Source organism: Bacillus sp. FJAT-28004, assembly GCF_001280845.1.
GTDB lineage: Bacteria > Bacillota > Bacilli > Paenibacillales > Paenibacillaceae > Pristimantibacillus.
This window is the reverse complement of sequence record NZ_LGHP01000001.1, coordinates 4,936,153-5,133,668: the sequence shown is the minus strand read 5'-3', so window position 1 is coordinate 5,133,668 and position 197,516 is coordinate 4,936,153. Positions and strand designations below refer to the sequence as shown.

Annotated in this window: 163 protein-coding genes (1 of these 163 running past the window's edge); 32 read left to right on the top strand and 131 right to left on the bottom strand. The window is 44.8% G+C overall.

The window, feature by feature from the left end; translation table 11 throughout:
* Positions 1 to 280: 280 nt before the first annotated feature.
* From AC787_RS22200 to AC787_RS22190, 3 genes are all read right to left on the bottom strand, one after another.
* Complete coding sequence (locus tag AC787_RS22200) at positions 281 to 7,555, bottom strand: endo-alpha-N-acetylgalactosaminidase family protein (RefSeq protein ID WP_054026780.1); 7,275 nt, start codon at positions 7,553 to 7,555, stop codon at positions 281 to 283.
* A gap of 2,206 nt (positions 7,556 to 9,761) precedes the next feature.
* Entirely contained in the window at positions 9,762 to 10,433 is a 672-nt protein-coding gene (locus AC787_RS22195; RefSeq protein ID WP_054026779.1) for a hypothetical protein, read from the bottom strand.
* A gap of 362 nt (positions 10,434 to 10,795) precedes the next feature.
* A complete protein-coding gene (locus AC787_RS22190) occupies positions 10,796 to 11,071 on the bottom strand; it encodes a hypothetical protein (protein WP_054026778.1) in 276 nt (91 codons plus the stop codon).
* A 278-nt stretch (positions 11,072 to 11,349) separates the two neighbouring features.
* Between AC787_RS22190 and AC787_RS22185 the strand changes: the two genes are divergently transcribed.
* The 3 genes from AC787_RS22185 (at position 11,350) to AC787_RS22175 (ending at position 14,527) form a co-directional block, all read left to right on the top strand.
* Positions 11,350 to 13,296 carry an amidase family protein gene (locus AC787_RS22185; RefSeq protein WP_054026777.1) on the top strand — a complete coding sequence of 649 codons (1,947 nt, stop codon included), beginning with the start codon at positions 11,350 to 11,352 and terminating at the stop codon, positions 13,294 to 13,296.
* A gap of 290 nt (positions 13,297 to 13,586) precedes the next feature.
* Positions 13,587 to 13,802 (top strand): PspC domain-containing protein, encoded by a 216-nt coding sequence (locus tag AC787_RS22180; protein WP_054026776.1) that lies wholly within the window; start codon positions 13,587 to 13,589, stop codon positions 13,800 to 13,802.
* Between the two features lie 62 nt (positions 13,803 to 13,864).
* Entirely contained in the window at positions 13,865 to 14,527 is a 663-nt protein-coding gene (locus AC787_RS22175; protein WP_054026775.1) for a PspA/IM30 family protein, read from the top strand.
* A gap of 78 nt (positions 14,528 to 14,605) precedes the next feature.
* On the opposite strand, the gene AC787_RS22170 is transcribed toward AC787_RS22175, so the two are convergent.
* From AC787_RS22170 to AC787_RS22160, 3 genes are all read right to left on the bottom strand, one after another.
* Complete coding sequence (locus tag AC787_RS22170; RefSeq protein ID WP_054026774.1) at positions 14,606 to 14,788, bottom strand: hypothetical protein; 183 nt, start codon at positions 14,786 to 14,788, stop codon at positions 14,606 to 14,608.
* 181 nt (positions 14,789 to 14,969) lie between these two features.
* Positions 14,970 to 16,721, bottom strand: coding sequence for a sensor histidine kinase (locus AC787_RS22165; protein WP_054026773.1), 1,752 nt, complete (start codon positions 16,719 to 16,721; stop codon positions 14,970 to 14,972).
* On the bottom strand, positions 16,718 to 17,476 hold the full coding sequence (locus tag AC787_RS22160; RefSeq protein ID WP_054026772.1) for a response regulator transcription factor: 759 nt from the start codon (positions 17,474 to 17,476) through the stop codon (positions 16,718 to 16,720). The genes AC787_RS22165 and AC787_RS22160 overlap by 4 nt, the downstream gene beginning before the upstream one ends.
* A 194-nt stretch (positions 17,477 to 17,670) precedes the next feature.
* On the opposite strand from AC787_RS22160, the gene AC787_RS35230 reads away from it, so the two are divergent.
* Positions 17,671 to 18,699 carry a peptidoglycan DD-metalloendopeptidase family protein gene (locus AC787_RS35230; protein ID WP_063847559.1) on the top strand — a complete coding sequence of 343 codons (1,029 nt, stop codon included), beginning with the start codon at positions 17,671 to 17,673 and terminating at the stop codon, positions 18,697 to 18,699.
* A gap of 21 nt (positions 18,700 to 18,720) precedes the next feature.
* Positions 18,721 to 19,197, top strand: coding sequence for a small multi-drug export protein (locus tag AC787_RS22150; RefSeq protein ID WP_054026771.1), 477 nt, complete (start codon positions 18,721 to 18,723; stop codon positions 19,195 to 19,197).
* Between the two features lie 131 nt (positions 19,198 to 19,328).
* Here the strand turns inward: AC787_RS22150 and AC787_RS22145 are convergent, their stop codons facing one another.
* Together AC787_RS22145 and AC787_RS22140 are read right to left on the bottom strand one after the other, a co-directional pair.
* Positions 19,329 to 20,147 carry a PPK2 family polyphosphate kinase gene (locus tag AC787_RS22145; RefSeq protein WP_054026770.1) on the bottom strand — a complete coding sequence of 273 codons (819 nt, stop codon included), beginning with the start codon at positions 20,145 to 20,147 and terminating at the stop codon, positions 19,329 to 19,331.
* 22 nt (positions 20,148 to 20,169) lie between these two features.
* Positions 20,170 to 20,856 carry a M50 family metallopeptidase gene (locus AC787_RS22140; protein WP_054026769.1) on the bottom strand — a complete coding sequence of 229 codons (687 nt, stop codon included), beginning with the start codon at positions 20,854 to 20,856 and terminating at the stop codon, positions 20,170 to 20,172.
* A 118-nt stretch (positions 20,857 to 20,974) separates the two neighbouring features.
* Between AC787_RS22140 and AC787_RS22135 the strand changes: the two genes are divergently transcribed.
* Positions 20,975 to 21,790 carry an alpha/beta fold hydrolase gene (locus tag AC787_RS22135; protein WP_054026768.1) on the top strand — a complete coding sequence of 272 codons (816 nt, stop codon included), beginning with the start codon at positions 20,975 to 20,977 and terminating at the stop codon, positions 21,788 to 21,790.
* 49 nt (positions 21,791 to 21,839) lie between these two features.
* Here AC787_RS22135 and AC787_RS22130 read toward each other — a convergent pair whose 3' ends face one another.
* The 10 genes from AC787_RS22130 to AC787_RS22085 all read right to left on the bottom strand — a co-directional run bounded on the left by AC787_RS22130 (position 21,840) and on the right by AC787_RS22085 (position 31,960).
* Entirely contained in the window at positions 21,840 to 22,472 is a 633-nt protein-coding gene (locus AC787_RS22130) for a hypothetical protein (RefSeq protein ID WP_054026767.1), read from the bottom strand.
* 169 nt (positions 22,473 to 22,641) lie between these two features.
* Complete coding sequence (locus tag AC787_RS22125; protein WP_054027204.1) at positions 22,642 to 23,163, bottom strand: type 1 glutamine amidotransferase domain-containing protein; 522 nt, start codon at positions 23,161 to 23,163, stop codon at positions 22,642 to 22,644.
* A 78-nt stretch (positions 23,164 to 23,241) separates the two neighbouring features.
* Positions 23,242 to 24,105 (bottom strand): STM4011 family radical SAM protein, encoded by an 864-nt coding sequence (locus AC787_RS22120; RefSeq protein ID WP_054026766.1) that lies wholly within the window; start codon positions 24,103 to 24,105, stop codon positions 23,242 to 23,244.
* Positions 24,102 to 25,400, bottom strand: coding sequence for an STM4012 family radical SAM protein (locus AC787_RS22115; protein WP_054027203.1), 1,299 nt, complete (start codon positions 25,398 to 25,400; stop codon positions 24,102 to 24,104). The genes AC787_RS22120 and AC787_RS22115 overlap by 4 nt, the downstream gene beginning before the upstream one ends.
* 74 nt (positions 25,401 to 25,474) lie before the next feature.
* Positions 25,475 to 26,260, bottom strand: a complete 786-nt coding sequence (locus AC787_RS22110; protein WP_054026765.1) for an STM4013/SEN3800 family hydrolase — start codon at positions 26,258 to 26,260, stop codon at positions 25,475 to 25,477.
* 6 nt (positions 26,261 to 26,266) lie between these two features.
* Positions 26,267 to 27,520 carry an STM4014 family protein gene (locus tag AC787_RS22105; protein WP_235561037.1) on the bottom strand — a complete coding sequence of 418 codons (1,254 nt, stop codon included), beginning with the start codon at positions 27,518 to 27,520 and terminating at the stop codon, positions 26,267 to 26,269.
* Positions 27,493 to 28,332, bottom strand: coding sequence for an STM4015 family protein (locus tag AC787_RS22100; protein WP_200930757.1), 840 nt, complete (start codon positions 28,330 to 28,332; stop codon positions 27,493 to 27,495). Before AC787_RS22100 ends, AC787_RS22105 begins: the two co-directional genes overlap by 28 nt.
* Before the next feature lie 149 nt (positions 28,333 to 28,481).
* Positions 28,482 to 29,333, bottom strand: coding sequence for an SDR family oxidoreductase (locus AC787_RS22095; protein WP_054026762.1), 852 nt, complete (start codon positions 29,331 to 29,333; stop codon positions 28,482 to 28,484).
* Positions 29,334 to 29,388: 55 nt separating this feature from the next.
* Positions 29,389 to 31,161 carry an ABC transporter ATP-binding protein gene (locus tag AC787_RS22090; RefSeq protein WP_235561036.1) on the bottom strand — a complete coding sequence of 591 codons (1,773 nt, stop codon included), beginning with the start codon at positions 31,159 to 31,161 and terminating at the stop codon, positions 29,389 to 29,391.
* Positions 31,151 to 31,960 carry a MerR family transcriptional regulator gene (locus AC787_RS22085; protein ID WP_054026761.1) on the bottom strand — a complete coding sequence of 270 codons (810 nt, stop codon included), beginning with the start codon at positions 31,958 to 31,960 and terminating at the stop codon, positions 31,151 to 31,153. Before AC787_RS22085 ends, AC787_RS22090 begins: the two co-directional genes overlap by 11 nt.
* Positions 31,961 to 32,306: 346 nt before the next feature.
* Between AC787_RS22085 and AC787_RS22080 the strand changes: the two genes are divergently transcribed.
* A complete protein-coding gene (locus AC787_RS22080; protein ID WP_235561035.1) occupies positions 32,307 to 32,600 on the top strand; it encodes a hypothetical protein in 294 nt (97 codons plus the stop codon).
* 68 nt (positions 32,601 to 32,668) lie between these two features.
* Here the strand turns inward: AC787_RS22080 and AC787_RS22075 are convergent, their stop codons facing one another.
* From AC787_RS22075 to AC787_RS22010, 14 genes are all read right to left on the bottom strand, one after another.
* Entirely contained in the window at positions 32,669 to 34,861 is a 2,193-nt protein-coding gene (locus AC787_RS22075; RefSeq protein WP_054026760.1) for an alpha-galactosidase, read from the bottom strand.
* A gap of 39 nt (positions 34,862 to 34,900) precedes the next feature.
* Positions 34,901 to 35,935 (bottom strand): LacI family DNA-binding transcriptional regulator, encoded by a 1,035-nt coding sequence (locus tag AC787_RS22070; RefSeq protein ID WP_054026759.1) that lies wholly within the window; start codon positions 35,933 to 35,935, stop codon positions 34,901 to 34,903.
* 201 nt (positions 35,936 to 36,136) lie between these two features.
* Complete coding sequence (locus tag AC787_RS22065; protein WP_054026758.1) at positions 36,137 to 37,006, bottom strand: hypothetical protein; 870 nt, start codon at positions 37,004 to 37,006, stop codon at positions 36,137 to 36,139.
* Positions 37,003 to 37,956 carry an ABC transporter ATP-binding protein gene (locus AC787_RS22060; RefSeq protein WP_054026757.1) on the bottom strand — a complete coding sequence of 318 codons (954 nt, stop codon included), beginning with the start codon at positions 37,954 to 37,956 and terminating at the stop codon, positions 37,003 to 37,005. The genes AC787_RS22065 and AC787_RS22060 overlap by 4 nt, the downstream gene beginning before the upstream one ends.
* A complete protein-coding gene (locus tag AC787_RS22055) occupies positions 37,953 to 39,131 on the bottom strand; it encodes a hypothetical protein (protein ID WP_054026756.1) in 1,179 nt (392 codons plus the stop codon). Before AC787_RS22055 ends, AC787_RS22060 begins: the two co-directional genes overlap by 4 nt.
* Positions 39,132 to 39,196: 65 nt before the next feature.
* Positions 39,197 to 39,724, bottom strand: a complete 528-nt coding sequence (locus tag AC787_RS22050) for a sigma-70 family RNA polymerase sigma factor (RefSeq protein WP_054026755.1) — start codon at positions 39,722 to 39,724, stop codon at positions 39,197 to 39,199.
* A 199-nt stretch (positions 39,725 to 39,923) separates the two neighbouring features.
* Positions 39,924 to 42,413, bottom strand: a complete 2,490-nt coding sequence (locus tag AC787_RS22045) for an EAL domain-containing protein (RefSeq protein WP_054026754.1) — start codon at positions 42,411 to 42,413, stop codon at positions 39,924 to 39,926.
* 309 nt (positions 42,414 to 42,722) lie between these two features.
* Positions 42,723 to 43,253: a hypothetical protein gene (locus AC787_RS22040; RefSeq protein ID WP_054026753.1), complete on the bottom strand. Its 531-nt coding sequence runs from the start codon at positions 43,251 to 43,253 to the stop codon at positions 42,723 to 42,725.
* Between the two features lie 133 nt (positions 43,254 to 43,386).
* On the bottom strand, positions 43,387 to 44,460 hold the full coding sequence (locus AC787_RS22035) for a CobW family GTP-binding protein (RefSeq protein ID WP_054026752.1): 1,074 nt from the start codon (positions 44,458 to 44,460) through the stop codon (positions 43,387 to 43,389).
* A gap of 479 nt (positions 44,461 to 44,939) precedes the next feature.
* A complete protein-coding gene (locus AC787_RS22030; protein ID WP_082360906.1) occupies positions 44,940 to 45,821 on the bottom strand; it encodes a carbohydrate ABC transporter permease in 882 nt (293 codons plus the stop codon).
* 18 nt (positions 45,822 to 45,839) lie between these two features.
* Positions 45,840 to 46,712: a carbohydrate ABC transporter permease gene (locus tag AC787_RS22025; RefSeq protein ID WP_054026751.1), complete on the bottom strand. Its 873-nt coding sequence runs from the start codon at positions 46,710 to 46,712 to the stop codon at positions 45,840 to 45,842.
* 274 nt (positions 46,713 to 46,986) lie between these two features.
* Positions 46,987 to 48,315, bottom strand: a complete 1,329-nt coding sequence (locus AC787_RS22020; protein WP_054026750.1) for an extracellular solute-binding protein — start codon at positions 48,313 to 48,315, stop codon at positions 46,987 to 46,989.
* Positions 48,316 to 48,412: 97 nt separating this feature from the next.
* Positions 48,413 to 49,951, bottom strand: a complete 1,539-nt coding sequence (locus AC787_RS22015) for a helix-turn-helix domain-containing protein (RefSeq protein WP_054026749.1) — start codon at positions 49,949 to 49,951, stop codon at positions 48,413 to 48,415.
* Positions 49,951 to 51,723, bottom strand: a complete 1,773-nt coding sequence (locus tag AC787_RS22010; protein ID WP_054026748.1) for a sensor histidine kinase — start codon at positions 51,721 to 51,723, stop codon at positions 49,951 to 49,953. Before AC787_RS22010 ends, AC787_RS22015 begins: the two co-directional genes overlap by 1 nt.
* A gap of 158 nt (positions 51,724 to 51,881) precedes the next feature.
* On the opposite strand from AC787_RS22010, the gene AC787_RS22005 reads away from it, so the two are divergent.
* Genes AC787_RS22005 through AC787_RS21990 form a run of 4 tightly spaced genes read left to right on the top strand, consistent with a single transcriptional unit; the run spans position 51,882 to position 55,812 of the window.
* Positions 51,882 to 52,541, top strand: coding sequence for a transcriptional regulator (locus tag AC787_RS22005; protein WP_054026747.1), 660 nt, complete (start codon positions 51,882 to 51,884; stop codon positions 52,539 to 52,541).
* Positions 52,538 to 53,677: an alanine racemase gene (locus AC787_RS22000; protein ID WP_054026746.1), complete on the top strand. Its 1,140-nt coding sequence runs from the start codon at positions 52,538 to 52,540 to the stop codon at positions 53,675 to 53,677. Before AC787_RS22005 ends, AC787_RS22000 begins: the two co-directional genes overlap by 4 nt.
* Before the next feature lie 22 nt (positions 53,678 to 53,699).
* Positions 53,700 to 55,304 (top strand): N-acyl-D-amino-acid deacylase family protein, encoded by a 1,605-nt coding sequence (locus AC787_RS21995; RefSeq protein ID WP_054026745.1) that lies wholly within the window; start codon positions 53,700 to 53,702, stop codon positions 55,302 to 55,304.
* Positions 55,305 to 55,347: 43 nt separating this feature from the next.
* Positions 55,348 to 55,812 (top strand): RidA family protein, encoded by a 465-nt coding sequence (locus AC787_RS21990; RefSeq protein ID WP_054026744.1) that lies wholly within the window; start codon positions 55,348 to 55,350, stop codon positions 55,810 to 55,812.
* Positions 55,813 to 55,913: 101 nt separating this feature from the next.
* Here AC787_RS21990 and AC787_RS34880 read toward each other — a convergent pair whose 3' ends face one another.
* The 9 genes from AC787_RS34880 to AC787_RS21950 all read right to left on the bottom strand — a co-directional run bounded on the left by AC787_RS34880 (position 55,914) and on the right by AC787_RS21950 (position 65,573).
* Complete coding sequence (locus AC787_RS34880) at positions 55,914 to 56,081, bottom strand: hypothetical protein (protein WP_162839318.1); 168 nt, start codon at positions 56,079 to 56,081, stop codon at positions 55,914 to 55,916.
* 149 nt (positions 56,082 to 56,230) lie between these two features.
* Positions 56,231 to 57,292, bottom strand: coding sequence for an S-layer homology domain-containing protein (locus tag AC787_RS21985; RefSeq protein WP_161807555.1), 1,062 nt, complete (start codon positions 57,290 to 57,292; stop codon positions 56,231 to 56,233).
* Between the two features lie 111 nt (positions 57,293 to 57,403).
* Positions 57,404 to 58,516, bottom strand: coding sequence for a putative 2-aminoethylphosphonate ABC transporter substrate-binding protein (locus AC787_RS21980; protein ID WP_054026742.1), 1,113 nt, complete (start codon positions 58,514 to 58,516; stop codon positions 57,404 to 57,406).
* Positions 58,517 to 58,724: 208 nt separating this feature from the next.
* Complete coding sequence (locus AC787_RS21975; RefSeq protein WP_054026741.1) at positions 58,725 to 59,510, bottom strand: DeoR/GlpR family DNA-binding transcription regulator; 786 nt, start codon at positions 59,508 to 59,510, stop codon at positions 58,725 to 58,727.
* 55 nt (positions 59,511 to 59,565) lie between these two features.
* Positions 59,566 to 60,753, bottom strand: coding sequence for a saccharopine dehydrogenase family protein (locus AC787_RS21970; RefSeq protein ID WP_054026740.1), 1,188 nt, complete (start codon positions 60,751 to 60,753; stop codon positions 59,566 to 59,568).
* Positions 60,754 to 60,766: 13 nt separating this feature from the next.
* Positions 60,767 to 61,909: a 2-aminoethylphosphonate--pyruvate transaminase gene (phnW, locus tag AC787_RS21965; protein ID WP_054026739.1), complete on the bottom strand. Its 1,143-nt coding sequence runs from the start codon at positions 61,907 to 61,909 to the stop codon at positions 60,767 to 60,769.
* The gene (gene phnX, locus AC787_RS21960; protein WP_054026738.1) at positions 61,906 to 62,703 is read right to left on the bottom strand and encodes a phosphonoacetaldehyde hydrolase; all 798 of its coding nucleotides are present in this window, start codon (positions 62,701 to 62,703) and stop codon (positions 61,906 to 61,908) included. The genes phnW and phnX overlap by 4 nt, the downstream gene beginning before the upstream one ends.
* A 62-nt stretch (positions 62,704 to 62,765) precedes the next feature.
* Positions 62,766 to 64,463 (bottom strand): putative 2-aminoethylphosphonate ABC transporter permease subunit, encoded by a 1,698-nt coding sequence (locus AC787_RS21955; RefSeq protein WP_054027199.1) that lies wholly within the window; start codon positions 64,461 to 64,463, stop codon positions 62,766 to 62,768.
* Positions 64,464 to 64,505: 42 nt separating this feature from the next.
* Positions 64,506 to 65,573: an ABC transporter ATP-binding protein gene (locus AC787_RS21950; RefSeq protein ID WP_054026737.1), complete on the bottom strand. Its 1,068-nt coding sequence runs from the start codon at positions 65,571 to 65,573 to the stop codon at positions 64,506 to 64,508.
* 260 nt (positions 65,574 to 65,833) lie between these two features.
* Here AC787_RS21950 and AC787_RS21945 point away from each other — a divergent pair, with 260 nt between their 5' ends.
* Both AC787_RS21945 and AC787_RS21940 read left to right on the top strand, forming a co-directional pair.
* A complete protein-coding gene (locus AC787_RS21945) occupies positions 65,834 to 66,619 on the top strand; it encodes an HAD family hydrolase (RefSeq protein ID WP_054026736.1) in 786 nt (261 codons plus the stop codon).
* Between the two features lie 304 nt (positions 66,620 to 66,923).
* Complete coding sequence (locus AC787_RS21940) at positions 66,924 to 70,169, top strand: LamG-like jellyroll fold domain-containing protein (RefSeq protein ID WP_054026735.1); 3,246 nt, start codon at positions 66,924 to 66,926, stop codon at positions 70,167 to 70,169.
* 144 nt (positions 70,170 to 70,313) lie between these two features.
* Here the strand turns inward: AC787_RS21940 and AC787_RS33815 are convergent, their stop codons facing one another.
* A complete protein-coding gene (locus tag AC787_RS33815) occupies positions 70,314 to 70,475 on the bottom strand; it encodes a sporulation protein YjcZ (protein WP_321166140.1) in 162 nt (53 codons plus the stop codon).
* A 180-nt stretch (positions 70,476 to 70,655) separates the two neighbouring features.
* On the opposite strand from AC787_RS33815, the gene AC787_RS21935 reads away from it, so the two are divergent.
* Positions 70,656 to 71,033 carry a PH domain-containing protein gene (locus tag AC787_RS21935; protein ID WP_054026734.1) on the top strand — a complete coding sequence of 126 codons (378 nt, stop codon included), beginning with the start codon at positions 70,656 to 70,658 and terminating at the stop codon, positions 71,031 to 71,033.
* A 52-nt stretch (positions 71,034 to 71,085) separates the two neighbouring features.
* On the opposite strand, the gene AC787_RS35420 is transcribed toward AC787_RS21935, so the two are convergent.
* From AC787_RS35420 to AC787_RS21925, 3 genes are read right to left on the bottom strand one after another with little or no spacing between them, the layout of a single operon-like run.
* Positions 71,086 to 71,337 carry a helix-turn-helix domain-containing protein gene (locus tag AC787_RS35420; protein ID WP_054026733.1) on the bottom strand — a complete coding sequence of 84 codons (252 nt, stop codon included), beginning with the start codon at positions 71,335 to 71,337 and terminating at the stop codon, positions 71,086 to 71,088.
* Positions 71,334 to 71,507: a YvrJ family protein gene (locus AC787_RS33365; RefSeq protein WP_082360904.1), complete on the bottom strand. Its 174-nt coding sequence runs from the start codon at positions 71,505 to 71,507 to the stop codon at positions 71,334 to 71,336. Before AC787_RS33365 ends, AC787_RS35420 begins: the two co-directional genes overlap by 4 nt.
* A 1-nt stretch (position 71,508) precedes the next feature.
* Positions 71,509 to 72,165: a sigma-70 family RNA polymerase sigma factor gene (locus AC787_RS21925; RefSeq protein ID WP_054026732.1), complete on the bottom strand. Its 657-nt coding sequence runs from the start codon at positions 72,163 to 72,165 to the stop codon at positions 71,509 to 71,511.
* Between the two features lie 333 nt (positions 72,166 to 72,498).
* On the opposite strand from AC787_RS21925, the gene AC787_RS21920 reads away from it, so the two are divergent.
* Positions 72,499 to 72,924, top strand: a complete 426-nt coding sequence (locus AC787_RS21920; RefSeq protein WP_054026731.1) for a helix-turn-helix domain-containing protein — start codon at positions 72,499 to 72,501, stop codon at positions 72,922 to 72,924.
* An 8-nt stretch (positions 72,925 to 72,932) separates the two neighbouring features.
* Positions 72,933 to 73,343, top strand: coding sequence for an ImmA/IrrE family metallo-endopeptidase (locus AC787_RS21915; protein WP_054026730.1), 411 nt, complete (start codon positions 72,933 to 72,935; stop codon positions 73,341 to 73,343).
* Positions 73,344 to 73,440: 97 nt separating this feature from the next.
* Here AC787_RS21915 and tatC (AC787_RS21910) read toward each other — a convergent pair whose 3' ends face one another.
* The 13 genes from tatC (AC787_RS21910) to AC787_RS21850 all read right to left on the bottom strand — a co-directional run bounded on the left by tatC (AC787_RS21910) (position 73,441) and on the right by AC787_RS21850 (position 92,616).
* Entirely contained in the window at positions 73,441 to 74,178 is a 738-nt protein-coding gene (tatC, locus tag AC787_RS21910) for a twin-arginine translocase subunit TatC (RefSeq protein WP_054026729.1), read from the bottom strand.
* A gap of 1 nt (position 74,179) precedes the next feature.
* On the bottom strand, positions 74,180 to 74,395 hold the full coding sequence (locus tag AC787_RS21905) for a twin-arginine translocase TatA/TatE family subunit (RefSeq protein ID WP_054026728.1): 216 nt from the start codon (positions 74,393 to 74,395) through the stop codon (positions 74,180 to 74,182).
* A gap of 74 nt (positions 74,396 to 74,469) precedes the next feature.
* The gene (locus tag AC787_RS21900; RefSeq protein ID WP_054027198.1) at positions 74,470 to 76,131 is read right to left on the bottom strand and encodes a PhoX family protein; all 1,662 of its coding nucleotides are present in this window, start codon (positions 76,129 to 76,131) and stop codon (positions 74,470 to 74,472) included.
* 198 nt (positions 76,132 to 76,329) lie between these two features.
* The gene (locus AC787_RS21895) at positions 76,330 to 77,562 is read right to left on the bottom strand and encodes an aminopeptidase (RefSeq protein WP_054026727.1); all 1,233 of its coding nucleotides are present in this window, start codon (positions 77,560 to 77,562) and stop codon (positions 76,330 to 76,332) included.
* Positions 77,563 to 77,794: 232 nt separating this feature from the next.
* The gene (locus AC787_RS21890; protein WP_054026726.1) at positions 77,795 to 78,034 is read right to left on the bottom strand and encodes a YolD-like family protein; all 240 of its coding nucleotides are present in this window, start codon (positions 78,032 to 78,034) and stop codon (positions 77,795 to 77,797) included.
* Positions 78,035 to 78,288: 254 nt separating this feature from the next.
* Positions 78,289 to 81,027 (bottom strand): alpha-mannosidase, encoded by a 2,739-nt coding sequence (locus tag AC787_RS21885; RefSeq protein ID WP_054026725.1) that lies wholly within the window; start codon positions 81,025 to 81,027, stop codon positions 78,289 to 78,291.
* Between the two features lie 20 nt (positions 81,028 to 81,047).
* Positions 81,048 to 84,185 (bottom strand): alpha-amylase family protein, encoded by a 3,138-nt coding sequence (locus AC787_RS21880; RefSeq protein ID WP_054026724.1) that lies wholly within the window; start codon positions 84,183 to 84,185, stop codon positions 81,048 to 81,050.
* Positions 84,182 to 85,501, bottom strand: coding sequence for a glycoside hydrolase family 125 protein (locus tag AC787_RS21875; RefSeq protein WP_054026723.1), 1,320 nt, complete (start codon positions 85,499 to 85,501; stop codon positions 84,182 to 84,184). The genes AC787_RS21880 and AC787_RS21875 overlap by 4 nt, the downstream gene beginning before the upstream one ends.
* Before the next feature lie 32 nt (positions 85,502 to 85,533).
* Positions 85,534 to 86,451 carry a carbohydrate ABC transporter permease gene (locus tag AC787_RS21870; protein ID WP_054026722.1) on the bottom strand — a complete coding sequence of 306 codons (918 nt, stop codon included), beginning with the start codon at positions 86,449 to 86,451 and terminating at the stop codon, positions 85,534 to 85,536.
* 51 nt (positions 86,452 to 86,502) lie between these two features.
* The gene (locus tag AC787_RS21865; protein ID WP_179089866.1) at positions 86,503 to 87,441 is read right to left on the bottom strand and encodes an ABC transporter permease; all 939 of its coding nucleotides are present in this window, start codon (positions 87,439 to 87,441) and stop codon (positions 86,503 to 86,505) included.
* A gap of 80 nt (positions 87,442 to 87,521) precedes the next feature.
* Positions 87,522 to 88,988: an ABC transporter substrate-binding protein gene (locus tag AC787_RS21860; protein ID WP_054026721.1), complete on the bottom strand. Its 1,467-nt coding sequence runs from the start codon at positions 88,986 to 88,988 to the stop codon at positions 87,522 to 87,524.
* A gap of 195 nt (positions 88,989 to 89,183) precedes the next feature.
* Entirely contained in the window at positions 89,184 to 90,704 is a 1,521-nt protein-coding gene (locus tag AC787_RS21855) for a response regulator transcription factor (RefSeq protein ID WP_054026720.1), read from the bottom strand.
* Positions 90,697 to 92,616 (bottom strand): sensor histidine kinase, encoded by a 1,920-nt coding sequence (locus tag AC787_RS21850; protein WP_321166139.1) that lies wholly within the window; start codon positions 92,614 to 92,616, stop codon positions 90,697 to 90,699. The genes AC787_RS21855 and AC787_RS21850 overlap by 8 nt, the downstream gene beginning before the upstream one ends.
* Positions 92,617 to 92,722: 106 nt before the next feature.
* Here AC787_RS21850 and AC787_RS21845 point away from each other — a divergent pair, with 106 nt between their 5' ends.
* From AC787_RS21845 to AC787_RS21830, 4 genes are all read left to right on the top strand, one after another.
* Complete coding sequence (locus AC787_RS21845) at positions 92,723 to 92,947, top strand: hypothetical protein (RefSeq protein WP_054026719.1); 225 nt, start codon at positions 92,723 to 92,725, stop codon at positions 92,945 to 92,947.
* Positions 92,948 to 93,099: 152 nt separating this feature from the next.
* Positions 93,100 to 93,408 carry a hypothetical protein gene (locus AC787_RS21840; RefSeq protein WP_054026718.1) on the top strand — a complete coding sequence of 103 codons (309 nt, stop codon included), beginning with the start codon at positions 93,100 to 93,102 and terminating at the stop codon, positions 93,406 to 93,408.
* A gap of 146 nt (positions 93,409 to 93,554) precedes the next feature.
* Positions 93,555 to 94,388 carry a Ku protein gene (locus AC787_RS21835; RefSeq protein ID WP_082360902.1) on the top strand — a complete coding sequence of 278 codons (834 nt, stop codon included), beginning with the start codon at positions 93,555 to 93,557 and terminating at the stop codon, positions 94,386 to 94,388.
* On the top strand, positions 94,388 to 95,284 hold the full coding sequence (locus AC787_RS21830; protein WP_054026717.1) for a hypothetical protein: 897 nt from the start codon (positions 94,388 to 94,390) through the stop codon (positions 95,282 to 95,284). The genes AC787_RS21835 and AC787_RS21830 overlap by 1 nt, the downstream gene beginning before the upstream one ends.
* Positions 95,285 to 95,399: 115 nt before the next feature.
* Here AC787_RS21830 and AC787_RS21825 read toward each other — a convergent pair whose 3' ends face one another.
* The 6 genes from AC787_RS21825 to AC787_RS21800 are packed head-to-tail and all read right to left on the bottom strand — an operon-like array spanning position 95,400 to position 103,729.
* Positions 95,400 to 96,437: a glycoside hydrolase family 18 protein gene (locus tag AC787_RS21825; RefSeq protein ID WP_054026716.1), complete on the bottom strand. Its 1,038-nt coding sequence runs from the start codon at positions 96,435 to 96,437 to the stop codon at positions 95,400 to 95,402.
* A complete protein-coding gene (locus tag AC787_RS21820; protein ID WP_054026715.1) occupies positions 96,437 to 99,076 on the bottom strand; it encodes a transglutaminase domain-containing protein in 2,640 nt (879 codons plus the stop codon). Before AC787_RS21820 ends, AC787_RS21825 begins: the two co-directional genes overlap by 1 nt.
* Positions 99,077 to 99,082: 6 nt before the next feature.
* A complete protein-coding gene (locus tag AC787_RS21815; RefSeq protein WP_054026714.1) occupies positions 99,083 to 100,108 on the bottom strand; it encodes a carbohydrate-binding family 9-like protein in 1,026 nt (341 codons plus the stop codon).
* Positions 100,105 to 101,004 carry a sugar phosphate isomerase/epimerase family protein gene (locus AC787_RS21810; RefSeq protein WP_054026713.1) on the bottom strand — a complete coding sequence of 300 codons (900 nt, stop codon included), beginning with the start codon at positions 101,002 to 101,004 and terminating at the stop codon, positions 100,105 to 100,107. Before AC787_RS21810 ends, AC787_RS21815 begins: the two co-directional genes overlap by 4 nt.
* Before the next feature lie 33 nt (positions 101,005 to 101,037).
* Positions 101,038 to 102,324, bottom strand: a complete 1,287-nt coding sequence (locus AC787_RS21805) for an alpha-L-fucosidase (RefSeq protein ID WP_054026712.1) — start codon at positions 102,322 to 102,324, stop codon at positions 101,038 to 101,040.
* A 19-nt stretch (positions 102,325 to 102,343) separates the two neighbouring features.
* Complete coding sequence (locus AC787_RS21800; protein ID WP_054026711.1) at positions 102,344 to 103,729, bottom strand: alpha-L-fucosidase; 1,386 nt, start codon at positions 103,727 to 103,729, stop codon at positions 102,344 to 102,346.
* A 136-nt stretch (positions 103,730 to 103,865) separates the two neighbouring features.
* Here AC787_RS21800 and AC787_RS21795 point away from each other — a divergent pair, with 136 nt between their 5' ends.
* Complete coding sequence (locus AC787_RS21795) at positions 103,866 to 106,166, top strand: helix-turn-helix domain-containing protein (RefSeq protein ID WP_054026710.1); 2,301 nt, start codon at positions 103,866 to 103,868, stop codon at positions 106,164 to 106,166.
* Positions 106,167 to 106,250: 84 nt separating this feature from the next.
* Here AC787_RS21795 and AC787_RS21790 read toward each other — a convergent pair whose 3' ends face one another.
* The 7 genes from AC787_RS21790 to AC787_RS21760 form a co-directional block, all read right to left on the bottom strand.
* The gene (locus tag AC787_RS21790; protein WP_054026709.1) at positions 106,251 to 107,864 is read right to left on the bottom strand and encodes an extracellular solute-binding protein; all 1,614 of its coding nucleotides are present in this window, start codon (positions 107,862 to 107,864) and stop codon (positions 106,251 to 106,253) included.
* Between the two features lie 41 nt (positions 107,865 to 107,905).
* On the bottom strand, positions 107,906 to 108,814 hold the full coding sequence (locus tag AC787_RS21785; RefSeq protein WP_054026708.1) for a carbohydrate ABC transporter permease: 909 nt from the start codon (positions 108,812 to 108,814) through the stop codon (positions 107,906 to 107,908).
* Positions 108,815 to 108,832: 18 nt separating this feature from the next.
* On the bottom strand, positions 108,833 to 109,762 hold the full coding sequence (locus tag AC787_RS21780) for an ABC transporter permease (protein WP_414730993.1): 930 nt from the start codon (positions 109,760 to 109,762) through the stop codon (positions 108,833 to 108,835).
* A gap of 454 nt (positions 109,763 to 110,216) precedes the next feature.
* Entirely contained in the window at positions 110,217 to 111,647 is a 1,431-nt protein-coding gene (locus AC787_RS21775) for a glycosyltransferase family 2 protein (RefSeq protein WP_082360901.1), read from the bottom strand.
* Positions 111,648 to 111,683: 36 nt separating this feature from the next.
* Positions 111,684 to 112,733, bottom strand: a complete 1,050-nt coding sequence (locus tag AC787_RS21770) for a HEAT repeat domain-containing protein (protein WP_054026705.1) — start codon at positions 112,731 to 112,733, stop codon at positions 111,684 to 111,686.
* Entirely contained in the window at positions 112,730 to 115,888 is a 3,159-nt protein-coding gene (locus AC787_RS21765) for a hypothetical protein (RefSeq protein WP_054026704.1), read from the bottom strand. The genes AC787_RS21770 and AC787_RS21765 overlap by 4 nt, the downstream gene beginning before the upstream one ends.
* A gap of 25 nt (positions 115,889 to 115,913) precedes the next feature.
* Positions 115,914 to 118,106: a hypothetical protein gene (locus tag AC787_RS21760; protein WP_054026703.1), complete on the bottom strand. Its 2,193-nt coding sequence runs from the start codon at positions 118,104 to 118,106 to the stop codon at positions 115,914 to 115,916.
* A 262-nt stretch (positions 118,107 to 118,368) separates the two neighbouring features.
* Here AC787_RS21760 and AC787_RS21755 point away from each other — a divergent pair, with 262 nt between their 5' ends.
* Positions 118,369 to 120,495, top strand: coding sequence for a heavy metal translocating P-type ATPase (locus tag AC787_RS21755; RefSeq protein WP_054026702.1), 2,127 nt, complete (start codon positions 118,369 to 118,371; stop codon positions 120,493 to 120,495).
* Positions 120,496 to 120,545: 50 nt separating this feature from the next.
* Here the strand turns inward: AC787_RS21755 and AC787_RS21750 are convergent, their stop codons facing one another.
* The 5 genes from AC787_RS21750 to AC787_RS21730 form a co-directional block, all read right to left on the bottom strand.
* Entirely contained in the window at positions 120,546 to 120,731 is a 186-nt protein-coding gene (locus AC787_RS21750) for a twin-arginine translocase TatA/TatE family subunit (protein WP_054026701.1), read from the bottom strand.
* Positions 120,732 to 120,757: 26 nt separating this feature from the next.
* The gene (locus tag AC787_RS21745; protein ID WP_235561034.1) at positions 120,758 to 121,957 is read right to left on the bottom strand and encodes a ZIP family metal transporter; all 1,200 of its coding nucleotides are present in this window, start codon (positions 121,955 to 121,957) and stop codon (positions 120,758 to 120,760) included.
* Between the two features lie 17 nt (positions 121,958 to 121,974).
* Positions 121,975 to 122,838: a multicopper oxidase domain-containing protein gene (locus tag AC787_RS21740; protein ID WP_414730992.1), complete on the bottom strand. Its 864-nt coding sequence runs from the start codon at positions 122,836 to 122,838 to the stop codon at positions 121,975 to 121,977.
* 423 nt (positions 122,839 to 123,261) lie between these two features.
* Positions 123,262 to 125,574 (bottom strand): glycoside hydrolase, encoded by a 2,313-nt coding sequence (locus tag AC787_RS21735; protein ID WP_054026699.1) that lies wholly within the window; start codon positions 125,572 to 125,574, stop codon positions 123,262 to 123,264.
* A gap of 90 nt (positions 125,575 to 125,664) precedes the next feature.
* The gene (locus AC787_RS21730; protein WP_054026698.1) at positions 125,665 to 127,077 is read right to left on the bottom strand and encodes a PLP-dependent aminotransferase family protein; all 1,413 of its coding nucleotides are present in this window, start codon (positions 127,075 to 127,077) and stop codon (positions 125,665 to 125,667) included.
* Positions 127,078 to 127,228: 151 nt separating this feature from the next.
* Between AC787_RS21730 and AC787_RS21725 the strand changes: the two genes are divergently transcribed.
* Complete coding sequence (locus AC787_RS21725) at positions 127,229 to 128,137, top strand: DMT family transporter (RefSeq protein ID WP_054026697.1); 909 nt, start codon at positions 127,229 to 127,231, stop codon at positions 128,135 to 128,137.
* 86 nt (positions 128,138 to 128,223) lie between these two features.
* Here the strand turns inward: AC787_RS21725 and AC787_RS21720 are convergent, their stop codons facing one another.
* Both AC787_RS21720 and rsgA read right to left on the bottom strand, forming a co-directional pair.
* The gene (locus AC787_RS21720; protein ID WP_054027194.1) at positions 128,224 to 129,678 is read right to left on the bottom strand and encodes a DHA2 family efflux MFS transporter permease subunit; all 1,455 of its coding nucleotides are present in this window, start codon (positions 129,676 to 129,678) and stop codon (positions 128,224 to 128,226) included.
* Between the two features lie 277 nt (positions 129,679 to 129,955).
* A complete protein-coding gene (rsgA, locus tag AC787_RS21715; protein WP_054026696.1) occupies positions 129,956 to 131,041 on the bottom strand; it encodes a ribosome small subunit-dependent GTPase A in 1,086 nt (361 codons plus the stop codon).
* A 385-nt stretch (positions 131,042 to 131,426) separates the two neighbouring features.
* Here rsgA and AC787_RS21710 point away from each other — a divergent pair, with 385 nt between their 5' ends.
* Positions 131,427 to 132,635: a GNAT family N-acetyltransferase gene (locus tag AC787_RS21710; RefSeq protein ID WP_054026695.1), complete on the top strand. Its 1,209-nt coding sequence runs from the start codon at positions 131,427 to 131,429 to the stop codon at positions 132,633 to 132,635.
* Between the two features lie 98 nt (positions 132,636 to 132,733).
* Here AC787_RS21710 and AC787_RS21705 read toward each other — a convergent pair whose 3' ends face one another.
* The 13 genes from AC787_RS21705 to AC787_RS21645 all read right to left on the bottom strand — a co-directional run bounded on the left by AC787_RS21705 (position 132,734) and on the right by AC787_RS21645 (position 147,928).
* Entirely contained in the window at positions 132,734 to 133,651 is a 918-nt protein-coding gene (locus AC787_RS21705; protein ID WP_054026694.1) for an N-acetylglucosamine kinase, read from the bottom strand.
* A 12-nt stretch (positions 133,652 to 133,663) separates the two neighbouring features.
* Entirely contained in the window at positions 133,664 to 135,226 is a 1,563-nt protein-coding gene (locus AC787_RS21700) for a glycoside hydrolase family 3 protein (protein ID WP_063847558.1), read from the bottom strand.
* Between the two features lie 17 nt (positions 135,227 to 135,243).
* Positions 135,244 to 136,386 carry an exo-beta-N-acetylmuramidase NamZ domain-containing protein gene (locus AC787_RS21695; RefSeq protein ID WP_054026692.1) on the bottom strand — a complete coding sequence of 381 codons (1,143 nt, stop codon included), beginning with the start codon at positions 136,384 to 136,386 and terminating at the stop codon, positions 135,244 to 135,246.
* Positions 136,387 to 136,411: 25 nt separating this feature from the next.
* Positions 136,412 to 137,116, bottom strand: coding sequence for a PIG-L deacetylase family protein (locus AC787_RS21690; RefSeq protein WP_054026691.1), 705 nt, complete (start codon positions 137,114 to 137,116; stop codon positions 136,412 to 136,414).
* Between the two features lie 2 nt (positions 137,117 to 137,118).
* Positions 137,119 to 138,090, bottom strand: a complete 972-nt coding sequence (locus tag AC787_RS21685) for a GNAT family N-acetyltransferase (RefSeq protein WP_235561033.1) — start codon at positions 138,088 to 138,090, stop codon at positions 137,119 to 137,121.
* Complete coding sequence (locus tag AC787_RS21680; RefSeq protein ID WP_054026690.1) at positions 138,091 to 139,311, bottom strand: anhydro-N-acetylmuramic acid kinase; 1,221 nt, start codon at positions 139,309 to 139,311, stop codon at positions 138,091 to 138,093.
* Complete coding sequence (locus AC787_RS21675; RefSeq protein WP_054026689.1) at positions 139,311 to 140,171, bottom strand: carbohydrate ABC transporter permease; 861 nt, start codon at positions 140,169 to 140,171, stop codon at positions 139,311 to 139,313. Before AC787_RS21675 ends, AC787_RS21680 begins: the two co-directional genes overlap by 1 nt.
* A gap of 17 nt (positions 140,172 to 140,188) precedes the next feature.
* Positions 140,189 to 141,091 (bottom strand): carbohydrate ABC transporter permease, encoded by a 903-nt coding sequence (locus tag AC787_RS21670; RefSeq protein ID WP_054026688.1) that lies wholly within the window; start codon positions 141,089 to 141,091, stop codon positions 140,189 to 140,191.
* A gap of 105 nt (positions 141,092 to 141,196) precedes the next feature.
* The gene (locus AC787_RS21665; protein ID WP_054026687.1) at positions 141,197 to 142,651 is read right to left on the bottom strand and encodes an ABC transporter substrate-binding protein; all 1,455 of its coding nucleotides are present in this window, start codon (positions 142,649 to 142,651) and stop codon (positions 141,197 to 141,199) included.
* Positions 142,652 to 142,710: 59 nt separating this feature from the next.
* Positions 142,711 to 143,616: an N-acetylmuramic acid 6-phosphate etherase gene (murQ, locus tag AC787_RS21660; protein WP_054026686.1), complete on the bottom strand. Its 906-nt coding sequence runs from the start codon at positions 143,614 to 143,616 to the stop codon at positions 142,711 to 142,713.
* A 570-nt stretch (positions 143,617 to 144,186) separates the two neighbouring features.
* Positions 144,187 to 145,050: a MurR/RpiR family transcriptional regulator gene (locus tag AC787_RS21655; protein ID WP_054026685.1), complete on the bottom strand. Its 864-nt coding sequence runs from the start codon at positions 145,048 to 145,050 to the stop codon at positions 144,187 to 144,189.
* 108 nt (positions 145,051 to 145,158) lie between these two features.
* Positions 145,159 to 146,520 carry a (Fe-S)-binding protein gene (locus AC787_RS21650; RefSeq protein ID WP_054026684.1) on the bottom strand — a complete coding sequence of 454 codons (1,362 nt, stop codon included), beginning with the start codon at positions 146,518 to 146,520 and terminating at the stop codon, positions 145,159 to 145,161.
* Positions 146,513 to 147,928 carry an FAD-binding oxidoreductase gene (locus AC787_RS21645; RefSeq protein ID WP_054026683.1) on the bottom strand — a complete coding sequence of 472 codons (1,416 nt, stop codon included), beginning with the start codon at positions 147,926 to 147,928 and terminating at the stop codon, positions 146,513 to 146,515. Before AC787_RS21645 ends, AC787_RS21650 begins: the two co-directional genes overlap by 8 nt.
* A 116-nt stretch (positions 147,929 to 148,044) precedes the next feature.
* Between AC787_RS21645 and AC787_RS21640 the strand changes: the two genes are divergently transcribed.
* Complete coding sequence (locus tag AC787_RS21640; protein WP_054026682.1) at positions 148,045 to 148,761, top strand: FadR/GntR family transcriptional regulator; 717 nt, start codon at positions 148,045 to 148,047, stop codon at positions 148,759 to 148,761.
* 177 nt (positions 148,762 to 148,938) lie between these two features.
* Complete coding sequence (locus AC787_RS21635) at positions 148,939 to 149,916, top strand: tRNA dihydrouridine synthase (RefSeq protein ID WP_054026681.1); 978 nt, start codon at positions 148,939 to 148,941, stop codon at positions 149,914 to 149,916.
* Positions 149,917 to 150,148: 232 nt separating this feature from the next.
* Here AC787_RS21635 and groL read toward each other — a convergent pair whose 3' ends face one another.
* From groL to AC787_RS21570, 13 genes are all read right to left on the bottom strand, one after another.
* Positions 150,149 to 151,783: a chaperonin GroEL gene (groL, locus tag AC787_RS21630; protein WP_054026680.1), complete on the bottom strand. Its 1,635-nt coding sequence runs from the start codon at positions 151,781 to 151,783 to the stop codon at positions 150,149 to 150,151.
* A 78-nt stretch (positions 151,784 to 151,861) separates the two neighbouring features.
* Complete coding sequence (groES, locus tag AC787_RS21625; protein ID WP_054026679.1) at positions 151,862 to 152,143, bottom strand: co-chaperone GroES; 282 nt, start codon at positions 152,141 to 152,143, stop codon at positions 151,862 to 151,864.
* A 250-nt stretch (positions 152,144 to 152,393) separates the two neighbouring features.
* Positions 152,394 to 153,617, bottom strand: a complete 1,224-nt coding sequence (locus AC787_RS21620) for a DUF2264 domain-containing protein (protein ID WP_054026678.1) — start codon at positions 153,615 to 153,617, stop codon at positions 152,394 to 152,396.
* A 16-nt stretch (positions 153,618 to 153,633) separates the two neighbouring features.
* Positions 153,634 to 154,764, bottom strand: coding sequence for a glycoside hydrolase family 88 protein (locus AC787_RS21615; protein ID WP_054027192.1), 1,131 nt, complete (start codon positions 154,762 to 154,764; stop codon positions 153,634 to 153,636).
* Positions 154,765 to 154,799: 35 nt separating this feature from the next.
* Positions 154,800 to 156,638 carry a heparinase II/III family protein gene (locus AC787_RS21610; RefSeq protein WP_054026677.1) on the bottom strand — a complete coding sequence of 613 codons (1,839 nt, stop codon included), beginning with the start codon at positions 156,636 to 156,638 and terminating at the stop codon, positions 154,800 to 154,802.
* A gap of 186 nt (positions 156,639 to 156,824) precedes the next feature.
* Complete coding sequence (locus AC787_RS21605) at positions 156,825 to 157,418, bottom strand: TetR/AcrR family transcriptional regulator (protein ID WP_054026676.1); 594 nt, start codon at positions 157,416 to 157,418, stop codon at positions 156,825 to 156,827.
* A gap of 75 nt (positions 157,419 to 157,493) precedes the next feature.
* Entirely contained in the window at positions 157,494 to 158,657 is a 1,164-nt protein-coding gene (locus tag AC787_RS21600; RefSeq protein ID WP_054026675.1) for a YhgE/Pip domain-containing protein, read from the bottom strand.
* Between the two features lie 219 nt (positions 158,658 to 158,876).
* Positions 158,877 to 159,698, bottom strand: a complete 822-nt coding sequence (tatC, locus tag AC787_RS21595) for a twin-arginine translocase subunit TatC (protein WP_414730957.1) — start codon at positions 159,696 to 159,698, stop codon at positions 158,877 to 158,879.
* Between the two features lie 60 nt (positions 159,699 to 159,758).
* Positions 159,759 to 159,992 (bottom strand): twin-arginine translocase TatA/TatE family subunit, encoded by a 234-nt coding sequence (locus tag AC787_RS21590; protein ID WP_054026674.1) that lies wholly within the window; start codon positions 159,990 to 159,992, stop codon positions 159,759 to 159,761.
* Between the two features lie 54 nt (positions 159,993 to 160,046).
* Complete coding sequence (locus AC787_RS21585; protein WP_054026673.1) at positions 160,047 to 161,102, bottom strand: molybdopterin-binding protein; 1,056 nt, start codon at positions 161,100 to 161,102, stop codon at positions 160,047 to 160,049.
* Complete coding sequence (locus tag AC787_RS21580; RefSeq protein ID WP_054026672.1) at positions 161,099 to 161,593, bottom strand: molybdenum cofactor biosynthesis protein B; 495 nt, start codon at positions 161,591 to 161,593, stop codon at positions 161,099 to 161,101. Before AC787_RS21580 ends, AC787_RS21585 begins: the two co-directional genes overlap by 4 nt.
* A 27-nt stretch (positions 161,594 to 161,620) precedes the next feature.
* The gene (moaC, locus tag AC787_RS21575; protein ID WP_054026671.1) at positions 161,621 to 162,100 is read right to left on the bottom strand and encodes a cyclic pyranopterin monophosphate synthase MoaC; all 480 of its coding nucleotides are present in this window, start codon (positions 162,098 to 162,100) and stop codon (positions 161,621 to 161,623) included.
* An 83-nt stretch (positions 162,101 to 162,183) separates the two neighbouring features.
* The gene (locus AC787_RS21570) at positions 162,184 to 162,783 is read right to left on the bottom strand and encodes a 5-formyltetrahydrofolate cyclo-ligase (RefSeq protein WP_054026670.1); all 600 of its coding nucleotides are present in this window, start codon (positions 162,781 to 162,783) and stop codon (positions 162,184 to 162,186) included.
* A 154-nt stretch (positions 162,784 to 162,937) separates the two neighbouring features.
* Between AC787_RS21570 and AC787_RS21565 the strand changes: the two genes are divergently transcribed.
* Positions 162,938 to 164,872 carry an ABC-F family ATP-binding cassette domain-containing protein gene (locus AC787_RS21565; protein ID WP_054026669.1) on the top strand — a complete coding sequence of 645 codons (1,935 nt, stop codon included), beginning with the start codon at positions 162,938 to 162,940 and terminating at the stop codon, positions 164,870 to 164,872.
* 274 nt (positions 164,873 to 165,146) lie between these two features.
* On the opposite strand, the gene AC787_RS21560 is transcribed toward AC787_RS21565, so the two are convergent.
* The 21 genes from AC787_RS21560 to yyaC form a co-directional block, all read right to left on the bottom strand.
* Positions 165,147 to 165,797: a response regulator transcription factor gene (locus AC787_RS21560; protein ID WP_054026668.1), complete on the bottom strand. Its 651-nt coding sequence runs from the start codon at positions 165,795 to 165,797 to the stop codon at positions 165,147 to 165,149.
* Positions 165,775 to 168,171: an ATP-binding protein gene (locus AC787_RS21555; protein WP_054026667.1), complete on the bottom strand. Its 2,397-nt coding sequence runs from the start codon at positions 168,169 to 168,171 to the stop codon at positions 165,775 to 165,777. The genes AC787_RS21560 and AC787_RS21555 overlap by 23 nt, the downstream gene beginning before the upstream one ends.
* Positions 168,172 to 168,204: 33 nt before the next feature.
* Positions 168,205 to 168,375 carry a competence pheromone ComX gene (locus AC787_RS34145; protein WP_161807554.1) on the bottom strand — a complete coding sequence of 57 codons (171 nt, stop codon included), beginning with the start codon at positions 168,373 to 168,375 and terminating at the stop codon, positions 168,205 to 168,207.
* 130 nt (positions 168,376 to 168,505) lie between these two features.
* Positions 168,506 to 169,435, bottom strand: coding sequence for a polyprenyl synthetase family protein (locus tag AC787_RS21550; RefSeq protein ID WP_054026666.1), 930 nt, complete (start codon positions 169,433 to 169,435; stop codon positions 168,506 to 168,508).
* 48 nt (positions 169,436 to 169,483) lie between these two features.
* On the bottom strand, positions 169,484 to 169,711 hold the full coding sequence (locus tag AC787_RS21545) for a hypothetical protein (protein ID WP_054026665.1): 228 nt from the start codon (positions 169,709 to 169,711) through the stop codon (positions 169,484 to 169,486).
* Positions 169,712 to 169,778: 67 nt separating this feature from the next.
* A complete protein-coding gene (locus AC787_RS21540) occupies positions 169,779 to 170,522 on the bottom strand; it encodes an ABC transporter ATP-binding protein (RefSeq protein WP_054026664.1) in 744 nt (247 codons plus the stop codon).
* A 535-nt stretch (positions 170,523 to 171,057) separates the two neighbouring features.
* Positions 171,058 to 171,870, bottom strand: a complete 813-nt coding sequence (locus AC787_RS21535; RefSeq protein WP_054026663.1) for a class I SAM-dependent methyltransferase — start codon at positions 171,868 to 171,870, stop codon at positions 171,058 to 171,060.
* A gap of 103 nt (positions 171,871 to 171,973) precedes the next feature.
* Complete coding sequence (locus AC787_RS21530) at positions 171,974 to 173,527, bottom strand: 2-isopropylmalate synthase (protein WP_054027190.1); 1,554 nt, start codon at positions 173,525 to 173,527, stop codon at positions 171,974 to 171,976.
* Between the two features lie 268 nt (positions 173,528 to 173,795).
* Positions 173,796 to 173,969 carry a hypothetical protein gene (locus tag AC787_RS34140; RefSeq protein ID WP_161807553.1) on the bottom strand — a complete coding sequence of 58 codons (174 nt, stop codon included), beginning with the start codon at positions 173,967 to 173,969 and terminating at the stop codon, positions 173,796 to 173,798.
* Positions 173,970 to 174,504: 535 nt separating this feature from the next.
* The gene (gene tsaD / locus AC787_RS21525; protein ID WP_152970727.1) at positions 174,505 to 175,548 is read right to left on the bottom strand and encodes a tRNA (adenosine(37)-N6)-threonylcarbamoyltransferase complex transferase subunit TsaD; all 1,044 of its coding nucleotides are present in this window, start codon (positions 175,546 to 175,548) and stop codon (positions 174,505 to 174,507) included.
* Positions 175,549 to 175,586: 38 nt separating this feature from the next.
* Entirely contained in the window at positions 175,587 to 176,075 is a 489-nt protein-coding gene (rimI, locus tag AC787_RS21520) for a ribosomal protein S18-alanine N-acetyltransferase (RefSeq protein ID WP_054026661.1), read from the bottom strand.
* The gene (gene tsaB, locus AC787_RS21515) at positions 176,072 to 176,890 is read right to left on the bottom strand and encodes a tRNA (adenosine(37)-N6)-threonylcarbamoyltransferase complex dimerization subunit type 1 TsaB (protein WP_054026660.1); all 819 of its coding nucleotides are present in this window, start codon (positions 176,888 to 176,890) and stop codon (positions 176,072 to 176,074) included. Before tsaB ends, rimI begins: the two co-directional genes overlap by 4 nt.
* Positions 176,887 to 177,375, bottom strand: coding sequence for a tRNA (adenosine(37)-N6)-threonylcarbamoyltransferase complex ATPase subunit type 1 TsaE (gene tsaE, locus AC787_RS21510; protein WP_054026659.1), 489 nt, complete (start codon positions 177,373 to 177,375; stop codon positions 176,887 to 176,889). Before tsaE ends, tsaB begins: the two co-directional genes overlap by 4 nt.
* A 13-nt stretch (positions 177,376 to 177,388) precedes the next feature.
* Positions 177,389 to 178,492, bottom strand: a complete 1,104-nt coding sequence (thiL, locus tag AC787_RS21505; RefSeq protein ID WP_063847556.1) for a thiamine-phosphate kinase — start codon at positions 178,490 to 178,492, stop codon at positions 177,389 to 177,391.
* 74 nt (positions 178,493 to 178,566) lie between these two features.
* Positions 178,567 to 179,436: a YitT family protein gene (locus tag AC787_RS21500; RefSeq protein WP_054026657.1), complete on the bottom strand. Its 870-nt coding sequence runs from the start codon at positions 179,434 to 179,436 to the stop codon at positions 178,567 to 178,569.
* 161 nt (positions 179,437 to 179,597) lie between these two features.
* A complete protein-coding gene (locus tag AC787_RS21495) occupies positions 179,598 to 180,680 on the bottom strand; it encodes an HD-GYP domain-containing protein (RefSeq protein WP_054026656.1) in 1,083 nt (360 codons plus the stop codon).
* A 121-nt stretch (positions 180,681 to 180,801) separates the two neighbouring features.
* Positions 180,802 to 182,478 (bottom strand): diguanylate cyclase, encoded by a 1,677-nt coding sequence (locus tag AC787_RS21490; RefSeq protein WP_235561091.1) that lies wholly within the window; start codon positions 182,476 to 182,478, stop codon positions 180,802 to 180,804.
* A gap of 123 nt (positions 182,479 to 182,601) precedes the next feature.
* A complete protein-coding gene (locus tag AC787_RS21485) occupies positions 182,602 to 183,789 on the bottom strand; it encodes a class I SAM-dependent methyltransferase (protein ID WP_054026654.1) in 1,188 nt (395 codons plus the stop codon).
* A 71-nt stretch (positions 183,790 to 183,860) separates the two neighbouring features.
* Entirely contained in the window at positions 183,861 to 184,505 is a 645-nt protein-coding gene (locus tag AC787_RS21480) for a DUF6483 family protein (RefSeq protein WP_054026653.1), read from the bottom strand.
* 21 nt (positions 184,506 to 184,526) lie between these two features.
* Positions 184,527 to 185,390: an alpha/beta fold hydrolase gene (locus AC787_RS21475; RefSeq protein ID WP_063847555.1), complete on the bottom strand. Its 864-nt coding sequence runs from the start codon at positions 185,388 to 185,390 to the stop codon at positions 184,527 to 184,529.
* A gap of 15 nt (positions 185,391 to 185,405) precedes the next feature.
* Positions 185,406 to 185,972: a spore protease YyaC gene (yyaC, locus tag AC787_RS21470; RefSeq protein WP_414730991.1), complete on the bottom strand. Its 567-nt coding sequence runs from the start codon at positions 185,970 to 185,972 to the stop codon at positions 185,406 to 185,408.
* A 159-nt stretch (positions 185,973 to 186,131) separates the two neighbouring features.
* Here yyaC and AC787_RS21465 point away from each other — a divergent pair, with 159 nt between their 5' ends.
* Positions 186,132 to 186,359 carry a DUF1128 domain-containing protein gene (locus AC787_RS21465; RefSeq protein ID WP_054026650.1) on the top strand — a complete coding sequence of 76 codons (228 nt, stop codon included), beginning with the start codon at positions 186,132 to 186,134 and terminating at the stop codon, positions 186,357 to 186,359.
* Between the two features lie 210 nt (positions 186,360 to 186,569).
* On the opposite strand, the gene AC787_RS21460 is transcribed toward AC787_RS21465, so the two are convergent.
* From AC787_RS21460 to AC787_RS21445, 4 genes are all read right to left on the bottom strand, one after another.
* The gene (locus AC787_RS21460) at positions 186,570 to 187,022 is read right to left on the bottom strand and encodes a hypothetical protein (protein WP_054026649.1); all 453 of its coding nucleotides are present in this window, start codon (positions 187,020 to 187,022) and stop codon (positions 186,570 to 186,572) included.
* A 222-nt stretch (positions 187,023 to 187,244) separates the two neighbouring features.
* Positions 187,245 to 188,834, bottom strand: coding sequence for a UDP-glucose--hexose-1-phosphate uridylyltransferase (locus AC787_RS21455; RefSeq protein ID WP_200930724.1), 1,590 nt, complete (start codon positions 188,832 to 188,834; stop codon positions 187,245 to 187,247).
* Between the two features lie 33 nt (positions 188,835 to 188,867).
* Positions 188,868 to 189,854 carry a UDP-glucose 4-epimerase GalE gene (gene galE, locus AC787_RS21450; protein ID WP_054026647.1) on the bottom strand — a complete coding sequence of 329 codons (987 nt, stop codon included), beginning with the start codon at positions 189,852 to 189,854 and terminating at the stop codon, positions 188,868 to 188,870.
* 43 nt (positions 189,855 to 189,897) lie between these two features.
* Positions 189,898 to 191,070, bottom strand: a complete 1,173-nt coding sequence (locus AC787_RS21445; RefSeq protein ID WP_054026646.1) for a galactokinase — start codon at positions 191,068 to 191,070, stop codon at positions 189,898 to 189,900.
* Positions 191,071 to 191,273: 203 nt separating this feature from the next.
* Between AC787_RS21445 and AC787_RS21440 the strand changes: the two genes are divergently transcribed.
* Both AC787_RS21440 and AC787_RS21435 read left to right on the top strand, forming a co-directional pair.
* Complete coding sequence (locus AC787_RS21440; protein WP_054026645.1) at positions 191,274 to 192,137, top strand: AraC family transcriptional regulator; 864 nt, start codon at positions 191,274 to 191,276, stop codon at positions 192,135 to 192,137.
* Between the two features lie 94 nt (positions 192,138 to 192,231).
* A complete protein-coding gene (locus tag AC787_RS21435) occupies positions 192,232 to 193,461 on the top strand; it encodes an NAD(P)/FAD-dependent oxidoreductase (protein ID WP_054026644.1) in 1,230 nt (409 codons plus the stop codon).
* A gap of 166 nt (positions 193,462 to 193,627) precedes the next feature.
* Here AC787_RS21435 and AC787_RS21430 read toward each other — a convergent pair whose 3' ends face one another.
* Positions 193,628 to 194,182 carry a general stress protein gene (locus AC787_RS21430; protein ID WP_054026643.1) on the bottom strand — a complete coding sequence of 185 codons (555 nt, stop codon included), beginning with the start codon at positions 194,180 to 194,182 and terminating at the stop codon, positions 193,628 to 193,630.
* A gap of 194 nt (positions 194,183 to 194,376) precedes the next feature.
* On the opposite strand from AC787_RS21430, the gene AC787_RS21425 reads away from it, so the two are divergent.
* Positions 194,377 to 195,573, top strand: coding sequence for a magnesium transporter CorA family protein (locus AC787_RS21425; protein WP_054026642.1), 1,197 nt, complete (start codon positions 194,377 to 194,379; stop codon positions 195,571 to 195,573).
* A gap of 104 nt (positions 195,574 to 195,677) precedes the next feature.
* On the opposite strand, the gene AC787_RS21420 is transcribed toward AC787_RS21425, so the two are convergent.
* Positions 195,678 to 196,646, bottom strand: coding sequence for a Gfo/Idh/MocA family protein (locus AC787_RS21420; protein WP_054026641.1), 969 nt, complete (start codon positions 196,644 to 196,646; stop codon positions 195,678 to 195,680).
* Between the two features lie 150 nt (positions 196,647 to 196,796).
* Here AC787_RS21420 and AC787_RS21415 point away from each other — a divergent pair, with 150 nt between their 5' ends.
* Positions 196,797 to 197,516 carry the 5' portion of a lipase family protein gene (locus AC787_RS21415; RefSeq protein WP_054026640.1) on the top strand. It continues 96 nt past the right edge of the window, so only the first 720 of its 816 coding nucleotides appear in the window; it begins with the start codon at positions 196,797 to 196,799; its stop codon lies off the right edge, out of view.

The following is a 197,516-nucleotide window of genomic DNA, read 5'->3' as shown; positions in this document are numbered from 1 at the left end:
CGGGGCTGCGGGGCTGCTGGATCCAGAGGTTCCGGGCGGTGTTCCGTCTCCTGCTTCGCGGCATGCCAGAATGTCATCCAATGGGTCGTGAGGCATTTGCTTGCCCGTCATCTGCTTAAGCAAGCAGACATTGATCAGAATAGAAAAATAGCGATACAGGAATAACTCCCTGTACCGCTATTTTTTCAGAGTTTCTGTGTTCAAAGCGAGCTCACTGATTTTGATACAACCTCTTCTGTAATCTAGAAAACTCTATTGGTTGTATAACAAGGAGTTAGATCTACTTCAAATAGTCGAACAGTCTGCTCAATACAATCGCCGCTTCCGCTCTGGTCAGCTCTTTTTTAGCTTTGAGCGTTTGGTCCGGCATGCCCTTCAATAGGCCTGCCTGGATACAAATAGCCAGCGCATCTCTGGACCAAGCAGCTGCTTGGTTCTCATCTTTAAAGCTCGCCAAGATGTCGTCCTGGGATATCGCCAGGGTCGGCAGCTTGCCTTTCATTTGCAGCACTCGTGCGATAATGACAGCCATTTCCTCGCGGGAAAGGGAACGATCAGGCTCGAATCGATTGCCTCCTGTTCCTTGTAACAATCCCGCTTCCGTTACTGCCGCTATCTCATTGCTGTACCACTTGTCCCCCCGCACATCTTCAAACGACTGAAGAGTACCTGCTTGGAGATTGAATCCCCGGGTGAACAATGCAGCGATTTCCGCGCGGGTAATGGACGCATCGGGATTAAACTTGTTCGCTGAAATACCTGTTAGAATGCCTTTGGCTGCAAGAGCTTCAATCTCTTTTCTCGCCCAATGACCGACTATATCTTGGAAAGTGACCTCAGTCCCGGCTCCCGGATCTGTGCCCGTCCCCGGATTCGTTCCTGTTCCTGGATTTGTGCCCGGCCAGCTGTTGTCCGCCAGCACTTGCACAGTCGCCATCGCTTTAAGAGTGGTTCCAGCTACCGCGCCTTCTACCTGGAAAGTACCGGTTTGCGCATAACGGGAAGCTTCAATCGCATTCCAGACGACCGGAAGATCACTAACCCAATTGTCGCTGTAGGTAGCTTTCACAGTCTGAGGCAGCACTGGCGCCGTTCCAACCGTCGTGGTCATCGACACTGCCTGCAAGCTAACAATAGTTGTGACAATAGACTCAAGCTCACTTACAGCCTGCTCTAGGGCCGTTCTCGCCGATTCGATCATTTCCATTGTCGCTTCGGCATTGCTGCTCACCTGGATAGCGCTCTGTAGCGCAGCGGCAAAAGCTGTCCATGTCACTGGACTATAGTTCGCTTCTTTAAGTGCTTCGGCCTCTTCAATTGCTTGCAGCAGTAGCTCCTTCGCATAGTCAACGCCCGTGTTCTTGATATAGAAATCGTCCAATATGAAAGCATAATCGGAAGTCGCGTTACCTGCACCTTTGGCTACCATTTTGAACACGACCTGATAATCGTCTTCGGACCCAGTGGTGAAGTTTTGGCTGAAGCGGATGTTACCGTCCTCTGCCTTAACTCCCGAATTAGGCTTGTTTTGCAGCGTTTCCTTCAACACAGAAGCGCCTGTCGAACGAGACAACACATTGACCTCGTAGGTAACCCCATTTTCCATCGTATAAGCAAAGCCAAGCTCATACGTCTTATTAGCTTTTAATTTAATGTCGGATTCATTTGATTTGATCAGCCTGCCCACGTCGGTCTCATTCACCTTTAATGAATTTTGACCATTCAACACCCAAGTCATGACAGGACCGATTTTTTGATCAGCTGCCTGCACAATCGGATTGTTGTCATGAGGGTTGCTCTGATCCGATGCGATATGAATCATCCTGCTGCCGCCTCCATACTCGAAAGGCCCCCAGCCCTCATACACATTCTCAAAATCTTCCTTCACGACGTAACCGGCTTGTTCAACGCCACTTCCGGCCGTCAGATGCTTCCAAATCCGGACATCATCAAATTGTACATTGCCCGTTCCAGCATCTGCGATCAACTTGATTGTTGCCGTTGTCGTACCCGCTGGTACCTTAAATTTCACATTCATTCTCTGCCAAGTGGTGTCCACATATTTAAACGAGCTTTGATGCGAACCGTCCAATCCTGATACATCATTGTTGTAAGTTTTGCCGTTCATTGTGACCTGCAGAGAGGATTTCCTTCCCTTACCCGTTTGAGTCCATACGCCAACCGTATATTCCCCTCCAGGAGTCAATCCGGTTATTTGCTGAGACAACTCCCCAGCTCCGTTTCCAATTTCCGCATATCGGTTCCAGTTGGACCTTACCATCTCTTTTGTCGTGTCGTATCCAACATCGCCTTGAACGACCTTGATGGAGACATTGGCCGCGTCATTAACAGTCCATGAGCCTTCAACATTAAATTTCTCCGAATTGAAAGCAAAGTCTTTAATCAGGCTGCCTTCTCCCCATTCACCCGAAGCAGGAATCAGGTTTAAAGCGTCTGCTGTTGCAGGGTATAGAACATAAGGCGTATTTTTATTAGCGCTAGCAATCGTTAGCGACCCATTTACTGCCGCAATCGTATCTACCAGCACTTTGCCTTGCTGCGTCAATTCATACATATTAAATGATGCACCGTCTTTGAACTCATTTGTCAGTTGCCAAGTCGTCGTATTACCGGTCGTATTCCAGTGGTACAATTTAGCTCCTTCGTTTATTCCCAAAGTCTGGTTCGTCTTCACATCCCACAGCCAAGGAATCAAGGAGTCGGCTTGGCTCGTATGACGTTCGGCCGTATCCGTCGTTGTTCCGGTATCTTTCCAATAAGAGATGACTTTCCCGTCTTTGGATAGCTCAATTGTGTTGTTCGTTTTATTTCGTTTGGATACCACATTCTGTTCAAAGGTCACTTGATCCGTCTCATATTTCATGACACCATAATGCTGCATAAATTTCGTCGGAAGCACTTCATTGAAGAACACGGTTACACCTTGTTGAATATCTGGCTTGGAATCCCCCCAAGTCGCTACGACCGGGATTTTCTGGCCTTTAAACAGCGCGTTGCCGACGAAAATATCGAGGTCATTTTTAACCAATCGGTAAAGAATGCTTTTGTTCCCCTGGTTCGGATAACCCAAATCCGTTCCCCAATGGACAAAGACCGATCCGGGCTCAATAGGCCCCGCAAATTCCGTTCCTACTTTCAACCCCAAGCCGTTGGCATACTGCAGCAATTTATAAGCGTTGTAATCATTGCCCGTGTACACGTCGACATAATAAAAATCCAAGGCAGGGTCGTTCGGGTTTGCTGGATCTTTGGTGAGATTGTACAAGCTTGTAAACCGAGACTTCAGATCACCGCTCAAAACATCCTTTGTCTGATCTACGTAGTAACTCGTGTCGATCCAATCCCATCCCTTGGCAAGTCGATCCTGCTTATATCCGTTTGACGTCGCTCCTGTCAGATTGGAATAGTTCAGCTCGTTTGCGTCAAGATGGTATTCTGTAGCGTTTAAATGAACGCCGACGCTAAGGTTATATTTGTCCCCTTCGTCAATCAAGTAGTTAAAATCAGCTAATCCGCCCTGTCTCACCCCAATGTTGGAGTAAGAAGGAATATCATCGTCATGCCCTTCCGCCTGATACCCTTTTTCCAATATCATTTGTCCAAAGCCATCGGAATAATTGTACAGCACTTTACCGGTGTCCAGAGCGTTCAGGAACGGATCGTTCGCCTGGCTGGCGAAGTTGAACGCAATGTACATCATATTGTTTTTCATGTCTTCCGCGCCGAACGGCTGCACGTATATTTCTTTCCGATAAGCCACAGCGGCATCCTGCCAGTCTACTTTCCCATCGGAATTGCGGTCCTCGGTAAGAACAACGTTATACCACGGCAGCGCTTCCTTTTCATTGCTCTGCGTATGACGGTAAGTCCACGAACCGGGTTTTACTGTAAGCTTGTTCACAAGCGACTTTTTCTCGGCGTTAACGAGCACCTTATTTCCGCCGCTCATCACGTTATTTTCCACAGACGCGCCCAGTCCTGCTGCGCTCACCATCATCATCGTTGCGCCGAATGAACCGGTTTGATTCATTTTGGACATATCGTCTACCAGCTCTTCCGTAATCCCGTGCCACTTACCGTCAGACTTGTTCCAGGCATACGTAGCGCCGTTCATGGAGCTGTCCACAAAGAAGAGAGAACTGTTCAATTCCAGCGATCTGACAACAAAATCACTATTTTCTTGAATTTCACTCACTTCAAATCGAACAACGTTATTTTCTTTTGCTTCCATGAATGCCTTAATTACCACGCCAATTTCGTCAAAGGTCATCGTATATACATATTTGCTGTCGCCAACCTTTTCCGAAACCGTCCGGGCTACATATTCCGTATTGTTGATTTGCAACGTATTGGTTTGCTCGTCTGCTGCTTTCATCTTTTTATTGCCGACCTGATAGGAAAAAATACTCGGAAAATCCCTGTTCAGCGTAACAGTCAAATCGTCTTTGGTGATGGAATCAAGCTCCGCCGCAAGCTGCAGCTTCGGCATGGACTCCTGTTCAACTACCTTCAGATTGGCAATCGTCATGTCTTTGGCGCTATACCAAGAACGTATGCCGAATTTACCAGCCCCGGAGGTCACCGTGTTATCCATAACCGCGCCCATATCCGTCCTGTTGCCATCGGCATCGGTAATAGCAAAAGAGACTGTGCTTCCAATTAGATTCAGTTCGATTTTATAGACAGTATCAGCTGCCATAGAATATGTGGTAGGGAAGTTGGAATCGTTGCCGTTTGCGGAAAGCTTCCAAGTTCCATTAATGTCATGAACGATAGATACGTAGCGATTATCGTCATATCCTCTCAAAATAAATCCATAGCGCCCTCCGTCCGTCCCAGCGCCTACGCTCGTCTTGAAATCAAAGGTTACTTTCTGATCGACAACGTCAGGACTGTTTTTATCGGTAACGAGAGATACTCCCGGCAGCTTTAATTTAACACTGCCCTCGCCGCTTTCCAACACAGTCGGACTGCTGGAATCCATTGCGCTCCAGTTTGGCGTAGAGTAGTCGGGCTCATAAATTCTGATTTCTTCTGCGGTCATCGCATCCATCTCAACTTGTATCGCTTCGTTTCCAGGATTATAAACACCGAATGCTCCCGGGGTGAAGTTTTCCGCTTGGATGGTGCCCGCCAAAATGCCATTCACATAAAGATTCAGCTCGTTTTCAATCAACCGGACCCGCATAATAAAATCTTTGCCGGGTACAACTTCGATACTGTCTCCGATAGCTCTTTTCTCTCCACCATCAACTTGATACATCCATTTTCCTTGACCATCGTAATAAATGGCCGCATTGCCGATCTTAACACCTGCGGACAAAGCATTTGTTCTCATCTTCACCTGGAATACGCCGTTCTTAACCGGAACAATATCATCGTTTACCGCAACCGATCCAGAAGCGACGCTGCCCTTCAAATAACCATCGACTACTTGACTGCCTCCGAGTCCAGTCCAGTTTATACTTGAAGCCGTCTCATAATATTGTTCATAATACATCTTGCTTGCGACCGGGGAAGTATCCATTTGGATAAATTCCTCCGTGAACAAAATGTTGTCCACATACAACTCGCCTTGACCGTATACTCCGAATGGACCTTCTCCGAATTGCTGGCCGGACGGTAAATTCGCAGTCAATTTAGCTCCATTTATACTTAGTGTGACTGAAGAGTCGCTATATTGTAAGCCGACCTTATTCCAACTCAAGAGCAATGGACTCGATGCAATGGCGTCGCTTGCGACAAAAGGAATGGTGCTGCCATCCTTCTCCAAAATCCATTGGCCATTCGAAAATTTCACTAAAGAATTGTTGCCTATAGCAAATCCGATCACATCGGTCGTAGGTTTTACATCCAGCATATAGGTTGCGCTTTGCAGGAGAGGCGCGTCATTATTCAAAACGGTGCCCGTGATGCCGGACAACTTCAAGATGTGATTGCTACCTTCCTTGACGATGGCTGCAGCAGCGTTGCTCCAATCCCCCGTAATGCCATCCTGGAAGTTATTGCTGTATTGCACCAATTCCTTCGGTGTAATGATTTGATTCGTATACTGCACGTTGTCGATATACAGCTCTACCGTGCTTCTGATACGAAGTCCGAACAAGCCAGCCGCATCGGTAAATTGATCAAACGTAATATCGCCGACCAGCTTTTTGTTCATGTAGACCGTAATCGTTTTTCCATTAAAATTAAACAATAGATTGTTCCATTTCCCCTGAATCGGATAAGGAATATTTAAATTGCTGCCCCAACCGGAGCTGGATTCAGGCAACCACCGGTTTGGATCAACTCCGATTTCGCTAAATACGTTTGCCGTGTCATTCATTCTGAAGCCAAATGCAAAACCTTGGCCGCTTGATAGCTTAACGGGATTGACGAGCTTAAAATCCAATGAAAGCGTACCCGATTGAAGCTGCGGGGAATCCAAATCTGCTCCGCGTTCTTTAGCGCCTTTTTTTACCGATAATACCTTATTGCCCGTAATATCAGTTACCACTTGAGCATTAAGGCCGGACCAACGCGGTGTGTATGCCGGGTCTTCGTAATTTTGCACATAGTTGATGATATCTGTTGGTTTTTCGTTTTTGCCGACGCCTTGGATGTTAATATCCTTAATAACGACTTGTCCTGCTGCATAACGTTTATACAAGGCCACCTGACCGATCTCGGCCGTCAGATTCAATAAATTCGTATTTTTGTTGTAATAGGTAACGCCATCAACGATAACCAATAGCTTGTTTCCGTTATAACCAATTTTGATCCGATAATCTGTGTCCGTTTTCAATTCAGGTCCATCAAAGGTCTCCCAAGTGCCAGAACCATCAGGGCTTTGAATGACCCAAGTCGAACCAGCATCATAACGAATAGACAATCCTTGGGTGGAATTGTAGGCTCCGAGAACAACGCCGATATTGCCTTGCGTCCCGCTAGTGTAACGCAGCGTTGCGTCGATCGCACCAGCGGACAGCCATGGCCCTTTATCCCAAGCAGCAATGGCGATATTGTTTTCTAACGAATTCATATCTACCGTCAGCCCGTTGTTAACGGAAGTTGTCCCGTTCCCTTTCATAAAAGTCATAGATTCGGGCTGCATAGACTGATAGTTGTTGCTGTAGGAAACGACGCTCTGTCCATCAGGTACATTGGTCGTAATCCCATTTAGAAATGCCGTAAAATCGTCTTCGCTTACCGTAATTTCAGCAGAAGCCTTGAGGCTAGTGCCTTGAACGCTACCTTCTACATTGAAAGCTCCCGCCTCAGAATATTGGGAGGCATTAGTTTCGTCCCAGCTTACCTGAACTTGTCCAACGGATTGATCACTAAATACAGCTTGTACCTCCGGTGGAAGGATCGGCGGATTCCCTATTGTTGTGTTAACTTCGATAGCGGGAATGCTCGCGATCGTTTCTTCCAACACGACCTCCTCCGCATAGGTTACCGCACTTGGCCATACGGCCAATTGACTAAAAACTGCGAAACAAATCATCCAAACATACAATTTGAAAATAGTGCTCTTTTTCCTCTTAATCATTTTTCACCCATCCTTCATGATAATCTGATCCTAATCGGATTTCATTAGCATAGAACAGATGAAAGCGCTTAAGAATGATCATTTTTGTTAGAAGTCTGATCTTTTTTGAAAAAAGGGCTGCTTGGGACGGGGGAGCCCCCCGTATAGCCCGCAGCAGCTTCATCTAAGCGCATAAATGCACCTATTCCACCAACTACTTTTCAAATCTGCGTAACTAGATGCACTTGTGCACCTAGTTGCGCCATTTTCATCTGGTTAGTTAAAAACAGGTGCACTTCTGCGCTTATTCACACTCCACGCACGGTGCACGCACGCTTCACGCACACTCCCTAAAAAAAGCCAAGAATTCAAAGATGGCTAGCCAAGCCAGCTAAGTGAGCACCCCGCTTAGCCGCAGCAGCTTCATCTAAGCGCATAAATGCACCTATTCCACCAACTACTTTTCAAATCCGCTCAACTAGATGCACTTGTGCACCTAGTTGCGCCATTTTCATCTGATTAGTTAAAAACAGGTGCACTTATGCGCTTATTCACACTTCACGCGCGGTGCACGCACGCTTCACGCACACTCCCGCGCAGCCGCCACTCCCTACAAAAAGCTGAGAATTCAAAAATGGCTAGCCAAGCCAGCTAAGTGAGCACCCCACTTAGCCGCAGCAGCTTCATCTAAGCGCATAAATGCACCTATCCCGCCAAATACTTTTCAAATTCGCGCAACTAGATGCACTTGTGCACCTAGTTGCGCCATTTTCATCTGATTAGTTAAAAACAGGTGCACTTCTGCGCTTATTCACACTTCACGCACACTCCCGCGCATCCAGCCACCACTCTCTACAAAAAAGCCAAGAATACAAAACTGGCTAGCCAAGCCAGCTAAGTGAGCACCCCCCTTAGCTACAGCAGCTTCATCTAAGCGCATAAATGCACCTATTCCACCAACTACTTTTCAAATCTGCTCAACTAGATGCACTTGTGCACCTAGTTGCGCCAATTCCATCTGATTAGTTAAAAACAGGTGCACTTCTGCGCTTATTCACACTTCACGCGCGGTGCACGCACGGCACACTCTCGCTTCACGCACACTCCCTAAAAAAAAGCCGAGAATTCAAAGCTTGGCTAGCCAAGCTAGCTAAGTAAGCACCCCGCTTAGTCGCAGCAGCTTCATCTAAGCGCATAAATGCACCTATTCCACCAACTACTTTTCAAATCCGCGCAACTAGATGCACTTGTGCACCTAGTTGCGCCATTTCCATCTCATTTGTTAAAAACAGGTGCACTTCTGCGCTTATTCACACTTCACGCACGGTGCACGCACGCTTCACGCACACTCCCGCGCAGCCGCCACTCCCTAAAAAAAGCTGAGAATTCAAAGATGGCTAGCCAAGCCATCTAAGTGAGCACCCCCCTTAGCTACAGCAGCTTCATCTAAGCGCATAAATGCACCTATTCCACCAACCACTTTTCAAATCTGCTCAACTAGATGCACTTGTGCACCTAGTTGCGCCAATTCCATCTGATTAGTTAAAAATAGGTGCACTTCTGCGCTTATTCACACTTCACGCACGGTGCACGCACGCTTCACGCACACTCCCGCGCAGCCGCCACTCCCTAAAAAGAGCTGAGAATTCAAAGATGGCTAGCCAAGCCATCTAAGTGAGCACCCCACTTAGCCGCAGCAGCTTCATCTAAGCGCATAAATGCACCTATTCCACCAACTACTTTTCAAATCTGCGTAACTAGATGCACTTGTGCACCTAGTTGCGCCATTTCCATCTGATTAGTTAAAAACAGGTGCACTTCTGCGCTTATTCACACTTCACGCACGGTTCACACACGGTATACTCTCGCTTCACGCACACTCCTGCGCTTTCAGCCGCCACTCTCTTCAAAAAAGCCGAGAATACAAAGCTGGTTAGCCAAGCCAGCCAAGCTAGCTAAGTGAGCACACCGCTTAGCCGCAGCAGCTTCATCTAAGCGCATAAATGCACCTTTTCCGCCAACTACTTTTCAAATCTGCGCAACTAGATGCACTTGTGCACCTAGTTGCGCCATTTTCATCTGGTTAGTTAAAAACAGGTGCACTTCTGCGCTTATTCAGACTTCACGCGCGGCGCACACACACCCCAATCACACTACATGCACATCCACACTCACACTCCTTGCACACTTCACAAACGCACAACCCCACGCACTCAGCCGCCACTCCCTACAAAAAAGGGTTAAAAGCCGAGCGTATCAACTCATAACTGACAATACGAATACCTTTTCCTGATACAACTGGACGCAGCTTACCAACGTCACATAGCCTTTTCAAATATTTAACCGCTGTGCGGCGATTAATTTGAAACTCCTTCATCGCATCGGCAGGGCGAATGGCTTTGTTCGACCTAAACGCATAATGCAACATTTCACGCTCCAGGCGTGTCAAGTTTTGCTCTTGCGTGTGTGTCACCAAATAAGGAACCAGCAGCGACTGCAACAAAGACGCAATAAGCTGCGGCTTTTCCTCCAACTCGTCATACGGTATGGACACGACCCGATATCCAAGCACCTGTAGAAAAGTTTCCCGGTTTAGCTCCCGACGATATCGAATTCGATCCGTATTCTGAACATGAGGTCCATAACCCTTTATTTCAAAAGCAAACCGTGTCGCTCCCCGCCGCCAAACCAAATCAATATAAAACGGATTCCCACGCCAATCCATAACTTCATACTCCGGATGCAAATGCTCTAAACTACCCATCATCGGCCACCAGACTTGTTCCAAAAACAAACGTTCGCCATGCCCATGTCCCCGCTGAATCCTGCTCTTATGCTCGCCTCTACTTGCACGCAAATGTTTTTTCAGCCATTTCTCATGTTCTTCAGCAAATTCCATCTCTCATCCTCCTCAAAATGAAAAAACGTCCTCGGCTCCTCTGACACAGAGGAAAACCAAGGACGTTCTACGTCACAACTTTTTTATTCTACTTTAAAGAAACCACGACTGGGCAGCAAGCCATCTATGCTTTATCCGTACAGCACAAAAAACTGAAGCTCAATGAGGGTCATCCCCTTACACCGCACCTAAGGGCTACCATGCCTGTGACACCACACAACTCTCCGATTGTGAGGCGAATCGGATATTGCTCATTGTGGACGAGAATGCCCCATCATAAGCGAACGTTGAATAGCTCTTTGTGGAAAAACATGCAGGAGGTAAAATAATCAGGTTTATACCATGGACGTCAGCCTAGGACGTTATTTGCACATATCAGGCTGACGCCGTTTTTTTATAAATCTAGTGCTTTCCTCGCCGATGACCGGCTTTGCAGCTATACCTCCCTTGATGCTTTCGCCCCAACGCTCTGCTACATAGGAAGCAGCAGGTTTAGCCTCTTTCGCTTGGATAGAGGACGAAGCAACGAAGCTTGGAAGGCACAGCGCAAAAGCGATCAGCAAACAATTATTATCTCTCAAATCTAAATTTATAATAGTAGATTGCTTGAATAGAGTAAAGGAAATTTGTCGCTTCATCCGCTTGAAAAATAGAATAAAAAGACGCTCCTTAAATAAATGCCGGAAAGCATCCATGTCACTATACATGACATAATGTTTTTAGAATATGCGAATATTCCAAAGAGAGAGAGCGTTTAAATTCTATTTAAAAAACCTTTATATCAGAAGATATAGTGAGTATATTTGCGTAAAACATGGATTTAATCGATTTTTAGAGGGATATTATCTGTTGCCAATTAAACAATCAGGCTCTAACATGATGTTAGATTACATAACATTATAGAGGAGAATGAGCTATGCTGAACTGGACATCATGGAAAAAACGTACGGTTGTATTAATGATCGGCAGCTTGCTACTAACTGTGCCTCTCACGGCAAATGCGGCACTTGCTTCCAAAGCTGCCTATCAGGGGGATGCTGTCAAGGCGATCTCACTAAAATTAGGAGATTCAAGCATTAACGCTAATGCTCTCGTTACCTCGGTGGAATTTATAGGCCTTCTTAATAAATCGGCTGCACTTGCTGGTTCAAATTCACTTTTTAAAATGAAATCCTCTTCTACTATTACTCGCGAGGAAGCAGCACTTCTCCTTGATGATACTCTTAAACTAACAGACGCACCCGAGTCGTTTAAAGATATCCCGGATAACACTACTCTATCATTTGCTGTAGGATCCGTAATGAAAGCATTGCTAATGAATGGAGTTGATAGCACCAGGTTTGCACCCAAGGGAGCACTAACATACGGTCAAGCTTATGCAATTGCCTATCGAGTATATGATTTCTTGAAGCCTTTTGATGTAGTTGAAACCACTATTGCTGATATTCAACATGCCATCGAACAAGGTAAACTGACATCTAAAGAATTGGTTCAACTATATTTGGATCGTATTGAAAAATATGATGATCAAGGTATTAAGCTAAATGCCATACTGACAGTTAATCCTAAGGCACTGCAAATTGCTGAACAATTAGACGATGAACGTATTCAAAAAGGATCAAGAGGACCGTTGCACGGCATTCCGATTATCGTCAAAGATAACTACGATACGAATGATATGCCCACTACTGCCGGCTGTCTTTGCTTAAAGGACTCTATTCCTTTAGAAGATGCTGATCAAATTGCTAAACTGAAGGCGGCAGGTGCAATCATCCTCGCTAAGTCCAATCTTCATGAGTTTGCATTTGGTATTACAACACAAAGCTCACTTGGCGGACAAACGCTGAATCCTTATGGACTCACTCATAATCCGGGCGGTTCCAGTGGCGGAACGGGTGCATCCATTGCAGCCAATTTCGCATTAGCTGGACTCGGTACCGATACGGGTGGATCGATTCGAATTCCTTCGTCTTATAACAGCCTTGTCGGTATTCGCCCTACAATTGGCTTATCCAGTCGCGATGGAATCATTCCACTAGCACTCACGCAAGATGTCGGTGGTCCAATGGCTCGTACAGTAACTGATGCTGCCATCCTGCTTGATGCAACTGCAGGGTATGACCCTGATGATATCTCAACCGCATACAACGTAGGCAAAATTCCTACCAGTTATACGGATTTCCTAGACATTAACGGTCTAAAAGGAGCACGCATCGGAGTTGCTACCGAACTGTTCGGTACTACTGCTGAAGAAAAGCCCGTAACAGATCTAATCAAAAAAGCAGTAACCGACTTGAAGACTCTTGGTGCGGAAACCATTGAAATCAAGATACCGAAACTGGCCGATATTATGAAATATCCAAGTCTTAGCAGCTTCGAGTTTAAGTTTCAACTTAATGAGTATTTAGCAGACCTTGGTCCGAATGCTCCTTATAAGTCACTAACTGAAATTATCACATCAGGACTTTACGACAAGTCCCAAGAAAGCTCATTGAAATCACGTGACGCGCTTACAACACTCGAAACTGAGCAATACAAAGATATTGTTTTGTTAAGAACCAAGGTAACGCGTGAGTCTTTATTAAAGGTAATGGCAGATAACAATCTGGATGCGATCGTATATCCTTCAACCTCGCAGACAGCATCTCTCGTTGGAGAAAGTGGGAAAGCGGGAAGCAATAACAGACTTAGTCCTTATTCAGGATTCCCAGCGATTACCGTTCCAGCTGGTTTCACAGCAGAAGGTATGCCTGCAGGAATAGAGTTCCTAGGCCGCTCCTTCGAAGAAGCAACACTAATCAAACTTAGCTACGCCTATGAACAAGGAACACACAACCGTAAATCGCCAGTATTAACACCTTAAATGAGAAGCGATCTTACTAAAAAGGCTGTCCAAAGTCTAATGACTTTGGACAGCTTTTTTTTATTGATCTAAAAAAGATACTGCTTTTTTATGTCAGACCATAAAGTTTTAAATGCAATTTCTGAGGCCGCAAAGCCTATAACCGCTATGAAAATAGCAAAACCCCGTCGTCCGTCGCAGACAATCCCCGCCTAAAGCCTAGCACCAGAATAGCCCGAGGACCGTTACGAAAGAAGCTTTCAAACACTACAATAAGGACATAGATGAGCTACACGAAAGGATGACTGAATATGAAAAAATTGTTTAGATCAACAACGGACAGCAAGCTTACGGGTTTATGCGGAGGCATCGGACAATGGCTTGGCATTGATTCTACTATTGTTAGATTGTTAGTTGTCATTGCGGCGTTCTTCAGTTTCGGAGCTGTCATACTCGCATACTTCATAGCAACCCTGTTTATTCCAAAAGCAATAAACAACGACTTTCGATTTGTCGATCACTACTAAACCAAACAAACGAGTGTTTTTGAAAATAAATGCAAATACAAACTTTTAGGGAGAGATTATAAATGGGAATTTTACAACGTGTAGTTAGTATGACGAAGGCAGCGGCCAATGAAATGTTAGACAAGATGGAAAATCCGGTTATGATGCTTAATCATTATTTGAGAGATTTGGATGAGGAAATTGCCAAGACTGAACATGCGGTGGCGCAGCAGCAAGCACAAGATCGTATGTTGCAATCTAAGCTAAGTGAATTTAGCGGACAAGTGAGCTATTACGAGGGTAAAGCAGAGCAAGCTGCAATCGAGGAACGCGAGGCTGAAGCGCGTACAGCACTTGAAGCAAAGTTATTGTATCTGGAACAAGCTGAAGAAACAGCAAGACTGCAGCAGCTAGCAAAGCAAGCCGTACTTGACCTCGGTTATCGCATTGAGGCATTGAAAGAAGAGAAAACACGGCTGCAAGGAAAACGCGCTGAGCTCATTACTCGCGTGCAGCAGACAACTGCAACCCCTGCTGGCTATTCCAACTCTCTTCATGGAAGCTCAGCTTCACAAGGGTTCGATCGGATTGAACAGAAGGTGATGGAATTAGAAGCACAACGTGAACTTACAAAAGGTTCATACAACAGCTTAAATGCTAGCGCATATAGTTCCGATCAGCAGCTCGAGCAGCGCAAAGCTCGTGTGGATGAAGAACTTAAACGGCTTCAATCTAAAAAAGCCTAACTTCAACTTACAGCGGCGGGCCAAGACGTATAGTAACGTCATTGGCCGCTGCTTTCTTCGTTAGGAGATTATTTTAAATTAGGATGAATTAGAGCTAATAAATTGAAATACGCCAATTGCGATCAGTAGAACGACGAATATAAGGATGAACCCAAGTACAAACTTAAGAGCGTTAGAAGAATTCGATTTACGTTGAAGTTTTTCCTCTACGTTAACTAATCGTTCTTTAAGCTCCTGTATTTCTTTTTCCTGTTGCTGCATTCTTAACCCTCCCTGGCAAACAAACTCGGTTGACAAGAATATATTATTTTAGATTTTCATTCTCTTGTAGACTAAAAAAATGCTAGATCATCAATATATCATGATCTAGCATTTTTTTCATTTATTCACTAATTTTACAGCGATTCTTTAACTGTTGTTTGTTCGATGAAAAACGACATTGTCAGCTCCATATTAACAAAATAGTCGTCCCTTCACCCGGTGTTGTCTTAACCGTAATCCTGCCACCCATAGCTTCAATCAGCCCCTTCGATATAGCCATGCCGAGTCCAGAGCCGTTGGAGGTGGACGCGGTATCCGTACCGCGATAATAACGCTCAAAAAGCCGATTTAATGTAGCTTCATCCATACCATCGCCATCATCGGCGAATTTTATCGTTATTCCGCCACCCTCTTCAGTCGCCAGAAGCGATACCGTCAAAACGGTATCAGGCGGGTTATGAAGCAGCGAATTAGCTGTTAAATTGTTAACAACTCGCTCGAGCCATGGGGTGTACAACTGAACCCAAACATCATCTTGCGCAGCATGAAATACAATGCGCTGTTTTCCATATGCAGGATCGGCGGCAGCCTGCTCAAGTGCTTCATACAGCCAAGCGTTCAGCTCAACCTTCATCGTCTCAGGTGGAAGTATTCCCGTCCTCAATCGGTAAGTCATAGCAAGATCGCTGATCAACATATCCATATGGGCTGATTTGTCCAAAATCGTCGCAGAAAATTTACGTATCTCCTCCTGAGACCAATCATATGCCGGCTCCGCTAGTAAATGGGCATAACCAGAAATAGAGGATAACGGCGTCTTCAAATCATGGGTAACGCCAGCAATCCATTCTTCTCTCAAGCTCTCCGTTTGCTCCCGTGTTGCTCGCTCTCTCTTCAAGGCATTGGATAACTTTTCAATAGAAACCATCACATCAGCAAAAACACGATACCTTCGCCGCCATTTTCCTGCTGACGTTCGGCTGCGATGGAGACCTCTACGATCAACAGGTTCTTCATACACCGTTTTCCCTATTGAATCCAGCCATACAAGCATGTGCAGCATCGGTGCGCCAAAGCGATGGGCCTGCCATAGTGAGAGGAGTACGAACAATACCAGTAAGGAGATAAATAAGAAAATAGACCCGATAATGACTACCTGCGCTTCCTCCGGAATCCAATTCTCTTTGCCCGAGTCTCCGGCTATAGTATTTGGCTCTCCGACAAGCCAGGTGTTTCCAGTTTCCGCATCATACGAGGTTGCTATCCGGTAACCGTATCTTTCACTGTACAATGTGCGAAGCGCAAGTTCCGGAACGGAGTATAGCGAAGGCACTGCGTCGGGCTTGTTATAGGCAACCAGTTCCACGCCTGCCGAATCAATCAGTTGAACAAAAGCATGAGCCGATCTTATTTTCCCTGATATGGCATCTGGAAGGACTAATTTCTTTTCAGAAACAATGAATTCCCCGTCACTTAATTGTTCCAATATAGGCTCTATTATTTTTGGAGCACCATAAACCATTGTGAACTTCTTCCCATCCTTCTGCTGTATCCAAAGCGCAATCTGGTAAGGAAATGGGCTCTTCCCCACCCAGTAGTCAACTAATTCACCTGGTCCGTATTGGTTGGGAACATCTTTTGGCGTATTATAAGCACTTGCAACTTTTCCATTCTCATCTAGGCTTTGCAGCCAGCCATTATTTTTCTTCACCTGCCTCAGCAAGCTTGGTGCAAACGTAATGCCATTCTTGCCAAGCTTAGAGGATTCTACCATCTGTTCTAACCCTACACTGGCAAAATCACGTGTGATGTTAATTTCGCTAAACCGCTGCAGCATCCAAAAAAAAGTCAGCGCAGCTATGAGAAGAACGATCATACCTGCTATTGCGAGCTGGAGAACGAACTTTAGCGTTAGTCGTCGCTTGATATTCATGGCATGGTAATCTCCTGCTGTTCCGCTTTAACTAGTTTGTAGCCCATACCTCTGACGTTAACGATAAACTTCGGGTTAGACGGATCAGCTTCAATTCTTTCTCTTATCCGATGAATATGAACCATGATCGTATTATCATCACTGAAAGCTTCTTCACCCCAAACCTTCTCATACAGCTCGCTTTTGCTGAATATTCGATTGGGGTTTTTGCATAGAAAGAGCAGCAACTGAAACACAAGCGCAGGACATGAAACAGCCTGCCCCTCAATAAACAATTCACCTGCTGCCTCATCTAACTTAAATCGACCGTAATCAAAGACATTCGATGATCGATTGAACGTTTCCTCCGAGGTCTTCTTCAAGGCATCTGTCTCCGTTGACGAACTAAAGTACCGCCGCAGTTGCGCCCTTATGCGGGCAACCACTTCAAGCGGATTAAAAGGTTTGGTAATGTAATCATCTCCGCCAATCGCAAACCCAGTCAGCTTATCAAAATCCGACGTTCTCGCAGTCAGAAATAAAATTGGCGCGTTCGTTGTTTGCCTTATAAAAGGACATATTTCAATTCCACTGCGCCCTGGCAGCATGACATCCAGTACTATTAAATCGTATTTTTTAGCTTCACAGGCTTCAATAGCTTCTTCACCCGATTGCACTGTATCAATATTCGTGTAACCTTCCTTGCGCAATACCGTCTGCAAAAGCTCCAGAAGCGATTGCTCATCATCAACGAGCAAAATCGATGCATGGTTCATTGGTGCAAACTCCTTCCGCCAACCGATGTTTATAACATCATAGCATGATTTTTTTCACTTTTTAATCATTCTAATCTTAAGGGAAGCTTAATTCGTTTCTATTCACTCGTCTAAAAGTTAAGAGTGCGTTAATGGTGGGTTACATAAGAGCTAAGTCTCTACTGCTACAATTGCACTATAGGGAGGCGATGAAGATGAAAAAACGATCAACGAACATCATTTATGGAATGGCAGTGACTGCAAAGACTGCCTTAGCTGCGGGATCACTTGCTTTGCTGCTAGCGGCTTGCGGAGGAGAAAATACGGAAGTTACCACAAATACGGGAGCTGGGCATACAACGAGTCCCCCCATGGAGACGAACCAGACACTTATGCCAGACGACCTGCCAAAGGCGCTGCTGGACGGCAACTTCAAGGAAATTTATGCCCGTTTTAATCAGCCTTTGAAAGATGCGGTAAGCGAAGCAGATTTAGAAAAGACGGGAAAAGAGTTTACAAAGGGGATCCGCACATTGGAGAAGTCTTCTTCTATGCTGCTCAATGGTTACGACCGGCGCACATGGGTGAATGATTCAGGAAATAAGGGACTGGTCGGAATGTTTGATCCTGACGGGGTCATAACAGCAATCCAAGTTCAGGAACTAACCTCTACGCCTGAAACCGATAAGAAGCTGAGCAAGCATGAATACGCTTTACCTTTTGAGGGCGAATGGTATGTATTTTGGGGCGGAGAGAATGTACTTGTGAATTATCACTATGAATTAGAGATTCAGCGATACGCCTATGATTTTATCCAAGCAAAGGATCATTTCTCCTACAAAGGTGATCCGCTCAAAAATGAAAGCTATTATGCCTTCGGGAAAGAAATTATTGCTCCTGCGGACGGTACCGTCGTATCGGTAGTGAATGATATTATAGATAACGAGCCTGTTGGGGTCATGAATCCAAATCAGCCAACTGGGAATATCGTTGTCATTGATCACGGAGGAGAATACAGCCATTTGGCTCATCTTAAGAAAGGCTCTACTACAGTAAATCCGGGGGATAAGGTCAAGAAAGGCGATGTTATTGGTCTGACGGGCAATTCGGGCAATAGCAGTGAGCCCCATCTGCATTTTCAGCTATCAGATGGAGCTGATTTATTCACCGCGCGTTCTATCAATGTGAAGTGGGAGAACGCCTTGAAGCCGATTCAAGGCGAAACGATTAACTCTGCTCATTAAACTTACACTGGAGGCACAATTATGATTGAATGGATTCAACAAGCAGATGGGATATGGGCCTATATTGTATTATTTTTACTTGCAGCAGCGCCTTGGCTGGATGTTTTTCTTGTCGTGCCTCTGGGCATCGTTGCAGGATTGTCGCCAATTGCGGTTGCGGTTATCGGTTTTGCAGGTAACTTTCTCTTGGTATTGCTTCTTGGCCTATTTTTCAAAAAATTTTCGAATTGGAGAAACAATCGAAGGTTAAAGAAGGGTATTACCACGTCATCCAAAAAAGAGACCCGAGCTAGACAAATTTGGGAGCGATATGGCCTTCCCGGACTCGCCCTGCTGGCTCCCCTTATTGTTGGTACGGACATCGCAGCTTTATTTGCCTTGTCGTTTGGTTCGTCGCGGATACGCGTCATGAAATGGATGGCGGTCAGCCTTGCCGTATGGACAATTGCGATGGCGCTCGGTTCCGTTTATGGCTTCGGTTATATGAAATTGATTTAATAGCTAGAAACGAGAAAACATGCTCTCTCGATGCTATATGCATCAACAGGCAAGAAAAAAGGTTATCTTACAATGGTGTTTTCACCTTTGTAAGATAACCCGAGTAGGTTAGCGTCCAGTAATCCAGCAAGCTACGCTTCTTCTTTCTTCAGCTCCTCCAAAAATGGCTGAAGCTCCGGTCTAGCAGCCGGTTCCTTTAAATCAAGACTTCGCAAAGCGTCCACGGCGATTCGAAGCACCGCATAATTGCGATACCAACGATTATCGGAAGGGACGACATACCATGGCGCCGCTTTACTGCATTTTTCAAACAGCTCCTCATAAAGCTCGCCATATTGTTTCCATGACTTGCGCTCCTTTAAATCGGACGGGTCGAACTTCCAATTTTTGCTCGGATCTTCGATCCGACTTATAAGCTTCTCCAGCTGGAACTGCTTCGATATGTGTAAAAAGATTTTGACCACCTTCACCCTGCTGTCCGCTAAAAGAGCCTCAAAATGATTGATATGCTTAAACCGCTCCTTCGCTTCCTCGCTCTTTACCGTACCATGAATTCTCGTGATTAAAACTTCCTCATAGTACGAACGGTTAAATACGGCTATCTGGCCAAGGGCAGGTACGGCAACATGTGCTCTCCATAAAAAATCATGTCGCGCTTCCTCCTCTGTTGGCGTCTTAAAGCTATGGGCAGAAATGCCCTGCGGATGAAGTCCGGCAAATACTTTTTTGATTACGCCATCCTTACCGCTGCAGTCCATGCCTTGAAAAACAAACAACACGGCATGTTCTTTGCCGGCGGCAAGCTTTTCTTGCAGCTGCTGCAGCTCTAGCTCAAGCTCCTTCACTGCCTGAACGACTTCATCTTTGTTATAAAAACGACCCGTATCCTTCGGATCGATGTCCTTCAAATCCACCTTTTTCTTCTCGGGCAGTTTGTAGCTTTTGGACATTTCCTCACAGCCTCTCTAGCCTTTATTTACTTATTAGTATCCCACCAGCACCTCTCCTAAACAAGCAACTGGTCGCTATTTTGGCACACCAGAGCGAGAAGAAGCAGAACAAAGCGGACCACACGAAGGCAGGTACACCGGTTACGTCGCTTAAACCAGCCGCGTCCCCAGCTGATGCCGGCTCCGTAATCGCAAGATAGAGCAACACAAATGGACTAATGATCGATTCCACCAAACAAATAAAAGCAATTAGCAAATAATAACCGTTACGAAGCCAGCTTGGGGCAGCAAAATAAATAAGAATCGTCAACGCCATAAAGCCAGCACTCCAAGCCATACCGTAACCATTTCGAACAAAAAGCGCGAGCGCCACTCCTGCTGCTATCGCAACTATCGCTAATCCGAAACGACCTTTTCCTTTAGCATGCAGAAAAAAAAGCAGCAGCGAAAACAGGGCGGAGCCCGTATAGCCGGCAAGCGCAATCGGGATTAGCATCCAGCTGTCCGTATAGGAGGTATAGGTCACTCCACTTTGATCAGCGTACAAATAAATATGCAGAACACTTCCCTTGAGCAGCAAAGCTGCCAGCGCATGAGCAAGCTCGTGGACTAATGTATTCACATTTTGAAAAAATGCCGAGAACGGAATGAACCTTGTCAAAAAAGTAGTAACGATAATAATAACCGCCAAACGCAACCAAGAAAACATACTTTAGCCTCCAAATCCTATGCCGCTATTTTAACTCCTCTTACGTATGAGAAAGATTTATTTTTCAAATGATATTAAATCGGGTAAGAATAAGAATAAACGTGAGAGGAGAGATATTATGGGACATTATATCGAGGTTGAGAAAAAAGTTAAACTATATGTTGAGGATATCGGCTCCGGAATCCCCGTCATCTTCTTGCATGGCTGGCCGCTGAACCACAAAATGTTTGAAGCTCAGTTCACCCTGCTATCCGAGCAGGGATATCGCTGTATCGGAATAGATCAACGCGGCTTCGGCAAATCCAGTGCGCCTGCAGCTGGTTATCATTATGACCGGCTTGCAGATGACGTAAGGGCCGTCATTGATTATTTGAAATTGGATCAAGCCTATCTAGTTGGTTTCTCCGTAGGAGGAGCAATCGCCGTCCGCTATATGGCGCGCCATGGAGGCTACGGCATTCGTAAGCTCGCGCTTCTAGGAGCGGCCGCTCCTTCGTTCACTCAGCGAGACGACTACCTGCATGGCATGACGCAAGAGGAAGCCAATGAGCAAATAGCAGCGATCAAAAAAGACCGTCCGCAGCTGCTTCGTGATTTCGGTGAGAAATTTCTTGCAGATCGTAAGCCAAACACCATCAGTCAACCATTTAAAGATTGGCTGCAGCTGCAAGGTTTAGAGGCATCAGCTTGGGGGATGGTTCATACGTTCGAATCGCTGCGTGATGAGGACTTGCGGAAAGATATGATACAAATCAAAACCGCTACGACCATTTTCCAAGGCATGCTGGATCAAATATGTCCACCAGAATTCGCCAAGCAGCTGCTGGGCGGCATTGACGGCTCCACGCTCGTAACGTTTGAGCAAAGCGGCCATGGCATGCTGTTTGATGAACCGGCTAGGTTTAATCATGAGCTGCTCGAATTTTTGAAATAACAAGCCCAAAGGAGCCGGAATGATCGGCTCCTTTGGGCTTGTTATGGAGCTAAGTTTCAGCTTGCTCTATCCGGTATTTATTTAATAAATGGTGAAAGCGCTGAAAATCGCTTGAAAGAACTTTTATTTTTCTTTTGATCCTAAGCTTACGTTTGTGATCTTTCTCTTCCAGCATAAACTGATCAATATTTTTATCCAGCTTCTCCCGAAGCGTAAGGATAATGCCGATCGCAATATGCGAGCGCTCCATCTCCTGTAAATCCGCAGCCAGGGCTTCGCCAAGATGCTCCATTGTTTGCTTTTGAATATGCAATGATTTATCGATTACGATATGATCGGGTGTAAAGTCCTCACGAAACTCCTGGCCGGGAACCTCATCCCAAAACATATTCCATTCCTCTAACTGTCCAACCTCGAATAATAAATATTTATGAAAACCGCATAACCATGCCGTACAACTGGTATTTCGCAGTTGACAGCCTACACCATCGAGCAGATTGCGGCAATCGTTGCAGCATGATCCGCTGTTTGCTATGCAAACCTTGCAAATATGATCCGCTCCCCATTGCTGTAAAACCGTCATGCCGTTTTCAATAAGGCTTGTCCTGCTCACAGCAGAAGGCGGTTGAATAAGAGGACTGTCTGCTTGATCTGTATGTCTACCCTGCTTCAAATCTGGCATTCAAGCACGCTCTCCTTCCTTACTAAACGTAAATATACTGAAAAGTATACCCTACTTGCAGCACGAAGACCAAGTTAGCTCCTACAAAATATGCAGCTAGATAACAAATAGGACTGTCCCCGATCCACTTGGATCTATAGAGACAGCCCTATCCATTTGCAATTTCAAACTACCAAGCGTTTACGCCAAGCTTAACAATCGTTTCGCGGATGAAAGCTGGCTCGTCCGCTGGCGTTCGTGACGTAACAAAATTGCGATCAACGACAACCTCTTTGTCGACAAAATGCCCTCCTGCTGCTTCAATGTCTGCCGATAGAGCAGGATAAGCTGTTAATGTACGTCCCTTCAGCAGGCCAGCTGCCTCTAAAATTTGCGGACCATGGCATATTGCCGCAATCGTTATGCCAGCTTGATCGGCCTTTTGAACAAAGGCTTGCACATCCGCATTGCCCATGAGATGAGAAGGTGATTTCCCGCCAGGGATAATGATAGCGTCGTAATCATCAGCGTTGGCTTCTTCAATGGCTAGATGTGAAGTATACGTGATTGTCCCCTGTTTTCCTTTCAACTCGTCATTGCTCTTCAAGCTAATAATAACGGGGTCATGACCGTTCTTCACCATTTCATCGTAGGGATTTTTCATTTCGGAATCTTCGAAGTCGTCAGCTAGCAGAAATGCGACCTTTTTCAATGGTGTCATATTTTGCACACTCCTCTCATGATTCAAGCCATGATTTACTTTACCCTATTTAGATGAATTTGAAGCAGATTAACGAGTATAACCTGCAGGTATGCGTTCAAGGAGACGATCACCGTAAACATCGCCTAGCTTCAACTCGGGAATATGAATATAGCCGATGTAGCAGCCGCATTTCTTCATCGTACAAGGACGCTCGGATGCTAGACCCTCTAACCCATCTCGATAGAGATGGCCAATGACCTTACGATCGCTATAGCAGCGTTTGACGATACCTGCACCCTGCACATAAAACACATTCAAGCCCGCGCCGCACGGTTTGCCTATGCTATCGTAATCAGGCACGTTCAGCAGGAAATGAGGATCAATTTCCGATAAATAAACGATCTCATCCTCTGTATAATATGGTTTCCGATCCTTGAAGGCGTTGACCCAAAGGTATACATCCTCAGGCAGCAGCTGCCGCAGCTGCTTAATGGCTTCGAAAGCGGATCGTATCCCTACTGAACCCACACTAAAGGGAATACCTTGCTCATACAATTTCGTGCACTGGCTTAAAAAAGCGGCTTGACTCGTTTGCCCAGGGTGATAAGTCACCCAAAAAGCTACCTTGCCCTGATCTAGTTGGTTCGTCCAATCAAGCTTGACGGATAAGTTGGTCTGAATGGCTACCTTCTCGATATGCGCCATGTGAGACAACTCTACCATGGCCTCACGATACCACCGATGCACTAGTCCCTCGCCATAAGGGTTAAAGAAAATCGAGAGCTGATGCCCAGAAGCGCCTTGCTCCCGGACCCATTCCATGAACGCGTGCAGCTGCTGCTTATCCTTCGCAAGCGTCGCTTTGCTATCCTTTGTCTTGCTGAACGGACAATACGGACAGTCATAATTGCATGATGACAACGCGCCGCGGTAATACAGAACCGCCTTCATCGGATGACATACCCGTTCATAAGTTCTCTTACATCGCTCGAAATAAACTCGTCTCCAATCGCATCCGAATAAGCCATGCCTTGCGTCGTCAGCCGAAGGGTGCCATCCACCAGCTCAGCTAATTCCAAACGGATCAGCACCTGCAAATCAGGATGATCCGCTAGCGCATCACTCCCGAATCGCTCCTCGTATGCGAATAAGCTCAGACCCTCGCGGTGCAGCAGCGCCTTCAAAACAAATCTGCGCTTCTGCTCAGCTTCATTCAGAATAAAGCCGTAATCCGCCGTATCATAACGCTCGGCAGCGACATACTCTTCAATAATACTGCGCGTTGCCGCTGCACTCACACCGTATCGCGATGCATAATGTACATCGCGGGTATAGGAGCGAGCTCCGCAGCCAAGGCCTGCCATTCCTTCCTCCTGACAGCTGAAGGGCAGCACTTTTTTATGAGTAAAGGATATATCCCTAGCAAAACGCCTCATCGAAAACTGTTTATAACCTGCAGACTCAAGACGCTCGCGGGCAATATGATACAGCTCCAATCGAATATCCTCACCTGCACTGCGCATCTGTTCGGGCTTTAGTATTGTGTTCTCGCGCGTATAAAGCGGATATATAAAAATCTCGCCAGGACCATAGCTTATTGCCTTCTCAAGTGAGTACAGCCATGTTTCCGCTGTTTGACCAGGCAAGCCGTAAATAAGATCTACATTCACGAGTGGAAAAGAATAAGACATCAGCGTATCCAGCGCTTCTTCCGCGAGCCGCGGCTTCTGTGGACGATATATGGCTGATGCTTCCTCTTCAACGAAACTTTGAATGCCCATACTGATCCGGTCAACGAGCCGCCCCTTAAGCACATGCATACGGTCAGCCGTTACCGTTTCCGGCGATGTTTCTACCGATATCGACGCCTTCATCGGATCGAGTCCCATCGTATTCTCTGCAATATCGAATAGACGGTTCAACAAGGAGGCTTCCAGCAATGTTGGTGTTCCTCCGCCAATCGCGAATCGTGAAAATGTTTTGTCTTTAAACCAAGGCGCCCACTGCTCAGCCTGCCGCTGCATCGCATCGATATACTGCTCATGGACATTCAACCTGCGATCGGGCAGCGTGAACAAATTGCAGAAACCGCAGCGAGCTCCGCAAAAAGGAATATGCATGTACAAAAAATAATAATCGGTTTGATCCCGCTCCCACATCTCCTTGAGCGACTGTGCAGGCTGCAAATCACGGTAAGCCGTCTTATGTGGATAGGAGTACAAATAGGAACGATATGGAGCCTCCATCCAGCGCAGCTCCTGCTCCTTAAGCTTCGGAAAAGATGGTAGCGAAGATGATTTTTGCAAGTTGTTTCTCCTCCTTATTCCAATAAAAACTCGCGATACGGTACATTCCAGACAACTTCGTGAGCCAATCGATGCCCTTCAAAGCCGTCCTCGCCGTAAGCCGTTCCATGATCGGAAAACGCGAGACATAATGTTTTTCCTCTGCGCAGCATGGCATCGAACAATGGACCAAGCTGACTATCCACATAGCGAAGCGCGGCACGCTGTGTTTCCACAGAATCCCTTTTAGCGCCCTCTACAAAATAATGATTAGGTCCATGCATGGCGGAAATATTCATGAACAGAAACAGCTTCTCAGCGGGATCAGAATGCTCCAGCAGCTTAAGCGCGTGATTCACCTGATGTTCCGTCGAACGCGGATTCGTCACCCCGAAAGTCATCCTCCAATAGCTTTCTTGAAAATAACTAGGCAAAACCTTGGCAAGCTTATTCTTTTTCGTAAAAAAAATGACGCCTCCGATGCAGATCGTCCGGTAGCCCGCCTCCTGCAAGCCGGATACGAGATCCGGAGCGTCAAATAACCATGTATGAGGGTGCGTCTTAAGCCCCGTATTTTTCGTATGAAACAATCTGATATGAGAAGCTTTGTCCGTGTTCGCAGGAGTTGGCAGAAAACCTCCAAAAAAAGCATGATGGGCAGCATAAGTAAAGCTGCCCGGTGAATGCCGCTTCTCCCAGCCTCCGCTTGCGCAAAGGTTCGGACAATTCTCTTCCTCAAGCTTCGCTACATCATAACGCAGCGTATCGAGCGTAATCATCAGTATATCGTGAGAACCTACGATTTGGTTCATATCCAGCATTCATATCTATTCCTTTCTGAGCAGCTGCTGCATTTGCCATTCATAGGTGTTCATCCCCTCATACTCGGCGCCGTACAGCAAATCACCAAAAGGATTGATGTCTATCGGATAGGTCATGCCGCTACTTCTTTGAACGAGTACATCTACGCCTGCTGTAGAGCATCCGGGAAAAGCGCGGAGCGCAGCCTCGGCCGTTTGCTGCACCGCTGCCCTCACTTCAGTGGATAGCAGCTGGTCCACGTCCATCCTTCGTTCATTGCGCAGATGCAAATTCGTAATCGGAGTGCTGCTTAAACGAAGCACCGTGTGGCAAGCTTTACCGCCCACAACAAGCTGCCGTACGTCAAACGACTTGCTCTCGAAGCTTTCCTTCTCAATCCATCTTTCAATATGCGCGCCTTCCCTGCATAGCCAATCAATCATTTGCCGAATATCTGAACGTTCTCGGTAACGCCGCAGCTTGCCTTCGTTAAAATAACAAATGCCGCCAGCTCGTTCCTCCATGCCGATCGTCGTAATGGCAAGTTCATCACCTGTACGAGGATTGATTTGATAAGCAATAACACCCGAGGCTCCTGATCCGCAAGCAAGCTTAATAAACAGCCGCCTCATGCCGCTTGCAGCAATCGCCGCTTGCAGCTCATCGTAATTTTTTATGCTTCCCGTTGGGGCTGGCAACGCCGGCATTAATAGGCCATGGCGCGTGAGCAGCTGCCAGCAGCTTCTTTTGTCGAACATATTTGCTACACTTCCTGGCGAGTTTACCCAATGAACGGAAACGCCCGAAGCCTTAACTTCTTGGTGCACAGCGGCTAGAAATCGGCAGTAGCCGCGGTACCACTGTGCCGGATAATAGATTCGACCATGCTCTATAGGCAGCTGTAGCACCTCATCCGCAGATATGGAAATGTTGTGCGGCAGAGAGCCCGCAGACCAGAATAAGTCATCACCGCTTCGGTCAGCCGCACCCCATGCGATTAATTGTCGTTCAACCGCTTGATCCTCGCCCGGCGCATCAAGACGTATAATGACTTTTCCAACCCCCGCAAATTGCCGCAAAATATCCTGAATAAACACCGTTCGCATCAGCAGCTGCTCATAGGAGAGCACGACAGCAGGAGCTAGCCCATGCTTCTTTCTTGCTGCCTGCAAGCCGAATGTTCGTTTGTTAGACGGATTTCCGATTAGTAGATAAGGAGTTTCGGAGCCGCCATCGTTTACATAATGATTCATTATTCGGTAAGGAACGGATAACGCCAATCATCTTCATCCGTTTCCTGCTGATCTGTCACATCAACGGATAGGTTTGATTGCTTCCAGCGCAGCAGCAGCTCATCCGTCATATAGTGGTAGCTTAAGTTAAGATGTTTCAGCTTCTTCACACGCTCGCTTGCAAGCAGTGCCTTACCGCCTTCATCGGTTAACGTACCGTAAGACAGATCAAGTATTTCCAATCGGTCCAAAATAGGCGCATCAGCTATCGCAATCGCGATTTCGTCCTGAATTTCACTATCTTTCAAGCCCAAGTATGTAAGCTTCGGAAATAAATCACCCTTCAAAAGCGGCATTATATCCTCAATTCCACCGTCAAAGCCGTAATCCTCTACGCCCAAATAAAGCTCAAGCTTCTTCAGCTCCGGCAGTTTTGCGCTCGTTATTTCCTCTATTACAGACTTCGGAAGTCCACCACAAATAATGACTAGCTCCTGCAGCTTATCGTGAACAAGCGGCTGCAAGCTTAACTCTTGACTACCCTTGATCGACAATGACTGCAAATTAGGGAATGCCGCAAGCAATGGTGAAAGGTTCGTCTGATTAATCCAAGAAACTTCGCATTCCTCAAAACCCATATCTCCAATAAATAACTTCGTTAAGTTAGGAAAAGAATCTTTATGGCTAATCAAAGTTTCCAAAAAGCTGTCCGGAGAATTTTCATACGCCTGACCCCAATCACCAATCGTTAGTATAGACAGCTGTTCGCCATCCGCGCTTGATGCCAATTTTTCAATTAGACCAGACATTCTTACGCCTTCTTCATACTCGTCATAACCTACCGATAAGCGAATTTCAATCAAGAGTATCCCTCCAATAGTTTCCATGTGAAGCTAGAGTAACATGGACTTTTTCAATGCGTCAATGGTCTCAACGTCATAACTGTACCCTGCTCCAAAAAAAAAATAAGCCGAGCAGCGCCGCATGCGGCGCTTTCAGCCTTTTGTGTTTAGTGAAGTGCTTTACGGAGAATAAATTCAATTAGTCGCCACGGGAACAGCTTTTTCATAACAAAGATCATCTTCGCATCATTTCCGCACACGTAACGAAGCTTTGGACTGCGAGCCCTGCAAATTTTCACAATCGTGTTCGCAACCTGAATCGGGTTAGGCGCATTTTTCTCCGATTTTTTATTAAATTGATTAAAGCGCTCGATCATTTTGCTGTAAGGGGAGTTCAGCTTGGCATGATACACATGCTTGGCTGAGATTCCCGTGTCGTAAGTGCCCGGCTGTACGAGCACAACCGGTATAGAAAATGGCAGCAGCTCAAGCCGCAATGCTTCGCTGAAGCCCTCCACCGCAAACTTAGAAGCTGAGTAAGGACCCGTGTTAGAAAAGCCAATAATGCCTGCGCCGCTGCTGACATTAATAATTTTACCTTGCTTGCGTACTCGCATATGCGGCAGAACCGCTTTCGTAACGGCAACCGTGCCAAAAAAATTGGTATCGAACTGAGCCCGCCAATCTGGCATCGGTACCTCCTCAATGACGCCCATAACAGCATAACCCGCATTATTTACGAGTACGTCAATTCTACCCCATCGCTCCATTACCTGTTCAATGACATCTGCTATATTCCCAGTATCCGTAATATCAAGCCTCATTACTTCAAAATGCTCTAGTACTCCGTTTTCTTTAGCTTTCGCAAGCACGCCTTCTTTTTTCCCCATATCTCTCATCGTTGCAATGACAAAGTAGCCCTCTAGCGCCAAGCGGATCGAAGTCAAAAGCCCAAATCCACTGGATGCTCCAGTAATAATAGCAACGGGCTGATTGATTATTTGTCCGACATTAGCCATCCCAAAACCACCTCTACTTGTATGAAATATGTACAATAACATGTTGCGCTGCGTCTTACTGCTCCACACTAAACTGCTGCTGCACGAGCTTGGCATATAATTCATGACCCTCTAGCAGTTCAGCATGGGAGCCCTGCCCAGAAATTTCACCTTTCTCAAGCACAATAATTTGATCAGCACCACGAATGGTTGAGAGACGATGAGCGATGACTAACGTCGTTCGTGCTTTCATAAGGCTCTGCAGCGCCTCTTGCACCTGCATTTCCGAATCGCTATCCAGATGTGCAGTCGCTTCATCCAGCAGCAATATATCAGGATTTCGCAAAATAGCCCGGGCAATCGCCAGCCGTTGACGCTGGCCTCCTGATAGTTTAACGCCTCTTTCTCCAACCTCTGTCTCATAGCCATCTGGAAGCGATTGAATAAAAGATGTCAAATTCGCCTGCTCCACAGCTTCCATGATTCTAGCCTCGTTCACATCTTCCAGTCCATAGGTGAGATTGTGATGAATCGTGCCTTGCATCATCGGACTATCTTGTGAAACATATGCGATTCGTTTGCGCCAATCCTCCAAAGCCATTCCCTTAATCGGTTCCCCTCCATAGGTTATTACCCCCTCGGTCGGATCATAGAAACGTTCAAGCATCGAGAATAGCGTTGTCTTACCCGTGCCGCTCGGACCTACAAACGCCGTTACTTGTCCCTGCACTACCTGAAACGAGAGCGAATGCAGCAGCGGCCGATCCTCTGAGTATCCAAAGCTTACACGGTCAAATTTGATAAAGGATTTCTGTTCTTTCGTTTGAGGCCCGGCAGTCACAATCTCAGTGCGGGTCTGCTCCTCCTTCTCATTCAGGAGCTCCAAAATCCGTTCAGAAGCGCCCATCGCTTTCTGAAATTGTGTGAAGAACGAAGCCATCTGCGTAAATGGCATGACAATTTGGAACATATACAAAATGATAGCAACCAGCTCTCCGCCCGTTAAAGTGCCTTGCGCTACTCTTACACCGCCATAGCCGATTAAAATAACGAGAATAAGCAGCATGACCGTCATCATTAACGGCGTTACAACAGACATAATTTTTGCTTCCTGCAGCCCAAACTTAAACAATTGCGAGATTCGCTTGCCGCCTTGACGATTTTCTACAGGCTCTGCCAGCGATGCCTTGACAAGCCGAATGTCGGAGAGTACGCGGCCAAGATCCCCTTGAAACCGTGCCGTTTCATCCTGCATCGATTTGGATACTGTGAACATTTTGGTGCCTAGCGGCCATAGAACAAGCAGCGCAGCCGGTACAGCGATCAACATAAGCAGCGTTAGCTTCCAATCAATCAGCAGCAGAAGGGCCACGCCGCCTATAATAGAAACAATTCCGCCTAAAAACGATATCACATGACCGATTATAAAATCTTTAATCACATTCGTATCATTCGTAACACGGCTCATCGTCTCTCCAGAATTGTTGCGATCGAAGAACGGAACAGGCAGCTTCAATACCCGCTCCCAAACCTCGCGCCGCAAGCCTGCAATGACATATTGACCCACATAGGACATCGTATAGACCGAGAAACCTGACATAATTGTCTGGATTAGAAAAACCCCTCCTAGCACGACAAAGGTCATGGTTTGGATGCTGGATTGTGATAACTCCTCCACTAAATTTTTGGTCAATAAAGGAATGAGCAGCGAGAGCAGTGTCTCGCCGAGCCCTAACACAACGGCAACAATAATTAAGATCTTCGCGGGTCTATGCTTCGCGATCAGCTTGAAAAATTGCGAAACGCCAATACTCGCTTGCGGCTTTTCTATTTCTACGTTATTTTTCACCGTTTATCTCCCCTTTGATCGACTTCAAAGCCTCAAGATGATCAAACGTGATGGCTAGAAAGGCTTCCTCATCCTTGGTGAATAAATTTGGAAATAAGACAGGATCAAAGGTAAGTGATGGATCGTTTATAGCGTCCAATTGTGCAAGCTCCTCTTCATTAAATCCACTTAGGATTGGAGCAAGGAGATCCTCTAGAAAAGCTACCAACTTACGTCCAATCTCCAGCACCTCTTCATCCAAAGGCTGCTTTCCTTGCTTATACAGTTCCTTTAGTTCTATGACGTACGCTGTTATCCTGCGCTCAATATCCAGTCTGCTCTCCGGGTCCATCCCCTCCAAAAATATTGCATCTACAAAGGTAGGCGGCATTTGCGATGACAGCCACTCCTTCTGCTGCTGCTCATGCTGAATATTATGAATGAACACGAGCAATGAATCGCTATCAACCTTTCCCGCTCCCTCAACAATTTTCTGCATCCGTCCGATTGTGCTAAGTACACGCTCCAAATGCTCCTGTTTTCTCTGAAGCATCTCGTATTGCGATGCAAGCGAGTGCTGCAAATCCTCTTCCGGCCTCTGCAAATAAGCAGAAATATCCTCCAAGGAGAAGTCCAAATATTTTAAAGTCAAAATCTTTTGCAGCTGAATTAAATCCTGATCCGTATAAAAGCGATGCCCATGCGTATTTCGGCTGGACGGTTTCAGCAATCCCTTGCGATCGTAATAACGGAGCGTTCGCTCAGTAACCTTAGTCAGCTTCGCGAATGCGCCAATGGCATAAGAAGAACTATGATTCATCTGTTCATTCCCCCTCTTGAACAGAGTATAACCCTTGACGTAACGTCAAGGGCAAGAGGGTTAAATGATGAAAGATATATTTTTCTGGAAATATTGTATGAATTATGTCACCCATAATTATTGTAGTCCTCTTCTAATTGAGCCTAAAAATAAATATTCACAATCGATAAACTCATTTATTTTATATCAATTATTCTATTAATTTATTACTTTAATAGAATACAAGCCCTATATCTTATAAAAAATGAAGCTTTACAAAAATCAAGGGTTGTAAATATTGGGAAATTATATATAATCAGTTTGTGACCAAATTGTTACAGTAATATGAACTCAAAGGAGAGAAATAATGGATAATTATCAGCAACCCCCAGTAAACCCAGGTGTACCAGGATATGGTCACCATCAAGAACAGGCAATGTCGCCCGTCATTTCAATTAAAGAGTGGATGCTCACTACACTCATTTTGATCATTCCGATTGTAAATATTATTATGATGTTTGTATGGGCGTTTGGCGAAGGCAACCCAACTAAGAAAAACTATTTTAAAGCGTCGTTGATTTGGGCGGCAATCATTCTTGCTATTTACATCGTTGTTTTTATTATTTTCATTGCTGCAGCAGCTTCAACTTCGATGGGCTAGTCCATTTAAACATAGCAGAAAAGGGTGCTTCAGAAGTTGAACAACTTCTGAAGCACCCTCTTTATCGTTTACTCCACTGCGAGGAAACGGTATACTTTGCTTGCATATTCGCCAAAAAATTGTGGCGTTGCAAGACCAGCATATAGCAGCTGATCGCCGCCGTAAACCGTTTCTTCACCAAGCAGCTTGTAATCACGGTTCGGATCAAGACCTTTTAGGCAGAAACGATTGAGCTTCAGATTCGGCTCTTGCAGAACTGAAACGAAAACAACAAATGCTTCCTTTTTATCCTTGGAGACGAACATCCACGCCGTCTCATTCCCTTCAAACGGGCTAAGCAGACGATAGAAGTCTCCAAATTGCACAAGATGCCGAACATCCTTATACAGAGCAACCTGCTCCTTAACTGTCGTCTTCTCTTCCTCGGTAAATTGAGTCAGATCAAGCTCATAACCAAAGTTTCCAGACAACGCAACATTTCCTCTAGTTTCTAAGGAAGTCATACGTCCAACTTGATGGTTAGGCACTGCTGATACGTGAGCGCCCATTGCGCTTACTGGATAAACGATGCTTGTTCCGTATTGAATTTTCAAGCGGGATACCGCATCCGAGTTGTCGCTTGTCCATGTTTGCGGCATGTAATAAAGCATGCCTGCATCGAAGCGACCGCCGCCGCCGGAGCAGCTTTCAAACAACACATCTGGGAAAGCAGAAGTGATTTGTTCAAGGACGGAATAAAGACCTAGCATATAACGATGAGCTGTCTCGCGTTGACGCTCCGCAGGCAGCAGCGCTGAACCGATCTCCGTCATATTGCGGTTCATATCCCATTTCACGTACGTAATCGGCGCACTTGAAAGAATATCTGAGATCGACTTAACGATGTATTCCTGAACGTCCTTGCGCGACAAATCTAGAATAAGTTGATTTCTCGCTTGTGTCCGTCTGCGTCCATCGATATGCAAGCACCAATCCGGATGAGCTTTATACAGCTCACTCTCAGGTGAAATCATTTCCGGCTCAAACCATAAGCCGAATTGCATATCTAGTCGCTTCACGCGGCTAACCAAATCCTCTAGGCCATTTGGCAGCTTTTTCGGGTCAACAAACCAATCACCTAGTGATGTGGTGTCATTGTCGCGCTTCCCAAACCAGCCGTCATCCAGTACAAACAGCTCGATGCCAAGCTCTTGGCCGGCACGCGCAATATCTTCGATTTTATCTGCATTAAAGTTAAAATACGTCGCTTCCCAGTTGTTGACCAGTATCGGACGAGTTTGATCACGGAACGTACCGCGAATTAAGCGAGCACGGTATAAATCATGGAAGCTGCGCGACATGCCGCCGAGACCATGCTCGGAATGAACCATTACCGCCTCCGGCGTTTGGAATTGCTCACCTGGCTCCAGTCTCCAATTAAAGTCGAAGGGGTTTATCCCAATAAATAACCTAGCTGCATGAAATTGATCCACTTCGACACCCGCCGTAAAATTACCGCTGTATACAAGGCTTACACCGTAAACGTCACCATGATCCTCGGTAGAACCCTCCGAGAGTAAAGCGACAAACGGATTTTGCATATGGCTGCTTGAACCTCTGCGGCTCTCGATTGATTGCAGACCCGGCTCAAGTTTGCGCTTATGAATATGACGCTCACGAATCCAAGCTCCAGAGAGCTGAAGCATTTCAAAGTTGTCATGCGCAAAATCCAAGCTCATGCTGAATGCGCGCTGTAATTCTAAAGTATCAGATCCGTTGTTGACGATTCTAGCCGAACGGGCAATCGCATCGTAGTCTTCAAACACTGTATAAGACAATATGACGGACAAACCTGTCAAATCATCTTTCAGCGTAATTTCAAGCGTTTGTGCTTCAGAGTCATTTTCAATATACGTTGCAGGCAATCCAGCAAGCGGCGGCTTTCCAACGATAATTTGGTGCGAATCAAAGCGCAAATCCGTTACGGTTGTTCCGTTTGGAAGCTTGACCTGGAAAGCAGGCATACGGAAATCCGAGTTTCCGTATGCTGGATACTCATGAGGAAGTGTATCTAGCGACAATTCGCGCTGATCCAGCTCTGTGCTAGGCGTGAAAGAAGCACGCTCCTTAAGCTCGAATAGACGCTCCAGCTGCACCCCGCGAATTTTTTTGCCCCAATAGACGTGTGCAGGGTAACCTGTTTTTGTAATATGGATGACATAGCTAGTATCCTTCGCTTGCAGGTGAAATAACGAACGCTGTTGATCATATTGAATAGACAAAATAATAACCTCCTAAATGTTTATATAAATGAATAAAAACTATTTCACAGAGCTGCCGCAGCTATCCCGCACGATGAGAGTAGTATTGATGGTCATATGAACAGCTGCCTCTCGGCCTTCAATTCGCTCAAGCAGCAGTTGTACCGCCATTCTGCCCATATGCTCGGTATGTGCGCGAACAGTTGTAAGCGGTGGATTCAAAAATGCAGATATTTCGATATCATCAAAACCTACAATCGCCATATCCTCAGGTACCCGAAGACCATGCTCATGCAGTGCGCGCAAAGCGCCAACCGCCATCGGATCACTCCCTATAAAACAAGCGGTCGGGCGCGAGTTTTGCTGAAGCATCTGATTCATCGCTTCATAACCGCTGTTTGAAGACCAATACTTCTTAATCACATAACTTTCATCATAAAGACCAAGCTCGCGCATCTCCTTCTCGAAAAAAACACGCCGAAGCTCATCAACTTCCATACCTTCATCTTGACGATTCAGACGATGGATATAATCATTCCCGCCGATATAGCCTATTTTTTGATGGCCCAGTTCTCTAAGATGTTTGATTACCGCCCGGGTTGCTTGCTCGAAATGCAGCTTTACGGTGTCATAATCGTAAAGCTCGTCCGAATGGTTCACAAATACAAGCCGGTTTCCATTGCTATACAACTGATTGACATCCTTATCATGAATGGAGCCCACAACAATAACACCATCCAGCTCGTTTAAAGGCTGCATCTCCACTCGGCTGTTGCCGCGAAGTACTTTAACAATGTTAATGCCAAGCTCCTCGCAGCGTGTTTCAATTCCTTTGCGAATGGATGAGAAATAAGGATCCTCATGCTCATCTTCTAGTGTCGACCACATAAGCAAACCGATTTGCTGACGCGAGAGTTGCTCTTCCTTCTTCATTCTTCGCAGCCTGGACGGCTTATATTGCAGCTGCTCGGCAATGCTAAATATACGTGTACGCGTTTCTTCACTTACTGCCAAGGTAACATCATTGTTCAAAACCCTGGATACGGTAGCAGCTGAAACGCCTGCTTCCTGCGCAATATCTTTTATCGTCGCCATACCACACCCCGAATTTAGTTAATAAATTTACTAAATAACAATTATAGTTTAGCAGACGCTCGTAAAGTCTTCAAGCACCCCAGCCTATCTTTATGTAAAATACTTCAACAGCACAAAAAAAGACCCCAACGTCTGCTATTGGGACCTCTTGTTCTTTTATAAAAATAAAGAAGCTGCCCCTCAGTAAAGGCGCAGCCCCGCTTAAAAATCTTTTCGTCTCATAATTAACATGCCTATAGCTAACATCGCAATGGTGTATATCGAGCAATAAATGATAAAGGAGTTTGAAGCAGCTCCATTAATGGAGAAAATACTTAGCTCTGTATTGATGTTATATAAACCTCTAAGCTCAGAAATTGAAAATAATTCATTAAGCATGCGCTGCTGCAAAGCATCTGCCGGCATGGCCAGCTTAATTAAACCTGTGATCGTCTCAAGCGTTTGCATCCCTTTCATTTGAATCGTCCCAGTGCTCATAAATCGGCCGATTGTACTGCCAAGCCAGCCCATACCGAACAGCATTGTCATCCAAATGCCGTTTCCTAAAGGGCTTAAATAACAGGAACCGAGCATCGTTAAGGATACTAAAAGCGGAATGACAGAAATAAAAAACAGGAATGATTTGAAGTACACAACCATGCCGAATAAGACGCCAGTTTCTACCCAGCTGATGAGAATAATCGAGCTGAATAATAGGAAAGCATATAACGCAACATAACTGACAAAACCGAGCCATCTGCCCATAAACCACTTCCAGCGCGCAATGGGTCTAGCAAGTACGGATTGAAGCACACCTTGCTCTGCTTCTCCAGTCACAGCTGCAACGGAGCTGAATATAGCAAGGAATGCAACGGCAAACGCGCCAAAGAAAAAACCAAGTGTCAGTATCATTGCACTGCGGGCAAAATTTTCGAATAAGTTCATAGAAGCAGCAACATGAACCTCACCACCAGCTATTGCATCAGCAATGAACCAATAAGCGATCCAGAAGAGGACGGTCATAATGAGCGTCATAAGTGTTACTTTTTTGCGAATAAGCTCCTTCCAGGTTAAGCCCCAAACCGCGATCATCTGCGCTCCCCCCTATGCTCAAGACCCGTTACGGCCTGAATAAACCACTCATCTAGCCGTGATTGTATTTTTCCAACCTCATACAGCGTCAGACCAAGCTCAATAAGGATGTAATTGACCAACCCGATTTGCTCGTCGTTTTCCAATTGTATTTCAAGCCAGACAGACCCTTCATCATTCTCAGCGTTAGACACGATAGCATTTACTCCTAATAGTTGCTGGATACGTTCAGCTGCTAAAGGGGTATAACCACTGACGCGTAAGCGCCAACTGGACTGTGAGCTCAGCACCTCTGCAACCTTGCCTTCCGCCAGCACTTTTCCATTATTAAGAAGAGCGACCTTGTCACATAGCTGCTCCACATCCTCGAGTAGATGCGAATTAAGAAAAATAGTCTTCCCTTGGCTTCTCAGCCTTGCAAGCAAATCTCGCACCTCATGCCTGCCAACAGGGTCAAGCGCCGAAGCCGGCTCATCAAGAAAAACGATATCCGGATTTGTGAGTAATGCGCAAGCGAGTCCAAGCCGCTGCTGCATTCCCTTCGAGTACCCTTTGAGCCTGTCTCTTCCACGGCTGCCAATACCCACTTCGTCCAGAAGTTGATGAATACGCCGTTTGGCCATAGAGCGATCCAGCTCACATAACTTCGCATGAAAAGCCAGAACCTCTTCGCCCGTCAGCCAATCCGGATAACGAAATAACTCAGGCAAATAGCCAAATCTCCGCCTAGCCTCGATCGTTCCAGAAGGCTGTCCGAAAATTTGAGCTTTACCTGAGGTTGGTTTGATGAGTCCTGTAAGCATTTTGACGATCGTGCTTTTTCCTGCTCCATTAGGACCGAGGAAGCCAAAGGCTTCCCCTTCTCTAATCGTCAGCGTCACATTATGACAGCCGCGTCCGTCGCCATAATCCTTGCATAATCCGATTGTTTCGATAGCAATAGCACTCATGAGTGAATCAGCTCCGCAATGAGCGACTGTACTTTTTGTTTATCCTCAAAATTGTTGAAATGTACATTTGTGACCATTCCATCTTCAAGCCACATCGCATTTGCATTGTTTAAGTCAGCGGATTGATTCAAATATACTTCAACCCCTTCAATAACGATTTTCTCCGGCTTTTCATTTGTAATGAGCGGAAATGGAATTTCTCCGTTTTCCATGCTTGATGCTTGCACAAGTGATTTGCGCAAATGATCAGGAAGCGCTGGGAAGCGGATCACAGCCTCATAAGCATCCTTTGCATCCACAGACGGATCAATTTTGATGCTAGGCTGCTTAACATATTCAACCCATACGCTTTGCTTAGAAGTACTTCCTTCCAGTGGCTCATAAGTAACCGTTACACCTTTGCCTGTGTTAAATTCGATGGCTTTGCCGTCTACTGATTTTGGCAGCAGCTTATCCGCGCCCAGCTTACGCATCGCATTGTTAATTTCATCAACATTCAGGCGGAAGGTAAAAGACTGCGCCGACATCGATGATATGTTACTGGACTGCATCCCCGGGACCGTCAATGTCGGAACAGGAAAACCCAGCTCCTTAGAAGCCTGATCCATCGTCAACTCTGACCAGTTTCCTTCCGTAGTCTGCTCGAAGCTGCCGAAACGGTTAACGGTTTCCAGCGTTTCGCCATCCTTCATGAAGCTGTTCATGAGCGATTCCAAATCATTTTGCTGCACAATCATCACGTTATCCATTCGGAACGTATTAAGCCATGCCGCTAGAGCTTCATTTGTAGAAGGCGTCGCTATTACAACCGTGATTAAAGCGGCGGCACATGCCGCTATTGTTTTGCCCATATTCCTTTTGAACCAGCTACCTGCTGCTCCGCTTTTATTTGGCTTATGACTAACAGCTGGACCAGGTGAAGTACGAACTCTTCCTACTGGTACTACATTCGCTTGCATTTGTGCAGGAATCGATTGTTCGGCCGTTACTGGTGTATGCACCACGCTGGCTGAAGCTGATGTTTCCTTATTGGGATGAGCATCGTACTTGCCCTGTTCTTCCCATTGCTCCCAAAGCGGCGATTGCTCTGAAGCCTGAAGCTGCTTCTCAAGGCGCGCCCATGCAGCTGACATCTGCTCTGCTTCTTTTTTATTTACTTCATCATTTTTTGTCATCTTTAACTCCTCCTAAAAGGTTTTGACCTTTAAAACTGAGCTTAGCTGGCGGTAGTAATCGCACTTTACTCATGAGACAAAGCTCCTTCTGTCTTATGCGCATGGCGCTTCAGCCTAGCCCCAGCTCTACGCAGCATCGTCCCGACTTGCGGCTGTCGCAACTCAAGCTGCTCTGCAATTTCTGCATAGCTGTATCCTTCATATCTGAGCAGCAGCATTTTCTTATCCCGTTCGGGCAACGTATCAAGCCAGCCTCTAACGCGTTCCTGCTCATCCTTGTCGATCACCTGCTGTTCATTGGACTGAACCGCTTGCGGATGTGCAAGTATGTTTTGCTCCTGCTTTTGCGTTAGAGCGCGCTCACGTGCTTTTTTATCCATATAATCATAAGCTAGCCTCGTCAATACTCGGTGAAGCCAGCCTCCAATTGCTTCAAGTTGATCCGGTGGATTCCGGTAAAGCCTTAGAAATGTTTCCTGGGCGAGATCCTCCGCTGCCGCTTCATCGCGAATAAGTGCAACGAGCTTTCGTCTAACCGAAGGATAATGCGTATTAAACTGCTGACGAAACAAATCCGGCGCCGAATGTTCCATTCCGTTTACCTCCTTACGTTTTTTGCTCAAGCTATAAAGAAGACGATGTTGTCGGTCATTTTGTAACACAATAGGTAAAATAATATTTTACCTAATGAATAGCATACTTATCGACAACTACAACCGGCAATCACTCCTAGATAAAATCTGCTGAATTAAAAAAAAACGCCTCCACGTTTGACGGGAGACGGAATGTCCATCAGGCTTCCTTATTATGTTCCATATATAGCTGGACAAATCTCGGTGCGGCAACAGGAGGACTATAAATATAGCCTTGAACAGCATCGCAATGATGATCATTAATAATCTGCAGCTCTTCCTCCGTCTCAACACCTTCAGTGACAACTTTCAAATTTAAATGATGGGCGATGACGACGACGGATTTAAAAATCATTTGTTTCTTATAATCGTTTACGATACCGCTGATAAAAGATTTATCAATCTTCAACGTATGTAGTGGAATATTTTGCAAATAGCTGAGTGATGAATAGCCAGTTCCAAAATCATCAAGCGACAGCTTAACGCCGAGCTGCTGCAGCTCATGCAATATGTTGAGCGTGTGAGCCGCGTTGTCCATAAAAATCGACTCTGTAATTTCCAGCTCGATCTGGTGAGGCTTGATACCAGCATCTGAAATGATTCGTTCAATCGTATGAACAATTTGTTTCTGTTGGAATTGTATCATCGACATATTTACACTGATTGATAGCTGCTGCAGTCCCATGAGCTCCCACTCTTTAATTTGCTGGCAAGCTGTATGTAACACCCACTCACCTAGTGTAATAATGAAGCCGGTTTTCTCTGCTATCGGGATAAAGTCAAGCGGTGATACCATACCCAGCTCGGGGTGATTCCATCTAATTAAAGCTTCTGCCCCATAAATAGAACCGGTCATTAAATCAACCTTAGGCTGATAATATAGCATAAATTGGCCCTGTTCTAGAGCTTTGGACATGCTGCTCTCAAGGATAAGCTCCTTCTTCGTCACATCATTAATAGAATGAGAATATATTTTGCATGTATTTCGCTCTTTCTTCGCCACATACATCGCAATATCAGCTTCCTTCACAAGCTGGTCTGCAATCGCCGGCGTCCATGCATGATGAATGCTCATTCCGATACTCGCAGTAATATAAAACATTCGATCATCAAGGCCTATTGGCTCGGAAATAGCCGACAGGATTGCTTCTGCCTTATTCATCGCCTCATGGAGGTGACTCACTTTTTCTAGCAGCACGATATATTCATCGCCCCCAAAGCGGAATACTTTTCCCGAGCTGCCGAGGGTTAGCATGATTCGTTGTGCCATCTTCTGAAGCAATTTGTCACTCATCGAATGGTCAAGCATATCATTTATCATTTTGAACCGATCGAGGTCGATAAAGAGCAACGCTATATGTCCCTGCATCTTGTTATGCTCTGTTGCTTTACCTTCCATATAACGGTGATAAGCATATCGATTCGGAAGCCCGGTCATTAAGTCATGCGTCGATTGATATTCAATTAAATTGTCAGCTTCTTTGCGCTGGATAAGCATATGATTAAAATGATTAGCCAAATATTCAAACTCGTCATTCGTATGAATGCTTAGCTGCTGTTCTACGCCTCCAACTGCGACAGCCGATGTTGCTTGTATAACCTTATAAATATTGACTAAGATGATTTTCCTAACGAGAATGACCATCACAACCGCCATCAAAAGCAAAGCAATCCCTGTTATTAATAAAGATTCCCTAAGACTTTTGTAATAATTAGACAGCATGTTCTTTTTGGGGATGATCGTTTCAATATGCCAGAGTACATTATGAACGAGAATCGGATGAAGCAGCCGCAATACGGTCTCGTTGGTGTTTGAGTCTCGTGTATAAGCAAACCTCGAATCCGCCCCTTTCATCGCCTCAAGCTCATCCACATTAGACCATAGCATATAGGGAGCATTAACAAGCTCGGGGTGCATGCCATTAGCCAAATACTGATTATCTGTCGTAATAATCGTAGAGTATCCGCCTAACGGCCTGAAAGCTTCAATCTGCTTCTGCATCGACTCAAGCGAAATATCCGCTCCTACAATACCCAAAAACTCATTCTGCTCATTCAAAATAGGCTGCACAAGCGATATCATCAATACGGATTTACCATGAATGTTATATGCATATGGCTCTATTAGCGAGAACGACTTCGTAACCTTAGGCGTTTGATAGAAGCTGCCTTTTTCTTTATCCTCGTAATTCTCAATTGCCAGAAATTGTATGGATTGATCCTTGCGAACGGCATAAGGAATGAAGCGCCCAGTAGCATCGTCATAGCTGTTTTTATTTTTATAAAATGCATCTTTTCCGTCATAAGCATTAGGCTCCCATAACGTGTAGACACCTAATAAATCAGGATGATTGCTAAGCACCTGCTTCAGTAATTCGACTATGTATTCACGATTTTGCAGATGATCTTTCCCCATCTGAGTCATGGTCTCTTCAAGTGTCTGAAGCATCATCATCGTTTGGTCCATCGTTTTTGTGAAAGGATATATATAGGCCATAGACTCTGTTTGCGCAAGTAGTTCACTTTCGCTCAGGTTGGAATTATAAAGTTTGACGAGGTGAGCGGTTACTAATAGACCAAACGAAAGAATAACTAGCGGTCCTATGGAAAATATTAATTTTTGAGCGATGCTTAGCTTAATCTCTCTCATTCGATCCTATCAGCCCCTTGTTGTCAAAGAAAGAAAAAACGACGTAATATGTCAATTTATGATACGATTCTAGTATACTTGACATTTTGACCCAAACACAATGATAAAAATAGGATAATAACACTATACAGTTCGACAAATAACCTCATTCTTTTCATAATTTTTCAACTACAAGAGTCGATAGCATCTATTTTAATTTGTATATTCTCTAGTAAGATGGACCAATACTTCTTCGAATCAAGAGGCGACATTTTTTCATAAAAAAACGCCCCCTCTGTCTATGACGGAGAAGGCGATTGGTAAATGAGCTTACACTTGATTTTGCTTGTTCTTCTGCTTCACTTCGTTATCATCAATGCCGCGGTCATGATCCTCTAAGCGATGAGGACGTTTGCCTTTTCCGCCATGAAGCTTATAAAGCTCTTCACGCAGCTCCTCCGACGTCTTGCCTTCTGTCTTGATGCCATGCTCCTTCGCTATCTCACGCAAATGCTCTAGCCGCTTCGCTTGATGCTCTGCTTTAAAGGCTTCCCATTTATCTTTATTGGCAAGCTTCGCAGCCTCTACTTCCTTCTTCAGCTGTTCCACTGTCTTGCCTTCGGCTTGAATACCAAAATAGGTCGCTATTTCCTTCAGCTTCTCCAGCCGATAAGCCTCAAAATCCTTGCGAGTCATTTTTCCTTTGTAATGCTTATGCTCTTTGTCCACATCAGACTCATTTGGGTGCTGAACGACTAATGAAGCATTAGGCAAAGCCTTAACCGACTTCGCTGCCCATACGGGAGCGACTGAAAACAGTACAGCCAGCGCTACCATAGGAATAAACCATTTTCTAATCATTTGTTGCCACACCTTTCCATTACATTCGTGATGCAGAGACAATAGTCATGCCTCGTCAGCATTATTTTGCCCAAGCATTCACAGGAATAGACATGATAATGGCAATTTTCGACATTTCCCTACAACAAGATGATTAACCCTGCGTCTCTACATTCAAGGCCTGCTCAAGTTGTTCCAGCTCGTGCAGCAGCCATTCTTTAGAAAAATGCTCTCCGATAAATACAGCTACATCGTTAACATGTCCTTGTGGCTCGATCCTCATAAAATCAGATTCCTTATACGCATATTGAAAAAGAAACCTGCTCGGCGCATCCGTAAACGTCACGATCCCTTTTGCACGGTAAATATTAGCCGGAAGCCTCTGCAGCAAAGATTCAAAGGCTTCGCTGCTTACCGGTCCGCGCCAGTAGTGCGTCACAACCATAACATGGTCATGCGAATGATGATGACTGCTGTGGTCGTGGTCATGAGTGCAGCCCTCTACCGAGCATGCTTCGCCGCCTTTAATATGATCATGCGAGGCATAGTCGCGGTTTTGCATGTCTTCCGTTTCATCACTAGCACCTACAAGTGCTTGACGACTCGAATTTTCAGCCGATTCAAGCCAGCTCCAATCGTCAATTGCACAGCGAACGGTTGCTACAATTTGAGCATGAGCGTTTAATTCTCGCAGCTGCTGCTGTGCTTCAACTAACTGATCGGGCTCCAGCTTGTCCGCCTTATTCAACAGCAAAATCGTAGCGCATTTTATCTGCTCCAACATCAGCTTGAACGTGCGCCCTTTTCCATCGCGGCTCCTTGTCAACAGCTCAGGGCCATCGACAATCGTTATAACACTCTGAAGATCGATCTCCTTATACATGGCTGCTTCGGTTATCCCATCCAACGTTTCCATCGGATTTGCAGCACCGGTCGATTCGATAAAGATGACATCAGGCTTATGCTCATCAATGAGCATGCTTATCTCCATCCCCAAATCACCCCGCATTGTACAGCAGATACAGCCGCTCAGCATTTCTGCCATCGGCACTTCATCCCCTACGAGTTGACCATCCAGGTTAATATCGCCCAGCTCGTTCATAATGACCGCCGGCTTCTTGCCTTGCGCGGTGTAATAGTCTAACAATCTTCTGAGCAGCGTTGTCTTGCCGCTTCCAAGAAAGCCTGACAGCAAATGAACCGGTATATGTTGTTCTCTATTCGTCATCGCAAATTCTCCCGTATGTCCATATTTTAAGCTAATGGTGAATGCTACTATTATATCGTAATTGTTACGTTCATTCATCCTAAATGAGAAAGCATGCTGCTCATTAGAAAATAGTACTTTGCCAGGGCCATATTAGGTGATTTGAAAAAGATATGATATTTACGCTATATGGCGCACTAGCCGATTAAATCTGTTGTAGTTTCTGCAATAGATACCTTACATGATGGAGCAGCAAACGAGCTACGTTGCAGATTTACAATAGAAAACTAGACTGAGCCTAAAAACAGACCGAATTCAGACCATTCTGTTGTACTAACTACAGTGTACGACGTCGCTTGCTCCTCTCGAGCTCATTCTATTGTAAAAACTACAACGTATCTTACTTAATTCTTTAAGTGCGGGTGCCGGTGCGGGACTACACTGTAAAAAAATAAAAACGGTATTGCCCTTCTATAGGGACAATACCGTTCTTATGTTTGTTAGCCTTTAACAGCTCCTGCCGTCATCCCTTTCATGACCTGCTCCTGAAACGCCAGATAAGCGATGATCGTTGGGATAACAGCAAGCGCCATCGCTGCCATCGTAAGTTTATAGTCTGTAGAGTAACCTGTTGCAAATATGGATAAGCTGAGCGGCAGCGTCTTTAAACCAGGATCACTAATAAACACGAGCGCGAAAGAGAAATCATTCCAATATCTCAAGAAGGCTAGGATGCCAACTGTGGCTAGTGCCGGAAGGGACAACGGAAGCATCATACGAAGAAAAATTCCCCAGTAGCCTGACCCGTCAATCATCGCAGCCTCTTCAATTTCTTTCGGAAAGGTGTTCATGTAAGCCACACAAACGAAAATGGCTATCGGCATCTCGAACGCTGTATATGGCAAGATCAATGCCGCATAAGTGTTCAAAATGTCTATCTTGTTCATTAAGATGAACAACGGAACGAGTGTACTGTGAATCGGGATGAGCATGCCTAACATAAAAGTCCCGAGTACTAGCAGCTTGCCTCTAAACTGAAAGCGTGAGATGACGTACGCGCTCAATGCGCCCATCACAAGGGTGATGACAAGTGCAATTAATGTGACAATGACCGAGTTCATAAACGCAGTGCCCATATCCGCAACTTCCCAAGCACGGGCGAAATTGCTCCAATTCCAAATGTCCGGCAAGCCGAACGGACGCGAGTAAAATTCCTCGTTTGTTTTGAAGGCGCTAATAAACAGCCAAATGAGCGGATAGAGTGTTACTAAGGCGTACACGGTTAAACCTACGGATTGCAAGCTTCCTCTGAACTTGCGCAGCCCCGTTCCTAAACTTGCGGAGGAGGCTGAGTGTGCAGCGCTGAGTGATGGCGTAGTCATACTAAAGATCCCCCTCCATTATTTTTTTGATTTCATTAAATACTGGCTTCCTGCTACGAGAACCAAACTGATTATAATGATCATTGTGGATACCGCGCTGCCGTAACCGAATCGATAGATCGAGAATGTATTATTGTACATGTACGATGCAAGCAGCTCCGTTGAATTCGCAGGTCCGCCGCCTGTCATGACATAAATAAGATCGAAAGCTTTAAGACTGCCAGATATACAGAGCACCACTGCTACTTTAATCGTATCCCAAATCATCGGAAGCTTGATCGAAAACAGCTTGCGAGAACCTTTTGCACCGTCAATCTGAGCTGCATCGTCGATTTCGCTCGGTATATTTTGCAAAGCAGCAATAAACATAATGAGATAAGGACCTACATTCAGCCAAATGATTGGAACCATGATGGCATACATCGATATCGATGGATCAGACAACCACTGCTGTTTCCAACTGCTTAATCCCAATGTGTCGAGTAAAAAGTTCAATACCCCGATTTGCGGATGATAAATGTACCCCCAGATGATGCCAACTACGACAGATGAGAGCACCATCGGCATAAAGATTGAAGCTCGGATAAACTTTTGGAACCAACCGTTTTTAAGCAGTACTAAGGATAAAAGCAGTGCAATCGGCACTTGACCGAAAACGGATGCTGCAACGATGAGCAGATTGTTTTTGAACGAATGCCAGAACAAACGGTCTTGAACAACCTCCTTGTAGTTGTCTAGTCCGATAAATCGCATCTCCCCAATACCCTTCCAATCGAAAAAGCCATAATAAGATGACCATAGTATCGGTACGATAACAAAAAAGATGAAAAGCGCAAGCGCCGGAAGAAGTCCGATAGCGATAAAGCCTCTGATGCGTAAAGATGATGACATAATCGTCCCTCCTAAAGGTTTGCGCAGCAAACCTACTTCGTAAGCATGAGCTAAGGTTTGCGCAGCAAACCTACTTCGTAAGCTTGAGCTAAGGTTTGCGCAGCAAACCTACTTCGTAATTCTAGTTAAGAGAAAGGGGCTTTCCTGATGGCAGCGGAATTTCATTCCTTTAAATCTCTTCCTGTTATACTGGCTGTAAAGGACTTCAATATGCCGATGATATCGCGATCAGGAAATACCTTATTCTCATTAGCCTAACTACTGAGCAGCTATGTTACTTTCCTAGCGCTTTCGCTTGCGCCTCTTGGATTTTTTTCGCTACGTCTTCCGGTTTGCCGCCCATCAATAGCTCTTGCAGTCCATTATTCACTGCCTCAGCTCCTGCAGAAGTCAACTTGCCATCATACACCGGCGTCATCTTCACACTGTTCACTAGCTCATATACTTCGCTAAAGATTGGAGAAACTTTGCTTTTATCAAGCTCTACTTTGTAGCTGACAAGTTGATTGCTCTCAAGTGTACGTTTCTGAGCATCAGGACCCGACATTGCGTAAATGAGTTCAAATGCTGCATCCTTCTTCGCGCCAATTGCGTCCTTGCCTAGACCCATGCCGACACCAACTACGCCAGATAGAGAATTAGGATCGCCTTTTCCACCAGAAATTGATGGAAGAACAGTTGCGCCCATCGCCTTCAGTGCATCTTCAGAAGCATTTGAAGCTAGATTGGACAATGCCCATCCGCCGTCAATCATCATCGCAGCTTTACCTTGTGCGAACATTTGCTCCATTTGCGTATTGTCGATTGCGTTGAAACCGTCTTGGAAAGCACCTGCCGCACCAAGCTGTTGCATGTAAGTGAGAGCCTGTACAAATTCTGGATCCGTAAATGCCGCACCATCTTGGCTTGCTGCTTTCAAGAACCACTCCGTACCCGTTACGCGGTCAGCAAGCGAGCTGAAAATACTGGATTGTGCGAGCCAAGCTGCTTTGTTGCCTAGGGCAATTGGCGTAATATTTTTGCCTTTCAGCACACTAACGGCATTCAGCAGCTCATCCCAAGTTTTTGGAACAGTGAGGCCATTTTCCTCAAGAATCGTCTTGTTGTAATAAAGAATCGATGTTGGCGACAACCCCATTGGCGCACTATAGATGTTGCCATCTACAGTGAAAGCATCGAAAGAATTAGGCATGAACCCTTCCTTCCATTCCTTGTGGCTGTCGATCAGCTCATTAACCGGTTGAATGAGTTTTCCTGCGGAAAATTCCTGTGTCATAGAGCCATTGGATAAAATGAATACATCCGGCATTTCATCAGCCGCAGCAACCGTTTTGAGACGCGTCTTGTAGCCGTCTGGCGGAATCGCCTGAATGTCGAGTGTGATGTTCGGATGGTCCGTCTGGAACTGCTCAATAATCGAACGCATCGTTTGCGCTCTAAGATCATCGCCGGTAAAGTTATGCCATAAGCTTAGTTTCACTTTTTCAGCTGCCGACTCGCTGCCACCTTCATTTTTCTTGTCGTTATTGTTTGTTCCCCCGCACGCTGCCAGGATAGAAATCATAAGAGTGACCATAATTGCAATTGTTAATGTCTTCTTCATGTCATGTTTCCTCCTTGATATTTGTCTTACCTCCGAGTATAGGGAATCATAGACGACATGGGCAGGGGACAGAACTCAGGAGTAGGGTAGATAAACTTCAGCTTCTCGTCCGGTACTCCGAAGGTGTAAAACCCGTAAACCGTTTGAACAATTGGCTGAAATATTTCATATCTGTATAGCCCACGCGGCTTGCAACCTCACTCACCTTTATCGGTGATTCATCCAAAAGCCGCTTGGCGCGCTCCATTCTCATGCGAGTTACAAATTCGATATAGGTATGACCGGTCTCCCGCTTAAAAACCTCGCTGAAGTGATTAGGATTCAAATGAACATGCTTTGCAACCTGCTGCAATGTAAGCTCCTTGTCCAAATGATCATGAATATAGGCAATCGAACGCTTGATGTAAGGTATGCCTTCCTGTCCGATCGACTCACGATACAACTTCATCAATTGCTGAAGCTGTTCATTAAGTAATCGGGCTCCGTTATCTGTGCTAGAGGAGGAGGAAGTGTTGTTAACCAGCTTTTCTTTTGAGAGGGCTGCAGCTTCGCCAAAAGAAGCAATGACTCGCTCAACCCAGCGGTGAGCGGAAATTTGAACGGAGTGAAGAAACCTCCGCAAGGAATCGGGCGTCGTATCAGCGTCTTTGAGCTGGAGCTCGATAAGCTCTTGAACCCATTGATACAGCTGGGTGTCCGTTCCGTTTTGGAATAACGCGGTAAGCTGACCTTCTTCCTCCTGCGAGCAGACAGTACGTCCGCCTCGGCGTCCCTTTACTTCCTCGTAAGTCAGCAATCCTTCTTGGCCTATAATTCCTTTGAACAAAAATGCATAGGAAGCCTCGGAATAGGAAGCATGAATCTTACGCCAATCTGCAATAACCGTGCCTGTTGCCGCAAACAACTTGCATTTTAGCTTACGCGAGACCCTCTCCAGCAATCTAGCGAGCTGTGATTGATCCGCTCTCATGCCTTCGTGCCTAAGAAGAATGACGAGAGTGTCTTTACGCAGAAGCGCTTCCCCATCTATCAGCTCACTAATCATATTGTGCACAGCAAACAGCAATAAATAGCCATGTCCCGCTTTATCTCCCCAGCCTTCAGCCGAGACGATTACCGTTTGATAAGAGAATGTTTCGTTTAATCGCAGCTTCGGCAGAAGCTTCACTGCCTTCTCCGCTGAATGGTTATCCATTTCTGCGTCCGCCACAAGCCGCTCGAGCAGCCTATCACGCAGTTGGTCTCGCTTTAATGCCTCCCATTTTTGCAGGATACGCATCTTCGCTCCATTTACCGCTCGGATGATTTCATCGGGACGACTGGTTTTAAGCAAATAATCGCCTGCTCCTTCTCGTATAGCCTGCTGAGCATAGGAAAACTGATCGTAGCCTGTCAAAATAATAACTTCGCTATCCGGCAGCAGCCTTCTAACATCTCCCGCTAGCTCTAAACCGCTGCGTCCCGTCATTTGAATATCGGTGAGCACAATCTCCGGCTGCTCTAATTCCAAACGAGCAAGCGCCTCCTCGGCTGATGCTGCCGGCTGCAGCAGCTCATAGCCAAGGTCCGCCCATTTTATAACGGTGCTAAGACCTGTTCGAATAATGACCTCATCATCTACGATTAACAGCTTCATTAGGCTCTTCCTCCTTCGGTTAACATCGGGATCGAGAAGGACACGCGAGTTCCTATACCATCCACGCTTTCAATGCGCAAGCCCGCTTCTGCCCCGTAATGCAGCTGCAGCCGCTTATGAACATTGCGCAGTCCATAGCTGCCGCGTGCCAAGCGATCACGTTCTTTTTTTCGATCATCCGGGCCGTGCAGCTCCTTATAAATAGCAGCCAACTTAACCGCATCGATGCCAACGCCTGTATCCTCTACGGCAAAGGCCATAAATAATCCTTGCGTATGTGCAGTTACTTTGATCGAACCTGCTTCTGCTTTCTTTTGAATACCGTGAATAAGAGCATTCTCAATTAAGGGCTGCAGCAGCAGCTTCAGCATCGTTAAATCCAATAAATCCGGTTCGACCTGAACGACAAACTCGAACTTGTCTGGGAAGCGGATGGATTGAATATTGGCATAATGGCCGGCATGCGCCACCTCCTGCTCAACCGAACAAAACTCCTCGCCGTTGTTCAAGCTGAATCGCATGAAATCACTTAAGCTTCCGACCATATCGGCCGTCTTCTCATCCTGATTCATCAGCGCCATCCAGTGAATAGATGACAGCGTATTGTACAGAAAATGAGGATTGATCTGCGCCTGCAGTGCATGCATATCCGCTTCTTTTTTAGAGGATTCCTCCAGCTTCACTTGTTCCGTCAATCCTTCAATTCGCTCACTTAGCTTATTGTAGCTACGCACCAGTTGGCCTACCTCATCCATCGACTCCACCGGGTACGTTTGCATCGGCTCCTCCGGGTTCGAGTGCTTCAGAAACTGCGTCAGCATAATGAGTGGATTGGTCACTCTCTGAACGAAATAAAGGACGAGCACCGCTACGAGCAGCATCGAAAAAATAATGACGATCGCCATCAGCTGTAGGACGTAATTATTTTGGGCTTTGTATTCCGTAAAGGGCATAACACCCGTCAGACGCCAGCCTACATCAGCAACCGTATCGTAGAGAATAGTCTGTTTACTTTCCCCATGACCGTAATTGAGCGTCCCTGAGCTTCCTCTTATCGCCAAACCTGGCAGCAGCGCTTCCATTGTCGTCATTGACCCGCTTTGATCACTGCCGGATAATATCTGTCCTTTCTCATTGGACAACACGACGTAACCACCAGCAGAAATGCCCGCCTGCTTAAGCAGCTTGGATACAGCATCCTCATTAAGGCTAATGACTAACGTTCCGATTTGCTTGAAGCTGTTAAGACTGCGAATCGGCCTGACGAGCGAGATAACCTGCTTCACTCCTGCTGCTGTATCCGTCTCGTAGCGGCTAGTCCACCATTTCACGCTGGATTGAAACTGCTCAATATCTTGTCCAGTCAGCTCCGATAAGCCAGTCTCAAAAATCGTCGTATTCGAAACGGGATGCGAATGATGTTGCGGATAAATCGTAATGTCCGAAATATACGATTTGGAGAACACAAGATTGGATAGAAACTCAATCATTTGCGTCTGTTTAATGGCATTCTCGCCTGAACTGCTCAAATATTGCTGCACATCCTTTTGCCCGATCAAAAATAATGACATATTCTCGATATCTTGAACGATAAATTCGAGATTCGTACCCGTCTGCCGCAATAGGCCCTTGCCTGATTGCTTTGCCTTCTCTTCCGTAGCTGTCGCCGCCATGTTGTAGGCAAACAAGCCCAGTGCGAGCAGTGGTATGAGAACCGATAGCAGCAGCAAAAAGGATAACTTACGCTTTAATGAGCTACTAATCCAGCGCATCTCTCATCCCCACTCTCCTTCTCACGTGTCGAATAAAAAGTTTAAAAACATCCTATCACACTTTTTTTTAGGTTAACAGATTTTTTGTTTGATTTTTCTTGTAAGTCGTAGTACCATGTGGGCAATGAGGCTTTAAGAAAAGTGGAGAGTGAACGCAGGTGGAATCGATATCGCAGGAATTACTATTTTTGACGGAGATGGCCAAAGGTATAACCGCGCAGTTTGGAGACAATTGCGAGGTCGTTGTGCATGATTGGTCAAAGCCCGTAGACAGCACCATTGTTGTCATCGAGAATGGCCACGTCACCGGAAGAAAAGTAGGAGATCCCGGCACGAATCTTGGACTGGAAATTATGAGAGGCACCTCGGAGGGCGATAACCGCCATAATTATGTTACCCAGACGAAGGATGGACGTATCCTTCGCTCGACCTCCATGTACGTAAAAAATAACGCCGGCACCATCATTGGGGCACTCTGTATCAACTTCGACATTACCGATCTTATGGTAGCGGAGAGAACGCTTCAATCGCTGACAGCGAGCGGACTTCAACCTGTTCGGGAATCATTCGTCAGCAACGTAAACGACCTGCTTGATACGCTCATACAGGAGGCGCAGGTTACGATTGGTAAACCTCCGGCTGCCATGACAAAAGAAGACAAAATTAAAATCATTCAATTGCTTGATCAAAAGGGTGCTTTTCTCATTAAAAAGTCAGGCGAGAAGGTTTGCAGCTATTTGAGCATTTCAAAATTTACGTTATACAGCTATTTGGAGGAATCCAAAGGCGCGGATAGCGATGAAGGAGCAAGCGAATGAGCGAGCGATTGAATCGATTCAAAGATGAGGATCATGTGCTGGAGCTGGAAACACCATGCGTTGTGATCGACAGCGAGGTTGTAAACAACAACATAGCAGCAATGGCTGAAGCGGTAGCCCGCTGCGGCGTAAAGCTTCGTCCTCATGCAAAAACGCATAAGCTGCCTGAAATGGCAGCAAGGCAGCTGGCAGCTGGTGCCATCGGTATCACCGTAGCCAAAATTTCCGAAGCAGAGGTTATGGCGAGCAGCGGCATTCGTGATATTTTTGTCGCCTACCCGTTAGTTTCTAAATCCAAGCTAGAACGTGCAGCTCGGCTCAGTCTATCCGGCATTCGATTAATAATCGGAGTCGATAGCTTAGAGGGTGCTAAGCGAATTTCCGAGGTAGCGATGCGTGAAGGGGCAGAGCTCGAAGTACGCCTTGAGCTGGAGACCGGACTACGCCGTACAGGAGTTGCGATCGACAAAGCCGTTCAGCTTGCGAAGCAAATCAATGCGCTCGATGGTATAAAACTTAGCGGCATTTTCACGTATCGAGGGGCTATGTTGGGCGGAGCATCGACGCTTGATTTACAAGCTGCTGGTCATGAAGAGGGTCGCCTAATGGTCGACGCTGCCGCATCTTTACGAAACGCCGGTATCGCCATTCAAGACGTAAGCGTCGGTTCCTCGCCTACTGCGCTGTTCGCCGCTGAGATTGACGGTATAACTGAGGTTCGTCCTGGTACTTATATCTATCAAGACCGAATGCAGGCAGCATTCGGAACTTGCGCGCTTGATGATTGTGCCGGTGTTGTGCTCGCTACCATTGTCAGCCGTCCCTCAGATGATTTAATCATCATTGACGGCGGCAGCAAAACATTCGCTACAGACGTACAGCCAGGCAATTCTCCGTTGTTCCTTAAGGGCTTCGGCCATATCATCGGAGATCCCGATGCGGTTCTGGAGCGAATGAATGAGGAGCATGGCATGATTCGTGTTCTGCCGGATTCAGTCTATCAGGTTGGCGACTGCGTGCGCATAATCCCTAATCATATTTGCAGCACCGTTAATTTGCACAACTTTGTCTATATCAAGGATTCCACAGGGCAGCTTCGCCAAACGGCTGTAGCAGCTCGCGGAATGCTCGAATAACGAGAAGGAGGAGGCTTATAACATGCTCGATCTTATTTTGAAAAACGGCAAAATCGTCGATGGCAGCGGCAATCCTTGGTACGGCGGCGATGTTGGCGTCAAAGATGGCCTCATTGTCTCTATTGGCCAAATTGATCAAGAGGCTAGCCAGATTATCGACGTCGGACGTAAAGTGATTTCTCCAGGCTTCATTGATGGGCATTGTCACTCGGATCTTATGATTATTGATCATCCTTACAGTGAAATTAAGCTGCAGCAAGGGGTAACGACTGAGGTTGTCGGCAACTGCGGCCTCGCTCCTGCTCCATTCGTTCGGAATAACGCTGGGTTACTGCAAACATATGTGCAGCCAGTACTCGGCAGTACAAGCTGGGAGTGGCCGTGGGAAACGGTCGGTCAATATATGGATTTTGTCGGCCAGTCCAATCCATCAGAACATATCGCTACCTATGTAGCACATGGCGCGCTGCGCATCGCTGTCATGGGCTTCGAGAATCGTCCTGCCTCGATGGACGAAATCCAACGGATGAAGACACTGCTTGAAGAAGGGCTGCGAGCTGGAGCAATCGGCTTATCTATCGGCCTTTTGTATGCGCCTGGCAGCTATACTTCACGGGAAGAGCTGGTCGAGCTTTGCAGTGTCCTGCCTAAATACAACGGTCTGCTATCCACTCATATTCGCGGTGAGGGCAATAACCTGCTGCCGTCCGTTGCAGAGGTCATTTGGATCGCTGAACGGGTCGGCATCTCGCTGCATATCAGTCATTTGAAGGCAGCAGGCCGCGCCAATTGGGGGAAAGCGCTTGATGCGCTGGAGCTTGTAGAAGCAGCAAGAGCACGTGGAATGGACGTTACAGTTGATGTTTATCCATACGCTGCTGGCTCCACCACCTTAACGACAGTCCTCCCTCCTTGGGTGCTTGAGGGCGGTATTTCAGCAACGCTTGAAGCGTTTCGCGATAAAGCGCTGCGCTTGCGAATCAAAGAAGAGCTAAGCCGCGAGCAGGACACATGGGATAATCTCGTATGCTCAACTGGCTGGTCCAGCATCATTATTTCTTCGATTCAGACAGAAGCGAACAAGGCACTCGAAGGTAAATCAATCGCCGAGGTTGCCGAGCTTCGCGGAGAACATCCGGTCGATTGCATGATGGATCTTCTGCTTGAGGAGAATGGTCAGATCGCGATTGTCTACTTCCATATGTCCGACGACGATGTGAAGCAGGTCATCGGTTATGAGAAATCATTGATCGCATCCGACAGCTTAAACTGCGAGATCGGCAAGCCGCATCCGCGGACGTATGGCACCTTTCCTCGCGTCTTTGCCAAATATGTGCGTGAGGATAAGGTACTATCGCTTGAGCAGGCGGTTCGCAAGCTAACTTCATTTCCTGTTCAACGCTTTAAGCTTGGCAAAAGAGGACTGCTCGTGCCAGGTTATGCTGCTGATATTACGGTATTCGACCCAGCTGTCATTCAAGACACAGCTACCTTCGAGGAACCGCGTCAATATCCGTCAGGCATCTCGCATGTCATCGTAGCCGGGCAGCTTACTCTTTCGCACGGCGTTCACACGCATAAGCGTGAAGGCCATCTCATCCGCGCGCAGCATTGCTGCACACACTAGTTAGACCGCATTACACCATTGATAAATAAGGAGCTGTTTTATTATGTCTATTATCGAAAAACGCCTTGCTGAGCTAGGAATCATTTTACCTGAAACAACTAAACCTAAGTTTTCCTACATCCCAGTCAACCAAACGGGCAATCTCATCTATACTTCAGGCTTCGACTGCCGCATCGACGGTGTTCTCATGTATGAAGGTAAAATCGGCTCCGATCTAACGATTGAGCAAGGTCAAGAAGCAGCGCGCCAAGTCGTTATCAACCTGCTTGCAGCGATGAAAACTCACCTAGGCGACCTTGACCGTGTTGTTAAAATTGTAAAAATTCTTGGCTTTATTAACAGCGCTCCAGGTTTTGGCGACCAGCCTTACGTGCTGAACGGTGCATCCGATCTACTCATTGAAGTATTCGGAGAAAATGGACGCCATGCAAGGTCAGCTATCGGTACAAGCGACCTGCCATTCCATACACCAGTTGAAATCGAGCTCATTGCAGAGGTTCGTGAATAGCATTGACATGCAAAACCCCCAAGGCTCAGGCACTTGGGGGTTTAATACTATTTCAATTAGTGGAAACGCATTGATTCCGATTTACAAGCAAGCGTTGTTGACTACCAGCACAAAGAACGGGAAATAATTACAAGTAGAATGAAGAGTACCAATATAATACCGACAGTTGTTCCCACGCCTCCTACTCCATTACCACAATTGCTAACTCCTGCAACTGGATATGAAGGTCCACAATTTCCTGCGCCAACCCCTGCTACTCCATAGCTCATTTGTTCATCTCCTTTTTACTAAGGTACAGTATCCTATGATTTTCAGTAAAAAAGGTATAGGCTACTTCTCAAAATGTGCTCCTGCTCATTTTTCATGCTAGCCCACACTTTTGGGCGATGATTAAACTCCACATCTCATGCGATCATGTCTATTTATTCTGTTCATCGACGAGTGATAAAATAAACGTCAATGCTTCTGCGCGAGTGGCTTTTGCCTGCGGTTCAAAGCGATTTCCGCTTCTTCCCTTCAGCAGATTACGCGAGGCAGCAGCCACAACAGCTGGCTTAGCCCATACCGGGATTTGTGCTGCATCAGCAAAACGAATGGCCGCATTTGCATCTAGTGGAAAACCAGATGTACGCATAGTCATGGTAACCATTTCTGTTCTAGTAATCTGACGACTTGGACGGAATGTCCCGTCATCATACCCGCTAATAACGTCAGCATTCACAGCCTCTGCTATGAAAGCCTCTGCCCAAGCTGGAAACTGCCCCTTGTCTTTAAAATCTACTTCCTTTGCTTGCTTAGCATTCAATTCGAACGCACGGCCTATCATGGCAACAAATTGCGAACGGGTTACCCATCCGTTTGGCTGGAAAGCGCCGTTCTCAAATCCTGTTACAATGCCAAGTGAAGCTGCTCTTGCAATATTCGCCTCGGCCCAGTGGCCTTTTGTGTCGTTGAAGGAGGCCGGTGTGGAAGAGCTTAAGAGCAAGGTTAGCTTCGCCGCATTTTGCAGCTGAACCGCCTTAACCTGACTATCGACCAGCTTCGCTGCAACCAGCTCAAAGCTCGCCTTTCCATTTGCAGCTCCTTCAAACGTAAACGTGGCAATAGCTGCTGATCCGCCCACTCCTTTTTCCTTACCTATCTTCGTATGAGCGAATGTAATGACTCCGTCCTTATCAATCGGTGAAATAGGCATTCCTTTCCATGCCGCAGAAGCCTGTTTGAATTTTAATTTTGCTGTGTTGTACTTCAGTTTGAACTCGAAGCCATATAAATCATTTAATTGCTCTCCCTTTACGACCACTTCTACAGCTTGTCCGACGGCTGCATTCTTCTGATTGACGGTCAAAGACAAGGTTGCAGATGCTGCATGCGCAGATGGCAGCAAGACTGAACGGCCTAAGCCCGCTTGCGTAAAGGTTCCAGAAAACACCGTCATAACCAGTAAGAGAATTGCTATTTTCCTCATTTTTAACATCATGTCCATTCTCCCTTCGATTCGTTTCTATCGCTTATATTAACAAGGACCTTACTAGTCAAAAGGCTGACAGCAGCTTAACTAGCGCTTGTCAGCCTTTTCCTTATACAGAAATTATGATTTAGGCTCGCTTTTGCTGTCGTAACGATTGCTCCACTCTTTTAAAATACTGTCTCTTTGTTTCGCTGCTTCTTGCAGGTCGTACTTAATTAATTGTTCAATCGGATTTTTAGTATAGCCTTCTGGAATAACGCTAGTGTCACTCTTCACAGCTACGATCGGATAGTTTTTGCTATATTCAGCCATCGCATCATCTGTAATCGCCCAGTCCAAAAACGTCTGCGCAACCTTCTTCATTTTCGCTTTCTTAATCAATGCATTCGCCTCAACATCCCAGCCTGAGCCTTCAGTCGGGAATACGACTTCCACTGGCGAGCCGTCGTTTTTCTCTTTGATGCCGCGGTAACCGAAGGAGATTCCGATCGGGTATTCGCCAGTACCAGCCATTTTCGCCGGCTTCGAACCTGAGTGCGTGTAAATGCCGATGTTCTCATGAAGTTTGTCCATGTATTCCCATGATTGATCTGCTCCGAGCAGCTGCTGCAATCCAGATACCGTTAGAAAACCTGTTCCGGAGGAAGCTGGGTTAGGCATCGTGATTAGACCCTTATATTCCGGCTTAAGCAGATCCTCGTAAGTCTTCGGCACCGCCAAACCTTTTTTGCCGAGTTCAACCGTATTAGCGATAATAGCTGTCTCCCAAGCATCTATGCCTACCCAGTGTTCAGGGCTTCTGCTATCTTTAAACTCAGCTAGAATCCGCTCTACCCCAGCAGGAGAATAAGGCTCCAGCATGCTGTTCTGATCCAATACGAGCAAGCTTGTTGCTGCTACGCCCCACACGACATCTGCTTGGGGATTATCCTTCTCAGCAAGCAGCTTAGCTGTAATAATGCCTGTTGAATCACGAACGATATTTAATTTGATATCCGGGTATTTTTCATAAAAGGTTTTTAAATATTCTTTAATAAGATCATCTTCAAGCGCGGTATATACGGTAAGCTCCTTGCTATCCGTATCAATCGACGATTCTGTTGCTGCGGTTGCTTCTGAAGAATTTCCAGTTTTGTTATTTCCTTTATTGCTCGACCCTCCGTTACCTCCGCATGCGGATAAAACCGTAACGATAACTATCATGCTCACTAGCAGAAACCAGCTTCTTTTCATTTTTTTCTCTCCCTTTGGTTGTTCTTCTTCTCTAGTTCTACTATATGCTTGTTTGTTTAACGCACTGTAAAATACAAGTAAATAAATTGTTTTGTTTTTTGTTTCTGCTTAATAATCGTGTTTTTCCTTTGACTATTTTCGATTCAGCAGGCATAAAAAAAGAACCCTCAAGTCTTTTTAGACTCAAGGGTTCCCTTACCATGATTAACTATTCCGCTACGATCCAGTGCACATCTTGATCATCGAGCTTGGAACGCCAAGCCTGCGGAGGCGCTACATCGCTAATAATCATATCAATCTCTTTAAAATCGGCGATCTTATAGAAATGGCTCGTTCCGATCTTCGTATAATCAGCTAACACGATCGTTTGCTTAGCTTGTTTCATGAATGTTCTTGCCAATACGCCTCGCTCATCCTCGTAGCTCGTTATGCCACTATCAATCTGTAAACCGTCTGCGACGATAAACGCCTTATCCACATTGAAATTAGACATAAATTCCATCGCAAGCGTACCGGATGTCCGGTAATGCTTCGGATTAATGCGACCGCCGATAAGTACGATTTCACCATCAAATATATTGCGATTTTTGTAGCCAATCAGCAAGTTCAAAGTATAAACGGAAGTAACAAGAACCGTAAGCTGTTTTTTGTAGGCTAGCGAATCTATCATCTGCAGCGTCGTCGTTCCATCATCGATGACAACGACATCTTTATCCTGAATAAGAGAAGCGGCAGCTCGTCCGATCCTTCTTTTCTCTTCAGCTTGCTGCACCTCGCGCCGAACATAGGCAGGCTCTTCCCGCTCCACATTAATCTTAACGGCTCCGCCATACACTCGCTTGAGCTTAAGCTCATCCTCCAGCTCCTCCAAATATCGGCGGATCGTTTCCGATGATACATCAAGCGCCTGTACGAGCTCAGGCGTTCGAACTTTTCCTTTTAGCTGCAGCATATTAATGATGATCTGCTTCCGCTCTTCTCCGGCTAGCGACATCTCTATTTCCCCTTCATCTTCAGCTTAGTCTACTGTTTTGATTATTAATCGTATTCTAGCCTACTTCAACTAAACTCTCAATCTTTTCATGAATGAGAATGCCGCGCTTGCTTAGCTGCTCAAATATAACGCTGGGTTCAAAAGCTTCTTCCGGTGTTACGATTCCTGCTTGATCCGTGCAAAGCGTTTGACCGCTCGCAATAAGCTCGGTCGCAATGGCGAGCGGTATTCCAACGTTTCTAGTATAGGCGCGCAATTTCTCCCAGCCTTCAACGGAGCCGTCGGACGCCGGATGCGTATGGGTAAGCGTATGTCTGCATGCTTCTCCGGTCTGAGCTGATACACCCGTTACTTCAATGTGAAGCGAATAGCCGTAGAGCTCCGTTTCATGACCTTCCTGCGATTCGAATAAATATTGACCAATCGCATCCATAATGCCAATTTCTTGACCGGCAATGTTTATACGATCGTTGCGCATAAACCCATACTCATATAGTGCATGGACAAGTCTCATATTTTGCTGAGGCCATGTTCCGCGCACTTCGATTAACTGCACCTCTTTGCTCTCAAGTGCCTTCGCCAGCGTACGCGTTTCTGCATGCGGAATAATGTATTGAATAGATTTGCCGTATGGCTCCGGGAGTTCAATCTCACGCGGACGAGCAAAAGGCTCAACCTGTATAAATTGTCCTTTCTCGTAAACTACGCGTCCCGGCAGCTTCGGATCATACTCATATACCGTCGTTTCTGCAATCGATTTGGAGAATGCAATCGGCCGATACGAGCCATGGCTAACCCGTACCTCATGCACTTCCTTCAATTGATTCGCGGCATGCATCGCCATCATCTGCGTTACACCGGGTGTCATCCCAAAGCCAGGTAAACACATTTTGCCGTTACGGACAAACACATCATGACTGGCATCCTCTTCGCCAAAGCCGTTCAAATTAATGCCGTGGCAGCCAGCTTCCGCTATGCAGGCCGTAGACAGACCGTTTAATGTAATTGTCGTGCCATCCATTACAATATCGTATCCCCGAAGCTGTTCCACGGTTGCCGCATGATCAAGCACATTCACTTTGACAGCATGAACACGTTCATCATTCAGTGAGACAGCAAGCTGCTGAGCTGCTTCCAAATTGAAATCGCCAATTGTGATGACCTCAAATGAGGAGTACTGAACAAGGTCCAGCACCGCTTCCATACAAATTCGACCTGCGCCGCCTAGGCAAAATACTTTCATCTTCTACACTCTCCTATTGTTCCTTGTCAAAGGACGAATATATGCTTTTGATCACATGAACCAATCGTTCCATATCTGCAGAATTGACATCACCGATGCTGCCAATTCGGAAAGTCGGCTCTGAGGTCAGCTTTCCTGGATACAGTACAAATCCTTCCTTCTTCAAGCTTCCGTAAAATGATTCAAATGAAAAGTTAGCACTCGGGTATCGAAATGCTGTAATGATAGGAGATTGCCACTCGCGAGGCAGCAGAGCGCTAAAACCAGCCGCCTCCATTCCTTCCGTTATAACCTGCTGATTGCTGCTATAACGAGCTTCCCGAGCAGCGATACCGCCTTCAAGGTCCAGCTCCTTCAGCGCCTGATCGAATGCCCGAACGACATGAGTCGGCGATGTATAACGCCATTTGCTATTCGAGCGTTCCATCATGTCCCATTGGTCATACAAATCAAGCGACAAGGAGCGCGCATGACCTTTGCACTTCGCAATGACATCGCGGCGTGCAACAACAAAACCAAAACCCGGAACCCCTTGTATGCATTTATTGCTGCTGCTAATGAGATAGTCGATGCCCAGCTCATCCATGTCCATAGCTACACCGCCAAAGCTGCTCATTGCATCAACGATAAACGTGACATTATGGCGCTTAATCACCTCAGCTATTTGCTTTAAAGGATTCAGGATACCTGTCGTCGTTTCGCAATGTACAACTGCAACATGCGTAAGCTGTGGATCATCCTTAAGCGCTTGCTCCAGTACTTCAGGATCGATGGGGCTGCGCTCGTCAAACCGAATTGCAGTTACCGAAATGCCCAGCACTTCCGCGATTTGAACCATCCGCTCGCCATAAGCTCCATTAACGGCAATAGCCAATTTACCGCCTTGCTTCGGCATCGCTGTGCCTATTGTTGCTTCTACGCTAAACGTCCCGCTGCCCTGCATCAATATTGCCGTATAGTCATCCATCGCCGCTGGCGCAGCGAGCTTGACCAGCCGCTCCCTTATCGAAGCGACCAGCTGATTATATTGATCGTCCCACGTACACCAGTCCTTCATCATCGCTTCCTTCACGCTTCGAGTCGTCGTTAGAGGTCCCGGTGTCAGCAGCAAATACGGATTTTCAGTTAGCAATAATGTTTCATTATTTGTTTTCATGGACGATCCCCCGCTTGTAGTCGTTCGTTGATGTGTGAAATGACGCGATCCAGCTCACCAATTTCTCGAATGATAAAATGTGCTCCCGCTTGCATCAAGCGATCCGATACTTCAACAAAGAGCTTCTCCTTCTCGCTGGCAGTTAGCGCATCCGTTTCTGCTTGTGTCAGACCCACTTCATTCCCGCCGAAAATAACCCCTACCGACCATACGCCGGCATGACGTCCTTCTCTCATGTCCGCTTCGGTATCGCCGCATTTGACGATATGGCTCATCGGATACGTGCCGAGCAGCTCCGCGTTGCGGAAAATCATCCATGGATGCGGGCGGCCTTCGACAGCTTCATCAGGTGTAACTGTGCTATCCGGCGAATAGCCCTGCTTCGCCGCTTCCGGCGCAATAATGTCCATCATGGGACGCGTGTAGCCTGTCGTCGTTCCAATCTTGATGCCTTGCTCACGCAGCCTTTCGATAAGCGCAAGCGCTCCCGGCACCGGCGTTGCATATTGGTGTAGAATAGAGAACAGCATCGGCTCAAACTTTTCATACATTTCGTCAATATCATTTTCATTTGGAACACTGCCAAACTTCTCTTCCCATGCCGCTGATACGTCAGGATCAGCGCAAATGTCACGCAAATGATCCTTTTTCATCCGCCCCATTGGCTTCCGAATCGCTTTGAACGAAGCTTCAACGCCTCTTTCTTCGAATAAGCGGCGAAACGCTTCAACCGGTGCAAAGCTTCCATAATCGACCACTGTACCTGCCCAATCCAATATGACTGTTTTAATCATGAGTAAAAACCTCCATCGTATAATGTGTAGTTGTTTTTTTAAAAATAGCTTTTGGCATTGCTTTATCGCTTCTGCCAAGCTGACATTTTGCGCCGCAGCCTTGCAGTACCCGCTTCATATAGAAAGCGAACGACAACATTGAGGAGCACAACGAGTACTGACATCGCTGCTGCCGCTGCTGTATCTCCGGCATCATCCATGCTGACGATCGAGACCGAAGCAATCCGCAAATCCGATGCGTACAGAAAGACCAGCGCAGATACTGTCACCATTGCATTTACGAAAAAGTAAACCGCCATTTCTAATATAGCCGGCAAGGACAATGGCACCGTAATGCGAGAAAAGGTGCGCAGCTTCGAGACATTCATGGACTCAGAGACGTTGTCGAACTCCTTGTCCAGCATTTTCAATGTAGCGGTCGCCGTCATGAATGGTACGGAGTAAAAATGCACAACATTAGCTAAAACAAGAATGATCATCGTTCCATAAATAAAATGAAAGGGGTTCGCCGGATGATTAAAGAAATAAATAAAAGATAATCCGATGACGAGCCCTGGAAGCGCCAGAGGCAGAATGGATAAGAAATAAGCAGCTTGCCGGATGGGACGATAGACACGGCCATTTTCGATTAAATAAGCAAACAAGAAAGTGACGATCGTCCCGATTACCGCTGTCCAAGCAGCCATCTCAATGCTGTTCCAGAACGGATCAAAGCCCCCTGCCGCAGCACTTGAGAAATCGAAATTGCTCCAAGTCAATGACATGTCATACGGCCACTTTTTCACGACCGAAGCGAGCAGTACAGCTCCCATTAACAGCAGAATCATGGCTGACAATATAATCGCATAAGCATAAGCCCAAACATTGCGCAGCCGATTGTTCTTCACCGAATAAGGAACAGACTTCGAAGTGACGTAGGCCTGCTGCTTCCGCGTGACGATTCGATCAACGATGAACGCGAGAATCGCGGGTATGGTTAGCACAATGCCGACTACAGCCCCCATAGACATATTTTGCTGACCGACAACCTGTTTGAAAATATCAGTGGCAAGCACGTTATACTGTCCGCCTACAACCTTCGGCGCCCCAAAATCTGTGAAGCTGAGCGTAAAACAAATGACGACTGCGCTGAGCAGCGCATATTTCACAGACGGCAGCGTTACGGTAAACATTTTCCGCAAGCTGCTTGCACCCATCGACCCAGCCGCCTCATATAAGCGATAATCGCTGACGGCAAGCCCTGCGCACAATATTAGAAACGCCTGTGGAAACGTATAGATGACCTCTGAGATGATGATGCCCGTCTTCCCATAAAGTGGAATTCGCCATTCGAACGGCAGCAGTCCGAACAATCCGGTAGAAATGAGACCTTGATGACCAAATAAATAAGTAAGGGCGATCCCGTGCATCATCGTTGGTGCAAACAAAGGCAGCATAGCCAACGCTTTGAAGAAGGACTTGCCTTTAATATTTGTGCGAGTCAATACGAAGGCCAGCCCAAAGGCAAGCGGCACGGCAATCGCTGTCGTTGCGATGGATACCGTAATCGTGTTCTGCATCGATTGAATGAGCGATTTCGACTGCAAATAAGATGAAAAATGAGCTAAGCCAACCAGATTGCCATCTGAATCAATAAACGCCTGCTTAAACATCGATAGCAGAGGCAGTACAATGACTGTAATAAGCGTGAGCAGAAGAATAATCAACATGAGCTTGATCAACCAGCTGCTCTCCCGCATGTTTTGCTTGCTTCTTCTCATCCATTGCGAGGGCAAAGTTTGGTTTAATTTCCCTTTCATTCTCTACCCCCCTACGTTCCCAGCGATTGCCGCGGGATAATGAAGCATGCGCTCTTGCGGCATATGAAGATGAAACAGCTTGTTGCGCGACCACTCGAAACGGTTAGCGATTTGCGCTGAAATGTCTACCGTTACGTTGATGTCCGAGTTCTTGCCTTGTTCATTAGCGAGCTGCAGGCTTACACGATAGAAAGCACCTCGAAATTCCACATGCTGAACAAATCCGCTAATCCCGCTTTCGTTTAATTTGGCATCCGCATGCTTCCGTTCATCGATTTGGATATGCTCAGGTCTAATGGCTAGCAGATCGTTCGGACTTGCCCCCATCCATCTTTCTGTTCCTACAGGAAAAAAATTGATAGCCCCGATAAAATCTGCGACAAAAGGGGTATTCGGCTTGTCGTATACTTCCTGCGGCGTACCAATTTGGACGATTCGTCCTTGATCCATGACGACGATCTGATCCGCCATCGTCAGCGCTTCCTCCTGGTCATGTGTAACCATAACCGTCGTAATGCCAAGCCGTTCTTGCAGCTCACACAGCTGTTCGCGAAGCTTCTCCCGTACCTTCGCATCAAGCGCAGAAAGCGGCTCATCAAGCAGCAAAATATCAGGTGATAAGGCAATAGCTCTTGCGAGCGCCACCCGCTGCTGCTGGCCGCCGGAGAGTTGTGCCGGATACCGGTCCCTTACCTCAGTCAGTCCAATGAGCTCGAGCATTTCCTTCACGCGTTCTTCAATTTGACGCTTCGGCTGCTTCCCTTTAAGACCATAGCCAATGTTGTCGCTAACGCTTAGATTCGGAAATAGCGCATACGATTGAAAAACAATGCCAAAGTTGCGTTTGGACGTGTGCATCATCGTAATATCGTTTCCATCAAGGATAACGGTGCCTGCATCGGTCTGTTCAAGACCTGCAATAATACGAAGCAATGTCGTCTTGCCGCAGCCGCTTGGGCCGAGTAGACATGTGAATTTCCCTTTCGGAATATGAACGCTGACATCATGGAGTGCTTGAAAGCTGCCAAATGCCTTGCGAATACCGTTAATCGTCAATCCTTCATTTTTCATTCTCATTCTCCTTGTGCCCTCGTAATAATCATTCAAGAACGATATATTTAAGTTAAAGCATTTGCTTCGTTAATCTATTTGTAGTTTAAGATAGATTTGTTAAGTGAGTGTCAAACGCAAGTAAAGATTGTGTGTTTAATTGCTTTTATTATTGTTTTAAGTTGTTTTAAACATCGAAATGCTATATTTTAAGTGCAACAACCTTTTTTTCATTTTCTTATGAACGACAACAAACCAAACAAAGGACTGATTCAACGCCTATGACAACGATTATTTTCGATTTGGACAATACGCTTATTTGGGATGAAAAAAGTACAGACGAGGCGCTTGATGCAACATGCGAAGCAGCGGAGCAAGCATTAGGTTTACAATTAGGACTTCTAAAGCCATCCGTCATTCAATCCGCGCATGCTGTATTTAGTGAATTGGAATGTTACCCTTACTTAGCGAATATTGAAGTAACCGCGATGGAAGCCATGTGGGCTCGCTTTGATGATGGAGCAGCACCCGAGCTGCAGCTTATGAGAGAGGCAGCGCCTGTTTTTCGTAAAAGCGTATGGGAGAGAGGATTAAAAGAGTTAGGCGTTCACGATGAAGGGCTTACCGCCACGCTCGCAGAGCAGTTTCCAGCCGAGCGGCGCAAGCGTCCCTATGTATATGAAGAAACATTCGAGGTGCTCGCTGCATTATCTGCGAAATACCCGCTTATGCTGCTCACAAATGGAACTCCTGATTTACAGAAAGAGAAGCTTTACGGCATCAGCGGATTATCCGATTATTTTCCTCATATCGTCATTTCGGGTGAAGTCGGCTGCGGCAAGCCGTCTCCACAAATTTTTGAGCACTGTATGAACCTCGCTGGGCTAAAGCCTGAGCAATGTTTAATGGTCGGAGATAATTTGTTTACCGACATTTTGGGAGCGAGCCGAACCGGGATTGCAAGTGCCTGGCTGAATCGTTCTGGGCAGCTGCTGCCAAACGATGCCACTCGTCCAACTTTTGAAATTCAATCACTGAGGGATATTGAAGCACTGCTACCTCTCTAGTACTCCTGAATAGCCTAATAAAGCAAATAGAGGCTCCACCTTGTCAATATGACTGGGTGGAGCCTCTATTTTTGTAAATTCTTCATATTACGATTACACCTGTTTAACAACACAACCTTATGATAAAGAAGAACCAAATGCACATAAAAACAATTAATCACATTATTTAAAGACATTATTTGTTTTGTTTTTAATCTATGTGTGGGAAGGATGTTGGATTATGGCCCAAATGCCATAAAAGTATATCTACTGCTCTTAAACGACTATACGAGACACTCATTATAAAAATTGGAGGTTGTTATTTATGAATAAGACGATAAAAAAAGCATTCGTATCCACACTTGCTGCTGTTACGTTAATTACCGCTTCAGGGGGATTTGTTCCGCTGAGCCAGACTGCTTTTGCAGCTGTTGTAAATGCCGATCTGCACGCAAATTTCAGCTTTGAGAACAATACCAATGACAGCTCCGCCAGCAATCTCACGGCTACCGTCGTCGGCACTCCTACTTACGTCCCTGGAAGAATTGGACAAGCCCTTTCCCTAAGCTCTACTAGTGCGAGTAAACAATATATCAATCTGGGCAAGCCCTCACAGCTGCAATTCGGAGTAGATAAGAGCTTCAGCTTCTCCTTCTGGGTCAAATCATCAGGCGTAGATTCCGACCCATCCATTTTATCCAACAAAGATTGGAACAGCGGTACTAACGTCGGTTACAACCTTTCTCTTCACTCGGATAAGAAAATGAGATGGAATTTTAACACAGCAGGCGGAACTCGCATAGATGCTGATATTCCGAATGTCGCTAATGGAAGCTGGCACCATATCGTCGTCTCGCATGACCGCACCCTCGGACGCGTTGATTTTTATAAGGATGGCGTACCGGTTGCAGTCTCTACTTCCAACGGAACCAAATATAATAATATCGCTAGTGCAATCAGTATAACCGGCCGCACGGGAACGATTGATTCCGGTCTTTCGACGATGATCGGCAATGACGGAACAGGCAATTATTCGGCCGCATTGGAAGCGCAGCTCGATGAAGTGCTTATTTTGAACCGTGCGGTTACTGCCGAAGAGGTCACAGAAATTTTCAATAGCGCTCCCCCGATTGTAGTTAGCGATAAATTCAATGGCACTCTAAAATTCGTCGGAGCAACGGAGACAGCTACAGGTACTGAGTTCAAGCAGATGCTCGACCTTCGCACCCCAACCATGACGAGTGCGATTGACAGCGCGAGCGTAGAAATTGCCTATGATAGCAACAAGTTCACATTCTCGCGTGCGACGAAGGCAACCAAAGTAGATACTTCCACTCCGGGCATCGTTAAGTTGGAACTCCCGGCAGGAAGCGTATATAACAAAACAAATCCGTTGGAATTTGCGGCATCTACGCTGTCTGATGTTTACTTTTTTGCGAAGGATATAAGTGGACAAGGCACCATTCAGGTGACCTCAGCTGACTTCTACACAGGCGGAAACAAATATGTGAAGGAAACGTTAAACACGCCTGCGCAAACCGTTCAAATTCATACCAAAGCAGCAGAAGATATGAATAAAGACAGCCACATTACGATCGGTGATATTGCCTTAGCGCAGGGGAATTCCGTTCAAGAGCTGACTGCCATTGCTGACAAAGTGAAATATATGCCTTATAAACGAGTTGTCGTTATCGGCATCGACGGTGCCGGCATCTCTGTTTCGAAGGATGCGCCTTACTGGGAAACACCAAACTCCGTGAAAGAAACGGTAGGCAGCCGCCTTAATATTCCTGCACTGCGCGGCATTATCGAGAATGGCGCTGCTTCCTATTCCGTAACAACGACACTGCCTACCGTTTCTTCTCCTAACTGGGGTGCCATGATAAACGGCGTTGATTACAGCAAACATCAGATCGACAATACCATTAGCGCAACGAATACTTATAGTGAAACGTCACCATACCCTTCGGTATTCAAAAAACTGCGTCAACAATTTCCAGAGACTAAGCTTGCTGCCTTCACGACATGGTCCAACATCATTAAGGGGCATATTGAACCTTCCCTTGGAGCTGAAGGATACTCCGCGAGCGATAAAGCAAATGTAGATGCTTTCGCGCAATACACAGCAGACGGCAGAGCCTACGATGCATCCCTTATTTTTTTCCAATTGGATGATGTGGATGGCGTCGGGCACTCTCTCGGTTTTTATACGAAGGATTATTACGCAAAGCTGATGGAAACAGATAAGCTCGTAAAAACCATCTATGACTCACTCAGCAGCAAAAATCTGCTGGACGATACACTTATTCTTATGACAGCCGATCATGGCGGAGGCACAGAAAAGGCAGACCATACACTAGGCAGCGCTACTGCACACGGACAAGACTCGCCACTGGCCAAAACGGTATTTATCGCAGCGAACGGAAGAACGGTTGCAACGGATGTCGGCAAAGAGAAGCTTTTGCAAGGTGGAACAACGAAGGATATCGCTGCAACCATATTAGCTGCACTGGAGGTTGATTCACCGATTGGGGATTCCAAAACCATTGATGGCATGTTCATCCCTCAGAAGGATCAGAACAAACCCGATGCCCCTAATCTTCAATTAACCAAAATTGTAGACATCTCTTCAAAAGCATTAAAGGGCTATGAGCTCGCAGTCAGTCATCTTAGCACGGATGCCAAAGCTCTCGATATCGAATTAGAGACAGGCGATTTGACTGTCCAAACGATTAAGCCGCTTCAAGCTGGCGTTACCGTATTACGAAATGAAAGCGCCAATGGAAAAACAAGAATCGTCCTCTCAGCAGATTCCGTCATCTCGCCGGATCAGCCTATTGTACGATTAGTAACGCAATCCCAAAATGACGGTGCTTCTGCCGCGCTTCATCAAGCGATGATCGCGAGTGCGCATGGAAATGAGTCATTGCCTAACTTCACCTCTTCCGTTAAAGAAGAAGGAGCTGAAACGTCCGGTCCAACTGCTGTCCTGGAAGGGAAAACGTCTGTCGTAGCCGGTTCTACGTTTACCATTAAGCTGGGCTTGAATGATGTATCAGACAACGTCTATGCACAAGATATCTCATTTCATTATGATCCAAATGTATTTGAATATGTAGCTAGCCGTTCACTTCTTCCAAAAGTTCAAATTGTGAATACCATCCATGACGAGAATGGCAAAATACGTCTCATTCTTGCTAGTGAAGGGGTAGAGAACGCGGTTACCGGCAGTAAACAGGTTGTGGAGCTTACCTTTAAAGCAAAAGAAACTCAAACGGTTATAACAGGTAAAGTGACTGCGGAATCCATCTTAATTTCGAACGGAGAGAGTGAAGTCAATGCCGCTCCGCACACGTTGAATATCCAAGTATCGCCAAAAGAAATCACAAACCCTGCCGATCAAAACCATGATGGAAAAGTCAGCATTTCGGATTTGGCGCTCATCGTTATTCATTACGGCAAGGGTACAGGAGCTGCTGATTGGGAACAAATTAAGCAAACCGACGTCAATAATGATGGCGTCATCGATCTATTAGACCTTATTCTCGTCGCTCGTTCCATTGTAGAATAATCTTAATAAGCTTCATTGCAAAATTGTCCATCTTGCTAAACTATAACATCCCCATGGCTCAGGCACATGGGGATGTTATTATACTTTCATTTAGTGGGAAAGCGTTTTGACAGACTTTCATTTACGCTCTGGCTTATTTATTGCTTACAGCCAAGAACGAGAAATGATGACAAGAAGGATAAAAAGGACAAGGATAAATCCAATACTTGAGAATCCGCCACCGCCGCAGCCTACGCCTACACCTGCAACTGGGTAAGGTGCGCAATTTCCAGGACCCATATTAGCACCTGCTACTCCATAGCTCATTTGTTCATCTCCTTTTTGTTAACTTACACAGTATCCTATGATTCTGGGGCAAAAGTGTATGGGCTTTTGCAGGAAATGAGCAGATGCCTAAAAAAACCATATATTATTACTTGTCTGCGCATAAAGTAAATGAAGGTACTATTTTTTAGGTACATATGGAATTAGAGGGATGGTGTTGAAATGGGCTTTTTGGATGCATTAATGGGGAACGCCTCTGAAGTAAATCCTGAAGAGGCGCAGAGAGAATTTAGTAACTTACTTAGTAGATCGGAGAATGTGGAAAGAGCGTACAAGCTGATTCGCGACATGTTTATTTTTACGAACAAACGCCTCATCATTATTGATAAACAAGGCATAACCGGCAAAAAAATCGATTTCCATTCCTATCCTTACAAAAGCATTACTCATTTCAGCATCGAAACAGCCGGAAACTATGATCTTGACGCCGAGTTGAAAATTTGGATATCTGGCAGCGTCACACCCATCCAAAAAACATTCAATAAAAACCTGAACATATACGATTTGCAAAAGGTATTAGCTGAATATGTCTTAAAATAAATCTTGATCCCCGCGGACCTTAGGAGTCGGCGGGGATCATTTTTTTTATCCGTCAGACTTTCGATTTACTAGGAGTTTGGTTAATAAATTGAAAGTATGCGGGAACCGAGCCCAAATCATAACTCAAAACAGCTCTTATTACCTTTTCCGTAAGGTACTGTTTTAAATCATGTTGTTCATTTGGATGCGTATATCTGCATGCCTTGTTAATGGACGGTTGAAACATGACTATGATCTTATACATCGCATCTTTATCACCGCACTTTGCCCTTTCAACTAGAGAAAACAAATCGTTCTGTATCATTTCCTATTATGCACCCCATCCCGGATTTCTTGTAACAGTTCCTGTATGATATTGTTTAGAGTTTCAATCTTTTTTTCAAACCGCAGTAGAAGGAATCCCGTGATAACGATCGGGAAGCCTAGGTTTGAAATTGAATTCGTAATTAATGTAATGAGAGATGATTCTTCCATATCAACTCACCCCCATTCTGGAGCGTGATATATACGGCTTTGCTTGGAGACCTCTTTTCATTTTATTTAAAGCAGAAATACGAGTTTTTGTAATCGCTTGTTGAGACACGTTTAACATTCTTGCTATTTCTGTGTCGAGCTCACAGGCAGAATACGAAAGCGTTACCACAATTTTTTGTCTATCCGTAAGTTTGGAGAAAACAGAGTATAAATCCGGATCATTCAAATTAGCCTCAAAATAATCTGGATTAGAGGTTGGAAGCACCATAGAAGACTCCGGCAACCTACTCATTACGTATTCGCCCAGAGTTATCTGCCCTTCTTCTCCTACTGGCGAATCAAAAACCAGTTGATTTCTTCCCTCCATTTTCCTTCGCTTGCGATGATAGTCAATGTTAGCAAATCGTATCATCGAACTCACATATTTTGTGAAACGAATACAAAAGTAAAACCTTTGAAATGCCTCTTCAAAATTCCTCTTGTTTTCTGGGCTTGGGTTACTGATTATTTTACCAAATAAAGAAGTGTGTACTTGAGTTTCAAAAAACGTCGAAACCATGCTGTTTTCAAATACTTGCGGGTTATTCAAACGATAGTCCTTGAAAAAATGGACTTCTTCAGGTATTTGGGATGTTTCTAAGCAAACTTTGAAACTCAATCGGAATCACTCCTTCATTTTAACTTTCTATTTATTAAAGTGAGTAAAGTTGCAGCTAGCACAACCAAAACCAGAACATGTGTTCTTGTTTTTGAGCAAAAAGTGAATGTTGAGTATTTAAAATACCATTCAAAACAAAAAAATATAGCGACATCTTCGGTATTGACAATACTCTCAATCAAAAATATACTTACTTTTAAGTAGTTAAAATAGCGAAAATGATCTACTTATAGATTTCTTTATATGTTCGTCTGATGAATCTCATTGTATTTGGTATTTTAATTACCGTCAAGTATTTAAAATACCAACATTCAAAAACGGAGGGTATTTATAATGTCATTGGGTGCACGAATTAAACAACTAAGAGTTGAGCGCGGATTAACGCAGCAGGATGTCGCCGCAAAGCTCGATATGGGTCGCTCTAACTTTGGTCATATCGAGAATGATCGGGTATCACCAACAAGTGAGGATTTGCAAAAAATGGCTGATATCTTACTGACGACAACCGATTATTTGCTTGGCCGCGATGCAGCCTCGGCAACTATACCCGATTGGGCAACGTATAAAGATAAGCGTGACTTTAAGAAGCTGCTTGAGGAAGACGGGGAAATTATGTTTGACGGCGTACCGCTTAGTGCTACCGATCGTCAGCGCGTAATGGATGTGCTTACAGGATTGTTCTGGGAAGCTAAGCATATGAACAAGCACAAAAAAAAGACCGAGCCGACTAACGATGCTCCTGATGATGCCAAAGGGTAGGTGTTGCTATGGATAAAATGATTTTAAAGCTTATTCGGAAATACAAGACTAACGATCCATTCATCATCGCTGAGGGCCTTGGCATTCACATTCGTTACGCCGATCTCGGAGAAGGAACGCGTGGTCTCTATTTCAAAAAACTGCGACGCCGGTTTATCGTCATTCACGATTCGCTTCCGGATAATTGGCGCCGCTTCGTATGCGCACATGAACTCGGACATGACCGTTTGCATCCTGGCTTCAACCGTTTTTGGCTAGATGAGCAGTCGTTTTTTAATGTTGGAAAGTATGAGCGACAAGCGAGTAAATTTGCAGTAAGGCTGCTGACAGCCGGCGATTCTCCCGCTCCAAGTGAGACTCTTGAAGAACTGCTTAGACGAAATGGCGTTCCTGCGGAAATGCAGAAGTTTTATTTTTAATTCGTTGGATTTCCGTAAAACGTCCCATTTAAAGAAAACAGGGCTGGCCTCAAGTAGATTTATCTACTTTTGAGACAGCCCCTTTTGCTATAAATATTTAAGTATTCGCATTAAGCTCACTATACATTTTAAGTTGATTGCGATATACAATTTTCGAAATCGTAATACTGATTTCATAAAGTAAGAATAGCGGTACAATTACAATAATATCCGACAATATATCTGGAGGGGTAATGGTAACTGCAATAATTACAAGAATAAAATAAGCTAGTTTACGCGCCTTTGCCAATCTGTTTGGGTTCAAGATTCCGAGCTTGGTGAGAAACATAACAACCGCTGGCATTTCAAATAAAATACCAAACGGAACTGTCATATGGATCATGAAAGTAAAATATCTTTCTGCTGTATACATGGTTGCAAAATCATTCGCAGCCATCTCATTCATGAAATGAAGAACCATCGGAAATAAAATAAAATAACCGAAAAATATGCCAATCAAAAACAATAAAGTGATGCTCGGAATAAAAAACAAAGTAGCTCGTTGCGCTTTTTCCGGCACTGCGGGTTGAACAAATTTCCATGTTTGATAAGCAGCAACCGGCAGTGTTACCGCGATTGCAACAACTCCTGCAATCATGAAGTACACCCACATTACATCAGAAGGACCAAGTACGATCAGCTTTTGATCCATATCTCTTACCAGCCACTGATAAATATCACGTACGTAGATGAATGCCGCTACCATCGATACCAAAAAAGCGATGAGGGTACGTATGATACGAGCCCTCATTTCCTCCAAATGTCCAAGTAGGTTTTGTTCGGTTTGGTTTTTCATACTACTTATTTGGCAGGACGCTTTCCTGTCCCATTTCAGGTTCTTTCTTCTTCTCGTCGTCCTCTCCATTTACAAGACCGCGTGTTGCACCTTTAAATTCACTTAAAGTACGCCCAAAAGCTCTACCAAGTTCCGGAAGCTTAGACGGTCCGAAAATAATCAGGGCAATAATAAGAATCAAAACTAAACCACCAACTCCAATGTTTCCGAAAGGCATAATCAGTCATCTCCTAGAGGATCGTATTCAGCCACGATGGTAATCCGTGGCTGATCGTAAAGAATAAGTACTATTTAGCTAAGTTTGAATCCGCTAATTGCTACGACACCGCAGCGTGCTATTTTATCGCCTGGACGATGAGGCCATGTGCTGGTTGGTTTACTTAGGTCAGTTGTCATTTCGCCAGGATGCTGTACGGAAAGGAAAAGTGTCTGTTCATCCGGCGTAAAAAATGGGCCGGTCATCTCGGAATCAATCGGGCCGGATGCGAATTGCAGCGCGGTACCCTTGCCAGCACCGCTTGTCGGAATAACAAACAGTCCGTTATTCATGAATGACTTATAAACGCCCTTATTGTGACTGCTTGAGGAAATGTCTGTTACTACCCAAAGATTTCCATTAGAGTCGAATGCTAAATTATCTGGCGAACTGAAACCTGACTGTCTTCCACCGGCAGCAAAGATCTCAAAATCGAATTCAAGCGATCCTAAATCGTTGCCAGATTCGAAAATACGTGTGATATGACCATGGATATTACCGTGAATATCGTTATTGGTGTGACATATAAAGACCGTATTATCAAAAGGTGAAATTTCAATATCTTCCGGACGGTCAGTCGGAGTACCACCCACCAGCAACGCTGCTTCATGGCAGTATGTTACGACATCACCTTGTGATTGGAACTTTTTAAGAAGATCTTCTTTTGTTCCGGAAATCCCATAGGGATTTTTGTACTTTTCGCTCGATAGTACCTTTTTCACTTCTTCGATCGTAACAGGAAGCCATTTACCCGATTTAAGGTTCGCAACATATAACGTTCCTTCTTCGAGCAAAGAGGAGTTGGAGCGGCCTTTTAGCTTATCGTATTTACCTTTGCTTACAAACTTATAAACACAAGCATCTTTCTTATCGTCGCCCATGTAGACAACCACTCGGCCGTCAGCTGCAATACCCATTGCAGTATTCTCATGATTAAATCGCCCAAGAGCAGTATGCTTCTTAAGGTAAGACTTATCAAAAGGATCAACTTCAACTACCCAACCGTAATGCGTTTCAGGAAGTTTTGCATTAGCAGCAGTTTCAGCGTAGTTCTCTTCACATGACAGTACAGTGTTCCAGAGCGTTACTCCACCAGAACAATTTGCGAATGTGCCGATTGCGGTTGTAGCTTTGCCAAGTGCTGCGGACCCTTTTGCTGGACCTGTAATATCAAATTTCGTTGTTCCATTAATTCGACGTGCATATTTTGAAGATGTGTCCATTTTCCAAGTACCGTTCTCGTCACGGAATACTTCGATAACAGACATTCCCTGGTAATAAAGATCTTTTTTAATCTGTTCTGCTGTCATTTTACCGTCGACAATGGGACCCATTGAGAAGATATTGGTATATTCATGGTTGGTTACAAGCAATCCACGCGTATTAGATCCTTCAATAGGAAAATAGGCGTTATAGTCAGCTCCTTGACCGAACTTTTCCCCAGCCTTGTTAATCACATCATCAAATGCTGCGACAACATCATATTTAAAATTTTTAGGAATAATCAGTTTATCTTCTTTCGAAGGTTGAATAGGATCAAAATATCCGCTGACTTTATTCGTTTTAAATCCAAACAAATGGTCAGCAGTCGATGACATTGCGGAAACTTTACCATCTAGAGAGCCTAGCCCTGCCGATGCTGCAGCTAAAGCAGCTGCTCCTGTTCCTAGAAAAGAAAGAAATGTTTTACGATCCATATCCTTATTCAACGTGTTCACTCCCCAAGATTTATGGTCTACGAGGACAAGCATACTCAACTAGTGTCATCCCTATGTCATATCATTTTTGAGTAATTGTAAACAAAAGTAATCTCCTATAATCACAAAAAGCTGCTATTCCACAGCTAATGCTGTGGAATAGCAGCTTTTTTCGCATACGATACGAGGTCAAGAGTATTAAATCGCCCAATTTCCGTTGCGGAAGATTGGCTCGCGAGTGCCATCCTGCGTCACACCATCAATATTCATATCGGGCGAGCCGATCATGAAGTCTTCATGAGTCAGGCTTCGGTTTGCACCATGAGCGAGAAGCTCCTCGGGTGACATTTTTGTACCACCCTTGATATTGACAGGGTACGCCTGACCAAGCGCAAGATGGCAGGAGGCATTCTCATCATACAGTGTATTGAAGAAGGTTACATTGGAGTTCGAGATCGGTGAATCATGCGGCACTAGCGCTACTTCACCTAAATGTCTAGCTCCTTCATCCGTATTAAGCAAATTAGTGAGCGCCTCATAACCCTGCTCAGCCGAATGATCAACGACTTTGCCATCCTTAAAGGTTAAGGAGAAGCCATTAATGACTTGACCGTTGTAATTTAAAGGTTTGGTGCTGCGAACGGTTCCGTTCACACCATCCTTATTTGGCATTGTGAATACTTCTTCCGTTGGCATATTTGGATTGAAATAAACGCCTTTAGCGTTCGCTTTGGATCCGCCTAACCATATATGTCCTTCCGGCAGCTCTACAGTCAGACTCGTGCCTGGCGCTTCGTACTGGAGTTGTTTGTAGTTTTTGCTATTCAGCAGCTCGACCATCTGAAGCAGCTTGGCATTATGCGCTTTCCATGCTTGAACGGGATCTTCCAAACCAATCCGCGTTGCATCAACAATCCGTTCCCAAAGCTTCTGAACGGCCTCTTCTTGCGAGAGATCCGGGAATACTTTAGCTGCCCATTCGGGTGTTGCATAAGATACAAGCGACCAAGCATTCGTATGATTCATCAGTGAACCGCGATAGCTGCTAAGCGCAGTTGAAGCGGTTTTTGATGCTGTCGCAACGCGTTTCGAATCTACGTCGTTAAGCAGATCAGGGTTCGGGGAGTAAATAGTAATAAACGCCGCGCCATTTTCCACAAACTCTTCCCAAGCTTTGGCACGCCACATCGGGTACTCCGAGAAAGCCTCCTCAGGCGCTTGCTTGTATTTGATGCGTGAGAGCTCCTCATCGTTATATTCCACATGAACGTTTTTTGCGCCCGCCTCATATGCCTCGGATGCAATAAGCCGTACCAGTGGAGCTGCTGTAATTGGTGCCATGACAACAACCGTCTGTCCTTGCTGCACATTGACGCCTACCTTAACGACCAGCTCTGCGTAATTTTCTAATTGTTGCGGTGTTGGATACATGTATGTAAATCCTCCTTCATAATCATTTGATTTTGTTACACAAACCATAATCTTCTTCAATTATAATCCTCCAAGGTAAATTGCTCAAATGATTCAGGTAAGAACATTTGTGTCCTATTCTAAGCAGCATTATTTCTCACTCTCTTCAAAAAAGGGCTTCCCAACGTTCAGCGAATGAACGAGGGAAGCCCTTTAGTGAAAGCTCATATGTTATTGCTGCCCGGTCATCACTTTAATAAGGGCTTTCCACCTTCATAATATCCATGAAAGGAACCTTCGTTACGCTGCCCATATATTCCACATGGACCTTCTTTGTTCTGGAATCCAGCACCGTAATAACGCCTCTCACTTGCTCTTGTGCCCAAATCGTAAGAAGCAGTTCTGTTCCTTCTTGTTTTGCCTCAACCAGCCGCTCGCCCAGCTCTTCTAGCTCAAATTCATCTCTAGTAGGCCTTTTTGGTCCTTTTGCCACCTTGTTCCCCTCCTGCTAGGTATGCACCCGTATTTTCAATAAAAAAGAGCCCCTCCGCTCCGAGGAGACCCTGTTCCTATCGATCTAAGTTACGCGAATATATCTATTATAGCATGCCGTATCTGTCTCTGTTAGCGATATTACGAGAGATTCAGCAACAATTATTGGTTCGCCAGATAATGGTACAACCATCTCAGGCAAAACAATAAAAAGCCCTCCGCATGGAAAACCATTGCAGAGGGCTTCGTTATCATTTATGAATGCTTAATGCCAATGGTCAAAATCTCACATGGCCCAACCGGTACTTTGAGCAACGATTGTCCATCTACAACAAGACTTTCAACTTCATGCTCAAGCACATTACTTTTATAGGCTTGCCCTAGTGATACAGCTGCAGCTTCTGATAGGTTTAACGCAGTCTCCGAAGGCGTCATATTAAACCATCTAAGCATGAAATCACCAGATTGCTCATTCACCTTCATGGAGGAGAACGCTAGTCCACTGCCGTCCCAAGCGAATAAAGCGCCATTTGGAGCAAGCTTGCCGGCATGAACGCCTGTCTGACTAACGGTCCACGGCACTTGGAACTGATATGCCGCTGCATATGCGCCGGATGCAACTCCGTCACCGTTATGCGGAAGGATCGTCAGGCTGAAGCTTTGCTCACCCAAACATTGTGCTTCTGGTGTAGGGAACACGCCCCAATCGCCAAGCTCAGCAACTGCACGAAGCAATGTAATCGCAATGGAGTTACGTCCATCACGCAATACTTCGTATTCGTTTAGGCCAAGGTTGGCAACCGTCAAACCACCTTTATCGCCGCTCACATCAACAAACGCTTGCTGATGCTGTGCGTTGCTAGGATTGATCCACTCCGCTGCCGGCTCATTATCACGTGTTGCAACCTCGAAGATGGAATCTGCTTGATGAACAGCCGTCTCCAGATCCGTTGGGAACAATACGCGAACCCGGTGATCCTTCGCTTGGTTGTTGAAGGAGGATTTCCATTCCACCCCTTCGTCTTTGCGGCTTATTGCAATTTCAGTCCTGATTGTAAGTGGAACTGTCGTTTCCGTACGCTGTGACTTCCGCTCCGGGAAATAAACAGCCTCTTGCTTCTCAACCTCGAAGTATGGTTCTGCTGAGGCAGGTACTGCCCATTCATGAACAATTTCGAATGCCGCACGGTATGCTGTATTCTCGATTAGACGAATGCTTGCAGGTACACCCTTCGTTGTCAAAGTTTGCTCTCCAGTTGGCTGCTTATACATATATTCGTTGCCGATATCGCCTGTATTCTCATACACGCCGAGCTCGCGATAGACTTGACCGCTGCGTTTATCAGTCAAGTTAAACGATCCGTCCTGCGCGATATCAATTCGAAGCCATTCGTTCTCAAGCGCATGCTCTCCAGCAACCAGCGATTGTGATGGCTGCAATTCTGCTTTCGCATTCCGAACATAGCCATAAGCTGCCAAGCCTAGCGCAGCAACTTCCGCTGCTTCGAATGTCAGCTTCACTTTGCGGCTCATATATGGCTGACGGAACTTGTCGTCGGGCAGATCATAACCGAATTGAAGTCCCATATCAGAAGCTGTATGCGCAATGGCTGCACCGCTTCGATCAACAAGCGTTCTGCCAGTTACATCGACAGCGTACATTTTCTTGTTCATCTCATCCAGCGACAAACCATCACGGAAGTAAATGCGAGCGATGTCCAGCTCAATCTCTACTACTCCGCTGCGATCCCAGCCCGTTGTATTGTACACAACAAACGGCAGTGCATCTTCGCCATATTGTTCAAATATGGATGTGTCAACCGCATCGGCAATTGTCACTTTGCTATCGTCAATAATCGCTTCCGCAATATGACGGCTCTTATCGAAGCGAGTCACCATCTCACGGTGAACTTCGTCCACGCTGCAGCCGCAAATGCTGTCATGCGGATGGTTCTGCATAAGTGTTTTCCAAGCGTAAGTAAACAAGTGATGCGGGTATTCGTGACCAAGTGAATAAGCAAGCGCAGCAAGCGGCTCCGCTACCTTCTCCAACATTGCTTGACCAAGTTGATTCATTTGCTTCAAGTAAACACGTGCAGAAGCCGTATTCACAAGCGTTGACCAGCCGTCAGTACGTTGGCTGCGAAGCTCGCCTTTCACCACGGACAGCTCGCGTGTAAGCGAAGCATTCACCGATGCCAAATAATCTTGGAAATTCGAATGAATGAATTCTGTATCAGGGAAAAGCTCTCTTGCTGTTTTCAGCGCAGCAGACAGATCCTGCTGAATCGGCTGATGGTCGCATCCGTTCATGAACAGCAATTGGCCTGTAGCAGCATACTTCTCTGCCTCAGCCAGCTTGCGCTCCCAATATTCCTTGGCGCTTGCTTCATCTGTAGGCACTTCCATGCCGTTGCAGTACCAGTTGGCGAACAATACGCCCAGCACTTGCGAACCGTCCGGCCCTTCCCAAATCAGCTCAGAGAAGGAAGATTCATAATCGGAATCTGCTACTGTATTATTAAAGCCGGTTGGTTTCACGCCTCTGCCAAATACCGCATTATCGATACCGGCTTGACGCAAAATTTGCGGGGCTTGACCGATATTCCCGAACGTATCTGGAAAATATCCTACTTTAGCAATCGTTCCAAAACGGCTCGCATCCTGATGCCCGATTTGCAAGTTGCGAAGATTCGCTTCACTGCTCGTCAGGAAGGCATCCTGCAAAATATACCAAGGTCCGATCGGAATACGGCCTTCTTTAATATAACGTTCAAGGCGCTCCCGATTATCGGGGCGAACTTGCAAATAATCTTCCAATATGATCGTTTGACCATCCAAATAAAAGCTTTTGAAGTCCGGATCCGTATCGAGTGTATGAAGCAGCGTATCCATTAATTTTACAAGCAATACATGGTGTTTCTCATATGGCAAATACCATTCACGATCCCAGTGGGTATGTGAGATGATATGGGCTGTTCGTTTATCTTTCATCACTAGAACACCTCTTCTTGTTAATCGTTGTTTGCAGGAATTACCGTCACATTCACCTGATCAGGTCGGTAAACGGACAGCAACTGGCCGTTGTTATCCACTGCAAAGAGCACAGACCGTTCCTTCTCCAGCACAAAAGCGTAAGAAACGCCTGTTACAGGGTCCTTCACCTCAATATCAACATCCAAGCTGAACTCGGACACGAATGTGAACAGCGCTCCGTCTTGGAATGTCAGCTTACGGCCGTAGACACCTGGTAAATCTCCACCTTTAACAAAGTTCAGCTCCACGCTGCAGCCTGCGTACGCGAGCGCATATTCATAAATCGCCGAGATCGGCTCGATGCGATCGTTAAGCTCCACTGGTAGCGGACACCAGAGGATTTTCCCTTTGCCGTGCGATAGCTCGATGAGCTGATCGGCAGCAGCCGCAGCATTGTCTTTTTGCGCTTCCTTCCATACCTGAGCAATTCTCCGATTGCCATATGAAACAGGCAGCAAACGATCACCGATGCGAAGCAGCTCTTCGCGGCGTACATTGACAAGCTCTCTTGAACCAAATAGCTCAGCATGACGATCGACTGGACGCCAATATGCATCAAGGCTTGTTGGACCTGTAAGCAGCAAAGTCGCTCCTGTGCGTTCAATGTAGCTAAGCAGCTGATTCAATGCAGCATCATCCAAATTATGGGCACTTGGTACAATAACGAGCTTAACAGGATTCGCTTCCAGCTCATCCAAGTGATATTCCGAAGCTCCGCGGAATGGCTTATTCAGCTCATAGGCCAGCACGCGTGTTGCTTTGGTTGTCGCATCAAACGCTAGCTTACGATTGGAAAAATCATTGGAATAAGGGAAAATGACTGCAGTATCCTCAAGCTCCCGCCCTCTGAACAAATCTCTGATCTCACCCATAAAGCGTCCGAAATCATAAGATACATCTGCCTCAGGCTTCTCGGTGCCATCCGCTCGAAGTGCTCCAATATGGGATTCATTTGCATTATCCATATAGAAATTCGTATTCCATATCCATTGAACCGCACCCGCTCCACCTGTTGCAAAGGCATAGGCATACTTGCGCTCAAGGATGTTCCGTAGTTCTGCTTCCGAACGTTTCGCGCGTCCTTCTGGTGTTTCCACGTACATGATGCCCGTTTCCTGCACCAAATTCGGCTTGTCTGCCGTTTTAGCAAAAATGCTGTCCCACACCAAATGATCATTCAACCACCACGAATGGACAGTTGTATAGTCGACAGCCTCGCCGTAGAAGAACGGTGAAGGTCTCTGAGCGCCAAGCGCTTCATCCTGTCCGACTGTAACCATATGATCCGGACATTCTTCTTTAATCGTCTGGTACAGCTGCTGTGCCCAACGATTATGCATATCCATAGAGAACAATACATAATCGAGCCAGCGCGTCCCCTTCTTGCCTTGATGCATATCTTGAACGTCAAAGTTGATTTCCTCTGGTTCAGGTACCTTAACCGATTCAAAGTTCGGCAATTGCTCCGGCGTCATGTTCCATAACTTCTGGAGCTTCTGGACAGATCCGTGACGCTCCTTAAGCCAAACTGCGTATGCCGCCTGCTCGAATGGATCACGTGCCGATCTAGGACCATCAGAAAAAATACGAGGAGGATCAAACATCGACGGCTCGTTAATTAAATCCCAGTCCACATGCTTCGATTGTTTGTGACGTGAGATGATCGACCGGATGAATCGTTTCTGTGCTTCTACACTCCGCGGATCGAGATAAGGATTTTGCCCTTCCCATGTTTCCGGTGTAAAGGAGAAGAAAGTAAAGGTTATCTGCAAATCATGCCGTTTGGCCGTTAGCAGAAACGCATCAATAGAACGAAGCGCCTCCTCCGATGCATGGCCATCAACCTGCATAATATTACGATAAGCCGTCCATATGCCGGTTCTGATCCAGTTGATGCCTGCTTTGCGCATCTGGGCCATATCACGATCCCATACCGATGCGTTTGGCAAAAACAAAAACTTGCGCGCAACATCCGAAGTCATATAGGTCATTCCGACAACTGGCATCGGTCTGCCGTCTTTCACGAAATAATCGCGTTCGCTCGTAACCGGAGTTCCCTCTGCAAGCAGCTCAGCATCAAATCCCCAGAAGCCTTGGCGAAGAATACGAACCTCTCCATCCGTTGACTCCGCGATACAATCCACCTTGTAATAACCACTCACGATTGCTAGAGGAACGGGAATACGAACGATAAGCTGTTTGCTCGCCGCTTCCGCTTTGATGCTGCTCGTCCACCGCTCATCCGGCTTGCTTTCATGCTCGATCGTAATCGTAAAGTTCCAGCTTACAGCTGGCAAATCCTTGGCAGCAGCAGAACGGCTAAGCTGCTGTACTTGCAGCGTCAGCATCGCACGTTCATCTAGCTCGAAGGATGCATAATTAGGCTTCAACCACAGCTCTGTTACGCCTGCTGAGCAGAAATCCGACCAGCGGCGAAGCTCGTCCGCTCCTCCGCTTTGCCAGAATAGCTCCGTTAACGGCTGATTTATGAACAACCAGCGCGCGCCTGCGAACATTCCCTTCGTGTTCTCCCATAGTACGACAGGTGCTGCAACTTCTCTTCCTTCAGCTGAAACCCCCTTTAGAAGCGGGTACAATTGTGCGTCCATCGGTCCAGCAGAACCCATCTGATGCGGCAAATCACTCGTTTTGGTTACATGCGGCACTAGATTCCAAGTGTTTGAAACTTCAAACAGTGACTCTTTGCCTTGCAGCAGAGGAAGATCCTCCATCGCAGACAATTTCATGATCGGAGCAGAATCTACTGGCAGAGCCTCGTGAATATGAAGCTCGCGATGATAGGCGGTTTGCTCAGACTCTGGCTCCCAGACACCAGCTTCATTTTTTGAAACTGGAATTTTGAACGGAGCTCCACCAATGCTGATTAAACCTCCGCCGCGCTTCAGATAGGCTAAAATGTCAGCCCATGCTTCCTTAGGGAAATAAGGCGCATGCATATTTACGAAGCTACCGCCTTCCGCAGCAGCCAGCGCTATTCCAAGATTATTCGCACGAGCGACGCTGCCCATTTGCAGCAACTGCCCCTCTGCGTCCGAGCTTAGACGAGAATCAATCGGAAACGATGGATCATAAAAAATAATAGTGCTTATGCTCATAGGATGTCATCCTTCATCGCTTGATAGACAAGCTGTGAGAAAAGACTGTTGGACCAAGCAAACCATTTACGCGTGAACACAGTCGGATCATCCGCATGGAAGCCCTCATGCATGTAGCCCGTATCCGCATCGGTCGCTTCTAGCATCGCAAGCAAAGCTAGCTTTTCTTCGCTGCTAGTCGCAGTAATCCCTTGCATCGACAATGCCATATGCCAAATGTAGCCTGGAGGAGTATGCGGGCTGCCGATTCCCTTAGCTGCCGTTCCTTCGTAATAGAAAGGATTATGTTTACTTAAAGCAAATTTTCTCGTATTCACATAAATCGGATCTTCTGCATCCACATAACCAAGATAAGGGATCGATATCAATCCCGGCGTTCCTGCATCATCCATGAGGCAGTAGTTGCCGAAACCATCCGTTTCATAGGCATAGATTGGACCGAATTCCGGATGCTGATAAATACCGTAAAGCTGAATGCCATGGTTGACATCGTCTTCTAGATTTTTCAGCTCTTTAAGGAAATCCATGTCACGGAATACCCATTCCGCTATTTCCTCCATTTGACGAAGCGTAACAACTGCAAACATGTTATCGGGAATATTGTAATGGAAATCACAAGCGTCATCACTTGGACGGAAGCCTGACCAAATCATACCCGTATAGTTAACAGGCATGCCTAAACCCGAATTGCGGAGTGAATCTGTCGGAATGCCATTATCGCGAGTAAAACGGTAAGGCGATTGCTCGAAATGGCGCTGCTCAGTCTTCCATAACTCGACGATGCGGCGCATAGCTGCCTTGAAGCCGGAATCGAAAATATCAGTCAGTTCCGTTTCCTTCCAATAAGCATGTGCTAGGCGCATGGAGAAACAAATAGAATCGAGCTCGAACTTGCGCTCCCATACCCATGGGGACATATCCGTCTCATCCGAAGTATTCCAGTGCCAATCATTAGCCGACTCATTGAACGCATTCGCATAAGGGTCGATTTGAATATAGGAAATATGTCGTTTAATCAAGCCGCTAAGGATTTTCTGCAAATCTTTATCATGCTTCGCGAACGGGACGTAGTGCATCACTTGCTCGACGGAATCGCGCAGCCACATCGCAGGGATATCGCCTGTAATGACAAAGGTCGTACCATCCTCCATCAGCTTAGTTGTTGTTTCCAATGTATTTGGAAAGCAATTTTTGAACAATTGAAGCAGCTTCGGGCGATGCGCCAGCTTCTGCTCCGCTTCCTTCAACACGTCTTGAATTGCCTGTGGCAGCGTTAGCTCAGGCATTGGAATTTTCGGTAATCTAAATTGCTCCATTGTATTTGCTCCTTTAGGAAAAAGATTCGTAATTACTCCTTAACAGCACCAACTGTCAAGCCTTGAATGAAATATCTTTGGAAGAACGGATAAGCGAATACGATTGGACCCGTTGCCAGCACCACCATCGCCATACGCGACGTATCCTGCGGCATCGACTGCAGCAAACCTGTGCTGATCGACGCATTTTGCGAGTTTTGCATAATGAATTGCATACTATTTTCGATCCGCATCAGCATCGACTGAAGCGGCACTAAATTCGGCGTGTTAATGTACAACAAGGCATTAAACCAATCGTTCCAATAGCCGAGTGTACTGAACAAAGCAATGGTTGCGAGACCTGGCAGCGACAAAGGCAGCACAAGCTTGAAGAAGGTGCCAAACTCTCCCGCACCATCGATTTTGCCTGATTCTATAATAGCATCCGGTACCATTGTCGAGAAGAATGTCCGCAGGATCATAATGTAAAAGGCGTTGACCGCAAGCGGCAAGATGAGCGCCCAAATTGAATCTTTAAGTCCAAGCAATTGTGTGACTACAATATAAGACGGCACAAGACCACCGTTAAATAGCATCGTGAAAAATGCGAAAAATGCGAAGAAACCACGATATTTGAAACTTTTACGTGAGATTGCATAAGCGAAAAGCGCCGTACATGCTACACCAATCACAGTACCAATAACGGTAACAGCTATCGTTACCCCATAAGAGCGAAGCAGTTGATCCCCCGCTTTGAATAAATAGGTATAAGCCTCAAAACTCCATTTTTCAGGAAAAAGCGAATAGCCGTTTTTAGCTAGCGTCGCCTCATCCGTAAACGAGATAATGGTGACGAATAAAAAAGGAAATACACATAACAATGCAAAAATACCAGCCACGGAATGGAATCCTATATTCCAAATGGGCGACAACCTATGAAAGTCGCGGGTTTTCGTCGTTTGAGCGGACATAGCGGTTTTCCTCCCTGCGCAATGCTTGTTCTAGCAGTAAAGCCTTTTAGACTAGAACAAAGCATTGTCTTTATTGAATTTACGAACAATTCCGTTCGATGTAATAACGAGTACAAATCCAATGATCGACTGATACAAGCCTGCTGCTGTACTCATGCCGATTTCACCAGTTGATTTCAATCCGCGATACACATAAGTATCGATAACATTCGTTACGCTGTAGAGTGTTCCCGAGTCCCTTGGCACTTGATAGAACAGACCGAAATCCGCATAGAATATTTTACCAATTGCAAGCAGCGTCAGTATCGTAATGAGCGGTGTAAGCATTGGGATCGTAATGCTGCGAATTTGCTGCCATTTATTTGCGCCATCGATCATTGCCGCTTCATAAAGGGATTTATCAATACCCATGATGGCTGCCAAATAGATGACACTGTTGTAGCCGACTGATTTCCAAAGAAACACGACGACGATAATAATCGGCCAATAGGTGGGATCAGAGTACCAGTTAATCGGATCGATGCCGAACCAGTTGAACACTTGGTTCACAACGCCTTTATCCAAGCTCAGGAAGCTGAATACGAAATAACCGACGATAACCCATGACAGGAAGTATGGAAGAAACATACCCGTTTGATAAACTTTTGCTAATTTCTTGTTCGTAATCTCTGCCAGCATAATCGCCATTGCAACGGCAATGACTAGTCCAAGCACGATAAAGAAGATGTTATAAACGACGGTATTGCGAGTAATGATATAAGCATCATTGGTGCTGAATAGAAATTTGAAGTTTTGCAGGCCTACCCACTTGCTCTCGATAATGCTGGCAAGAAACCCATCCCGGCTGTACCTATACTCCTTAAACGCAATAACCATACCGGCCATCGGCAAGTAAGAGAAGAAGATGAACCAGATTGTTGCTGGCAGCACCATAATCAACATCGCTTTATTTTTATTAATATCTTTAAAAAACCGTCCTATGGCTCCCACGTGATCACCTCTCAGTTGTCAGATTAATGAGGAAAGGTATGAAACGAATACTGTGGATTCGCTTCATACCTCCCGCATGTTTACTTGTTCGCCGCTTTCCACTCGTCAAGCTGACGTTGTGCTTCAGCCATGATTTTATCAAGGCCAGCTGCTTTAAATTTCTCATTCGCACGTTTGATGTAAGTCTCAGGATCAACTGTTCCTGTCATAAGCGGTGCCCAAAACTCTTCTCTTACGTTTTGTACGGAAGCAATTTCAGTCGTTACTTTCGACGGATCGAAGTTGAAGCCAAGAAGAGGTGCTGGTGTTCCTGCATCGTTAAACTTCTTGAACTCTTCCCACTTGTTCGTAGGATCTGTTGTATTCAAGTACGTAAGCATTACATTGCCCAGTGAGAATGTTGGCATGTCGTAGTTTTTCGACTCATCAAGGTTTTCCATGACGTTGTCGCCTGTTTTCTTGTAGTGAACGCCCTCGATACCGGAATCAATCATATTGCGAAGCACAGGGTCTGTGTTAAGCAGGTTGAGGAATTCCATCGCTTTTTCCGGATATTTCGAGTTAGCCGAAATCGCTTGCATCGAGCCCATAACAGACCAGTTGTAAATAAGTGCATCGCTTGCAGGAGTCGAAACAACTGGATAGCCGTAGCTTGCAGACCATAGGTTATCAGCAAAAGGCTGAGTTGTCGCACGGTCTGAGAACCATTTGCCAGTCGTTTGAACATCTGTCATCGAATCCATCGTAGCTGCTTCTGTAGGGATGTAGCCTGCTTTGTAATATTTGTGCATCGTATTCAAAGCTTGTTTCATTTCTGGTGTATCTAGAACGTTAACAAGTTTGTAATCCTTCGTATCGAGGGAAACTGCCATTGGAAGCTTCTCGATCACATAGTCGTATGGCACGTAAGGCATTTGGTTTTTATCAACAGCGAAAGGATATACACCTTGCTCGTTTTCTTTGATCGTTTTTAGCAACGGCTCAAGGCTCTCAAGCGTATTCACTTTTGAAATGTCCAGCTTGTACTTATCTACAAACTGCTTGTTGAAGCGCCATACCTCTTGTGCAGGCAGCTCTTTGTTAGCCGGGATACCGTAGTTATGGCCATCAATTTTGGAGCCTTCAAGGAAAGCAGGATCTAGTGTATCAACAATGCCTTGACCGTGCGATTTCAGCAAATCATCGATTTGCATGAACGCGCCTTTTCTAGCGTTCTGCACGTAGTCGAACGCCCATGAAGACGTAAACATAATGTCTACTGCTTCACCGGAAGCTGTCATAACTTGCAGCTTTTGTGAGTAATCGCCCCAGTCAATCATGCTCATTTTGACTGTAACGCCGATTTTCTCAGCTGTATATTTACTAACTTCCTGCATAACCTTGTCCACATCTTTTTGAGGTGTACCAATCGTGTACCAGAGCAGCTCTACTGGTTTCTCAGCAGTGCCTTCACCTTCATTTTTACTTCCTCCGCAGGCGCTAAGCACGATTGACATGACCAGCATCAGCGCGAGCGCCGGCATAAATCTTTTTTTGTTTCTACTCATTGTAAGTCCTCCCTATGTCTTGTTGCGAAGCTCAAATCAATTGCATAAGCATACGCTTTCTTTACTGCTCTGCCCTTTATTCGCGATGCGTTTTAGGGCTAACTTAAAAATAACGGATGTAACGGTTTTCAAATAGGGAACAAATTAAAGGTATGGTGTACAAATTAAAGAAAGAAAGGACTTCTCTATCATGCATTAGAGTAGTCCTTTGTAATCAGTAGGTGAAATGCCAACATATTTCTTAAATTGCTTGTAGAAATAGCCGGTCTCCCAGTAGCCAACCTGAAGCGCAATTTCCTGCACCTTCAGCTGCGTTTCCTTCAACATTTCCTTAGCCTTGCCAATTCGATATTTGTTTATGTACTCGGTAAAGGTTTCGTTCGTCTCCTTCTGAAACAAATGTCCGAGATAAACAGGATGAATGTTGTATTGCTGGCTAAGCGATTTCAGCGACAGCGCCTGCGCATAGTTCTCATGCACATAGCCTAGCAGCAACTGAATGATCGGGCTCTTCACGTCGCGCATAAGTGAATCCACCGTTAATGTGGCTGCTTCTTTGACGACCGCGGCTAGACCTTCAATTGTCTCAGCCTGCATGATTTGCGTGAAGCCCGCTTTGAAAAGCTCAGGCTGATCCGCTTGCTTAATTTCTTTGAGCTCCATTTTGAACCGTATCATCATCTCGATTGCCATACTTTGAATATACTCCGGTGTTACACCATCCAGCGTCTGATAATGCTCAAATTCAGCATCGATTGCCGCATGAAGCTGCTCTAGATCCTTAGCCTTAATCAGTTTCGAGAATAAAGACCAATTAAGCGGTTGCGGCGTTACATTCTCAATGCTGTTCTTCTCCGACAGTGAGCTGTAGTCCAATATAGCTGGTTCGTCAGACAGCAGGAAATATTCTTGGGCCTTTTTCGCATGGGCATAGCTCTGCGGCGCCCCCTCGCCTACCGCCTCCACACTGCCCAGTGAAATTCGCATGGGGCTCGGGGCGAACCTTTTTTGCATGTTTTCAAGCGTGCTCATCGCTTTTTCCTTACCCAGTTCTTTGTCCTCCAGCATAAATACGATAACCAAATCACCATCAATGTCCACAAACGGCAGCATCGACGGATCTTCCATGGCAAGCCGCTGTACTGCCTCATAGGAGGGCTCGAACTGACTTTCGGTCCGAATAATCGCGGTAACAAGATAAGGAGCATCTAACCGAATTTCCAGCATATCCGTTCGTTCGATCAGCTCATTCGGCGCAATGCGTCCGGTTAACCAGCGATACAATATATTATCCCTAAGAATGCGAATATCATAATCACTAAATAATCGGTCCGGTCTTGTCGTATTCAATTTGTCGATCGTATTAGCCAGCGTCTCCTGCAGCTCGTCGATATTAATCGGCTTAAGCAAATAGTTTTCTACACCAAGCTTCAGCCCGGACTTAATATAGTCAAATTCGTTGAAGCCGCTCAAAATAATGACCTTCAAATCCGGCCGAAATTGTCGTGCTTCACGAATTAAGGTTAAGCCGTCCATCACGGGCATTGAAATATCCGTCAATAAGATATCTGCCGATGACTCCTTTAAAGCTTCAAGAGCATCTTGGCCATTTTCCGCTGAACCTACAATTTCAAGGCCAAAGGCTGACCAATCGATAATATCGTACAAGCCTTCAATGATAAATGGCTCGTCATCTACGAGAAATACTCTATACATGCTGTACCTCCTCTTGCACCGGGAATTCGATCGTTACAATCGTTCCGACGCCTAGTGCGCTGTTAATTTGGACGCCGTATTCCGGTCCGTACAGCAGCTTTAGTCTCTCGTGTACGCTGCGAAGACCAAAGGAATCGCCGCTTTCCTCCAGAGTGTCCATCGACTCACGAATCCACTCCAGTCGTTCAGGCTCAATTCCGCTTCCATTATCCTCCACCTGAATTTGTATGTGATCCTCTACCTGCCGGACAGTTATCGTTACTCGATTATCCGGTCTTCGAGCCTCTAGACCATGCACGACGTAATTTTCAATAATCGGCTGCAGCGCCATTCGCATGATATTTTTACTTGCCAAGCTCTCATCACAAATGATTTCGTAAGAAAGCTTGTCCTTATAACGAATCCGAAACAGCTCCAAATAGAGACGCGAAGTCTCAAGCTCATCCTTGAGCGTATTTTCACCTTTTGGCTGCACGAAGCTTTTGAATAACACCGATAAGCTATAAATCATTTCGCCTACGTCCTTCGCTCCCTGCGATACAGCCCGCATCCGAATAACTTCGAGCGTATTGTATAAGAAATGTGGATTTACTCTTGCCTGCAATGCAGCAAGCTCTGTATGCTTTTGCTTAATCTCCGCTTTATATACCCGGTCGATGTGCTTGGTTAACTCGCCGAGCATATCGTTAAAGCTTCTGGAAATTTGCCCAAGCTCGTCTTCTTTCTCGTCTTGGATGCGCGCTGACAAATCGCCACTCTCGACCTTGCGCATGAACCTTATTATCTTATTCGTTCGTTTCGCAAAATTAATGACGACCAAGGTCGGCACGAGCAGCACCATAATGATACAAATCACACTAATCAAAATAATGGTTTGCTTCAGCCCTTGATACGCAGCAGCAACCTCTGCCTTCGGCGCTACTCCAACTACCGTATAACCCGCTTCGGTTTGAGTGGACATCTTTACATAAGATTCCTGATCAAGCATCACTGTGTCATTCAGGGAATCGATTTTATCGATATAGGGATAACGTTTGCCGTAATAGTTGTCTGAGGAGTCGAAGAGAACTTCTCCTGTTGGTCCGAGTACAAGAATATAGCCCTTTAATTGCTCCTTATAGCTCTCCAGTGCTTTGTGAATCTGTTCTGAATTGAAGTAAACGAGCAGCTGCCCCAAGTTTTTTAACGTATTTTTGTCCGTAATCGGTACACGTATCGCGTATAGCTTTGGTTCCTGTTGATCAATTGCCGTTCGTACCCAGGCGCTGGGCAACGATACCTTATTCCCCTCTATCGCCATGGCATCAGGGATATAGGAATGCGTGGCATTCGTAGATATTAACCGGGTTACATGCCCCTGCTTGTAAGCGTACAAAAACTGTTTCTCCGAGCTGTATAACAGCAGGTTCTCGATATCGGAATCATTTTCAACCTTATTTTCAAAATAATCCAGCCCCTTCGGCATATCGATGTTGACAGAAGAGCCGTATTGATCCAATTGATAATTGATGTAATCCTCGAAGGGATTTTGAAGAAAGTAGGAGAGATGGAGCGATAAAGCTTCATTCCTATATACATCGAGTATGATGGACTGCACCGATTCATATTTACGTGTCATGTAGCTATTTACGCTATCGATCGCTTTTTTCTGATTTTCAAGCTCATTGCGTACAATCGATTCTGACATGACATTAAACATAAAATACGAAAAAGTTACGATAGTCACGGTTGTAATAAATGCGAACAACAGAATCATTTTCATGAAAAGATTGTTTTTGACATAGTTGCGGTATAAGCTTTTAGCCTTCAAAATAAGCTCCTTTCCCGTGAATGATCGCTGCTTTAAAGGTTGATCGGAGATCACGATTTGGGGTACAAGGTTTAATAATACTTCAGTATGATTTGCTGGCACAAGTATGCTCCTTAATAATAGGCAGTTGGATGAAGAGGTTGAATGGCGCCTCGGAAGGGGCATATAATGTAAAGGTGAGAGAATCTGCAAGATTGGAGATGAGAGCATGACACTTGGCCAAATGCTTCGAAATGTTTCCATCGGACTGCTATTCGGCATACTGGCAATTGGATTACTGCCGTTTCTGGTCATTTTCAACTGGGCGGAGATGCTCAATCTTGTCGAACTCGAAACCTCGCCATTATTTATGCTTCTAGGACGATTTTTTAGACCGACCGATCGCAAGAACAGAACGAACAGTCCGGAGCAAAAACAAGATCTCAATCAATAAACGAGCAGCAGCCTAAACCGTTTGCACGAACGGACACCCGGGAGAGCACCTTGATTTAAGGTGTCATTCTTCCGGGTCTTTCTTTCTCGCTTAAACGAGCGATTTATAGTAAAATGGGGCGATGCAACACTATACGATTATGAGGTGCCTTTATGTCCATTAGCTTCACCACATCCATTATCAGCCGCTTAAAAAGAGAAATCGCTGAAATGCAAAAGCAAGCCAGCAATGATAAAAGCAAAAAAGAGAAAGCTCTCTCTAAAATAAAACAGCTGCAAAAAAACATCAAAATGAGCTCTTCCCCCACCGATCTTAGCAGCAAGATGACTCAAATTACGAAATTAAACGAAGAAGTAGCCAGAATTGAAGCTTCGCAGACGGCTATAGCTAAACAATTGACCGCAAAAAATGCTGAGCTGCGGCAGCAGCTTGCAAAAAACGAGCAAAACAACAATAAATAACTTCAGTTGCGAGACCTTTCACAAGATCAAATGAGCTTGTGGAGGGTCTCTTTACTTTCCGCTTGATACGGTGAGATTGTCCATTCCTCGTATACTTTAACCAAACGCGAGCATCCTATTGAAAAAAAAAGCAGGGTGGGGATTGTATGCATACAGTTTGGAAGGGTGCGATTAGCTTTGGATTGGTTCATGTGCCAGTGAAAATGTTTACGGCAACAGAAGACAAGGATGTACATTTTCGCCAAATACATAAAGTTTGCGGCATGCCTATCTCGTATGTTAAAACTTGTCCACACTGCGAGGAAGCCGTTAAACCTGAGGATATAGCCAAAGGGTTTGAATACGAGAAAGACAAATTTATTCTCTTTAACGAAGAGGAGATTGAAGCCTTAAAGCCAGAATCTGCAAGGGTTATTCAAATTCTCGACTTTGTAGACTTAACGGATATTGACCCTCTGTATTATCAAAAAGCTTATTACCTCTCCCCTGACATGTCAGGGGCTGGGGCCTATACGCTGCTGCTTGAGGCAATCAAACAAACAGGTAAAATCGGTATTGCCAAAATATCGATTCGAAGCAAAAGCAGCTTGGCGGCCATTCGAGCCGTCGGAAATTGTTTATGCATGGAGACGATGCATTATCCCGATGAAATTCGACCACTAACGGAAGTCCCTAACCTTCCTGAGCTCGCGAATGTCAATGAGAAGGAGCTGCAAATGGCCAAACAGCTCATTGAGCAGCTGTCCGAACCATTTCATCCCGAGAAATATACCGACGATTACCGGGCAGCCATGCTTGAGGCCATTCAGCATAAAATGGCGGGTGAAAGCGTCGACATGGTTTCAGCTCCAGCTGCTGGCCGTACAAATGTAATTGACTTGATGGCTGCGCTGCAAGCTTCCCTTGAAGCGGCCAAAGTACCGCCAGCTGCTCCAAAAAAACGGAAGAGCACCGCTAGAAAAACGAAGGATGCCGGATAATGACCACGATGTCACTGCCGAAGGTGCCCATGGCGCCTGTCACTTCGCCCGATATCCCTATAGGTCCAGAGTGGAGATATCAAATCAAATGGGATGGCGTTCGCACGCTCGCACGATTAGATGGCAGCGGTGGTGTTGAACTATTTTCCAAAAGAGTAGAGCCGCGAAATACCACATTCCCTGAAATCGTTGCTCTCTTGTCTCCGCTGCGTGTTGGGCCCTGCATCCTTGATGGTGAAATCGTCTATTTTGACGGAACTCGGCCAAACTTTCAGCGAAGCCGCCTAGGCGTACAGAAAAGATCAGGCAAAGATGATCTCCTATTCGTCATGTTTGATATGCTCAACGATAACGGCGAGGATTTGCGCAGCCTTTCCTTCCGTGATCGGTACAGCAGACTTGCAGCCAAGTTTCCAGAAAAGACACCGCGGCTGTTTGTCACCGACTTGTTTGATGACGGACAGTCCCTATGGGAATGGCTTATCGAACGTGAGTGGGAAGGCCTCATATCGAAGCGTCTGGATAGTCCATATAGCGAGGGCAAAGGCCATAAGGATTGGTTCAAAAAGCGTAAAGAAGTGCGGATCGTCGCAGACGTTGTCGGTGTGAAATTAAAGGACGGACTCGTATCCAGCCTCGTGCTGCAATATGATAATAAATATATCGGCCATGTATCGGGATTAGATAATGCCTCCAAAAAATTGCTGCTCCAGTTTATGCAAGACCATCCGGGGGATTGCCCCTTCCCTTCGCTCTCGCAGGGCATGAAGAAATCAGACGTTGTTTGGCTTGCCGTACATTTTCCATGCAGGGTGACCGCGCTAGAGTTTACGGATTCTGGCCTGCTTCGACAACCAAAATTACTTGGTTTCGGTATGGGAGACGATAAGCCTTAACACTAATGCTCAGACAGCTGCAAGCTGTACTAACATGTCTGATACCTCCACCTAAAAAAAGACGAGGCTGTCTCAAAAGGTTATAAACCTTAAGGGACAACCTCTTCTTACATCTCTACTCCTTAAGCCCTTCATATATCGCGCTCAGCAGCCGGTGTGTTTCGTCGCAGCTGTATTCCCAGAACATCACGCCGCCAAGATCATTAGTCTTAACGTAATCGCATTTGTGCTGCAGCGATTGTTCGTCGTCGTAGGAGATAAAGCTGCTTCCGTCGTAGAGGTACGGCGCCTTGGCTTCGTCGTCCCAATATCGAACATAATTGTTTTTATCGATGTATTCCGCTGCAAGTTTGGTGAAATCAGGTCCATACCCGCCAGTGCTTCCAGCCATTTGATGAAGCCCATTCGCACGATTAGGAACGTCATGCCAAATCCGAGTATAGAACGCCGCGCCAATAACGATTTTCTCCTTCGGCACTCCTGCACGGATAAAGAGATTAACGGAAGCATCCGTACTGATGCGGAATAAATCCCCGGTAGGCGTATACAGATTTGTATGATGACCCGTCAAAATTTGAAACCCACCGCGCATATCGTACGTCATCAGCTGAACAAAATCCAAGTACTTCTGCGCTTGATCCATCTCCGTACCGTCTACATAATATTGATCAGCACCTGCTGCAATGGTGAGCAAATAATGCCTACCGTCGCTTGCACCTTTTTGATCCAGTGCTTCACGTATGGTTTTGAGAAGCAACGTAAAGTTTGTCTTATCATCAGCACTCGACGCGATGCCAGCTTCACCATAACAAGGGTATTCCCAATCGAGGTCGATCCCGTCGAATGGATATTGGGTCAATACATGAACCGCCGACTCCGCCATACGGTTTCTCCCCTCAACAGTAGATGCCGCTTCGGAAAATCCGCCAGCACTCCAACCGCCGACAGATAATAGTATAGTAAGCTCTGGATGATCACGTTTGATCTCCCGAAGAACATCCATATGCTTCAAATGGTCCGTAGTAATCGCATCGTCCCGCACATGGCCAAATGCCACATTCAAATGAGTTAATTTCATCAAATCTTCTCGTGTCATGTCTGGAAGCTTCGAATCTGAAGCATAACCCGCCACAATATATTTCCGACTCGTCATTACTTATCACTCCGTTTCGTAGGTTGATGCCATATGCTAGTTATAATCTGCAATGCTTCTTTCCCGGTTCCGATCTTGTATCCTGATGCTGTATAACGAATTTGATCTTGGCCATCCAGCACGAGCAGATGCGGGAAACCCGCTTCGCTAGCTGGCGGTTCAGCTATAAAGTTCGGTAAAGACGCGTAGGTGGAATCTCGTACAAACAGGGCGCAAGATGGCAGGCCCGGATAACGGGAAGGATCAAACGATGCCGTCCATTCGGAATCACCTACAACGAGAACGATTGGTGCTCCAAGTTCTGTCAACGGCTCTGCCAGCTCGCTTATTTCACGGAATAAATGTTTAGTAGGCTCGCGTTCAGGCTCCAGCCAAGCGACAATTGCCCCATTCATGCCGATAAGTTCACCAATCGTTTTATCGGAACCGTTCAGCAGCGTAAACGTATCGTTTCTGTTCAATGTCCCGAGTACGGGCATCTCGAGCATCGTCCTCCGGAACGTCAGTGGAATATCTGTTTGTTCTCCCGCACGAACTTCGAAATACGTAAAGCGTACGCGAGTGGTACCATCCTTAAGACGTGTACCTGCGGTCAATCGGTAGCTGCCTTGTTCCAACTCGAACGGCTCATCGTATACATCCGATTTCCCATGGGGATAGACCAGCGTTTTATACAAGCCGCTCTCCAGCCGGGCGAACGTAAAATTCTCAGAGTACGAAGCTGCCGGAGCTTCTACGGATGACTCGCTATCCCTAAGGAGCAGCAAAGTCCCGTTCTCCTTCTGCTTCAATTGCAGCATCGACCGATGCGTAAATAACGCATCCTGCCAGATGCCATCCGCCATATATTGCGGCTTCTCCTCACTCGGATGCAAGCGTGCTGGAATGCCAAGGCTGCGGCAAATCGCCACAAACAAAATATCGAGAGAAACCTGATCCCCCTTCTTGATCTTGAAGGTGCCAATCGGGTTGCCCCTTCCCTTCAGATTGGGGAGGTCTTCCCAGACATCCCACTCAGCATCCAGTCTGCGAACGAGCTCAGAAGCATCTTTCCGGAACGATACTAACTCTGCTTCGGTGAATATCTCTTGGAAATAATGCTTATAAGGCACGATCATTTCATATAATACTCGTGGACAAAGAACATACCGTGAGAATATTTCTTCCGGAAGCTCACCGCGCTGTGATAGCGAGCCAATCAAATGATCGTCAAGCGCATGGCGGAACGTATCGGAAAGATCCTTCTCGTTCAAGCTCTCCAGCAGCCTAAGCGGCCATTCTCCATATTTGGAGGAGCGTTCCTGCAAGAACGCTGCTATCTCGCGGCTATTCCCGCGCGCTTTGCGCAGCACTTCCCACACCCGCTCCTCAGGAAGGCCAGCAGCCTTGGCAATATCCGACGCTTGCTCTTCGTTCAGAAATGTATGCTCATAGTTACTTCGGATGTTCGTACCTTCCTCGAGGCGGCTATTATGCCGCTGAATCTTCTCCTCGGGAAGCGGATCGAGAGCTTCACCATTACGTTCAGGCGGTGGAACCATATCGAAGTCTCTTATCCCATCAGGCTGCTGCACTTGATCCAGAACTACTTCAAAGTGCTCGCTATGACCAACCGTAATCTTTTCTTCTCCCCATCGGCCATCCTTTACTGCACGGATCATCAGATCACCAAAGCCGGTCTTGAACGAAGCCTCTCCCTGATCATTCGTCTTCAGTGCAGCAATCGGATAAAATTCAGCCATATTGTACAGCTCAAAATAAACATCTGCACCGCTGACTGGCTGGCTTAGCTCATCCTTCACAACAACGGTGATGTGCTGAGTAGGCGCATAACCTTCCAACAAATTGATTTCTGTAAACCATTTATCGGCGAGCGTGATGTCCTCAGGGCCCGGATAATTCGCGAAAACCCGAGTATTGATCAACATCGCCCGGCGGGCAGGGGGAGTGAACCAGCCTTGATCAAGGCGAGCTTCCGGCTCGCAAGCGCCAATATAGCGCCACTGTCCATCAGCCCATGCTTCCACCCATGCGTGGTTATCATCACAATGCGCCCAGCGCGGGGTGTACACTTGGCGGGCAGGAATGCCAATACTCCGAAGTGCTGCAACCGCAAGCGTTGATTCCTCGCCACACCGGCCCCGAGCATTTCGCATCATCGTCAGCGGCGAGATCGTCCGCAAATCACTTCCAATGTAGTTGGCTTTCTCATGGCACCAGTAATTCGTCTCAAGAATCGCATCGGCCATCGACAAATGCGCCGTTCGATCCGCTAGCTCACTGTACAGAATACCGCGTGAATCCTCGATATCCTCCGTATTCACGCGGTATGGCAATACGAAATGCAGAAAGAGATGATCCGGAACAAGGTCTCCCCAAGGCACCCGCCCCCGAATGTCCAACGTTTGCCGCACATGGTTTAGAAATAATGAACCGTCATAGTCAGCCATATCGTTTACTGGCATATAAGCGAACAAATATTTGAGCGCCCATGTCTCTTCTTCAGTCAGCTGCTTCTGAAATATATCGAACAAATCACGCTCTCTCGCCTTAGCGAGCTGCTGCTTCTCACGAAACTTATGTTCAATCAGCTCCATCGATGTTTGCTCTAATGAGAATACAGAGGTTTGTTTTGTCATTCGTACTCACTCCTTCCATAGCTTTCCGTCTTCTCTAATGCAAAAGCTGGACTTCCCGTCGCTAGACGGCGTTGTAATTTGAAACATGGAGCGGGTCGTTTCAATGACAGGGGTTACGCTCCACTGCTCTCCGTCACTCATCAATGCTTCTGCATCCGCAGTAAATACACCGTGAGTGGCAAAGTAATTGCGCTCACGGTAATAGAGCTTGCGCAGCTCCCACTTTATGCGTTCATCCGGCGGCTGCTCGAACAATTTCGGACCGTCTTCTCCTGCGAACACGACATAACCCCATAGCTCAGGATAGTGCATATTAATAAGACCCATAGGCGACCAAACCCAGTTATCCTCTGGATATGATTTTCCTGTGTCCGGGTTGATGATCTTGCGGTATTCGTCATCTTTCACTTCTACGCGCCATTCAACACGAGAGAAATTGACGCGCCAAAACTCGCCATTCGCTGGAGCTCTGCCGTCTGTTGCGCATTCCCGTAAGCTTTTCCAAGGCATAGCTACCTCAATGCTCCATTTCCGATTCACTGCTTCCGGCTTGTTCAGCTCTCCATCAATATGAACTGCCGTCTTAAGCCCGCTAATATCCCAGCCATTAACCGGAGGACCTCCGTCACGATATGGCTTAACTAGCAGCAGGTCCCACACCGTGTTGAGCGCATTGATTTCGAACTCGTAGTAGTTATGACTGTCTCCGTCCGGATCGATGAAAATTTCAAAATCATTATCATAAAAAATAACCGAATCCCGTTCCGTCAATGTCGCCCAAATCTGATCTTCAATCAGTTCCGCAGCGAAATAAAAATAGTCTTCATCCCACATCATTTTTACGCGGGTCTGCTTAGCAGGTTTTGGACGAAGATCGCCTTCGATATCAACAAAATCGTCTGTCCAGTCCGCCGCTGCCCAGAACGGCTTATCGACACGCCCGTCGAGAACAAGCGGCTCTGTCGCGCGACGGCAAATATAATGTTTCGGAGCATACTCGATGTTCGGCTCCTGCAATCCGCCTAGATTCATGTTATCCCTCCGTTTGAATCAAGCACACATTCATTCCAGAAACGGCGCAAGTTGTCCATTGCGATGCGGGAGGCGGATTTGCATTCTTCCATGCCTTCAAATTCGATGGTCATATAACCATCGTAGCCCGATTCCTTGATGAGCTTAACGATTTTGCGGATCTCAATATCCCCTTGTCCAACAATCGCCCCGCGCAAATAGTTCCCGTTGGAAGTCAAAAACCAATCACCATCGCCCGGATGCTGATCATACGGACGGAAATAGAAATCCTTGAAATGAATAAGTGATGCGTAAGGCAAGTTTTTCTTAACGCCGATAATCGAATTCTCATCCACGCACATGAAGTTGCCGATATCGAGTGTCGTCTTGAAATTCGGACGGTCTACCGCATGAAGAACACGCTGAACGCGGTCGCTGGATTGTACGCTGAACCCGTGATTTTCTATCGTCGTTGTTATGCCATATTGCGCTGCATAGTCCGCGATGAGCTGACTTCCCTTCACCATGAGATGCAGATGCTCCTCGAACCACTGAATCGTCATCTTCTCTTGTGGAATAGTGAAGGCGGTAACGTCATGCCGCAAATGATTCATGCCAAGCCGGTGCACAAGATCAACATGCAGCTTTACTCTGGCCACTTCCTCTTCAAACAGTTGCTCCGTATCCTGAACGAAGTTTGCCGGCATTGAATAGTTGGAAAGCGCAATGCCAACCTCCTTCGCTTTCTCACGGACAGCATCCGCCAGCTCAGGGTTGTCCACTAACGTATAGCCGTATGGAACAATCTCCATATGTTCACCGCCGTTATCCGCTATCCATGAGATCGCATCTAGAATGCTCATCTCACCCGATTTTATGGCACTTAATAAGCTATAAGAACTTAATCCAATTTTCATCGTTTCTTCCTCCTCAGCAGGCAAAGTTAATGGCTAATTATGCGTTACAACAGCACCAGAACCGCCATACATATCCAGTTCTTCATCAAATTCAAGCTTTAGTACAGTCACTTGATTATGCGTGTCTTCTGCTGTCAGATGAATCCATGTCGTCCCTGGAATATTGAACCACGGCACTCCGCCATGAATTTCATGCGTAAGCTCCTTGCCGGAATGGAGCACCGTAATTTTTTTAATAGGATTGCATAATCCTTTCAGGCACACATTTTCTTTCGGATCATCATACACAAAGAGATACAGCGTTTTTTTATCTCTCGATATCGTGCTGCCACCCAAATAATAACGGGTCATGATGCCTTCATCCGTTCCAAACACCGCTTCTTCGTGCGTTCGAATCCAATCACCTAGTCCGAGTAAAATATGCTCCTGTCTCTTATCTATCGTTCCATCTTCCATAGGCCCGATATCAAGCAGCATATTGCCGCCTAAAGTGATGCAATCGCAGAACATTCGAATGATTTGATTTAATGATTTATATTTATCGTCCGTCGGCACATAGCCCCATGAACTATTAATGGTCGTGCAAAATTCCCAAGGACCCTCCGGCCGTGTAATCGGAATTCCTTGCTCCGGCGTCTTGTAATCCCCGTGACCTTGCAGGCGCGAGTTGATCATAATGTCCGGATTAAACGATTGAAGATACTGCTTGAACTCGGGTAAATTCCACTGCTCAGCGCTTCGTTCCCAATCGCCATCGAACCAGAGCAGATCAACCTTCCCATAATTCGTTAAAATCTCTCTCAGTTGATCATTGTTAAACTTCAGAAAGGCATTCCATTTTTCTTCATCCTGAACACCGTCAACCGGGCTCGAAAATTTGTTAACTTTGCTCAAGTCATCCGGCACCTTGCCGCCTTCAAAAACAGATGGATAATCGGGATGCGACCAGTCGATGAGCGAATAATACATCCCAAGGCGAATCCCTCTTTTCGTAACGGCCTCGGCATATTCTTTAATCAGATCCCGCTTTGCCGGTGTTTTCTTCACTACGCTCAGGTCGCTGTACTGTGTGTCAAACAAGGCTACCCCGTCATGGTGCTTCGTTGTAAGAACAGCGTATTTCGCTCCCGATTGTTCGATCAAATCAGCCCATTTGTCCGCATCGAACTTCGATGCCGTGAAACCGTCCAATTGTTTCATATAATCCTCGTAACTCATTCTTCCGTTATAGAAGGACCATGACTCCGAGACACCATCCACAGCATAAATACCATAATGAATAAAAATACCTAGTTTAGCTTCCTTGAACCATTGCTGCATAGTAGGTTACCCCTTTCGATTATTGAATCCGAAATACATGCGCTATCGGTGCTTGATCTGAGCATTCATTCACTGGTAAACGAACAATAATGCCGTTTTCCGTTCGGCTATACTGCAAATTGTCTTGTCCACCAACGAGATCGATCTGGCTGAAAGACTTCTGTACAGGGAGGTACAATTCCTCTTTCACAACTTCTTTCTCATCTTTGTACATATAGAAAGCGTAAATCGTATCGCCTTTTCTCGTAAAATGGCAATTGTCTGCGGAGAAAGGCTCACAAATTCGTGTTCCATAGATTGCCTCGCCGTAAATCTTCAACCATTCGCCCATCCCTTTAATACGGGTTATAGCGGTTTCAGAAAGTCTGCCGTCAGGCTGCGGCCCAACATTCAGAGCAAGATTGCCGCCTTTCGCAACAATTTCAACGAGCAAATGAATCAGCTGCCGAACGGTCTTATATTTGTCCTCATAACGGAAGGAGAATGATGTGCCTAATGTAATACAGCTCTCCCATGGCACGTTAAGCGGACGCTCTGGCAATGTCTGCTCTGGCGTAATGACATTTTCATACGGCCCGCCAACGGTACGGTCAGCCGAAAGCAGCCAAGGCTGGAATTCCCGCGCCTTCTCAACCACCTCGCCTAATCTAATATTTTGGTCGCGGTAATCATTAACCCACCCTGCATCGAGCCATAACATATCGATACGGCCATATTTCGTCATCAACTCCATAATTTGCGCATGGGTGAATTGAACAAATTGCTCCCATAAATGTGGATATTGCTTCGGATCATAAGAAGGCCCTCGCGACGTAAACGTCCCGCGCTCCATTCCTGGTGCCCAGTAGTATGGCGTATGCCAATCAGCCTTCGAGAAGTAAGCGGATATGGCTAACCCCTTTGCCCGAAACGCATCAAACAGCTGCTTGCAAATATCAGCGTATTTGTGCGTATGGAAGGGACAGTCCTGGCTTGTTATCCGGTAATCAGTTGTATGGGTATCCCACATGCAGAAGCCATCATGGTGCTTGGTCGTGAAGTTTAAATATTTGAAGCCATTTTCTGCTGCCAGATCTGCCCATAGCTCAGGCTGGAAGCGGAGTGGATTAAATGTTTTGTTTAACCCGAAGTACTGCCGCTTCAATTCCTCAGCGTCAACATCCCAATCAATGCCATCGCGTGACCATTCCTCATCCTTGTCACTAAGTGCCCATGATTCAACCACGCCTAACTGAGAATATGGCCCCCAGTGCATCATAAGACCCAGCTTCTGATCCTTGAACCACTCAAGCCGCTCTAGCAGAAGAGGCTCCTCCGGCTTTACCCACTGCTCTTCACTGCTATAGTTGTGAACACCTTGTTCAACTACTTGCTCAAGTTCTTCTGTTATCTTTATTTCGCTCATGGTTTACCTCCAATGTAATTGACCTATCGTAAAATGAACATATATTGCATTCTTATGCGCTATGTCCAAATTGTAAATTTGTTGCTATGATTAGAAGCGATGAAATGAGCAGGTAGATCATAGGGGGCAAAAATATATGAAACTAAACTACTTCAAATCCAAACTGTTTTTAAAGTACATCTGGTCCTATTTGTTCATATTGCTTATCCCATTAGTACTTATGACTATATTCATCTATCAAAACGCTGTTACCAATCTTCGTTCGGAGATTGAACAATCCCGTCTCAGTCAGCTAACGCAAACCAAAGTCATCATTGATGGCCGGATGAAGGAGTTAAGTGAAATTGCTTCACGCGTCGCCTATGACAAGAGACTGACACCGTTTCGGGTTCATGATTCTTATTACAGCGGTGAAGCCATTCAAGCATTGGATCAATACAAAGCAACCAGCTCTATCATTGGCGAAATGTTCTTGTATTTTCACAAGGATGAAAATATTTATTCTGCGAAGGGTCTGTCCAGCATGGACGTATTTGATGATAGCTTCAAATTCTCCAATTGGAATAAGGAAAGCGTTTTCCAAGACTTGAACAACGTTAAATTTCCAACAATGCGTCCAGCCGATTCAGTTGTTCGCAACACCCATTTGCAGGAATCCATGCTCGCTTATCTTGTTCCGATCACACCCTTTAATCCTAATCCTCACGGAACGGTGATGTATCTGATCAAGGAATCGGAGCTTACGAGTTTAATCGATTCCATTCTAGGCAAATACCAAGGGTTAACCTATATTCTCGATAACCAAGGTCAAATTCTTGTAGACAATCGACAAGGTGAAGCCTTATCGAATGCGGAAGCGAAGTCCTTATTTGACCTCGCGCCTGGCATTCACAACAAAACATTAAATGGCAAACCGCACTCCATCGTATCTGTAAAATCAGAGAACAACGGATGGACGTATGTGACCGTCATGCCGAGCGCACAATTTTTCAGCAGCGTTGTGCATGTCCGCAGCTTCATCGTGATGTTATTCATCATCGTCGTTATTGTCGGTGCTGCAATTGCTCTCTTGCTGGCTAGAATGCAATACCAGCCGATCTCTACGCTGGTTGAGTTCGCAAATTCTAAATTCAAACCAAAGCATACAGAAGACAACTCTACCGCAACCGGCAATGAACTTGATCGAATTCGAACAGCGCTGCAGGAATATAGCTCGCGAGTCGATCTACAAGAGCCATATGCCCGCAATCACTTTCTGTCTATGCTGCTTAAATACGGGAATGCGCAAAGTCTTGCGCCAGAGATTCAAGAAGCTTTTGACCTTCATTTCGACCGCACTCATCACTTTGTTATGGTGATAGGATGGGGAGAAATGGATGATACGCAGGAAGAACGACAGGAACGGCAAGAAATGATTGAGTTGCTCTCCCAGATCGAATTCCCAGAGCTTGATGCACATGCCTATGGCGTAGAGCTCCCTCAACTGGATCAACTCGCGCTAATTATCAGCTTTAATATGAACCAAACGGAGCAGGAATTCGCTCCTGTTCGTCATATTGCTGAGGCGGTTCGCTGCAATATGCTAGAGACATTCGATGTCACACCTACCATTGGCGTTGGAACCTGTTATTCAAGCCCAGACCAGCTGAATCAGTCCTTTATTGAAGCTTGCTCAGCGTTTGAATTGCGATCATCTAGCGGCCATGGCACCGTCAATTATTTCGAGAAGCTGCTCTATACGCCGGATCACACATTCTGGATACCGAATAACTCACTCCTCAAGCTCTCTCAGAGTCTGAAGCTAGGAAGCTATGATGTAGCTGCACAAATCATTAGTCCGTCTATCCGCAGCCTGCAATCATCTGAATTGTCCGCTTTGCTCAAGCGCTGTATATGCTTTGACATTTTGAATACGATGCTGAAAACCGCATCTGAGCTTGGCATTCATAATTTAACACAAGAAATGGCTCCAAATATGATTTACAGCCATTCCTTGGATGAAATCGAGACTGGCTTTCTGAATCTCGCCTCCCGAATCTGCAATCAAGTGGAGCGCAACAATCAGAAGGAAGAGCAATCACAGATCGATCGGATCGTTTCCTATATCGATGAGCACTTTAGAGATAATACGCTCAGTCTAGAAACGATAGCCTATGAGTATGGCATTTCGCCATCGCATGTGAGTCGTTCATTCAAGGAAAAGATGGGCCTTAACTTCATCCAATATATTTGGCAAAAAAGAATGGAAGAAGTTATGCATCATTTAAAAACGACAAATGCTCCGCTTAAGGACATCATTATTCAGGTCGGTTATTTGGATACGCCTAACTTTATCCGCAAGTTTAAGAAAGAAACCGGACATACGCCTGGTCAATACCGTAAGCTGTTCTGGGAGAACGAACAGGCGCAATTGGTGTCCGATTCGGATGATGAATAATAGACAAAACCCGGTCATCATCTCGCATGACCGGGTTTTTGCTGTTTCTGGATTCATGCGCTTGTTGGTTTATTTACCTATGAACTATCTGTCGTAAGCGCTTTGATAAAGCTCAGCGATACGGTCGCCGCCCATTTTTTTAATTTGTTCTAGATACTTGTCCCAATTGGAGAGCGGCTCCTGGCCCGTTACGAACTTCGCTTCCATCTGTGTAACGTAAGTGTTCAAATCTGATAACAAAGCAGAAGCCTCAGTTTGCTCTTCATTTGTCAAATAAACGTTAGGGTAAGGCGGTTTTGCGATTGGTGTAAGTTTCTCTGCATTTTGCTTATCGATCCATAGATCGAATTCGCTCCGAAGGCCTACGGCAACATCGCTTGAGTTCATACCCGGCGTAAGAATACCATAGTTTGGTGTCATCGTTCCGCGGTATTCTTCACGGTCGATGCCGCCTGGAACAGGAAGCCATTCCTTTTCATGCGTTTCCTTGTTTTTATATTTCCACAGAAGGTTCTCAGGACCTTGATTGAACAAGGTAGCACCTTCATAGCTGTATAGGTAATCTACCCAACGCATCGTTGCCTCTGGAGCCGGATTGCTGCTTGTGATGGCGAAGGTACCATTCGCTGAAATACCAGGGTGCTTGCCATAGACAGGAGAATCAGCGATTTCACTTTTCACCGGCGTCATCAACGGGTTGTCTTCGCTTGGTTCGCCGCCTAGCGTAAAGTAAGGGTAATAGTCGTTGAACAAAGCAATTTGATTGTTTTTCCCTTTTGCTTTCTTCTGTTCACCCGTTTGCGAGAAGGTCTCGTGGTCCAGCAATTCCTCTTTCCATAGACGGTTCAGGAACGTTAAATATCCTTTGTAACCCTCTTCTTGTGGCGTGTAATGTACTTTGCCATCCTTATCGGCATAAACGACCTCATCATAAATGCCCCAGAAACCGAGGAAGTACATGCGCAAATCGTTCAGTTTGTCGGATGTGAGCGGAATTTCATCCTGCTTACCGTTTCCATTCGGGTCTTCAGTCTTAACACGCTTCAGATAGGCGTACAGCTCTTCTGTCGTCTTAGGCTCTGTTGCCCCAAGAGTTTTCAAGAACTTGCCGTTGTACCACATCGGACCGCGGTACCAGACTGCTGCTAAATCAACGTTCGGCAGCGCATAAATATGTCCGTCTGGCGTGGTGAACGACTTGCGGATGTCCGGATGATCATCAAAGATCTTTTTGATATTTGGCGCATAGCCTTCATCAATATATTTTTCAAGAGGAATAAGAACACCTTGAGTTCCGTAAGTGACTTGTTCTGCAGGTTTCAGATCCGCTGCATAGAACATATCCGGCAAATCTCCGCTTGCAAATACTAGATTTTTCTTGGTCGCAAAGCTGTCGATCGGGGCGTTCTGGTATTCCAGCTTAATGCCTGTCAATTTCTCCATCTCTTGTAGTACAGGCATTTTGTTCCAGTCAGCAACGCCAACGTCCTGTGACATCATCTTCAAGGTAATCGGTTTACTGACAACCGGAAACCCTTCTTTGTTAACCCCGTCAGCCGTTTTGGATGCGGACGTTTCGGAACCTGCATTGCTGCTATTCGTTTTCTCCTCATTGTTCGGCGAACCACAAGCTGCTAATACGGAGACGAGCACCGTCATGCTGAGTAACAAAGATGATGCTTTTTTTAGCTTTTTCATCCAAAATCCCTCTCCCTTTTTCATACTATTTATGAGCAAAATCAGCCCTTAACGGAACCAATCATGACACCTTGCACAAAGTAACGCTGAAGAAACGGATAGATAGCGATTATCGGTGCTGTCGCTACGATAATAACAGCGTATTTGACCAGCGCAGCGATTTCAGCTTTGTTATTAAGAGCCGATGCTGATGAAGAATCAATTACGCCCCCGCCCTGAGCCGACATCTCCTGTAGAACAAGAATCTGGCGCAATACAAGCTGCAAAGGATATTTAGCAGCATCATTCAAATAAATGAGCGCCGAGAAGTAGCTGTTCCAGTTGCCCACACCGTAGAACAAAGCCATAACTGCGATGATCGGCATCGACAACGGTAAAATAATTTTGATGAACAGCCGCAGGTTGGTGCACCCGTCGATCTGTGCAGCCTCTTGCAGCTCTTTCGGAATGGATGATTGAAAGAACGTACGCGCTACAATGATGTTCCAGATCGAAGCGGCCGAAGGAATCACAATCGCCCAAATCGTATTAACCATTCCTAATTCCTTGATGAGCAAATAACTTGGTACGAGGCCTCCGCCAAAAAACATGGTGACCAGAAACATACCCATAAAAAAGTTGCGTCCCAAAAAGTCTTTACGGCTTAGTGCATATGCGGCTGGCAATGTAACGAATAAGTTAATTGATGTGCCTACCACCGTATAGAGAATGGTGTTGCCGTATCCCGTCCATATGCTTGTGTTCTGGAACACCCTCTTATAGCCTTCAAACGTAATGCCTTTTGGCCAGAGCCACATTTCGCCGGAACCGACTAATTTGGGATCGCTTATAGAAGCGCTAATCATATAAATGACAGGATAGGCGACAATAACAAAAGCCAAGAATACGTATACATAGTTGCAAATCAGAAACACTTTATCCCTTCCGGACTCTTTAACAGCGGAAATCATCGGTCATACCCCCTTCTTCTACCACAAGCTATTTTCATTGGTACGTCGTACAATCTGATTCACAACAACTAGAACAATTGCATTAATGACGGAGTTGAACAAGCCAATTGCCGTCGAGAAGCTATACTGGGCATCCACAAGTCCTGATCGGTAGACGAAAGTTGAAATGACATCGGATGACTCCATGTTAAGCGAGTTTTGGAGCAACAGTATTTTCTCAAATCCAACCCCAAGCAAGCTTCCCATGTTCAGAATTAAAAGAATCGTCATCGTTGGGACAATCGTCGGGATATTAATATGGAGAACACGTTGGAATCGTGAAGCTCCATCAATGATTGCTGCTTCATGCAGACCCGGATCGACTCCTGAAAGCGCAGCCAAATATATGATTGTTCCCCAACCCGCGCTCTGCCATACACCCGAGAATACATACATCGTCTTGAACCACTTAGGGTCTGTCAGGAAATCTGGAGCATCAAACCCCAGCCATTCAATCAGGTGTGTGACAATCCCTGATGAGGGCGATAAGAACGTAATGATCATACCCGCCATAACCACGACCGAAATGAAATGCGGCGCATAAGTGACGGTCTGAGCCATCTTCTTAAAGGAACCGCCCTTCAGCTCATTGAAGGCCAGCGCCAGTATAATCGGAATCGGAAACCCGATTGCGAGTTCATACAGGCTAATACTTAATGTGTTCCAAATCAAGTCCCAAAAGTAATAAGAATCAAAAAATCGGATAAAGTGATCGAATCCGACCCAAGGGCTTCCTGAGATCCCTTTCGTTGGTATGAAGTTTTTAAACGCGATTTGTATGCCGTACATCGGACCGTAAGAGAAGATTAGAAAGTAGAAAAATGCGGGTGCAACGAATAAATACAGTTCCCAATTTTGAAGGACTCTTTTCCCCATTCTGCTCTTCTCTTTAGCAGGTTCCGGAAGCATACTTGGTGCTGCGATACTTTTAGCTTCCTGCATAAAATCACTCCTTCCCCGTTTCATTATGAATGCTTTTGTTTTGTGATTGGCGACAGGAATTTAAGAAATGCTATCGCTTACATTCACAACAATAGCCAACATAGTAATTCTCGTAAATATGTCATTTCCGTATTGGATGATAGCGCTTTACTTATATGAGGAAACATCAATTAGCGAACTGCTGCAACTATTCTGATAATTGCAGTTATGTGTCATTTTTGTTGATAAATCGCTCATTTAGCGCCATCCGCAAGATTTACCAATCGCTTTTCAACACGAATACAAGCCCTTTTAATCGTAAGAAATGATCAAAATCAAAAATGACATGTATGCGTTTTCATTTTTTTCATCAAAATGATCAAACAAAAAAAAAGAGTAGTCGCATTTGCGTACAGCTACTCTTTATATTTAAACTTCAGGATCACATATTGATATCTTTCGTCTCTTCATTAGAAACAAATTTCTTTCTATTCATGGCCCCCCACGAATGCCGGCCTCTTCTGAAATTAAAAATCCCTTCAACACGGAACAGCACAGTAAGCTGACGATAACCTAAGTTCTCCAACACGCCAAATAGCACGAGCAGCATTGTTTCCTTAAACGAGCTGTATTTGCGAAATGTGATTTGCTCCAATAAAATACTGCCCATTGATAATGTAGTGCCGAGTAAAAAAGCGATAACAAAAAAAGTAATAAAGCTGCTAAATTCCAATAAGCCAAAAAGATAGGCTAATGGAATAAAGATATAACCAAGAGCCTCAACGATAGGTCCGATTAATTCGAATATCCAGTAATAAGGCAGTGTCACCATACCGATCTTCCCGTATTTCGGATTAAACAGCATCTTCCTATAACTGATTAATGTATCAAATAGTCCGATTTGCCATCTTCTACGCTGGCTTCTTAGATCCTTCATTGATTCTGGAGCCTGAGTCCAGCAAATCGGGTCAGCAAGAAATTGAATGTTGTACTTTCTCTTCTGCTCTTTCATCGCCTTATGAAGTCTAACGATGATATCCATATCTTCACCGATTGTATTTACTTTGTAACCGCCGCACTCAATAACGACCCTTTTATTAAACGCTCCGAATGCACCGGAAATAATCAAAATCGAATTTAACTTGCTGAAGCTGGTTCGCCCCGTAAGAAAAGCCCGAAAATATTCAATGATTTGAAATCTTGCCATGCTGCTTTTAGGGATATTCATTTCCATAAGCTTGCCATCCTTAATGACAGATCCATTCGCAATTCGGACAATGCCCCCAACGGCGATTGTTTCAGGATTCTCCACAAATAACATCGCAAGCTTGATAAGTGCATCTTTTTCTAATATGGAATCCGCATCTATACATGCAAAAATAGGATAGATCGACACATTAATGCCCACATTAAGGGCATCAGCTTTGCCGCCGTTTAATTTATCTACAAATATTAATCGCTCGTATTCATTATTCCGATAAACGCCAACTACTTCATTCGTGGGCAAGCTTTGCATGATTGGTTGATTTACTTTTTTCAAATTAAACTCTTTAATTATTTTTTCTCTAGTACCATCACTTGAGCCGTCATTGACAATAATAATCTCATACTCAAAATAATTTAAAGCAAGCAGTGATTTAATATTATCAACAATCGTCTTCTCTTCGTTGTATGCGGGAACAATAATAGAGATCGGAATCATATTTTTAGAATCGATATATCTTCTATAATCTGAAGCCTTCATTTTTTTCAAATAACTAAACATATCCAAAGAAGCAATAAACATCTGCCCATTATAGAAAATATTAATTCCAATCGTATACAACATACAAAACTCGCTGAAATAAATAATAAACATTCTGAGAATATACATGTATGCAAAAACCATCCTCGTTTTTCTAAGTTGTCATTAGGAAGTCATTTCAATAACACTAGCAACCGCATCCCGTGCAAATTTATCATCCCCGTTGATGATGTTAGAAGCGAATTCTATACCTCCAGGGATGAGGATAAGCGCGCTTGCGGCATTATGTCTTACCCACCACATACTGTCGCCAGTCGTTTTCCCTAACTCAGCTAAACTTCTATGCGTACCAATCTTTTCAAGACCTTTTGCAGCAGCTGCTCTGACCTCCCAATCATGATCATCAAGCTTTGCTAGTATATAGGGTTCATGCTCCTCTTTGTTTAACTCACACAGCGCTCGTATTGATGCTATCTTAAGGTTCTTATCATCACGATTTAAATATTTAATATAATACTCATTCAGTCCTTCAATACGATAAGGAGCCATAGCTTTTATTAGAATCCCTTTCATATAGTCATCGCTTAATGCAATGGTTTGACTAAACAGTTCTTCTTTGGAGCCGTTAAAAGCGGAAATAATCTCAATAATGGCTCTGTGAGACAAGTTCATATTTTTAGATTCATTGGTAAGGATATGAACAAGACCCTCGAGATCACCAAGCTTCGCAAGAGCAAGCATTACATTATAGATCACATCATTATTTTTACTTGATATGAGCGCAATAATCGATGTTTTTGTATCTCTAAGTTGTAATTCCCCTAAATGTCGGCAGGCTAAAGACTGGATATGAACGCTGTTTGATTGGAGTCTTTTTAAAAGAAATGCTTTTACTCCTGTCAATTCATAAATGTTCATCATCTTATCATGATTAGCTTCAATAAAATCATCATCATAACTAATGACGATATTAATAAACAACTCTTTTCTTCTAGCGCTTTTTCCGACGATTTTATTCAATCGTTGAATGATCGTTCGTTTATTTTCATTTCCTGCGTCAAAGTAAGATGCAAACACATCTTCTAGCTGCTGCTTTAATTTATTATTTTTGGATTCTCTAAAATATCGAAAGAACCAAATGACAATAATTGATATCAAAAAAAATGAAAATAATGCTGATGAGATGAGCAATAAATATAATGCTTCTTTTGTCATTTATCCTCCTGCGCAAAAAGTTGTTTAATCATATCGTAGCTTTTCTTATTGCGCGATACGTAATCGGGTTTATTCCAAGTGTTCCACGTAAAGGTTCTATAGCCGGATGCCGTAACGCTTTCGGGAAAATGATAATCAACCTTTTGCGTTTTTTTATCCAGAATCACCAATGAAGCGACTATGCCATCCGTCATTCTGACACCAAGGGCATCTTTTGTGTTTTCGAATATGCCTTGTTTCTTCTCATCATTTAATACGAGCAAGCTGGACGGATCCGTAAAATTCAAGCTTGCCCATGGAATTCTTACATATAGCGTTTTACCCTCAAAATAAAAATGACTATTAATATTTTCAAAGCTGCCCGCGGTCAAAGTTGAACCATCCTCGTAGACTGCAGGAACCGATTCACCTAGAGGCGTTTTATATGCTTTTGACAGCTGCCGCTGCATTTTTTCATAAATCCCGCTAGACGATACGGAAGTAAAATAAGTGCCTTTGCTTGCATTATATTGGGGTATAACTAATAATTCCGCTTGATTCCTATTTTGAATGCTGATGTTAAACTCTGCACCAGACCAATTTTCATTCACATCTGGCGCTAACATGTATTCGCCATTTTTTCTATCGACGGTGTCCAAATAAATCATTATATTTTTCTGTTTAAACTCCGGCAGTTCACTGAATTCGGCTGTTATATAGAAATAAGATTCGTTAGCTGCATAGGCTATGGAACGTAAGGGATCAGCTCCTCGCAAGGTCATCGCATTCTCTTTGGGCGTAGGTGCTTCTATAGCCAACACACCATACCTTTGAGCAGGATCAATCACATTGTGCCAGAGGCTTCCATGCTCATAAGGTATCATTAGGGAAGCGTTGAACCGACTGCTTTTTCCCCATTGATCCGCCCATTCATAAACAAGTCCGCCCATGCTGCCGCTGTCCTTAATGATATTCATCATCGCAACGATGACTTCCCCTTGCTCGATCTCGCTGTTTTGACCGTCCATATTGCCAGAAACGGATATTTGTGATGAACCCATACTGGTAGACAGCCCAAATTCACTAATGAGTACCGGATACTTTTTTTGAGTGTTCATAAAATGGTCCAAATATTGTTTGTAGCCTGCATAGCCTTGCATCGCTTTTTTCGTTTCTCCAGCCATAAACGCCGGATGATCCGGAAAGACATTGTAAGCGCCAAAAAAACCGCTTATCACTTTGCTGGAAATATCCATATGATTAATATCAACTGAAACCGCATCATCCAGAGTCTCCGGATTTGATTTCGTATGTTCAAGAATGTCGAGTTCCGGAATGCTCGTAATCGCTGCAGGATGCTGCATATTGTAATGATTTTGCTCATATTGAAAGATGTGATCGGATATGGAAGCTAGCCACGACTCCGTCGGCGTTGCGTCTGAACCTGATGAAACATAGTCCCCAATATAGTTATAAGAGGGATGAGCTTGGTCAGTTGCCTTTACCTGTACGGGACTTAAGCCTGGATCAACTAAATATCCAAGAATATAGCCAGAAACGTCATTCATATACAGATCGGAGTTTAGACCTTCTTTTGTTTTCAAATTAGCATTTCCATGAATGGCGTTAATGGTGTCTTGGACGGCCTTTTTGTAGGATTCGTTGTACCCTTGATTCAGAAAATCGCCAGATGGCGGCTCATTGTTTGGCGATATATTCTGAAGCAAGTACAGTGGTTTTTCTTGATGATTAGCATTGTAAATATCAAGCGCCCGATAAAATCCTGACGGCATCAACGTATATACTCTTATGGCATTAGCATTCATTTGACCAATTTTCTCAAGCCATTCTGTATAAATGGTCGTATCTTCCGGGAAGCTTCCTTCGGGAATACCTGGTATTGCCGTGCCGATATTCATTCCTTTTACAAACATGCTATTCCAAGCTCCGTTTTGATAAACAGAAAATTTGTTATCTACTATTTTAGAGACTAGCTGCGTACCATTTGGAGCAGCCTCTGTTTTAGCCTTAAATGTAATGTTTTCATCCAATGGTTTCGTTTCTTTTAACAGCTTGGACATAAGCGGCACATAAAAATGCCAATAAAAATAAGAATAATCCCCTTCGCTGTTTACACTGAATATTTTATATAGCGTGGAAGCGCCCCAAAAACGTTTTATCTTTTCAGGCTCCTTGTAATCACTAAAATCACCAGCAAAATAATAGGAGCTCTTCCCACCTGATTTATTCGCAATAATGGCTGGGAACCTACTGCTAAGCCCTAAAATCTTTAATTGTTCGTTGCCTGCTTCAGTCGCCTTTAAGTCATACCATGCGATGACCGAATTTTCGTCTGCTGGCTCAATGATTTCAAACCAGTTATAGTAATCGACCGTGTCCGTAGGATAGTCCCCAGCATGATCCTCAGACATGAATAAGCTTATCGATTGTCCTGCAAAATCTTTCCCGCGCTCCAATATGATGATTCTATTGTTGCCCGCTATAACGATTCCCGCTCCAGTTAAGCTCCACTTTTTCCCGTATTGCTGCTCGTAAGTTGTTCTAATCCAATTCGGAACATCTTCCTTAGATGATAATTCAGAGAAAAACTTGCCTGCCCACCCCTTAAAGCCAACATGAAAAATAGCTTCCAGCTCCTTGGATACGCTCAGCTCCGTGGGCTCTCCTGCAATATTGTACTCGCCAATGACTGTCGTCCCTTTGGCATAGCTGGTAGCAATTAAGCTAACCTCGTCTATCGTCAGACCTGAAATCCCTTTTGGTTCAACACCATTTAACTTTGAATTGCCTGTGCCGTACGCATCCGAAATGTAGATCATGTCAGGCACATTAGCCCGTTTATCAAAAGGTACCGCCGTTAATTTCCCATCGGAGAGAAAGTTCCCATAATAATCCTTATCTGCGTCATACGCTTTATTAGTCGCTGGGTTATTTATCCGCAGATGGTTCATAACCCAGAACAACCCGCGCTGCTTACTGTAATCCAACTCACCTATTTCACCAGTTACAGAGGTCTCAGTAGGAAAGGTTTTATTAATTACAACGATATCAAGGTTTTTGTTCGGTATAAGCAACCAGACAATGAAAGGGACCAACAATCCGATTAATAAAGCTATAAAAATGATATAACGAGTTTTAATATGCCTTTTTCTCATTTGAATTCCTCATTTTACATATGAATTAATTAATCGCTTGAAACCCTTTTTGCAAAATATAATAGGAAGGTTTCAATCTTTCATGAAATGTCGGCTGATCCCATTCCTTCCAGCTATATTCCTTCATGGTTACAGGCTGCTGCTTGGTTTCCATCGTGCTGCCGGATTTTATATGTTGTATGCCAAAATTAAATCCAGCTACTTTCAACTTTGATATCTTCCCGCGAGCGTGCATATCATCAATAACATATTTTTGGGAAGGGTCCATCACATTTAGCAGCTGCCATGGAATTCTCATTTCTATTTTGCCATCGTTATAATAGAAATCACTTAACGAATTAAAGTCGGGGTTATTCGGATTCGATATCCCGTATTGGAGCAGCCCTGTCTCATATCCTGTAAAAGGAACGACCGTATTTAGCGGTGGAACAACGTAACTCTTATTTAAGCTAAGCAGGATCGGATTAAAAACCCCCGTGTTTTTGTGATGAAAGGATGGCTTCGATTCGATAAGACTCGTTTGAACCGCATATCTAAAATCGTAATTATCATAATAAGCATCTACTAACACACGTGAGTCCGCTCGTCCATGAATCTTGACTACAAAGTCTGCATCCTTGCTGAATGTGGAGCCAAACTGCGGAAGGCTTGTATTCCCTTGTTCCTTTATCGTATCGATCGGTATGATTAAAGTGTCCTTATTAAAGTCGTAATGTTCAGCATCAACCATGAGATATACATAACCTTCATCACTTTTAACGTATAGTTTAATCTGATCGTCAGCATACAGCGGAGTCTCATTTACCCAATCATCGAACGAACCATCGATATAGCTGATGCTTTTCTCGTTTCCCGGATCAAGCGCCAATAAACCAAAATGCTGCTCATTCGTTTGTGCATTAAGCCAGAACGGACGCGAATCAGGCAAATCCAGGTCATTGTTGTTCCACGTTCGCTTAAACCATTCATCCTGCCACGAAAAAACCAATCCGCCTGCTAAATTAGCAGAGTGAATATCATTCATCATTTTCAGCAGCATATCGCCTTGTGTACTCTCATCAATAAACCCCTGATTAAAACCTGTTATTCTGTTTTCATGTGCCTTGCCGCGTGAGGCAGGAATGCCAAATTCTGAAATGAGAACAGGCATGGAATGGAACTTTTTAATTTCCTCTAAATAAGCCAAATAGGGATTTGGTTTCCCCTCGGCATCTTTAAAGTTAATGTAATCCGTCTGATAGCTGAACGTATCGGGGTAATAGGGGTAAACATGATAAGAGGCAAACATACCCGCTTTATAGCTGTCATGCGATTTAATATGCTCGACATTTACTTCTACAAGGTCTTCGTTTTTATAAGGCTCGTTAGGATGCTTTAGTGGATCTGTCGTTACCCAATTAGAGAATGCAACCGGACTTTGCATCTTATAGGTTGTCATTTCATAATCGATAAGCTTGTCCCCTACTTCAGCTAGAAAGGTCTCAAAGGGAGACGCATCTACACTATAAAGATATTTACCGTTATAATGGTTGCGCTCAGGGTTATTTTCATTCGTGCTAACGACGAGAGAGGGCTCCCATTCAATTCCTAGAATCCATCCGATAACATACTTCGAAACATCCGATGTATAATTGCCATCCGCATGGCCTTTATTTACTGGCAAATAATGATTGCCATGCAAAATATCAATCGTATCTTTTACCGTAACGTTCATATCATTTAGTATCTTGTCATTGTTGCCATAAACATCATCGATTGTAGCGATATCGGTCTCATTAATCCAAACGCCATGAAACACATAAATAGGCTTCTTGCCATCTTTCACTGCATTTTGATTAAAATCATATAATGCGTTATAAAATTGTGGCCGCTGTATCGTGTACACTCTGATCGTATTTGCATTCATATCCGAAATATAGCCGAGCCATCTATAATATTCATCATATGTAATGGCAACTTCCCCCGGAAAAGCGCCTGGTTTTCCAGCTCCAAGGTTTACACCCTTAATAAATGTTTTAGTCCATTGTCCTTTTTCCAAAACATAAAAAGAGGTCTGATCAACCTTGCTTACATACTCCGATGCCATTTCTGGTGTGGACGTTTTATGATTTGTTGTATTCCATGTATTTTTCAAAATAAATAGGATTGAAAGTGCGATTACGATTAAAATAATGATGATAATTGAACCATAACTATACTTTTTATTAGAGATCTTCATTTGCAGCCCCCCAAAACATTATAAGTATAGATTTGTTTGACTGTCTATTCAGCGGTACACATCAAATTTATCCAATTCGAAAATTTGAAGGTATAATGCACATTTATTCCCATTTCCCGCTTTCACTTCGAACGGTTTCTAAGAAACCAATTGCTGTTACATGTTTTTATGTCTGAATGGAGAAAATACGTTTGACATAAATGTTGGAATTGCATATTATATGAACAAGTATTCATATATTCAAATGGAAGGAGGATGACTTATGAATGAGTATCGAATAAAGGGACTCTCTTGTGGTGGCTGTGCCCTCAGAATAGAGGAAGAGATTAAACAACTGGAGCATGGCTCGGATGCAAAGCTAAGCTATAACTCAGGAAAATTAACGGTTGATCCGCAAATTTCCATGACTGCAGTCAAGAAAATTTTGAAATCGGACAACGCCTATATCGAAGCAAGCGCAGAAACAAATACCGGGGACGATCACAGTACCCATAATCATGCTGGTCATGATCACGATCATAGTCATTCTGAAGGCAATTCGAAAATGCTTAAAATGCTCATTGTGTCAGGTATAATCTATGTTGCCGCACTCTTCCTTGATGGCGTGCTCGACAAACAAGCTGTCATTCTTTTATATTTGACCGCAACGATTATTAGTGGCTACACTACATTTTTCCGTGGACTCAAAAATTTACTTAAATTCAAATTCACTATTGATACCTTAATGACCATTGCGTTAGTCGGGGCTGTGTCCATTGGCGAATGGAAAGAAGCTACTCTCGTTGCCATCTTGTTTGGACTTAATGAGCTGCTCGAAGGATATGGTATGGAAAAAGCCCGACGCTCGATGAAAGCATTATTTCAAGTTGCTCCAAAGGAAGCGTTAAAACTAGAGAACGGCCAAGAGCTCATCGTTCCGATTGCTTCTCTTCAAATCGGTGATCTCGTAAAAATAAAACCAGGTGAAAAAATCCCTTCGGACGGTATCGTCTCTGAAGGGAAAAGCTCGGTGAATGAAGCTGCCATTACAGGTGAATCGCTGCCGGTAGAGAAAGATGCTGGCGAACTCGTTTACGGCGGGAGCATTAACAATGAAGGGCTTCTGCTTGTTCGAATTGATAAGGCATACAAGGACTCCTCCTTGGCAAAAATCCTTCATCTCGTTCAAGAAGCACAAGAGACAAAAACACCAACCGAACTTTTCATTAATAAATTCGCTAAATATTATACGCCGCTCATTATGATTGTTGCCGCGCTTGTTGCACTTATCCCTCCCCTCCTCTTTCAGGGAGATTGGATAACATGGCTTTATCAAGGATTATCCGTATTAATTGTAGGCTGCCCTTGTGCACTAATCCTTTCTTCTCCCATTGCCATTGTTTCGGGCATTACAAGGAACGCACGCAATGGCGTACTGGTAAAAGGCGGCGTTTTTCTAGAGCAGCTTGGTAAAATCGAAATACTCGCTTTTGACAAAAGTGGCACTTTAACAAAAGGTGAACCACATGTTGCTGAGCTTGCGGCTTACGATGAAGAACGTTTCTTTCAAGCTGCTGGAGCAATTGAAAAATCATCTTCCCACCCACTGGCGAAAGCGATTATGCAAGAAATAGCTAACCGGAATATCTCCGTTCCTGAGCCGGATGAAATTCAAACGATTTCAGGGCGGGGTATTAAAGCGAAGGTTCTTGGTCATTCGTACTGGCTCGGAAATGAACAAAACATGGCTCATATTGCGATTCCTGAATCGATACAATCTCGTATTGATCAATTCAAAGAAGACGGTCTGACCTTGGTGTTAGTAGCAGACGAGCAGCAAGTACTCGGCATATTCGGCATTTCAGATGAAATTCGTGAGGAAAGCCGATCAGTTATCGCATCATTGCACAAGCTTGGCATTACACGCACCGTTATGCTGACAGGCGATCATCAGAAGACAGCAGAGAAAGTAGCTTCAGCTGTCGGAGTGTCTGAGTTTTACGGTAATCTGCTTCCTGAAGATAAAGTGAAGCGAATTAAGGAGCTTTCTGCAAACCATCATGTCGCCATGATCGGTGACGGTATTAATGACGCTCCTGCTCTAGCATCTGCGCAGCTCGGCATTGCGATGGGCAAAGGAACAGACAGTGCGATCGAAACGGCGGATATCGTCTTGATGCAGGATCACTTAGGCAAGCTGCCAGAAGCCGTTTCCATTGCCAAAAAGGTAAATCGCGTCATTCGCTTCAACATTAGCGTCTCACTTGGGCTGAAAGTCATTGCGCTCTTGCTTACTATTCCCGGATGGCTCACCTTATGGATTGCCATTCTCTCTGATATGGGAGCTACTATTTTTGTTACGCTTGTTAGTTTGACCCTATTAATTGAAGGAAAAAAGCGTCTAGGGTAATCCTAACGTAAATAAACAAGAGCCGTTAGCTGCATGCTAACGGCTCTTGTTTATTTGGTTTCCTTCGTCTGATCCTGCTTCTCATCTGAGTCTATAAGTCCCTTTGCCCCTTTTCTGAACTCTGAAAGCGTCGTTCCAATTGCCCGCCCGAGTTGCGGAAGCTTAGATGGTCCGAATAGCAGCAAGCCTAAAATAACAAGCAATACAATTCCTGCGACCCCTATATTCATCGGCATTCCGATCTCCCCATTCCCGTTTCATTCTAGAAGTTGACTAGCAGAGCTGTTACATACATCAGCAAAATACCAAGTGTTAGACTTGAGAAATTAAGCCATGAAACGGCGGGTGCTTTTGCAGCCTTTGCATCTCTTAAAATCATTTTAAAAATGACATAAATAACTTGAACAATGGCCCCCGCTCCAATACCGAAGAACAATGCCGCGAGTGTTTGATTAAAGACAAATCCACCGATCCAGGTTCCTATAATGGCTGGTCCGCCGCCCAAGACAGCTAATGCCAAGAAAGTCTTGAATGTTGGTTTTGTTTTTAAAAGCGGTGCAGCGATGCCAATTCCTTCAGTAATGTTGTGCAGCGTAAAACCAATAATAAGGAATGATCCAAGCGCGGCCTCGCCAGCGGCAAAAGCAGCACCTATAGCGAGACCTTCACCGAGATTATGAAGACCTATTCCACTGGCTATTTTGAAGGATACCTGCTTGCCGGGGTCATTATGATTTAATGTTTTTTTGGATTTGGTCTGATCGATGGCAATCAAGAATAAGAAGCTTAATGCTGCTCCGAACCAGACAAGGCCAGTGCCTTGAAATACACCAGGTGCTTCCGTACCTAGCTCTAATCCTTCTTGTATCGTATCGACAGCAAGGAAAAATAAAAGTCCAACTGTAAATGCCAAAACCGCTTGTATGCCTTTAGATGAGAATCGCCGCATAAAGGGATACCACAGCAATCCCAGTCCTACAGGAACTACACCAACATAAAAGCCAATTAGTGAATATTGTAGGAATCGGTTGGTGTCCGCAGTCGGTGTTTTCATTGCAGCAAGTACATCACCTGTGAAAATTAGTCCGTTAGTGGTTATAAGCTTAATTTGATGAGGATCGCCCTCGACCCAAGGATAAGGAATATAGATCGTCGAACTGCCGAATCTCTCAAGCGTTGGACTAGGTGAATAGGTTGCGTTCCAAAAAGAATCATCAACAACCACTTGAGCAACGGTCAGCTCCTTTGGTCCAGAATTAAGTATACGGACTTCGAATCCATCATCCGTCAAAATAATACGTTCAATATTCAGCACTTCTATCGGGGCAGCTTGCTGTTCTTCTACACCTGTACCCCATGAAGCGATCACAGAAATCAAACCAGCTAGCAGCAGGAGCGGCATTACGCCAAGCAGCCAAGCTATTTTTTTATTCGGCTTTTTATGAATGATTTCACTTTGCACATCCTACACCCCTCTGGTTATCCGACTTCAAAAAATCCCATCCAGCCGAGTTCCGTAAACTCACTCTGATGTGCGTGGAACATATATTTCCCAGGAGCGGGAAACGTGATTTCGATGATGCCTCTCTCCCCTTGGCACTGCATAATCGTATCTGTATATTGCGGCCTCGCATCTGGATCAGCGCCAGTAGCATAATAGTGAAAGAAATTAGCATGCAAGTGAAAAGAATTAATCGGATCAAATTCCGTTAAATTACTTAAATAAATGCGAACCAGCTCTCCTGTTTTCACTTTAATCGGTCTGGATTGGTAAGCAAATGCGTAGCCATTGACCGTGTAAACCTCGTTCTCACCATCTAAATCCAGATCAAATCCATTCATGACCATACTTAACTCTTTTGCCGGTTTCCTTGGTTTCTTAGGATCAATAATGAAGTGACCATAGAGACCTTTGTGAATATGTCTTACCAGCGGAGGAACATGACAATGATACGGCTGCAGCCCTGCTGGCTTTGCTTCAAATTCATAAATAAATTCACTTCCTGTCGGGACAGGCTCCAATCCATCCATATTGGGTGGATGAATTCCGTGCATATGAATAGAATGCGGGTGCGCAGAGCCGTTCCCGAACTTGATTCGTATGATATCCCCCTCCGTACAACGAAGTGTCGGTCCTGGAATCGTACCGTTGAATGTCCAACCCGGAAACTTGATCCCTTTCGCTATTTCCACTTCAGCATCCCATGCCTGAATATTGTATTCTCTAATCGTCTTGCCATCTGGTGAAGTACTAACAACCCCATAATCGAAAGTCGTTAATGCTTTAACCGCCGCTTCCAGCCCCGGTGTTGAATCTGTGCCCGGGTCATAACCATGCGCCATCCCTTGTTTCATCTGATCCTTGAGCGTATGATGCATTTCTTCTTTTCCCATCGCATGAGCAGACTTGCCGAATAATGCACTTGTATTTAAAAAACTACTTCCGAGGACACCTAGAACGCCAGCTGCTCCAACTTTTAGAATATTTCGCCTTGAGAATTGTCGATTTGGGTCAAGTACCATTCCATTCACCTCCATGTTAATAAAAGGGATTATTTTTGCCCTAATGCAAGATTATTAATAAAAAAAATTTATTTCACTTAGGGACAAAGAGTTTGCCTAAGGAAACTTTTTTGGTATGAGTAAAATATATGCTAACCTAGGCTCGTTGTAAAGTGTTTTTTAAGAAGCTTGTATTTCTGGGGTAGAGCATATAAAAAAAAGGCATCGTTCACTCAAAAAAATGAGCAAATGATGCCTTTTGAATCAGATGGACTCTTTCGGCGTATAAATCGTTTTACTATTTCCATCAATAATTAAAACCGATTTCCCTGGTATCGTCTCGCCTTGGAAGTTAAATGGAGTATCCGAGAAATTTGCTATTACGCTTAATGCTTCACCATATTCAGTCATTTGAACTAGTCTATCATCTGATAAAATTTTATAATCTGTCATTTCTTCCTTTATCGCTTTTTTGCTAAAGCTTGACCATACCTTAGAATGATTCACAATGGTTTCCTTATGTTTTTTCCACTCGTGTTTATCCAAATGATATAAAGGAGGGACATTGTATAAAATCTCATACAGCATTCGATTTGAAATTTCATCTTCTATTTTTAAAGTTCCCCAGCCCCACCAATAAGTCGTGATCACTGCATTGTTGTAAACCAGCTTATACAATGGGATCGTGTAGCTAGAATCCAAAAATAACTTCTTGTACTTATCCTTTAAAGGTATTTGCTTAGAAAATAGTTCAGGAACTCCGCCGTTACTCGAATAGTATCTTCCTACATAATACTCGCTGTCTTTATTTTTGCTCATATCCTCATCCATCCAAGAAAAGGATGGCGTCTCTATTCCATGCGCAAAGGCAACCACTTGGTTCGCAAAATCATTTCCACCCTCAGTGCCAACGACCATGCCCCATTCTTTTTGCAAATACGCCATTCTCTTTATTCTAGCTTCGATATCTTCCTCTTCCGTAGTCACATGCTCTGGCGAATAGTCATCATAGATCTCTCCTGTGCCATCCGTGTCTAGAAACCATGAGTTAAATGCTAAACCCGAATTAAAAATCGATGTTACTCTTTCTTTTACGCTAGGCATTGCAAGCGTTGGATTGAGCTTTCTACCTTCACCTTGGAACCCTTCAATCTTGTTCCCAGCTTTATCGGTTACAGTTGCGTGCTCATAAAGGGAAGTGTCTTTAAACTTTGCCGTTATCCACTTCTCCTTACCTGGTTCATGGATGGAATGATACGAATCATAGGTACCAATTAAATATCCGAGATCTTCCGCTTCTTTTACTAACTCTGGTTTAATAAATCCTTCCTGCCAGTCATCCAAACCAATCCACATATGTTCTAACCCTGACTGCTTCATATCCTTTATCACATCTACCGTATTTGCATCTGCCCACTTCTCTATTGGATCAACCACAATGCCAAGTACGCTTTTTAATAAGCGCTTATTTAGATCAATTAATTCAACTGGATTCAAATTTTCTATTCCGATGTTTAATAACCTCTGAGTTTCTTTATCTGTTTCAGTAAATATTTTCGAATGATAAAATTCTTTTAGCTGCATGACGGCACTTAAACTTTTTACTATTCTATTTATAGTGTATTTGTCTACATAGTCTAGACGATTTAAATCATCAAAGGCCGATGAAAGCTCTGATCCATCTTCAACTTTAGTCTTTAATAACTCCTGAATCCATAATCTCAGTTTTTCGGGGAGACTGCTTCTCAGCTTTGCCCATTGTATATTTTCCTCTGAAATTACCGTTCTATCCCAAAAATAAGCATGCGGTGCTCCGTATAGCTTTTCAATCTGACTATTTTCTTTAGCCTTATCCGTCAAGCTTTTGAATTCACCCTGTTCAATCAAATAATCTTTATAGGTCTTTGCTACATCTACTGGATTTTTTTTCGTTACATAGATTCTAAAACCATATTCCTTCTGTGCATTAATCGATGGAAACTCATGATGAAAAGCAAACGCGATATCTTTTTCAGTATTAAAAATGATTTCATTATTATAAGGATTTTTAATGATATACACTAACGAATAGTCGCTTTTATCCACTGCAAAAAACTGCATCGAGAAGGACTCGATCACCTTCATTTCTTGTTCACTCAAATAATCTTTCCACGTCCGATCATTGCTTGGAATATACTTTCCTTGGTTTAATGGAAGCATATATCCATCCCCTTTTACGATTGGCCATGCAAACCTATTCTCTTCCGCTTTACTGGATTTGATGGTTACATCTACATACTTCGCTTTTTTTTCAATTTCTACGCCCATTTCCTTTTCTGGATAGGTCCAGCTAATCTGATCTCCGCTGTCTTTCACATTTGAAACTTTCATTTTTTCCAGTGGTTCCGATGCTTTTTCAGTAATCCCATTGGACTCCACCTCAAGCGCTAATGTCTCTGGATCCACATGAAAGCTAAAATCCACATTTTCGATTTGTGAATTGGCCTTTCCGCTTGGAATATTATTGTCTTCCTTGCATCCCGCAAGAACGCTTGTTGCAATGGCAGCAAGCACTACGATTGATATCATTTTTTTCATGTATCGCACCCCCACGATTAGACTACATCAGGGGTGTTACGCGAATGTTACAAAAAAACATCTTCAAGCAATTAAATATATTCATTCCAATCACAATGTCCGCGACAATGCCGTCAAGCGCTGCATCCCTTCACGCAATAATGCCTCACTCGCAAAGGAGTAACTGAGGCGGATCCATGACTTTAGCTCTCCCAGTGGATCACAAATTTCTCCGGGAACAAAGGTGATCGATTGCTCTCTGCTTTTTTGTAGGAGTGCTTGTCCTAACATGTCTCTCGGCAACTTAACCCACAAATTGAGCCCACCCTGTGGAGTCGTCCATTCCCAGCCTGCTATCGCCAGTTCCTCTTCCATAATCTCTTTATGAACTTGAAGTGCAATACGCAGCTTCTCGACATGCTGTTGCAGCCTCGGTGAGGCGTAATAATGCAAAAATATTTTCTGATTGAGCTGCGGAGTCCCGTTATCCGCGAGCGACTTGGCTTTAATTAACTGCTCCATGAAGGGATAGCGGCAGGCTACAGCACAAATCCGCAGACCAGGAGCAATATATTTGCTGAAGCTGCTAATATAGATCACCCAGCCCTCCGTGTCATATGCGAATAACGGCAGCGGCGGCGGCTCATCAAAATACATATCCCGGAACGGATCATCCTCCACTAATAGACAGTGGTATCTCTCCGCCAATTCCACCAGCAATTTGCGCTGCCATGTTGGGACTGTATATCCGGTCGGATTTTGGTGGGTCGGATTCATATAGAACATACGAGGCTTATGCGTACGCATCAGAGTTTCCACTTCTTCCAAGTCATATCCTTCCGGTGTGATCGTAACAGAGATAAGCCGCGCTCCTTGCCTGCGAAAAATATCCATCGCTACGCCATATGTCGGTCGCTCAATCAACACCGCATCCATCGGTCCGAGCATAACTTGGGCGATCAAATTAATGGCCTGCTGAGCACCTGATGTAATCAGCAATTCCTCCATTGATAGCTGCAATCGATGATGCTCTCTGAAATGTTGACTCAGCGACTCGCGCAGCTCATCATCACCCTGAATATTGGAATACGTCCCCATAACTTTAGGGTATAGGTCAAACACTTTCTTCACATAATCCGACAAATACAAATTCGGAAGCAGATTAGGGTCAATCAGCGCCTGCGAGAACTGGTATCTTGCTGGGATGCGATGAATATCGGACAACGAGTTGATAACCACATAAGAGGAAACGACAGCACTTTCTTCAACCTCTCTAGAAAATACGTTGCCCTCTGATACGTAATATCCAGATTTGTCTTTTACATACACTTTTCCGTCATCAGACAGCTGCCTATATGCCTTAAATACCGTCAGCCGATGCACTTTGATTTCTTCAGCAAGCAACCGTATCGACGGCAATTTATCATGGGCTCTCCATTCCCCGCGCTCTATTCGATTCAAGACATAGTCATACACTTGACGGAACAACGGATGGATTGGCTCAACTCCTATCGTTTTTTTCATATGTCCACAACACCTCTCCGAAACAACCTATTTTCATTATTGTACACGATATCAGTTGCCATCTGTTCTGTGGCTTACAATCTGTTCTACCTTACTCCCTATATGATTAACGAAATACATTCACGCACAATCAACTAAAGGGGAAATGAACATGATATTTTTGGCTTATGCACTAGTATGTCTTATATTTGGTACAACCTTTTTGGCAATTAAAATCGGAGTAGATGCCGGTGCGCCCCCCTTCTTGTCGGCAGGGCTGCGATTTTTTTTAGCTGGTGCTATTTTGTTCCTTTGGATGGCATGGAAACGCAAGGTAAGCTTTTCCCTGCTATTACGCAAAGAAATGATATTAACTGGGGCAACATTGACGTTTGGAACCTTCTCTACTCTGTACTGGGCTGAGCAATATGTATCTTCAGGACTCGCTGCTGTGCTGTCAGCTACGGGTCCGATCATGATTTTATTGATGCAAACCACTTTACTTCGTCAAAAAGCTCCCATGCACTCGCTATACGGTTGCATTATCGGCCTCGTCGGTGTGCTGCTATTAGTTCTGCCCAATCTATCAATGGATGTATCTCCGTTGTGGCTTATTGGTTGTGCGGCCATTCTGATTGGAGAATGCTGCTATGCAACAGGAGCTCTCTATTCTAAAAAAGTAATCAACAGCATGTCTGAAGTTTCACCGATCGCAATGAATGCAGCACAAATGATGTATGGCGGAGCGATGATGTTCATTTTATCTTTGTTCACCGAAGAGGTGCACCTCGAATCCTTTCAGTCATTTCAGACAATTGGTTCCCTGCTCTACTTGATCGTGATCGGTTCCATGGTCGGACACACCTTGTTTTACTGGCTTGTAGCGAAGACCAATCCGGTCTTCCCTTCCACATGGCTCTATATTTCTCCTCCGATTGCTGTCGGGGTTGGCGTACTCTTTTATGATGAGACCGTCTCTTGGATCACGCTTTTCGGTATAATTACGATTATTGCTGGAACCGTCCTTGTTAATGCTGGCGCCTTGAGGCAGTTGATCGTAAGGCGAAGATTGAGGGAGTAGTATGATTAAAAGCTAAAAAGAGGCATCTTGTAAGTTCATTGAACTTACAAGATGCCTCTAATACTAGGTTATATAAACAAATCTGATTAGGCCGCCTGCTTCTGCTCATCCTCTTGAGGTGCCTTCGTTTTACGAATGAAGAGACCGATGAGCACAGCGAGGACAGAGAGAATTCCTCCCACTATAAACGCGCTGTGGAGCCCAGCTACCATTGCAGGTACTCCTTCAGCGGGATTGGTCGGGTCCGGGGATGTAGACATATAATCCCTCATGCCTGACGACATAATGCTGACGAACAAAGCTACACCAATCGCACCTGCCACTTGCTGCAGCGTGCTCATTACCGCTGTACCATGCGCATAAAGCCTGCGCGGCAGCTGATTAAGCCCTGTCGTCTGCGCTGGCATCATCACTAAGGAGATACCGATCATCATCAAGATATGCAGGAACACAACATATCCGCTCGTCCATCCTGCATCTATCCCTGAGAACAGCCAGATGGACACACTCATCAAGATCAGACCGGGTATGACTAACACTCTTGGACCGAATTTGTCAAACAACACACCGGAGACCGGTGCCATAATACCATTCAAGATACTGCCTGGCATCATGACAAGACCGGCGCTCAGAGCAGTAAGCATCATTACATTTTGCAAAAACAGCGGGAGCATGATCATCGTGGAGAACATAGCCATCATGAGCACGAGCATCAGCACCGTAACGAGCGAAAACATCGGATAACGGAAGACGCGCAGATCCAACATCGGTTCCTTCACCGAAAGCTGACGCCATACAAAAGCGATCAAGCAGATTCCGCCTACAATAAGGCACCAGACAACTTTAGGATCTGACCATGAGCCTTCCCCCGCACTGCTAAAGCCATAAACGATGCCTCCAAAACCGATGGAGGAAAGTAGGATGGAAATAATGTCGACCTTTGGTTTAGTCAATTCACTTACATTTTTCAAATAAATCGCAGCGTAGACGATGGAGATTACCGCTAAAGGAATGACTAGAAGGAACAGCCATCTCCAGTTAAGCGAGTCAACGATCAAACCAGACAAAGTAGGCCCAATAGCCGGAGCGGACATCATGACCAGACCGATCAATCCCATCGCTCCCCCCCTCTTCTCTGGAGGGAAAATGATTAAGATCGTATTCATTAATACGGGGATCATTAGCCCTGTTCCCAAGGCTTGAACAACACGTCCGACAAGCAGGAGTTCGAATATTGGCGCTGTCGCACATATCACTGTGCCCGCGAGGAATAAGATCATCGCCCCGAGAAACATTTGACGTGTGCTAAACCACTGTTGCAAAAGTGCTGTTATAGGGACAAGAATACCGACTACGAGCATATAAGCTGTAGCCAGCCATTGAACAGTCGTTTCCGTGATGCTGAAATATCTCATGAGCTCCGGGAAAGCAATGTTCAGCAAGGTTTCATTCAGGATCGATACAAATGCGCCAATAATCAGTGCGGCAACGATCGGTCCTTTCTTGATCTTGCTCAAATCTAGGTTCGAATTAACTTCCATAGTAGGGCCGTTCAAAAATACTCCTCCTCAAATAAATATCCACTCTTACGGACAATTGTCCGCAGTCTTAGAAAAATATACCGAACATTTGTCCTGTATGTCAATAACCTAAATTATGACACTATGTAAGGGAACAATCAACTTCTTTACTTCTTCTTAAACTCAGTCGGATACTTCAAATCAATCCACTACATCTCAACTTGAACCCTAAAGATAGCACCTTTCCTTTAGCGCATACAAAAAGAGCCCTGATCTCTCAAAGGCTCTGTCGCATTGCTTATCTCTTCGATTTTCGTTGTTTCATATCTGTGCTAATCTTCTTCCACTTCGCTTTTTCAGCGGCTGCCAGTTTCGCATCTTCCTTTCGTGCCAGATGCGCCAGCTCACGTTGGAGTTTAAGATAGCTTTCAAAACGGGCTTGTTCCAATGATCCATCTGCTATTGCCTTTCGAACAGCACAACCGGGCTCTTGCTCATGCTTGCAGTCATTGAATCGGCAAGTGCCAACGATTGAATCCACATCGTCAAATGCACCACGGAACCCCTCATCGGCCTCCCACAGTTGCAACTCCCTCATACCAGGTGTATCGATCATTAGAGCTCCACTCGGTAATTGAACAAGCTCGCGATGCGTCGTCGTATGACGGCCGCGATCATCCCCGCCACGAACGTCATTGACTCGTTGCATATCTACACCGCTCAATTTATTAATCAGTGTAGATTTACCTACTCCTGAAGAACCTATCAGCGCTATCGTGTTGCCAACACCCAAATAAGGTGCGAGCTGATCCAGCCCTTCTCCCTGCGAGGCACTGACTACATGAATAGGGACAGCGATCGCAATTGACTCTACCTCTGCGATGCGGGCATCCAAATCTTCGCATAAATCTGCTTTGCTCAGCACGATTACCGGCGCAGCACCGCTTTCCCATGCAAGGATCAAGTACCGTTCCATCCTGCGTATATTAAAGTCATTATTTAAGGCATTCACTAAAAAAACAGTATCAACATTAGCGGCCACAATCTGCTCTTCTACCGTAGCTCCAGCCACTTTACGAGAAAACTTGCTCTTGCGTGGAAGTAGCGCATGAATCGAGGCTTTTTGTTCCTCCCAACGCGGTTTTATGACCACCCAGTCACCGACTGCTGGAAAATCTTCTCGACCTGCTGCTTCAAAACGCAACTTACCTGTTACCTCGCCTATGAGCTCTCCATGCTCACTCAATAAACGGTACATACCTTTATGCTCCAGTGTGATTCGTCCGACACTGTAGCCTTGTTCGGCGTAAGTGGCAAAATGATTAGAAAAATACTCATTCCAACCTAACGATTGTAATACGGTATTAGTTGTTTGTTGATTCACTGCGGATTCCCCCTGTAATTGGTTTATTCATCTGGCTATAACGCCAAAACCAGTCACAGTTGAATCCTCATTTGGGAAACGAAATTATTGTTCGCTTGAAAGGAGGATTCCTGTGACCCCGACAACGACACCTTCAAAAATAGTTAATTTCTCCATTACCATCTCTCCCTTCAAGCCAGTCCAGCTAGCTTGCAACTAAATTTCCTAATTATTGTAACATGAATATGAAACGTTGCGAAATAACGAAATGTCCACGCTCCTTTATTGACGAAAATTATTTTCAATATTAATATTTTTATTAAGATAATAATTTCCAATATAATTAGCCCATTTTTTCAGTCTATTTAAATTTACCCTAACATTGCGACGTAGGAGGAAATAAAAGATGACGACAGCACTTGGCAAAAACATCATCGTAACGAACCAGCCAACTAGAGAACAGCTTGAAAAGATTTACGATATTTTAGATGAATGCTTTTCAGTAGGCCGAGATTTTTTCCAAGAAAGATTAGACCTCGACAGCACATATGATCCAGAGACAACATGGTTTGCGATGGTCGACGGTGAGATTGCTGCTAATGTACAAATTTTCCCTCTTAATATTAGAGTCGGTCAAGCGATCTTGAAAACTGGTGCAATGGGCAGCGTCGGTACAGATCCAAATTATCGCGGAATGGGACTTGCGCCCAAAATTCTTCATGCACAAACAGACTACATGAAAGAAACCAATTATGATATAAGTTTACTTCTGGCTAGCAAGCATGCGTTTTATGAAAAGGTTGGCTGGAGACTTATTCCCGAGACTGCTTACGCTATTGAAAAGCAAGCAAGCTTTGAGCAGCAAAGCAGTTACGAAATCATTCCCTTTGAACCTCGTTATCTTGATGATATCCGTTTCATATATGAACAGTTCAATCAGAACCGCACCTATACCGTAGTCCGTAATGAAACATACTGGAATGATCTAATAAGCTGGCCGGAATGGAAAAAAGCAGACTGTCTGCTGCTTCGCAGAAATGAAAAAATTATAGCTTATGGCATTATTGAAAAAAAGGATACTGAACAAGTATTTATTAATGAATTCATGTATTTGAACGAGGCAGTGGACGGCGTTGAACACTTGTTTCATGCCATATGTCAGCTTCGCCCAAATGCAAAGCAAATATTAGCGATGCTGCCAGAGGATCATAAGCTATATTCCTATTATCAACAACATCAAGCACAATCCATTTCAATTAATCAGGCGATGTGGAAAATGATCAACCTAAATTCTACATTCCAAAAGCTTCAGCCTGAATTGGAACATCGTCTTAACGGTAATGACTTGATGGCAGATCAAGAACTGTACATAGCGCTTCAATGCGGAGAGGATCATATATACCTTGACTACAAGCAGAAGCGGCTTTCCATTTCCGATGTTAGTCATGCTGAGTCCTATGTCGAGGTAGAAGTGGATGAACGTAATCTGATGACTTATTTGATGTTCGGCTATAATGCGACAGGCGCAACAAAGGATAGTGTTGAACAGGCTAATATTTTGCAAGCCCTATTCCCGAAACAGCAAGCCGTGTTTTATTTGACCGACAAATTTTAAGCCATTTTCATTTCGACCGATGTTAAAAAAAAGGGTGTGTCGCAAGTCCAAAACTGCTCGGACTTATGACACACCCTTATTTCGCATAACGCCAACTACTAATCGCTATTCATTTTTGATCTTCCTAACAAAACAGCACCATAGGCTGCATCCTTAATCGGCAAGATCAGCTTTGTTTGCGGGTAGCTTTGTGCAAGCTTTCGCTCCAATGCATCTTTTACAAAACGAGATTTTTGCAGCACACTTCCTGCAATGGCAATCTGACTTTTATATAACTTTAGTCGCTCAATAACAGGCACCACAAGCTCAAATAGACTGGCTGCACATTGCTCCGCTAGCTCAAGCGCCTGCGCATCCCCTTTCTCGCATGCTGTCGTCATAATCGGTGCGAGCTGCGCAATATCTTTTTTCGTTGTATTTTTATGATAAACAAAGCCAATAATCTCTTTCACAGTGCTTAGCCCAAGCTGCTCGTATACTAGCGCTGGAATGATCGTATCCGTCATTCTTCCGTCCTCTGCTTGAACTAAAACGGACAAGAGATTACGCCCAATGCAATAGCCGCTTCCCTCGTCATCAATCAGATGGCCAAAGCCTCCTGTGCGATGCTGCTCTCCCTTTTCATTCACCCCAAAGCAAATCGACCCTGTACCGGCAATGAGAATAATGCCTTGCATCGCATTTTGTGCTCCGTATAATGCTGTTTCTTGATCACCGGTAATCGTTAATGGCCCCATGTAACCATTATCTCTCACATGTTTCTCCAAAAAATGGACGACTGACGGATTACTTACTCCTGCCGCTCCTATACAGATATGAGCAACTTCCTCTAAATTGCTGCAGTAGAGCTTTGTCCGATTAAAAATTTCCTCAAAGGAGGCAGCAATAGCATCAGCATCACCACCGTTATAATTAATCGGCCCTACAGTAAAGGTTAATAAAGCATCTTCCTGGTCATGGGTAATTGTGACAGCTGTCTTGGTGCCGCCTCCATCAATTCCAACGATATATGCCATACTCATGTCCCCCTAAAGCTGAATCGTAATGTTGGCAGTTGGTGTAAGCTCACCATTTAGGATTGGAATAAGTGATTTGAATGCATCTAATGTATACTCAAATGCTGCAATTCCGCAGAACTCACCTTTGATTAATGCTAAATCATATGGCTGGCCTAATGTAATTGCCGTTACTTTACAGTCTGCTGCTAACAGCTTCTGTACAAGCGTAAGTTGACCTTTGTTTTCACGCGCATTGAACAAGCCGATTACAACATGCTTGTAGCCTTCAGCCTTTTGCAGCGCATATTTAATTTGCTCCTCGCTCGGATCAATGTTGATAATCTCATACGCTGCATGAAAATGCTCACCCATATATTGCGGGAAGCTAAGATCTTGATTCACGCTGCTGGATGCAAGATCGGTGCGATAGGAATAGGAGCCCATAAATAATACCTGCTCATCACCTGTTTGAATGGGCTCAATCTCACCGTTAATGCGGCAGATCGTTTCCGTACGTATCAGATCATTCGCACGGCGATGTACATCGCAGCCAACAATCTCGTAATCTAGCTCCTCAATAGCCGCATATTGGGTTTTATAAGCTAAAATTTTTGTAACAGCTGCATCAATAACCGCTTCATCCAAATCACCAATTGCTACAGCTTCTTCTATTAAATGAATCGCTTCTTTAACCGTTTTTGGCGTATGACTAATGAATACCAAATCAATACCTGCTTTAACGGCCCCTAACGCTCCTTTTGCAGTACCATAATAGCGTTTAATCGCATCCATTTCCAAACAATCCGACACAACTAAACCTTTATATCCTAGTTTCTCTTTTAATATCTCTGTAATAATCGTATAAGACATCGTTCCCGGCACGCCGGACTTTTCGATTTGCGGGAATAAAATATGTGCACTCATAATGGCTTGAGCGCCTTGCACAATTGCAGCCTTAAACGGCAGCAGTTCAAGCTGCTCTAATTCCTCAACCGTTTTTTCAATCGTAGGCAAGCCAATATGTGAATCGACATTTGTATCACCATGACCTGGAAAATGCTTAAGCGAGGACATTACGCCTCCATCCTGCAATCCCTTCATCATTTGAATCCCATACTGTGATACCTTCTGGGCAGAATCCCCATAAGAGCGAACGTTGATAACGGGGTTCAAGGCATTATTGTTAACGTCCATCACTGGCGCAAGATTGAAATTAATACCTAATGCTTTCAACTCTCTGGCAGTCATTCTACCTGCTGCATACGCATTTTCAGGTCGGCCTGAAGAAGCAATTGCCATTGCCCCAGCAACATTTGTTGCGCCCTTGGGCATTCGAGTAACTCGACCGCCCTCTTGGTCAATCGTAATAAAGCCTGGGATGCCTGTATGTGTCGTGAACCATTGCTGCAACTCCGTTACAAGCCCACCTAATTGATATTTATTTGCGATATTATGTGAAAATAAAATAATATTTCCGACTTTATACTGCTCGATTACTTCCTTCAGCTCAGGAGATATCTCCGTTGACGGGAAACCTGTTACGAACATTTGCCCGATCTTTTCGCGCAAGCTCATTTGTTCTATTGTTTTCATCAATTGCTCACCATCCACTAACGATATAAATGATATTGCTGTTTCATTTCTGCAAATTGCTTGCTTTCCTCTGCAAACTGTTCAAGCAGCTGCTTTGCTCGAATATTTTCCGTACGATACATGCTGTCTCCGCCCAGCAAATCGATAAATGGGCGTGAGCCCTCCTTCACAGGAGGCAGGAATGAAAATTGCTCATACAAATCTCTTATCGTGAATAATAAGGTTACGCCAACTTCTAACGGCTTCATCACTTGGATGTCTGTAATATATATTTGTACTCCGCCACATAGCTCTCCAGTATGCTTAGATGACGTCGGCTTGAAATGAACAGGACGGAAATGTACACCTGGAATTCGTTTGGCGTTCATCTCATCTGCCAATTGCTGCGCTTGAATGAAGGGAGCGCCAATCATTTCAAATGGGAACGTTGTACCGCGTCCTTCGGAGCAGTTTGTACCCTCAAATAAGCATGTGCCTGTATATAATAACGCTGTTTCATATCGAGGTATCCCAAGTGATGGATGAACCCAAGTTAATTTTGTATCCGGGGAGGACATTCTCCGTTCCCAGCCTTCCAAACGAACGACATGAAGCGATGTTCTCCAATTCATTTGATCATTTGCCATCACCGCTACTTCCCCTGCAGTTAGGCCGTATCGAACAGCTAGCTCGTAATTTCCAACAAATGATTTGAAGTTGGGCTTTAAAATATTCCCTTCCACGTTTACCCCATTAAGCGGATTAACACGATCAAGAACAACAAATTCTACGCCTGCCTTAGCACAATCTTCGAGTGCATACAGCATCGTATATATAAATGTGTAATACCGTACACCAACATCTTGAATATCGTACACAACAATATCTACTTCATCCAGCATTTCCTTTGTTAAACGCTTGGAGTCTTTACGGTATAAACTATAGACCGGAACATTCGTCAAAGGATCCACATACGTCTCTACTAATGCCCCTGCATCCAAATCTCCATGAACACCATGCTCAGGTGAAAACATCGCAGTAAGATTAAAGTTTTCATGTAAAATGGCAATCGTTGATTCAAAATCTTTTGTAAGCCCTGTCGGTGCTGTAATTAATCCTACGCGCTTACCTTCAAACCATTGACGATACTTCGTAATCGAATCGATCCCATTTAACACCATTTAAAGTTGCCTCCTTACGGATCTATTACCAAAGACTAGATTGTCTAAGTTTCATCGTTTCAGCAGGCACCATAAAGGCTTCTGCATATGTTTTTCTTGCTTCACAGCCGCGAACAACTGCTAATGCTTTATAGTAATCCATATATTTGAAAGATTTACTATTCGTCACAAACCAATGTTTGCTTAAAGCATCAATCCATAGATCATATGCCGCTTGATCGAAATCCACGTATAGATAAGGGACATAATCAACAGCATCTTCCCAGTTTTCGGAATAATATAGTCTTGCTGCAAAGTGAGCAGGAAGATCACGTTCAAAGGATGACAAGCTTGCGAAGAAACGAGCATCATTAACGATATGATGCGTTAGCGCATGATCCTTATGCATACTGTTTTTCCAATGTGTCATAATAATGTTTGGCTTTACAAGGCGAATAACATCACAAACCTCCATACGAACTTGTTGATTGTCAGGCAACTCTCCGTCACAATAATCAAATACAATGGCTTCACCGCCAAGCATATCAGCAAATACTTCCGCCTCTTTCACTTTTTGCTGACGGTACTCCTTCATATCCTGTCCTGCTGGCACACCTCTTTCACCTGCAGTTAATGCAAGTGTCACAATGCGGTCTCCCTTTAAACTATGACTAGCTAGTACACCACCGGATGCTAGTTCCACATCACCAACATGTGCTCCAATGGCTAATACTGTTAATTTTTCGCTCATCTTTATAGTTCCCTCCGCAGTATAGAAAATTGTTTTTCAATATTAAATCCTGCTTTTTGATAGATTCGAAGAGCCGGATTATTACTGCCAGTGAATAAAGAGATATATTGACAGCCCACATTTTGAAAAGCCTCGACCATTCGGAAAAATAATACACTGCCGAGACCATGACCCTCATGCTCTGGGTGAACACCGATACCGCAAAAAAATGCTCGACCATTAGGTTGTGAAATAATAGGACCTGCAAAACCAACAACCTCGTTGCCATGCACAGCTACTACAAGAGGTGCGCCATCCTTCACATACGATACAACATCCTTTTTCCACTGCGGATTTTGCAGGGCAGCAAGCGTTGCTTCAAGCCCATTATGCAAAGCAGGGGCATAAGGAGTAACATAATAGCCTTTACTATTTGCTTTATCTTCTTTGCTTGAAATATCTTCAGGAACACTAAAGTTTCCGAGTCTTAAGTACATGCCGCATTGCGTCGCCCGATCCACGTACCCTCTAGCGATTAAAGCGTCGTATAATGGCTGGTCCTTACTGATGCCTGGGGCATTATTGTGCTCATGCTGGGGCGCGCTTGGAATATTCCATTTCAGCTTAATGGGGTTAAAAAACAATACATCCGCCTGTCTTTTCCCATGTACTTGGAATCTCTTTTCTATACCTATTAGAAAAGCATCGTAATGTTCTTGAAAAGCGACTTCGGCATCAATAATAACACTCGTAATATAGCCAGCCACATCTCCAAGCGGGAGATCATCACCACTGCAACCAGCTGCAAAACCAACAATACCTTTTTCATTACAGCCTACCCATATACACTCAGCATCGAAATAAGGATGATCAATGAATGTATCTTGAAACTCTCGCTCTGTAAATGATTTGTAATCATATTTTGTAGCCTCTCGATTCCAAAGCTCTACAACTTCAGAAAGATCTTCAATTGAAAAGGGTCTGATTTGCATCATTCAAACCTCCTGTGAACGTCCAAGATAAGGCCAAGAAATTTTGCCCATTACTACTGGCTGAGAAGCTCCAGTTACTAGTGGAATATTGTTTGGTAGGCGCTTCATCGTATAATACGCTAGCACAGCAAAAGCAATAGCTTCCTTAGCATCACTATTGCCACCGATATCCTCCTGCGTCAGCACCTGCACCTTATAGGGTGCAAATAATTGCTGCAAATCACGCAATAACGTTTTGTTATAACTGCCACCGCCACCAATTAACAATTGCTGAGCTTGATGCTGTGGCGCAATATACCGTTCATAGCTATCGACGATGCTCCATGCGGTTAAATGTGTAGCTGTTGCAATCACATCTTCAGCTTTCCAGTTATTAGCCTCCATCCATTCAATAATTTGTGCAACGTATTGTTGACCAAATCGTTCTCTGCCTGTCGATTTGGGTAAAGGCATCGTATAATATTCATCTTGCTGCATCCATTTCAAAAGCTCATCAATCACTTGACCGCCCGCAGCAATTCCACCGCCAACATCCATTGTCATTGGCGCAAATAATTGCGATACAAGCCCATCGATAATCATATTTCCAGGACCAGTATCAAAAGCAAATACCTGTTCCGGCGAGGCATTTGCAGGAAGAACAGTCACATTTCCTATTCCTCCAATGTTTTGCAGAAGAAGTGTTTTCTCTGGATTGTTAAACAATAAATATTCAGTAAATGGTACTAACGGCGCTCCTTGTCCACCCATTGCCATGTCAGCGACTCGAAAGTCTGATACGCAAGGAATTGCTGTGCGATTCGCGATAACTGCACCATCGCCAATTTGAACCGTACAATGCAGGTTATAACCGTCCATAACCTTTTCTTCCGGTGCATGATAGATCGTTTGACCATGTGATCCTACTGCAAATATTTGTGATGGCTCTAGCCCGCATTTCCCTATAACGGACAATGTGGCTTGGGCGTATAATTCACCAAGCCACATATTCATTGCGCCAACTTTATCAATCGTAGCGTTAGCCCGATCAAAAAGCTCAAATATTGAGTTTCTAACTTGCACCTTCAAAGGAGTGTTCTCAAAAGCCAGTAATTCAATCTCTACTCCTTGCTCTTTATCCGGCATGGGAGAAAGTTTAATTACCGCTGCATCAATACCATCTACTGATGTACCAGACATCAAGCCAACTAAGTATGTTGCTTCAACTTTTGATTGTTTGTCCATTAGCCTTTCACCGCTCCAACCGTTACCCCTTCAAGGAAGTATTTTTGTAAACTGAAGAACAAAATAAACATTGGAACTGCTGAAATTGTTGCACCAGCCATCATTGGTGCAAAGTAAGTTGTATTCGCAAAGCGGAAGTTTTTCAAGCCGACCTGAATCGTTTGCATATCCATCGTATTCGTTACTAGGAACGGCCAGAAGAAGTCATTCCATGCTGCCATGAACGTTAGGATAGCCAGTACTGCCATAACTGTTTTTGATAGAGGCATAATGATATGCCAGAAGATTTTAGGTTGAGAACAACCTTCGATTTTAGCAGCTTCAATAATTTCAACTGGAATGGAAGACATGAACTGCTTAACCAAGAAAATGTTATACACCGTTACTATGCTTGGCATAATCAACGCTGTATACGTATTTTGTAATTCAAAAATATTCACAATCAATATATATAGTGGAACCTGTGTTACTTGGCCAGGAATCATCATAGAGCCTAGCAAAATAGCGAACAAAATGTTTTTCCCTTTAAATCTCATTTTCGCAAAAGAATATCCTGCAAGTGTAGCAAAAAATACGTTAGATACCGTGATACTAGCTGCCACAATAAATGAGTTCAGTAACCAATCCCATGAATGTGGGCTGAAGTTAAAGAAGAATTTATAGGATTCAAATGAAATCTTCGACGGGATGATAGAATAGCTCATTGCACCAGCTTCTACCGGATCACCGAACGAGGAAATGATCATAAAGTAAATCGGGAAAATGGTAGCTGCGGCAAATAGGATAAGGAACGTAATAATTAGACCATTACGGACGAACAGATACCCTTTGCTTCTTATGTTATTGTTGAACAAACCCATAGTATCCTGCCCCTTTCCTAGTATTCTATTTCTTTACCCAAAAACTTAAATTGAAGGTATGAAATAAATGCGATAATCGCTGCTAGAAGTAATGATTGTGCTGCTGCCTCACCAAACTCAAAATATGTGAACGCATTGTTAAAAATCAACAAACCTACCATTGTTGTTGCATGGTCTGGTCCACCGCCTGTCATAAGATAAGCGTTTTGGAATACTTGGAAGGAACCAATGACACCTGTAACAAGTAGGAATAGCGTTGTTGGCTTAAGGAAAGGAACGACGATAAACCAAAGCTTTTGCAAGAAAGTCGCGCCGTCAATATCAGCTGCTTCATAATAGCTGTTATCAATACCGAGCAATGCAGCTAGATAGATAATAATGGCTGTACCATGACTTGATAGCCATGACATTAATACAAGTGAAAACATGGCAGTTGCACTGGAACCAAGCCAGTTTTGATTAGTAATCCCAAAAAATGACACAACCTGATTGGCAATACCTGATTTTAACGGATCAAAGATCCACAGCCATACAACGGCAAGCGCTACACCTGATGCTACAGCTGGCAAGTAATATACTGCTTTAAAGATCGTTTGTGTTCTTTTCTTGAAAGGTATAATCAAAATTGCAATTAAGAATGATAGAAAAATATTAAATGGAACAGTTAATAACGTATATACTAATGTGTTTTTCAATGCTTTCCAGAAAAGTTCATCTGAAAATGAGTTAACGAAGTTTTCCAGGCCAACATAAGTGGACCCTAATGGACGATATTCTTGTAAGCTGATCATAAAAGCATTGATTACTGGATATGCGGTAAATAAAGAAAACGCAATAAGTGCTACTGCGATAAACGCGTATCCCCAACCTAAGTCACTTTCGAGTTTCAATTTTTTTCTTTTAGTCAACGTTTGATTCATTGGGTCGCACCTCTCTTCTTAAAAAAGTAAAAGCTCTAGTCTAATTTAGAAGGAAAGCTGTACGTACTAGCTACGTACAGCTTTCACATGCTAGGTTATGACAGACTAGTCAACTACAATACCATCTTCACCGAAGGATTTAATTGCTGCTGCTTTAACTGCATCATACATTTTTTGTGGACTAATCTCATTTGCAAGCAATGCTTGTAGTTTAGGAACGATTACTTCCGTTTCAATTTTAAGCGCTTCAGCAGCTAGATCAGTTGGGATATCTGTACGAGCTGGAACCGCTTTAGACATCATGATTTGATCTGCTTTAACGTTCTCTTCATTACGAGGATATTGTTCAAGCACTGCAGCATTACGTGCAGATTCTGTAATTGGTGATAAGAACAGCTCATTACTGTAATTAGCCGCAATGGATCCAGAAGATAGGAAATTAATAGCTAAACCAATATTTTTAATATGCTCTTCAGAAGGATCTTTTTTGCCACGAAGCGCAATGTAACCATCAACAACAGCTGTAGGAATGTAATCAGCGCCGTTAAATGTAGGTGTAGGAAGCGCAATGTATTCCGCTTCGATTGAATCCGCTACTGCAGAACCATCATTTGCTTTAATTTTTTCATTGTTTAGACGAGCAGAGTTTTCAAAGCTCGCTAGACCTTTACCAGTGATCATGGTTTGACCAGTTAAGAACATGTTCCAACGTTTACCTGCATCGATAGAGCTTAGTTCTTTAGGCATTGAGCCATCATCGATCATTTGACGGATAGCTTCAAGCAGACCTAAGAAGTTTTTGCTTGTGTAAGAGAACTTAAGGTTTTTATCAAAGTAATCTGGCAAACCAGCAGATTTAGCCATAATACCAAGATAGTCCTTAGATGTAACACCAGATGTTGCGAAAACGAAACCATACTGAGTTGTTTCACCTTTATCGTTTTTAACAACACCTTTACTAATTGCATCGCGGAATTGGTCATATGTCCAACCGTTTTGCTGAACATTTTTCCAGTCGATACCAGCTTTTTCTAAGAACTGTTTGTTACCACCGATAGAATGAATGGCCAAGTAAGCTGGCAAACCATATTGAGAATTGCCCAATTGGAAGTATTTCATTGCAACTTCATCATAATCTGCTTTAACTTCATCTGAAAGTGCAGCATTAAGGTCAATTAGAACGTTTAGTGCTGCATATTTAGAGATTCCTGTAGAACCAACCCAAGCGATATCTGGAGGAGAACCCGCATTTACTTGAGTATCAAGTTTTTGTGTCATATCTTCCCAACTCGCTGGTTCGATTTTCAAAGTTAGGTGTGGATACAATGCATTAAATTCTTTTTCCATATCCGTAAAACGCGCTTGGTAGTTAGCCGATACTGGAGGTAATAATGCAGTAATCGTATCTTTTTTTAGCTCAGAACCACTGTTGCTGCTGCCTTTGTTTCCGGAATTTGTAGCGTCTGGAGCGTTATTTCCGTTTCCTGCACAAGCGGATAATAGTGATAACATCATGATAACTGACAAAAAGAGAGTTAATACACTTGATCTTTTTTTCATCGATAACAGCCTCCTCAATTTTTAAAAGCATCAATCCCGTTATTCCATTTCTTTTCCACCTAAGCCAATGATGAGATTGCTTGTTTCAACCGTCCTCCATTTGCGTTAAGTGCTTGTTCTGCTTCCTTTGCATCCAACCCCGTTTTAATCATCATTATTGCTAGCTTACAATTCATAGATGCTTTTTCAAGTGTTTCTGCGGCGGTTGATGTGTCTACACCAGTCGTATTCATAATAATACGGACTGAGCGATCTACCAGCTTAAAATTACTTGCCTTTAGATCAACCATTAAGTTGTTATACGTTTTCCCTAACTTGACCATTGTGCATGTTGTCAGCATATTAAGCACCAGCTTTTGAGCAGTTCCTGCCTTTAATCGAGTCGAGCCGCTAATGACCTCCGGCCCTACAACAGGTGAAATACAAACATCTACAATGGGTTCAAACTTTGAGCCTTTGTTGTTACAAACACCGATAGTGGCTGCTCCAAGCTCCTTCGCTTTCGTTAAAGCTGCAATAACATAGTTTGCACTGCCGCTTGCCGAAATCCCAATAAGCACATCTTTGTTTGTTACACCAATGCTTTCGATTAATGCGATCCCTTCATCAACATCGTCTTCACAGCCTTCAACCGCACGACGCAAAGCAATATCACCACCAGCGATATAGCCCTGTACTAAGGAAGGATCTGTACCAAAGGTAGGAGGACATTCTGAAGCATCCAAAACACCTAATCTTCCTGATGTGCCAGCTCCTATATAAAACATTCTTCCACCATTAGACAACCTATGATGTAGAACATCTACCGCCTTTGCAATCTGCGGAATTTCCGCAGCTATAGCTGCAGAGACCAGAGCATCTTGTTGATTCATTAACTGGACCATTTGTTCCGTCGTACATTCATCAATCATTAATGTGTCTGGATTCACAGCCTCTGTTGTTAATCCCGAAAGGTAGTCATTCATAGTCATCCTCCGTCTTGTTAGCAAAATTTCACATATAATTTACGAGATGAGTGAAGTTAGTTAACATGAATTATTTTTTTATATTAATACACCACCCTCAATCCGTCAATAGATTTTGAAATATTATTTCATTACGAAATAATATTCTGTTTTTTTATTTCAAACTCTATACATTCTTTATATCACATTTACAAACCGCTTACAAGGTACTTTTTTAATTTTTATTAAACGCTTACAGTACTACCGTTACAGCATTCCTTAAAAAAGAAGTCGACGTCTTATATGCTGATTCCCGATCCAAATGAAGCATGAAATTTCACAATCACTGATCAACCAGTAGACGTTTTGCCTACAATTTTCATTCATTTTCTACATTAAAATAGTGTACTAAGCTTTCAATTGTCGAATTAAACTAATCATTATAGGGGTTTGATTAAACGCATTCATTATGTAGATAATCTAACATTTAATGAGTGAGCATTATGTTAGGTATTGAAAAAGTACATTAAATACACAAAGAAAGCATTGATCAATGATCAATGCTTTCTTCCAAATTCATTCCAGCAGAACCTAATATCTAAGTTTTTTCTTCAATATATTATGTGTTTTTGTTAAGTAGGTTTTTACTTCCTCATATTCTGCACTTGCGACACCAGCAAATAAGATGTCGATGATCGTAAGCATAGCAATACGCGAGCCCATAGCACCGCTGCGAATTGTTATTTCAGGTGTAGATATACTAAGAACAATATCCGCTCGCACTGCAAGCTCACTTTTATTGTACTTCGTAATCGCAATACATTTCGCTTTGTTCTTTTGAGCAATGATCAGTGCATCAATAATATCACTAGTTGCTCCAGAGTTAGAAATGAAAATGGCAACATCATCTTTCTCAAGTAACGTTGCTGCTGTGAGCTGACTATGACCATCCGTATAGGCATGGCACATCTTATTAATTCGTGAGAACTTCTGTTCCCCGTCCATACAAACTATTCCTGAGGCACCTATTCCAAAGAAAACAATTCGCTTACTATGACATAGTAATTCTACAGCTCTTGCAATTTCTTTTCGGTCAATGACACTAAGCGTGTCCTCAATGGACTTGCAATTATTCAATGAAATATTTGAAATAATTGTCGAGAGATCATCGCCCGGCTGAATATCTGTATATTGAGCCTTTGGATCCTCATCACGAGAACCCAAAGAAGCTGAGATACTCACAATAAAATTGCGGTACCCGCTGTAACCCATCGTCTTACAGAAACGAAGGACAGATGCATCACTTGTTTTACTCGATTGAGCCAATTCCTTAATCGATAAATGAGGGATTTCTTCTTTATTTTCTAAAATGTAATCTCCAACCAATCGTTCAACTGGAGTAAAACTTTCTCTCATTTCACGAATCTTAATTAATATGTTGTCATTTAAACTCATAATCTACCTACTCAAGATTTAATTAACACCTTAAATATTATCATAAACAATTTAGACAACCTAATTCAATAGCAAAATACATTTTGGCAAACTTAAAATTAATATTTATTACTCTGATAAAATCATCCGATCATGCAAAAAATCAACGATGTGCATCGCCTTCATCGTCTGATCAGGCTTATACTTTTCAATTCCAAGCTTCATTTGAAGCAGACAGCCTGGATTACTCGTTAGCATATAGCTTGCTTGTGTGTTGTTCGCATGCTCCATTTTGTGCTCAAGGATGGAACCTGCCATCTCAGGCTGTACGACATTGTATATGCCAGCAGAGCCGCAGCAGCGATCAGATTGGGCCATTTCAACATATTCAGCGTTAACTATTTCCTTCATTAATTTACGTGGAGCGCTCGAGCCTTTCATCACATTGCGCAGATGACAAGAATCCTGATACGTCACTTTCATTTTCTCGCCATGTGGAGAACTTTCTTTTTGTGCAAATTTCGGTACACGTCCCTTTTCTACAATCAATGTGCTGATATCGATTACTCTTGAAGCAAACCATTTTGCTGACTCACTGTACTTTTTATTATCCTGCATAAGATGGTCATATTCAACGAGCAGCGCACCACAACCGCCTGCATTTGATACAATGTATTCGACATCGAGCTGTTTGAATATATCGATATTCACAGCTGCCAGTTCTCTAGCGTCGTTCATTTCTCCACTATGAGCATGCAGCGCACCACAGCATACCTGACTTTCAGGAATGTATACGTCAAAGCCCGCAGCAGAAAGCAGCTCAACTGTATTCACATTCGTATCTGCGAACATAACATCCATGATACAACCGCGGAACATCGCAACTTTGGCGATTGCTTCACCCTTTGCTGGATAATAAGTACCGAGACGCTCAACTACACCCTTAGAACTGGCGGATGGCAAAATAGCTTCCATCTCAGATAATTGCTTAGGAAACAGCTTCATTACACCTGTTGATTGCACTACTTTTTGCAAGCCGGATTTTTGATAGACCGCAAGCGAACCTCCAAGCAGCTTCAAGCTGCCACGCTTCGGAAATAAATTTTTGAATACCGTCTTACGAATAACTTTAATAGGCAATGAATGAGTTGCGTGCTCCTCGATCGCTTCTTTCGTCTGTTCAATTAATTGACCATACTTCACATCTGCCGGACAAGCTGGTTCACAAGCACGACAGCCTAAGCACAAGTTCATTTGATCTTGGAACTGCTGATCTGGAACCATTAGTCCATCTACAGCTGCCTTCATCATCGCAATGCGTCCACGAGGAGAAGCAGGTTCCATACCTGTTTCATGGAATGTCGGACAAGCAGGCAAGCAGAAGCCGCATCGCATACAATTTGTTAACTGATCATAGTCAAGCTTCTCTAATAAAGTTCGAGCTAGAGGATTAGCATGCTCGATTACCGGTTTTCCTATAGCACTAGCCATGCTGCACCACCACCCTCTTCTTCGTTTCCTTAGCAAAAATCTTACTTGGATTCAAAATATTCAATGGATCGAAAGCGCCTTTGATTCCTTTCATAACTTCAATACCCGCTTCTCCAACCTTCCATTCCAAATAAGGAGCTTTCACAACACCGACCCCATGCTCGCCAGTAATCGTGCCTCCGAGTTCGATTGCAGCTTCAAAAATTTCTGCAAATGCCTCCTCCACACGATGTACTTCTTCGTGGTCACGCGCGTCAGTCGTTGCAGTTGGATGCAGATTTCCATCACCGGCATGCCCAAAGGTCGCTATATTCACATTGTATTTTTGGGCGATTGCATTTGTACGCAATATCATTTCCGCAATTTTAGAGCGAGGTACAGTAGCATCCTCAAGTATCGTCGTCGGGCGAAGGCGAGCGAGTGCGGTAAATGCGCTGCGTCTAGCTGTCAGCAGCTTTTCTGCTTCTTCACGATCCGCTGCAACATCAATTCGATCCGCCTGCTCTTCCTTGCAAATAAGCTGTATTTTTTCAATATCACGTTCAACCATTTCTGGTTCACCATCCTGCTCAATAATGAGGATCGCGGCCATATCTAGTGGCAAGCCGATTTTCGCGAAATCATCAACAACCCGAATGGTTGGATTATCCAATATTTCTAATGTTGCTGGAATCATTTGATTTTTAATAATTTTAGATACCGTACGTGCTGCACCATAAATATCCTTATACATCGCAACCATCGTTTTCTTTGTTTTTGGCTGTGGAATAAGCTTAAGAATCGCCTCTGTAATGACGGCAAGTGTTCCTTCTGAGCCTACTAATAATTTCGTCAAATCATACCCAGCGACATCTTTAGTCAATTTTCCACCAGTACGGATGATTGAGCCATTTGCCAGCACAGCAGTTAAGCCAAGTACATAATCTTTTGTAGTTCCGTACTTTAAGCCTCTTAGACCACCTGAGCATTCAGCGATATTGCCGCCTATTGTAGAAATTTTCATACTGCTTGGATCTGGTGGATAGAATAGTCCTAGCCCTTCAACATGGGTAATAAATTGACCAGTAATTACACCAGGCTGGACAATAGCCGTTAAGTTTTCCATATCCACTTCAATTATTTTATTCATGCGATGCATAACCATCACAATCCCGCCTTGCAATGGTACTGTACCACCGCAAAGATTCGAACCCGAGCCTCTTGTTACAATCGGAATAAGATTGCTGTTAGCTATTTTCATAATTTCTGAAACTTGCTCTGTTGATTCTGGATAAATAACTGCATCAGGCAAAGCCTGTAACATCGGCGTTCCATCATAGGAATGTGTGATTAATGCCTCCTGATCTGTCCGAAAAAATTTTTCTCCTACAATCTCTCGTAATTGTCTAACTACAGCTTCATTCAACATGAACGATTCCTCCTTAGTGAAATTGAGCAGGTCATCTGATGACTTTATGTTGATTATAGTGTAATAAAGTTGTACAGTATTGTCTAGAGTTGTATTTTCGGGAGGTTAAAAGCTTTATGCAACCGATAAAGGTAGAAACTGAAAAAGGACATGAGCTTGTACGAAGAGCCATTCTTTCACAAATTGAGGAAGGTCTCTTACAACCTGGTCAAAAACTACCGTCCGTAGTTGATTTGAGTACCGCCTTTGGAGTAGGTCGCTCCACCATTCGTGAAGCATTGAGCGCATTAAAGGCTACAGGCTGGATAGATGTAAAGCATGGCGGAGGTACCTTTATCAATAAAGTATTGCCTACCTCGCAAAGTAACTCACGTGATCCATTCGAGGAATCGGAAAATGTAAAAGAGATACTGGAAGTTCGTATTTGGCTTGAAAGCGGCAGTGCTGCATTCGCTGCCGAGCGTCGAAATGATAAGGATCTCGAGAAGTTAAAGCAAATTATTAAACAAATGGAGCAAGCATTGGAAATGAATAATACGCAAATGAGTGAACATGCGGATATCGAATTTCATCTAGCTATAGCAGCTGCCTCACATAATAAACTGCTTAATACTTTAATGAGTTCACTTACTAGTAAGCTAACCGAAACTATGGGGAAAACTCGTCAGCTGTGGTTTTTCGAAGACAAGTCCTCTTCCACACTTCTCTTAAAAGAGCATCAATCCATATATGATGCAATATTAGCTCAAAACAGCGAGCTTGCCAGCCAGTTAATTCAAGCTCATTTACATAAAGTCGAGAATGTACTGAAACGTGGAGCTATTCAAGATTAATTCTGTTCAATGTAGAGTCAAAGATAGAACGACAGTTCTATCTTTGGCTTTATTTTTGTCAATGAATACACAATTGATTCTGTGCATCAAACGAAAAAAAATGATACTATGTATGTTGGGTAAAGGACTTCGCTATAGCTTATCTCGTTTTTATATGTTGCAACAGGAGGAAGTAATATGAGTAACGAACAAAATTTTTGGCTTGATTTACCAAAGCCGTTTTTTATATTAGCACCAATGGAAGATGTCACAGATGTTGTATTTCGTCACGTCGTTAGTACAGCTGCAAAACCCGACGTATTTTTCACAGAATTCACAAGTACAGATAGTTATTGTAACCCTGCAGGAAGAGCCAGTACTCGTGGTCGGTTAACGTTCACAGAAGATGAGCAACCGATCGTCGCTCATATTTGGGGCAATAAGCCTGCATTTTTTGAACAGATGAGTATTGATATGAAAAAACTAGGCTTTCGTGGTATCGATTTAAACATGGGATGCCCAGTCCAAAACGTCGCATCCAATGGAAAGGGTTCTGGATTAATACAACACCCTGAAGTTGCAGCACAAATTATTCAAGCAGCAAAAGCAGGTGGTTTGCCGGTTAGTGTTAAAACAAGATTAGGTTACCATGATATTGACGAGTGGCGCGATTGGTTAGGGCATATATTGAAACAAGATATTGCGAATCTTTCCATTCACCTTCGTACAAAAAAAGAGATGAGTAAAGTAGAGGCACACTGGGAACTAATCCCTGAAATAAAAAAATTACGCGATGAAATTGCTCCAAATACGTTGTTAACTATTAATGGAGATATTCCTGACCGCGCAACAGGATTAAAATTAGTAGAACAATACGGCGTTGATGGTGTGATGATTGGCCGCGGCATTTTCACCAATCCATTTGCTTTTGAAAAAGAACCTAAAGAACATAGCGCGAAGGATTTTCTCAATTTACTACTTTTACAGTTGGATCTTCACGATAAATATTCAAAAGAAAACGAACCACGTCCATTTAAACCACTTCTTCGCTTTTTCAAAATCTATGTTCGTGGGTTTAGAGGCGCAGGCGAACTAAGAAACCAATTAATGGATACCACGTCAACAGATGAAGTCCGTCGTTTAGTAAAACCTTTTTTAGACCAAGAATTAGAATGAGGTATACCCACCTGTGCATGATTAAAAAGACTTGCTATTAAAGCAAGTCTTTTTAATGAATTATCGTTTTATTCTAAATAGAACCCCAGTTCCGATAACTTGATTATAAAAACAATGAGAGACCTCCCAAAAGTTCAATGAACTCTTGAAAGGTCTCTTATTTTTGTACCATGTGGTCAAACGGTGTTTCCTCTCAAGGAAACCCTTGATGCATAAGGGTTTATCCCCCTTATTACATCATGCCGCCCATTCCACCCATGCCGCCCATATCAGGCATGCCAGCGCCAGCACCCTTAGGTTCTGGTTTGTCAGCAACAACTGCTTCAGTAGTCAAGAACATAGCTGCAACAGAAGCTGCGTTTTGAAGAGCAGAACGTGTTACTTTAGCAGGATCTACGATACCCGCTTCGAACATGTTTACCCATTCACCAGTAGCAGCGTTGTAGCCGATACCGATTTTTTCGTGTTTCAGACGCTCAACGATAACCGAACCTTCTTGACCAGCGTTCGCAGCGATTGTGCGAAGCGGCTCTTCAAGGGAACGAAGAACGATGTTAACGCCTGTTTGCTCGTCGCCGATAGCTTTAACAGCTGCAACTGCATTGTATACGTTAATTAGAGCTGTACCACCACCAGATACGATACCTTCTTCAACCGCTGCACGAGTGGAGTTGAGGGCATCTTCGATGCGTAGTTTACGCTCTTTCAATTCTGTTTCTGTAGCTGCGCCAACTTTGATAACTGCAACGCCGCCAGACAATTTTGCAAGACGCTCTTGAAGCTTCTCACGGTCAAAGTCGGAAGTTGTTTCTTCCAGTTGAGCGCGGATTTGGTTCACGCGAGCAACGATGTCAGCGGAGTTGCCGCTGCCGTCAACGATGATTGTAGTTTCTTTAGTAATGCGGATCTGACGAGCAGAACCTAGTGATTCAACGCCAGTCGATTTGAGCTCAAGGCCTAGTTCTTCTGTAATCACTTGGCCGCCTGTTAGAGCAGCGATATCTTGAAGCATAGCTTTACGACGGTCACCGAAACCTGGAGCTTTAACAGCTACACAAGTAAATGTTCCACGAAGTTTGTTCACTACTAGAGTAGCTTGAGCTTCGCCTTCTACGTCTTCAGCAATGATTAGCAATTGCTTGCCGGATTGAACGACTTTCTCAAGAACCGGAAGGATCTCTTGAATGCTCGTAATTTTTTTGTCAGTGATAAGGATGTAAGGGTTGTCTAGGACAGCTTCCATCTTATCAGTGTCAGTAATCATGTATGGAGATACATAACCACGGTCAAATTGCATACCTTCAACTACTTCAAGCTCTGTAACAAAGCCTTTCGACTCTTCTACAGTGATAACGCCGTCGTTGCCGACTTTTTCCATAGCTTCAGCAATAAGTTGGCCCACTTCTTCGTCAGCAGATGAAATCGAAGCAACTTGTGCGATCGATTGTTTGCCTTCGATTGGTTTCGAGATAGCTTTAAGCTCTTCAACAGCAGCTTTAACAGCTTTCTCGATACCTTTGCGGATAACCATTGGGTTAGCGCCAGCTGTAACGTTTTTCAAGCCTTCGCGAATCATCGCTTGAGCTAGAACAGTAGCCGTAGTTGTACCGTCACCTGCAACGTCATTTGTTTTTGTTGCTACTTCTTTAACGAGTTGAGCGCCCATGTTTTCAAAAGCATCCTCAAGCTCGATTTCTTTTGCAATGGATACACCATCATTCGTGATAAGCGGGCTTCCGAATTTTTTCTCAAGTACCACGTTGCGGCCTTTTGGACCTAGTGTTACTTTAACCGCGTTTGCAAGTGCATCAACACCGCGCAGCATTGCGCGACGAGCGTCTTCGCTAAATTTAATTTCCTTAGCCATTAACAGAAACCTCCCAAAATAGTTTAAGTAGAACTGCTTACATTATGTTTTGCCTTCTATGTGACCCTAAGCGGGTTGTTATTCAAAAATCGCGTGAATTTCGCTTTCTTTCATAATCAAATACTCTTTGCCTTCGTATTTGATTTCAGTGCCGGCGTATTTGGAGAAAAGAACGCGGTCGCCTTCTTTAACTTCAAGAGCAATACGAACGCCATCTTTCAGCGTGCCGCTGCCAACTGCAATCACTTTGCCTTCTTGCGGCTTTTCTTTCGCCGAATCCGGCAATACGATACCGCTAGCGGTTGTTTCTTCCTTCGCGATTGCTTCGATCAATACGCGTTCACCCAAAGGTCTGATCATTGAAAATAGCCTCCTTCAAAATTTGTCGCTGCTTATATTCTCGTTAGCACTCGTAACCTTCAAGTGCTAACAACTATTTTTATCATACTCATTTTCGTTATTAATTTCAAGTGCTTGGTTTCATTTTTCCGTTTATTTACACTAGGTATGAGGAACTAAATCCTTTTTGTAAGGATTGGCCTGTCCATATTGAATTGCTCAAGCTATTATTATGTGCCAACAGCATCAAGAGAATACGATAGAACATAGGTTACTTCAAAGCCGTATCGATGCCAAAAGCCTGTCCTGACCACGCCTTCTTAGAAGTCCAAGCCTCGTCCGCTCCGCACCAGAATGAATGGTCGCTCGGCAAGCCAAGAGGCAAGAACACTGCAGCGCATAAATAGAGGCTTCCCGTTGAAATGTACCGCTCGCCAATATCTCGCTGATTTCCACAGAGGCCGATCGTAAGCCATCCATCCGATGTGAAATTGCCAGGCATGTCAAGCGTTCTCCGGATCGCTGCAGTTAGCGCACAGCGTACCTGAGGTGCTGTGACGGACTTTGGCAAATCATTATTTAAAGCATGTTGAGCTAAGCTTTGAAAAGCTCCGAATCGATAGGCAAGTGATCGTCCAATTGGCGGGTACGTTCCATCCGTTCCAATTAGCCGCTCAAGCACTTCTGCATAACGCCGTGACCGGCTCGCAACAGCAGCTCGCATCGCTGCCCATTCCTCGTGCTCATCACCTGCTGCGGCAAGCACATCGACTAGCATAGGCTGGATAACAAAGCTATTGTAATAATCCCAGTGGAACTCAGGACCATCACTATAGGCGCCGTCTCCCAAATACCATTGCTCATGCTGCTTCAAGGCGTAATCGATCCGCATCGGATCCCAGTCACTCTCACCTAGCCTAAGCAGTGCCGCCTCGATCGTTGCTGCAAACAGCAGCCAATTCGAGAAAACTGGCTTCCTCGACCTTGTTTGCTTCAGTGCCGTAATTACGTTTGATTTCACACGCTGCTCCAGCTTTTCTCCAAGCTCTACCGGAGCCCGCAAAATCGCAAGCGCCAAAAAAGCAGCGTCGACAATTGGCTGGTATCCATCGCTGAAGTTCATATAGTCTGGCGATGCTGGATCGGTGCCCGCATCCATTGCTTCTCGAGCGAGCGCGGCATAACGAACTCGCAGCTCCTCCTCGTTCCCATGAATATGCTGATTCTCAAGCCATGGAGCCATGCCGGATAAGAGACGCCCCAGCGCTTCTAAATGCGTGTATTTAGCTCGATCCGCTTTAAGTTCAGCGGCAGCCGCGGCTTTCTCATTATCAGTCTCGCCAACAGTTATTGCGATTTCTATCGGCATCCGCTCTTTAAGACGACGCTCCGCAAGCGCGTTAAGTACAGGTTCGCCAATAGCAAGCATCTGCTCTAGCCAATATTTTCGTTCAGGAAGAATCTCGTTTAACTGTGACCCACTATCCATATGCATGCCTGTTACCTCTCCCCTACCAAAAAGTCGAAGAATCCCCTCTTAACCTTGCTAAACCTTCTACGAAGAAATAATCACCATAAATAAGCGGCACGTCAATATTTCTCCGCTCTGGGTAATGGCTTGTCCCATGCAAAATCAAGCCTTCTTCTGCTTCATCATCCCAAGCGCCGTAATTCTCGTACAGAGAGCGCAATATTCTCTCTCCAGCAGCTTGATAAAGCTCCGATTCTTCCGCAGGAACTGACCTTGCGATTTCGAGCAGGCCGCAGGCTGCACAAGCGCCCGCTGAGGTGTCCCGATATCGTTCAACGCCTGATGGCAGACGGAAGTCCCAATGCGGCACCGAATCCTCAGGCAAGTTCGCAAGGAAGAAATGGGCAACCCGCTTCGCTGCCTCTAAATACCGAGTCTCGCCCGTATACCGATAACTAAGCGCCATTCCGTAAATCGCCCACGATGCTCCGCGCGACCACGCTGAATTTGGTGCAAAACCTTGACCTCCGTTAACACTTACAAATTCACCCGAATGCGGATCAAAGACTACAATATGATTAACCGAGCCATCTGTCCGGATAAAATGCTCCAGCACCGTATCCGCATGCTCCATCGCCAAATGCTTAAATCTTGGATCGCCTGTTGTCTCACTCGCCCAGTAGAGCAAAGGCAAGTTCATCATACAGTCAATAATCGCCCATCCCTCATTGCGATCACCCTCGCCCCAAGGATTCCAAGCTCTAATATAATTTCCTTTTACATTAAATCTTCCGCTGAGTACGCTAGCAGCTAACAGCGCTCGTCTGCGAGATTGCTCTTCGCCAAGCAGCCTATAGCGGGCTACACTCGTTAGCGACCACATGAAACCGATATCGTGATCCAAACGGTCATAACCGAACAGTACTTCATCCAATTGCTGCTCGCACGCTTCGGCAATACTTTTGTATCGGTCATCCTTTGACTCTGAATCGCGGTACAACAACCATAATAAGCCCGGCCAAAAACCAGCTGTCCACCATTGAGGAGCCTCAAGTACATACGTTCCATCGACGCTGGCATGTGGAAATCTTGCACCAATACGATTGCTCGTTCTCGTTACCTTCTCATGCACATTTTCCCAAGCTTCATTAACCCAATTGACCTGTTCCATATCCACACTCGCTCCCCCCACATCGATTTCGTTAGTTATGAGTCAAATTGAAAAATAAAGTTTGCAATCAACGGCACTCCAACTGCTGCTGCATTCAATTGAAAATCGAGCGTGTACCAGAATCGTTCGCTGCCATAATGGTCGATATCACTTCGCGAGGTCACCACTGGGCTCCATACTTGATGATCGTAGTTAATCGTTAATTGGCGTTGTCCTAATAATATAATTCGACCTTCATCCACAAGCTCAGGCGCAAGAATCGTAATGAACCGCTCAATAACAAGCCGCTCAGCAGCAGCCTCTTCTCCATTTGGTGCCAACCAAATCGTATCGGTCAGCGTTAAGCGCGGCAGCTCTTCTTTTTCCCAAAGGAATCGGCGCTCCAATCTCTCCAGCTTGGAAAGCCCATACACTGAGCTTATTTCCAAAGCAAGCTTATCCGTACTCGCGTTTGTTGACGCTTCCATAACCGTTGCTCGAAACGCAACCCCATTTTGCTGATGAGAGCCGTCTATAATAGGAACTGAATGTCCCTGTGAGCCATTGCACCAAATCGAATAACGTTCCGGGCCAAAATATTTCGCCGTATATTTACCGCTGCCCAAATCTGCTAAATAAGCTTGTCCATCCGCATGTACGATGAAATGGCCAACATCATTGTGGTTGTGAGGCTCCTCATTATGACCGCCCTTTGCCGCAAAGCTGTAGTTGCCGCCATTATCACTTGCATGCCTGGACAGGAGCCACTGCACATCCGATAAATAATACGACTTGGCAGGCCAGACTGTTTTATTTCCAGTCGTCTCCATCCATTCTTCCTTCACCCACATCAAATTACGAATGGCCGGCGCCCAGCGTCCGCAGTGATCTGCAGAATAATCTGCTCTAAGGCTCGCATCAGGCACAATAACTTCGTCATACTCATGATGCAGGCAGCAGCTAAGGCCCATAAAAATACCGCTTTCAGGACGCGAATCAGAAAAATTAACGACCGTGCTGCTTCCTGTAAAACATTTCTGCTGAAAGAGTGCGATCTCCTTCACCTTGTTTGACGCAAATAAGTTGATTTCCCCATTAGTCGCCGCTTTTAACATTTGAGCAAAATAAACATAATAGCCGAAACCATATTGCCAGTATAAATAACCTTCCGCGCATGCGCCGTCTTCACCGAATCCAGTCAAATAACAATCGAGTGAATGGAGCACACGTTCCAGTACTTCTGACAGCCGCTGTGAATCCGCAATGAGATGCAGTGCCGCTGCACCAACAGATCCCGCACATACGGCCGCCCAATTGTGATCAGCTGTCTCCCACCCGAATGGGCCTTGCTCCAAAAAAGGATGGAAAATTCGCAATTCCACCTCGTTATCTATGCGCTTGCGTAGCAAATCAGGCAATCGGTCACCTAATAATAATTTGATCTCACTAAGTGCAAAACCTGTCTCTGCTGAAAATAAATCGATGTCCAACCTATCTGACCCTTCATTGAAGTGAGCAGGCAGACACCATGTAAACTCGTTGCAGATCGACCAGATCATGTTAAGAGCCGCGACTTCATACTGTACATTTTCCGGCTCCTGCAGTGCCATGATGACATACGAATTCAGTCTTTTTCGCCTTTCAAAATATACTCGCTCATAGGCTAAGCGCTCTCCTGAATCTCCATAAATACGAAAGAGAGAGTAAGTGAGCTCGGGATCAGAGGTGAGCATGAAGCGATCGGCTTCCGCCTTAATTTCTTCGAGGAGCAGTTTATTAATCGAGTCTCCCCACAGTTGCGAACTCTGCTTAGCCGTATCGCTGCCTGACCCAAGAAGCGTCAGCCCTTTTTTCCTATGTTGTTCCAAAACTTCCTTTATCCGTTCACGTTTCATTTGTATAACCTCGCTCCTATTCTGCCTGCACAGCTGCTGGCTTTATACTAAACGGGCATTATGATTGAAACTCAAACCTTCATATTCGTTACCCCTAAATTGTACCAGTAGATGATAAATAGCAGAAGGCTATATACAAAAAAATACCGCAAGCGATTTCTCGCGTACGGTATTGCTTCATTTCATCTATTCTTCTCTGTAGTGCAATCCACCCAAGATGAACGAGGTTAAATCCTCGATTATAACTTCCTGAGTTGGACATTCTTCTTCATGCAAGATAGTCCAATATTCGGTATTCCGATGAAAGAGCAGTACACCGATAATAGAGAACAACGCGTTATCTAATGAGTTAAATTGAAATAGGCCTTGCTCCTTGCCCTCTTTGAGCCAGTTACGGAGCATACCCCACATGGGCATGACGTGCTTGCGTATCTGCTTAATACGATCCGTGTTCATGATAACTTCTTGCTGAATAATGTTGATGAGTTGATAGTCGCTGTAGCGAAAATTCGTTACCTCACGAGCGATGAATTTAACACCCTCTACCGGATTTAGCAGCGTTGGATCGATCTCGGCAATTTGATTATGCGGAAAATAGTGATCAAATAAAGCGCAGAACATATTTTCTTTCCCGCCAAAATGATACGAGACGAGCGCAACGTTTGCTCCAGCCTCCTCGCATATTTGCCTTACGGTCGTTTTATCGAAGCCATTCTCCGCAAACAGCTTTTTGGCAGCTGACAATATTCTAATTTTAATATCCGCATCTCCTGTTGTCATGACAGGCCTCCATAAAAACAATATCTTTTATTTTGAACCACTTCAAGACAAACAGCAAGACCACATCTGTATTTATCATTTTTGACTGGCAATAACTGCCGAAGGCTGCAATTGGTGAGCTGCTTGGCGCTTCAACGCTACGGCTACTGCGCTAACCGCAAAGGCAACGACTGCAATAATGCTCAGAAACAAGGAGTCAGCGGTAGCAGCCGGACCGCCGAATAAAATGTTCATCGTGCCCTCAACTGCATACGTAGCTGGAAGAATTTCGCCTAGCTTGACGTAAAAGTCCGATAATAATTCACGCGGCACGATCGCGCCAGAGGTAACAAGCTGTGCTGACAATAAGATAATGTTGAACAGCATGCCGCTTAAACCAAACAAGTATATAAACATCTGCGCCACGAATATAAATGTTAATACGAACATTAGCTGGAACAGCCAAATATGAAGGAATCCTTGGGCCATTTGACCGCCAAATGCTGCGAGCAAGGAAGAACCAACTAACGAAACAACTACACCAGCGGCTACATTAATGATGCTTCTTGCTCCGAATTTATGCCATCTGCTTACTGTTGCACCTAGTGAAAGTGAAGATTGCTCAAAGTTCATCCCCATGATCATCGCGCCGACATAAGAAGCAAGCACCAGCATCATCGGAACCATTTGATTGTTCATTCCTTGAATGACGTTTGTTGACTGAATTTCAGATGTAACACGCTCTGACAATCCTTGTGCTGCTGCTCCAGCCTGCTCAGCTGGCAGCTGCATATTGCCTAACACCGTTTGAATCCCGCCACTCACCGCTTGTTTATTTACTTCTGCTGTTATTTGCGCTGCTGCACCGCTCATAATACTCTTTATAAGCGCTGGATTCGATTCGTTAATTACATATTGAATGGAGGCTGTACCATCGGCTGCTGAAGTCTTCTGAGAGAAATCCGCCGGGATCCATACAACCATCTGCAGCTCACGCTCATTTAACTGTTGCTTAGCCTCATCAATGCTGTTTATTTGACTCATGTCAAAAGGTAAGTTTTGAACAAGATTGCCTGCAATCTTCTGTCCCATCTGTTCATCTTCATTAACGATAGCAATATGCAAATTTTCGACCCGATCCGTAACACCGTTATAACCCGTCATCCAAATGACCGAAAAAATGACTTGGAACATAATTGCAGTAAAAATACCAACGATAGTCGTTGGCCGTTTCATAAAAGCAATCAATGCATTTTTCAATATGATCCACTCCCGTTTTCTCTATTTAAACAATTGTTTTAAACAACTGTTTAAATCTTATGCGGAAATGATATTTTTGTCAACCAAGCAAAAACGCCTTCGGCGTCCTCTGGATGCTGAAGCAGCTTTGACGGAGAAATATAAGCCCTTTATAAGCTAACAAACTTATAAATTCTTATATTAAAAAAAAAGAAGAAGAGGACTTCCCCCTTCTTCTTTCTAAGCCTCAGTCATTGACTCACCGTATTCAGCTTCCCATTTTGCATCTGCAGCAAGCTGCTTCTTGTACACCGAACCCGATAAAAACACACTAATCTCATATAGAACCAGTAATGGGATTGCCACTAATATGTCCGATATGAAATCTGGCGGCGTAATCATAACTCCGATAAGCACCATGATGAAATAGGCAAGTCGGCGCATTTTGCGCAGCCGCTTCGGATTCACTAAACGGATGGCTGTCAAAAACATGATGACAAGCGGCAGCTCGAATAGCAGCGATATCGGAATGAGTAAATTAAACATAAACGTAAAGTACTGCGCGATACCGTATGTTTCCTCGAGATTTAAATGCTGTGAAACAGTTCTCGTGAAATTAAAAGCGAGTGGAAAGACTACAAAATAAGAAAACGCCAATCCAATTAAAAACATGATTAGTGCAAATGGAACATATTTAAGAGTGGAACGCTGCTCGTTCTTGCGTAAAGCCGGCTTTACGAATGCCCATAGCTGATAAGCAATGACAGGCAATGAAATAATTAAAGCGATGACAAACGCGAATTTCATGTACATGCCGATTCCATCCCAAAGGGAAAACGTATGTAATGAAATTGTATTAGCAGGCTTCTGGCTCATCAGAAAGTTATAGGTAGGCTGTGCTAATATAATTCCCACGACCAAGCCTAATGTTAAAATAATAAGCACGTAGAAGATACGCTTGCGCAGCTCTCCAAGATGCTCCAGAAGCGGCATGAGCCCTTCTTCGCGAAGAAGCGCTTTACGTGATTTGTGCTCCGATTTGCTGTTTCCTTCCGAACCCACCTGCACTACCTCCTTCGCCCAGCAGTTTCAACCTTTTTTTCAAGAAAAAAGCGGGCCCGATTAATCCGGAAGCCGCTTATTGTCTTTATCACTATTTTCCGAGCGATTCACTTCAACGCGGCTCGATTCTTTGTCCTTGCGATCATCATCTTCCATCATTTCTCTAGCACCGGATTTAAACTCACGCAGTGTCCGTCCGAATGCACGTCCGAGTTCTGGAAGCTTGTTTGGTCCAAATAGAAGCAAAGCAACCAGCACGAGCAGTATAACGCCTGTTGCACCAATTCCTGACATTTGCCAACCTCCTCGTTATTTTATTTATCAACTTACTTATTAAGCAACTAATTCTTAGCAGTTGTTTAAACCGCCATATCCCATGCTGACAATATCTTCACGAACAATCGTATCTCCCGCTAGAATACGTGGCAGAAGCACGTCGAAAGATGTATATGGATCATGCATCACGCAACCTGGCAGCCCCATTATCGGCACTCCATTTAAATAACCGATAAGCAGCATTGAGCCAGGCAGCATCGGAGTTCCATAACTTACAATATCCGCTCCCGTTGCCTTGATAGCTCCTGGAGTGCGGTCGTCGGGATCTACCGACATTCCGCCAGTCACTAGTATCATATCATACCGTTGATCAAGCAAATAGTGTATTTCCTTGACAATTGTTTGTCGATCATCTGGTGCAAATCGCTGCTCTGCAACTTCTGATCCAAGCTCCTCCAGCTTGCTTCTTACTGCCGGACCAAATTTATCCTCGATTCTTCCGTTAAATACTTCGCCGCCAGTCGTCAACAATCCGACGCGAAATTTATGGAAAGGGCGAACGCGCACCGGCGAAACTCCGCCATTCGCTTCACGGTATTCGGCTGCAAGCCTCTCTACCGTCTCCACCTTCGCTTTTGGTACAACAAGCGGGATTGCTCTTGTTGCAGCTAGCGCTTGCCCCGGCTTAACGACTGTTTTTGCCTTAATTGTAGCTAATGCAATCTCACCTAGCTCATTAATGGCATCAACTAATCCCTTATCAATCTCCGCGAGGCCCAGCTTGTTCGCTTTAATACTCACTTTGCCCTCATGCGGCTCTGAAAGAATGAGTTCATCACCGTATAACGCTTTAGCCATTCGAATGGCCGCATCATCCTCATGAAGCTCGTTTTCACCAAGCTCCATAATATAGATATGCTCCTTGCCAATATCGAGAAGATTAGGAATGTCCGCCTCTACTACGACATGACCTTTTTTGAACAATCGGCCCTTGAACTGACCTGGAATAATTCGCGTTAAATCATGAGCCAGTCGCAGCCCGATCGCATCATATACGGAAACTTCTCTAAGTGTAGTCGACCCATGCTGCTCCGTTCCGTTCTCTGCATGATGCTGGTGCTGACTCATACGCTATGTTCCCCCAGTTCTCCGGATAAAATGCCCAGTGCATGCGGCAATTGATCCATAATTGCCATTAAGCTCTCATGTACGCCTTTTGGACTTCCAGGTAAGTTAACGATTAGAGAACTGCCTCTTATTCCGCATACGCCTCTTGAGAGCATTGCTCTTCTTGTCTTCTGGAGTGCCCCCATGCGCATCGCTTCCGCAATACCCGGAACAGCACGGTCAATAACCTTGAGCGTCGCCTCAGGCGTAACATCACGCTCTGCAAGACCCGTTCCGCCCGTTGTAAGCACGAGGTCGGCATGGAAATACTCCGTCATCTCAATGATGGCTGCCATAATTTCATCCTGCTCATCTGGAACAATCCGATAGTCGATAATTTCTCCGCCTAGCTCTTCCTCCACCAATTCACGGATAACCTGGGCACTCGTATCTTCACGTTCTCCTCGCGAGCCTTTATCGCTTGCTGTTAAAATTGCTACTTTCCACCGCATTTACCATTCCTCCCATCCCTATTTCGCTCATGGGTTTGACGAAATTCGATAATCGCCGCTTTTTCCGCCCGTTTTTGAAACCAACTGCGTAGGACCGATAACCATATCCTTTTGCAGCGCTTTGCACATGTCGTAGACCGTTAGAGCTGCGGCCGACACGGCTGTCAGTGCTTCCATTTCCACGCCGGTTTTCCCAGTCGTCTTTACAGTACCTTCTATGTAAAGCTCATCCGTTCCGTTATCGCTAAATACCACATTGATGCCTGTGAGCGGTAGCGGATGGCACATTGGAATCCAATCTGACGTTTTTTTGGCAGCCATGACTGCAGCAACCTGAGCTACTGCGAGCACATCGCCCTTCCCGATCTTGCCTGCTTTAATTTGTTCCAATGTGTCCGGGTTCATTGTTATCCTGGTTTGAGCGACTGCCGTGCGTGAAGTGACTTCCTTATCAGAGATGTCTACCATCCGCGCCCGACCCTGCTCGTTAAAATGTGTCAACTCCATCTTTATCGCTCCTTCTAGCGCATACGAAAGCTCCGTCTTCTGACGTTAAAAGCTCGTTTTGCTATCATTCGACTAAATCGTCGCTAAAACAAATACATGTTTCTTTCAGTAATCATGCCATCCATTTTCAAATCATGCACCTCTAGAGGTACTTCTGCCATAAGCTGCGCTTCGAACGATATTCCAAGCCAATAGGGCTTAGAAGCACCGATATGAGCCGATTCAGCAAATCGATCATAATAACCGCCTCCATAACCAAGGCGGCCTCCTTGAAGGTCAAAAGCTAAACCTGGCACAAACACAACACCCAGTTCGCAATTGTCCTTGATGGGCTGTGCTGCATCCGGATCCGGCTCCATGATCCCATAAGCACCAGGCCTAAGATCATCCCAGCTTCGCAGAGTATACAGCTCCATCGACCGATCTGCTGCGATGCATCTTGGCGCAATGACTTCTCGCCCTGTTTGCCAGCCCCATTCAATAAGACTCGACAAATCAAGCTCACTCCGAAAAGACACGTATACCATAAACGCTTTCGCAGAATGGCTATCAATAAAAGTCATCGCTTTTGCACAAGCTGCTTCTGACCATAATCGCCGCTGTTCAACTGACAAATTATTTCGTTTTATAGTCATCTGATTTCGTATATAAGCCTTATCACCCAGTTGATTTGGTTCAACCAAAAGCATTCACCTATTCTAGTTCCCATCATATTCTTTCATTAATTGTAGTTTAACATTGTTATGCAACTTTCGCCAATGCTAGAGCTCGTTTATGGTACACTAATAAGTAGTATGAGCATTCGTTCTTTACCATTTATTTGTTGGAGGTTTCAAAATGCTGCTGCAGGTTTCTAACGTAACGAAAAGCTACGGCGTAAATGTCGTATTATCCAATATTTCTATGCAGGTGCTGGAACGAGAGCGTATCGGTCTCGTAGGTGTGAACGGCGCCGGCAAGTCAACACTGCTCAAAATCATTGCAGGCGAAATGTCCGCGGATTCGGGCGCAATTCATAAAGCCAAAGAAACTAAAATCGGTTATCTCGCTCAGAACAGCGGATTGCAATCCAATCGAACAATTGGAGAAGAAATGCTTGCCGTTTTTTCGCATCTGATTGAAGCCGAGCAAGAGCTTCGCGATCTCGAGGTCAAAATTGCTGATCCCGCACTGCATGAGGATGAGAAACGTTATTCAGCTACGCTTGACCGTTACGCCAAACGTTCAGATTGGTACCGTGAGCAAGGTGGTTTCGAGGTTAACACGCGCATTAACAGTGTTCTTCATGGTATGGGCTTCGGAACATTTCCAGCTGATACGTTAATATCAACATTAAGTGGCGGCCAGAAAACACGGCTCGCATTAGCTCGTATATTGCTACAAGCACCAGATCTACTTATGCTTGATGAGCCTACCAACTATCTCGATATTGAGACTTTAACGTGGCTAGAGTCATATTTGCGTGGATACTCGGGAGCAATCCTAGTCGTATCCCATGACCGTTATTTCTTAGATGCTCTTGCCCAAACGATTATTGAAATCGAACGACATACCTCCAAGCGATATACTGGCAATTACAGTCGCTATATGGAGCTGAAAGCTGCCGAATACGAAATCAATATGCGTCAATTCGAGAAGCAGCAGGACGAAATTTCGCGTATGGAACAATTTGTTCAACGCAATATCGTTCGTGCATCAACAACCAAACGAGCGCAAAGCAGACGTAAAGCTTTGGACAAAATGGATCGGCTGGACAAGCCTCAAGGAGATTTGAAAAAGGCTCATTTCACTTTTGAAATCGAGCGTTCGACAGGTAAAGACGTACTTGCGGTAAACGATGTTTCGGTTGTTTTCCCAGGTAAGGATTCGCCAATTTTTCAAAATGTATCATTCCAGCTCACACGTGGTGAAACAGTTGCATTGATTGGTCCGAATGGGATTGGAAAATCAACGCTGCTCAAGGTTATTGTCGGTCAAAACGAACCAACAACAGGTAAAATTAAATTCGGGACTCATGTCAATGTCGGCTACTATGACCAAGAACAAACGAGGCTGAATGGCCAAAACACAGTTCTTGAAGAAGTCTGGGGCAGCTACTCCCATATGGAGGAGGCACGTATTCGTACGGTCCTCGGCAACTTCCTATTCAGTGGCGAAGATGTTTTGAAGCGGATATCATCCCTCAGCGGCGGAGAAAAGGCTCGTGTATCATTAGCCAAGCTTATGCTTGCAGAGGCCAATGTCCTTATTCTGGATGAGCCTACCAACCATCTTGATCTGTTCAGCAAAGAAGTTCTTGAAGCTGCTTTGCTTGATTATGAAGGAACCTTGCTCTTCATTTCACATGACCGTTACTTCTTAAACAAGATGGCTGAGCGAATTGTCGAACTAAAGCCGACAGGTACTGATCATTTCCTAGGAAATTATGACGAAATGATAGAGAAAAAAAGTGAAATCGAAGAAGCTCGGCTCGAAGCACTGTTAAAACAGGCTTCAAACTCAAAAACGTCAGCCGTATCCGACATTTCACCTGCAAACTCCTATGAGGCGGACAAGCAAGCAAAACGAGAAGAACGTTCAAGGCAGCGTAAAGTTGAGCAATTAGAATTGGAAATCGCTTCTTTTGAGCAGCAAATTACCGAATTGGAATTGCAGCTCACTGATCCTGCGATTTTCAATGATTACATTCGTATTCAAGAAATTCAAGCTGCCATTGAAGTTGTCAAAGCCTCTTTATCCACCGCATATGAGGAGTGGGAACAATACATGTAAGTTGTGGTCCCCACATCCAAGCCTTGGAAGGATAAAATAGACCTGGTTGGCCGGCATTTGGAGTGACAGGTCTAACGGATGCTTTAATGGTTGAGCGATTGGACAACTATATGATTAGCTTGCTCGAAAAAATGGATAACCAAAAACACTAGAATGATAATGATTAAATTCGTAGATCAAATAAAACCGGCAGCTAAAGGTTAATCCTTAAGCTGCCGGTTTTTATTCATTTCTATCATGCTTAACGACATAAATAATATTAGGTTTATTCAACTTAATATTGTTCTAAGCTTATTAAGCCTAAACGCTGTGCTTCTTTAATTGCTTCCGAGCGTGACCGCACGTTAAGCTTATCGAAAATACGCGACAGCTGATATTCTACATTCCTCTGGCTAACATGAAGCATAGCTGCCAATTCCTTGTTACTTATTCCAGTAGCTACTTCATGTAATATCGTCTGTTCTTTTTCGTTAATGGATACGTCCTCAACAGCTACTTCTGTCCGTCCGATCGTTACTTCATGCCGTCTGAGCTGCTTTAACAGGGTGATTGGGATGACTGTGTCACCTCTCATAGCGCATCGAATCGCATTATGCAGCTGTTCCCTTGATACTGTCTTTGATATAAAACCAGATACGCCTGATTCAATCAGTAAGTTAAAATGTGAGCCAATCTCATACCCGGAGTAGATAATAACCTTTCGCTCCGGATCCTGTTGAATAAGACGTTTCGTTAGTTCCAATCCACTAATGCCAGGCATATTTAAGTCACATAATATGAGATCAAAATGCTGGACTTGCACAATATCGAGCGCTTCAATGGCGGACAACACAACCGATACCGACATCTCGCTATCTTGCTCAATCATTGTTTTGGTCCCTTCTCCGACAGAAGGATGATCATCAACTAATAAGATACGAATCACGCGATATACCCCTCTCCGATCTACCGGCTGTCATGATCTCTGGCAACAAGATGACAACCTCTAAGCCGTTACCGCTTTCCGAATAAAATGATATGTCACCTTCAAGACCTGTCACCCGCTCTTTAATGCCAGACAAGCCCATATGTTCAAAAGAAACAATCATTTGATTAACATCCATACCGACACCATCATCTTGATATCGGAAATATATCGTTCCTTTGCGCAGCTCAAGCTCAAGAATGACTAACTTAGCTTGTGAATGTTTGTCCGCATTACGCAGCAATTCCTGTACGATCCGATAAATTGCCGTAATTTGTTCCTCGTTAAGCGGACGGTTAAATGATTTTGCACGAAAATCCACAGCAAAGTTAACACGCATTTGAGTATGCTCAATAATCGACTCAACAGCCTCAACTACGCCCATCTCTTTCAAAAGTGGTGGACGCAATTCGTTGCAAGTTTCGCGTATTTGATGGATTACATCGAGTAATCCTTCTTTAATATCCTCCAGCTCACGTCCTAGACTATCGGAAATCGGATAATCCATCATAATTGCTTCAAGCTTTCGGTACCAAAGCAGCTGGTCCTGAAGCGCGGAGTCATGCAAATCTGCAGCAAGCTTCCTTCTCTCATTCTCAGACAAGCAGAATAGAAGGCGCAGCACCCACGGTGAAGTTGAGTGTTCTTTGCGAACCTCGGACTCCAAATCCTCAATCAAACCTTCGATTAAATATAAGTTCTCAAATACGATACTGGAATAGTTGGACATCGTCTTAAGCCAACGAAGCTCGTCCGAGTTAAACCGAGTATGATTCGTTTTCATGCCGATCCACAGAATATGATACCTAGACCGTTGTCTGCCGATTACTAGTCCTAAGCCATAAGGAAGCTCGATCAGCTCGCCAACTTGTAAGGAATTTACAGTTCCCAGCAAAAATTCAGCGGTGATGAGTTCTTCTGGATGATCTCCCATCGGATAAACGGTATTTTCTGTTTGCTCGACAAGTAAAAACGTAATCCGACTCACTGGCAGCAGATTACTAATCTCTTGTTTAAGCACAGCTTCCAAATCGCTTTGCTTCATCACTCTAGCAATTTTTCGCGAGAAACGATCCAGACTATCCTGAAAACTGTACATCGCTTTAAAGAGCTTAGGTCTGAACCTTTGATCAATCTGTTCCTTCCCATATAAAAACAACGTCATTCCGATGTAAATGACAAAAAATACGCCAAACCACGCGGACCATGACGGATTGTTCTCGCCTAATAATACAAATGCTACAAGTGCCGCTACAATTACAGCTGGAATAAAGGCTAACGCCGTATAATATTTAAATCTAGTTAGAATAAAGTCAATATCAAATAATTGATTTGAGGTAGACAGATAGAAATAAACGATCGGCAATAAGAATAGGAAAAGCGCAGTAAAAGCGGCTGGAAAAACTTGTTCCTTGCCAATAATTTGAGGCAGCAAATTCATTAATGCAAACGGAGTAAATGCAACTAGATGCGAGATCAATGTAATTGTGAACAGCGAATGCAGCTTTGTACGCCGATGCTTTATAAACTTGCGAACAAGCATATAAACGCATACGAAATTACCTATCAGCACAGAACTGCTATAGGCTATTTGAATATAGGTATAAATATTGTTTGATGCTAAATCTGTCCAAATATAAATTAAGCTTACGATCCCTACAAAACCTACAATCCCATATAACGTGTTCAATATTGATTTACTAATAAAATGAACATCAAATCGCTTTAAATAGATATTCATAAAACTCATAAACAGCAATGGTATATTAGGTAGAACCAAATAAATAATAGTAAGCCCTACAGAATCGCTTCGACTTGATGCTGCTGAACTATAGTAGCTTAAGCCAATCGAAATAAAAAACAAAATAAGGATGATTACTGCCTTATCATTCCTTCGTTTTGCATACAAAAATCCTGAAAAAGCACAAAAAATAATGAGTGAAACACCAGGGATATACAACTGAATCAGCAGCTCCCATAACGAATGGTCGCCTGTCCACCCCTTGGGAAACTCAATCTTCTGTGTAACTTTATCCTTATGTAAAACAAGAACGTAATCTGCGGATTCAATTGAATTATATTTCTTAACATACTCAAAATCCTGTACTGAATTTCCGTTTACTTCTAAAATCTGATCGCCGATTTCAATTCCTTTTACATCCGCTTGTCCCGCTGGTTCTATAGACTTAACAAAATAACGATGACCGGGTTCCTCCACCAACACAGCACCGATTGAAGGAATTCTTACGATCACAGAAGTTAAGTATAAAACAGAAGCTAGCAAAACAAGTAGGAAGAGGATTGCAACAATTCGGTTAAATAAGTTAGGTCTCATGCATTCCTCTTCCTTCCCAACAAAATCAGTATGCTAATTCCACATGTATGCGTAGCCGCTATTTTTTTCGTTTTTGTTCTTTAGTTCGCCAAGAAGAGCGCGTTGTTCCGCTACTGAAACACCTGCTACTTGCAGTTGACCACCCATAGCCATAGACATTTTTTCAGTATTGCTTACCAACTGACGAATTGCTTCTTTTAACATTTTAACTCCTCCGCTTCTCTACTATTATTTTGTATTCATATCTTCTTCTCTACTATAACAGGAAAAGAAACGACAGGAAACGCAAAAGTGATTCGTATTTACCGAAGTCAGTTTTGCGTGATTTGTTATATTATGCATTTTCAGGGTTTATTATATGCAAAAATTCAGCTTTCCAAGGACTTATTTCCTGTAGAGAGTCTACTAATTCCTCAAATTGATTATAGTGCATTCGACTCATAACAGACCCATATAATATAGTTCCTGTTCTTTCACAGGTTTCAAGAAAAAGCTCCCGATTCATGGCGACTTCATCGGAAGTTAACCGACCTTCAAAATACTCTTTAATCCAACGATCCTCTTCCGCTTCTCCTTCTACTAAATAAAGGGTAAGCAAGGTGCTTTTTCGTTGAAGGAAGTCACTTTTTTCATCCCAACGGAGCAAATCACGTAGATCATTTTGAATTTGGGCTGAAACACCTATTTCAAGCGCATACTGTGCAACGATATCATTCCAAGGGCGACCAGCTAATATAACGCCTGTCATGCAGGCTAGTTGAAGCAATGTAGCAGACTTTTGTTTTACGACATCCAAATAAGATTGCTCGTCATTCATTTCATTCATAATATCGAGCATTTGACCACTTGCTGCCTTCAGAAGCTGCGCATTCATCATTTCCATGAGTGCCATTCGAATCTCGTTATTCGAAGTGCTGCTTAGCATTGCTTGCTGCGACAAGGTTAGTAGAGAAGATGCAACATGAATGGCTATAGGCATAGGAACTTTCATCCAAGATTTGCTCGGAGCATCTTGGTCCTGCAAATCATCTAATATATCCGACGCCAAAATAAATAGCTCGACTGCCGCAGCAGCTTTGACAGGATCTTCCCCCTGACCGCCAAACATACGGTAATGAATAACCGTCAGTTGACCAAATCGAATAGACTCCTCAAGCTTGTCCGCAATAAACTGCTCTGCATAACGCGCAAGAGGCTCAGCTGTAAATAACCGCTGAACCAGCAAACGCATGTGTTGACCAATGAGTGGAATACAATCGTTCACAATCGATCCTCCGCCAAATCAAGATCATTATATTATACTACGAAATCATTATATAAACATACGCTGAAATACAGTTACAAATCGTCCTATCCAATGTAGTCTCCTTATGCCGTTGCAGTCGCTTCTGCGCTTATGTTTTTTTTTCGATTGTTCTTCCTGCTTCTGACTTTCCCCCTCATTCATTTGATTGATTAAGTTTGTAATCATCTCCATTCTAGATTCTAATAGTTTTCTGCGCTCGACTGACGGACTTTCGATGCGATCTCGATGATCCATTTACTAAAAAGCCCTCCTTGAGGATTACATATGCACGTAACAGACTCTGCCTATTTTTTGTTTTTACTTATATGCTGACACTCCCATTCATCTCAACTGCATGATGCATATAAACAGCTTCCATTGTCATGCCGCCTCCAGGCAGCTGCGCAATAAGCTTCGACGGATTATCGCATGTAATGAATTCACCCCTGCGCATGACACATACGCGGTTACAATTGCGCTGAATTTCCTCCATGTCATGAGAAGCAACGATAATCGTTTTTCCTTGCTCCTTAAGAAGCTGCAGCAGTGACCAATAATCTCTTTTGGCTTGCGGATCCAGCCCCGTTGTTGGTTCATCCAAAAATATAATTTTCGGATCGTTCACCAAAGCTATTGCTAGTGCCGTACGTTGTCTCCAACCGCCTGATAAACGTTTGACTAATTTATCCGAATATGGACTAAGCCCGAATTGTTCTATGATGTGATCCAAATTATTTTTCCGTTTATAAAAACCTTGAAAAAGCTCCATTGCTTCTCGAACATTCATTTTATCTACTATGGTCGTACTTTGCAGATGAATTCCGATATCTTCCTTCAATTTTTCTGCGTCCAGCACTACATCATGTCCATAGATGCGTATACTGCCTCGGTCCGGCATACGAATCCCCATCAGCATTTCTAGCAGCGTCGTTTTTCCCGCGCCGAGCGTACCGATAATACCGAATATTTCACCTTCATTTACTTTGAAGGAAACCTGATCTACTGCCTTATTCGCACCATAGTACTTGCTGACCGAGCTTACCTGAATGATCATCTGCTTATCCATTCCTGGGTTAACCTCCATTCACACTTAAGCATTGCGATTGCTAAACGCATTAAGGTGAGATTTATGTTTTGGTATGCGCCATATGTTTCACGATAACGCATGCCGTTAACTTTTTCACCGAAAACATGTCTAGTAATTCACGCAAATTTTTTGCGTGACCGCAATGTTAGCGCAAAACAAAAGGAAGCTTACTAATCGTTCCAAAAGAGGATGAAATCAACCATCCACAGTTATCAACAGAGTTATCAACAGTTCTGTATAAATTGTTAGTTAATTCTGTCGATAGTACCTACGAATTATAATAGCAATTTAGCGGAATTCGTCGTTTTATAGGTACAAATTCTTACCTTACATTATTTTATCCACGTTATACACATTATCCACATTACTAAAGCACGAAAAATATCCCCTTTCCGTTCACAATAATGATCTTTCGTAAATCCAGTGTTTTCGGGCATTTCACCCAGTTATACACAAAATAAGGCCTAGTTGTGGATAACTTTGTGCACAACACTAATTTTGTAAATTTATTATATTATTTTCTAACACCGATATAGAGCAAATGCGAAGCTGAACCTAATAAATGAACATTTTCTGCAGAATCATAAATCAGCTGCATAAACTTTGAGAACTCTTGATCACCCTGATCTCTCCAATAATCGAATTGCTCCGTTGTAAGTGCTCCTAAGGCGCTGGAGGAACCAATCAAATTGACCGTTTCAAATCCTTGCGCTTCCATAAAAGGTTTTATATCATCGATTTCAAAGTAATAAGCTCCTGTGAATCTACCTTCATCTGAATGATTAAATACGCCGGAATCCATAAAGTGCTGAATCTCTTCCATAGAATCGAGAGGTTTCCAGCTTTGGGGATAAGCCAGAGCAGTAAGCAAATGTCTAATGCGCGTCATAAAGGCGACAAACACATAACCGCCACTGCGCGTTACACGATAAAGCTCCTTGACTGCCTGCTCACGATCCGCTTCCTGCTGCAAATGATAAAGCGGTCCCATCATAAGAGAAGCATCAAATGCCTCGTCTGAGAACGAATTCAAGCTTCTAGCATCCGTATTGTGGAAACCTTTAAAACGTTCTGACAGTTCAAGCTCCTCAGCCTTCTCCTTGGCAATTTGCACCAGCCTAGGCGTCAAATCAGTTAAAGTTACGTCATAGCCGCTTCTTGCTAGCTCCATCGAATATTTGCCAGGCCCGGCGCCATTATCCAAAATATGCCCGCTAGCAGGTAAGGAATTTCGTATAAAATGCCAGTTAACGATAAACTCAAGGGGCGCTCTATCGAGGCGCCCCCATTCATCAAACTGATTATAATATTGAATAATTTTACTCATCACATTTCCCCCCCCTAAGATTTATGCCAACATCAGAGCTTATTCCCATAATAGAAAGAACTCACTCTACTATGGGAAAAGCAAACTCTGTGCCTGATGATAACTAGTTTGCAGCTTTAGACGGGATAGCTTCTACTATCCTGCTGCCTGTCGTCATAACGGCTTGATTGCAAGCTGCAACATAAGCCTGAGCAGCTGCAAGTACAATGTCACTATGAACGGACGTGCCGCGGAATCGTTTCTCTTGATGTATAATGCTGACGACTGCTTCTCCGTGAGCATCCTCGCCGGTTGACAACGAATGAAGTTCAAGATCCTCGAACTCAGCCGCTACGGGAATCGCTTGTTGAATCGCATGGATCACTGCCTCAATTGGGCCGCCTCCCATTGCGATATAGGACTGTTCTCTCCCAAACTCATTCTCACGGATTGTGACCGTTGCTGTGCGTGAACGCTGCGTACCAGCGTGTACATGTAGATCAACCAGCACGTACGGATCTGGCTGTGTTTGTGTCAGCTCACCTGCAATGCGAATCAGTTCATCATCTGTAACGATTTTTTGTGCATCAGCAACTTCCTTGAATTTATCGTACACATCCTGCAGCTGCACTTCCGTCATATCGATACCATATTCAGAAAGACGATGTTTAATCGCATGGCGACCGGAATGCTTGCCTAGTATAATCATGTTCCGTGAAATGCCCATTGCTTCCGGATCCATAATTTCATACGTGTTGCGGTTTTTCAGCAAGCCATCTTGATGAATGCCTGATTCATGCTGGAATGCATTACGTCCAACGATTGGCTTATTGTAAGCAATCGGGAAGTGCATAGCGCGGCTAACCAAACGTGATGTTTCATAAATTTCGCTAATTTGAATGTTTGTTTCTGCTTGAATGGCATCCTTACGCGTTTCAATCGCCATAACAAGCTCTTCTAGGGAGCAGTTGCCCGCTCGCTCGCCGATACCGTTAACTGTTACTTCAATTTGCGTCGCACCTGCGTTAATTGCTGAAATACTGTTGGCTACAGCAAGACCCAGGTCATTATGACAGTGAGCGCTGTATCTTACCGTTTCTCCGCCTCTAGCTTGCTTGCGCACAGCGCGGAACAGTTCACTCATTTCCTCAGGCATGGCATACCCAAGCGTATCAGGCAGGTTAATGATAGTCGCACCTTCCGCAATAACTGCTTCTACGAGTTGAATGACAAAGTCTCTGCCTGATCGTGTGGAATCCATTGCAGAAAACTCGATTTCATCTACGAATTGCTTGCCGTATGCAACCATATCTCTCGCAATCTTAATGACTTCATCCCGAGATTTGCGCAGTTGATGATTAAGATGAATATCTGAAGACGATATAAACAAGTGAAGGCGTCTGCGAGCTGCATCCTGCGTCGCTTTCACCGCTGCGTCAATATCAACCTTTACAGCTCTAGCAAAACCAGCAATCTCCACATGCTGCAGTTCACGTGAAATTTGCTGTACAGCCGCGAATTCGCCTGGGCTGGATACCGGGAAACCAGGCTCGATAACATCAATTCCAAGCTTGCCTAGTTGGCGTGCAATAATAATTTTGCGTTCAGGATCAATCGAAGCACCTGGAGATTGCTCACCATCACGAAGAGTTGTATCAAAAATTTGGATTTTTTTCATTTCGGTTGTCATTGTTATTTCCTCCTAAAGGTTCGTTTGGGATGTTGTTTTTTCATTTTTTTGTACAAAAAAAAGCTCGTCGTCTCCTTGTAAGAGACGACGAGCTTACGCTGCCGTGGTACCACTCTAATTGACCGGATCTTGCTGCAGAAGCTTAGTCAATACTGCCTTTCACAAGGCAACCTTGAATAATAGCTTGCTGCGGGGATCCATGCCCGCTTAAATGCCCGATGACGGCGGCTAACCGTAACGATGTAGACAATAGTTGTCAAATGACAACTCGCTTCCCTCGTTCCGCTCCCAGGCGAGATTCAAACCTCAGCTTCGACTGCGTCACACCACCCCGCAGCTCTCTGTACGATTTCAATTCATTCACCAGTTTTATGATGAACATATCTTGAAAATCGTTTTGCCAGCCTAATGTTCTACTGCTCCTGTTCATTGCGTTTTCATTCTATATGGTTTATTGCTAATCTTTAAATGGCTAAAACATTAACTTCAAGACAACAAGAAAAACCTGTCATCTCTTGAATCAAGAGACGACAGGTTATTATGACCCGCGCGGTACCACCCTTGTTGACACCCATACGTTCGCAAACGAGCAGGGACGTCCAACTTAAGCATATGGCCAACTCCGGATGTTGACTCACATGCACCCGATTACGGTGGTTAACCGTAACAATGTACCTGCATGGCTATCAGCACTAAACTTATGCTGCCATCGTTTCCACTGTTCCGCTCCCAGGCGAGTTTCAAGCATCCTTCGACTGCGTTGCACCATCCCGCAGTTCTCTTGTGTCATAACGCCGTATGAATGAAGCTCATTCATAGCGACTGTTCCGACATTCCCGGACAAGCTTTACTATTCCTGTTCTTTGCGTTTGTAACGTATGAAGTTGAAGTTTGAAGTATTGTTGCTTATTATATGCTCTAATAAATTGTCTGTCAATTCCAATTTAAAATATTTTTACTACCTGCTATTCCTCTATCGAATGCGGTATATTGCTCACTGACCAGCTCTCAAGCGATAATCCAGGGTCTGCTTTCATGTCAAGCTCTGTGAATTGCGATCGTTTTAGCTTTAAATAAGCCGCCGCACCAATCATTGCAGCATTATCTGTACAAAGTGAATTCGGCGGAATAAGCAGCGGTACACGTTCTGACTCACACCTTGCGGTTAAAGCTGCTCTCAAACCCCGATTCGCAGCTACTCCGCCGCAAAGCAGCAGCTGTTTCGCTCCATATTGACGAACTGCACGCAGTGCTTTTGTGACCAGCACCTCGGTAACTGACTCTTGAAATCCGCGAGCAAGAGCCGCCTCATTCAGCACCAAACCTTTCATTCTCGTTTGGTTAATGACCGCTAGTACTGCCGATTTCAAGCCGCTGAAACTAAAATCATAGCTATCAGGTTCCAGCCAAGCACGCGGCAACGTAATGGATTCCTCTGCTTCGATTGCAAGCTTGTCGATATGCGGCCCGCCCGGGTATGGCAAATGCAGCGCACGCGCTACCTTGTCATATGCTTCACCGACGGCGTCATCTCTAGTACGGCCAACGACTTGGAAATCACCTTCACTTTTTAGCAGCACCAATTCTGTATGGCCTCCCGAAACGACAAGCGCCATACATGGATATATAATGTCATGAACAAGCTCGTTTGCATAAATATGTCCCGCGATATGATGTGTACCGATCAATGGAATATCCAGCGCCATGGACAAGCTTTTGGCCGCCACTATGCCTACGAGCAAAGCACCCACCAGACCGGGACCTTGCGTAACAGCTATTGCCGACATATCCTGCAGCGTAAGTCCTGATTCCTTAACAGCCTGCTCAATAATCAAAGTGATCGACTCTACGTGTTTACGCGAAGCAATCTCAGGCACTACACCGCCAAAACGCTCATGTATTTCAATTTGGCTGGATACGACATTAGATAAAATTTGTTTTCCTCCGCGAATAACGGATGCTGACGTCTCGTCGCAGCTTGTTTCAATCGCCAAAATAATATCATTCATTGGCTGTTCGTTAACTGCCTGTTTCGTTTGATTCACATTCATTGCTCCCTTACCTTCAACCGCTCTTTGTCTAGCTCAGCCCACATAATAAGCGCGTCTTCATTGTTGTCCGAGTAGTACCGGGGGCGTATGCCGGCGGGCTCAAAACCGTATTTTCGGTAAAGCCGCTGTGCAATTTCATTGGAAGGACGAACCTCAAGTGTCATCTTTACCGCGCCAAAAAAGACCGCAGTCCGCTGCAGCTCATTAAGCAAGCAGTTGCCTAATCCTTGACCACGATAATCTGAGCGTACCGCTATATTCGTTACATGCGCTTCGTCCATAATAACCCACATGCCGCCATAGCCTATAATTTGTTCCTCATATTCCATAATCATATAACGAGCAAATAAGTTGTTCATTAGCTCATTCGTGAATGCCTCCATAGTCCATGGACTCGAAAAGGCTTCCTGTTCGATCGCTACGATAGCAGGTATGTCAGCCATCGTCATAGCGCGAAAAATGAGTTTATTCACTTCTAATTTCATGCCTTCGCTTCACCTGCCTGCTTTGCCTTCCATACAACCTCAGCCTCGGTGAGTTGGGTGTAGTTAGGAATAAGAGTATGCGGGTCTTCTGTCAGGCCTGACTCTAATTTTTTGAGGCCAAGCTCCGCTATCCATTTGCCCTCTTGGACAAAGGTTTGAAGCTGAACCGTTACTCCTGCTGCCTCGCCGATCTGCTTTAAGCGCATCGCGCTCTCTTCGTGAAGCGACAGGTCACCAACGAGTGAGATGCTCCGAATGCTGCCAGCTGGCAGGTTCGCTAATCGCTGCTCAAGCTGATCTACAAAGTCTTTCATAAGCCGCACGCCATCATCCAGCCAGCGACTCCATTCGATCGTATCCGACATCGAGAAAGCGGATGTGTATACCTGACCGCGCCTTGCATCCATAATCGGCAGCACCCAATGCTCGCCATCATCCGTTTTCGCAAGCTCCGCTCTTTCGCTCACATGCTGATGCCAAGCGCCATAAGCTATCGCCTCAAGACTAGATACGCTGACGAGCGGTTTGTTCCATACCCATGCCAACGTCTTAGCTACGGAAATCGCGATACGCATTCCTGTATATGAACCTGGTCCATTCCCAACGGCAATCGCCTCGATGTCAGTATTAGCAAGGCCGCTTTTGCGCAGCATCTCTTTAATATGCGTCACAACGTGAACCGAATGGTTTCTTTCCGCTAACGTTTGAATTTCCGCAAGCACCTCATGACCGCTAACGATAGCAGCTGCCATCGACGCCGTAGACGTATCTAAAGCCAATATCGGTCCCGTTTGATTCCTCTGCTCATTACTCATCTGTCTGCTCCTATCTTGCTTACAGCTTCACACCAGCCCACGTAAATTTCACCATAGCCAGTCAATTGAATACGCCGTGCTTCATCGCCAAGATGCTCAATATACAGCTCCAACCGCTCGGCTGGCAGCAGCTCTTTTATCAAGCTTGCCCATTCCACAATAGTTACGCCATCACCATAAAAATAATCATCCAAACCAAGCTCATCCGCTTCCTCCAGCGACAGCCTGTATACATCCATATGATAAAAGGGAAGCTGATTCCCTTCGTATTCTTTTATAATTGTAAATGTCGGACTATTCACGATGCCCTTCACGCCGATAGCACCAGCAAAAGCTTGCGAAAACCTAGTTTTGCCAGCACCAAGATCACCATCTAATGCAAGCAGCGTACCCGGTTTTACCCAAGCTGCAATCTGCTCAGCTAACGCTACTGTGTCCAGTTCCGTTTGTGCCAGCCAAGTGGCATGGCTTATCTGTTGTTGCATACTATTCACCCGTTCATGACGAAAAATGATTATATCCGCGTTTCTTAAGCAAAACTCTCTTCTCCAAATGAGACGGCAATTCTTTCTGCTCAACAGCTTGATCATGTCGAATTAACTCAACAGCGGGCTCACCCATTTCGGTTTCCCCAATAATAAAAAAAGGGATACCTTCTTGATGAAAAGCTGCTCGCATCGATTCCGCATGTTCAGATGCGATCGTGCCCAGCAAGACGTAATCTTCGCCTCCGTACAACATCCATTCCAGCGGGTCTATTCCTACACTTGAAGCGTAAGCCGCCATGCTGCCGCTCTTTGGCAAAAGCTTCTCCTGAAGCACTAAGCGCAGCCCTGATGCTTCTGCAATTTCCCATGCCTCGCTCGCAAGGCCGTCGCTTACATCATTAAGCGAGCGACAGCTGCCATGCTCAAGCAGCAGCCTTCCTGCTCGCACCGAAGGATTTGGCCGCTGATGCGCCTGCGCGAGCAAACCTTCCCTACCCGCGCTGAAATCCGCGGGATACAAAACCGCGCGCTCCTCCTCTGCAAGGAGCGCATGCAATCCCGCCGCCGACTTGCCTACGGCGCCGGTCACAAACACAGCATCGCCCGGCTTAGCGCCCGAGCGATACAGCTCACGCCCCGCTTCAACGGTTCCAACCACCGTTACCGCGACAACCAAATGCTCCGGCGCCGATGTCGTATCGCCTCCTACAATGGCAACCCCGTAGCGCTCGGCGCACTCGTACAGCCCATCATAAAGCCTCCGCATTCGCTCCGGCGTATACGATGGCGGCACGCTGACCGAGACGAGCGCATGCAAAGGCACGCCTCCCATCGCGGCGATATCGCTAATGTTGGCGGCAAGCGCCTTATAGCCGACATCCTCGTCCCGCATCGTCGACTGCTTGAAGTGCACCGTCTCCACCATCGTGTCAACGGCTAGCAGCATCCGCTTTGGTGCAGCTATGCCATCCACAGCAGAAGCCGGATCAACTACGGCGGTATCATCGCCTATCCCCATCACAACGCCGCGCTCGCTCTGCCAAGCACTTCCTTGTCTGCCTGCTGTCCAATGATGAATACTCGCAAACTCATCCAAAATGCTGATCTCCTTCATCCCAAAGCAATAGTTGGCGGTTCACTGCAAGCCAAGGCGGCCTCACATTTCTTAGAAACTGACTACTATCATCATTAGTGAATATCCCGTTTCTTAAACCGTCCGCCCTTCACATCGTGAATATTGCCGACTGCGAGAAACGCGACAGGGTCGAGCTCATGAACAATCGACTTCATCTTCGCCTCTTCAAGCCGCGTAATGACGCAAAATATAACGCGTTTGCTGCCGCCTGTAAAGCCGCCCTCACCATGTAAGTAAGTAACGCCGCGTCCAAGACGGCTCATAATAGCAGCGCCAATCTCCTTCGCTTCATCACTAATGATCCACACCGCTTTTGATTCATCGAAACCCTCGATCGTAATATCGATCAATTTATAAGCAATATAATATGCGATAAGCGAAAACATTGCCCGATCCCAGCCAAACACGAAACCCGCGCTGCCCAGAATGAATAAGTTGAAAAACATGACGGTCTCGCCAACCGATAACGGAACACGCTTATTAAACACTATAGCAACAATTTCTGTACCGTCCAGCGATCCGCCGAAGCGGATGACCATACCCACTCCAATACCCAATATGACACCACCAAAAATAGCAGCGAGAAAAGGCTCTACCGTAAGCGGAGGCACTGGATGAAGCAAAAACGTTCCTAGCGACATTACCGATACGCCGTACAGCGTAGATATTGCGAAAGTTTTGCCAATTTGCTTGTAACCAAGAAACAAAAATGGAAGATTTAAAATAAAAAGAAAAAGACCAAGCGGCACTTTCGTTAAATAGGAGGCCATGATCGATATGCCGACAATTCCACCATCAATAATGTGATTTGGTACTAGAAAGATTTCCAGTCCAACTGAGACCAGCGCAGCACCGAGTGTAATAAACAGCACTCTTCGCAGCACTTCGAGCTTGGACAGTTTGTGGTGCTGTAATGATCCCATAAATGTACGCACATCCCCCTATTAGCTCTATTTCTCATTATTTTACCTTAAACACTGCCAGATATAAAGCAACTCTGTCATTATTACAAAAAAAGAAACCTTCCACTTTAGCAGCAAATTGTCGCCAAGGGAAGGTTTCTCCTATTTTCAATGAGAAGACATTACAGCTCTTTTACGATTGTAATATAAAGCTCGTTCTTCAGCTCGATCTCATAAGGAGATGACGGCATCGAGCCATCTGCCTCCATAATAATTCGCACACGGGGACGATGAACAGCTAACTCCGTATTTTCTGATACGACGCCAACTTGACCGGTACTGAGCAAAAGCGAAGTAGAAATTGGATAAATCGATATATGTCGACAAAAAAGCTTGATGAGCTCTAGATCAAAGAAGGTGCCGCCGGCAGCAAATAAAAACTCAATCGCTTCACTTGCCGTATACCGCTTGCGGTACGGTCTTGGCGATGTTAATGCATCAAAAGTGTCCGCTAATCCTACGATTTGAGCGTACATATGAATCTCACTTTCCTTAAGCCTACGCGGGTAACCCGATCCGTTAAAGCGTTCATGATGCTGTAGCGCGCAATGCGCAGAAACGATAGATATGTCATGATATTTGCGCAGTATTTCGAAACCGTCCTTGGCATGGCTTTTGATGACTTCACGTTCCGCTAGCGATAAACCGCCAGTATGAGCCAACAGCTTCGGTGGCACCTTCGTCATGCCGATATCGAAGAGCAGCGCGCCAATGCCAAGCTCTTCAAGCTGATTTCGATTAAAGCCCTTTGCAATGCCCATAATGCCTGCAAGCACCGCTACATTAAAGGAATGTTGAAATAAATAGCCGTCCATTGCATGAATACTCGTTAAATTAACGAGCATATTAGGCCTTGAGGATAGATCCTGCATAATTTGTCCGAATACCGCGCGAAAATTGCGACCCATATCCGGTGCGATCGTTCGCCCTTTTGTTACTGTCTGGTCTTTGAAGGAGTTCATCGTCTTATAAATAGTATCGACAGCTTGCTTACGCGTTTCATCACGGATCGTATCCTCAGGGATCAGATCCGCCGTCAACCCATCCTCTATAAATATAAAATCGATGCCCAAGTTGCGCAATCGATCGATGTAACGATCATTTAATTCAACCCCTTCTCCTAGAAGCACGTTGCCGTTTTCTTGAAAAATGGGTTTGGCCACCTTGTCTCCCGGCTTGACCATTCCAATCTGCAATTTTCTCATTAGATTAGTTCCCGCCTTTGATAGTTTAGCGATTGTTACCGGATCAAATCTATTTTATCAGAACTATCACCGACTGACTATGCAGGCCACAAGAAAAAGCCTAAACATATTGTTCAGGCTGTTAGGCTAATTTTCGTTTGACAATCCGATTGCGCCCATTATATTTAGCTTCATATAACGCGGCATCTGCTTGTGCAAGTAGCTCCCTTAAAAAAGCTTTTGGGTCAACCAAATCAGAAGGCTCAACATGCTCAATAGAGATCACGCCCATGCTTATCGTTACCGATACAGGCTCCTCAGAAGCTCCCATATTTATTTTATTCTGCTCTACCGATTCCATAAGGATCTCCGCTATCTTGTCAGCTTGATCCCGGTTGGTATGAGGCAAATATACCGTAAACTCTTCTCCGCCATAACGCGCCAATATATCCGTAAATCGCAAAACTCCCCGTACCGCATCGACTGTGCTGCAAAGCACCTCATCTCCAACTAAATGGCCGTATTTATCATTAATTAATTTAAAATGATCGAGGTCGAATAAAAAAATAGAGAAGGGTATGCCATAACGTATATTAGCAATAACTTCTTGCTCCAATTGATGCAGCAAGTATCGACGATTATAGCAGCCGGTCAAACCGTCAGTAATCGCCATATGCTCAAGCTTCTTATTCGCTTGAAACAGCTCGTCCTGCATAATAAGCAGGTCGCGATTTCGATCCTGAAGCAGCTCATTCTGAATATTCGTTTCTTCGACTAGCAGACGAAGCTCCGTCACATCTTGGAAGGTTAGTACTCTGCCTACCAATGTCTTCTTATTATTCAATATAGGCGCAGACTGTACGATAATACGTCTATGCTTGTCATGCTGGATTGCAATTTCCATCTCTAGCCTATCCATAGGACGCTTATTCTGTTCTTCAAAAAAAGCGATAATATCTCTAGTAACCTCACCTTTAAATTGCGGCCCTAGGTGAGCGGAATTAAACTTGTCACCAATCCGCAGCCTGAGAATCGGCTTTATTACTTTATTCACATCAATGATGATATCGTTCTCATCGAGTACAATAATACCCATCGACATCGTGTTCATGACATCTCGTTGTACGGTTTGGATAATATCGAGTACTTTGTTTCGCCTTATCGCATGTACCAAATAAACGGCAGCAAAAGCCATTCCTACTGAAATAAGCGGAATATATTGATTCATTTTTTCAATTAATATTACATTTACAAATAAATCTGTAATCGCAAACGAAACGAGCACAAACATACCGTTTATCGCGGTTTTGATCAATGTGCGCTGCCGAACCGAATTTTCACCGCGCAGCTTATAAAACATAATAATAAAAGAAACGGTCACATACACAATCAACTGCGTAATCATAATCCAATACAGCGGTCCTTGCTGCAACTGCTTAAGTGGACTTAGCTGATCGTTAATTCGTAGAAACATTCCGTTTGGGTTAATGATGACCACAGCCACGGATATAAGCGCTGGCATCGCCAAAATGAACAACCGGCTCTTTCGTATGACATACGACTGGCCGGTGAGATATACGATAAATACGAACCATCCAATTCCAAGCAGAGAAAGACCTATATACGATATTGAAACATAGAATAGTTTAAAGATCGCAGAAGTTGTCGTCATAGACGCAAATTGAAAAAGAGTCCAACACATAAATACGACATGCAAAGTCAGATACATACGATGCAGAATCGTAACGTTGCTAGAGGCAAACACGTAGAAAAACAAGCCGAGCAGTACTAGAAACATACTAAAGTCTAGCCAGATCATCCATTCCAATACGGTTCACCCATTCATTTGATAGCCATCTTCTTCCATTGTAGCAAATGTTAATACTATCGACAATTGCTTAACCTAAAAAATTCAAAGTATAGCATTCGTCAATAAGTAAACTTATTTGGAGACGTGATTAGGCCATCTTTCGGCAAGCATATGCTCTAGCGATGGTGAAATATTTAGAAACTGACGAAATTGCTCATATTGTTCCCATTTTTTCATAGAAAGCCCGTGCTGCTCTAAACGAACCGCGCGAATGAGCAGATTTTTTGGCGTATGCTCTGGATCTACAAATTCAAGCATTTGAACCTTATACCCTAATACCTCGAGCAAAGTTCCTCTTGCGGCATCCGTTGCGAGTGCGGAGAAACGCTCCTTCAGCAGGCCTTGAGAGAGAAGCGGAGATAAGACATCATTGCTTACCTGCTTGAACAGCTCATGCTGGCAGCAAGGTACTGACATAATAACTGAAGCTCCCCAATTAACAGCCTTGGCAAGCGCGGCATCCGTGGCGGTATCGCATGCATGCAGAGTAACAACCATATCTGCAGCTTGAAGCTCTTCATATTCTGCAATGTCGCCTACAAGAAATTTAAGCTTGTCATAACCCAGCTTCTCGGCGAGCTCCGAACAGAACGCGATCACATCAGCCTTCAAGTCAAGTCCTATAATATTTATATTCCGCTTCTGCTCCACTGCAAGCAAATGGTAAAGCGCAAACGTCAAATAAGATTTGCCGCAGCCAAAATCAACGATCGTAATTTCCCTGTCCGTGGGTAAATAAGCAAGCACATCCGTAACCATCTCAAGAAAACGATTGATTTGCCTGTATTTATCTTGTTTTTTCGCGTGGACAAGCCCCTCTGGCGTCATGATGCCAAGCTCGACAAGAAAAGGAGCCGCTTGATTCTCAGCCAATATACGCTGTTTCTGCCTATTATGCTGCAAGCTCGCCTTGTTCAAATCACCTGTCGGCGGTTTCTTAAGAATAGCTGCCTTCCCCTTTTTGCTAAAGAGCAGCTGGACATCAGCCTCGCTTGTTTTCACAAGTGCCTGGCGGTAGTTTTCCTGCAGCAGATCGATGATTCGCTCAGCCGCTTGCGGCCCGGCAACATTGTCATGGGTAACCTTATTCGCAAAATGATATTCAAACTGATAAAACAAGCCGTTTTTCAGCTCAATTGGACGGATTATCGTTTTAGGTGCCACCGTTCCGTCCTTCCGCCTTGGCTGGCTAAGCGTAGCCTGCAGCAGCTCTTTATCGCTGATCCATTTCGTTATTTCTTGCTGCCATTGTTCCGTCATGCTGTCCATTCACTCCTAAACCATTTTTGGAGCCAAGCACACTTTAAGTGTGCTTATGCTGTATCTACTGCTCACGACTTCGCAAGGTCTTCCATTCCCTGCTTAATTTCCTCGCGCGGCAAGCCTCCTGCTTCAAGTCGCTCATCTGATTGCAGCAGTATCCGTCTATAGGCTGCTTCTGCTTCCACCAATGTCAAAGCGTTATCTTCAAGCAGCTCATGCATCATATTTTCAACAGAATCATACTGCCCTTCTGCTTCATGCCATTCCATTAACAAACGCTTCGTAGCAAGCGGCAACTCATATGGCTGCAGTCGCTCCAGCAGCTCTTTAATTTGTACGCGAGGCTCGGCAATCGTTGGCGCAGCATCAACAAGCGACAATCGTAAAAACAGATGCAGCGATTTCACATATGCGAAGAAGCTCTCGTCCTCGCGGCCCAAGTCGGCATTCAATTCAGCTTCTTGCTTCATCAGGATAGCAATGGCTTGCAAATGATCTGTTTCCAAAATCCCGTTCGTCGTCATCATCTTCAATAAGTCCTCATCCGATAAGGAACGAATAAGCTTGCTGCTTAGCCGAAACTTTGTATCCAGAAGTTCATCGATGAAGAGCAAAGCATCCTCGTGCTTGCGCTCTCGCCTCAAATTCATAATTTGACCAACTGCTTCTGTCATTTGCTCAATCATTCGCATGAAATAATCGCGCTGAAACATCCGGTTCCCCCTCCCGCCAATCTACTGCTGCTTATTCTTCACGAAGCCTAGAATAGCCTTGATCAATTGCTTCGGCTCTTCAATCATTCCCATGTGACCCGCACTGCCGAGCTCAACCTTCACGGTTAACCCGTTTGAAGCTGCAAAAACACTCTCAACTGGGATAACCTTATCGGACACTCCTGCAACAAGGAGTACGGGCAGCTCTGATTGCTCAATAACGAACGTCCGGTTTGGACGAGCCTTCATTCCTTTTGCCGTGCCGATTGCGCCTTGCAATGACGTGCCGTACCCAATTTTCTTCCCTTTCTCAACCTCGGCAGACAAAGCCTCTACGTTGTCTTGGGCAAACAGCTTAGGAATGAGTCCATCAACGAACGACTTCACTCCGTTTTGTTCCAGAGCAGCAACCGCTTTATCACGATTTTCTTTAGCAGTGTCACCATCATCTAGCGCCGTCGAATGGATGAGGCCAAAACCAGAAAGCTTCTTGGCATATTTTTCAGCAAATGCAAGTGTGATGTAGCCCCCTAAGGAGTGCCCGAGCAATACAGCATTGTGAATTTGCAGCCTAATAAGCAACTCAGCAATATCCTCGGCATACATCTCCATCGTATAAACTTCTTCGCTTGGTGCGGAGCTTCTTCCATGCCCGCGTGCGTCTGGTGCAATGATCCGCACAGATTGCTCCAGCTCATCCACGATATGCTCCCAATAAGCGGAGCTTCCGCAATAACCATGTAGCAAGACGACCACCTCAGAAATACCGTCCGCAGCACCTCCGTCATCCGGATGGGAATCATAATAAGCGAGCTCCAATCCGTTATTCAAAAAAAGCTTGCGCTGTGCAATCGAGTACACGTTTCCGTTATCTTCTTTTGTCATTTGCTTCATGCTCCTTTAAACCGATGGAATTTGTATAGCTTGATTTACATCTAAGAACTTATCCGAATGCTTGCCCCAAGCAGAATCGATTGCGCATGCAACCTCGTTTGCCATGCGCATCACTTGGTAAAGCGAAGTCGTTTGCAGCATCCAATATGCTTTAGGGCCATTTGCATTGACTACGCCTGCAATACTATATTGCCCGATTGCTGGAAGTCTGCGGCCAATTGCTTTTCCTGGCTCAAGCGGTCCTTCATTCAGAATAAAGCGGCCGATGGAGCTTGGCTTGCCAAGACATGCATCAATGGCAATGACAATCGCATCTTCATGCAGCGACTGTGCAGCTTGCAAAACGGCATGCGCATCACAAGGGTTGTCCAGCGTTCCGATTACATTCGGCCAGCCGCGTTCCTTAAGCATCGTTCCCACTAATGGGCCAAGGGAGTCTCCAGTGGAACGATCGCTGCCAATACATACAAATACAATACCGCTGCGCTTCATATACTTATTTGCAATGGTTCTAAAAAAGGGTTCCAATTCATTATTCGCTAGCTGTTCCGTCGTATTGCACCTGCCCTGTATTCGATTGCCAATCGTATCTGAGTTTAATTGTATCCAATTTTAAGACACTGTTCAATTTGTGGTCTTTCACGTTTGAAACATGTTACAATTGCAGCAATGCAAATCGTTCGAACATTTCCGAGACCGCTTTCGGCTCGCAAAAAATTTAGGAGGCACTCCATGACTAATTTAAACTTACAAACGCAAGAAAATGTGGCGTTTATGATTGAAGTTATCAAAACAAAGCTGAAGATGGCTTCCGCTGCTGCCATGCAAGCTTCTAACTTCGACCTCAATAAATATGAGGATATAAAAGACCTGTATGAAGTCGTCGCATCGAAGGAGAAATTCAGCATCAGTGAGGTAGAAGCGCTCGTTTCCGAGCTTGGCAAACTTCGTATGCAATAATGTTTTTACAAACATAATATTCCAGTATCAGACATTTATTTTCATTTTTCTACAAAAGAAGAACCGAGCCAGGCAACTTCGCCGAGCTCGGTTCTTCTTTTGTTTAAATATAAGAAAGGATATCATTTGCTCCTACTTATCTTATATTTCTCCATCAAAGCTGCTTCAGCATCCAAAGGACGCTGAAGGTGTTTTTGCTTGCTACAGCATTTATTCCAGCTCTTCCACTTCAAGATCCGCAGCTTCTATAGACAGCTTAATCGATACTGCCTTATGCTCGCCTTTTAGGAAATGTGCGATTCTCTCCAGCTTATCCGCAAGCTCAGGGCCGCTCAGTGTCGTATTTAAATGGTAATCGAAGCTGTCCGACGGAAGCTTACGCTCCGCGAAAGCTGCCTGTCCAGACCATCCGCGCTCTCCGCCAGCATTCGTTCTCGTTGTGAGCTGCTCTTGTACGGGATAGAACTTATCTGATTTATTAACAACTCTCTCATAAATACGAAGTTTCTTCAGCAGCATGTAATATTGCGCAGAATGCTTGAAGTTCCAAGCCTCCCGAATGTCTTTAAGCGTATAATCCATCTTCCAACGCTTTAGTTTTTCTACTTGTTCATCTGTGCTGAGCTGCAAAAAATCGTCCAACGGCAGCATTTTTTCGGACATCCTGACCCCTCCGATAAATAGTTTATAGAGAAATAAAAATATAATTCAAAAAGGTTTGTTTATTCTATAAAAAATACCATAAATTTTGTCACTTTACAAATTAATATAATTTCACAATACATGTTTATAAATCATTATATCAATGGCTCCATAATTACGCTTGATAGCAAAAAACCTCCATTCAATCGCTAGTGACCAGCGTGGATGGAGGTTCTATTATATTTATGTTCTTTGAAGCCCAATGAACGTTAAGAAACGTTCAAATCCTGCTGCGCCGTCAGCTGTGCGCTTGTATACTCCCGCATCCTTCAGCACCTCTAAAAACTTGCTGCCCGTTTCAGCTTCAACGATTTTTTTCGCTTGTTCAGCGATATTTGATGTGCCAAAGCGATCAATTAGAGACAGCAGCCACTCCGCATGCTTATGAAGGGGATGTGAGTCCGCATGAAGTTCTTCTGGTACAGCAACTGATGCACCTGACAAATAAGCCGCAATTAGCTCCAGTTCATCCTTCAAGCGTCCTGGCAGTACCGCAAGTCCCATCACTTCGATCAAGCCGATATTTTCTTTCTTCACATGATGCAAATGCTGATGCGGATGGAAAATACCGTCCGGATGCTCGTCGCTGGTACGGTTGTTGCGAAGCACCAGATCGATCTCATACTCGCTGTTATCCCGCAGCCTGGCAATAGGAGTAATCGTGTTATGTGGTGTATTCGTGCCATCAGCCTGCTCGGTAAAAGCTAGCACATCTACAGCTGCATCGCTATAATTACGCCATTCATCAAGTATACGGCAGGCAGCACGATGAACATCCGCTTTGGACGTGCCATTGACCCGAACGACTGACATCGGCCAGTTCACGATGCCAAAGCGTAAGCCTGGAAGCTTAGGATCAGCAAACAGCGTCTCTGTTGAAGCAGCTTCCATCGGAAACACATGGCGGCCACCTTGGAAATGATCATGACTTAGAATCGAGCCGCCAACAATCGGCAAATCAGCGTTGGAACCGATGAAATAATGCGGAAAGAGCTCTACGAAGTCAAGCAGCCTCGCGAATGACGAATGAGATATAACCATTGGCTCATGTACGCCTTTGAAAATAATACTGTGCTCATTGTAATATACGTATGGAGAATATTGTAGATACCATTTCTCCTCTTGCAGTGTGAGAGGCAAGACACGCAGGTTTTGACGAGCTGGATGATCAGGACGACCAGCGTAACCAACATTTTGGGCGCACAGCAAGCACTTTGGATACTTTGCCTGCGGCATCGTTTTGAGCAGCGCGATCTCCTTCGGGTCTTTCTCAGGCTTTGAGAGATTTATCGTAATCTCAAGGTTTCCGAATTCAGTCTCGTGCAGCCAATATAGATTTTTGCGAATGCGGTCCATCCGAATGTAATTCGAATCGATGCTCAGGTTGTAGAAGGCATCCGTTGCCTCTTTTAGCCCCTTCTCCTTCGCCAAACGCTGGAATGCGGCGCTGGCTTCAGAAGGACGCGGCAGCAAGAAGCCCATAATACGAGCATCAAGCAAATCGCGGTATGTTGTCGTATTGTCTGGAATTAGTCCGATTGCGTAACCATAATCAAGTAACGGCTCTAGAAGCGGCACTGCGCTTTCAAGTTTTTCCTCTGCAACTTGACCTTCAAACGGTTCAGTAAAGTGAAAGAGATCTAGCAGTTCGTTTCTCGCTGCATGCGTATCAAGCTGATCATTCAGCAGATTGCGCTGCAATCCAAATTGCAGCAAGCGTTCTATAAGAATCAGCGCATCGTTTGCTGATGTTACTTGTTGTTTGTTTACCACGTGATGCAGCTCCTTTCCGTTAGGCGGTCAATCTTAGTCGTTGTATCCATTTGGATTCACTTCATGCCAGCTCCAAGCGCTTTTAATAATGTCCTCAAGCTTGTCTCGCTTCGGATTCCAGCCTAGCTCTTTGCGAGCACGATCAGAGGAAGCTACGAGAACAGCAGGGTCACCCGCGCGACGAGCTTCGAACACAGCTGGGATTTCTTTGCCTGTTACTGTGCGCGCGATATCAATAACTTGTTTTACAGAAAAGCCTGTTCCGTTGCCAAGATTATATACTGAGCTTTCTGCACCGCTGCGAAGACGATCTACTGCAAGCACATGCGCATCGGCAAGGTCGCTTACATGAATGTAGTCACGGATGCAAGTACCATCTGGCGTCTCATAATCTTCTCCGAATACGGAGATATGAGGACGCTGACCAAGCGCTGCTTGGAGCACGATAGGAATCAGATGTGTTTCCGGGCTATGATCCTCGCCGATTTTGCCGCTCTCATGAGCACCCGCCGCATTGAAGTAACGAAGCGATACAAACTTGATGTTATGAGCTACGTCGAACCATTTCATCATTTTTTCCATTGCAAGCTTGGTTTCGCCATAAGCATTCGTTGGAAGCGTGCGATCGTACTCGTCGATTGGCACATTCTCCGGCTCGCCGTAAGTCGCAGCTGTCGAAGAGAACACGATTTTACGAACATTATATTCATTCATTTTCTCAAGCAAGCACAGCGTGCCAAACACGTTATTGTGATAATATTTGCCTGGGTCCTTCATGCTTTCACCAACAAGTGAATTCGCTGCAAAGTGGATAACTGCATCAATTTCGTTTTCCTTAAAGACAGTATCCATAAAAGCTGCATCGCGAAGATCACCCTCATACAGCTTGCCTCCAAGCAAAGCCTCGCGGTGTCCCTGCTGCAAATTGTCGACGATAACGATTTCCTCGCCGCGTTCCTGTAATGCCGCTACGGCATGAGAGCCAATGTAACCAGCCCCTCCAGTTACTAATACTGCCATGATTCATTTCCCCTCTCCATTTGGTTGTCGCTGTTATTGCTATTTATACAAGGCGCTCTACGCCGTTTCCGATCGTGCACACATAGAAGTCAGCTGTTAAGCCTGTTGCTTCATTGTATTTGCGGCCTACCTCTGCTTGGAACGCCTCCACGCTGTCCTCGTGAACAAGTGAAACCGTACATCCGCCGAAGCCTGCGCCTGTCATACGCGAACCTAGCACGCCTGGCACAAGGCGAGCAGCTGCAACCATCGCATCCAGCTCAGCACCCGTTACTTCATAAAGATCGCGCAGCGAATCATGTGAGCCGTTCATCAATTGACCGAATTGCACAAGGTCGTTTGCTTTTAGCGCCTTGATCGATTGCAGTACACGGTCGATTTCCTCGACGACATGTTGTGCGCGCTTGCGAACCGTTTCATCCTTGATTAGATGTTTTGCAGCGTTAAATTGCTCAAGGTTGATTTGTCCTAGCAGAGTAAGCTCAGGGAATGCATCTTTCAAGTCCTCTACTGCTTGCTCGCATTGTGCGCGGCGTTCGTTATAAGCAGAATCAACAAGACCACGGCGCTTGTTCGTATTCCCAATAACCAGCTTATAGCTGCCAGAATCAAACGGAATAAGATCATACTCAAGCGTATCGCACATCAACAGAATGGCATGATCCTTTTTGCCATTTGCTACAGCGAATTGGTCCATGATGCCGCACTGAACACCATTAAACTCATTTTCTGACTTTTGCGAGAGCAAGGCGATCTTCACTTTATCAATTGGCAGCCCTTCGAGCGTTTGAAGCGCGAAAGCCGTTACGACCTCAATGGATGCAGAGGAGGAAAGTCCAGCACCATTTGGAATTTCGCCGTGATACAGCAAGTCGTAACCGCTGGAAAATTTCACGCCCGCTTGCAGAAGCTCATGTACAATTCCCTTAGGATAGTTCATCCAGTCGTCAGCCTCGTCGTAAACGATCGTGTCGAGAGAGAAGCTTTTTGAAGCTGGGAAGTTTGTCGTCGCAAGACCAAGCTGATTATCAGGACGTTTGCGGATCAGAAGAGTTGTTCCGAAAGTAAGTGCAGCCGGAAACACATAGCCGCCGTTATAGTCTGTATGCTCACCGATCAGGTTTACGCGGCCTGGAGCATGAAATACAGCGATGTCGCTCGCGTCTCCGCCGTATTGTTGTATGAACTGCTGTGTTAGCGCTTCAATGTTTGCCATTTGCTATCACGTTCCTTTTTATCGATTTTGTATGTTTAGTTAACAACCTTAGTATAAGGGAAGCAGCTGTAAAACAAAATGGCGGCAAGTGCTTTTTATATGGATTAATGTGACTTCTCGCACTGACATAGGACATGCTATGATAGTGTAAACACTACAATTGTTCCTATTCGCATTCAAATATAAAGCAGGTGTAAAGTAAAATGAAGCAGGATATGTATACAGTAGCCTCCAATCCGATTATCGTAGATGGCAAGAAATCGCCTCTTAATGTGCTGTTTGCTGGCGAGAGCCAGACGAAGCCGCTCCACCGACTTGGGCCCAAGGTTTACGACTTCTATTTGATGCACATCGTACTGGAGGGAAAAGGCCTCTTTATTTGTGATGAGGTCAAGCATGAGCTTCGTGCAGGACATACCTTCTTGATTGAACCGGAACAATTAATCAGTTATGAATCTGATGGGGACTTGCCATGGCGGTACCTGTGGGTCGCATTTAATGGAACGCTATCCGCCGATCTCGTTACAACAGCAGGCTTTTCATCAGAGCAGCAGGTAGTGTTCACTCCAGATAAGCGGCGAGCCGTTGCTTTATTTCGGCAAATATACGATACCTTTCGGCGGGGCGGCATTGCATCAGATATGAGGGCCGCTGGCTATTTGCATCTGCTGCTTGCCGAGTACAAGAGCGTGCTTAACACCCAGAACGGCAGCGAAATTCGGACCCCTCAAGCGGAAGGCGATCACCTGCTTCAACAAGTCATCCATTACTTATCAACGCAGTATGCCCATCCTGTCTCCATTGAGCAAATGGCTGAATCGCTTGGTTACAATAGAGCGTACTTATCCCGTTTGTTCAAGCAGCGAATTGGCGTCTCTCCTGTCACTTTCCTGCTTAAGCTCCGTATCGACAATGCGCGCCGCATGCTCCGTGAACGACCAGAACTCACCATCGAACAAGTTGCCGCCTCGGTCGGACTACAGGATGCTCTATACTTCTCTAAACAATTCCGCCGACTTCATGGCCAATCTCCTACAGCATACCGCATAGCGATGCGGAATTTATGAGACTGAAGCAGCAGGAAAATAGTTGCATTTCCTTCCTATTACATCGCTTCATATTCGTAAATTCGGGTAATACTATCGTAGGGAGTGATGATCTATGAAGGAGCTGCACACCGGTAACTTATATTGGCCGGTTACATTAAACAATCCCAAGGTATATGCACCCTTGCGGCAAAATAAACAAACACAAGTAGCTGTCATAGGCGGCGGAATGTCCGGGACCATATGTTCTTCCATATTCATTAAAAGCGGCCTTTCCACCATTATGCTTGAACGAGGGCAGGTATCTGGTGGAAGCACGTCAGCAAATACAGGACTGCTGCAATTTTGCAATGACATTATGCTCTGCGATCTAATCGACCAAGTGGGGGAGCGTGATGCACAACTCTTCTATAGAGCTTGCAGAGATGCAGTTCAAATGCTCGAAAAAACAGCTGACTCCCTTTCTGTCGATGTAGGTTTAATTAGAAGAAGCAGCCTTTATTATGCTTCATCGGAGCAGGAGCTGCCTAAACTCAAAAGAGAATATGAGGCGTTGAAGGCGTGTGGACTTGAAGTCGAATTTTGGTCTCCGGACGATATCGCTAAACATTTTCCGTTCCGGAAACCAGGCGCAATCGTTGCACATGGCGATGCAGAGGTAAATCCATATCAGTTCGTTAACGGTGTAGCAAATGATGCCGCAGAAGCCGGACTCGAGATTTATGAACAATCCGATGTTGTGGCACATGATACGCTGCCAAACGGTATCCATCGATTACGTACGGCTGATGGTTATGAAATCGAAGCAGAGCATGTCGTTTATGCTGTTGGATATGAGCCTGAGGAGCTCCGCGGCAAGCTGATCAAGGCGGAGCTGAATCGCTCCTACGCGCTCGTCACTGAAGTTCAGCCAAGTCTCCAAAGCTGGCACGGACGTTTTCTTGTGTGGGAAACCGCACGCCCCTATTTGTATATGCGCACGACTATTGATGGGCGCGTCGTTGTAGGCGGCTTGGATGAACATATTGAGAAGCCGACTCATAGCGATAAAGAACTTAGGAAACACAGCGAAAAGCTGCACAATCAGCTAAAGGCATTATTCCCTGAGCTGCAAGCGCCCATCGCCTTCGAATGGTGCGCCACCTTCGGCGAATCGCGAGATGGCTTGCCCTTTATAGGTGCTGATCCTGCTTGGAAAAATGTTTATTATTGCTTAGGTTACGGTGGCAACGGTACCGTATACAGCATGCTTGCAGCCCATTTGCTGCGTAATCTGATTGTTGGTGATGAGCATCCATTAACTGAGATCGTGAAGTTGGATCGCAAATCCCTAGCAAATGTATAATCATCAGCATAAATGATATATCGTATTAAAAATCAAATGCCGATGCCGTCCGTCGGACGGCTTATATACATACTAGATATAAATAAGAAGTCTCACCTATCAGCAAAAATAGTTTCTGCGCGCTAAATGAGACTTTCTTATTTCAGCCCCTCATTATAAGAGGAGGCTATTTACCTGCAATAATGCTAGAGGCATTGCACTCGCGAAAAACAGCTTCTGCCGCTCCAAGCCTTGACAAATCCGGACCGCCATCCTTATCAAACAACGATTTGCTTTCAAGAGTTTCAACCATAACGATTAATGAACCGCTTCGCAACGCCTCGCTGCACAGTCGTACCTCTTCATTTTCAAGACCAAGCGACTGCAGCGTTTCACTGTGCTCATCATCGCCAAGCAGCATTGCAGCTACAAAAGGAAAACCTCCGGCAGTATAGGGCGCAGCCCCGTAACCAGTCATGCCATAAACAGCATTAACGCCAGCTCCAGCAAATCCAGCAGCTGCCGCCATGCCAAGGCTTCCTAAACCTTGACGGTCCGGCATGCCTTCCAGCTCTCTGAGCTCGTCCACATGGACATCGCTTTCCGCTTCTACGCGGCGTGAATGCTCAGAATCTTTCGCCAGTACTTTGAGCTCGCCTTGAACGAAGCCTGCTTGCTCCAACTGTTCTATAGCTGTTATAACTTGCTGCTCCGTATCGAATACACCTATTTTTTTGGCCATTGCCTTACCCTCCTTAATGTTACAAACTTATCTTGGTATGCCCTTTTTGTGGCGGATTAAGTCGTATTATGCTGAAAGATGGCATGAAATAACATAGGAATTGTCTTTACAAATGATCAGGTTGTGCATCATTGAAGTTCGCGGTATGATGGAGGAATAGATATTGGAAAATCGGACAAGCAGGAGGCAAAGCGATGATTCATCGGATGCTTCGCTATCCCGCAGGATGGGAATGGCATGTACTGCAGCAAGCAAGGCAGCAAACCGTAAGGAATGAGCCCTTGCCAAGCAGGAAAGGTGCACAAAGGCAGACCGTTTCTTCGAGCGAAGGACAAAAGACCATTAAAGCCATTACCAAACAGGAGCAGGAAGCGGTTTTACAGCAAAGAGATGAGCTCAAGCAGCTATTTCCGGAATGTGCTTTTTGGATTGATGAATGCGCTGACAGAAGGACAAATAATATATCGGTAGGCGATGCGACTCATTCGCAGAAGCTGCTATATGGCACGTTTATGTTCCAAGTTTCAGACGACCAAGCAGATATTCAACCCTTTCACTTCTGGCTGACGGACAATCGACTGCTGACGATGCATGAAGATATGCGCATCCCACTCCGGCTGCAATCCGTAGAACATACATCAAAGTTCGAAAGCTGCGAATCAGCTCCTGAAGCGTTATTTATTATGCTCAGCATTATTTTAGAAACATTCCACGCTGGACTTGACGGATTCGAGAAGAGGCTCGGTGAACTAGAAACGACGATGCGCAATGAGAATCGGACCGGTCTTATCGACACTATTTTTGAAAGACGATATGATTTGCTCCATTGGAGTCATCTCTTCATTCCAATTAGAGAAGTGCACAGTGCTGCTCAAGAAGCATTCATGGATAAGCTCACCGAGACTGACAGCTTTAAACGCATCTCGCATAAGCTGGAGAGAATCGAAGCGCTTCTGAAGCATTACGCACTGGAAATAGACACCCTAATCTCGATGGACGACGCCATATCTAACTTTCGCGGCAACGATATTATGAAGACGCTCACGATATTCACCGTCTTGTTCCTGCCTGCTACAATTATAGGCGGTATATGGGGAGTCAACTTCGAGATCCTTCCCTTCAAAGAAAATAAATGGAGTTTCACGGCGATGCTGACGTTTATTTTCGTCATTACTATTTTCATGTATTTATGGCTTTGGAAGAAGGGCTGGACCGGCGATTTACTAAATGGACGTAGTCCGAAGGAGATCGTCACTACCGATTCTGTGATCAAGACGAAGCGCTCCAAGCGTTCCAAGAGCAGCCGTTCAAAGCAAGCATCAGTGAATACTTCCGCTTCTGCTGAACCCCATCAAGCACAGACGCGTTCCCAAAGAAAACGAAGCCAATAATTGAAGACAGCTGTAAATTTCTATTTAAATAAAGCTTATCATAAGAAAACCGTCCGCGAAGATCAATGATCTTCGTGGACGGTTTTCTTTTTTACCCTCGTTTTCTAAAGCTTCACTGGCAATCCAGTACGAGCAGATTCATTGGCAGCAATAGTTACTTGATGTGTTCGTACTGCATCCGCATAACTTGAACGAATTCGGGAAACATCACCTGTTCGGACCGCATGCAGAAAAGCTTCATTTTCCAGCACATAAGGGTCGGTTCGGTTAGAGTACTCCGTCCTGCGGCCAGCTTCCATGTCAATCAACCCGCTATGTCCAAGCTCCAACACGCCTTTGTTCGTATAAATATGTAGACCCGAACGATCGCCAGCTGGAATGGCGCATGTATTGCTAATCGTAGCGACGGCACCACTGGCCAGCTTCAAGGTAACCGTGCCTACATCAGGAACCGTCACACCCTCTTCAGCTCCGCTCATATATCGATTACCGTAAGCTGCGTAAACCTCGCTTACTTCACCAACCGTATACCTTAGCAAGTCAACGATATGCGTCGTCTGCTCAACGAATTGACCGCCTGATCCTTCCAACTTGCGCCACCAGCTTACCCCCGGCATCGAGCCCATCCAATAACCAAGCGCCATTAACGTCGTGCGTTCACGCAGGAGCTCCCTTGCGCGGTCAGTTCCGGCCATGTAACGGAAGTGATAGCCAGCCGATGTGATCAGCTTCTTCTCCTCGATCCCTTTCAAAATCTCAGACGGCAGCTGCTCGTCCACTCCGAGTGGCTTCTCTACAAGAAAAGGAATGCTCCTTTCAAGCAATGCCTTCTCGATCTCACCATGTGCAAATGGCGGTACACAAATATACACCGCATCGAGCTTGCGGTCATCGAGCATTTTATGTATCGAATCATAACCGCGTGCACCTTCAAACCGCTGTGCTGCCGCATCCGCTTTTTGCTGGCTAGTAGCTAAGAAAGCAGCTACCTTGATGCCAGCAAGCTTGGCTAACTTCTCAGCGTGCATCATGCCAAACCATCCTGTACCTGCAATACCTATTTGAAGAGTCATTTATGAATCCCCTTTCATAATGGCTTTATTCCCCGATTATACTTGCAGGAGCCATGAGAAGTCCATTTTTTTCCGCTGGTACCCATCCGCCCCGCTGATCATATATTACAAACATCGGTAGAACCGGAGTTGTTTGAGCGGAGGGATGTTATGACAGCAAATGCGAGAAGCACGTTAACCACGCAGGATCTCGATCTTCGAACTGCTTTGTTCTTGGCTGCAGTTTGCGGTCAAACGTACATGCAATACAATAACAAGGACGGACTGTTTCTTGTACCAAGAACATACAGCTTAGTAAGTGAATTTAAAGCAAAAGCTTATGATGACAGCGATGAGCGATTCGGCTTTGTTTTAACATCGGAACTTGCGTCCGTGCTTGCTTTTCGTGGCAGCGGCTCTGCTGTTGATTGGGTATCCGATCTTATAGCTCAGCAAACAGCTTATCGACCTGTCAAAAATGTCGGTCTCACTCATAAGGGGTTTACCGACATCTATATGTCCGCTCGTACTCAAATTATTGAAATTGTAAACCAGCTTCCTCCCGATAAACCGCTGTTTATTACTGGCCATAGCCTTGGCGGTGCACTTGCAACGCTTGCTGCAATCGATTTGGCGAACAATACCGTTTTTACTGCTCCGATTGTATATACGTATGGAGCACCCAGAGTTGGTGATCCCAAGTTTGTCAGCGTCTATAACGCAACGGTTGGTACACACTGGCGATTTCAAAATGAATTTGATATCGTCCCCCATCTTCCTCCACTCGTTTATCAATCGCCAAAGACCAAACAAACCTACTACTATATGCACGTAAAGGGAGAGGTTAAGCGTTCGTTCCGCCTGGGCTCTGTTTCTGGCAATCATATTTTA

What these genes read in the sequence shown, in the direction of transcription:
- AC787_RS22200 (WP_054026780.1), bottom strand. Translation starts at nt 7,555, where the DNA reads ATGATTAAGAGGAAAAAGAGCACTATTTTCAAATTGTATGTTTGGATG.
- AC787_RS22195 (WP_054026779.1), bottom strand. Translation starts at nt 10,433, where the DNA reads ATGGAATTTGCTGAAGAACATGAGAAATGGCTGAAAAAACATTTGCGT.
- AC787_RS22190 (WP_054026778.1), bottom strand. Translation starts at nt 11,071, where the DNA reads ATGAAGCGACAAATTTCCTTTACTCTATTCAAGCAATCTACTATTATA.
- AC787_RS22185 (WP_054026777.1), top strand. Translation starts at nt 11,350, where the DNA reads ATGCTGAACTGGACATCATGGAAAAAACGTACGGTTGTATTAATGATC.
- AC787_RS22180 (WP_054026776.1), top strand. Translation starts at nt 13,587, where the DNA reads ATGAAAAAATTGTTTAGATCAACAACGGACAGCAAGCTTACGGGTTTA.
- AC787_RS22175 (WP_054026775.1), top strand. Translation starts at nt 13,865, where the DNA reads ATGGGAATTTTACAACGTGTAGTTAGTATGACGAAGGCAGCGGCCAAT.
- AC787_RS22170 (WP_054026774.1), bottom strand. Translation starts at nt 14,788, where the DNA reads ATGCAGCAACAGGAAAAAGAAATACAGGAGCTTAAAGAACGATTAGTT.
- AC787_RS22165 (WP_054026773.1), bottom strand. Translation starts at nt 16,721, where the DNA reads ATGAATATCAAGCGACGACTAACGCTAAAGTTCGTTCTCCAGCTCGCA.
- AC787_RS22160 (WP_054026772.1), bottom strand. Translation starts at nt 17,476, where the DNA reads ATGAACCATGCATCGATTTTGCTCGTTGATGATGAGCAATCGCTTCTG.
- AC787_RS35230 (WP_063847559.1), top strand. Translation starts at nt 17,671, where the DNA reads ATGAAAAAACGATCAACGAACATCATTTATGGAATGGCAGTGACTGCA.
- AC787_RS22150 (WP_054026771.1), top strand. Translation starts at nt 18,721, where the DNA reads ATGATTGAATGGATTCAACAAGCAGATGGGATATGGGCCTATATTGTA.
- AC787_RS22145 (WP_054026770.1), bottom strand. Translation starts at nt 20,147, where the DNA reads ATGTCCAAAAGCTACAAACTGCCCGAGAAGAAAAAGGTGGATTTGAAG.
- AC787_RS22140 (WP_054026769.1), bottom strand. Translation starts at nt 20,856, where the DNA reads ATGTTTTCTTGGTTGCGTTTGGCGGTTATTATTATCGTTACTACTTTT.
- AC787_RS22135 (WP_054026768.1), top strand. Translation starts at nt 20,975, where the DNA reads ATGGGACATTATATCGAGGTTGAGAAAAAAGTTAAACTATATGTTGAG.
- AC787_RS22130 (WP_054026767.1), bottom strand. Translation starts at nt 22,472, where the DNA reads ATGCCAGATTTGAAGCAGGGTAGACATACAGATCAAGCAGACAGTCCT.
- AC787_RS22120 (WP_054026766.1), bottom strand. Translation starts at nt 24,105, where the DNA reads ATGAAGGCGGTTCTGTATTACCGCGGCGCGTTGTCATCATGCAATTAT.
- AC787_RS22115 (WP_054027203.1), bottom strand. Translation starts at nt 25,400, where the DNA reads ATGGAGGCTCCATATCGTTCCTATTTGTACTCCTATCCACATAAGACG.
- AC787_RS22110 (WP_054026765.1), bottom strand. Translation starts at nt 26,260, where the DNA reads ATGCTGGATATGAACCAAATCGTAGGTTCTCACGATATACTGATGATT.
- AC787_RS22095 (WP_054026762.1), bottom strand. Translation starts at nt 29,333, where the DNA reads ATGGCTAATGTCGGACAAATAATCAATCAGCCCGTTGCTATTATTACT.
- AC787_RS22085 (WP_054026761.1), bottom strand. Translation starts at nt 31,960, where the DNA reads ATGAATCATAGTTCTTCTTATGCCATTGGCGCATTCGCGAAGCTGACT.
- AC787_RS22080 (WP_235561035.1), top strand. Translation starts at nt 32,307, where the DNA reads ATGGATAATTATCAGCAACCCCCAGTAAACCCAGGTGTACCAGGATAT.
- AC787_RS22070 (WP_054026759.1), bottom strand. Translation starts at nt 35,935, where the DNA reads ATGGCGACGATAAAAGATATTGCGCAGGAAGCAGGCGTTTCAGCTGCT.
- AC787_RS22065 (WP_054026758.1), bottom strand. Translation starts at nt 37,006, where the DNA reads ATGATCGCGGTTTGGGGCTTAACCTGGAAGGAGCTTATTCGCAAAAAA.
- AC787_RS22060 (WP_054026757.1), bottom strand. Translation starts at nt 37,956, where the DNA reads ATGAGTGCTATTGCTATCGAAACAATCGGATTATGCAAGGATTATGGC.
- AC787_RS22055 (WP_054026756.1), bottom strand. Translation starts at nt 39,131, where the DNA reads ATGACAAAAAATGATGAAGTAAATAAAAAAGAAGCAGAGCAGATGTCA.
- AC787_RS22050 (WP_054026755.1), bottom strand. Translation starts at nt 39,724, where the DNA reads ATGGAACATTCGGCGCCGGATTTGTTTCGTCAGCAGTTTAATACGCAT.
- AC787_RS22045 (WP_054026754.1), bottom strand. Translation starts at nt 42,413, where the DNA reads ATGAGAGAGATTAAGCTAAGCATCGCTCAAAAATTAATATTTTCCATA.
- AC787_RS22040 (WP_054026753.1), bottom strand. Translation starts at nt 43,253, where the DNA reads ATGATTAGAAAATGGTTTATTCCTATGGTAGCGCTGGCTGTACTGTTT.
- AC787_RS22035 (WP_054026752.1), bottom strand. Translation starts at nt 44,460, where the DNA reads ATGACGAATAGAGAACAACATATACCGGTTCATTTGCTGTCAGGCTTT.
- AC787_RS22030 (WP_082360906.1), bottom strand. Translation starts at nt 45,821, where the DNA reads ATGACTACGCCATCACTCAGCGCTGCACACTCAGCCTCCTCCGCAAGT.
- AC787_RS22025 (WP_054026751.1), bottom strand. Translation starts at nt 46,712, where the DNA reads ATGTCATCATCTTTACGCATCAGAGGCTTTATCGCTATCGGACTTCTT.
- AC787_RS22020 (WP_054026750.1), bottom strand. Translation starts at nt 48,315, where the DNA reads ATGAAGAAGACATTAACAATTGCAATTATGGTCACTCTTATGATTTCT.
- AC787_RS22015 (WP_054026749.1), bottom strand. Translation starts at nt 49,951, where the DNA reads ATGAAGCTGTTAATCGTAGATGATGAGGTCATTATTCGAACAGGTCTT.
- AC787_RS22010 (WP_054026748.1), bottom strand. Translation starts at nt 51,723, where the DNA reads ATGCGCTGGATTAGTAGCTCATTAAAGCGTAAGTTATCCTTTTTGCTG.
- AC787_RS22000 (WP_054026746.1), top strand. Translation starts at nt 52,538, where the DNA reads ATGAGCGAGCGATTGAATCGATTCAAAGATGAGGATCATGTGCTGGAG.
- AC787_RS21995 (WP_054026745.1), top strand. Translation starts at nt 53,700, where the DNA reads ATGCTCGATCTTATTTTGAAAAACGGCAAAATCGTCGATGGCAGCGGC.
- AC787_RS21990 (WP_054026744.1), top strand. Translation starts at nt 55,348, where the DNA reads ATGTCTATTATCGAAAAACGCCTTGCTGAGCTAGGAATCATTTTACCT.
- AC787_RS34880 (WP_162839318.1), bottom strand. Translation starts at nt 56,081, where the DNA reads ATGAGCTATGGAGTAGCAGGGGTTGGCGCAGGAAATTGTGGACCTTCA.
- AC787_RS21985 (WP_161807555.1), bottom strand. Translation starts at nt 57,292, where the DNA reads ATGATGTTAAAAATGAGGAAAATAGCAATTCTCTTACTGGTTATGACG.
- AC787_RS21980 (WP_054026742.1), bottom strand. Translation starts at nt 58,516, where the DNA reads ATGAAAAGAAGCTGGTTTCTGCTAGTGAGCATGATAGTTATCGTTACG.
- AC787_RS21975 (WP_054026741.1), bottom strand. Translation starts at nt 59,510, where the DNA reads ATGTCGCTAGCCGGAGAAGAGCGGAAGCAGATCATCATTAATATGCTG.
- AC787_RS21970 (WP_054026740.1), bottom strand. Translation starts at nt 60,753, where the DNA reads ATGAAAGTATTTTGCCTAGGCGGCGCAGGTCGAATTTGTATGGAAGCG.
- phnW (WP_054026739.1), bottom strand. Translation starts at nt 61,909, where the DNA reads ATGAAAACAAATAATGAAACATTATTGCTAACTGAAAATCCGTATTTG.
- phnX (WP_054026738.1), bottom strand. Translation starts at nt 62,703, where the DNA reads ATGATTAAAACAGTCATATTGGATTGGGCAGGTACAGTGGTCGATTAT.
- AC787_RS21955 (WP_054027199.1), bottom strand. Translation starts at nt 64,463, where the DNA reads ATGAGAAGAAGCAAGCAAAACATGCGGGAGAGCAGCTGGTTGATCAAG.
- AC787_RS21950 (WP_054026737.1), bottom strand. Translation starts at nt 65,573, where the DNA reads ATGAAAAATGAAGGATTGACGATTAACGGTATTCGCAAGGCATTTGGC.
- AC787_RS21945 (WP_054026736.1), top strand. Translation starts at nt 65,834, where the DNA reads ATGACAACGATTATTTTCGATTTGGACAATACGCTTATTTGGGATGAA.
- AC787_RS21940 (WP_054026735.1), top strand. Translation starts at nt 66,924, where the DNA reads ATGAATAAGACGATAAAAAAAGCATTCGTATCCACACTTGCTGCTGTT.
- AC787_RS33815 (WP_321166140.1), bottom strand. Translation starts at nt 70,475, where the DNA reads ATGAGCTATGGAGTAGCAGGTGCTAATATGGGTCCTGGAAATTGCGCA.
- AC787_RS21935 (WP_054026734.1), top strand. Translation starts at nt 70,656, where the DNA reads ATGGGCTTTTTGGATGCATTAATGGGGAACGCCTCTGAAGTAAATCCT.
- AC787_RS35420 (WP_054026733.1), bottom strand. Translation starts at nt 71,337, where the DNA reads ATGATACAGAACGATTTGTTTTCTCTAGTTGAAAGGGCAAAGTGCGGT.
- AC787_RS33365 (WP_082360904.1), bottom strand. Translation starts at nt 71,507, where the DNA reads ATGGAAGAATCATCTCTCATTACATTAATTACGAATTCAATTTCAAAC.
- AC787_RS21920 (WP_054026731.1), top strand. Translation starts at nt 72,499, where the DNA reads ATGTCATTGGGTGCACGAATTAAACAACTAAGAGTTGAGCGCGGATTA.
- AC787_RS21915 (WP_054026730.1), top strand. Translation starts at nt 72,933, where the DNA reads ATGGATAAAATGATTTTAAAGCTTATTCGGAAATACAAGACTAACGAT.
- tatC (WP_054026729.1), bottom strand. Translation starts at nt 74,178, where the DNA reads ATGAAAAACCAAACCGAACAAAACCTACTTGGACATTTGGAGGAAATG.
- AC787_RS21905 (WP_054026728.1), bottom strand. Translation starts at nt 74,395, where the DNA reads ATGCCTTTCGGAAACATTGGAGTTGGTGGTTTAGTTTTGATTCTTATT.
- AC787_RS21900 (WP_054027198.1), bottom strand. Translation starts at nt 76,131, where the DNA reads ATGGATCGTAAAACATTTCTTTCTTTTCTAGGAACAGGAGCAGCTGCT.
- AC787_RS21895 (WP_054026727.1), bottom strand. Translation starts at nt 77,562, where the DNA reads ATGTATCCAACACCGCAACAATTAGAAAATTACGCAGAGCTGGTCGTT.
- AC787_RS21885 (WP_054026725.1), bottom strand. Translation starts at nt 81,027, where the DNA reads ATGAAAGATAAACGAACAGCCCATATCATCTCACATACCCACTGGGAT.
- AC787_RS21880 (WP_054026724.1), bottom strand. Translation starts at nt 84,185, where the DNA reads ATGAGCATAAGCACTATTATTTTTTATGATCCATCGTTTCCGATTGAT.
- AC787_RS21875 (WP_054026723.1), bottom strand. Translation starts at nt 85,501, where the DNA reads ATGGAGCAATTTAGATTACCGAAAATTCCAATGCCTGAGCTAACGCTG.
- AC787_RS21870 (WP_054026722.1), bottom strand. Translation starts at nt 86,451, where the DNA reads ATGTCCGCTCAAACGACGAAAACCCGCGACTTTCATAGGTTGTCGCCC.
- AC787_RS21860 (WP_054026721.1), bottom strand. Translation starts at nt 88,988, where the DNA reads ATGAGTAGAAACAAAAAAAGATTTATGCCGGCGCTCGCGCTGATGCTG.
- AC787_RS21855 (WP_054026720.1), bottom strand. Translation starts at nt 90,704, where the DNA reads ATGTATAGAGTATTTCTCGTAGATGACGAGCCATTTATCATTGAAGGC.
- AC787_RS21845 (WP_054026719.1), top strand. Translation starts at nt 92,723, where the DNA reads ATGACACTTGGCCAAATGCTTCGAAATGTTTCCATCGGACTGCTATTC.
- AC787_RS21840 (WP_054026718.1), top strand. Translation starts at nt 93,100, where the DNA reads ATGTCCATTAGCTTCACCACATCCATTATCAGCCGCTTAAAAAGAGAA.
- AC787_RS21835 (WP_082360902.1), top strand. Translation starts at nt 93,555, where the DNA reads ATGCATACAGTTTGGAAGGGTGCGATTAGCTTTGGATTGGTTCATGTG.
- AC787_RS21830 (WP_054026717.1), top strand. Translation starts at nt 94,388, where the DNA reads ATGACCACGATGTCACTGCCGAAGGTGCCCATGGCGCCTGTCACTTCG.
- AC787_RS21825 (WP_054026716.1), bottom strand. Translation starts at nt 96,437, where the DNA reads ATGACGAGTCGGAAATATATTGTGGCGGGTTATGCTTCAGATTCGAAG.
- AC787_RS21820 (WP_054026715.1), bottom strand. Translation starts at nt 99,076, where the DNA reads ATGACAAAACAAACCTCTGTATTCTCATTAGAGCAAACATCGATGGAG.
- AC787_RS21815 (WP_054026714.1), bottom strand. Translation starts at nt 100,108, where the DNA reads ATGAATCTAGGCGGATTGCAGGAGCCGAACATCGAGTATGCTCCGAAA.
- AC787_RS21810 (WP_054026713.1), bottom strand. Translation starts at nt 101,004, where the DNA reads ATGAAAATTGGATTAAGTTCTTATAGCTTATTAAGTGCCATAAAATCG.
- AC787_RS21805 (WP_054026712.1), bottom strand. Translation starts at nt 102,324, where the DNA reads ATGCAGCAATGGTTCAAGGAAGCTAAACTAGGTATTTTTATTCATTAT.
- AC787_RS21800 (WP_054026711.1), bottom strand. Translation starts at nt 103,729, where the DNA reads ATGAGCGAAATAAAGATAACAGAAGAACTTGAGCAAGTAGTTGAACAA.
- AC787_RS21795 (WP_054026710.1), top strand. Translation starts at nt 103,866, where the DNA reads ATGAAACTAAACTACTTCAAATCCAAACTGTTTTTAAAGTACATCTGG.
- AC787_RS21790 (WP_054026709.1), bottom strand. Translation starts at nt 107,864, where the DNA reads ATGAAAAAGCTAAAAAAAGCATCATCTTTGTTACTCAGCATGACGGTG.
- AC787_RS21785 (WP_054026708.1), bottom strand. Translation starts at nt 108,814, where the DNA reads ATGATTTCCGCTGTTAAAGAGTCCGGAAGGGATAAAGTGTTTCTGATT.
- AC787_RS21780 (WP_414730993.1), bottom strand. Translation starts at nt 109,762, where the DNA reads ATGCTTCCGGAACCTGCTAAAGAGAAGAGCAGAATGGGGAAAAGAGTC.
- AC787_RS21775 (WP_082360901.1), bottom strand. Translation starts at nt 111,647, where the DNA reads ATGTATATTCTCAGAATGTTTATTATTTATTTCAGCGAGTTTTGTATG.
- AC787_RS21770 (WP_054026705.1), bottom strand. Translation starts at nt 112,733, where the DNA reads ATGACAAAAGAAGCATTATATTTATTGCTCATCTCATCAGCATTATTT.
- AC787_RS21765 (WP_054026704.1), bottom strand. Translation starts at nt 115,888, where the DNA reads ATGAGAAAAAGGCATATTAAAACTCGTTATATCATTTTTATAGCTTTA.
- AC787_RS21760 (WP_054026703.1), bottom strand. Translation starts at nt 118,106, where the DNA reads ATGAAGATCTCTAATAAAAAGTATAGTTATGGTTCAATTATCATCATT.
- AC787_RS21755 (WP_054026702.1), top strand. Translation starts at nt 118,369, where the DNA reads ATGAATGAGTATCGAATAAAGGGACTCTCTTGTGGTGGCTGTGCCCTC.
- AC787_RS21750 (WP_054026701.1), bottom strand. Translation starts at nt 120,731, where the DNA reads ATGCCGATGAATATAGGGGTCGCAGGAATTGTATTGCTTGTTATTTTA.
- AC787_RS21740 (WP_414730992.1), bottom strand. Translation starts at nt 122,838, where the DNA reads ATGGCGCATGGTTATGACCCGGGCACAGATTCAACACCGGGGCTGGAA.
- AC787_RS21735 (WP_054026699.1), bottom strand. Translation starts at nt 125,574, where the DNA reads ATGAAAAAAATGATATCAATCGTAGTGCTTGCTGCCATTGCAACAAGC.
- AC787_RS21730 (WP_054026698.1), bottom strand. Translation starts at nt 127,077, where the DNA reads ATGAAAAAAACGATAGGAGTTGAGCCAATCCATCCGTTGTTCCGTCAA.
- AC787_RS21725 (WP_054026697.1), top strand. Translation starts at nt 127,229, where the DNA reads ATGATATTTTTGGCTTATGCACTAGTATGTCTTATATTTGGTACAACC.
- AC787_RS21720 (WP_054027194.1), bottom strand. Translation starts at nt 129,678, where the DNA reads ATGGAAGTTAATTCGAACCTAGATTTGAGCAAGATCAAGAAAGGACCG.
- AC787_RS21710 (WP_054026695.1), top strand. Translation starts at nt 131,427, where the DNA reads ATGACGACAGCACTTGGCAAAAACATCATCGTAACGAACCAGCCAACT.
- AC787_RS21705 (WP_054026694.1), bottom strand. Translation starts at nt 133,651, where the DNA reads ATGGCATATATCGTTGGAATTGATGGAGGCGGCACCAAGACAGCTGTC.
- AC787_RS21700 (WP_063847558.1), bottom strand. Translation starts at nt 135,226, where the DNA reads ATGAAAACAATAGAACAAATGAGCTTGCGCGAAAAGATCGGGCAAATG.
- AC787_RS21695 (WP_054026692.1), bottom strand. Translation starts at nt 136,386, where the DNA reads ATGGTGTTAAATGGGATCGATTCGATTACGAAGTATCGTCAATGGTTT.
- AC787_RS21690 (WP_054026691.1), bottom strand. Translation starts at nt 137,116, where the DNA reads ATGAGCGAAAAATTAACAGTATTAGCCATTGGAGCACATGTTGGTGAT.
- AC787_RS21685 (WP_235561033.1), bottom strand. Translation starts at nt 138,090, where the DNA reads ATGATGCAAATCAGACCCTTTTCAATTGAAGATCTTTCTGAAGTTGTA.
- AC787_RS21680 (WP_054026690.1), bottom strand. Translation starts at nt 139,311, where the DNA reads ATGGACAAACAATCAAAAGTTGAAGCAACATACTTAGTTGGCTTGATG.
- AC787_RS21675 (WP_054026689.1), bottom strand. Translation starts at nt 140,171, where the DNA reads ATGGGTTTGTTCAACAATAACATAAGAAGCAAAGGGTATCTGTTCGTC.
- AC787_RS21670 (WP_054026688.1), bottom strand. Translation starts at nt 141,091, where the DNA reads ATGAATCAAACGTTGACTAAAAGAAAAAAATTGAAACTCGAAAGTGAC.
- AC787_RS21665 (WP_054026687.1), bottom strand. Translation starts at nt 142,651, where the DNA reads ATGAAAAAAAGATCAAGTGTATTAACTCTCTTTTTGTCAGTTATCATG.
- murQ (WP_054026686.1), bottom strand. Translation starts at nt 143,616, where the DNA reads ATGAATGACTACCTTTCGGGATTAACAACAGAGGCTGTGAATCCAGAC.
- AC787_RS21655 (WP_054026685.1), bottom strand. Translation starts at nt 145,050, where the DNA reads ATGAGTTTAAATGACAACATATTAATTAAGATTCGTGAAATGAGAGAA.
- AC787_RS21650 (WP_054026684.1), bottom strand. Translation starts at nt 146,520, where the DNA reads ATGGCTAGTGCTATAGGAAAACCGGTAATCGAGCATGCTAATCCTCTA.
- AC787_RS21645 (WP_054026683.1), bottom strand. Translation starts at nt 147,928, where the DNA reads ATGTTGAATGAAGCTGTAGTTAGACAATTACGAGAGATTGTAGGAGAA.
- AC787_RS21640 (WP_054026682.1), top strand. Translation starts at nt 148,045, where the DNA reads ATGCAACCGATAAAGGTAGAAACTGAAAAAGGACATGAGCTTGTACGA.
- AC787_RS21635 (WP_054026681.1), top strand. Translation starts at nt 148,939, where the DNA reads ATGAGTAACGAACAAAATTTTTGGCTTGATTTACCAAAGCCGTTTTTT.
- groL (WP_054026680.1), bottom strand. Translation starts at nt 151,783, where the DNA reads ATGGCTAAGGAAATTAAATTTAGCGAAGACGCTCGTCGCGCAATGCTG.
- groES (WP_054026679.1), bottom strand. Translation starts at nt 152,143, where the DNA reads ATGATCAGACCTTTGGGTGAACGCGTATTGATCGAAGCAATCGCGAAG.
- AC787_RS21620 (WP_054026678.1), bottom strand. Translation starts at nt 153,617, where the DNA reads ATGCATATGGATAGTGGGTCACAGTTAAACGAGATTCTTCCTGAACGA.
- AC787_RS21615 (WP_054027192.1), bottom strand. Translation starts at nt 154,764, where the DNA reads ATGGAACAGGTCAATTGGGTTAATGAAGCTTGGGAAAATGTGCATGAG.
- AC787_RS21610 (WP_054026677.1), bottom strand. Translation starts at nt 156,638, where the DNA reads ATGAAACGTGAACGGATAAAGGAAGTTTTGGAACAACATAGGAAAAAA.
- AC787_RS21605 (WP_054026676.1), bottom strand. Translation starts at nt 157,418, where the DNA reads ATGACAACAGGAGATGCGGATATTAAAATTAGAATATTGTCAGCTGCC.
- AC787_RS21590 (WP_054026674.1), bottom strand. Translation starts at nt 159,992, where the DNA reads ATGTCAGGAATTGGTGCAACAGGCGTTATACTGCTCGTGCTGGTTGCT.
- AC787_RS21585 (WP_054026673.1), bottom strand. Translation starts at nt 161,102, where the DNA reads ATGAGTCAGCACCAGCATCATGCAGAGAACGGAACGGAGCAGCATGGG.
- AC787_RS21580 (WP_054026672.1), bottom strand. Translation starts at nt 161,593, where the DNA reads ATGCGGTGGAAAGTAGCAATTTTAACAGCAAGCGATAAAGGCTCGCGA.
- moaC (WP_054026671.1), bottom strand. Translation starts at nt 162,100, where the DNA reads ATGGAGTTGACACATTTTAACGAGCAGGGTCGGGCGCGGATGGTAGAC.
- AC787_RS21565 (WP_054026669.1), top strand. Translation starts at nt 162,938, where the DNA reads ATGCTGCTGCAGGTTTCTAACGTAACGAAAAGCTACGGCGTAAATGTC.
- AC787_RS21555 (WP_054026667.1), bottom strand. Translation starts at nt 168,171, where the DNA reads ATGAGACCTAACTTATTTAACCGAATTGTTGCAATCCTCTTCCTACTT.
- AC787_RS34145 (WP_161807554.1), bottom strand. Translation starts at nt 168,375, where the DNA reads ATGTTAAAAGAAGCAATTCGTCAGTTGGTAAGCAATACTGAAAAAATG.
- AC787_RS21545 (WP_054026665.1), bottom strand. Translation starts at nt 169,711, where the DNA reads ATGGATCATCGAGATCGCATCGAAAGTCCGTCAGTCGAGCGCAGAAAA.
- AC787_RS21540 (WP_054026664.1), bottom strand. Translation starts at nt 170,522, where the DNA reads ATGGATAAGCAGATGATCATTCAGGTAAGCTCGGTCAGCAAGTACTAT.
- AC787_RS21535 (WP_054026663.1), bottom strand. Translation starts at nt 171,870, where the DNA reads ATGAGTAAAATTATTCAATATTATAATCAGTTTGATGAATGGGGGCGC.
- AC787_RS21530 (WP_054027190.1), bottom strand. Translation starts at nt 173,527, where the DNA reads ATGAAAAAAATCCAAATTTTTGATACAACTCTTCGTGATGGTGAGCAA.
- AC787_RS34140 (WP_161807553.1), bottom strand. Translation starts at nt 173,969, where the DNA reads ATGAACAGGAGCAGTAGAACATTAGGCTGGCAAAACGATTTTCAAGAT.
- tsaD (WP_152970727.1), bottom strand. Translation starts at nt 175,548, where the DNA reads ATGAATGATATTATTTTGGCGATTGAAACAAGCTGCGACGAGACGTCA.
- rimI (WP_054026661.1), bottom strand. Translation starts at nt 176,075, where the DNA reads ATGAAATTAGAAGTGAATAAACTCATTTTTCGCGCTATGACGATGGCT.
- tsaB (WP_054026660.1), bottom strand. Translation starts at nt 176,890, where the DNA reads ATGAGTAATGAGCAGAGGAATCAAACGGGACCGATATTGGCTTTAGAT.
- tsaE (WP_054026659.1), bottom strand. Translation starts at nt 177,375, where the DNA reads ATGCAACAACAGATAAGCCATGCCACTTGGCTGGCACAAACGGAACTG.
- thiL (WP_063847556.1), bottom strand. Translation starts at nt 178,492, where the DNA reads ATGAAGGAGATCAGCATTTTGGATGAGTTTGCGAGTATTCATCATTGG.
- AC787_RS21500 (WP_054026657.1), bottom strand. Translation starts at nt 179,436, where the DNA reads ATGGGATCATTACAGCACCACAAACTGTCCAAGCTCGAAGTGCTGCGA.
- AC787_RS21495 (WP_054026656.1), bottom strand. Translation starts at nt 180,680, where the DNA reads ATGAGAAAATTGCAGATTGGAATGGTCAAGCCGGGAGACAAGGTGGCC.
- AC787_RS21490 (WP_235561091.1), bottom strand. Translation starts at nt 182,478, where the DNA reads ATGATCTGGCTAGACTTTAGTATGTTTCTAGTACTGCTCGGCTTGTTT.
- AC787_RS21485 (WP_054026654.1), bottom strand. Translation starts at nt 183,789, where the DNA reads ATGACGGAACAATGGCAGCAAGAAATAACGAAATGGATCAGCGATAAA.
- AC787_RS21480 (WP_054026653.1), bottom strand. Translation starts at nt 184,505, where the DNA reads ATGTTTCAGCGCGATTATTTCATGCGAATGATTGAGCAAATGACAGAA.
- AC787_RS21475 (WP_063847555.1), bottom strand. Translation starts at nt 185,390, where the DNA reads ATGACAAAAGAAGATAACGGAAACGTGTACTCGATTGCACAGCGCAAG.
- AC787_RS21465 (WP_054026650.1), top strand. Translation starts at nt 186,132, where the DNA reads ATGACTAATTTAAACTTACAAACGCAAGAAAATGTGGCGTTTATGATT.
- AC787_RS21460 (WP_054026649.1), bottom strand. Translation starts at nt 187,022, where the DNA reads ATGTCCGAAAAAATGCTGCCGTTGGACGATTTTTTGCAGCTCAGCACA.
- galE (WP_054026647.1), bottom strand. Translation starts at nt 189,854, where the DNA reads ATGGCAGTATTAGTAACTGGAGGGGCTGGTTACATTGGCTCTCATGCC.
- AC787_RS21445 (WP_054026646.1), bottom strand. Translation starts at nt 191,070, where the DNA reads ATGGCAAACATTGAAGCGCTAACACAGCAGTTCATACAACAATACGGC.
- AC787_RS21440 (WP_054026645.1), top strand. Translation starts at nt 191,274, where the DNA reads ATGAAGCAGGATATGTATACAGTAGCCTCCAATCCGATTATCGTAGAT.
- AC787_RS21435 (WP_054026644.1), top strand. Translation starts at nt 192,232, where the DNA reads ATGAAGGAGCTGCACACCGGTAACTTATATTGGCCGGTTACATTAAAC.
- AC787_RS21430 (WP_054026643.1), bottom strand. Translation starts at nt 194,182, where the DNA reads ATGGCCAAAAAAATAGGTGTATTCGATACGGAGCAGCAAGTTATAACA.
- AC787_RS21425 (WP_054026642.1), top strand. Translation starts at nt 194,377, where the DNA reads ATGATTCATCGGATGCTTCGCTATCCCGCAGGATGGGAATGGCATGTA.
- AC787_RS21420 (WP_054026641.1), bottom strand. Translation starts at nt 196,646, where the DNA reads ATGACTCTTCAAATAGGTATTGCAGGTACAGGATGGTTTGGCATGATG.